The organism is Thauera mechernichensis (genome assembly GCF_029588855.1).
GTDB lineage: Bacteria > Pseudomonadota > Gammaproteobacteria > Burkholderiales > Rhodocyclaceae > Thauera > Thauera mechernichensis.
Genome location: NZ_JARQZE010000004.1, coordinates 113,335 through 344,020, shown reverse-complemented (window position 1 = coordinate 344,020; position 230,686 = coordinate 113,335). Strand labels below are relative to the sequence as shown.

The following is a 230,686-nucleotide window of genomic DNA, read 5'->3' as shown; positions in this document are numbered from 1 at the left end:
GCTGATGTTCGCCATCCCGCTCACCGGCTGGCTGATGAGCTCTGCCAAGGGCGTACCGACAGTGTGGCTCGGCGTGGTGCCGATTCCTGACCTTCTGGGCAAGGACGAAGCCCTCGGCAAGCTGCTGCAGGCCACCCACATGTACCTCAACTGGCTGCTCGCAGCGACACTCGTCGGCCATATCGCAGCCGCACTCAAGCATCACTTCTTCGACCGGGACGACATCCTGACCCGCATGCTGCCCACCATCAACCGCAAGGACAGAACATGAGAACCCTGCTTGCCGCCGCAGCGCTTGCCGCCGCTATGCCCCTCGCCGCTCACGCAGCCGACTACACACAGCTGCAGACCGAGCGCAGCAAGGTCGGCTTCAGCTTCACCCAGATGGGCGTAACCCTGGACGGTCACTTCGAACGCTTCGACGGCGAACTGCGCTTCGACCCCGCCGCCCCGGAGTCCGCTCGCGCCGTCGTCGAAGTCGAACTGGCAAGCATCCGCACCGGCATGCCGGATGCCGATGCCGAGGTCGCCGGCCGCAGTTGGTTCAACATTGGCGAGTTCCCCAGGGCGCGCTTCGAATCGAGCAGCGTCAAGGCCCTGGGCGGCGAGCGCTTCGAGGTCAGCGGCGCACTTACCATCAAGGGCCGCAGCCTGCCCGTCGTCGTACCGGCCAGCTTCGCGGTGCGCGACGGCGTCGGCGTGTTCGAGGGCGAGTTCGTCATCCGTCGCGGCGACTTCGCGGTTGGCGAGGGCGCCTGGGCCCACTTCGACGTGGTCGCCAATGAAGTGCGCGTGCGTTACCAGATCAGCGCGACGCAGTGATCCCGGCGGCGCCTAAAGGCTTCGGCGCAATCACCCCATCCACCACCAAAGCACGATCACCCTCAACAGGAGCTACACCATGCATTCCACCTTCCGCAAGTTCGCTGCCAGCCTCAGCCTCGTCGCCGGCACCACCCTCGCCCTGCCGGCGCTCGCCGCGCCGCAGACCTACGTGGTCGACGGCTCGCACACCTTCCCGCGCTTCTCCTACAGCCACTTCGGGCTATCGACCCAGATGAGCCGCTTCAACACCACCACCGGCACCGTGGTGCTCGACCAGGAAGCGCGCACCGGCTCGGTGGACATCGAAATCGACATGCGCTCGGTCGACACCGGCTTTGCGACCTTCAACGAGCACATCCAGGGCGAAGACTTCTTCCACACCGCGCAGTACCCGACCGCAACCTTCAAGTCGACGCGCGTGGTGTTCGAGGGCGACAAGCCGGTTGCAGTCGACGGCGAGCTCACCATCAAGGGCGTGACGCGCCCCGTCACCCTGAACCTGAGCTCGTTTACCGCCATGCAGCACCCGATGGTGCCCAAGCAAGCCATCGGCGCCAATGCCAGCGTGACCGTGAAGCGCAGCGACTTCAACGCCGGCAAGTACGCCCCCCACGTCAGCGACGAGGTCACCATCGACATCGCCCTCGAGGCCATCGCCCAGTAAACGCAGCTGCCGAAGCGAGAACGCCCGCGGGCCGTCGTGGCCCGCGGGCGTTCTCGCTTTCGGTCTGCACACAGGCGCCATTACCGGACGCCTGGGCGGCCAGGTCAGCCTCGGACGCGCTCGGTGATGACGCGCTTGATCGCGTCGACGTCGGGCGCCATCACCTCGACACGTTGCGGCAGCGCCTCGATGCCGGCAAGGTCGGCGGGACGCTCGGGCTCACGGCCGAGGGCCTCGACGATGGTCTCCGAGAACTTCACCGGCAGCGCCGTTTCCAGCACCAGCAGCGGCACACCGGCCGGCACCGCGCCGGCAAGCTCCCAAGCCACCTTCACGCCGTCGGCGGTGTGGGTGTCGATCATCACGCCATACTGCTCAAACACCTTGCGGATGGTCGCCAGGCGGTCGGCATGGCTGCTCGCACCGGAGAGGAAACCAAACTCGGCAATACGCGCGAATTCAGCCGAGGCCGACAGATCGAAGGCACGGCCAGCATCGACCTCGGCCCACAGGGCGGCGACCTTCTGCGGGTCGCGACCAACCAGGTCGAAGACGAAGCGCTCGAAGTTGGACGCCTTGGAGATGTCCATCGACGGGCTCGAGGTGACATGGGTCTCGGCCGCCTTGCGCGGACGGTAGACGCCGGTGCGGAAGAACTCGTCGAGCACGTCGTTCTCGTTCGTCGCAAGCAGCAGCTTCGCGACCGGGAGCCCCATCTGGCGCGCGATGTGGCCGGCACAGATGTTGCCGAAATTGCCCGAAGGCACGCAGAACGCGACCTCCTGGTCATTCGACGACGTGGCGGCGAAATAGCCCTTGAAGTAATAAACGACCTGGGCGGCGACGCGCGCCCAGTTGATCGAGTTGACCGCACCGATCTTGTGCCCGGCCTTGAAAGCGTGGTCGTTGGACACTGCCTTCACGATGTCCTGGGCATCGTCGAACATGCCGGTGACGGCGATGTTGAAGATGTTCTCGTCCTGCAGCGAATACATCTGCGCACGCTGGAAGGCACTCATCTTGCCGTGCGGCGACAGCATGAACACGCGCACGCCCTGCTTACCGCGCATCGCGTACTCGGCGGCAGAGCCGGTATCACCCGAGGTCGCGCCAAGGATATTGATGCTCTCGCCGCGCTTGGCCAGCACATACTCGAACAGGTTGCCAAGCAACTGCATCGCCATGTCCTTGAAGGCGAGCGTGGGGCCATTGGAGAGCTCGAGCAGGCCGAGCCGCCCAGGCTCGAGCCAATGCACGGGCGTGATGTCGGCGGCACGATCCCCCGCGCGCGCATGGCAATACACCTCGGCCGTGTAGGTCTTCGCGCAGATCGCGCGCAGGTCGGCTGCAGGGATGTCGGTGATGAACTTCGACAGGATCTCGAAGGCCAGTTCCGCATAAGGCAGCGTACGCCAGGCGTCCAGCTCGGCACGCGTGACGCAGGGGTAGGACTCGGGCAGGTAGAGCCCGCCATCGGGCGCCAGGCCCCCGAGCAGGATGTCGCAGAACTCGGGGTTCGTGGGCTGGCCGGCATGGCCACGGGTGGAGATGTACTTCACGACGCAATCCTTGAAGAAGGCACGGCCGGACGGAGATGCCCGGCTGGGCGAGGCGGAAAGGCGTGATTCTAACGAATCCGGGCCGGGCTTCGCAGGTCCGGGGCAGCAGACAGCGGCGCAATCTGCTGAAACGCCAAGTCCGTTGAGGCGTCAGGTGCGCCACTGCCCTCGCAAGCTCACGGCTGACGCCGCTCCCGCAGTGCGATTCCAGGCATGTGCGGACCGACGGTGGGCGCGCCTGATGCGCCCTTCTGGACGGAACCCGGACTCAATCGGTCTCCAGGCGGAAGCCCACCTTCAGCGTGACCTGGAAATGGGCGACCTTGCCGTCGACCACATGGCCGCGGGTCTCGATCACCTCGAACCAGTCGATGTGGCGGATCGTCCTTGCGGCGGTCTCGATCGCGTTTCGGATGGCATCGTCAGTCCCGGAGGTTGACGAGCCGACGAGTTCGATCATCTTGTAGACGTGGCTGGACATGGCTTTCTCCCTAGTGTTCGGGGTCGGTCGATCTCCCGGGCAGCGTAGCCGTTGGCGGCAACTCGGCGGCCTCGAAGCGGCGTACCGCAGCGCGGTATCCCCGCATGCCGAGCACGGCTATGATGATCAGGATGAGTGTGAAGGTGACGAGTTTGAATGCCATCGGGTGGACTCAAGGAATGTTGCCGAAGACCCGGGCTGCAGTCAGCAGGGACGCGCAAGGACAACTGCAGTGTAGCTCGCAGCACACAGATCTGCCGCGAGGCCTTGGCAAGGCGGTCGACTTCTGCGCCAGAACTGCGCGCTCATCAGCGCGACGCGCCGTTGCGCTCGAGCCAGTCCGCACGCTCGCGGCAACGCTCGGCCTTGTCCGGAGCAAGCCCGGGTGCAGCAGCGATCCGTCTGAGCACTTGCGGGTCGGGACGGTGGGCAAGCACAGCATCCCAGTAGTCAGCGAGCGTCAACGCAGGGCTGGGCCGCTCCTCGAGCTCGATGGTGTCGCCTGGCGCCAGTTCGCCCGGCGTGAGCACCGCGTAATACCAACCCGTCACCCCGGCCGCCTCGACGAAGCGCGACGCCCCATCCACCTTGATGCGGCGGTCGATCTTCCAGCACGGTGCGCGCGGTTGCGAAACCTGCACACGCGCACTGCCCATGCGCAGGATGTCGCCGATGCACAGGTCGTGCTCGGTCAGTCCATGGGTACTGACGTTCTCGCCCAGCACGCCGGCGGCCAGCAGATCGGCGGCCTGCGGCCACTCCTGAGCCAGCACGGCATAGTGCTCGGCCGGGTAGTGGTGCAGGGCTTTCCACGGGCCGCCGTGATGGCGCAGGTCGGCTTGCTCATCGCCTTCGAGACCCGTCGCACCCAGGCGCAGCGGACGATCCACTGCCGTCTTGTAGATCCCGGTGGGCTCGCACTCGGGCAATAGCGGCCGCACACGGCCGATGAACAGTTGGTCGATCGTGGTCTTCATGGCTCCATCCCAAACCCATTCCCATACCGAGGTACGAGCTGCCCCACCCCAGATGTCAAAAGGCCGCGCCCCGAGGCACGGCCTTTTCTTCTGCAAGCACCTCGATCAGAGGCTCTCCATGCGCAGCTTGGTCACCTGCCCCTGTACCACCGGCAGCGCTTCGATGCGACCGATGGCTGCATTCGCGTCACGCTCAACGGTCTGATGGGTGAGCATGATGATGTCGGTGTGGCTCTCGCCCTCGGCCGCTTCCTTCTGGATCAGGGCCTCGATCGAGATGTCGCTGTCGGCGAGGATGCGGGTGATGTCGGCGAGCACGCCAGGCTTGTCCGCTACGCGCATGCGCAGGTAGTAGGAGGTGATGACCTCCTCGATCGGCAGTACCGGCAGCGCCTGCACCTGATCGGGCTGGAAAGCGAGGTGCGGTACGCGGTGCTCCGGGTCGGCCGTGTGCAGGCGGGTCACATCGACGAGGTCGGCGATGACCGCGGAAGCTGTCGGCTCGGCACCTGCGCCCTTGCCGTAATAGAGCGTCGCACCGACGGCATCTGCCTGTACCAGTACCGCGTTCATCGCGCCTTCGACGTTGGCGATCAGACGCTTGGCCGGGATCAGCGTCGGGTGCACGCGCAGTTCGACGCCGGAGTCACGCTTGCGCGCAATGCCGAGCAGCTTGATGCGGTAGCCCAGCTGTTCGGCGTAGGCGATGTCCACCGCATCGAGCTTGCTGATGCCTTCGACGTAGGCCTTGTCGAACTGCATCGGGATGCCGAAGGCAATCGCGCTCATGATCGTCGCCTTGTGGGCAGCGTCGACGCCTTCGATGTCGAAGGTCGGATCGGCCTCGGCGTAGCCGAGCGCCTGCGCCTCCTTGAGCACTTCGGCAAACGGCAGGCCCTTGTCCCGCATCTCGGACAGAATGAAGTTGGTCGTGCCGTTGATGATGCCGGCCAGCCACTCGATGCGATTGGCGGTAAGGCCCTCACGCAGCGCCTTGATGATCGGGATGCCCCCTGCCACCGCAGCCTCGAAGGCCACCATCACGCCCTTCTTCTGCGCTGCCGAAAAGATCTCGTTGCCATGCACCGCAAGCAGCGCCTTGTTGGCCGTGACCACATGCTTGCCGTTCTCGATGGCCTTCATGACCAGTTCGCGAGCGATGCCATAACCACCGATCAGTTCGACGACGATATCGATTTCCGGATTGGACACGACGGCGAAGGCGTCATCGGTAAGGGCGACCTCGCCCCCGGTCACGCTGCGCGCAAGCTCCAGGTTCTTGTCGGCCACCATGGTGATGCGGATCGGACGTCCGGCGCGGCGGCTGATCTCTTCCGCGTTGCGCTTCAGAACGGTGTAGGTACCGCCACCGACGGTGCCGATGCCGAGGAGGCCAACATTGATCGCTTTCATGCAGTGAGTTCCGTGATTCAGGGTGGGTTGAAATCTGGTGCCGGGGGCAAGGGTCGGGCGTACAGCCTCAGGTACCGTGGCGGCGGCGGTAGTGCTCCAGGAAGCGCGCGACACGGCCGATGGCGTCGCGCAGGTCGTCCTCGTGCGGCAGGAAGACGAGACGGAAGTGGTCGGGGTGGGGCCAGTTGAAGCCCGAGCCCTGGACGAGCAGCACGCGCTCCTCCTCAAGCAACTCGGCGATGAAGGCCTGATCGTCCTCGATCGGGTACACCTTGGGATCGAGCCTGGGGAACATGTACAGGGTGGCCTGCGGCTTGACGCAGCTCACGCCCGGAATCTGGTTGATCAGCTCCCACGCCAGGTCGCGCTGGCGGCGCATGCGCCCGCCCTCGGCGACCAGGTCGTCGATGCTCTGGTAGCCGCCAAGCGCGGTCTGGATTGCGTACTGCCCCGGCACGTTGGCACACAGACGCATCGAGGCGAGCATGTTGAGACCTTCGATGTAATCCACGGCGCGGCGCTTGTCGCCGCACACCACCATCCAGCCGGCGCGGTAGCCGCAGGAACGGTAGTTCTTCGACAGGCCGTTGAAGATGATGGTCAGCACGTCCTCGGACAATGCAGCCATCGAGGTATGGGTGATGCCGTCGTACAGGACCTTGTCGTAGACCTCGTCCGCGTACAGGATGAGGTCGTGCTCGCGGGCGAGCGCGACGATCTGCCGCAAGGTTTCTTCCGGGTACACGGCGCCGGTCGGGTTGTTCGGGTTGATGACCACGATCGCGCGCGTGTTAGGGGTGATCTTCGCGCGCATGTCCTCGATGTCGGGCAACCAGCCCTTGGACTCGTCGCACAGGTAGTGCACCGGCTTGCCGCCGGACAGACTCACTGCCGCAGTCCACAGCGGGTAGTCAGGCGCCGGCACCAGCACCTCGTCACCCGCATCGAGCAAGGCGTTCATCGCCATCACGATGAGTTCGGAGACACCGTTGCCAATGTAGATATCCTCGATATCCACGCCCTTGATGCCCTTCTGCTGCGTGTAGTGCATCACCGCCTTGCGCGCCGAGAAGATCCCCTTCGAGTCCGAGTAGCCCGCCGCGTTGGGCAGGTTGCGGATCATGTCCATCTGAATCTCTTCGGGCGAATCGAAGCCGAACGCGGCAAGGTTGCCGATGTTGAGCTTGATGATCTTGTGGCCCTCGTCCTCCATCTGCTTCGCGCGCACCAGCACCGGTCCGCGGATGTCGTAGCAGACTTCGGCAAGCTTGGCAGACTTGCGGATCGGCCGCGCGCCGGCAGCGCCCGCCTCGGCCTTCACGGTCGGTTCGGAGGGGGGCGTCGCAAGCTCGAGGGTCTTCACCGCTTTCATCTTCGTCTGTCCTGGCAAGGAAATGGCGCAGGGCGGCCTGTCCGCCACTGCCAAAAGATTGTTATCTTAGCCCCGCTGCCGCACTGCGGCAATTTCGCCATGCAGGCGGGCGGCAGCCTCCCTGTGCAAACCTCCCGATGAGCATGACATCAGCATGAAGCTCTACCTCGACAACCTCTCCAGCATCAACGTCATCAGCGGCTACGGCGAAGACCATGTGATGGTCGGCAAGGAACGCCACGAGGGCAACCTGCTGCTCTCGGCCAATCGCATCGTCACCGGCTGGGCACCTGAGGCACGCGGCAGTCTGGAAGGCCTGCGTGCCGAAGACCTTGCAGAGGCCGCCGGACTCGGGGCCGAAATCCTCATCGTCGGTACGGGCAAGCGCCAGCGCTTTCCGCAGCCGACCTTGCTGAGGCCGCTCATCGAAGCCCGCATCGGGTTCGAGTTCATGGACTTTGCGGCAGCCTGTCGCACCTACAACATCCTGGTTGGCGAGAGCCGCGCCGTCGCACTCGCCCTCATCTACGAGAGCTGATCGAGCCTACCCCGACTTGCGGTCGCACAACCGGCCCCGACACAGCCCGCGATTGCAGCCACCGCCGCCCATCGGCTACCCTGAGGCCGGCCGCAGAGGCCAAGAAATGAGGCCACGAAATGCCGACCGCAGCAGGCGCTTGCACGCACACTGCGGCGAGTCGCGCATTCCTGGATCGTTGGGCCACCCCATCCACCACGACAGCAGGAGAAGGCATGAGCGAACGCCCCGCACCGGATTTCACGCTATCGGCAACCGGCAACCAGAGCGTCACCCTGTCCGCTTTGCGCGGACGCAAGGTGGTGATCTACTTCTATCCCAAGGACAACACCCCGGGCTGCACCAACGAGACGCGTGATTTCGCCACCCTGCATGCCGCGTTCGCCGAGGCCTCCTGCGAGATCTTCGGTATCAGTCGTGACAGCCTGAAGAGCCACGAGAACTTCAAGACCAAGCTGGCCCTGCCCTTCGAGCTGATCTCGGACCCCGACGAAGCAGCCTGCGAAGCATTTGGCGTGATGAAGCTCAAGAACATGTACGGCAAGCAGGTGCGCGGTATCGAACGCAGCACCTTCCTGATCGACAGCGCAGGCAACATCGCCCGCGAGTGGCGCGGGGTGAAGGTGGCGGGCCACGCCGAAGAGGTGCTTGCCGCAGCGCGTGGGCTCTGACCCCACCCTGCGCACGCGACGCAATCACGACCGAAGCCAACGCCTCCCTACCTCAGGCCCGACAAGATGCCCGCCACCCGCAAAGACTCGACCAATGACCAGCCCGCCGGCGCAGCCACCATCAAGCCCGCCTCCGCCCGAGGCGCTACCCGCCGCAGCGCGCCCAAGGGCGTGAGCCGCAAGCTGTTCGTTCTCGATACCAACGTGCTGATGCACGACCCCACCAGCCTGTTCCGCTTCGAGGAGCACGACCTCTACGTGCCGATCATGACGCTGGAGGAACTCGACAACAACAAGAAGGGCACAACCGAACTCGCACGCAACACCCGCCAGGCCAGCCGTCTGCTCGACGAGATCGTCAGTGCGGCGCCGAACGGAATCGACGCTGGCATCGCCCTCGATCAAGCCTCGCGGGGGATGGCCACCGGCCGGCTCTACCTGCAGACCGAAGCCATCGATGTCCGCCTGCCTGCGGCCCTGCCCACCGCGCGCGGCGACAACCAGATTCTCGCCGTGGTGATGTACCTCGCGGACAAGCACCCTGGGCGTGAAGTCATCCTGGTGTCCAAAGACATCAACATGCGCATCAAGGCGCGTGCACTCGGCCTGGCAGCGCAGGACTACTTCAACGACAAGGTGCTCGAGGACAGCGACCTGCTGTACACCGGCATACGCGAGCTGCCCGCCGATTTCTGGGATACGCACGGCAAGGGCATGGAATCGTGGAAGGAAGAGGGACAGACCTACTATCGCATCAGCGGCCCGCTCGCTCCGGACATGCTGATCAACGAGTTCGTCTACCAGGATGGCGACAGCCCCCTGCAGGCCTGGGTACGCGAGAAGCGCGGCCGTAGCGTCGTACTCGAGACCCTGGTCGACTACGGCCACCAGAAGAACAACGTTTGGGGCATCACCGCGCGCAATCGCGAGCAGAACTTCGCCCTCAACCTGCTGATGAACCCCGACATCGACTTCGTGACCCTGCTCGGCCAGGCAGGTACGGGCAAGACCTTGCTCACGCTCGCTGCGGGACTCACCCAGGTCCTGGAGAGCAAGCGCTACAGCGAAATCATCATGACGCGGGTGACCGTGCCCGTCGGCGAGGACATCGGCTTCCTGCCCGGCACGGAGGAAGAAAAGATGGCACCCTGGATGGGCGCTCTCGAGGACAACCTCGAAGTACTCAACGGCACGGCAGGTGAAGGCGGCGACTGGGGCCGTGCCGCCACCCGCGACCTGATCCGCAGCCGCATCAAGATCAAGAGCCTGAACTTCATGCGTGGGCGGACCTTCCTCAACAAGTACCTCATCATCGACGAGGCGCAGAACCTCACGCCCAAGCAGATGAAGACCCTCATCACCCGCGCCGGCCCCGGCACCAAGGTGATCTGCATGGGCAACATCGCGCAAATCGATACGCCCTACCTCACGGAAGGTTCTTCTGGCCTGACCTTCGTCGTCGACCGCTTCAAGGGCTGGGAGCACTCGGGGCATATCACCCTTCAGCGCGGCGAGCGTTCGCGCCTGGCCGACCACGCGGCAGAGGTGCTCTGAGCGCGCGCAAGAACGCAAGAGCCTGTTCATAAACGGGCTTTTGCGTGCAATAAGGCGGTCTGGCGGGCGCGGCCGTATAATCGCGCCACTTCACCGACGACAAGCCCGTCATGACCGCAACCGCCGCCGCCCTCCTGCAGGGGGCCAGCACCGATTTCCTGCGCAATCACTCGCCCTTCAATCGCATGGAGCCCGAGGCGCTCTCCTTTCTGGCAGAGCGTGCAGTCCTCGGCTTTCATCCTCGCGGCAGCGAGATCCTGACCCCAGAAATGGGGGTGCCCGCGCATTTCTACATCGTGCAGCGGGGCAAGGTCCAGGCCCGCCAGACAGGCGCGGCCGTCGTCACGGAGTATGCCAGCCTGGCAATCGGCCCTGGCGAGTGCTTCCCGATCGGCGCCATCTCAGCGCGCAGGCCATCGACCAATGCCTACGTCGCGAGCGAAGACAGCTTCTGCTTCCGGATCGCGGCGGACGACTTCCTGCAGCTCATGCAGATGAGCCCGGCCTTCCACCTCTTTTGCACCCAGTACATCGCGAGCCTGCTCAACCAATCGCGCCAGCAGCTGCAGACCACGTTCACCCAGCGCGCAGCCGAACAGCAGACGATGACCACCTCGCTGGGCAAGCTCATCAAGCAAGCCCCCTTCGCGGTGAGTGCCGAGAGCACGACGCGTGAAGCCCTCGAGCGCATGAACGAGCTCCAGCTCGGCTGCGTTGTCGTGGTCGACAGCGAGCGCCATCCGGTCGGCGTGCTGACCCAGAGCGACCTGCTTCCTCGCGTCATCCTCGCCGCTTTCGATCTCGATCGCCCGATCGGCGAAGTCATGACAGCCAACCCGCACCAGCTCGGAGCCAGCGCCTCGGCCTACGATGCCGCGCTCGAGATGGCAACCCATGGGGTGCGTCACCTGCTCGTCGTGGATGCCGAGGGGCGTCTCGAAGGTGTGGTGTCCGAGCGCGATCTGTTCTCCCTGCAACGCATCAGCCTGCGCCAGATCCGCGCCGGCATCGAGAGCGCCGCCGATATCGAGGCGCTGCAGCGTGCAAGCAAGGACATCCGCCAGCTGGCGCTGAACCTCATCGCACAGGGCATCGGTGCCGAACAGCTCACCCAGTTCATTTCGGCACTGAACGACGCCCTCACCCGCAGAATCATCGAGCTGGCGCTGGCACAACACGACCTCGCAGGCATCGACTTCAGCTGGGTCGCCTTTGGTTCCGAAGGCCGCCACGAGCAGACACTATCCACAGACCAGGACAACGGCATCATCTGGCGCGCACCCGAGATGGCCAATGGCGAACAGGTCAAGAAGCGTCTGCTCGCCTTTGCAGGCGTGGTGAACAGCCATCTTGCCGCCTGCGGTTTCCCGCTCTGCAAGGGCAACATCATGGCAAGCAATCCAGAGCTGTGCCTTACGCTCGAGGAGTGGAAAGCGCGCTTCGGGTCCTGGATCCGCGAACCCGACCCCCAGGCCCTGCTCAACGCCTCAATCTTCTTCGACTTCCGCGTCTTGTATGGCAGCGAGCGCCCGGCAAGCCAGCTGCGCACCTGGCTGAACAAGACCGTCAAGGGCAACTCCACCTTCCTGCGCATGATGGCGGTCAATGCCCTGCAAGTCATGCCCCCGCTCGGCCGAATCCGCGACTTCGTGCTTGAGGACGACGGCAGCATCGATCTCAAGAAATCCGGCGCCCGCCTTTTCGTCGACGTCGCTCGCATCCTTGCCCTGCGCACCGGGGTCGATTCGAGCAGCACGGTTCAGCGCCTGCGCCAGGCGGCGGCGCGGATGGGGGTACCGGCCGAGGAGGTGTCCGCCATCATCGACGGCTTCAACTTCATACAGTTGCTGCGCCTGCGCTCGCAGCACCTCGAGACCGAACACGACGCGCCAGGCGACAACCGGGTGAATCCCGACTCTCTCAACGAGCTCGATCGCCGCATTCTCAAGGAAGCCTTCCGCCAGGCGAGAAAGCTCCAGCTGCGCCTGAAACTGGATTACCAACTATGACTGGCTGGCTCTCCCGGCTCATACCCTCGCGCAGCGGCCCACAGCCTCTGAGCACGCGCGCCGCCGCCACCATGGAACAGTGGCAGTCCCTGCCCGACGTCGATCTTGCGCGCGCGCATTACGAGACGCGCTACACCGTGGTCAACACCGAGGCCACGGGGCTGGACCTGGAACGTGACCGCTTGCTCGCTGTGGGGGGCATCGCCGTAGACTGCGGCCTCATCCACCTCGACGCGGCCTGCTATGAGAAGCTCGACCCTGTTCCGGCGGAGGCCCTGAGCGCCCTGCTCGGCCTCGCCGGCAAAGGGCCCCTGATCGTATTCAACGCGCCCTTCAACCGCGGCATGATCGAGCAAGCCCTGTTGCAGCACCTGGGCCTGAGTCATGCCTTTACCTGGATCGATCTCTACCTTTTGATGCCGGCGCTGTTTCCGGAGCGCTTCGAACGCCCCGTCCGCCTCGCCGAATGGATGGCGAGCTTCGGTATCGAGACCTTCCAGCGCCATCACGCGCTGGGCGACGCCTGGGCGATAGCGCAGCTATTCCTCGCTGCGGAAGCGCGCGCCCTGTCGATGGGCCTGAGCACCGCACCCGCGCTCGTTGAACAAGAGCGCGCATACCAGCAGCGTCTCAAGATCTGAGCCTGCCCAGGGGCCGCTCAACTGCGGTGTCGGCACGCAACTCGCGAGCCCGCCAGGTACGACAGGCATCGGCATCCCGCCGGTCACGGGTGCTGCATTGAACAGCGTGCTATGACACGTCTCGACCTCTCCGGTTCCTCGACCTAGGGTTTACCTATTTACAAGCGCCATTCGCATGCGTATATTCCGCCGAATGTTTTTGCGCCGACTCACTCTCACTCTTGTCGCGGCCCTTGCGCTTGCGCCCTTGGCCGCTCACACGGCCGAGCGGCCCGTCGCAACCGCCACCCAAGAGCAACGGTCGGCGCTGGAAGAATATGCGAGCACTGCCGAACAGCTCGTCGATGAAGCGTTGTCTTACCTGGGCATCCGCTATCGCCGTGGTGGCACTTCACCAGAAACGGGGCTGGACTGCAGCGGGCTCGTGCTCAACGTGTTCCGGAATGCGATCGGACTCGACCTGCCCCGCACGGCACGCGAAATGGCCAACCTGGGTGACAAGGTCAGCCGCCAGGAATTGAAGCCCGGAGACCTGGTGTTCTTCAATACCATGCGCCGCACCTTCTCCCACGTGGGCATCTACCTCGGCGACGGCAAGTTCGTCCATGCGCCTTCGACAGGCGGCAAGGTGAGGGTCGAGAGCATCGCCACTCGCTATTGGGCGCAACGCTTCAACGGTGCCCGCCGCCTGGTGGACGACGACGCCACCACCGACTTCATGCCTTCGCTCTCGGCGATGCGCTGACACCCCTCCTGCTATACACAACGTTCGATGCCCCGCTCTGATGCGGGGCATCGAACGTTTACGGCCCGAGTGATGCCAGCTGCGCTCAGTGCGTCTTGCGACATGCCCCCTTTGCGTGCGCCGGACACTGCTGACAGCGCTCATCGAACCGCTTGCCCAGGGCTTGCTGCAGGGCGCAGGTCGATCGCCGGCAGCACACGAACATCACGCCCTCCCGCGTTGCCGCCTCACGGAAGCGCTGCATCACGTTGTGACCGAGGAAATCAGTGAAGAGGATCACCATGCCGATCCCGCTCGGCAGAGACGCCGATCGCCTTTGATGGCTGGTATCGCGACCACTGACATGGCTCGCGATGCGAATACCGTAGCGGTCGAGTACATCAGGTATGTTTCCGAGACGATCGGCGCCCACCAGCAGTGCATCCATGACATTTCCTTGTTGCGAATGATTCGCAACAATAGTGCCCGCAATGAGACCAATTTGCAACTGCGAATCTTTATCGTTATTATCCGTTCACCCATAACAACCCTCAGGGGCCCTCGAGCATCATGAAGAAAGTCGTCCTCGCCTCCCTTCTTTCCGCCCTCGGCCTGGCTGCAACGGCTCACGCGGCCGAACTCAACATCTACTCGGCCCGCCACTACCAAACGGACGAGCAGCTGTATGGCAACTTCACCAAGCAGACCGGCATCAAGATCAACCGCATCGAGGCCAAGGAAGACGAACTGCTCGAGCGCATCCGCACCGAAGGCGCCAACAGCCCGGCAGACATCTTCATCACCGTCGACGCTTCTCGCCTTGGCAAGGCCGATGAGATGGGCATCTTCGCGCCGGTGAAGTCGGCCGAGATCGAGGCTCGCGTCCCGGCCCACCTGCGTGCCGACAACTGGGTGTCCTACTCCACTCGCGCGCGCATCATCGTGTTCAACCCGACGATGGTGAAGGAAGAACAGGTCAAGACCTACGAGCAGCTCGCCGACCCCGCCCTCAAGGGCCAGGTGTGCACGCGTTCGGGCAGCCACCCCTACAACCTGTCGCTCGGCGCAGCCATGATCAAGCACAACGGCGCCGAAGCGACCGAGAACTGGGCCAAGGGCATCGTCGCCAACTTCGCTCGCGCACCGAAGGGTGGCGATACCGACCAGATCCGCGCGGTTGCGGCAGGCGAATGCGGCGTCGCCATTGCCAACAGCTACTACCTCGCGCGTCTGATGAACTCGACAAAGCCCGAAGACCAGGCCGCGGTTGCCAACATCAAGGCCGTATGGCCCAACCAGGACAGCTGGGGTACGCACATCAACGTGTCGGGCGCCGGCATGCTCAAGAACGCGCCCAACAAGGAAGCAGCGGTCAAGTTCCTGGAATACCTGGCCTCCGACGAAGCCCAGGCCTACTTTGCCAACGGCAACAACGAGTGGCCGGTGGTGACGACGTTCAAGATCGACAATGCCGCACTCAACAAGCTCGGCGAGTTCAAGGCCGACACCTTGCCGATCGGCGAGCTGGCTGCAACCGTTGCCGAAGCACAGCGCATCTTCGACCGCGCTGGCTACCGCTGAGCCCGATGGCCCGTCGCCGCATGCGACGGGAGCCCATCAACCCGAGCTGACCGACACGGCCCCGCCTTCGAAAGACGGCGGGGCCGTGTCACGTTCACGCGCCAGGACGGCGCGATTGCGCCCACCATGCTTTGCTGCATAGAGCGCCTCATCGGCACGCGAATACGCCTCGTCATGGGCCTGGTCAGCCTCATGCAGCATCGCCACCCCCACACTGACCGTGAATGACAGCGGCTGGCCCTCGACCATTGCCGGGCTCGCGGCTACCACGCGGCAAAGCCGCTCCGCCACCCGCATCGCGCCGAGCGCATCAATGCAGGGCAGCAGGACGGCAAACTCCTCCCCCCCCATGCGTGCGAACACGTCGGCCTCGCGCAGCTGCACGTCGACCACGTTAACGAAGTGCCGCAGGACGATATCGCCCGCTGCATGGCCGTGAGTGTCATTGACCCGCTTGAAGTGGTCGAGGTCGAGCAGAAGCAGCGCGGCCTGCGATTGGCCACGACGGACGCGACCAAGCTCTCCGCGCATCATCTCGGTGAAGTGGCGCCGGTTCCACAACCCCGTCAGCGGGTCGCTCGTCGCCAACTGCAGCAAGCTCTCCTCCATCGTCTTGCGCTGCGATATGTCCTGATGGATCCCGACCACGCGCGCTGCTGCACCTTGCTCGTCACGATCGAGCACGCGCCCGGCAGCCATCACCCACACCCAGTGGCCGTCTTGATGGCGGATGCGATACTCCACCCGGTAGCTGTCGGTCGCACCTCCAAGGTGGGGCTCGAGCGCAGCACGGATGTCACCCCAGTCCTCGGGATGTACGCGCTCCTCCCAGGCCGACACGTGCGCCGGGAGCTCGTCCGCACGGAAACCGATCATCTCGCACCAGGTGGGGCTGAACACGCAGCGCCCGCTGCGCAGGTCCCAGTCCCATACGCCCAGCCCGGCGCTCTCCACGGCAAGCATCACTCGCTGCTCGCGCTCGGCGATCTGCTCTCGCATCTTGCGGCGCTCGGTGAAATCGCGACTGATGCGGATCTCGCCAAGGGTGACGCCATTCTCGTCACGATAAGGCGTGCGCAGGGTGTCAAGCAGGCGAAGTCCGCCATCGACCGTTTCCAGCCATTCCTCGTGATGCTCGGGGGTACTGACCACACCTCCGTCAGCCCCCGCTCCGTCGAGATTGCCCGCAGCGCGCATGGCCGTCTCCTCGCGCAGGCCGACGAGATCGCACTCGCGCACGCCATAAGCCTTTGCGTACGCCTTGTTGCAGCCCAGGTAGCGCCCCTGCGGATCCTTGAAGGCAATCAGGTCCGGCACCGAATCGATCAGCGCACGCAGCAGCGCCTGCTCACGCCTGAGCGCCTGCTGAGGTTCACGCACGCCGGACACGAACACGGCGCGGTAGATCATGGCGTAGGCTGCGAACTTGTAGAGATGCCCAGCCACATTGAAGAGGTCGCTCACATCGACGTACAGGGTGAAATACAGCTCGGCGAGCGCGAGCACCCAGGCAGCGGCGGCGAGCCATCGAGCAGAGGCATCCCGATCGCGCAGCGCTCGTTGCCAAAGCATCAGGGCGGCCAGCACATAGAGCGCTGCAAGAACGTACTCGGCGCCGACCTTGAACGGGGTGGCCCCTTCACCGGGGATGAAGCTGACCGGGAGCCAGTCCTGATGCCACAGCACGACCCACATCGTCAGCAGCGCAATGCCGAGCGCGGCAGCCGTCACCCCGTCCGCACATGCAGGTGGCCAGCGCCGTTCGGGCAGCAGTGCAAACACAAGCAAGCCAACCACCAACAGCAGGCGCGCTGCAAGCCAGAACTGTATGGCCTTGTCGGCCCCGCTTGGGGTAACGAACACAGGCATGCCTGCGTATGACAAGGTGTGGGCAAAGTCGATCAGACCAACGCCCAGGAACACAGCCCCCAGCCAGACCAGACGTCCGCCCCGCGTGGTGTGGCGCAGATTCCAGCCGAGCGCGAACACCATGGCCGCCACCGCGATCGAGAAGAACTCGAGCGCCGTATGCAATGCGAGATAGTGCTCCGGGTCCGAGAACAGCCTGCCTGGCGGCATGAAGCCGCTGAGGATGAACACGACACCGAGCACGATCGACCAACTGACGGGTTTGCTGACGGACTTGATCGACACGGGACGCTCGTATGCGAGAACTGAGTGCGGTTTAGCTACCCGGATTATCTCCCACCGTGCCCATGGCATGGGATCACGTAAGACCCACTTTCCACCGCCATTTCCGCACTCACGGCTTCCAGCACCGCAACCGCTGCGCAAGCGCGCCGCTAACGCCGTCGGGCGGCCAGGATCTGCCTCGAGATCACGATCATCGGCAACAAGCCCACCGCAACGATGATCAGCGCCGCAGTCGAAGCTTCCGCAAGCCGTTCGTCTGCGGCCAGGGTATGCGCCTGCGTTGCCAGCGTATCGAAGTTGAAGGGGCGTATCACCAGCGTGGCGGGCAGCTCCTTCATCACGTCGACGAAGACCAGCAGGCCAGCCGTGAGCAGGCTGCCCCTGAGCATCGGCACATGCACGCGGGCCAGCGTCGCCCACTTGCCATAGCCCAGACTGCGCGACGCGTCGTCCATGCTCGGCGTGATCTTGCCCAGACTCGAATCGACCGTCTGCAAGGCAACCGCCAGGAAACGCGCAAGGTAGGCATACACAAGCGCGGCGATGCCGCCGGTGAGGATGAGTCCGGGGTTGCTGCCCGAGACCGCCGTCCACACCTGCGCCAGCCAGTTGTCGAGGCGAGTCAGCGGGATCAGCACCCCCACCGCGATCACCGAGCCTGGCACCGCATAGCCCATGCCGACGACACGGTTGAGCGCCTGCGGCAGACGCGATCGCGCCAGCCGCGCGGCATAGGCCAGCAATACGGCAAGCAGCACCGCAATGACGGCTGTGACCGAGGCAAGCACGAAGCTGTTGCGCGCGAGCTGAACGAAGCGCGCTCCGAACTGGGCATCGCCCTCCGCGAACGCCATCTGCAGCAGCAGCCCTGCGGGCAGCAGGAAGCCGAGCAGCAGGGGCATGAAGCACGCGAATGCGGCAAGCAGTCCGGGCAGCAAGGCGAGGCGATGCCGCACCGGCAGCTTGCTCTGACGTGAAGTGTTGTTGAAACGCGCCCGGCCGCGCGAGATGCGCTCGAGCGTGAGGACGAGGATCACGAAGGCAAGCAGGGCCGCCGACAGTTGCGCAGCGGCAATGCGGTCACCAAGCGAGAACCAGGCCCGATAGATCCCGGTGGTGAAGGTCTGTACGCCGAAATAGGAGACCGTGCCGAAGTCGGCCAGCGTCTCCATCAAGGCCAGCGCCGTACCGGCGACAACCGCCGGACGCGCCAGCGGCAGAGACACGCGAAAGAAAGAGCCCCAGGGGCCGAGCCCGAGCGAGCGCCCGGCTTCGAGCATGCCCCCGGCACGCTCCAGAAAAGCCGCGCGCGCAATCATGTATACGTAGGGATAGAGCACGAACATGAACATCGCAACTGCACCGCCCACCGTGCGCACGTCCGGAAACCAGTAGTCTCCGCGCCGCCAGCCGAAGGTCTCGCGCAGGAAGCTCTGCACCGGGCCGACGAACTGCAGGAAATCGGTGTACACGTACGCCATCACATACGCAGGCATCGCCAAGGGCAGCACCAGCGCCCACTCGAAGAAGCGGCGCCCCGGGAAGTCCAGCATCGTGGTGAGCCACGCCGTGGTCACGCCGATCGAAGCCACGCCCAAGCCGACGCCAACACAGAGAATGACCGTATTGACAACGAACTCGCCCAGTACGGTGTCGGCCAGGTGCCCCCAGGTATCGCTGGTACCGCCGATGAAGACGTTGGAGAACACCGACAGCACGGGCGCCGCGATGAGCGTCGCAATCAGCACCGCACTCAGGGTCAGTGTCGACCACTCCAGGCGCGCGGCGCCCTGCCCTCCCATTCCGTTCATTCCGTATCCATTGTTGTGGGGCGCCGAGGATCGAGCACGCCCGCTTGTCGGGGCGAATTATAATTGATCGCATTTGGAACGCCCCGGTGCAATAATCGCCCGTACAAAAAATCTCGGCAGCCGTAAAAGCCATGTCACATCTGCAACTCGACGACATTGATCTCGCCTTCGGCAAGCACTCGGTCGTGCGCAAGCTGTCGCTTCGCCTTGAAAAAGGCAGTATCGGCTGCCTGCTGGGCCCCTCCGGCTGCGGCAAGACCACGGTCCTGCGCTGCATTGCAGGGTTCGAACGCCTGGCCGGCGGTCAGATCCTGCTCGACGGCAACATCGTCAGCACGCCCGAGCACAGCCTTGCCCCCGAGCGCAGGCGCATCGGCATGGTGTTCCAGGACTACGCCCTCTTCCCCCACCTGTCGGTCGCTGACAACATCGCCTTCGGACTGCGCGGCGAGAACGCTGCGAGCCGTCGTGAGCGCGTTACGGAACTGCTCGGACTGGTCGGTCTGGCCGAGCACGGCACCAAGTATCCACACGAGATTTCGGGCGGACAGCAGCAACGTGTAGCGCTCGCGCGTGCGCTCGCACCACGCCCGAGCCTGCTGCTGCTCGATGAGCCGTTCTCGAACCTGGACGTCGAACTGCGCGAGCGCCTGTCCTACGAAGTCCGCGACATCATCAAGGCCACCAACACCACGGCCATCCTGGTCACGCATGACCAGCACGAAGCCTTCGCTGTTGCCGACGAGATCGGCATCATGCACGAAGGACGCATCCAGCAGTGGGACACGCCTTACAACCTTTATCACAAGCCGGTTAACCGTTTCGTCGCCGACTTCATCGGCCAAGGCGTATTCCTGCGTGGCCGCGTTCTGAATGACCGCCAGGTGCGCGTCGAACTCGGCATCCTCAACAGCGCGCTGCCGCTTGTTTGCGGAGAGGACTGCGGTGGCTGCGCACACGGCAGCGACGTCGACGTGCTGCTGCGCCCGGACGACATCGTCCACGACGACGACAGTCCGCTCAAGGCCGAAGTCGTGCACAAGGCCTTCCGAGGCGCCGACATCCTGTACACCCTGCGCCTCGACAGTGGCGCACGCGTGCTTTCATTGGTGCAGAGCCATCACAACCATGCCATCGGCGAACACATCGGCATACGCCTCGGCGTCGATCACGTGGTGACCTTTCAGGACGAAAGCACGGGCTTGAACATGGTCGCCCACCCACTCGCCTTGACGGCATGATCCCCTGGCTGGACGCGCCCACCTTTCCATCGCTCGAGCGCGCCCTGGCCGAACCGAATGGCTTGCTCGCCGCCGGCGGCGCCCTTTCACCCGAGTGGCTCCTGGCGGCATACCGCCGGGGCGTATTCCCGTGGTTCAGCGCAGGAGAACCCATCCTATGGTGGAGTCCGGACCCCCGGCTCGTCCTCATCCCCGAGCGCGTGCACATCAGCCACTCGCTGCGCAAGGTGCTGCGCAGGCGCCGTTTCGAGGTCAGGCTGGACACCGCCTTCGCCGCCGTGATGCAGGCCTGTGCCGCACCCCGTGCGAACGCCTCCGGGACCTGGATCACCGCCGAGATGCAGGCTGCCTACCTGCACATGCATGAACTGGGTTACGCGCACAGTGTCGAATGCTGGCGAGACGGAAGGCTGGTGGGCGGGCTTTACGGAATTGCACTTGGAAGGGTGTTTTACGGCGAGTCGATGTTTGCACACGAGACAGATGCGTCCAAGGTGGCGCTCGCGCATCTTTGCCGGCTGCTCGGCTTACGTGCTTATGGCATGATCGACTGCCAGATGACGACACCGCACCTGCTTTCGATGGGGGCCTGCGAACTGCCACGAAAGGTCTTCTCCGCTGCTCTCGAACGCTGGACCGCCGAGGGCCCCTCACCCCAACGCTGGGCGGCAGACGCCGCTTCCGACTTCGACTGGACCTGAACCGAACGCTCACTCGGCAGATCACGCGATGCAGCAGGACTACCCCTACGCCCTGATCCAGTTCTACGCCACGGCGCCCTACGCCTGCTCCTACCTGAGCGATCGCAGCGCGCGTTCACAGGTGGCAACGCCCGGTCATCTGATCGACCCTCAGGTCTATAGCGAACTCGTGCGTCGTGGCTTTCGCCGCAGCGGCGTATTCACCTACCGCCCCTACTGCGACCATTGTCGCGCCTGCGTTCCTGTTCGCATTGTCGCCTCGGGCTTCCACCCCAGCCGCAGCCAACGCCGCGCCTGGAAGCAGCACGCCGGCCTGCGCGCAAGCGAGCATGCGCTGGAGTTCCGCGAAGAGCACTACCTGCTCTATCAGCGCTATCAGGCCGCTCGGCATTGCGGCGGCGGCATGGACCTGGACAATCGCGAGCAGTACAGCCACTTCCTGCTGCAAAGCCATGTCGACACCCGGCTCGTGGAATTCCGCGACGGCGACAACCTGCGCATGGTGAGCATCATCGACCGACTGGCAGACGGGCTGTCCAGCGTCTACACCTTCTACGAGCCTGACCTGCCACGTGGCGCTCTGGGCACCTACGGCATCCTTTGGCAGATCGAGGCCTGTCGCAGGCTCGATCTCGCCCATGTCTATCTCGGTTACTGGATCGCGCAAAGCCCGAAGATGGCCTACAAGTCCCGCTTTGCCGCGCTCGAGATCCTTCAGGAAGGCGAGTGGCGCCCCTTCAGGGCGGACGTCTGAGACGAATACGCTGAGGCGGCGACCCGGCGCGCGGTGCACCTCGCCGCGACCCGCACGAATCGCTACAATCGCGCGATGCTCTACGATCTCGCTCGCCCGCTGCTGTTTTCGCTCGACGCCGAAAACGCCCACGAATTCGCTCTCCACGCCCTGCACTACGCCGGCAAGCTGCTGCCGGCCGGAACACCCGAACCGGCCACACCGGTCGAGGTCATGGGCTTGAGCTTTCCGAACCGAATCGGTCTCGCTGCGGGTCTCGACAAGAACGGCGAGGCCATCGACGGCTTGGCACGCATGGGATTCGGCTTCATCGAGATCGGCACCGTCACACCGCGTGCGCAACCCGGCAATCCGCGCCCGCGCATGTTTCGCCTGCCCGAGGCCCGCGCCATCATCAACCGCATGGGTTTCAACAACCATGGCGTCGATGCGCTGCTGGCGCACGTGCGGTCGGCACGCTACCAGGGCATCCTGGGCATCAATATCGGCAAGAACTTCGACACGCCAATCGAACAAGCCGTAGACGATTACCTTGCATGCCTGCAGAAGGTGTACGCGCTGGCCAGCTACGTCACCGTGAACATCTCCTCACCGAACACGAAGAATCTGCGCCAACTGCAAGGCGAGTCCGAACTCGATGAGTTGCTCGGGCGCCTCAAGCAGGCCCAGACACGGCTCGCCGACAGCCATGGCCGCTACGTGCCGCTGACACTCAAGATCGCACCCGATCTCGATGACGCCCAGGTGACGAACATCGCCGATGCGCTTCGACGTCACCGTATCGACGGCGTGATTGCCACCAATACGACGATCGCGCGTGACAAGGTCGAAGGCATGCGTCACGGCAACGAACAGGGCGGACTATCCGGCGCACCGGTCTTCGAGGCCTCCACTGCCGTAGTGCGCAAGCTCGCTGCAACGCTGGGCGGCGAGTTGCCCATCATTGCCGCCGGCGGCGTCCTCGACGGTGCCGGCGCACGCGCCAAGCTCGACGCCGGGGCAAGCCTCGTCCAGCTCTACAGCGGCCTCGTCTACCGCGGGCCAGGACTGGTCCGCGAATGCGTTCGGGCCACCGACACAGACATGGCCTGATCACTGCAAGCGGCCACCTCGCGGCAACACTCCGCACCATCGCATACCACCCATCAAGGAGATTTCCGATGCGCCATCGTCGCCAGTTCATCCTGTCCGCTGCCGCGCTCGCGGTCGCCGCATCTCTTCCGCTCAGCGCTGCCGCCGAGGCGCCCGCCAAGATCGGCTTCGTCTATGTGAGCCCGATCGGCGATGCCGGCTGGACATACCAGCACGACGAGGGACGCAAGGAAATGGAGGCAGCCCTTGGCAACAAGATCGAGACACGCTACGTCGAGAGCGTGGCGGAAGGTGCCGACGCCGAACGCGTGATACGCGAGTTTGCAGCGAGCGGCAGCAAGATCGTGTTCGCCACCAGCTTCGGCTACATGAACTATGTCGAGCGCGTGGCGCGCCAGTTCCCCAATGTCACCTTCCTGCATGCCACGGGCTACAAGTCTGCGAAGAACTTCGCACCGTACAACGCCCGCTTCTACGAGGGCCGCTACCTCAATGGCGTGATCGCCGGCAAGATGACCAAGTCCAAGGTGCTAGGCTACGTCGGCGCCTTCCCCATTCCCGAGGTACTGCAGGGCATCAACGCCTTCACGATGGGCGCGCGCAGCGTCAACCCGGACATCGAAGTCCGCGTCATCTGGGCCAACAGCTGGTACGACCCGGGCAAGGAACGCGAGGCCGCGATGACACTGATCTCCCAGGGTGCGGACGTGGTTACCCATCACACCGACTCGACCGCCACCGTGCAGGCCGCGGAAGAACGCGGCGTATACGCCTTCGGTTACCACTCGGACATGTCCAAGTACGGCCCCAAGGCACAACTCACCGCCACCACCCATCACTGGGGCGAGTTCTACACGCGCACCGTGAACGAGGTGCTTGCCGGCACCTGGAAGCCGGAGAGCGTCTGGGGCGGCATCAAGGACGGCATGATCAAACTCGCCCCGATGAACCCCGCAGTGCCGGAGGACGTGCAGGCCATGGTCCGCGACCTGGAAGGGCGCATCCGCGACGGCAGCTTCCACCCCTTCACCGGCCCAGTGGTCGACCAGGCGGGAACGGAGCGTCTCGCCGCTGGCGCAGTAATGGACGATGCCACGCTCGGGCGCATGGACTATTTCGTCCAGGGCGTCTCGTCGCGCCTGCCCAGCTCGCGCTGATCGCCAAGGCGGCCCTGGACAGCCCCGGGCCGCCGGCACTCAAGGCGACCGTCGATCCGCCGTCGCCTCATCGTCAGCCGGCACACCGTGGCCCAGGCACGCCGCCAACGCGGTCGCAATCCCGTCAGCCATGCGTGCCTGACGCTGCGGATCCCGCAGCAACAACTCCTCATCCCGGTTCTTCAGCACGCCAGCCTCGAACAGCACGGCCGGCATGCGCGCGTGGCGCAACACGGCCAGGCCATCGAAATAGTGCACGGCATGCTCGAAGTCCGCGTACTCACGCCGGCGGCCATTCTTGTGCGTAGGCTCGAAGCCCATGCGCTGCAGGCGCGCACCCATCACCCGCGCGCACAATATGCTCATCGCTGTGTCCGGATTGTCGCGTGACACGAACAGCGAGTGGCCAGCAAAGTCGTCGTTGTAGTCGAGGGCCCTGCCCGCCCATTGCCAGGGCCTCAGTTCGAATGCATTGACCGAGTCGTGGTGGATGGACACCAGCAAACGCGCCCCCTCGGCGGCACGAGGACGTGCCTGCAGACTCTCGATACGGCCGTCGGCGTTGATCAGCCTGGCCTCCATGCCCCGTGCGGAAAGGGCATCGACGAGCGCACGCGCCAGGTCGAGATTGAATTCGAACTCGCTTCGCCCGCGCGCACTGATGGCCCCTGGCGCCACCAGCGTGTGCCCGACATCCACCGCAATCCAGCCCTCACCGCTTGCCGCAGCAGGTAGGGCCAGCACGGCCGCAGCGCCCACCGCCAACAGGCCGCGGCGCACATCTGCCAAATCTCGCCACATCGTATCGACACTCCAGTGTTGCCTGACATCCGCAGGTCATGCCCCGTGAATGCCAGGACCTCGTTCCCGCACCGCCGCAAGGCACGCTGCGGGCCGCGCCGACGCGCCTTCCGGGCAATCTTGATTCAAATCATGGAGGCCCGGGGACGCCGATCCGACAATTCGGCCACCATCGGTTCATCCCTGTTCCGGTGCAACCCCTGAACCACCCAGCCAACCTGACACCAATCCAGACAAAACGAGACTAGCGATGAGGAGTACTCCATGAGCGGTATCTTCACAAAATCCATGGCGCGGAACATCTTCTACGGGGGAACGGTGTTCTTCTTCCTCCTGTTCCTGGCGCTCACCTTCGACACCGAACGCGAACTGCCGAATCGCGACAACCGGCAAAACCTCACCCCCGAAGTCGCCGCCGGCAAGCACATCTGGGAAACGCGCAACTGTCTGGGCTGCCACACCCTGCTGGGTGAAGGCGCCTACTTCGCACCGGAACTCGGCAACGTCTATACCCGCCGCGGACCGGAGTTCATCAAGGCGTGGATGATGTCCCAGCCCACGGGCGCCCCGGGTCGTCGCCAGATGCCGAACTTCCACCTCACCGATGAAGAGCTCGACCAGCTCGTGGCGTTCTTCAAGTACACAGCTGGCATCAACACTGCCAACTGGCCGCCCAACATCGAAGGTTGACCGGAAACCTGGAGACCACAAGGGGATCACACATGCAATACAAATCACAAGCGGTCGCCATGCCCTACTTCATAGCGGCGATCGGGCTATTCGTGGGGCAAATCATCTTCGGCCTGATCCTGGGCATGCAGTATGTCGTCGGCGACTTCCTGTTCCCGGAAATCCCGTTCAACGTCGCCCGGATGGTGCACACCAACCTGCTGATCGTGTGGCTGCTGTTCGGCTTCATGGGCGCAGCCTACTACCTCATCCCTGAGGAAACCGAGACCGAACTGTACAGCCCGAAGCTGGCGCTGATCCTGTTCTGGGTCTTCCTCGTCGCCGGTGCGGCCACCATCCTCGGCTACCTGCTGGTGGATTACGCCACGCTCGCGTCGATGACCGGCAACGACCTCCTCGCCACCATGGGCCGCGAGTTCCTCGAGCAGCCCCTGCTGACGAAGATCGGCATCGTTGTCGTCGCGCTGGCGTTCCTGTTCAACATCACCATGACCGTGCTCAAGGGCCGCAAGACCGTCATCAGCATCGTGCTGCTGCTCGGCCTGTGGGGCCTGGCGATCTTCTTCCTGTTCGCCTTCTACAACCCGGTCAACCTCGTCCGCGACAAGTTCTACTGGTGGTGGGTTGTGCACCTTTGGGTGGAAGGCGTGTGGGAGCTGATCATGGCTGCGATGCTCGCCTTCGTGCTGATCAAGGTGACCGGCGTCGACCGCGAAGTGATCGAGAAGTGGCTGTACGTGATCATCACCCTGGCGCTTTGCACCGGCATCATCGGTACCGGCCACCACTACTTCTGGATCGGTACGCCGGAGTACTGGCAGTGGTGGGGTTCGATCTTCTCCGCACTGGAGCCGATCCCGTTCTTCGCCATGACCGTGTTCGCCTTCAACATGGTGAACCGCCGCCGCCGCGAGCACCCGAACAAGGCTGCCGTGCTGTGGGCACTGGGCACCGGCGTGATGGCCTTCCTCGGCGCCGGCGTGTGGGGCTTCCTGCACACCCTGGCTCCGGTGAACTACTTCACCCACGGCTCGCAGATCACCGCTGCACACGGTCACATGGCCTTCTACGGTGCGTACGTGATGGTCGTCATCACCATCATCAGCTACGCGATGCCGATCCTGCGCGGCCGTGCCGCCAACAGCGAGAAGGCTCAGGTGGTCGAGATGTGGTCGTTCTGGCTGATGACGATCGCCATGGTCTTCATCACCCTGTTCCTGACCGCCGCCGGCATCCTGCAGGTCTGGCTGCAGCGCATCTCCGATACGCCCATGTCCTTCATGGCGACCCAGGACCAGCTCATGCTGTTCTACTGGATGCGTGAATGGGCAGGTGTGATGTTCTTCATCGGTCTGCTGACCTATCTCGCCAGCTTCTTCATCAAGGGCGAAGCGAAGGCAGCGAAGGCCTGATGAGCAAGGGTGTCTCTCTGTAGTACCTCCTGGGCGATCCAGGGGAAGGGGTTGGGGCGGCGAAAGCCGCCCCTTTTTTTTGTCCCGGCGCCGGAGGCCGCCGCGCCAGCCGCTAGAATGTGCGCTTCGCGCGGGTGCCACACCTCGGCCCCGCCAGGCCAAGCCCTACTGTCGACATCGTGCCCGCTGCAAGCCACTCCCCTGTATCCTCGACGCCCTGCGCCGATCAGTCGTCCCCTTTTCGCATCGCGATCAACGGCTACGGCCGCATCGGGCGCTGCTACCTGCGCGCGCTCCACGAAGCCGGTCTGGTCGACACCTTCAAGGTCGTCGCCATCAACGAACCGGCCGATCTCGCAAGCATCAGCTACCTGACCCGCTTCGACTCCACGCATGGCCGCTTTCCCGGACAGGTGGACAGCAGCGATGAAGCCCTGCTGGTGGACGGTCATCCGATCCTGATCAGCCATGCCGACAGCCCCGAGGCCGTGGACTGGGCCGCGCTCGAACCCGACCTGATCGTGGAGTGCTCAGGCCAGTACGGCAGTCGTGCCGAACTGCAGCGCTTCATTGACGCCGGCTGCCCCCGCCTGCTCCTGTCCCACCCCGGCAACGGCGCCGAGGACGTGGACGCCACCATCGTGTACGGCATCAACCACGAGACGCTGGACGGCCGCGAGGGGCTGGTATCGAACGCCTCATGCACGACCAACGCGGTGGTTCCCGTACTCGACCTGCTGCAGCGCGAGATCGGCATCGACAACGTGCTGCTGAGCACGCTGCACTCCGCCATGAATGATCAGCCCCTGATCGACGGCTACCACCACACCGACCTGCGCCGCACGCGGTCGGCGATGCAATCCATCATCCCGGTGTCGACCGGGCTGGCACGCGGGGTGGAGCGCCTGCTCCCCGAGCTCGCGGGCAAGGTCCAGGCCAAGGCAATCCGCGTCCCGACGCACAATGTCTCGGCGATTGACATGGTGCTCGGCTTCTCGCGCGACGTCACCGCAGGCGAGATCAACCGCTTGCTGCGCGAGGCGGCCCAGGGTCGCTACCGCAATCTGATCGCCTATTCGGACGAGCCGCACGCTTCGATCGACTTCAACCACGATCCCCACTCCGCAATCGTCGACGGCGGCCAGACGCGCAGCATCGGCAAGCGCATGGTCAACCTGATGGTGTGGTTCGACAACGAGTGGGGGTTCGCGAGCCGCATGGTGGATGTGACTCGCCATTGGCTGGCCCGCACGAGGCGCGCGGACGCGGGCCCCGGCACCAGTTAACCACGATCAAGTTCAAACCATGCGCGCTTGCCTAGACTGCCGCGCATGGAAACGACAAGCACATCCCTCCCCCACGGCACCGCAGGTCACCCCACACCGGTAGCCGAGCCACGCCTTGCCGGCGACCTGGCGATCTGGGTCTTCATCATGGCGGAGCTGCTTGCCTTCGGCGCCTTCTTCGCCGCCTACGCCTTCACCCGCGCAAACAACATCGAGCTGTTCAATGCCGAGCAGGCAGGGCTCGACCGTACGGCAGGCGCAATCAACACGATCCTGCTGCTGACCTCGAGCTACTTCGTTGTTCGTGCCGTACAGGCTGCCGAGCTGCGTGCCGCACGTGCCGCTGCGAACTGGCTGCTGGCCGCCATCGTCACCGGCCTGGGCTTCATCGTCGTCAAGCTCGGCGAGTACGCCGCTGCCTTCGCGCACGACATCAGCCTGTCGAGCAGCCCCTTCCACATGTTCTACCTGTCGCTCACCTTCTTCCACTTCATGCACGTGATCCTCGGGCTCGTGATCCTGGTGGCGATGTGGAACAACGCCCGCCAGGGGCGCTACGGCCCGGGCGACATGAACGGGATAGAGACCGGCGCCGCCTACTGGCACATGGTGGATCTGGTGTGGCTGATCCTCTTTCCCCTTGTCTACGTGATCCACTGAGGAGCCCGGCCATGGACACGCACATGCACGGCACCCCCAAGCGCGCCACCTGGCTGTGGCTCTCGCTGATCGGCGCAACCTTGCTCACCTGGGGCATGGGCACGCACGGCGCAGCGGGCACCTGGGCCATCGCTGCCCTCGCCGCCATCTCCTTCTGGAAAGGCGCAGTGATCATTCTCGATTTCATGGCCCTGCGCCACGCGCCCCTCCTTTGGCGTGCCATCACCATGGGCTGGATGATCCTGGTGTGGGCCGTCATCGCCATCGCCTATCTCAAAGGACTCGGACAATGAAGCCCGACACGCCCAACCTCGACATCCCCTTCTACCAACCCGCCGCGGACGAGGTCGAGGTCTTCCAGCACGCGTGGAAGAACCGCCTGCCCCTGCTCATCAAGGGCCCCACCGGTTGCGGCAAGACCCGCTTCGTCGCCCACATGGCCGCACGCCTCGGCTTGCCGCTGTTTACGGTGGCCTGCCACGACGATCTCACCGCAGCCGATCTCGTCGGTCGCCACCTGATCGGCGAGGGCCGCACCATGTGGTGCGACGGTCCGCTCACACGCGCGGTGCGCGAGGGTGGCATCTGCTACCTGGACGAAGTGGTCGAGGCGCGCAAGGACACGACCGTCGTCCTCCACCCGCTGGCCGACGATCGCCGCATCCTGCCCATCGACCGCACCGGCGAGCTCATCGAGGCGCCACCCAGCTTCATGCTGGTGGTGTCCTACAACCCGGGCTACCAGAACCTGCTCAAGGGCATGAAGCCGTCCACCCGCCAGCGCTTCATCAGCCTGCGCTTCGACTTCCCGCGCGCCGAACAGGAAGAGGCCATCCTGATCGGTGAAAGCGCCTGCCCGCCGGATCTCGCTCGCCGTCTGGTCGCCATCGCCGGTGCGCTGCGCTCGCTCAAGGACCGCGACCTCGAGGAATCGGCCAGCACACGCTTGCTCGTCTATGCCGCACTGCTCATCAAGGACGGCATGGACCCGGTGGCAGCCTGCCGCGTCGGCATCGTCGAAGCCCTGACCGACGACGCCGACATCGCAGAGGGACTCATGGAGGTGGTATCCGCCACCTTCGGCCGCTGAACACCACCCCACGCGTCACAAGGAAGCCATGAACATCCAACGCCAGGACCCTCTCAAGCACGCCATGCCGGGGCCGCAACTCGCCGTGGTGGCCGAGGCCCTGTTCCTGATCAACCTGATGCTGCTGCCCGTCCTGGCCTTCCTGGTCCTGATGGTGCTGTGGGCCAAGTTTCACGACCACGAAGACCCACTGGTGCGCAACCACCTGCGCCAGACCGGCTGGACCTGCATCTGGGGCGGCCTGGTACTCGTATGCACCAGCATCGCAATCCTGCTGCTCGGCGGCTTCGACAACCCGTGGACCTGGGTCATCGGCATCCTGTACTTCGTACTCGTCCATGCGGGTCTGATCCTGCTTGGCGTCATGGGGCTGTCGCGCGCCATCAACGGCCGCAGCTGGCGCTACCCGGTGTTCGGGCCGCGCGAACCCGTCTGAGTACCACGAGCCCGTGATGAGCACACCCGCGCCGGCACGCCGAATCATCCCCATCGCCCGGGCAGGTACGGACGATGGGGCGCACAGCCCGCGCCAGAGCTTGCGACTGGCCTTTCAGGTCGGCTTCTTTGCACTCTTCGTGCTCGCACCGGTGTTCGACCTCTTTCGCTACGACCTCAACGCCGACCATGCGTGGTTGCTGGGCATGGAGTGGCGGCTCGGGCTTGACCCATTTCTTGCCGGCCAGGCAAGCGCGCTCGAGGCCGCCGGCAGCATCATGCTGCACCTGTTCGTGCCGCTGCTGACGGTCGCTGCAGTGGTGCTTTGGGTGGCCTGGAAGTGGGGGCGCATGTATTGCGGCTGGCTATGCCCGCACTTCTCGGTGGTCGAATCCATCAACAAGCTCATGGCGCGCGCCTCGGGCAAACCCAGCGTGTGGGAAAAACACCGCCTGCCGGCCTGGAAGCCGGACGGCTCTCGCGCCAAGGTCGATGCACGCTGGTGGGGCCTCGTCGTACCTGCAGCCGTCGCCTTCGCCTTCCTGTGGGCGGTGGTACTGCTGACCTACCTGCTGCCACCTGCCGAGGTGTATGGAAACCTCATCGCTGGCGAACTGACGCGCAACCAGTTCATCTTCATCACCGCCGCAACGGTCGTGCTGAGCCTGGAGTTCCTGTTCGCACGCCACCTGTTCTGCCGCTTCGTCTGTGCGGTCGGCCTGTTCCAGAGCCTGGCCTGGATGGGCAACCGCGACGCGATGGTGGTGGGCTTTGCGCGCGCTCGTGCCACCGACTGCTCGAGCTGCCTCCCCGAGCGCCAGTCGGCCTGTGACGCGGTATGCCCGATGCGGCTGCGCCCGCGCAACATCAAGCGCCACATGTTCACCTGCACGCAATGCCGGCAGTGCATCGACGCCTGTGGCGAGACCCAGCGCGACAACCCCGAAGGCCCGCTACTGAGCTGGGTGACGGGCGAAGCCGCGCGCCAGAACGAAGCGGGTTTCCGCGCGTTCAAGGAACGCTGAACCGAGGGAACGCTGAACCATGGAAGAACACGTCGGACTATTCTGGCACCGTCTGATCACCCGCGCTGCGGGCGGGCACTTCCCCAAGGCCGCGGTCAGGCTCAAGGACATCGAGAAAGTTGCGGGGGTGTTCTTCCGCGCGCTCGGCGGCGACCCGGGCTTGCGCGTGGCCGCTGCCACCGTTGATACCCATGGCGCGCGGCGCAGCCTGCTACAGCGCATCGCCGGCGCAGACGAACGCATTGCCCGCGGCCGCATGGACATCGCCACCCTGCGCCTGCCGCCGGAGATCGACGCCCTGCCAGAACGCAGCCTCAACCGCGACCTCTATCTGTGGCTGGCCGCACTGGCCGCGGGTCATGGCAACGGCGATGCCACCCATGACGCACAGGTGGAGGCCGCACTCGCCCCCCTGCCGACCGGCACCTTCGACACCGAGGCCAGTCGTGAACTGCGCGAGAACCAGCGTGCCACCCTGCGCGCGCTACAACGCTGGCCAGGTATCGAGCCGCGCTATCGCCGACTGGTGGACGCCGTGATCGCCCAGCGCCGCAACCCCGCCAAGCTACCTGCAGCCGAAGCCGAGCGCGAACGCCTGCTGCGCCAGGCAATGCATGCACCGGGCAGCGTTGCCGCCTTGCCGGCATTGCCGGTCAAGGCACAGCCCACGCAACCGGTGCTGCTGTGGCTCAGCGACTTCCGTGCCAAGCCCGCAGCAGGCCTCGCCGGCAGCGGCAGCGGCGCCGAGGCTGCCGAGGGCGGCAGCACCAAGCCGGGTCGCGACGCCAGCCAGCAAGCCCACCGTGTCGAGCGCCAGGAGAACGCGCCCGAGAAGCACGGCATGATCATTCCCTTCCGCGCCGAAAGCCTGCTATCGGTTGCCGAGTTCATCAAGGTCAAGCGCAGCACCGACGACGACCCGGACGACAACGCCGCCGATGCCGCAGCCAACCTCGACCACCTGTCGATCACCCGCGACAACGAGCGTGTTGCTTCCAAGGTCCGCTTCGACCTCGACCTGCCCTCGGCCGCCGAGGACGACGTCGTCCTCGGCGACGGCATCCCGCTGCCGGAGTGGGACTACCGCAAGAACCTGCTGCGCGAGGATCATGTCCGCCTCAACGAACTGACGCCGTCGATCAACGATCCTCGTGCGGCACCCTGCGCGCTACCCGAACACCTGCGCCGCACCGCCCGCCGCCTGCACCGTCAGTTCGCCGCGCTGACACCGGGCCGGCGCTGGCTCAAGGGACAGGTCGACGGCACCGAGCTCGACGTCGACGCTGTGGTACGCGCCACCACCGACCGTGCCTGCGGTCACCACCCATCCGACCAGCTATACCTGTCGCTGGAGAAGCGCGAGCGCGATCTGGCTTGCCTCGCACTCGCCGACCTTTCCTTGTCAACCGACGCCTGGGTGTCCTCCGAAGCACGCGTGATCGACGTCATCCGCGACTCGTTGCTGCTGTTCGGTGAAGCGCTGATGGCGACCGGCGACCGCTTCGCACTGTGTGGCTTCTCCTCGGTCAAGCGCAGCAACGTGCGCTTCCATCGTCTCAAGGACTTCGATCAGCGCTTCGACGACCGTGCCCGCGGCCGCATCATGGCGATCAAGCCCGGCTACTACACCCGCCTGGGTGCCGCCATCCGCCACGCCACCACCATCCTCGAAAAGCAGACCGCAGCGCGCCGCATTCTGCTCATCCTCTCCGATGGCAAACCGAACGACCTCGACCTTTACGACGGCCGCTACGGCATCGAGGACACCCGGGTCGCGATCGTCGAGGCCCGCAGCCATGGCATCGTTCCCTTCTGCGTCACCATCGACCGCGAAGGCGCAAGCTACCTGCCACACCTGTTCGGTCCGGCGGGCTTCGCAGTGATCCGCCAGCCCGATGAACTCCCCGCCCGCCTGCCCATGTTCTATGCCCAGCTCACTCGGTGAAGCCATGAACTACCGCGACCTCCCCTGCACCGAAGCACTGCGCGACACGCCGCCCGCCGACCAGCCTTCGCCCGAGATCGAGCGCCTGTGCCGCCTGCTGAGCCAGGCCTCGCTCTTCAATGGCCTGGGTTGCCACGACATCGCCCGCTTCGCGCGTGGCGTGCGCGAGCTCAAGGTCGGGCGGGGCGACATTCTTTTCCACCGCGGCGATACCTGCTCCGGCTTTCACTTCATCCTCAGCGGCCAGGTCAAGCTCGCGTTCACCTCTGCGGAGGGCAACGAGAAGGTCGTCGACATCCTGCGCCCCGGGCAGAGCTTCGGCGAAGCCGTGATGTTCATGGACAAGCCCTACGTGGTGATGGCCCAGGCCCTGACCGATGCCAGTCTCCTCCACATCGCCAAGCAGGTATTCTTCGATGAAATGGCTGGCGACCCGGTGTTCTGCCGCAAGATCATCGCCGGCCTGGCCCAGCGCCTGCACCACCTGATGGCCGACGTCGAGAGCTACTCACTGCGCTCGGGGCGCGAACGCATCATTGGCTACCTGCTGCGCGAGGAAGAGCGCGAGGGCGACGGCATTGCCAACGGGCGGGTGTCAATTCGCCTGCCGACCAGCAAGGGCACGATCGCCTCGCGCCTGAACCTCACCCAGGAGCACTTCTCACGCATCCTGCACGAGCTCACAGACTCCGGCCTGATCGAGGTCGAGGGCCGCACGATCCATATCCCCGACATCGGCAAACTCAGGCGAAGCCTGGGCTGAGGCGGCCCTGTCAGCTCGCTCGGGTGCAGCCGCCCACTGCGACGCCGCTACCGCGCTTCGTACATGTGCCCGACCTTGACGAGGCCGGTTCGACATCATTACTGTCGCAGTTACAACCCAACCCAGGCAGCGCACATGACCAACACGGAATTCCCGCTGCACACGCCACGAAGTGAGTCCTTACTCCCCGACTGCGGCCGTTGCCGAGCACTTCCGCCCCTGCCCTTCGACTTTACGATGGCCTTCCAGCCGATCATCGACCTCGACAGCGGTTCGTCGTGGGCATGGGAGGCATTGGTCCGCGGCCCCAATGGCGAGAGTGCAGCCAGCGTATTAGCCAAGCTCACGGACGAAAACCGCTATCAGTTCGACCAGCGTTGCCGGACGAAGGCGATCGAACTCGCTCACCAACTCGGCTTGTCGTCACGGCTTAGCATCAACTTCCTGCCTAATGCGGTGTACGAACCGCGAGCCTGCATCCGCGCCACCATCGAGGCCGCAAACCGGGTCGGATTTCCGCTCGAGCGGCTTCAGTTCGAAATCACCGAGGTCGAGGAAGTGCGCAATGACGGCCACCTGCGCCGCATCGTGGAGGAATACCGCGCAATCGGCTTTGGCACTGCGATCGACGATTTCGGCGCCGGCTACGCGGGGCTCAACCTGCTGACATACTTCCAGCCCGACGTGTTGAAGCTCGACATGAACCTGATTCGCAACATCGATCAGGACCGCCGTCGGCAATTGATCGTTCGCCACCTGGTCAGCCTCGCCGCTGAACTGCCGTGCACACTGATTGCAGAAGGCGTGGAAACGCTCGACGAGGCGCGCTGCCTCGCCGGCATGGGGATCAGGCTGCAGCAGGGCTATCTATACGCCCGCCCGGGCTTCGAAGCGCTGCCCGTTGCCGACCCGGGCGTACTGGCAGCACTGCTTGGCAGCTGATCGCCCCTGCCCCACCGCACACACAGGGGCGATCGGCATGAGGGTCTCAACCCTCCTTGCCATCAACCCGCGCCTTGAGCAGGAAAGGCGCATAGCGCCACAGATAGAGGGCAAAGCCAAGCGCCCATAGCGTCGCCGCGGCATGCACACCGCCCACCAGCGCGGCGGGAAAGAGCGCCACGCTCAACACGCGAACCAGCGCCGCCAGCAGCACCAGCGCGTAGGCGGCGGTCTCTACCGGCCCCGCCACGAGCATGCGTCCGGTGTGTCCAAGCGCAGTACGGGTGATCATGCCGATGATCAATCCACCTGTCGCGCCAATCGCAAGCGCATGAATGCCCGCCGAACGCGGCAGTACGCCGAACTGGGTGAGCGCGATCAGCGCCAGACCGAGCGGAATCCACAGGTAGGCCAGATGCAGCACCCACAGCAGGGGGGCGCCTCGCGTCGCCCACGGGTTCCAGCCGCCCAGCCGCAGCGCCTGCAACAAGGCGGCGACCAGCGACACCACGCCCGCCCACATGCCGGCCCCGAGAGCCCACAGCAACAGCGCGACACCCGTCGCAATCGCCGCCGCCCAGTCCAGGCGCGGATCGCGCCACTGCTTGATGCCGCGCACGGCGTTGAAGGTGAACATCGGGATCACGCGCCCGCCGACAATCGTCTCGAGTACCACGATCAGCCCGAGCGCCAGATGCATCGCCATCAGCGGATCGACCGCAAGCACGCCGAGTACGGCGAGATGGAAGACCAGATTCGCCAGCGCGAGCAAGGCCGGCAGGACGCCGACAAAGTAATTGCGCCTGCTCTTGGCCTTGATCAGCACACGCAACAACAGGGCTGCCGCGACCGGCAGGAAAGCCATGTCGACGATCGCCACCCAGGCACCACTGCCGAATGCCATCGCCAGCCGTCCAGCCAGCCACAGCGCCGCCAGCGCTGCAAGCGGCGGGCCCGCGGGCGTATCGAGCCCGGTCCAGTTGCGCCCAGCAGTAAACAGGAAACCGATGATCACCGCCACCGCGAAACCGAAGATCATCTCGTGTGCGTGCCACCACATCCCGGGAATCGGCAGTTCGATTCCACCCGAGTAGGCCACCGCCCATACCGGCACGGCGATAGCGGCAAACAGCGCCGCAAGCAGGTAGAAAGGCCTGAAACCAAGCGCCCAGAGCGAGAAGGTATCGGGCGGAATACGGCGGGTGGTGGGTTCGTCGATGCGAATCAGCGGCATGTCTATTTTCTCTGTAATGCTCTTGGGGTTGATGAAGTCAGCTGCAGCGAAGGCACCCGCGGCAAAGCCGGCGTCCGCGCAGGTGCGCGGGCGCCGGCTGCACTCAGTGGCTGGTGCCTTCCTCGCGCGTGATCTTGTTCCAGACGTTGTATTTGCCGACAGGTTTTCTCATCGGCAGACGCTTGACCTCTTCGAGGGTCTGCGCGTCGAGAACGATGACCGCCCCCTCATCCTCCCACAGGCTGGCCAGCGCATAGCGGCCATCGCGGGTGAACTCGATGTGGGCAAGCGTCTTGCCAGGCTCGCCGACAATCTCCCTGACCACCTCCAGCGTCTGCTTGTCGATCACCTGCAGGATGTGCTTGGCCTCCGGACTCATCATCGAATCGACGAAAGCATAGCGGCTGTTGCCGTGGCTGCGCAGGAAGAAGCCCGGGCCGCGGGTCTGGATGCGCTTGATGACTTCCCAGGTCTTCATGTCGATGACCGTGACCTCGCCCGCCTTGAGGTTGGTGCTCGCCATGACCGTGCGCGGCTTCGCGTCAGGTCCTGCGGCAGGGTCGGTCCACTCCCAGGTGATGCCCGAACCCAGGTGGGGCATGCCGTCCAGCGGCAGATTGGCGATCTTCTTGCGCACATCCAGGTTCACCACCTGGCCGACACCCTCACGCGATGCGCCCATCAGCTCGGAGTAGTCCTGGGTGAAGAAGAAGTCGTCGAGCACCTCGGCGAGGATGGTGCGGCGCGGATTGAGATAGCCGGGGATGAAGGTCCCCTCGCGCTGGGTGTAGTCGTGGATGTAGCTGGTCGGGATGTCCTCGACCGCCTTGGTGTAGCTGATCTCCCACACCTCGCCGACATCCTTGAGCGCGGCGATGAATGACTGGCGCGGGGTGGCGTCGTACACCGCCGAGACGCGCGAGCTCTGCTTGCCATCCCGATCCATCGCGGGGAGGGTCTTGATCAGGTTCAGATCGCCATCGAGCAGCACCAGCGTGTGCGGCAGGTAGTTGGCCACCGCGACGTGCTTGCCATCGGGCGAGGCCGCGACGTTACGGGTATTGATGCCGGCACGCACCTCGGCCACCACCTTCAGGTTCCACAGGTCGAACTTGGTGATCCAGCCGTCGCGCGAACCGAAGAACACATACCGTCCTTCGGCTGCGAACTTGGGACCGCCGTGCAGCGCAAAGCGCGACTGGAAGCGGAAGATCGGCTCGAGCTTGTCGCCGTCGAGCACGCTGACGTGGTGGTCCCCTGCCTCGACGACGAGGAAAAGGTTGAGCGGGTCGGCGTCGAACACCGGCTTGTCCGACAAGGTGGCCGGGTCGACATGCTCGATGCGCGAGGCGGTGATGTCGGCATCCGACCAGCGCGGCTCGGGCACCACCGGTGTGTAGATCCAGTCGGCAATCGCGGCGATCTCATGTTGGCCGAGTTGGGCCGCGAAGCCAGGCATCTGGGTGGCCGTACGCCCCTCTGCGATCACCTTGAGCGCTTCGCCCTTGCGCAGACGCGACAGATTCTCGGGCAGCAGCGCCGGCCCCATCCCGCCCAATCGGCTCGAGGCGTGGCAAGCGGCACAGTGCTGCTCATAGAGTGCGGCAACCTCGACAACCGGCGTAACGGCTGCGGGCGATGCGGCAACAACGGACTGCGCCGCAGGGAAGGCAAGGGCGAGACCCGCCACAACGGCGGCGACGGAACGGAGCGGCTTCATGCGGACACCTTGTTGAGGCGGACCCAGGGCGTGGTGACGACGCGCTCGGCGCCGTAGTCATCGGCGCTGACGCCGATCTCTTCGTCATCCAGATAACAGGCCGGATCCTCCGCCCAGGGGTTGCCAGTCACCTGCTCGGCACGCACCCGCGAACTGCCATTGCAGATGTCCAGATACCGGCAGGCGCCGCAGCGCCCCTCGAGCTTGCGCGGGTGCTGCTTGAGGCCGGCGAGCAGCGGATTGCTCAGGTCGTTCCAGATCTCGCCGAAGGCACGCTGGCGCACGTTGCCCAGCGGCACATGCCACCACATGGTGTCGGGGTGCACGATGCCGAGGTTGTCGATATTCGAGACATTCACCCCGCTCGCATTGCCGCCCCATTGGCGCAGCCTGGCCTCGACGTGTGCGGCCTTGTCAGGGAATCGGCGCTGCACCCAGTGCAGCAGGAAGGGGCCATCGGCGTCGTTGTTGCCGGTGACGAAGTCCTTTTCGATGCCGCGCCGGTGCAGGTCCAGACAGCTCTCGAACAGCAGCTCCATCGCCTCGCGCGTGGTGCGGTGGCGGGCATCACCAGCGCGGTTCTTGTTGCCGCGGCCGGCGTAGTTCAGGTGCGAGAAGTAGAACTTGTCGATACGCTCGTCCTCGACCAGCTTCAACAGCGCGGGCAGATCGTGGGCGTTGCCCTCTGTCATGGTGTAGCGCACGCCGACCTTGATGCCACGGTCCCGGCACAGGCGGATGCCGTGCATCGAGGCCTCGAAGGCCCCCTGCTTGCGGCGGAAGTGGTCGTGGGTGGCGCCGATTCCGTCCAGGCTCACACCAACGTAGTCGAAGCCGATCTCGTCTATGGCGTCAATGTTCGACTCGTCGATCAAGGTGCCATTGGACGACAGGCCGACGTAAAAGCCCATGCCCTTGGCACGACGGGCAATGTCGAAGATGTCCGGCCGCAACAGCGGCTCGCCGCCCGACAGGATCAGCACCGGCACGCGCGCTGCCTTGAGATCATCCATGACCTTGAAGATCTCGGCGGTGTTCAGCTCGCCCGGAAAGTCCTTGTCTGCAGAGATCGAATAGCAGTGCTCGCAGGTGAGGTTGCAGCGCCGGATCAGGTTCCAGATGACCACCGGCCCGGGCGGGTTACGGCGCGGGCCGGCGGGGGTCGGGTGGTCGAGTTCGCGGATGAATTGGGAGATGCGGAACATGGAAGCCTCCTTGTTGCCGCGATTACAGCCGACCTTGGTGGCGGGAAAAATGACGCCGGTCAAGGGGCCGGTCTGGCGCAGCAAATCGCGCTGCTGCGCCCTTCGGCGAGGTCCTTAAGCGCCGATGCGCAAGCCTGTTTTCTTCAGGATCCCGGCCGAAAACAGCACGTCGCGGCTACGGCAGACACCCGGGAAGTCACGCTCGATCGCCGCTGCGATCTCGCCAACGCGCTCGAGCGCTGCTTCGCGCGTCGCCGCATGCACCATCGCAAACAGGTTGTATGGCCAGTCCGGCAGGTGGCGCGGACGCCGATAGCAGTGGGTGACGAAGGGCAAGCCCCCGACCCGCTCGCCGACTGCATCGATGCATTCGTCATCGATGTCCCAGACGCTCATGCCGTTTGCAGGGTAGCCGATGGCGTAATGGTTCGGGACCGCACCGATCCGCCTGATGCGACCATCGGCCAGCATGACCGCCAGGCGCTCACGCACCAACGCTTCGCTCGTGCCCAATTGCTCGGCGAGCAAGGCATAGGGGCGCGCGACCAGGGCCAGCCCACCCTGGGTAGCGAGGACGAGCCGACGGTCGAGGTCGGCGACCGCCTGCACATCGCCCAGCTTGCCGCTCGGCACCCCGGCACCGCCCACCGCAGAATCAATCGGATCGCTCACCGTCACGCCTCCAGCTTCATCTCGACAAAGTACTCGCGCTCCTTGGGGAACAGGTGCACCGGCAAACCGGTCGCGGCTTCCATGCGCGCAGCACAGTCGGCGATGCCTCCCGGGGTCTCGGTCGCGAGCACGAACCACATGTTCAAGGCATGTTCACGGCGGTAGTTGTGCGCCACTTCGGTAAAGGCATTGACGGCCTCGACAACCTCGCCCCAACGCACCTCAGGCACGGCCATTGCGGCCAGGCAGAAAGCCCCGCCCATGCGCTCGATCTGGAACATGGGGCCGAAGCGTGTCAATACGCGGTCGTCAAGCAGACTCTGCAGACGGGCAATGAGCGCCTCCTCGCTCAAGCCCACGGCATCGGCTACCTGCGCGAAGGGGCGCTCCACCAGCGGGAAATCACCCTGCAAGGCATTGATCAGCCGGCGATCGACGTCGTCGGGCGCGCGGCGTGCGGCGATGCCCTGGCGTCCGGCGGCCTTGCTGCCAGACGGGCGTTCTCGAGCTTCAGGCATGGGCAAGGGCTCCGGGGGAGAGATAGTGCGCACCGGTCTGCTTGAAGCGGCGGCAACTGAACAGGGTCGCGCTCGGATAGGCATCCAGGCCCAGGCGCTGTGCGAGGTCTGCACGCGCCGCCAGCACGTCCTCGCGGGCACTGCCATGGATCATGCAGAACAGGTTGTAGGGCCAGTCGGGCAAGGCCCGTCGGCGACGATAGCACAGCGTCACCGCATGCTCGCGTGCGAGGCTCCGCCCCAGCGCGGAAACGTCCTGCTCGGGGACATCCCAAACGCACATCGCATTGGCCTCCATGCCGAGCTCGTGGTGGCGCACCACCACACCAAAGCGCCGAATCAGGCCTTCGCACACCCAACGCGCGATGAACTCCAGCGTCATCGCCTCGCTCAGCCCGACCTTCTTGCCAAGGGACTCGAATGGACGGGCCTCCAGCGCCAGCCCCCCCTGCAAGGCAGTGACCAACTCGCGCTCGATGGCGGGCAGCGCGCAGGCAGCGTCGCCGTCGAGCACGATCGACGCGCGTTCGCGGCGACGCCCGGCCGGGCTGTTGCACGCGCCCTCGCCCGCCGGTTCGCGCAGATCGAAACCCAGGTCGATATGGAACTCTTCCTCCAAGGGCAACACGATCACCGCGCAGCCGGTATCACGCTCGAGGCCGGCCACCACCTGCTGCAGGCGCTCAGCGGACGACGCCGTCACCACGAACCAGAGGTTGTAACGATGCTCGCGCTGGTAGTTATGGTTGATCGCCGCCTCGGCGCTGACACGCGCTGCAACCGCCTCGAGCCGCGAGGGCGGCACCGCCATCGCGGCCAGTGCGCTCGCGCCCAAGCGTCGGGGCGCAAACACGGCGCCAATGCGGCTCACCACGCCCTTGGTACGCAACTCACCGTAGGCATCGATCACATCACTCTCGGCCATGCCGACGGCGGCGGCGATCCGTGCGAACGGCCGGCTCTCGAGCGGGAAGTCGCGCTGCCAGTCGTTGAGCAGGCGCAGTCCGATGTCGCCGACGCCCGCGGGCAGGCAAAGCTTGCGCGGCATCAGAACCCCGTGCGCGCCGCGCGCGTAGTGAAGAAGATGCCGCTCGGGCTCAACGAATCGAAGCCGCCGATGGGCGTCTTGGTGGCCGTGTCGTAGATCACCACGCGATTGTCATCGCGCGCGGAAAGCCACACCTCGTGCCCCTTGGAGAGGAACTCCATATGCAGAATGCCGCGCCCGGGCTGGAGGGTATGGGTGACCTGGCCGCTGACGGTGTCGATCACCTGCACCCAGCCATTGTCGGGAAACGCGAAGTTGACCCAGATCTCGCGACCGTCGGGGCGTGCCATCGCGAACACCGGCTGGCTCTTGACCGGGATGCGCCCGACTTCCTGCCAGGTCGTGGTGTCGACCACCAGCACCTCATGACGCCCGATCGCGGGCAGGTAGGCACGCCCTCCGGCCACCGACCACCCACGCAGGTGCGGCATCTTGAAGACCGGCAGCGGCTGCTCACCCCGGCCATAGCCGTCGAGGATCTTGCTGCTGCCCTTGTCCAGGTTCCACAGATCGACCAAGGCCAGGCCGTCCTCCCCGAACAGGCCAGCGATGTAATGGCGGCCGTTGGGCGTCACCAGCGCATCGTAGGGCTGGTTACCGCCGGCAAAGCGTTGCGTGACCGGATTGCGCGGATCAGCGAAGTCGGTGATGCGGATCTCTCCCGCCTCGAACAGCGCATAGATGAAGCGCTTGCCCGACAGGTCGGCAAGGCCCACCACCTTGGAGCGACGACCGTCCTCGGTGGTGGCTGGCACGTCGGCAACCAATTCGAGCGTATGTGCATCGAAGGCCTTGATCCCGCCAGGCTCATAGTTCTGCACCACCACGAGGCTGCCGTCGTGCGAGATCGAACCGCCGATGGCGTTGCCCGCCTGGACGACGCGGCCGGCGATCCTGGCCTCGAGCAGATCGACCTTCGTCAGGCCCCCGTCGCGCCCGAAGACATACGCATAACGCGCATCACGCGAGAACACCACCGAGGCGTGCGACAGGTCGCCAAGGCCTTCTACGGTGGCGAGCACGCTGCGCCCGCTTGTCTCGACGATCTTGACCCGTCCGTCCGCGCGCTCGATGACGACGCCGAGGTCGCCCGTGCCGCGCAGCGCAGCGGGCGGCGTCGACGCGCAGGCTGAAAGGAGGAACACCATTGCGGAGAGCACGACACCCCAGAGGACGGGCGGTGCGAGGCGAGGTTTCTGCGATGACATGCGGACTCCGTCAATCAAGCTCGGGCGCGATACGCGAACGAAGGTGGAATTGGAATGTTGAGGAAGCTGGAGAAAACGAAATGGGCGAGCGGCCTTGAAGAGCTGCCACGGCCGACTGACGAAGGCACTGCGCCGGCGCTCTGCGAGTGGATCAGTTCCGCGCCTGAACGGGCGGCAAACCGGTGTCAGGCGGGAATCCGCGCATCAACTGATCGACGATCCACTCGGCCTCAGACTCGGTCACGATGCCTCGGAACGGTGGCATGGGGGTGCCCGGGCGCCCGCCGATGATGGTGGCCACCATGCTCTCGGCAGGCTTGTCCGCCATGGCTTCGATCGTAAGTGCGGGCCCCAGCCCGCCATTGAGGGTCAGGCCATGACAGGACCCACAGTCCTGGCGGACGATGTGAACGAGTTCGCGGGCACGCTCGGCGTCGGGCGGCGCCGGCTTGGACTCGTTGGCCGCAGCAAACGCGGAGACCAACGCGGCGCCGATGAACACGGCAACATGGGCGACAAGGGGCGGTAGTTTCATCTCGTTCTTCCGACGGTCGATCAGTCGGAAACAGGATGAACCTTCGCCCCTGCATTAACCTTGACTCGAATCAACCCCACGGGATGTGAGGTTGTCGTGTCCCTGCGGCGCGCCTCAGTCCTCGACGATGACCACGCCGAGCATCTCCGGATGCGGCCCGCAGCGGTATTCGAAGCGCCCTGCCTGCTCGAAGCGGTGCGACCAGCGCTCACCGGGGAAGAAGCGCTCGGACTCCTGGTTCGCAGCGATGAAGTACACCGAGTGGCTGACGCGCTTCTCCTGATTCACCCAGACCACGGTGTCGCCCGTCTTAACGCGCAACTCCATCGGCGTGAACGCGTAGCTCTCGATCAGGACTTCGTGCTCGGCTGCCATCGCCGGTGCCGAGATACCGAGCGCAAACAGCACTGCGCCCACCACCGCCCGCCATGAACGCATCATCATGATCACCACTCCTTGATCGAGAACCCATCCCGGCAAGCGATGCGCGTCCGGGCTCACCAACAAACAGGCGGAAACCCGGGCACCCCCGGATTTCCGCCTGAGCCATGGCCTGTACTACCTCGGCGCAGTACCGAGGGTCGAGCCTTACTGCTTGGCCGCCTTCACATCGCCATCGGCATCCACACCCAGCTTGTAGCCGAGCGAGACGTGATGGTAGCGACCAGCCGAGTTGTCGTTGTGGATGGCAAAGCCGAAGTTGTAGCTCTTGCCGGACTCGAGCGTCACATCGCCCTCGCCGCCCGCGAGCTTGCGGGTGAACACCACCGACCAAGTGTCGCCGTCCTGCTTGCCCTCGGCGCTCACCAGCGCCGTACCGCCTTCCATCACGCGGGTGTCGGCGACGTGGCCATTGAAGCCCTTGTTCTCGCCGCTGCGCCACTGGTAGAGGTCGTAGAACTTGCCTTCGGCAACCGAGCCACCCTTGACGTACTTCTTCTTGGCATCATCCGCACCCGGCATGGTGCGCGAATCCTGGTGGCAGGTGGCCCAGCAGCCGCTCTGGTCGGCAAGCTCGACCTTGCCGCCCGACTCGAGCATGAAGGCGATCTTGACCGGGTTGGCCTCGTCCATCTTGGCCGCGCCGGAGGCGGCAGGCTGCTTCCAGGAGAAGCGCAGGTAGAGGTTCTCGCCGTCATGCGCAGCCTGGACCTTGACCGGGATGGCCGGTGCCTTGCCCGGAATCGGGTTTGGCTCGAGTTTCAGGCCGCTGGCGATCTTCTTGCCCATGTCGGCCGCTTCATCGCTGTGGCAGTCAGCACAGGTTTCACCCTTCTTCAGTGCGCGGGCGCCACCGTGCTCGGTACCCTTCTGGATCCACTCCAGCGGTGACACGCCGGGGTAGAACAGGGTGATGTCCTTGGCCTCGACCTTGCCCCAGTCCGGTGCTGCGGCAAAGGCGCCGCCAGCGCCAAGGGCAAGGAGTGCGCCCACGGCGCCGGCAATCATCGTCTTCTTCATCGTCATTCCCTCACTGTGCTTGGGTTGGCCTGTGCTGCACGAGAAAGCTCACTCCTCGTCTTCCTCGGTCATGCCTTCGGGCTTGTGGTGCGCGATACCCTTGTGGCAGTCGATGCAGGTCATCTTGTCCTCGAGCGCCATCTCGTGCTGCTTGCGCGCACGCTGCTTCTGGGACTCCTTGTTCATGCTGTCGAAGCTGTGGCAGTTGCGGCATTCGCGCGAATCGCTTGCCTTCATGCGCGCCCATTCGCGACGTGCCAGCTCCAGGCGCTTGGCCTCGAACTTCTCGCGGGTATCGATCGTGCCGGTGATCTTGCCCCAGACTTCGCGCGAAGCCTGGATCTTGCGGATCATCTTGTAGGTCCAGTCCTTCGGCACGTGGCAGTCGGAACACACGGCGCGTACGCCGGTCCGGTTGCTGTAGTGGATGGTCTCCTTGTACTCCATGTACACGTTGTCATGCATTTCGTGGCAGGAGATACAGAACTTCTCGGTGTTGGTGGCTTCCATGGCGGTGTTGAACCCACCCCAGAACAGGATGCCAACGACAATACCGACAGCGAGCAGACCGCCCAGCGACTTCTTCGAGGGGCGGCGCAGGCGGGCCATGAGGCCGCCAGATTGTTCTTGTTTGGTGTTGCTGTCTCGATCTGACATGGAACTTGTACCCTTCAGACCCCCGCGCCGAAGCGCGGGGGTTTTTCAGAGATTGACCGTGGTGGCGATCAATACACGTCGTGCATCGTGTTATACACGTTGAACTTGCCGGTCGGCGTGACGATCGCCGGGTCGGTGATGACCTTCTTGACCTTCAGCGTCTTGTCGTCATAGACAACGATTGCCGACTGGTCGGTCTTGCCGCCCCACAGCGAGATCCACACTTCGTCGCCAGCCTCGTTGTACTCGGGCTGGACAGCGCGGCGGATCGCCTTGCTTTCAGGCAGACCCGAGTCCTTGGCAACGTCGAGGCGCACCGGATCCTTCGTCAGATCGTTCATGTCGAACACGAACACCGACTCGGCGATCTCACGCTCCGGGTTCATCGGCGCGTCAGCCCAGAAGTGCTTCGACTTCGGGTGCGTCTTGACGAACAGGTTGCCAGCGCCCGGCATCTTCAGCTCCTGGACGACCTTCCAGTTGTGCTCCTTGAACTTGGCGTTCTTGGCTTCATCGGAGGGCGTCGAGATCAGCGAAACGACGGCATCGCCGAGGTGGCCGGTCGACCAGACAGGACCGAACTGCGGATGCACGAAGTTGGCGCCACGACCCGGGTGCGGGATCTTCGCGGTGTCGACCAGGGCGGCGAGCTTGCCTTCCTTGGTATCGACCGCAGCGATCTTGTTCGACGCATTGGCGGCGACCAGGAAGTAGCGACCCGAGGCATCCCAACCACCGTCATGCAGGAACTTGGCGGAATCGATCTGGGTGGTCTTCAGGTTCATGATGTCGCTGTAGTCCACCAGCAGAATCATGCCGGTTTCCTTCACGTTCACCACCCACTCCGGCTTGGTCATCGAGGCCACAATGGAGGCCACGCGCGGCTCGGGGTGGTAATCGCCATCGACAGTGTTGCCACGGGTCGACACGATCTTGATCGGCTCGAGGGTTTCGCCATCCATGATCGAGTACTGGGGCGGCCAGTAGGTACCACCGATCAGGTACTTGTCCTCGTAGCCCTTGAACTTCGAGGTATCGACCGAACGGGCATCCGAACCGAGGCGCACGGTGGCGACTGTGGTCGGCTCTTCGAACCACATGTCGATGATGGTGGTCAGGCCGTCGCGACCGACGGTATACACGTAGCGGCCGGAGGCCGACAGGCGCGAGATGTGCACCGCGTAGCCAGTGTCGAGGATCTTCCAGATCTTGTGCGTGTCGCCATCGACCAGGGCCAGCTTGCCCGCGTCGCGCAGCGTGATCGCGAACACGTTCTTCAGGTTGACCTTGTTCATCTGCTTCGTCGGACGCTTGTCAACCGGAACGATGAGCTTCCAGCTGTCCTTCATGTCCTTGAGCGAGAACTCGGGCGGGATCGGCGGCTCGACCTGGATGTAGCGCGCCATCAGGTTGATTTCTTGCGGCGTGAGGATGTCGTCGTAGTTGACCATGCCGCCTTCGGTACCGTAGGCAATGATCTTCTCGAGACGGTCGGTGCCCAGCTTGAGGGTGCCGCCTTCCATCTTCGTGCCGTCGGGCATGGTCTTGCTCCAGGCCGGCTCGAGGTTCTTGCCGGTGGCGCCCTTGCGCAGCACGCCGTGGCAGCCGGCACAGCGCTCGAAGTAGATCAGCTTGCCCTGCTCCATTTCCTCGGCAGTCAGCTTGGGTGCTTCCTGCGCCCAGGCGCTGCTCATCGCCAGCGGCAGGATTGCCATGGCGAGCGTTTTACCGATCAAGCTCTTGTTTTGCATTTCCCTCTCCTTTACGACACGGGATGTGAAACAACACGGTGACGGCAGTATGGTTTTCGAGGCAGTTCGTGATCCTTGATGTGAATTAATTTTCCACATGAGGCGTAAGGATAAAGTTGCGACACGGTCGAAACCCTTCCTGTACAGGGGGTTTATGGCCCGAAGAAAGCCCGTTGCATGACACGGGCAGGTGCCCGGAAAGCCGCTCCGGCACCGATCTCGCAAGCACAGACTGCCCCTAATACACGCCTCGCCGGAGTCACAACCATGTATGCAGCTCACCACACTCCCACCGCCGCGCTGGCAAGCCGTCGCACGAGCCGCTCATCCCGGGCACCCGGCGACAACCCGGCACGAGGCCGCGGCGGCGACTCGTCGGGTGCGGCACCCGCATCCCTGGACCAGGCGCCATCGGCAGTCGGCAAGGTGCATCTGGTGGGCGCAGGTCCCGGCGACCCCGAGCTGCTCACGCTCCGGGCGGCCCGCCTGATCGCCAACGCCAAGGCGGTCGTATATGACCACCTCGTCGGCGACGCCATCGTGGACCTCATCCCGCCTAAGGCACGCCGTGTCTATGCCGGGAAGGAAGCCGGCAACCATGCGCTGCCGCAGCATGCAATCAACCAGTTGCTCGTCGACCTGGCACGCGAGGGCCTGGACGTCGTGCGTCTCAAAGGAGGCGACCCCTTCATCTTCGGTCGCGGCGGCGAGGAGATGCAGGCGGTGCAGGCGGCCGGAATCCGCTGCGAGATCGTGCCTGGAATCACCGCGGCGGCAGGTGCGGCATCCTGTACGGGGATTCCTCTTACCCACCGTGAACACGCCCAGACCCTGGTGTTCGCGACCGGCCACCTCAAGGACGGCACGGTCGATCTCGACTGGCCGGCGCTTGCGCGCCCGCGTCAGACGCTGGTGATCTACATGGGGCTGGGCGCGCTCGAGGCGATCTGCACACAACTGATTGCCCACGGGCTGCCGGCAACGACACCCGCCGCGGTGATCCACGCCGCCACCACCCCAGCACAGTGCGGGGTGCATAGCACCCTTGCCGACCTGCCCAATGACGTTCGCGAGCGCGGCATTCGCGCGCCGGCACTGATCATGGTCGGCGAGGTCATCTCCATCGACCCGGGCATGCTGCTCACCCAGACGCTTGCAACCACCGCCTGATACAAGCACAAGCGCGGCGGGGTCTCCATGATGTGGGTGGGGTTATAATGACAACCCCATCGACTGCAATCAGGACCGCCCGCGCATGGCCGAAGAAAACCAGTTTTTCCGTCCGATCAGGGATTTCTGCCAGCGCAACGTGGTGACCTGTGCCGCGGCCGACGGCGTCGTCGATGTCGTCGCGCGCATGCGCGAGCGCAATATCTCGAGTGTCGTCGTCGTCGGCGATGGCCGCCCGCTGGGCATCCTGACCGACCGCGACCTGCGCAACAAGGTTGTCGCCCAGGGGCGCGACCCCAATACGCTCCACGTTGCCGACATCATGAATGCCCCGCTGGCGGTAATCGGCGAGGACGACGTGCTGTACGAAGCGCTCTACCGCATGTCGAGGCTGAAGATCCACCGCCTGGTGGTGGTGACACCCGGGGGCGAGCTGGCAGGCATCATCACCGACACCGATATCCTCCGCCTTCAGGCGCACTCGCCGCACCAACTGGTGCTGGACATCGAAAAAGCGGACTCGATCGACAGCCTGCGCCTGCTGCACGAACGCATCCAGAAGCTGGTCGTACACCTGTCCGGCACCGGGATTCCGATCCGCGACATGGTCAAGCTGATCGCGAACCTCAACGACCAGGTGCTGATCCGCCTGATCCACCTGCTGCGCAGCACCCGCTTCCCCGACCTCACCGAGGACTTCGCCTTCGTCGTGATGGGCTCCGAAGGCCGTAGCGAGCAGACCCTGTCGACCGACCAGGACAACGCAATCATCTACGACGACGGCCTGGATCCGGCGCAGGTCGCTCGTCTGGAAGCGTTCTCGCACGAGCTCATCGACGCCCTCATTTCGATCGGCGTCCCACCTTGCTCGGGCGGCATCATGGCGCGCAACCCCGCCTGGCGGCGCAGCCTCGGGGCTTGGAAGCAAGAGCTCAACCGCTGGCTGTCCACACCGACACCCGAGAACGTGATGACCGGCAGCATGTTCATGGACCTGCGCGCGCTGTACGGCCGCGCCGACCTGGTCGAGGCCTTGCGCCAGCATGCCTTCCGTCACATGAGCAACGACCAGGGCTTCCTGATGCGCATGGCGCAGAACATGACGAACTTCCTGCCTCCACTAGGCTGGTTCGGCCGCATCAAGGTCGAGAAGTCCGGACCGTATAGCGGCAAGGTGGACGTCAAGAAGGCCGGCATCTTCGCCATCACGGACGGCATCAAGGCGCTCGCCATCGAGGCACGCAAGCTGGATGGCAGCACCCACGACCGCATGGAGGCGCTGGTCGCCGGGGGCGCGCTCAAGGAAGACGCCGCCGCGGACCTGCGCGCAGCCTTCGACTTCCTCGTGCTGATGCGCCTGCGCGGCCATGTCGATGCACTGCGCCAGGGCGTCGAGCCAAGCAACTACATCGCGCTCGACCAGCTCAACGCGATGGAGCAAGGCGAGTTCCGCCTCGCGCTCGAGGGCGTCGCAAAGTTTCAGGCCTTCATCAAGCACCACTTCAAGCTGCATCTGCTGCGGCACTGAGGAGCGTCCTCAGTCCTCCACCAGTTGCCTGTGCACACAGACGGCCGAAGCGCGCGGACGTACGATACGTCCGCGCGCTTCGACATGCGCCCGTGTGAAAGCCGCTCCCAGCAACAGGATCAGCGCCGAATAGTTCACCCATAGCAGCAGCATCACCAAGGACCCCGCCGCACCATAGGTGGAGGCAGTCGCCGTCGTGGCCAGATACAGCGCGATCAGCGAACGCCCGACCGCAAACAGCAGCGCGGTTGCGAAAGCGCCGAGGAGCACGTCGCGCCACAACAGCACGACGTCGGGCAAGACCCTGAAGATGGTGGCGAACAGCAAGGTGATGACCACCAGGGAGACGGCCCAGTCCATGCCCAGCACGAGCGCGGCAGGTACCGGCAGCCAGTCCTGTGCGAATGCGATCAGCGCACGCACGAGGACGCTGGCCGTAAGCGACACGAGCAGCACGAAGCCGATGCCCAGCACCACGGCCAGAGACAGCAGGCGTGTCTTGACGTAGATGAACACGCTGTTGCGTGTCGGCCTTGGCGCCACCCCCCAGATCGCATTGAGCGACGTCTGCATCTGCGAAAAAACCGTGGTCGCACCAAACAGGATGGCGGCAAAGCCGGCCACCGACGGCAGCAGGCCGCTCTGCTCGATACGGCTGTTGCTCACCGCCGACTGTATCGCCGAGGCGGCCTGGGCGCCGATGGCGGCCTCGAGTTGCGCCGCCACCTCGCCTTGCGCTGCGCTCTCACCAAGCACCAGTCCGACAATGGTGACCGCGATGATCACCACCGGCGCAATCGAGAACAGCGTGAAGAAGGCCAGCGCGGCGGCATGAACGAACACCTGTGCGTCAAGCCACAGTCGCACCGTACGGCGCATCACGCCGATCCAGTATGCCAGGCCCGGCATCACCCCTTGCCTCCGCCCGCAAGGAGAACGAGACTCAAGGTATCGAAGATCGGGCCAGCGCCGAAGCGGGCGAGACGCAGCATGGAAGGATGGGCATGAATGTTCATGCGCGAAAGATAACCGATGACGCGGCGCCGGGGCACCATGCAGCCGGCCGCCCTGTCTATAATCGCCTGCATCACGCCCACGTCATGCGCCGCCAGGACCGTGTGGAGACAGCACAAGAGGGGAGACAGCAAACGATGACTTCGGAATTTCCGCCCATCCTGCTCGTGGAGGACAGCCCGATCGATGTCGACCTGACGTTGCGGGCGTTCGCTCGGCGCAAGCTCGCCAACACCGTGCTTGTCGCCCGCGACGGCGAGGAAGCGCTCGAATGGATCCCGCGCTGGCTGGCAGGCGAGCAGAAGCCGGCAGTGATCCTGCTCGATCTCAACATGCCGCGCGTGGATGGCCTTACCGTGCTCAAGGAGATCAAGGCGCATTCGACGCTGCAGCGTATCCCGGTCGTCATCCTCACCACCTCGCGCGAGGACCGCGACCTCACCGCCGCCTACGCACTGGGCGCCAACTCCTACATCGTCAAGCCGGTCGATTTCGGCAACTTCATGGAGGTTGCGCAGCAGATCGAGCTGTACTGGTGCGTCCTCAACGAACGACCAAAGTGATCGACATGCGGGTGCTCTACATCGAGGACTCCAGCGCGGATGCCGACCTGGCCCGCCGCGTGCTCGCACGCTCGGCGCCCCAGGTCGACCTGACCCACGCCGACACATTGGCACGCGGGTTCGAATACCTGGCCGAATCGGAGCCGTTCGACCTCGTCCTCTGCGACCTCGCCCTCCCCGACGGCTCCGGCCTGGAAGTGCTTTCACACGTGCGCGAGAACGGCTTGCCGATCGCGGTCGTCATGCTAACCGGCTCGGGTGATCAGGATTCGGCGGTTGCCGCCCTCAAGGCGGGTGCCGACGACTACCTCGTCAAACGCAACGACTATCTCGACCACCTTGCTGACAGCATCGATGCAGCCCTCGCCCGTCGCCGCGGCGCGGCGGACTGGCAAGGGCGCGGGCTGCGCGTGCTCTATGTCGAACACAACGGCTTCGATGCCGACCTGCTCGCCCGCCATCTTGCCGAGCACGCACCCCACATCCGGCTGACGGTATCGAGCACGGCGGACGAAGCCCTCGATCTGCTGCCGGCGGGGCCGGACGAATCCACGGCGTTCGACGTCATCCTTACCGACTACCGGCTACCGGGCATGGACGGGCTCGAGCTCGTACGCACCCTGCGCAGAGTCCGGCGGCTCGACCTACCGATCGTGCTCATAACAGGCCAGGGCAGTGAAGACCTCGCTGCCAAAGCCCTCGGCATGGGCATAGACGACTACCTCGCCAAGCATGAAGGCTACCTGTTCGAGGTGGCGGCCATCCTGGAGAAGGTGCAGCGCCAGGCCGAACTCAAGCGCGAGCGCGAAACCCTGCGCGCAACCAGCGACCGCCTCAGCCGGTTGATCGATGCCAGCCCGACGATCCTCTACAGTCTGTCGCTTGACGCGGGTGTTCCGCGTGCGACCTGGGTCAGCGAGAACATCACCCGCCACTTGGGTTATACCGTCAGCGAGGCACTGCAGCCCGGATGGTGGGCGAGCAAGCTGCATGCAGACGACCGCGCTGCCGCAATTGCCCGCTCGGCCTCACTGTCCGCCATCGAGAGCCTGGTGCACGAGTACCGGTTCGCCGACGCCCACGGCCAGACACGCTGGATCCGCGACCAGTTGCGGCTCGTACGTGCGGCCGACGGTCAGCCGCAGGAGGCTGTCGGCGTCTGGCTGGACGTAACCACGGAAAAACGCGACGAGGTCCTGCAGCGCGCACGCGTCGCCGTGCTCGACGAGGTCCTCTCCGGGCGGGCACTCGCGGACATCCTCGCCGACCTGGCTCGCCGCCTCGAAGAGCTCGACCAGGACATGCTGGTGTCGATCCTGCTGATCGACACCGACGGCAAGCTCCATACCGCGGCCGCTCCCTCGCTGCCGGCAGACTACAACGCAGCGGTCGATGGCCTGACGCCTGGCGAAGGCCACGGTTCCTGCGGTACCGCGGCCTGGCTGGGCAAGCCGGTGATCGTCAGCGAGATAGAGCACCACCCTTACTGGCAGCCCTATCTCGCAATTGCACGCAAGGCGGGCCTGGCCGCCTGCTGGTCGATACCGCTCAAGGACGACACCGGCAGGGTGATCGGCACCTTCGGCATCTACCACCGCAGGCCGCGCGCGCCGGGGGCCGCCGAACTCGCGCTGATGGAGGAGTTCGGCCGTCTGACGTCGCTGGCGATCATCAAGGTCAGGGACCGCGAGGCGCTCAAGCAGGCTGCTGCGGTTTTTTCTGCCACCCGCGACGGCGTTTTCATCACCGACCTGCAACCCCGCATCGTCGCAGTCAACCGCGCATTCTCGGAGATCACCGGTTATGCAGAGGCAGAGGCCCTGGGCAGCAACCCATCAATGCTGCAGTCCGGGCGCCACGAGCGCAGCTTTTTCCAGTCCTTGTGGAAGACGCTCGGCGAAACCGGCCACTGGCACGGCGAGGTCTGGAACCGGCGCAAGAGTGGCGAAATCTACCCGCAGTGGCTGTCGATCAGCACCGTCAAGGACGACAAGGGCGAGCCGCATCGTTACGTGGGCGTGTTCACCGACATCGGCGAGCTGAAATCCTTCGAAGCGCGGCTCGAGCATCTCGCACACCATGACCCCCTTACCGACCTGCCCAACCGACTGCTGATGCAGTCACGGCTGCAGAACGCCATCGATCGTGCCGAACGACACGGCAACAAGGTCGCCGTGCTCTACCTCGACCTTGACCGTTTCAAGACCGTCAATGACAGCCTCGGCCACCCGGTCGGTGACGAACTGCTGGTGCAGTTGACCCAACGCCTGTCGAGCCGGCTGCGCGACGAAGACACCCTTGCACGCCTCGGTGGCGACGAATTCCTGCTCCTGGTCGAATCCGTGACCCAGCCCGGCCACGCAGTCGCCGTTGCGCAATCGCTCATCGAACTGCTCCACACCCCCTTCGCACTGCCATCGGGCCATGAGGTGTTCATCGGCCTTAGCATCGGCATCAGCCTTTACCCGGACGACGCCCTGACCGCAACCGAGCTCGTCCAGCATGCGGATGCGGCGATGTATCTGGCCAAGCAGCAGGGGCGCAACACCTACCGCTTCCACACCCACGCACTGACCCGCGCTGCGGCCGAACGCCTGTCGCTCGAAACACGGCTGCGCCATGGGCTGGACCGCGGCGAGTTCCTGCTCCACTACCAGCCGCTCGTCGACGCGACGACAGGCAAGGCGCTGGGCGTCGAGGCACTGGTACGCTGGCAGCCCCCGGGGGAGGATCTGGTGCCCCCCGGGCGCTTCATCCCGCTTACCGAAGAGACCGGCCTCATCGTTCGACTCGGCGCCTTCGTGTTGCGGGCGGCCTGCATGCAGGCCCAGGCGTGGCGTGAGCAGGGCCTGGCGCTCGGCACGGTGGCGGTGAACCTATCCGCTCGCCAGTTCATGGACGACGGCCTGGTGGAGGAAGTGAAGACCGCACTGGCGATCTCCGGCCTGCCCCCGCACTGCCTCGAACTCGAACTCACCGAGAGCCTGCTCATGGAGCAAGCCCCGCGCACGATTGCAACGCTCAGCGCACTGAAACAGTTGGGCTTGCGCCTGGCGATCGATGACTTCGGCACCGGCTATTCATCGCTCGCCTATATCAAGCGCTTTTCCATCGACAAACTGAAGATCGATCAGAGCTTCGTCCGCAGCCTCGAGCGCTCGGCCGACGACAAGGCCATCGTCGCCACCATCGTCGCCATGGCACGTACGCTACGCCTGGAGGTACTGGCCGAGGGCGTGGAAACGGACGCTCAAGCGAGCATCCTCGCCTCGCTCGGCTGCGTCGAACATCAAGGCTACCTCTACGCACGCCCGCTACCGCCAGCCGAACTCGAGACATGGCTGCGGAGCCATGGCCGATGACCACACGCCTGCTGCTTGCCCTGCTCGTCTCCGTGCTCGCCCTGGCGTGCGCGAAAGTACCCGAGCCGCCCCTGCGCGTGGCCGTCAACCCCTGGGTCGGCTACGACCCGCTGGTGCTCGCCCGCGAGCGCGGGCTGATCGACCCGGCCACGCTTCAGGTCATCGAACTGCCATCGGCAACCGAATGCAAGCGCGCCCTGCGCAACGGGCTCGCCGACGCCGCCGCACTGACCCTGGACGAAGCACTGCGCCTGGCCGACGAAGGCACGGAACTTCGTATCGTCACCCTGCTGAGCGACTCCAGGGGCGCCGACGCCGTGCTCGCACGCCCCGGCATCTCGAGCCTGGCGGAACTCCGCGGCAAACGTATCGCCCTCGAAGAAAGCGCGCTTGGCAGCCTGATGCTGGCACGCTTGCTGACCGCTGCGGGCCTCACGCGAGATGACGTTCACACCGTGCATGGCGAAGTCTCGCAACACGCCGCCATGGTGCAGGACGGCGGGGCAGACGTGGTCATCACCTTCGAACCCATCAGGAGCCAATTGCTTGCTGCAGGCTTGCGCGTGATCTTCGACAGCGCCGAGCTGCCGGGAGAAATCGTGGACGTGCTCGTCGTCCGCGCAGACCTCGTCGAACATCGCGTTCAGCAGCTACGGGCCGCCTGGCGGACCGGGCTGGCCGCTCTCGAGGCCGACCTGCCCGCAGCGGCCGCCCTACTCTCTCCCGCCGCGGACCTGACGGTCGCACAATACCTCGCCACCTTGGACGGGCTCCGCTTCATTCCTGCCGCCGAGAGCGCTCAGCGACTCGACGCCGAAGCGCTTGCACTGTCTGCAGGCCCGCTTGCAGGCCATCTGCAAGGGCTTGGCCTGCTCCAGCGCCCGCCCGACTGGGTGGCCCTGACCACTGACAGCGGAGCCGCACGGTGAGGATCGGCAACCCCCTGCTCGCATTCCCCGCCCGACTGGTTCTGCCTATCGTGCTGTCCCTGCTTGCCGTCATCGCGCTGGGCATACTCTATTGGGTGCAGATGGGCGTCCTGGAAAGAGAGGTCGAGCACGCCGAGCGCCTGCGCCTTGCCGAACGCCTGACCCTGGAACAGACCAGGCTGGAGAGCCAGTCCGAACATGGAACGCCGCTGCAGATCCGCCGACTCGTGAGCAGCCTTGCACTGCACCGTGGCCTGAGCCACGCCTGGCTGGTCGACGCCAACGGACAGATTCGCGCCAGCCTGAGCAGATCGGAGCTCGGGCAGCCGATGCTCGCGCATCTGCCTCTGCTGGCACCTGAAACGCGTCTTGCCGTCGCCAAGGCGCTTGCACGACGTACCCCCCAGGCCAGCATCCAGCGCCTGGAAGCCGAACAAGCCTTGCTGGGCGTGGTCGCCGTCGGCCCGAGCGACACCCTCATCGTGCGCGTGGACCTTGCCCAGCCACTGGCAAGCCGTCTGGAAGCGAGCCGCCTCGATTTCATCGCCGGTGCGGCGGCATGGCTCGCCTTCGCCCTGCTCGCCGGCCTGATCACCCATCTGCTCTGGTTCCGTCGTGCCGCCCTCCTCACCCGCACCGCAGCCACGCTTGCCACCGGCGACCTCTCAGCGCGCACCCGCCTGCAGGGCGCAGACGAACTCGCGAACGTCGGTGCTGCGCTCGACGCCATGGCCGAACGGCTCGAGGCTCAGCACCTCCAGTTGCACCGCCTCGGCACGATCATCGACCACTCCCCGGTCATTGCCATCTCATGGGCAAATGCGCCTGGCTGGCCCGCCACCTTCGTGAGCAGCAACATTCGGCGCTGGGGCTACAAGCCTGAAGACTTCACCGCCGGCACGCTGCACTACAGCACACTGATTCACGCCGACGATCTACCCAGGATCACTGACGACGTCGCCAGCCACTTCGCACACGGCCCGGACGCCTATACCCAGAATTACCGGCTGCGCATGGCCAACGGCCAGTGGATACACATCGAGGACCACACCTGGCTTACCCGCGACGCCAACGGCGAAGTCGTCCGCATCCAGGGCATGTTGCTCGACGTCAGCGCACGCGCAGCGCTTGCCGAGGCCCTGCATGACAACGAACAGCGCCTGCGCCTGGCCCTCGCGGCCGCCAACCAGGGGCTGTACGACCTCGATCTGCGTACGGGCCACGCCCAGGTAAGCCCGGAGTACGCCACGATGATGGGCTACGATCCGGCTACCTTCGTCGAGACCAACGCCGCCTGGCGGGCGCGGCTCCACCCGGACGATGCGGAAAGGGTGTTCAGGACTTTCGAGGACTACGTCGCCGGTCGCCTGCCCGAGTACCGCGTCGAGTTCCGCCAGCGCACCCGTGACGGACGCTGGAAGTGGATCCTCTCGCTGGGCCGTATCGAGCAATGGTCGGCCGACGGCACGCCGCTGCGCCTGCTGGGCACCCATACCGACATCGATGCAATCAAGGCGGCGGAGGCTGCACTGCGCGAAGCCAATGCCTCGCTCGAAGCCCGTGTCGCCGAACGTACGGCCGAACTGCAGGCACTCAACCAGTCGCTCGAGAGCTTCGTCTATTCGGTTTCGCACGACCTGAAGGCGCCCCTTCGCGGCGTGGAGGGCTACAGCAGGCTGCTCGAAGAAGACTACGCCGCGCGCCTCGATGACGAGGGGCGACTCTTCATCACCAACATCCGCAGCGGTGTGACCCGCATGGGCGAGCTCATCGACGACCTGCTCGAGTATTCGCGCATGGAGCGCCGCAGCTTGAACCTCGGTACGCTCGACCCAGCGGAGCTCGTGCGCCAACTGCTCGCGGCACGCCGGGACGAACTCGACACGAAGGGCATCCATGTGCACACCGCAATGCCCGCGCTCGAGGTCATCGCAGACCCCAACGGTCTGGGCATGGCGCTGCGCAACCTGCTGGAGAACGCCGTCAAGTTCAGCCGCAACGCGCCCGAACCGCGCATCGACATCGGTGCCCGGAGCGAAGACGGCATGGCCGTCATCTGGGTGCGCGACAACGGTATCGGCTTCGACATGAAGTACCACGACCGCATCTTCGAAATCTTCCAGCGCCTGCACCGCGTCGAAGACTATCCCGGCACCGGCATCGGCCTCGCCCTGGTACGCAAGGCCATGCAACGCATGAACGGCCGCGCCTGGGCCGACAGCAGCCCGGGCGCAGGCGCCACGTTCTACCTCGCGCTTCCTCTTGCCCCGACGCCGACAAGCGCCGAGGCCTGATCGGCTAGGGTAAGGGCCAGGATCACTCCCACTCGATCGTCGCCGGCGGCTTGCCGGAAATGTCGTACACCACCCGGTTGATGCCACGCACTTCATTGATGATGCGGTTGCTGACCTTGCCGAGCAGGCTGTGCGGCAGCTCCGCCCAGTGCGCGGTCATGAAGTCCTGGGTCTGCACCGCACGCAGCGCCACCACGTACTCGTAGGTACGGCCGTCGCCCATCACGCCCACGCTCTTGACCGGCAGGAACACCGCGAAGGCCTGGCTGGTCTTGTCGTACCAGTCGGCGGCGCGCAGCTCGTCGATGAAGATCGCATCGGCGCGGCGCAGCAGGTCGGCATACTCCTGCTTCACCTCGCCGAGGATGCGCACACCCAGGCCCGGCCCCGGGAAGGGGTGGCGATAGACCATGTCGTGCGGCAGGCCGAGCGCCACGCCGAGCTCGCGCACCTCGTCCTTGAACAGGTCGCGCAGCGGCTCGAGCAGCTTCAGGCCGAGGGTTTCGGGCAGGCCGCCGACGTTGTGGTGGCTCTTGATCGTGTGCGCCTTCTTGCTCTTGGCACCACCCGACTCGATCACGTCGGGGTAGATCGTGCCTTGCGCAAGCCACTTGGCGTTGGGGAGCTTCCCGGCTTCGACCTGGAAGACTTCGACGAACTCGCGTCCGATGATCTTGCGCTTCTGCTCAGGGTCGGTGACGCCCTTCAGGTGGCCCATGAACTGCTCGGTGGCATCGACATGCACGACCTTGGCGTGCAGGCGGCCGGCGAACATCTCCATGACCAGCTTGCCTTCGTTCAGGCGCAGCAGGCCGTGGTCGACGAACACGCAAGTGAGCTGGTCGCCGATTGCGCGATGAATCAGCGCCGCCGCCACGGACGAATCAACGCCACCCGACAGGCCAAGGATGACCTCCTCGTCGCCGACCTGATCGCGGATCTTCTGCACCGCCTCGGCGATGTAGTCGGGCATGTTCCAGTCGTGACCGCACCCGCAGATGTCGTGCACGAAGCGCGCGATCATCTCCTTGCCCTTGATCGTGTGCGTGACCTCGGGGTGGAACTGCACGCCGTAGAAGCCGCGCGCTTCGTCCGCCATTGCCGCGATCGGGGTCGATTCGTTGCTGCCGATGACCTTGAACCCGGGCGGAAGCTCGGTGACCTTGTCGCCGTGGCTCATCCACACGTCGAGCAGGCCATGACCCTCGGCATTGGTCCGGTCCTCGATGCCCTCGAACAGCTTCGAGTGACCACGCGCGCGCATTTCGGCATAGCCGAACTCGCGCTTGCTCGAGCTCTCGACCTTGCCACCGAGCTGGCTGGCCATGGTCTGCATGCCGTAGCAGATGCCGAGCACCGGGACGCCGAGCTCGAACACGGCCTGCGGCGCCCGCCAGTCCTCGGCTTCGTACACCGAGTTCGGGCCGCCGGACAGGATCACGCCCTGGGCGCCGAAGTTGCGCACGAATTCGTCCGATACATCGAAGGGGTGGAGTTCGCAGTACACCTGCTGCTCGCGCACACGGCGGGCGATGAGCTGGGAAACCTGGGAACCGAAGTCGAGGATGAGGATTTTCTGGTGAGCCATGGGCGCGAGCGTCTCTAGCGTCGTGAAAAAAGTAAAGGCGGCCTTGCAGCCGCCCGGGGTTTCGCAACCGCCAGATCAGCTGATCTGGTAGTTGGGCGCTTCCTTGGTGATCTGAACATCATGGACATGCGATTCGCGCATACCCGCCGAGCTGATCTGCACGAACTGCGCGCGCTCATGCATGCTGGCAATGTCGGCGCAACCCAGATAACCCATGGACGCACGCAGGCCACCGATGAGCTGGTGGATCACCGCGCCGACGGCACCCTTGTAGGGCACGCGACCCTCGATGCCCTCAGGCACGAGCTTGTCGATGTTGCCCGAGTTCTCATCCTGGAAATAGCGATCCGCCGCCCCCTTCTCCATCGCCCCGAGCGAACCCATGCCGCGATAGGATTTGTAGGAACGCCCCTGGAACAGCACCGTCTCACCCGGCGCCTCCTCGGTACCTGCGAACAGCCCCCCCAGCATGACGACATTGGCGCCGGCAGCGATGGCCTTGGCGATGTCGCCCGAAAAGCGGATGCCGCCATCTGCGATCATCGGTACGCCAGTGCCGGCAAGCGCATTGGCGACATTGTCGACCGCCGTGATCTGCGGCACGCCGACCCCTGCGACGATACGCGTGGTGCAGATGGAGCCGGGGCCGATGCCCACCTTGACGCCGTCGGCGCCGGCATCGACGAGCGCACGCGCGGCATCGGCCGTGGCGATGTTGCCACCAACGACTTCGATCTGCGGGAAGTGCTTCTTGACCCAATTCACGCGATCGAGCACGCCTTGGGAATGGCCATGGGCAGTATCGACCACGATCATGTCCACACCGGCCTCGGCCAGGCGCTCGGCGCGTTCCTCGGTGCCTGCCCCCACACCGATGGCGGCAGCGACGCGCAGGCGCCCCTGCTCGTCCTTGGCTGCGAACGGGTGCTCGGTGGACTTCATCATGTCCTTGACCGTGATGAGGCCGCTGAGCTCGCCGGCATCGTTGAGCACCAGCACGCGCTCGAGCCGATGCACGCGCAGCAGTTCGCGCGCCTCTTCGAGGCTGGCCCCCTCGCGGACGGTGACAAGCCTGTCCTGCGGGGTCATGATCTCGGAGACAAGCGCATCGAGCTTGGTTTCGAAGCGGGTATCGCGGTTGGTGACGATACCGACCACCTTACCGGCCTGGACGACGGGCACACCCGAAAAACGGTGCTGGCGTTGCAGCGCGATGACCTCGCCGACGGTCATGGTCGGCCCAATGGTGATCGGATCCTTGAGGATGCCGGACTCGTGGCGCTTGACCTTGTGCACCTCGGCTGCCTGCTCGGCAGGGGTGAGGTTCTTGTGCACCACGCCGATGCCGCCTTCCTGCGCCAGCGCGATCGCCAGGCGACTCTCGGTGACGGTGTCCATGGCTGCGGACACGAGCGGAATGTTGAGGCGGATACGGCGCGTGACCTGGCTCTGCAGGCTCACGTCGCGCGGGAGGACCGTGGAGTGGGCGGGAACGAGAAGGACGTCATCGAAGGTCAGCGCCTTCTGAATCACTCGCATGGCTTTTTTCCTTTCGACCAAATCCGTATTATACAGAGCGCCCAAGCGCCATGTAAGCCGCGCCTTCCGGAGATTTTCCATGTCGCGCCCCGCGGTCGTCCTCCTCGCACTGTTCATTGCCCTTCCCGCCTCGGCGCAGATCTACCGCTGGACGGACAGCGCCGGCCAGGTGCATTTCACCGACACCCCACCGCCCAGTGAAGACTACGCGGTGATTCAGCGCCCGCGCACGACCGCAGCGCCGGCACCTGCCGCGGTGGCACCAGAGCCCGCCCCGGAAAGCGAGGACGAGACACCCGAAGCACAAGCGGGCCCGCAGACCACGGCCGAACGCGAGCAGGCGCTGCGCAAGCGCCGCCTGGAAAAGGAAGAGGCCGAGGCCAAACAACAGGATGAGGCGGCGCGGGAGGCGGAACGCAAGCGCTTCTGCGAGGACACCGCAAACCAGATCACTGCCCTCAGGTCAGGGCAACGCGTGTCACGCTTCAATGCGCGCGGCGAACGCGAATTCCTCGACGATTCAGCCCGCGCCGCCGAGACCGAGCGCCTCGAGCGCCAGATCGCCGAACACTGCCGCTGAGCGCCTCAGGCCTGCTCTTCGGCCGGCCCGCCGCCTTTCTTCATCACCTTGCCCTCGTCGGCGCGCTTCTTGCGCACGGCCTTCGGGTCGGCGATGAGCGGACGGTAGATCTCCACCCGGTCACGGTCGCGCAGTTCGGTATCCGCCTTCACCAGCTTGGCAAACACGCCGAGCTTGTTCTTCTTGTCGAGCTCGATGTCAGGGTACTTGGCGAGCAGTCCCGAGGCCTCGATGGCCTCGCGTACGGTCGCCCCCTCGGGCAAGCTCAGTTCGACGAGTTCCTGGCGCTGCGGCAGTGCGTACACCACCTCGACATTGATCATCGCGGTCATCACGAAACCCTGGGGTAGACCTGCCCGGCACGCTTCACGAACGAATCGACGAAGGTGTTGGCAATGTGGTTGAACACCGGCCCCAGCACCTTCTCCAGCAGCTTGCTGGAAAACGCGTAGTGCAGGCTGAACTCGACCTTGCACGCGGTATCCCCGAGCGCAGTGAACAGCCAATGGCCATCGAGGTGGGTGAAGGGCCCGTCGGTCAAGCGCAGGCGCATCTCGGCAGGATAGCGCTTGGCGTTCTCGGTGCTGAAATGCGCCTTGATGCCGTGGTAATTGATGTGGAGGGTGGCCGAGGTGACGGTGTCGGTGCGCTGATGCACATCGGCGCCGCCGCACCAGGGCAGGAACTGGGGGTAGTCCTCGCAGCGATCGACCAGGTCGAACATCTGCGCCGGAGTGAATTCGATGAGTACGAGCTTCTTGACGTCGGCCATGAAGGAGGAGCGGTTGCGTTGCCGGCACGGCGTCGGAAACGCGGCGCGGCCAAACTGTTAAGATGCGCGATTCTACCGCATGCGGACACCCGGTTTCGCAGCCGCGCGCGGTATCCGGGGAATCACCACACCATGAGCATCATCGAAAACCGCAAGGCCACTCACGACTACTTCATCGAGGAACGGCACGAAGCCGGCATGGTCCTCGAGGGCTGGGAAGTGAAGGCCATCCGCGCTGGACGCGCCAACATCAAGGAGTCCTACGTCGTCATTCGCGGCGAGGAGATCTTCCTGTTCGGCATGCACATCACGCCGCTCACCACGGCCTCGAGCCACGTCCACCACGACCCCACGCGTACGCGCAAGCTCCTGCTGCACAAGAAGGAGATCGCCCGCCTGATCGGCAAGGTCGAGCGCGCCGGCTATACACTGGTGCCACTCGACATGCACTTCAAGCAGGGCCGCATCAAGCTCGAGATCGGGCTTGCCAAGGGCAAGAAGCTGCACGACAAGCGCGAGGACGAGAAGAAGAAGGACTGGGAGCGCGAAAAGCAGCGCCTGATGCGGGTGAAGGTCTGAAGCACGCGGCGCGTCACGAACTGCACGACAGCATCGAACACCCGGCCTTGTCGCGCGCCCAGTCCGGGCGCTTGGCGGCAAAGCGCTCCCGCCCCGGCTGCGCCTCGTAGGGCTTGCGCAGCACGTCGAACAGGGTCTCGAGTTCGCCGAGGTCACCCTGCTCGGCGGCGTCGATGGCTTGCTGCGCCAGATAGTTGCGCGGCACGTAGAGCGGATTGACCGCGTTCATCCGAGCCCGCCGGGCCTCCACCGGCACGCCCTCCTCCGCCACCCGCACCGCGTAGCGCCGCAGCCAGGCGGCAAAGTCGCGCGCCACTGCGGCGCGGCGCGCCTCGGCGTAGAACACGCCTGCGTCGAGCCCGGTCTCGAACAAGACCGGGTCGGGTTCGGCCACGTCCAGGTCGGCGAGTCGGCGGAAAAACAGCGTCATATCCATCTCGCCCGCCTGCAGGATACGGTGCAGTTCATCGAGCAGGTAGCCGTCGCCGTGTGTGTCATCGTCCGTCGCTCCGGCACGCCACGATGCCAGGCCGAGCTTGGCGCCCATCATCCGCCGGTATTCGGCCTCGTGCAGCTCGGCATAGCCAACCAGCGCACGCTCGAGCGGCTCGACCTGCTGCAGCACCGGATACACCGCATTGGCCAGCTGCCACAGGTTCCACTGCGCGATGCGTGGCTGATGTCCGAAGCGATAGCGCCGGCCTGCGGCGTCGGTCGTGTTCGGCGTCCACTCGGGGTCGAAGTCATCGATCCAGCCATAGGGGCCATAGTCGATCGTCAGGCCCAGAATGGACATGTTGTCGGTGTTCATCACCCCATGCACAAAGCCGACCCTCATCCAGTGTGCGAGCAACACCGCCGTTCGCCGGCAAACCTCCTCGAACCACGCCACGCGGCGCGCAACCGGGTCGCGCTCGGCAGCAAGGGCGGGAAAGTCGCGGGCGATGGTGAAGTCGATCAGGCGCTCGAGCAGGGGCTCTTCGCCGCGCGAGGCAAAGATTTCGAAATTGCCGAAGCGGATGAAGGACGGCGCCACCCGGCACACCACCGCCCCCGGCTCTGGCCGCGGATGGCCGTCGTAGAACATGTCGCGCACCACCTGTTCGCCGGTGGCCACCAGGCTGAGCGCGCGCGTGGTCGGCACGCCAAGGTGGTGCATCGCTTCGCTGCACAGGAACTCGCGGATCGACGAGCGCAGCACCGCACGCCCATCGGCCCGGCGCGAATACGGCGTCGGCCCCGCACCCTTCAGCTGCAGTTCCCAGCGCTGGCCTTGCAGGTTGATCGCCTCGCCCAGGGTGATCGCCCGCCCGTCACCGAGCTGCCCCGCCCAGTTGCCGAACTGATGGCCACCATAGCAGGCGGCGTAGGGCTCCATGCCCGGCAGCAGCGCGTTGCCGCCGAACACCTCCGCAAACTGCTGGCTGCGGACATCCGCCTCATCAAGCCCCAGGAGCGCCGCCACCTCCGGCGACCACGCCAGCAGCGCCGGGGCACGGACCGGCGTCGGCTCGACGCGCGAATAGCAGGCACCATGCACCTGGCGAACATGACGCCCCAGCACCGGGTCGGCAGGCAGTTCACGCACGAAAAGGTTATCGAATCGAAGCTCTTTCATCTGAATCCGGCAAGCTCATCCACGGCGGGGATCGAAAGCGTCACGCACGACATCGGCGAACAGGTTGGCGGCAAGCACGAGCACGAACATGAACACAAAGGCGGCCGCCAGTGACCACCAGACCATCGGCTCGCGGGCAAGTTCGGCACGCGCCATGTTGATCATGGTGCCGAAGCTGATCGTGGTCGGATCGACGCCGATGCCGACATAGGACAGCACCGCCTCGGCCAGCACCAGCCCGGAGAAATCCATCACCAGCGCGATCATCACGATGTGCATCACGTTGGGCAGGATGTGACGGCGCAGAATGGCCGGCGTCCTCACCCCGAAGGCGCGCGCCGCCTGGACGTACTCCAGCTCGCGCAACTTGAGCGTCTCGCCGCGCAGCAAGCGGGCCAGCCCCGTCCAGCTGGTGATGCCGAGGATGAAGCACAGCGCCAGCAGGCGCGCGTCCGACCGCTCGGCGGCGGTATCGAACCACTGCGGGTTAGTGTCGATGACAACCTGCATCATCAGCACCGCAGCAGCGATCAGCAGCACGCCGGGAATGGCATTGAGCACCGTGTACAGGTACTGCACGACATCATCCACCCAACCGCCCAGGTATCCGGCTGCAATACCGAGGGCAACCGCAAAGGGCATCATCACCAGCGTGGTGATGGTACCGATCACCAGTGCCGTACGCACGCTCTTGAGCGCGAGATACAGCACGTCCTGGCCGACCTTGTCGGTACCGAGCACGTGATACAGCGGCGCAAGCTGCAGGCAGAGGGCGACGATCAGGAGCAGGACGGCAAGCGTGAGCAGCGCCGCGCGCCACGCCAGCACCGTGCGCCCGCCGAGCACCGCCGCTGCCACCGCAGCCCAGCCCAGGCCGCTTCCACGCCATACCATCGTTACCAGGAGCAGGAAGGCAAGGACCGACCACAGCACCGCCTGCCCCACTGCGCTCAGCACCCGCGCCGCCACGTCCGCGCTGCGCTCATGCTCGGGGACCTGCAGATGGGCAGCGCCATGGACGAGCCGCGGGTAGTCGCGCACTTGCCGGCCATCCTCGAGTTCCATCGTCTCGCGCTGGTACAGGCGCCAGGCAAAGGGCGCCGAATAGGTCTTCTCGGTCTGCAGGCGCAGCGGCATCAACAGCGCATCGAGCAAGGAAAGCACCTCGGTCGAGTACTGCGCGACCGGCGTGCCCTCACCCTTGTCCTGTCTCGCGCCCTCTCCCGACGCAGTCTGGTCGGTGCCGACCGGGGCCGGCGCGCCCTCAGGATCCGCCGCCGCAATCGTGGTCGCCAATGCCGGCAACAAAGGCCGGTAATGCAGGCTGTCGAGCAGGCCGACCGCAATGAAGGCGAGCAACACGGTCGCCGCCGCCATGCCGGCCGGTCGCTTCCCGACCCGGCGCCACGCGTCACGCAAGGGCGCTTGCCCGCGCACGTAGAGCGCGGCGAGCACGGCCACGCCAACGAGCAGGAAAAGCAGCGCATCGGTCCACAACAGCACCGGCTGGAAGCCCATCGGTGTTCCCCACGGCGCGCTCATTGCAGCCTTACCCTGGGATCGACCAGCGTGTAGGAGATGTCGGTCAGGATCAGACCGATGATGTAAAGCACCGACCCGATGAACACCATCGCCCTCACCACCGCGAAGTCCTGTGCGTTGATCGCGTCGATCGTGTAGCTGCCCAGGCCGGGAATGGCGAAGAAGGACTCCACGAGCAGGCTGCCCATGAACAGCAGCGGAATGACCACCACCACGCCGGTCAGGATCGGGATCAGGGCATTGCGCAGCACATGACGGAACAGCACCGCGAGCTCGGACAGCCCCTTGGCGCGCGCGGTGCGCACGTAGTCCTTCGAGACCTCCTCGAGGAAGATGGTGCGATACCAGCGCGCGCTCGAGCTAATGCCCGCGAGTACGCTGATAAGCACCGGCAGCACGAGGAAGCGCGCAGCATCGAGCCCGGGCGCGTAGCCGGAGATCGGCACCAGCGACCACATCTTGGACACCAGCCACTGGCCGCCGATGATGTAGAACAGGCTCGAGATCGACATCATCGCCACGCACAGCACCACACCCCAGAAATCCAGGTAGGTGGCGCGGAAGAACACCAGCAACAGAGCGAAGCTGATCGACACGACCAGGCTCAGTACGAAGGTCGGCAGCGCAATCGCCAGCGAAGGCCCCATGCGGTCGCGGATCTCCTGGCCGATATCACGCCCGTCATCGGCGCGGCCGAACTCGAGCGCGAACATGCGCAGCGACTTGTCGAAAAAGATGGTGTCGGTGAAGCGCGCACTGCCTGCGGCCTCGGCATTGACGAACAGCGGCTTGTCATAGCCGCGATCGACCTTCCAGCGCTCGATCGCCTCGGGTGTGGCGCGCTTGACGCCGATATGCATGCGCGCCATGTCGTCGGGCGAGTTGACGACGAAGAAGAGCAGGAAAGTGAGCAGGTTAACCCCGATCAGGATCGGGATCGCGTACAGCAACCGCCGGACGAGGTAGGCCAGCATCAGCGCTCGCCTCCTTCAACCGAGGACGATGAGGACGCCGCCGGCAAGGGCGACACCGGCGCTGCGGTCGCAGTCTCGCGCCGTCGCCAATGGATCAGCGCAGGGGCGATCGCCGCCGCGAGCAAGCATGCCACCAGCGCCAGCGGCCACAGCACCGGCCGGTTCCACTCGGCCCGCGCCGCCTCACGGCGTTCCACATCGAGGCGCTGGTACTGCATCGTGTTGCGCACCATCGCACCCGGCTTGCGGTTGAGCACCCAGCCATGCTGCAACGAATAGGCCTTGGGGTGGAAGGCGAAGATCCACGGCGCATCGTGCTGAAGCATCGCCACCATGCGGTCGATGATCTGCTGGCGCGCCGGGCCGTCGGGCATCGCCTTCATGCGCTCGAACAAGGCGTCGTACTCCGGGTTCTCGTAATTGGCGGCGTTCTGGCCGTTGAAGCGCACCTTGCCTTGCGCACCATGGAGCAGGAAGAGCAGGTTCTCGGGATCGGGGTAGTCGGCATTCCAGCCGAAGAAGAACAGCTGCGCATTGCCCTGACGGATCTTGTCCTGGAAGCGGTTGAAGTCGGTCGGGCGGACGACGAACTGCACGCCAAGCTCGCGGAACTGCTTGGCCAGCCAGTCCGAGCGCGCCTTGTCGCCCAACGCGCCCGGGGTGGTGTCGAGGTTGATGATGAGCGGCTCGCCGGTGCGCGCATTGCGCCCGTTTGGCCAGCCCGCCTCGGCCAGCAGCCGGCGCGCCTCGTCCACGCTGCGACGCACCGGACGCCCATCGACCTCGTCCCCGCGCCACTCGTACACCACCGGATTGATGCCCGCCCTGCCCTCGCGGGCGCCGAAGATACCCGGCGGAATCGGACTCATGCCCGGCACCCCCCGGCCATTGAGGAAAATCGATACGAACTCCTCCATGTCGAGCGCGATCGAGATCGCCTGGCGCAGTTTGCGCGCGCGCTCCTGCTCAGCCTTCGACGGCCCGCCGCCCAGCAAGGGATCGAGCATGTTGAAGCCCAGGTAGAAGATCGACGGCGATACCGCGGTCAGCAGGCGGATACCGCGCGCCTCCATTTCCTGAGACAAGGACACGTCGCCTTGGCTGGTCAGCGTCACCGCCTGGTCGAAATTGTCCGAAGACACACCCGAGGCGTCGTAATAGCCTTGCAGGAACTTGTTCCAGTAGGGGATGCCTTCGCGCTCGCGGGAAAACACCACCTTGTCGATGAAAGGCATGGTCTTGCCGCAATCGGCCAGGCGCCCTGCCGCCGCATCGCTATCCTCGCCCTCGCACGGATAGGGCGTCCCACGGTAGTTCGGGTTGCGTACCAGCACCATGCGTGCATTCGGGTTGTTCTCGACAAGCATGTAGGGGCCGGTTCCAACCGGCCACCAGTCCAGGGTCAGGTTGCGCTCGGCCATGCCGGACTGGGCGAAGAATCGGTCCACCTCGGGCGGAACCGGACTGAAAAAGGGCATCGCCAGCCAATACAGGAACTGCGGATAAGCGCCCTGCAGGGTGATGCGGTAGGTATGGCGATCGACCACCTCGACGCCGGGCAGCTCGAAGCGGGCAAGGTCCAGCCAGCCGTCATCGCTCGCGGCAGCGACGGCGAGCGCTTCCTGCAGCGTCTTGAGCCCAGGCAGGTACTCGGCCATCAGTTCGAAGATCGGCGAGTGCAGGCGCGGATTGGCGAGACGCTTGATCTGATGCACGTAGTCGCCTGCCTCGAGCTCGCGCGTACCGGTGTGCTCGAAGTCACCCAAGCCGCGCACCCCGCGCAGGTCCGCGGGCTGCAGGTTCATGTAGCGCGGCGCCCCCGCCTCATCGAGCGCAAACGCCGGGTGTGGCTGGTAGAGGATGCCGGGCTTGATGCGCACCTCGACCACCGTCCTGGCCACCTTGGAGGCGTCGGCCGACACTGCCAGCTCACGACCCGAGGCATCGTAGCGGCGCAGCGTCGGCATCGCCGCCGCGGTCGCCGGTTCGAGCACGTAGGGCCGCTTGAGGTAGTGATACTGCAGCGGCGGCTCGACGATCTGGTAAAGGAAGGTCGCCTCGTCCTCGCTGTAGGACTGCACCGGATCGAGATGCTTGGGGCGCTCGGTGAACGCGGTATAGAGCACGTTGGCGCCGCGCTCCTCACCCGGGTAGGGGTCGTTCCATGCCGAGCCGCAGGCGCTCGCCACAAGGCCTGCCAGCAGCGGCACACACATCACGCACAGGTTACGACGCAGGCCGGAAAAGCGGAACACGTGCAAGGATCTGGATCAAAAGAAGGGCCGATTCTGGCAGGTTTACCGTGTCGGCGCGACCGCTGAAGCGCGCCGGACCGTTAGCCCTTGCAGCCTTGCGGCTATAATCGTGCCCTTGTCATCGGGAGTCATCGTCCATGGGTTTTCTTGCCGGCAAACGCATCCTCATCACCGGCCTGCTGAGCAACCGCTCGATCGCCTACGGTATCGCGAAGGCGATGCACCGTGAGGGCGCGGAACTCGCATTCACGTACCAGAACGAACGTTTCCAGGAGCGCGTGGCGAAGATGGCCGCGGACTTCGGCAGCGCGCTCGTGTTCCCGCTCGACGTCCAGGACGACGCCCAGATCGACGGCCTGTTTACCGCGCTCGGGCAGCACTGGGATGGCCTGGACGGGCTGGTGCATTCGATCGCCTACGCCCCGGGCGAGGCCTTGGAGGGCGACTTCCTCGACGGCCTGTCGCGTGACGCCTTTCGCATCGCGCAGGAGATCAGCGCCTACAGCTTCCCCGCGCTGGCCAAGGCGGCGCGGCCGATGATGAAGGGACGCAAGGGGGCACTGCTCACGCTGTCCTACCTGGGTGCCGTGCGTACCATGCCCAACTACAACGTGATGGGCCTGGCCAAGGCCAGCCTCGAAGCCTCGGTGCGCTACCTGGCCGTCACCCTCGGCCCCGAAGGCACGCGTGCAAACGCCATCTCCGCCGGCCCGATCAAGACACTCGCAGCCTCCGGCATCGGCAGCTTCGGCAAGCTGCTCGCCTTCAACGAACACAACGCGCCGTTGCGCCGCAACGTGACCATCGACGAAGTCGGCAACACGGCCGCCTTCCTGTGCTCCGATCTCGCCAGCGGCATCACCGGCGAAGTCATGTATGTCGACGCCGGCTTCAACATCACCGCGCTCGGCAATCCTGCGCCCATGGACTGACGCGCCTGCGCGCGGCGATGGCGTGGCCGCACACCAGGAAAAAAGCCCGGCAACAGTACCGGGCTTTTTTCGTTGCGGCAGCGCTTACATGACGGCCTTACTGCACCTGCAGCGCGCGCGGGCTGATCTCGACCTTGTAGCGCTGGCGCAGATCGGCAAGGAAACCGGCAAAATCACGGCCCGCCAGCAACTGCGAGTACTGCGCGGCGACCAGCTCGATACGCTCGTCGTCGCCGGCAATCTGCGGTCGCTCGACGGCATCGACACGGTAGATCACGTAGTCGCCTTCGCTCGAAGCCACCCCGACGAAGGCAGGAAGCGGCTCGGCAGGCGCGGAAAACACCGCCTGCATGGCCGCTGCAGGCAGGCCCGGTGCGCCACGCTGCAGCGTACGCGCCTCGGCCCAATCCCCCACGGCCTCGCCGCCCTTTTGCAGCGCTGCGAGCATCTCGGCTCCAGACTCGGCCGCGCGTGCGCGTGCGCGCTCCAGCCTCAGGTCGTCGGCAATGCGCGTGCGCACCTCTTCCAGCGGCAAGCGCTTGGCAGGCTCGGAGGCCTTGACCCGTGCCGACACCAGCGTGCCGTTGCCGATCTCGATCGCTTCGGTGTTGCGGCCCTTGTTCAGCGACTCATCGCCGAACAGCGCGCTCCGCAGACGTTCGTTGGCGAACGGGCCACTACCTTCCGCACGCGACATCCAGTCGGTGGTCAGCACCTCGAGTCCAAGCAATTCTGCAGCCGGCGCCAGGCTGTCGGACTGCTCGTACACCGTGTTGGCGAACTGCTCGGCAAGCTCTGCAAAACGCCGGCCGGCGGCCGCACCGCGCAGCTCGGCGACGATCTCGTCACGCACTTCTTCCAGCGCCTTGATCGTGGCCGGCTTGATGTCGGTCACCTCGATGACATGGACGCCAAACTCGCTGCGCACCGGGTCGCCGATTTCGCCCTTGCTCTGGGCGAAGACCGCGTCTTCGAAGGCGCCCACCATCATGCCCCGGCCAAAGAAGCCAAGGTCGCCGCCCCGCCCTGCAGAACCCGGATCCTGGGACTGCGCGCGGGCGATCTCGGCAAAGCGTTCGGGCTGCGCGCGCAGGGTATCGACCAGCGCACGCGCCTCGGCCATCACTTTGTCGACCTCGGCTGCATCGGCAGCGGCGTCAAGGGAGAGCAGGATGTGTCGGGCCTGGCGTTCCTCGGCCACGCCGAAACGGCCCTGGTTGCCTTCGTAGAAGGCCTGGACCTCGTCGTCGGCGACCTCGATGCCGCGCTCGACCGCAGCGCGGTCGAACAGCAGGTACTCGGCCTGCACCCGCGCGGGTTGCTCGAAACGAGCGGCGTTAGCCTCGTAGTAGGCCTTCAATTCGTCGTCGGTGATGCTCACATCGGCGGCAAAGCGGCTGACCGGGAAGCGCAGCTCGCGAATCCGGCGCTCCTCGAGCTGAGCCGCCAGGAAGCGCTGAGCCGACGCCTGCGGCACGATCCCGGCGTCGCCGACCGAGGCGACGATCTGCTGGATGCGCACATCCTGGGCCACCCTGGCCTCGAAGCTGGCAGGCGTCATGCCCTGGGCACGCACCAGCATCTCGTATCGCTGCAGCGAGAAACGACCGTCCTCCTGGAAGGCCGGCACGGCGGCGATCGCCTCCTGCAGTTGCTGCGGCGTTACGACGAGCCGGTTCTCCGCGGCGTAGAGCGCGAGCACACGCTGGTTGATGAGGTTGTCGAGCACGACTCTGCGGAGCTCGGTCGATTCGAGCAGCGCGCGATCGACCTGGCCACCCGCACTCTGGCGCAGTCGGTCCTGCTGTTCGCGCAGGGCCTGATCGAACTCGAAGGCACTGATGCCCGTACCGGCGACCTTGGCCACTTCGTTGCCGGTGGGCGAGTCGCTGAAATAGGCATCCATGCCAAAGAAGGCGAAAGGGACGATGAGGATCGCCAGAATGACCTGGGCGACACGCTTGTTGCTGCGAATGGTTTCGAACATCTCGATTTCCGCGAGGGACTCAGGAAAGGGCCCGGGCATGCATGCACTGCGGGGGCGGAACCGCCGGGCGCCCGTATCAAGCCCGCGAGTTTAACGCATCCACCGCTCAATCAGGCGCGGGCGTGCACGATGCCTCAACAAGCGTGCATCACTGCCCTTTATACTGCGCGCGATGAAACCGGCCCCGGCGCTGCCCTATCTCCTCTCTGTGGTCATCCTTGCGCTGGCATACGCGGTGGCGGGCTGGCTCAGCCTGAACATGGCGATCCCGCCAGGATACGCCGTGCCGGTGTTCCCGGCCGCGGGCATCGCGATAGCTGCGCTTTACATCTATGGGTGGCGTCTGTGGCCCGGCGTGCTGCTCGGTTCGCTCGCGGTGCAGGCTCTGGCAGGCGCTGCCGTCGGTGCCACCAGCCCCCTTGTCTCAGTGCTCGCGCTCGCGCCCGTCGCCGCGGCATTGCAGGCAGTACTGGGCGCCTGCCTCATCGACCGATTCATTGGCCGCAAGAGTGCCTTCGACGACACCGCGAGCATTCTGCGCCTGCTCGCCCTGATCGCCCCCGCGAGCTGTCTCGTCTCGGCAACTGTCAGCACGCCGCTGCTGGTGCAGGAAGGCCTGATCGCCCGCGAGGACCTGTTCTTCAACTGGTGGAACTGGTGGCTTGGCGACACGCTCGGCGTGATCATCGCCGCCCCCTTGATGCTGGTGCTGTTCGGTCGCCCGGCGGCGGACTGGCGCAGCAGGCGCAATGCAGTGGCCGTTCCGCTGCTCGTTGCCCTGGCGATGCTGAGTATCGCCTTCAAGCAGGTCATCTCATGGGAGGAGAACCGCATCCACGCGCAATTCGAGCGCGACGCGCACCTCCTTGCCACCCAGGTCCAGCGCAGGTTCGACGCCCAGATCGACATGATGCTGTCGATCAGCGGCCTGATCAGCAACAGCGATCAGATCACCCGCGATGAATTCAAGGCCTTCGTCAGCCCCTGGCTGCACCGCTACCCCGGCACCCAAAACTTTGCCTGGAACCCGCTCGTACGCAACGACGAGCGCGAAGCGTTCGAGGCCGTCATGCAGGAGGACACCCCCGGCTACCGCATCCTCGACCGTGACTTCCAGGGCCAGACCTTTCCAGCCGCTCAAGCCGCGCGCTATTACCCGATCGCCTTCGTCGAGCCCAGAGAAAGTAACCTGAGCGTGATCGGCATGAGCCCCTACGCGCTACCCGCAGCGGCGGTGGCCATCGAGACAAGTCAGCGCAGCGGTCGCCCGGTGGCGAGCGACCCCTTCCGTCTGGTACAGGAGCGTGACGACCAGCGCGGCATGGTCGTCTATCTCGCCACACTGGCACCAGGCTGGAACAAGGCCGCTGCGCGCACCGGCGAACGACGCAGCGGGATCGTGTCGGCAGCCTTTCGCATGGACGACGCGATTGCGAGCGCACTCGACCCCAGACTGGCTGCGCTCATCGAACTGTGCCTGATCGACCGCTCGGGTGGCGCCCCGGGCACACGCCTGAGCGGGACGCCCGGCTGCGAAGGTCCGGGCTGGCTGGAGCGTAAAGTGCGGCATGCCCACGCGTTCGAGTTCGGCGAGCGTCCGCTCGAAGTCCTGTTGAGGGCAACACCCGCCTATCTGCTCAGCCTGCGCAGTTGGGCCGCATTGGGCACCGTCGTCGTCGCCCTGCTTGCCACCGCCCTGCTCGGCGCCTTCCTGCTGATAAGCTCCGGCAACACGCGCCGCATTGCCGCGCTGGTCGAACGCCGCACGCAGGAACTCGAAGCCACCCATGCCGACCTCCACGACAAGCAGGCTGCACTCAACGAAGCCATGCGAATCGCACAGATGGGTAGCTGGGAGAGCTTCGACGGTCTGCGCGGCCTGCGCTGCTCGCATGGGCTGCACGGCCTGCTCGGCCGCCAGCAGGCCGAGCTGAGCTCGATCGACGACATCGTCGCCAGCTTCCGTGAGGACGACCAGCGCGCGCTGCGCGAAATCATCGACGAGCTTACGCAGGCTGCGGGCCTGCGCACCATCGACTGCCGTACGCTGAGCGAACCGCCACGCGTACTCCACCTGCAGATCGAGAGCGAATGGTCGGAGCATGGCCTGGGACGCCTGCGCGGCATCCTGCAGGACGTTACCCGAGCCCGAGAATCAGAGGCGCACATCCACTACCTGGCGCGCTTCGACACCCTGACCGGACTACCGAACCGCAGCGCATGGCTCGAACACGGTGCGGTCGCGCTGCGCAGCGCGACCCGTCACCACGACCGTTTCGCCGTGCTCTTCCTCGACCTGGACAACTTCAAGACCATCAACGACTCACTCGGCCACGCCATGGGCGATCGACTGCTGGAAACAGTCGCACACCGCCTGAGCGCATGCGTACGCGCCGAGGATCAACTCGCGCGTCTGGGCGGCGACGAGTTCGTGGCCCTGCTGCCACGCATCGCCGGACCAACCGATGCTGCCGCCGTCGCACGCAAGATGCTCGACGTCCTTGCCGCAACGATCGAGCTTGATGGTCATGAGCTTCGCCCCTCGGTCAGTATCGGGATCGCCCTCTTTCCCGAGGACGGTGACACCGTCGAGATCCTGCTCAAGCACGCCGACACGGCGATGTACGGCGCAAAGGCCGCTGGTCGCAACAACTTCCAGTTCTTCACCGCGGACATGAACGTACGCGCCACCGAGCGCCTCCTGCTCGAGAACGCGCTGCGCCGCGCAATTGCCACAGACCAGCTCAGCTTGCACTACCAGCCCCAGATCGATACGCGCAGCGGACGCACCATGGGTTGCGAAGCGCTCGTACGCTGGAACGACCCTGCCCAGGGGCCGATTTCACCTGCCCGCTTCATCCCTGTTGCGGAAGACTCCGGCCTGATCATTCAACTCGGTGACTGGGTCTTGCGCGAGGCATGTCGGCAACAGGTGCGTTGGTCGCAGGCCGGGCTGGGCGAGGTCTGTATTGCCGTCAACATCTCGGCACTGCAGTTCCGGCGTGCCGAATTCGTCGATAGTGTGGTCGCCATCCTGCAGGAAACGGGCGCTTCGCCGAGCGCGATCGAGCTCGAGATCACCGAAAGCGCGCTGATGCAGCCGGGTGAGCAGCTGCTGGAGCGCCTGCACCAGCTCGTCGGCCACGGCCTCAGCCTGGCCCTTGACGATTTCGGTACCGGTTACTCTTCGCTTGCCTACCTGAAGCGCCTTCCCATCGCCCGCCTGAAGGTGGACCAGAGCTTCGTCGCCGACCTGCCAGGCGACCCGGAGGACGCCGCTGTCGTGACCGCCACCTTGTCGATGGCGCGCGACCTGGGTCTCGAGGTCGTCGCCGAGGGAGTTGAAACCCAGCAGCAGCGCGCCTTCCTGTGCGAACGCCAGTGCACGCTGATGCAGGGCTACCTGTTCTCGCGCCCACTGGCGGCAGACGACTTTGCCGGCTGGCTGAAGGTACACCCGCCGGCCTGACCCGCCTCAGCGCTGGACGCGCTCGAACTCCAGCCTCCCGGCAGGAGCATCGACACGCACCGTGTCCTTGGCGGCAAACCGGCCCTCGAGAATCGCCTTGGCGAGCGGGTTCTCGATGTACTCCTGGATCGCACGCTTGAGCGGACGTGCGCCGAACACCGGATCGAAACCCGCGCTCGCCAGCTCGGCCAGCGCCGCATCGGTCACCTCCAGGCCCATCTCCAGCCTGGCCAGGCGCTTCTCCAGGTACTGCAACTGGATGCGGGCAATGCCGGCGATGTGCTTTTCGTCGAGGGCGTGGAAGACGACCACTTCATCGATACGATTGATGAACTCGGGGCGGAAGTAGGTCTTCACCTCGGCCATTACGGCAAGCTTGATCACGCCGTAATCATCACCCGCCATGGCCTGGATCATCTGACTGCCGAGGTTCGACGTCATCACGATCACGGTGTTCTTGAAGTCCACCGTGCGCCCCTGCCCGTCGGTCATGCGGCCGTCGTCGAGTACCTGCAGCAGCACGTTGAACACATCCGGGTGCGCCTTCTCGACCTCGTCGAACAGGATCACGCTGTAGGGCTTGCGCCGCACCTGCTCGGTGAGGTAACCGCCCTCCTCGTAGCCGACGTAGCCCGGCGGCGCACCGATCAGGCGTGCGACCGAGTGCTTCTCCATGAACTCGCTCATGTCGATGCGGATCAGGTGCTCCTCGGAATCGAACAGGAAATTCGCCAGCGTCTTGCACAGTTCGGTCTTGCCCACGCCCGTCGGGCCAAGGAAGAGGAAGGAGCCATAGGGGCGGTTCTCGTCCGACAGGCCGGCTCGCGAACGCCGGATGGCATCGGCCACCAGGCGCACGGCCTCGTCCTGGCCCACCACGCGCTCGTGCAGCTTGTCCTCCATCTTCAGCAACTTGTCGCGCTCGCCCTGCATCATCTTGCTTACCGGGATACCCGTGGCGCGCGACACCACCTCGGCAATTTCCTCGGTGCCGACCTGGGTGCGCAAGAGCTTGTTGGGGGTGGCGCTCTCGCCCGCCTGCTCGGCCATCTTCAATTGCCCCTCGAGCTGAGGCAGCTTGCCGTACTGCAGCTCGGCCACCTTGTCGAGCTGGCCCTTGCGCTGGAACTCGGCCATCTGCGCGCGCAGGGCGTCGATCTCTTCCTTGATATGGGCCGAGCCGGCGACCTTGGCCTTCTCGGCCTTCCAGATCTCTTCCAGATCGTTGTACTCGCGCTGCAGCTTGGCGAGCTCATCCTCGATCAACTGCAGGCGCTTCTGCGAAGCCTCGTCCTTCTCCTTCTTCACCGCCTCGCGCTCGATCTTGAGCTGGATCATGCGGCGGTCGAGCTTGTCCATGACCTCGGGCTTGGAGTCGATCTCCATCTTGATCCGCGCGGCTGCCTCGTCGATCAGGTCGATCGCCTTGTCGGGCAGGAAGCGGTCGGTGATGTAGCGGTTGGACAGCTCGGCCGCAGCCACGATGGCCGGGTCGGTGATGTCGACACCGTGGTGGATCTCGTACTTCTCCTGCAGGCCACGCAGGATGGCGATGGTCGCCTCCACGGTCGGCTCTTCAACCAGCACCTTCTGGAAGCGACGCTCGAGCGCAGCGTCCTTTTCGATGTACTTGCGATACTCGTCCAGCGTGGTGGCGCCGATGCAGTGCAGTTCTCCACGGGCGAGCGCGGGCTTGAGCATGTTGCCCGCATCCATCGCGCCTTCGGCCTTGCCGGCGCCCACCATGGTGTGGATCTCGTCGATGAAGAGGATGATGCGACCTTCGTCCTGCGCGATCTCCTTCAACACCGTCTTCAGGCGCTCCTCGAACTCGCCACGGTACTTGGCACCGGCCAGCAGCGCCGCCATGTCGAGCGACAGCACCTTCTTGCCCTTGAGCGTCTCGGGCACCTCGTCGTTGACGATGCGCTGCGCCAGGCCCTCGACGATCGCGGTCTTGCCCACACCCGGCTCGCCGATCAACACCGGATTGTTCTTGGTGCGGCGCTGCAGGATCTGGATCGCGCGGCGGATTTCGTCGTCGCGGCCGATCACCGGGTCGAGCTTGCCGCTGCGAGCACGCTCGGTGAGGTCGAGGCAGTACTTCGACAGCGACTCACGCTGGCCCTCGGCATCCTGGCTGCCTACGCTGGCACCGCCACGCACGGCCTCGATTGCGGCCTCGAGCGCCTTGCGTGCAAGGCCATGTTCCTTGAGCAGCCGGCCCGCTTCGCCCTTGTCATCGGCGAGCGCGAGCAGGAACATCTCGCTGGCGATGAACTGGTCGCCGCGCTTCTGGGCTTCCCGATCGGTGATATTGAGCAGGTTATTGAGGTCGCGGCCGATGCTGACCTCGCCGCCATGGCCTTCGACCTTGGCCAGGCGGCCAATGGCCTTGCCGACAGCGCTCTTGAGCGGCGGCACATTGACCCCGGCGCGTTGCAGCAGCGACACGCTGCCGCCATCGTCCTGCTCGAGCAGCGCCTGCAGCACGTGCAAGGGCTCGATGAACTGCTGGTCGTTGCCGACGGCGATGCTTTGCGCATCGGCGAGGGCCTGCTGGAACTTGGTGGTGAGCTTGTCGAAGCGCATGACGGACATCCTCGGGATTCGTTGAACTGAACCCTATGTGGGGCGTATCGGCCGCGGTTCAAGGGGCGACTCAGGGCTCCATCCTGCGTTCGCCCGCAATCTCTGGGTAACGTACGTAGTCCACCAGGTCCTGAATTTCCTGCGGCGGCGGCTTGGTCAGCAGGCTCACCACCACGATGGTGACGAAGCCCAGCGGTACGCCGAACACCCCGGCCGAGATCGGATTGATGTCGAACCAAGCGTTGGCCATCGAGCCGCCGAAGAACGCATGCGTGCGTACGACGTAGAGGAGCGTAACCGACAGGCCGACGAGCATGCCTGCGACCGCGCCCGGCCGGTTCGCGCGTTTCCAGAAAATGCCAAGCACCAGCGCCGGGAAGAAGGCCGAGGCGCCGATCGAGAACGCGAGCCCGACCATGAAGAGGATATTGTCCGGGCGCAACGAGGCCACCCAGGCAGCGACCACCGCCACCACCAGCAGCTGGGACTTCGAGATCACCAGCCGGCGGTGGGCAGTCGCCTGCGGGTTGACCACCTTGTAGTACAGGTCATGAGAGAGCGCATTCGATATCGTCAGCAACAGGCCGTCGGCGGTCGACAAGGCTGCCGCCAGACCACCTGCGGCGACCAGGCCCGACACCACGTAAGGCAAGCCGGCAATCTCGGGCGTCGCGAGCACGATCACGTCGGTATTGATCCGCAGCTCTGCGAGCTGCAGGATGCCATCGCCGTTGAGATCCTCGATCCTGACCAGGCCGACCTTGCCCCAGGACGCCACCCAGTCGGGCAGGATGCTCAGGCTCGAGCCGACCACGTTGTGATAGACCTCCCACTTTGCGAACACGGCGTAGGCCGGCGCGGTCACGTAGAGCAGGAAGATGAAGAACAGCGACCACATCACCGATCGCCGCGCCTCCATCACCCCCGGCGTCGTGTAGTAGCGCATCAGGATGTGCGGCAGCGCCGCAGTGCCCACCATCAGCACGAACATCAGGGCGAGGAAGTTGTTGCGCGCCACGCGCGATTCGTGCTCGTCTTCCCCCGGGTGGGCCTCGGCATGCCGAGGCGGCGGCTTCGAGCGCTCGAGCGCTTCAGCACGCGCACGGGCCCACACCTGCTGGGCCTCGGCGGGGCTGCGTGGCAGATCGCGCAGCGCCCGCTCGGTGAGCGCAATCTCGCGCGCCGGGGCATCGTTCAGGCGCATGTCGTTGAGACGCTCGATGAGTACGCGGCGCTCGATCTCCAGCGACTCGGGCAGCGCCTCCAGCATCGCGCTGTAGTTCTGCGCACGCTGGCGGTACATGGCGCGCACCTCGACCTCGGCCGGCGCCTGTAGCAGGTGATCCTCCTGTGCGCTGATCTGTTGCAGCACCGTCCCGTACACTGCCTGCGGAATCGGTATCCCGGTCAGCTTGTAGGACAGAATCACCACCGGAACCAGATAGGCGATGATCAGGATCACGTACTGCGCAACCTGGGTCCAGGTCACCGCGCGCATCCCCCCCAGGAAGGAACACACCAGGATCCCGGCCAGTCCGATGAAGAGCCCGATCTCGAACTCGACGCTGACGAAGCGGCTCGTCACCAGCCCCACCCCATAGATCTGCGCGACCAGATAGACGAAGCTTGCGAGCACCGCTGCGGCAAGCCCGACCAGGCGAGCGACGTTGCCCTGGTAACGCGCGCCGAGGAAGTCGGGGATCGTGTATTGGCCGAACTTGCGCAGATAGGGGGCGAGCAGCAAGGCCACGAGCACGAAACCGCCCGTCCACCCGGTCACGAAGGCCAGGCCCTCGAAGCCGCTGAAATAGAGCGTGCCGGCCAGGCCGATGAACGAGGCCGCGCTCATCCAGTCTGCAGCGGTGGCCATGCCGTTGAACATGGCCGGTACCCGCCGCCCGGCGACGTAGTACTCGGACACGTCGGAGGTCCGGCTCATGACGCCAATGCCGGCATAGACGGCAATGGTGACGAACAGGAAGACGTGGCCGATGACCCGCTCGGACAGGCCAAGGTACTCGCCCACCGCAAGCAGGACCACGAACAGCGCGAAGGTCCCCGTATACCAGCCGTAGTAACGCCTGAGCTGGCGGTTGAAGCCGGCGTTGCGCCTCAATCCGGGCCTCCGCGGGCAAGGCCGGCACACGCCATCAGTACTTGATCCGCGCGTAGTAGGTCTTCTCGGCGGCCTCGCGTGCCTCGCGCAAGGTTCGTATGCCGCGCTCCGCCAGCAGCGGAACGAGCTTGAGGAACACTTCTGCGGTCACGATCGCGTCACCCAGCGCAGTATGACGACCGATGATGGTCAGGCCCATGCGCTCGGCAATCGCCTCGAGCCTGTGCGACTCCTGATTGGGGTGGATCACCGCCGACAGCAACAGCGTGTCGATGACCGGCTGGTCGAACTTCAGCCTCGTCTGCGCCTCCTTGAGCTGCAGGAAACGCATGTCGAACGCAGCGTTGTGCGCGATCAGCACGGTATCGGCAGCAAAGGCGTGGAAGGCCGGCAGTACTTTGTCGACGGTCGGCTGGCCACGCAACATGTCCGAGGTAATGCCGTGGATCTTGGCCGATTCGGCCCCAAGCGGACGCTGCGGGTCGATGAGCTGCTCGAACGATTCGCTGCGCAGCAGCTTGCCGTTGAGGATGCGGGTGGCGCCGATCTGGATGATCTCGTCGCCCTGGGACGGATTCAGGCCGGTGGTCTCGGTGTCGAAGACGGTGTAGGTCAACTCAGAGAGCAGGCGGTCCTCGAGGCCATGGGATCGGTCAGACCAGGCAAAGAGGTCGAAATCGTAGTACTCCGGCCGGCTCTCGCCACGCAGGTAGTTGTCGACGACTGCCGCTTCCTGCGGCGTGGCCGCGGGCAGCACAATGCGGAAGAACGCGCGGTGACGCACCTTCTCGCGCTCGAGCCACATCTCGCCATCATGGCGATCGATGACGTCGCGCACCGTGAGCGGACTGCTTTCGCCCTCGATCTGCATCGGTTCGAGTTCCCAGCTCATCACCGTCTCGGTGCTCATGGCCTGGCCTTGCCAGATGAGGTCGAGATGCAGCAGCCGCCCTGCGCCGCTGAGCCGGAAACGGATTTCCCGCACTTCGAACTCGTCGGACAGACGGCTCGCCAGATATGTGATTGCCTGCATGAGCGAGAAGCTGTCGACCTTCATCCACAGCGACTCGTCGACCTCCTCGAGCTTGGTGCGCAGCGAAATGCGGCTCTCGATGCGCCGCTGCACCGCCGAGATCAGGTCGGCGCCGAGCATCTCCTCCAACGGCCAGCGCGCCTTGAGCGAGTCGGCAAACTCGTTTGCGGTCTGGTTGAGACGGCTTCCCATTGCCTCGACCTCATCGCGGATCACACCACGGAAGCGCTGGCGCATCTCGTCGGGCAAATCGGCATAGTCGAGCATCTCGGCCGCCGCGCGCACGTTCGCCAGCGAGGCGCGATTGCCTTCGGTCAGCGAATGCAGCATCTGATCGCGACGCGACTCGGTCTCGAAGTTGCGCGTGATGTTGTCGAGCATGAGGATGAAGCCGGTCAGTGTGCGTTCGGGCGCAACGGCCGGCTCGCTGTCCGCCGCTTCGGCTGCGGCACTGCCTTGCGTCGGCTCGACCACCGCCACTGCATCGGCCGCGGCATCGCTGCGCGGGGGGGCGATCACCGACAGCACCGGGGCCATCTGCACGCGCAGCAGTTGCCCCGCCTTGGTGGTGGTGACGAAATTGGCCTGCGGCTGCGCAACACCGCGGCGCAGGCGCTGCTGGATGGTGTCGAGCGCGTGCGCAATGAGGTTGCGCTCGAATACGCCGTAGATCGATCGCCCAAGGCCGATCAGCTCACCGCCACCGGCAACCGCCGGCGCATCCGAGAGCGCTCTGAACTGCGTGCGCGCACGGTTGTTGTAGAGCAGGATACGGCCATCGAGATTGCACACGACCACGCTCTGCGTGAGCTCGGACATGAGTGCCGCCAGGCGGTTCTTCTCGAGCTCGACGGACTCCTTGGCGCGCGTGATCTGCGCCTCAACGTCGGTCAGCAACTCGTCACGCTGGGTGGCAAGCTCGTTGGCAGCGACTGCAAGCGCCTGCACTTCGGGCGGCCCATCGGGCTGCACTCGAAAGCCACGATTGGCTCCCAGCATCAGGCGCAGGTGTTCCGACATGCGCAGCAGGCCCTGCACGTACTGCCGAAACAGCGCGCGCACCACACCCACGCCGGCCGCAAAGCCCAGCGCCGTGAGCATCGTCCCCAGGGTCAGGTGGGGGGCGATCACCTGGATCAGCTGCTGGCGCCCCTCGTCCTGTGTCTCAACCCAGATGATCAGCGCTGTCAGCAGAAAAGGGCCGGTCATGAGCAGGAACAGCACGATCACCGCGAGTACGAAACGCGTACGTGCCTGCATCGATCAGCCCTCCAGCAGGCTGCGTACCTTTTCCACCAGCTCCTTGGTGGAAAAGGGCTTGGTCATGTAGGCGTCTGCCCCCAGGGCGAGGCCCTTGGCAACTTCGGTGTCGCGCCCCTTCGCGGTCAGCATCAGAATGCGCACCGACGCCAGCGCCGGATCAGCCTTGATTTCCTGGCAAACCTCGAAACCACTCTTCTTGGGCATCATTACATCGAGCAGGACCAGATCAGGCTGGTCGGCGCGGATGCGCTGCACGGCCTCCTCACCGTCATTGGCGATCGCCACCTCGAAGCCTTCGCGCTTCATGAGGAACTCGAGCGAAATGACGATGTTCTGCTCATCGTCGGCAATCAATATTTTCTTGTTCATTCAGACTCCTCCCCGCCACTATTCTAATTCATTGAGCCCGGCCGCCGCAGCCAACGGCAGTTCGAACGAGAAGGTCGCCCCCTCGCCCGGCGTCGACTCGAGCCACAGCCGGCCGCCGAAATGCTCCACGATCTGCAGGCTGATCGGCAGCCCAAGTCCGGTCCCTTGCGGGCGCGAGCGCTCGTCGCCGCCCTGCCGGAACTTCTGGAAGATCACCGGGAACAGCCCGGGATCGATACCCGGGCCGTTGTCCTTCACATCGACGCGCAACTGCCGGCCATCGCAGCGCAGGCTCACGTCGACGCGACCATCATGCTGAGGCACGAACTTGGCAGCATTCGACAACAGGTTGAGCATGACCTGCAGCAGGCGGTCGTGGTCCGCCCTGATGAGCGGCACCCCCTCTGCAAGATCGAGGTGCACCTCGGCGCCGCGGTCACGGAACAGTTGCATGGTGGCGTCCACCGAATGCTGGACCAGTTCGTGCATATCGACGTCGGTGTTATGCCACTCGGCATGACCCGACTCGATCTTGGCCATGTCCAGAACCTGGTTGACCAGGCGCGTGAGGCGCACCGTCTCGGACACGATGATGCCGAGGAAGCGCTGCCTGTCGTCGACGGAAATGTCCGGATCGTCGACCATCATCTCGGAGAAGGCGCGGATCGAGGTGAGCGGCGTGCGCAGCTCGTGCGTCACCGACGACATGAAATCGTCCTTGAGCCGATCGAGCTCCTTGAGCTGCTCGTTGGCCGCGCGCAGTTCGGCAGTCGCCGCCTCCAGCGCCAGCGACTTCTCCTCGAGCTTGTGCGAGTAGGCGCGCACCTGCGAGGCCTCATCGAGGATATCCATCACTTCGCCAAGGCCGAACGGTTCCTCCTGCACCACCGTGGCGACCATGACCCGAGCCGAGGCACTGCCGATGGCACCGGCGAGCAGGGACTCCGCGAAGTGGGCCAAGTCGGGGTCGGCCTTGAGCTGGTCGATGCGCTCGTAGCCATGTGATCGCGCGTACGCGCCAAACGCCTCCTCGGTGCGGCGCTGGCCGAGAAAGCGGGCCACCAGCGGGAGCAACTCGCGCACTTCGGCCCCGGTCCGCCAGAAACTGGTCGGCGCCGCCTCCCCGCGCCGGAACACGTCGACGAACAGCGCCCCCTGGGTCGCCTCCGCACCGGTCGGAACCCGTAGCAGCGACACCAGCACATAGCAGCCGATGTTGGCGAGCAGGCTCCAGAACAAGGCATGGCTGATGTTGTCCCAGCCGCTCAGGCCAAAGAGTTGCTCGGGCCTGAGCAGGGAGAGCCCGAACAGGCCCTGCTCCATGAAGCCAGGGTCCAACCAGCCCGACTTGGCGAACGAGGGCAGCATCAGCGTGTAGCCCCACACCAGGAAGCCCGCCAACAGACCGGCCAGAGCCCCCTCCCGGGTTCCGCCACGCCAGTACATGCCGCCCAGCATTGCTGGCGCGAACTGGGCGACCGCGGCGAAGCTGATCAGGCCGATACTCACCAGCGCATAGGCCTCGCCGGCCAGGCGGAAGTACACATAGCCCAGCAAGAGCACGACGACGATCGCCCCACGGCGTATGCCGAGCAGCAGCCCGGTGAGATCGCGTTCGCCCGCGAGGTTGAGCCTGCGACTGCGCAGCAGCATCGGCATCACCAGGTCGTTGCAGACCATGGTCGATAGCGCGATGGCCTCCACGATGACCATGCCTGTGGCCGCCGACAGGCCGCCGATGAATACGAACAGTGCAAGCGCAGCGTTGTCGTGCGCCAGCGGCAGCGAGAGCACGAAGGTATCCGGGTCGACCGTACCCTGGCCGAAATGCAGCAGACCACCGAGCGCAATCGGGATGACGAAGATGTTGATCGCCAGCAGGTAGGCCGGGAACGCCCAGGTGGCACGGCGCAGGTGCTGCTCGTTGACGTTCTCGACCACCGCGATCTGGAACTGGCGCGGCAGGAAGATGATCGACAGCATCGCCAGCAACACGTGGGCGAACCAGCCCCCGTAGCCCAGCCGTCCGGCGCTGTCGAAGGCAAGCACACCTGCAAGGTCGGGCGCCGCCATCGCCCGCGCGTAAAGGTCTCCAAAACCGTCGTAGAGCCAGTAGGTGACGTAGATGCCGACGGCGAGGAAAGCGAGCAGCTTGACCATCGACTCGAACGCAATCGCCGCCACCATGCCTTCGTGGCGCTCGGTGGTATCGAGGTGGCGGGTGCCGAACAGCACGGTGAACGCAGCAAGCGTAAGGGCGATGTAGAGCGTGCTGTCCCGCCACCAGCCCGCGGCGGTGGCAGCGACGGCCTTGGACTCCGGGTCATAGCCGCCGACCAGCAGCGCGTAACCCGTCGATATTGCCTTGAGCTGGAGTGCGATGTAGGGAACGATACCGACCACCGCGATGACAGTGACCAGGCCACCGAGCAGATGGCTCTTGCCGTAGCGCGAGGCGATGAAGTCCGCGATCGAGGTGATGCGGTAGCTGCGCGCGATGCGGATCATCTTCAGCAGCACCAGCCAGGCCAGTGCCAGCCCCAGCGTGGGACCGAGATAGGTGGGCAGGAAGGAAATGCCCCCCGACGCGGCGCGGCCGACGCTGCCGAAGTAGGTCCATGCGGTGCAATAGACCGCCAGTGACAGGCTGTAGACCCAGGGGTTGGAAATGATCGAGCGCCCTTGGTCGGCGCGGCGGTCGCCAAAATAGGCAACCGCGAACAACAACAGCAGATAGGCGAACGAGACGCCGACGATCAGCCAGCCCGGCAGCATCGCGCCCTCCCCATCAGCGCGCGCCCCGCTCGACGATCCAGGCCACCGCGACGATCAGCGCAAGCCATGTGCCGAACAGGTAGACGTGCAGCAACGGCAGTCCGAACAGGCTCAACGGCCGGTCGAACAAGGACAGGATCGGATAATTGAGCAACAGCATGCCGGCGATGAACACGGCCACCAGGCGCTGCCCGGCCAGTCCCTTGCGCATCATGACCTCCCATGATGTCGGCCCTGCCACAATGGCGAACGCGCCGCCCCGCTCTTGCAGGCGGGGTCGGCGCTTCGCACGATCAGGAAGCACGCATTGCGCGTGCCCGGTCTCCCCCCATGTGCCCGGATACGTGCCCGGGCCTCCCCCTGTCGTTCATTGGCGGCCGGACCCGCAGGCCCGGCCGTGTCGGATCAGCCCTTGAGCTGTTCCAGGATGGCCGGGTTCTCCAGCGTCGAGGTGTCCTGCGTGACATCCTCGCCCTTGGCCAACTGGCGCAGCAGGCGGCGCATGATCTTGCCCGAGCGCGTCTTGGGCAGGTTCTCGCCGAAGCGGATGTCCTTGGGCTTGGCGATCGGGCCGATCTCGTGGCCGACCCAGGCCTGCAGCTCCTTGATCACCTTGGCCGCTTCGTCGCCGGTCGGGCGTGCGCCCTTGAGCACCACGAAGGCCACGATGGCTTCGCCGGTCACATCGTCCGGACGACCGACCACGGCAGCTTCCGCCACCTTCTCGTGGGCCACCAGGGCGGACTCGATCTCCATCGTGCCCATGCGGTGACCGGAGACGTTCAGCACGTCGTCGATACGACCGGTGATGGTGAAGTAGCCCGTCTCGGCGTCACGGATGGCACCGTCGCCCGCGAGGTAGAGCTTGCCCTTGAAGTCCTCCGGGTAGTAGGTCTTCTTGAAGCGGTCCGGGTCGCCCCAGACGTTGCGGATCATCGACGGCCACGGCTTGGTGACCACGAGGATGCCACCCTGACCCCAGGGCACCTCGGTACCGGTTTCGTCCACCACTGCCGCCATGATGCCCGGGAAGGGCAGCGTGCAGGAACCCGGAACCATCGGCGTTGCGCCTGGCATCGGCGTGATCATGTGCGCGCCGGTCTCGGTCTGCCAGAAGGTATCGACGATCGGGCAACGGCCGCCGCCGACGTTCTCGTAGTACCACTCCCAGGCCGCCGGGTTGATCGGCTCGCCCACCGAACCCAGGATGCGCAGCGAGGACAGGTTGTACTGCTTCGGATGCACGGCGGGGTTGTTGTCGGCCGCCTTGATCAGCGAGCGAATCGCGGTCGGCGCGGTGTAGAAGATGCTGACCTTGTGGTCCTGGATCATCTTCCAGAAACGACCGGCATCCGGGTAGGTGGGCACGCCTTCGAACACGATCTCGGTCGCGCCGCAGGCGAGCGGGCCGTAGGTGATGTAGGTGTGGCCGGTGACCCAGCCAATGTCGGCGGTGCACCAATAGACGTCTTCGGGCTTGATGTCGAAGGTGTACTTCATCGACAGCACTGCCTGCAGCAGGTAGCCGCCCGACGAGTGCTGAACACCCTTGGGCTTGCCGGTGGAGCCGGAGGTGTAGAGGATGAACAGCGGGTGTTCGGCCTCGACCCACTCGGGCTCGCAGGTCTCGGACTGGCTGGCCACCGCCTCGTGGTACCAGGTGTCACGCCCGGCGACCATATTGACGTCGGCGCCGGTGCGCTTGACGACGATGACATTCTTGACCGAATCACACCCGCCGAGGGACAGCGCCTCGTCGGCGATCGGCTTGAGCGGCAGCGCCTTGCCACCGCGGAACTGGCCGTCGGACGTGATCACGGCCACCGCTGCCGCATCCTCGATGCGGTCACGCAGGGCTTGTGCGGAGAAGCCGCCGAAAACGATGGAGTGCGTCGCACCGATGCGCGCGCAGGCCTGCATGGCCACCACGCCTTCGATCGACATCGGCAGATAGATGATGACGCGATCGCCCTTCTTGACGCCCATGCCACGCAGGGCGTTGGCGAACTTGCTGACGCGCGCGAGCAGGTCCTTGTAGGTCACCTTGGTGACTTCGCCGCTGTCGGCTTCGAAGATCAGCGCGACCTTGTCGCCCAGGCCATTATTGACGTTGCGATCAAGGCAGTTGTACGAAACGTTCAGCTTGCCGTCGGCAAACCACTTGAAGAACGGCGCGTTCGATTGGTCGAGGACCTGGGTGAAGGGCTCCTTCCAGTCGAGCAGCTCCTTCGCACGACGGCCCCAGTAGCCTTCGTAATCGTCCTCGGCCTCCTTGCACAGCGCGCGATACCCGTCCATGCCGGACACCGCTGCGTTACGGACCATCTCTTCCGAGGGGTTGTAGATACGGACTTGCTGCTCATTGGACATGCTCACCTCTCCTCAACTGTTCAAATGGTTGAAGCTGACCCGTTGCGGGTCCTCGACTGGTTGGTTCCAGTCTTGAAATCGGTTGCTGTAGCCGCTGACTCGGCTGCTGCCGGATCGCAGGCATTTAAGAGCTTGTATCTTACACAGGACTTACACAGGGCCAACAAGGCTCCGAACCGACGCTGCGCGCGCTCGGTGCTAGAATCCCGCGGTTGATCGAATACTGCGATCCAACTGCGCCATTCTGCCCCCATGCCATCCGGAGACCAAGCGTCATGACGATTATTCGCGAAGAAGACCTCATTCAGTCGATTGCGGATGCGTTCCAGTACATCAGCTACTACCACCCGCTCGACTACATCCAGGCCCTCGGCGAAGCCTACGAGCGCGAGGAAAGCCCGGCCGCGAAGGACGCCATCGCACAGATCCTCACCAATTCTCGCATGGCTGCCGAAGGCCATCGCCCGATCTGTCAGGATACCGGCATTGCCGTGGTCTTTCTCAAGGTCGGCATGAATGTGCAGTGGGACGCAAGGATGAGCGTCCAGGAGATGATCAACGAGGGCGTGCGCCGCGCCTACAACAGCCCCGACAACATGCTGCGCGCATCGGTGCTGCTCGACCCGGCCGGCAAGCGCCAGAACAGCAAGGACAACACCCCGGCGGTGGTGCACTATGAGATCGTCCCCGGCGACGATGTCGAGGTCATCTGTGCGGCCAAGGGCGGCGGCTCCGAGAACAAGTCGAAGATGGTGATGCTCAACCCGTCGGACTCGATCGTGGACTGGGTCATCAAGACCGTACCGACCATGGGCGCCGGCTGGTGTCCGCCGGGCATCCTTGGCATCGGCATCGGTGGCACGCCCGAGAAGGCCATGCTGCTGGCCAAGGAATCGCTCATGGAGCCGGTGAACATCCACGAACTGCGCGAGAAGGCCGCCTCGGGCGCCAAGCTGAGCCGGGTGGAGGAACTGCGCCTCGAGTTGATGGACAAGGTCAACGCGCTCGGCATCGGCGCCCAGGGCCTGGGCGGCCTGACCACCGTGCTCGACGTCAAGATCATGGACTACCCGACCCACGCCGCGTCGCTGCCGGTCGCCATGATTCCCAACTGTGCCGCTACCCGCCACGTGCACTTCCATCTCGACGGCTCCGGCCCGGCCCACCTGCCGACGCCCAGGCTGGAAGACTGGCCGCAGGTCACCTGGAAGGCCGACACCAACGTCGCCACCCGCGTGAACCTCGACACCCTTACCAAGGAAGAGGTCGCCTCGTGGAAGCCGGGCCAGATCCTGCTGCTCAACGGCAAGATGCTCACCGGCCGCGATGCTGCGCACAAGCGCATCGCCGACATGCTGGAAAAGGGCGAAAAGCTGCCGGTCGACTTCACCAACCGCGTCATCTACTACGTTGGCCCGGTCGACCCGGTGCGCGACGAAGTCGTCGGCCCCGCCGGCCCCACCACGGCCACCCGCATGGACAAGTTCACCCGCATGATGCTCGAGAAGACCGGGCTCATCTCGATGATCGGCAAGTCCGAGCGCGGCCCGGTCGCCATCGAGGCCATCAAGGACAACAGGTCGGCCTATCTGATGGCGGTCGGCGGCGCGGCCTATCTGGTATCCAAGGCGATCAAGGAAGCGAAGGTCGTCGGTTTCGAAGACCTCGGCATGGAAGCGATCTACGAATTCACCGTGCAGGACATGCCGGTGACGGTCGCGGTCGACGCCAATGGCACCAGCGTGCATAACACCGGCCCGAAGGAATGGCAGGCCCGGATCGGCAAGATCCCGGTCGCTGTCGCCTGAGATCGCCTCACACCCTGCTCGGGGTAATCGCAAGGGCCGCCGCCTGGACGTTGAGGCAGGCGGTGGCCAGGGAAACCTCGCGGCTGGCGCAGCTCCCACGGGGCAACGAAGCGCCTTGGGCTTGCTGTAGGAGCGGCGCCAGCCGCGAGCCTCTGTAGGCGCCAGTGTGCATCGCAGTCGCGCATCGATCCTAGGCGAGCAGCCTGTTTATCTGTCCGAGCATCACGTCCAGGCGCCTGCGCACCGCGCCAAGCCCCTCGATGACGGCCGCTGCATCGGCCGCCCGGTAGTGTGCCGCAAGCGTCTCGATGGTCTCATGGAACAAGTCGTGCGCCTGCGCCAGCTCGCGCAGCACGACCTCTTCATGACGCTGCTCGGCAAGCGCGAGCTCGATCCAGCGCCCGAGACTGCAGCCATGAACCACAAGCCGGTTGTCGATCTGCGTGCCATCGGCAATCTTGGCGGCAAGCGCGCGTACCAAGGCGCGGTGCTCGACCTGCGCATACACCAAGGCAAGCTCCTCGCGTGACAGCGCTGACTGTCGTTGCCAGCTCGCCGGCGGCGCCCATGTGGCAACCCACTGCGGCAGGGACTCACCCTCCATCGGCCGTGCAATGACATAGCCCTGCCCGACCTCGCACCCGAGCTGGAGCAGCACCCTGCCATGGGCCTCCGACTCCACGCCCTCGGCCACCACCTCCCGGCGGAAGGCGTGTGCAAGCCCCATAACCGCTTCGAGAATTGCAAGATCCTCAGGGTCGTCGAGCATCTCGCGCACGAACAGCTGGTCGATCTTGAGACGTGCGGCGGGCAGGCGCTTGAGGTAGGCCAGCCCCGAATAGCCGGTCCCGAAGTCATCAAGCGCGAAACTGACGCCGATGCGCGCACAAGCCTCCACGATCTGCGTCACCCGCGTCATGCTCTCGAGCGCGCTGCTCTCGAGCACCTCGAGTTCGAGACTGCCCGGTGCCAAGCCCGGATGACCGGTCAAGGCCTCCTGAAGGCGCATCATGAAATCCGGGGCCTGAAGGTGGCGCGCCGAGATATTGACGCTCACTGGCACGGTCAGCCCCAAGCTCTTCCAGCGCTCGAGCTGCTCGAGCGCTGCCGAGATCACCCAATCACCCAGTGCCACGGCCACCGGCTGGTCCTCGACCATAGGCAGGAAGGCCGCCGGCTCGATCAGGCCCAGCTCGGGATGCTGCCAGCGGATGAGCGCCTCGACGCCAGTGAGCGCCCCGCTGCGCATATTGACCTTGGGCTGGTAGAACAGGACGAACTCGTCATTGGCAAGCGCTTCGTGGATCCGCGCCACGCCCTCGTGCCGCCCGCGCACATCGCGGTCCTGATCGGTGTCGAAGAAATGATAGCGATTCTTGCCCGCAAGCTTGGCCTGGTACATGGCCAGATCGGCCTGGCGCAGCAGTTGGTCGGGCTCCAGCGCCTCCTCCTGCGGGTATAGCGTCAGCCCGATGCTGGCCGAAACCTGGAGCTCCGCGCCACCCACCTGCACCACCTGAGCGACCGCCTGAAGCAGGCGCTGGACGAGGTGCTTGCAGGCAGGCAAGTCCGGCAGATCCACCAGCACCGCGACGAACTCGTCGCCACCGAGCCGCGACACGCTGTCAGCGTCGCGCAAGGTGCCCTTCATGCGCGCGGCCACCGTCGTCAACAACTGGTCGCCGACGTGGTGCCCATGGCCGTCGTTGACCTCCTTGAAGCCGTCCAGGTCGATGTAGGCCACCGCCAGCAACTGGCCCCGTCGCCGCGCCTGCGCCATGCTGCGACTCAGCCGGTCATGGAGCAGCACGCGATTGGGCAGGCCGGTCAGCGCATCATAGTGGGCGACGTACTTCAGTTGCGCCTCGTGTTCTTTCTGGATGGTGATGTCGTTGAGCGTCCCGGAGATCCCCTGCGCCTCCCGCCCGGGACCGAGTACCGGGCGGGCATGGAGCTCGACCCAACGAAACCCTCCGCCGACCCGCAGGTAACGCAGTGCCTGCGTGCACGAGGCTTCCTCGCGCCGCATGAGCAACTCGAACACCTCCTGATGGAGATGGCGGTCATCCGGGTGCACATAATCGACGAACGGCCTGCCGATGCTCGCCTCGACCGCGAAACCGGTCAGCTCATGCCAGGCCCTGTTCAGGAACGCGCAGCGCCCATCTGCATCCACCTGGAAGATGACCTCGCGCACGCTCTCGACCACCGAACGGTAACGCGCCTCGCTCTCGCGCAGGCTCTCGTCAACCCGCTTGCGCTCGATTACGCCGGCCAGAGCATTGCCGACCAGGCTCATCAAGGTCTTTTCCTCGCCCGACCATTGCCGGCGGCAGCGTACCGAATCGAGGCCTACGAAACCCAGCAGCCGGCCGTTAACCACCATTGGCGCCGCCAGCGTTGACTGGATGCCCTGCGACTGGAGCAGCTCACGATCCTGACGCGCACACTCCGGCAACAGGGAAACATCGGGGAAATCCACGATCTCGAGACGCTTGATGATCTGGCAGAACAGCGAGCCCTCGAATCCCACGCCCTGCAGGTTGTGCGCTTGTGGCGAGACGCCCGGCGCACACCATTCGTGCGTGTTGCTGACGCTGCGACCGTCCTCGGTGATATCGAACACGAATGCGCGGTCGGCATCCGCATAGCGTCCGATCTGCGCCAGGGCACGCAGAACAAGGCCATCGACCTCGTCCGCCCGCGCGGGCATCAATTCCGATGAGATACGCGCCACCATCCGGCCGAAGGCGATACGACGCGTCAGTGCAGCCTCGCCACGCTCGCGGATCAGCTCCGCACTGACCGGACCGTCGAAGATCTCAAGCAGTTCGCGCACACCCTGCTGGTCATCCAGCGGCCGTCTCGACATTCCGACCATCAAACCCAGTGCCTGCCCCTCCTTGTCGGCGAGCGGCACACCGCAATAGGCCTCATAAGCACCGTCCCGCAAGCCGGGATCATCGGGAAAGCGCGCCGCGACGCCACTGCCGATGACCACGCTCCTGCCCTGAAGCGCCAGCTCCGACGGTGTTCCAGCCAGCACGTAGCTGAACTGCTGAACTGCCGCGCCGTCCTTCCAGCCGGCACGCACATTGATACGGCCGCCCTCTTCCAGGCATTGCCCAACGAACACCAGATCAAGATGCAGGGCCTCGCCGACATGGCGACATACGGCCTCGTAGAACGCATCTCCCGAGAGCATGGTGTAGCGTGCGGCCAGCGCATCCAGGGCCAGACCCGCACGCTTGCGGTCGGTGACATCCAGGCAATAGCCGATATAGCCGAGAAAGCGCCCACTGCTGTCGTAGCGCGGACTGCCTTCGTCCGATACCCAGCGATAGCCGCCATCTACATGACGCAAGCGATACTCCAGCCGAAACGGGTCCTGCGCCGCGAACGCACGTTCGTAATCCGACAGGCATTGCGCCCGGTCGTCGGGATGAACACCCTCGGCCCAGCCCTCGCCCAACTCCTGCTCGAGACTGCGGCCGGTGAATCGCAACCAGGGCTCGTTGAAATAGCTGCAGCGCCCGTCGGCACCCGACGTCCAGATCAGGGCCGAACCGCTGTTGGCAAGGTTGCGGAAGTGTGTCTCGCTCTCGAGCAAGGCCTGTTCGGCCGCATTGCGCTCCTGCTCGAGCCGCAAGGCCACGATCATGCTGGTGCACGTCGCCAGCATCGGTGCAAGATCGTCCACGAGCACCCGATCGTAGCCCCCGGGGGCATTGGCCAGGCCAACAATGCCGACCAACTGCGCGCCCTGGATGAGCGGCAGGCCAAGAAAGCCCCTGAGCGGCGGATGGCCTTGCGGAAGGCCGCAACTGCGCGCATCCGTGACGGGAGCATTCGAGATCACCGGCGCCGCCGTGCGCAGGACAGCGCCATAAAGGCTGTTCAGCTCGCGAAACTCGAAACCACCGGCGCGCGCACGTTCATACAGTGTTCGGGTGTGGGCATCCCAAGCCACATCGGTAAGCCCATGCATGCGCACGAAGGGCTCGCCCAACTCGTCGTGCAGGACCTCACCGATGAAGCCGTATTCGCTGTCGCTAAGCCCGATCAACTCGTGAAGCATGCGCTCGAAGATCTCGTGCGCAGCACCATCGACGAGAAAATCGCGTTGCACGGCGACGAGGGCGGACAGCATTCTCGCCTGCCGGCGGGCACGGCGACCAATCTGTTCGGCATACGAAGACATCTCGCTCGTGCCTGCGGCGGGCAAGGTCAACGCAGGCCCCGCATCTACGGACGCACTCTGGGCTGAAGGAAGGGGGCGCCGGGGCATAGGTATGACGAACTCGACGGCAGACGCATCAGCGCATGATAACGCCGCCAGGGGAACCCAAGAAGCCGCAGCGCGGCTCGAATGCAAAAAGGGGCGGCAGTCCAGATGACCGCCACCCCTTACTGGCACTGCCCGCGCGGGCTTATTTCGCCAGATGCTCGGAGAGCTTGAGCCAGGTGTCCACCACCGTGTCCGGGTTGAGCGAAATGGTCTGGATCCCCTCGTCCATCAGCCACTCGGCCAGATCCGGGTGGTCCGACGGCCCCTGGCCGCAGATACCGACGTACTTGCCCAGCTTGTTCGCTGCGCGGATCGACATCGACAACAACTGCTTGACGGCCGGGTCACGCTCGTCGAAGGCGTGCGCCACCAGTCCGGAATCGCGGTCGAGGCCCAAGGTGAGCTGGGTCAGATCGTTCGAGCCGATCGAGAAACCATCGAAGTGCTCGAGGAACTGCTCGGCAAGGATCGCGTTGGACGGGATCTCGCACATCATGATCAGCTTGAGGTCGTTCACGCCACGCTTGAGACCATGCTCGGCGAGCAGATCGACCACGCCCTTGGCCTCTTCGACGTTGCGCACGAAGGGGATCATGATCTGCACGTTGGTCAGGCCGAGCTCGTTGCGCACCTTCTTCATGGCTGCAACTTCCATCTCGAAGCAGTCACGGAAACTGTGCGCGATGTAGCGCGAGGCGCCACGGAAGCCGAGCATGGGGTTCTCTTCTTCCGGCTCGTAGATCTCGCCGCCGAGCAGCTTGCGGTATTCGTTCGACTTGAAGTCGGACATGCGCACGATCACGGGCTTCGGATAGAAGGCCGCAGCGATGGTCGCCACACCCTCGACCAGCTTCTCGATGAAGAACTGCTTGGGCGTCGCGTAGCCGCGCGAGCGACGGTTGATCTCGTCGCGCAGGTTGGCAGGCACCTGGGCGATGTCGAGGATCGCCTTGGGGTGGATGCCGATCATGTTGTTGATGACGAACTCCAGACGGGCGAGACCGACACCGCCATTGGGGATCTGCGCGAACTCGAAGGCGAGTTCCGGGTTACCCACGTTCATCATGATCTTCACCGGGATCTCGGGCAGGTTGCCCATGTCGGTGGTGATGATCTCGAAATCGAGCTTGCCGCGGTACACGTAGCCGGTGTCACCCTCGGCGCAGGACACGGTGACCGATTCGCCCTCGTGCAGCACTTCGGTGGCGTTGCCGCAGCCCACGATGGCAGGGATGCCCAGTTCGCGGGCAATGATCGCAGCATGGCAGGTACGCCCGCCGCGGTTGGTGACGATGGCGCTGGCGCGCTTCATCACCGGCTCCCAGTTGGGGTCGGTCATGTCGGTGACGAGGATGTCACCGGCCTGGACACGGTTCATCTCCGAGGCGTCGCCAACCACGCGCACCACGCCGGCACCGATCTTCTGACCGATTGCGCGACCGTGGGTAAGCGCCTTGCCGTACTGCTTGAGGCGGTATTTCTCCATTACCAGGCCGGAATCCTGGCTCTTCACCGTCTCCGGGCGGGCCTGCAGGATGTAGAGCTTGCCATCGACACCGTCCTTGCCCCACTCGATGTCCATCGGGCGGCCATAGTGCTTCTCGATGATCACCGCATAGCGGGCAAGCTCGAGCACGTCCTCGTCGGTGAGCGAGAAGCGCATGCGATCGGCTTCGGGCACGTCCACCGTGCGCACAGAGCGTCCGGCCACCGCCTTGTCGGCGAACACCATCTTGATCAGCTTGGAGCCCAGGTTGCGGCGAATCACTGCCGGCTTGCCCAGCGCCAGCGTGGGCTTGTGCACATAGAACTCGTCCGGATTCACCGCGCCCTGCACCACCGTCTCGCCCAGGCCATAGGACGCCGTGATGAAGACCACCTGGTCGAAGCCCGACTCGGTATCGATTGAGAACATCACGCCCGAAGCGCCGGAATCGGAACGCACCATGCGCTGCACGCCGGCAGACAGCGCGACGTCGGCGTGGGCGAAGTTCTTGTGCACGCGGTAGGCGATGGCGCGGTCGTTGTAGAGCGACGCAAACACCTCCTTCATGGCGTGCAGGATGTTCTCGTAGCCGTGGATGTTGAGGAAGGTCTCCTGCTGGCCGGCAAAGGAGGCATCCGGCAGATCTTCCGCAGTGGCCGACGAACGCACGGCGAAGCTGCCCTCACCCTCGGCGGTAAGCTGCTCGTAGGCGGTCTTGATCTCGGCCTCGAGCTTGGCCGGGAAGGGGATGTCTACAATCCACTGGCGAATCTGCGCACCCGTCTTCACCAAGGCATCGACGTCGTCCACATCCAGCGCATCGAGCGCTGCATTGATGCGATCGGCCAGGCCGTCATGGGCGAGGAACTCGCGGTAAGCCTCGGCCGTGGTCGCAAAACCACCCGGCACACGTACGCTGGCGGGCAACTGGCTGATCATCTCGCCGAGCGAGGCGTTCTTGCCGCCGACCTTGTCGACGTCGGTCATGCGCAGTTCGTTGAAAGGAATCACGTAGCGTGTCATGTGTGGCTTCCGCAAATGTTGGAGAAAAAGCAAAATATCGAAGTCAGCAGTTTACGATTTTTTGTGCTGTGCCGCACGACAGGGTTTGCCCCAATGCCAGGCCCCCCTGCTCGCCCCCACCGTCCTGGTACCCAAGGCTCCGATCATGACCGACACCCCGCGCCGCACCGTCTTCTTCGTCTCCGACGGCACCGGCATCACCGCAGAAACGCTTGGCCATAGCCTCCTGGCCCAGTTTCCCGAGGCAAAATTCCGCCAGGTGCGCGCGCCCTTCGTCGACGACATCGACAAGGCGATCGAATGCGCGGCGCAGATCCGAGACGCTGCACTTGAGGATGGGGTGCGCCCGATCGTATTCAGCACGCTGGTCAATCAAGCGACGGTTGATGCACTGCACAAAGCCGATGCCCTCTTCCTTGACCTGTTCGAACGCTTCATCGGCCCGCTCGAGACCGAACTCGGGCAGCGCTCCACCCATGCGGTAGGGCGCTTCCATGGCATTGCCGACAGCACCAACTACAAGCACCGCATCGAAGCCATCAACTTCGCCATGGCCCACGACGACGGCATTTCGAGCGACGGCGAACTCGCCGAGGCCGACGTGATCCTGGTCGGGGTATCACGCTCGGGCAAGACGCCCACCAGCCTTTACCTGGCCATGCAGTTCGGCGTCAAGGCGGCCAACTACCCCCTCATTCCCGAGGACTTCGAACGCAACAAGCTCCCCGGCGAACTGCACAAGTATCGAACCAAGCTGTTCGGCCTCACCATCGCCCCCGAGCGACTGTCGCAGATCCGCCAGGAGCGCCGCCCCAACAGCCGCTACGCCTCACTGGAAAACTGCCGCTACGAGATCGACGCCGCACAGAAGCTCATGCGCCGAGAGAACATCCGCTGGCTCGAATCCACGACGAAATCCATCGAGGAGATCTCCGCCACCATCCTGCAGACCGTGCGCGTCGACAGGCCCGACTTCTGAACCAACGACAACAGCATTCACCCATAGCCTGCCTGGGCGGCGCAATGGGCTAGAATGCGGGCTTTCCGGCGCGGCGTGCATGCGCTGCAGCCATAGCCAGAACAGCAACGGAACCCCAACAATGAAAAGAACGCGCCTCAAGCGCCGTGGCGGCCTCGGTCGCACCGCAGAACAACTCGTCTGGCTCGCCAGCGGGCTGGCCGAATCCGGCAGCCGCATCGAGGACCGCTACTGGGAAGCACAACTCGCGCACCTCATTGACGAACTGCTCGCCAGCAACGACGAAGACAGTCTGAACACCGCGCTCGACCACCTCTACAGCGCCGACTCGCGCGCTTACGATGAACTCGCCGATCATCTCGAGTCGCGTGCCGAGTGCGCAGGCGGCGCCTTCGACAGTCACGACGTCGTCCTGCTCGCAGCCCCCATCCTCGCCTGGTCGCGCTTCCGCATCCCCGCAACGAGCCTGCCGGCCGCCATGGTCGCCAACCTGCGCGTGCACCTGCAGGCCCACGTCCTGTCGAAGGACGCCCGCCTCTCGGTAGCCGATTTCCTCTTCAGCCCAGACCAACTGCCTCAGGGTTACTGCAACACGGCAGAGTTCGCCAAGGTGATCGGCGGTGCCGCCATCGACAACAGCGACCTCCATATCGACACCGAAGGCATGCCGGAGACTGCCCAGTTCCTGTCGGATACGCGCTACCTGCTCGCCGCCGTCGCGGTGCCACGTGGCGGTCCGGTGTTCCGCTGGCAGGAGGCTGACGGCAGCCGCGACACCGCGCGCGATCAGTGGCGCACCCAGGGCGGCGCCTGTCTCGGCCCGCTCTTGCCGGGCTGCGCAATGGACCCTGTGCTGCCCGAAACCTACTTCGCAGCCAGCAGAGCGGCCGACAAGGACAGCCGCCCGTACTCGGTGCGCGCATCCGTCGCCTTCCTCGCCACGACGCTGGAGATCCCCGCCGCAAACCTGCGCGCAGTCGTCGCCCCGTTCTGGGAACGCAATCTGGAGGAATACCGCATCGGCTTCGCGCTGCGCGAGCGCGAAGGCGTCGTCCACGGCGTGGTCTGGCCGCTACTGGGCGCCGAGGACGAAACCACCGACTGTCCGGCACAGATCGAGGCCGTGCTGCGCGAATCGGGCGTCAGCGATATCGTCCTGCTCGACCACCAGTTCCCGCTGGAGTACTGCGATGACTGCGGCGCGCCGTACTATCCGTCCGCTGACGGCGAGACGGTTCATGCGGAGATGCCCGAGGAACAATCAGGGCAGGCACCGCGTCATCTGCACTGAGCCCCACACATTGCGGAGAACGGAATGAGCGACGACCCCACCCGGACCGAGGCCGAATGGCGTGCCCGGCTGACCGACATGCAGTATCACGTCACCCGTGAAAAGGGCACCGAACGCGCCTTCACCGGCGAGTACTGGAACGTGTGGGACAAGGGCGCATATAACTGCGTGTGCTGCGGCGCCCCGCTCTTCCGTTCCGAGCACAAGTTCGACGCCGGCTGCGGCTGGCCCAGCTTCTGGACGGCGGCCGAGCCCGACAATGTCGCCACTGCCATCGACCGCAGCCACTACATGGTGCGCACCGAGGTCCTCTGCCAGCACTGCGGCGCCCACCTCGGCCACGTCTTCGAAGACGGCCCCCAGCCCACCGGCCTGCGCTACTGCATCAACTCGGCGTCGATCAAGCTGGAGAAGAGCGGGGAGTGACCGACGAGGGCTGCACGAACTCACACGTGGCCCGCTGTATCGTCAAGCCGGTTGGCATTATCACGGAACACCTTGCGCAAGGGTTCGGAGATCCGGCGATCGCTCGCAGCCGCGTTCCAGAACACCAGCGCCTGCCGGCAGGCCTCCAGCCAGATGGCGCGCTCGCCGGGGAGCGGCAAGGGCGGTTGCCACGCCTTCGCAGGCAACTCGCCGCCGGGCAGCGGGGCATAGTCCATCGGCACCATGTCGTAGGCCAGCGCCGGCGTGATCCGCTTCGACGTGAAAAAGCGGAAGCGGCACTTAGGATCCACGCAAGGTGCGGCAGGCAGCATATCGGGTTCGCCCTGCCGCACCGCCACGGCACACGTCCGCGCCAAGCGAAAAAGTGAGCGCTTAATGTCTGGATTTTTGTCTTGATCTGCAGCGCATGGACGAAAAAAAACCCGCGCCAGCCTCACGGCCGCGCGGGTCTTGATCAGGCGGGGTCTGCGCTTACACGCGTTCCCACACCGTGGTGATGCCCTGGCCGCCACCGATGCACATGGTGGCGACGCCGTAACGGCCGTTCACGCGGATCAGCTCATGCAGCAGCTTGGTGATGATCACCGAGCCGGTCGCACCCACCGGATGGCCGAGCGAGATGGCGCCGCCATTGGGGTTGACCTTGGCGGTGTCGAGCTCGAGGCCACGATTGACTGCGATCGACTGTGCCGCGAAGGCTTCGTTGGATTCGATCACGTCGATCTGGTCCAGCGTCAGGCCGGCGCGCTGCAGTGCGAGCTTGGTGGCCGGGATCGGGCCTTCGCCCATGATCTCGTTGGGCACGCCCGAGATGGCGTAGGACACCAGGCGGGCGATCGGCTTCTGGCCCGCGGCGGCAGCCTTGGCAGCATCGGCCATCACCAGGAAGGCAGCGGCGTCGTTGATGCCCGAAGCGTTACCTGCAGTAACCGAACCGTCCTTCTTGAAGGCCGGCTTCATCTTGCCCAGCGCTTCCATGGTGGTCATGCGCGGATGCTCGTCGGTATCGAACACCACGGTGCCCTTGCGGGTCTCGAAGGTGATCGGCACGATCTGGCTCTTGAAGCGACCATCGGCGATCGCCGCGGCAGCGCGCACCTGCGACTCGAGCGCAAACGCGTCCTGCTCCTCGCGCGAGATGCCCCACTTGGTGCACAGGTTCTCGGCGGTGATACCCATGTGGCCAACGCCAAAGGGGTCGGTCAGCACGGCGACCATGGCATCGATCGCCTTGGTGTCGCCCATGCGCGCGCCGCTGCGCAGCGCCGGCAGCAGGTAGGCACCGCGCGACATCACCTCGACACCGCCACCGATGGCGTAGTCGGCGTCACCCAGCATGATGGCCTGGGCGGCATTGACGATGGCCTGCTGCGCCGAACCGCACAGGCGGTTGACCGCGAAAGCCACCGAGTCGGTCGACATGCCGGCGTTGACCGTCGCCACACGGGCAACGTACGCATAGCGGGAGTCGGTAGGAATGCAGTTGCCGACAGCCGCGAACTGCACCGCCTTGGGGTCGACGCCAGCGCGCACAAAGGCCTCCTTGGCCACGACGGCGCCCAGCTCGGACGGCTCCATGTCCTTGAGCGAGCCACCGAAGCCACCCACCGCAGAACGAACAGCACTCAGAACAACGACTTCACGATTTGCCATATCCGACACTCCCTGTTTTTGAACTCAAACCCACTACCTGCCGACCCACCCGGCTGCACCGAGCAAGACGAGCAGGAACAGACACACGAACAGTGCCCGCCAAAGCAGGCCTACCGTGCTTTGCATGTGCTCGACGCCTGCCTCGCCACCCAGCCCCATTTCGGGGCGATCGACGATCACGCCGGACTCGTGGACCGGCATGCCGAGCCTGACTCCCAGCGCACCGCCGCCACTTGCAATCAGTATAGCCGACGACCTGTCGGGCCACAGCACGGCCTGCGACCGCCAGCAATAAATTGCATCCTCGAAATTACCCATAACGGAAAACACCGTCGCAGTGATCCGCACCGGCACCCAGTCCAGCGCCTCGGAGGCTGTGCGCGCAAAACGGCCAAAATCGCCGAAGTCCGCATCAGCACGCGCGCCCCAAAGCGCATGCAGTGCCCGCGCCGCGAGGTACATCACCGCACCGCTCGGCCCCGGCAGCAGCACGAACCAGAACACCACGCCGAACACGCGCCGATGGGCGGCAACCAGCGCCATTTCGATCGACATGCGCGCGACCTCGTTCACGCCCGCCGCGTCGTAACGCCCGCCACGCCACTCGGCGAGCAGGTCGCGCGCGCGCGCCAGCTCTCCCATGCGCAAGGCGAGGTGAATCTCGCTGAACAGGCGACTGTCGTTCCCAAAGCCCATGCACAGGTAGAGCACGGCAACATTGAAAACGAAGGCCAGCAGCGGATGCAGCTCCCACAGCAGCCAGTAGGCGAACGCCGTACCCAAGGTCCCGCCAAGCACAAGCATCAGCCAGGCGAACCGCCCGTTGCCCGCACTGCCGTCATTGAAGCGCGCCACCGCCCGCTCTGCCGCCGAATCCAGCAGCCGAACAATCAGCGGGCGCGCAGCCAGGGGACGAAGCTGCTCGGCCAACAAGGCCAAAAGGAGCGCAATGAGTGTCATGCGGAGGCTGCCAGCAGGCTGTTATGAGGTCGGATCGTTCAGAGGGTGCGCTCGCCACATGATGGCGCTGCAACCATGCCGACGCATCGAAGATAACACAAAGGCCAGGCACATCAGGGCGGGCATCAGCTGTCCTGCGCACCCACCTGCATGTGCAACAAGCGGTACATCGACATGATGATGCCCGCCGTCGCACCCCATATGAAGTAGCCGTGATACGGCATGGCATGAAAACGCCTCACCCGCCCCTCATGCACGATGCTGTGCTCTTCGTGGTTGGCCGGGTCGAGGAAATGCGCCAACGGCACCTCGAAGGCCTCCGCCACCTCGAAGGCGTCGAGCTTGAGCTCGAAGGGCGGATGCACCAGCCCCACCACCGGCGTCACCCGAAACCCGGTGCCAGTGAGGTAGTCGGGCAGCGCACCGAGCAACTCCACATGGCGACGGTGCAAGCCGATTTCCTCTTCGGTCTCGCGCAAGGCAGTATCGACCGCCGACGCATCACCTGCCTCCACCCTGCCGCCGGGAAAGCTGATCTGCCCGGGATGGTGGTGAAGGTGCTCGGTACGCCGGGTAAGGAGCACCGACGGCATCTCGTCACGCAGGACGACGGGCACGAGCACGGCCGCCGGGCGATGCATTCTCTTATCGGCCAGGCCGGGAAAGTCCATTGCCAACGGCGCCTCTCCCGCCGCAGCCAGCACGCTGCGCAAGGCCGGCACGAGCACTTTCGATCTCGCTGAATCCAAACTCAGACTCCACCCTGGCAAAGAAACGGGGCGCACTGCAAACCACAGGCGAGGCGCCCCCGCATCGACAGACCGCCCTGCCTGCAGCAGGACCGGCCGTGACCTTTAACGCGCCACTCGTCAGGCGACACTCGTCCATGCACGCGGATGTGGTTAGAGTAAGGGTATGAAAACACCAGCCCACATGCGCGGCAGCCACCCGGCGGTGAGAGTACCCGAGGTCGCCACGAGCCGCCACCGCTTCGAGTGCGCCCGCCGTGCGGCAGGCTTCACGCTGATCGAAGTCATGATCGTGGTGGCGATCCTGGCGATCTTCGCTGGAATTGCGGCGCCCAACTTCAGGGAACTGATCACGCAGAACCGCATGACCAGCCAGGCAAATGACCTCCTGGCTGCCCTGCAGTTCGCACGCAGCGAAGCGATCACACGGGGCAGGCGGGTTTCCATCTGCCCCAGCAACAGCGGCACGGCTTGCACCAATAGTGCATGGCAAGGCGGCTGGATCGTGTTTGCCGAAGGCCTCACCGGCACGATCGGCACCTACGAATCGGCGGGCGACACCCTGCTCCGCGTTCAGCAGGCCCTTCAGGGCACAAGCACGCTCACGGTGGGCGGCAACATCACCTTTCAGCCCAACGGCACTGTAGAAACGGCGCGCACCTTCACCCTCTGCCCCAACGACGGTTCCAGCGTAATTGGACGTTCGATACCGATCACGCTTTCCGGGCGCGCGCGCGTAGACAAAACGGGTAGCTGCACATGAGATCCACAACACACCGCTCCGGCAACAAGGGCTTCTCGCTGCTGGAAGTGCTCGTGACGGTCGTCATCCTGTCGGTGGCGCTGCTCGGGCTGGCAGGCCTGATGCTGTCGAGCATGCGCAACAACCACAGCGCCTACCAGCGCTCGCAGGCCACCTGGCTCGCCTACGACATCATCGACCGTGCGCGCGCCAACCGAAACCTGGCTCTGGCGGGCAGCTACAACATCGCACTTACGGCTGCCACACCGGTGATGACCCAGGAACCCGACACCCCCCCGGTCACGTTCCCCATTCAGGTGCAGGACCTCGCCCAATGGCGCGGCGCGCTTGCCCAAGCCCTTCCCGGCGGCACCGGCTCGGTCGCGGTCACGCCGGCGAACCGAACCATCAGCGTGGTCATCCAGTGGGACGACAGCCGCGGCGCGGGCGGCGGCACAGCCCAGCAATTCCGGGTGGACAGCCAGCTATGAAATCAGCACCCAAGCCCTCCTTCGGCCGGCAGCTCGGCATGACGATCGTCGAACTGATGATTTCGATGACGATCGGCCTCGTCATCCTGGGCGCCGTCGGTGCCCTGTTCATCAACGTTCAGCACTCCGCTCGCAACGCCGATAGCATGTCACGCATCCAGGAGAACGCACGCTTTGCCGTCGAACTGATGGCTCGCGACATCCGCATGGCGGGCTACATCGGTTGCGGCAACCTGGGCTCCGGCACCATCAACACCATTGCCAATGCGCCGGTGCCCCAGCTCAATGCCGCGAACGCGATACGCGGCCAGGACGCACCATCGGGCACGATCGCAGGCATCACCCTGGTGGGCGGCGACACCGTCACGATCATGCGCGGAACCGGAAGCGACGTCCATCTGGTAGGCAATGTGGTGCCATCGAACGCGAACATCCAGATCAACAGCAATCCGGACAACTTCGCGGCCGACGACGTACTCATGGTCACCAACTGCTCCAACACGGACGTCTTCCGCGCCACAAATGTGTCGAACAGCAGCGGCACGATCACCCTCGCCCACTCGAGCAGCTCGAACACCGGCAACAGGATCGGCACCTACGGGCCAGACGCCTTCGTCATGCGGCTCGCCCGCTTCGTCTATTTCGTCGGCACCAACCCGGACACCAACCGGCCATCACTCTATCGCGCGAACACCATTGCCAGCGCCGGCGTTGCGGAAGAACTCGTCGACAATGTCGAGAACATGGAGATCGAGTACGGGGTCGACACCAACAACAACAACGCCGCGGACGAATACCGTGCAGCGGCCGCCGTAAGCAACTGGGAATCGGTCATCAGCGTCCGGCTGCGGCTGCTGGTCGCGAGCGCCGACAACAACATCCTCCCTGCAGCACAAAGCCATACCTTCAACGGCACCACCGTATCCGACCGCCGCATGCGCCAGGTCTTCACCACCACCATCGCGATTCGCAACCGCCTGCCATGACACGCTCGCCAAGACTCCTCCCGACAGCCGCACAGCAGCGCGGCATGGTGCTGATGATCGGCATGATCTTCATGCTCATCATGACGCTGGTCACCGTCGCCTCGATGCGCACCACGACGCTCGAGGAACGCATGGCGGGCAATGCGCGCGACAACGACCTTGCTTTCCAGGCCGCCGAAGCTGCACTGCGTGCGGGCGAACTGCAGCTCACCGCCGCCTCGCTCGAGCAGTTCATGGCCAGCAGTGCCGCCTTCCTGACCCTGGACTCGGGCACCGCCCGACGGGACGACCGCTACTGGACCAACGCCAACGCCTCGCACCAGCACAACTGGACGGCCAACGCACTGGCGGTCAGTCCGGTGCCTGCCGGCGTCGCCGAAGCGCCGCGCTACGTCATCGAGGAACTGCCCCCAATGGCCTCCACCGGCAGCGAAAGCCTCAAAGGGCCCGCCCCGCTGCCCGATTCGGCGATCTTCCGTGTCAGCGCACGCGGGGTTGGCGGCAACCCGAGCACCGTCATCTATCTGCAAAGCACGTATCGCCGCTGATGTCGCGCGCAACATGCGAGAAACCATCATGAAAGCACGTCTCCTCACGCTCGCCGCCGCACTCACCCTGTCCGTGAGCGCACATGCGCAGATCGACATCGCCCAGCAGCCCGTCTTCCTCAACCCGCCCGACCCGCGCGTCATGCTGCTGGTGTCTCGCGACCATGAGCTGTCGAAGAAGGCCTACAACGACTACAGCGACATCAACGGCGACGGCAGGCTGGACATCACCTACAACGACAGCATCGACTACTACGGCTATTTCGACCCGCGCCGCTGCTACAGCTACAACAACAACCGTTTCGAGCCCGGCGCAGCGGCCACCGGCACCAACGGCCACCATTGCAACAACGCGTGGAGCGGCAACCTGCTCAACTGGGCGACGATGACGCGCATGGACGTGATGCGCAAGACGCTCTACGGCGGCTATCGCTCCACGGACAACGATGGCGCTGCGCTGGGCGACACCGTGCTCGAACGCGCGTTTCTCCCGGACGACACCCACGCTTTCGCCAAGGTGTTCTCCGCCCCCAGCGGCAGCACGATGAGCAACTTCGTGCCGTCGACTTACAGTACCCACACCTCGCTGAGTTTCTGCAACGTCACACCGAGTAACACAGGAGTATCGCGCAGCATCACGGCAGCGCCCCGCATTCTGCTTGCCGCCGGCGCCTTTCCCCGCTGGGCCATGACCGAGGCCCCCCAATGCACCACCGGCAGCGGCGATCGCCCAGCAGCCACGCTGGCATCGCTGATTGCCCGCGTTGCCGTATGCGCGCCCGGCAAGCTGGAGGACAACTGCACTGCGTACGGTTCCGGCAGCAGCCCGAACTACAAGCCTACCGGCCTGCTGCAGAAGTATGGTCAGGCCGACGCCCTGTCCCGCGTTCAGTTCGGCCTGCTCACCGGCAGCTATTCGCGGAACAAATCCGGCGGCGTGCTGCGCAAGAACATCGGCCTGCTCAGCGGTAACGAGACTGCCGCCAACAACGAGATCAACCCCACGACCGGCCAGTTCATCAACCAGGCCGCCACCAATGCGGGCATCATCAATACGCTGAACCGCATCCGCATCGCGGGCTGGGACTACGGCGGCAACGGCGTACACGTGAATAGCTGCAGCTCGCCAGGTATCGCGAGCTTTACTGACGGCCAGTGCGTGGACTGGGGCAACCCGCTTGCCGAGATGTACCTCGAGAGCCTGCGCTACTTTGCCGGGCGCAGCGGACCGACGAGCGCGTTCGACTCGACCGATGCCGAACAGACCCACTTGCCCTCGCTACCCAAGGTCAGCTGGTCCGACCCGCTGCCCGAAGGTCAGTGGTGCGCGATGTCGAGCACCGTCATCCTGTCGACCGGACTCAACTCCTTCGATACCGACCAGCTTACGAACGACTTGGGTATCAATGCAGCGACGCTCACCGACAATGTGGGAACCAAGGAAAACATCTCGGGCAGCTACCTGATCGGCAGCAACGGCACCACGAACGACAGCCAGTGCACCCCCAAGACCCTCACTGGCGGCCTCTCGAGTGCGAGGGGCGTGTGCCCGGAAGTCCCTGCCCTGGAAGGCGGTTACCACATCGCCGGCCTCGCCTACGCGAACCTGAATGTCGACATACGCCCAGGCTACGCAGCGGATCGCAACCGGCGTTGGGGCAGCACGGCCTCGAACCCGCGGCCGGGCTATGCTGCACGGCAACCCCTGAGCACCTACTCCGTGGCCGTCGCCGAGAGCCTGCCGCGGCTCGAGATCCCGGTCGGCGCCACCACGGTGAGCTTCCTGCCCGCCTGCATGTCGAACTCCTCCGGCTCTGCGGGTCACAACTCAACCGGCTGGCGCGTCTGCTCGCTCAATGACATGCGCTTCGTTTCCCTGACGACCGACGCCGCCGGGCGCCCGACCTCTGGCACCATCGAAGTGTCGTGGGAGGACTCCACCTGGGGCAACGACTACGACATGGACGGCATCCAGGAGATCGAGTTCTCGACCGGCGGTGGCACGCTGGTGCTGAGGTCGCGCATCCTGCGCTCATCCGCCGGCTTTGCGCTGCGCTTCGGCTACACGGTGACGGGCAGCACGACCGATGGCACCACGTTTCCGTTGCTGGAACCTGGTGGCACTTTCCGTACCACACCATCGGCATGGTCCGCCAACGCCACCTACCTGCCGGGCACATCAAGCGCACGCCTGCTCGAGAGCCCGCTCTGGTATGCCGCGAAGTACGGCCGCAACGAAGGCAAGACGCTCGAAGACACGCTGAGCGACTGGGACAAGGACGGCGACGGCATACCCGACGCCTTCTTCAAGGTCACCAACCCCGCTGCGCTCTCGACCTCGCTTGGCAAGATCTTCGAGGAGGCTGCGCGTGCCGAGTCTTCGGCATCAGCCATCGCCACCAACTCCACTCGCCTGGACACCAACACCCACGTCTATCAGGCGATCTTCCGGAGCCCTGAATGGACCGGCACCTTCCGCGCGATTCCGCTCAACGCGGACGGCACGCCCGGCGCGACGGCCTGGGAAGCCGGAGAGCTGATTCCGAGCGACCACAACGCACGCAACATCAAGACCTGGAATGGCGGCGCCTGGAACACGGGGGCGGGCATCGACTTTTCGTGGGATAGCGACGGCCTCACCGCAGCGCAGAAGACCCTGCTGCGCAACGAAGAGCATTTGCTGAACTACCTGCGCGGCGACAAGACGAGGGAGCGCACGACCAGCGCACCATCGAACCCCTATCGTGCACGCAACTCGCTGCTGGGCGACATCATCAACTCCGACCCGCATTACGTCGGCTCGGAGAGCTATGGCTACGACTTGCCGGGCAGCGGGCTTGGCGCCACCGCCATGTCGGCGTACACAACCTTCCGCACGACCACCAAGCGCAGCCGTCCCAAGGTCATCTACGTCGGCGCCAACGATGGGATGCTGCACGCCATCAACGCCGCCAACCTGCAGACCGATGGCGGAGGCTCCGAGCTGTTCACCTATGTCCCGAACGCGGTGTTCGCCAACCTGCCCGATCTCGCCAACCCCGAGTACCGCCACAAGTACTATGTGGACGGCTCCCCCAACTCGGGCGACGCCTATCTCGGCAGCACCTGGAAGACCGTGCTGCTCGGCACCCTGGGCGCAGGCGGCAAGGCCGTGTTCGCGCTCGACATCACCGACGTCAGCGCCTCGTCCCCCTTTGACGAGTCCAAGGTGATCTGGGAGTTCACCGACACCGACCTCGGTCACGTCATGGGCCGCGGCTTCGTCGCCCGTCTCAACGACGGCCACTGGTACGCCGTGTTCGGCAACGGCTACAACAGCAACGCAGGCAAGGCCGCCTTGTTCCTGGTCCCGCTTGACCGCACGCAGACCGATCTCTCCGTGGTCAAGATCGAGGTCGACACGACGGGCGACAACGGCCTGTCGGAGCCGGCACTCGTCGACACCAACGGCGACAAGATCATCGACACCGTCTATGCAGGTGACCTGAAGGGCAATGTGTGGAAGTTCGACCTCTCGGGCGCCCGTAACACATGGGACAACAACAGCCGCCGGCTGAAGCTGTTCCAGGCTCTGTCGGGCACGACCCCGCAACCCATCACCTCGCCGCTCGAGATTGGACCGCCGCCCGCAGGGCAGAGCGGCTACATGATCTACTTCGGCACCGGGAAATACCTCGGCAACACCGACATCGGCAACCTGGCCACGCAGACTGTTTACGGACTCCTCGACAAGGGCTCGGCAATCAGCAGCCGTAGCAACCTGCAGGCGCAGACCTTCATCTACCAGGGTGTCCGCACCGATACGGATCCCAGTGAGGTGCGCGTGGCCAGCACGAACACGGTGAACTATGCCGATGGCAAGCGCGGCTGGTACATCGACCTGCTGCCGCCGGGAACGACCGCCGGCGTGGGCGAGCGCGTGGTCAGCGTTCCGCTGCTGCGCCACGGTCGCATCATCGTCACCTCGATCGTGCCGTCCGCCGATGCCTGCAGGCAGGGCGGATACAGCTGGATCAGCGAATTCGACGCCCTCAGCGGCGCCCGCCTCCCCTACAACGTCTTCGACTACAACGGCGACGGACTCTTCAACGACGATGACGACAAGACCGCGGGCGATGAACGTGATCGCGTCACCTCCAAGAAGCTCGCCGACGAAGGCCTGATGAAGAGCCCGACGGTGATCTCGGCGGGTGAGGTCGAATACAAGGTCGGCAGTGGCACGAGCGGCGGCATCGTCGTGATCAAGGAGAAAGGCATGAGCGGCAACCCGCGCACCTCGTGGCGCCAACTCATCCCCAGATGACAGTCAGGACATTCGAATGAACGCGAAACACACCCTTGGTTTCACACTGGTCGAGTTGATGATCACCGTGGCCATTCTCGGCATTCTGGCGTCGATTGCGTATCCCGGTTACCGGGACTACGTCATTCGCGCCAACCGTGCGGACGCGCGCGCGGCACTGGTTGAGAACGCGCAGTTCCTGGAGCGCAACTTCACCGTGGCAAACAGCTACAGGGACACGACGACCCCGGATACCGACCCCGATAACCCGGGCGCCTTTGTGTCGACATCGGGGCAGCTTCCCCGCAAGAAAAGCCCGGAAAGCGGTGCGGCAAAGTACGACATCACGGTCGCCTTCTCCAACAATGGCCGCGGCTTCACACTGTCTGCGGCGCCAACTGGCTCCATGGCTGGCGACGCATGCGGCACCCTTACCCTCACCCACACCGGTCTTCGTGGCGCAGGAGGCGATGTAGCGAAGTGCTGGAACTGAACCTGCAGCCGGCTCAGTACCGACGCGTCAGCACCAGCAGGCCGGCCTCGCTCCGCATGCCGAGGCGGCTCAGGAAACTCATGCCGAGCAGTGGCACGGGCAGCCCCTGTTCATGTACCGTGCCCTGGACACCGTACAACACGATGCCACCGACGCTGACCCGGTCCAGTGTCAGCAGCCAGGCGGTGCTGGGGCCGTTGGCAGTGTTCATGATGACTTCGCGCCCCTTGCGGTAATCGATACCGGCTCGACGCGCCTCGTCCGCACCGATCGAGACATAGGTGGCGCCCGTATCGACCATGAAACGCATTGCAGCGCCATTGATCGAGCCCTGCGCCCAGTAATGCCCCTGCGGATCGGGAGTCAGGCTGACGCTCAAGCCGAGGTCTGCCTGCGGCGTCGGCGGCTGAATGCGCAGCGGCGCTTCGCCTAGGGCGACCCGGCGCCGCTCACCGCCCACATCGATGAGCGCGGAGCGCCCATCGACCTCCAGCACCACGACACCCTCTTTTGAACGCTGCCCGATACCGAGCGTTTGCGGAGCGCCGCCGTCGACCATCAGCACCGCACGCTTGCCGAACACGCCGGCAAGCTCCACATCCGCAGCGGGGGCGAGGCCAGGGACTAGCAGCAGCAGGGCTGCGGCGCGGCGGATAAGGGTAATGGCCTGCATGACGGGCATGAACATCGCGACGAGAGTGCCGACATCATCTCACGATCGTTCAAGCCCATGTATCAGTCATGCGGCCTCTGCCTCCTGGGGGCCGCCCCTCAGTCGCGGAAATTCCCGTACTGGAGCGGAAAGTCGGTGATCTGTTTCTTGACCAGCGCAATCGCCTCCTGCAGCACGTCGCGCTTGGCGCCGGAGACGCGCACGGCGTCGCCCTGGATGGCGGCCTGGACTTTCATCTTGCTGTCTTTCAGCAGCTTGACGATCTTCTTGGCGAGGTCCTGGTCGACGCCCACGCGCACCTTTACTTCCTGCTTGACCTTGTTGCCCGAGACCTTCTGCACGTCGCCGTAGTCCAGGCAGCGGACGTCGACGTTCTTCTTGGTCATCTCGGGCAGCAGGATGGTCTTGATCTGGTCGAGCTGGAAGTCGCTGTCACCATGGATGGTGAGCAGCTTGTCGGCATGCTCGATCTTGGCGCTGGTGCCCTTGAAGTCGTGGCGCCCCTCAACCTTGCGGTTGGCCTGCTCTACGGCGTTGCGCAGCGAGGGCTGGTCGACCTCGGACATGATGTCGAAAGACGGCATGACTCCCCTCCTCCGCGATCAGCCGAAATGGCAGATGTAGTGGTAGGGCTCGCCAGCGACTTCGATGTCGAAGCTGGAATTGCCCGGCACGTTGAAGGACTCGCCGGCGCCGTAGGTCTTCCAGTCCGCCTCGCCTTTCAGGCGCACGCGGCAGCTGCCAGCGACCCCTTCCATGATCTCGGGCGCGCCCGTGTTGAAGGTGAGCGTCGCCGGCAGGATGACACCGACCGACTTCTTCGTGCCGTCGGCGAGCTGGATGCCGTGACTGACGCACTTGCCATCGAAATAGACGTTGGCCTGGGTGGTGACGGTTACGCCGTCGAAGGTGGCGGTGATGGCCATGAGATACGGACTCCTTATTCGATGCCGAGCAACTTCTGGATGATGCCCTTGGCGACGAAGCCGACGAAGCCCACGCCCAGGCCAAGGAACATCCACAGCATGCCGTAGCGGCCGGCCTTGGACTCCTTGCCCAGGTTCCAGATGATGAACATCATGAACAGGATCAGCCCGGTCAGGCCGATCTGGAGGGCGAGATCCTCGAACTCGGTAAAGCTGAGCCCAAGGATGAAATCATCGTTATTCATCGCAGCGTTGTATGGGGATTGAGCTTCGCAGCACAGGGGGGCGGATCAAGCCGCCCCCTTCGGGATCAGCTGCGCTTGGCCTTGGCGTTGGCGGCGATACGCATGCGCAGCGCGTTGAGGCGGATGAAGCCGTGTGCGTCCTTCTGGTTGTAGGCACCGGCGTCATCTTCGAAGGTGGCGATCGTCGGGTCGAACAGCGAATCGGTCTTCGAGTCGCGGCCGGTGACGATGACGTTGCCCTTGTAGAGCTTGAGGCGCACCCAGCCATTGACGGTCTGCTGGGTGTGGTCGATCAGCGCCTGGATGGCCTGACGCTCCGGGCTCCACCAGTAGCCGTTGTAGATCATGCTGGCGTAGCGCGGCATGAGGTCGTCCTTGAGGTGGGCGACTTCGCGGTCGAGCGTGATCGATTCGATGGCGCGGTGGGCACGCAGCAGGATGGTGCCGCCCGGGGTCTCGTAGCAGCCGCGGCTCTTCATGCCGACGTAGCGGTTCTCCACCAGGTCGAGGCGGCCGATGCCGTGCTTGCCGCCCAGCTCGTTGAGCTTGGCGAGCAGTTCGTGCGCCTTCATGCGCGTGCCGTTGATGGCAACGAGATCGCCCTTCTCGAACTCCAGGTCGACGTATTCGGCGGCGTCCGGTGCGGCCTCGGGCGACACCGTCCAGCGCCACATCGACTCTTCGGCCTCGGCGGCCGGGTTCTCGAGGTGGCGACCCTCGAAGGAGATATGCAGCAGGTTGGCATCCATCGAGTAGGGCGAGCCGCCCTGCTTGTGCTTCATCTCGATGGGAATGCCGTGCTTCTCGGCATAGGCCAGCAGCTTCTCGCGCGACAGCAGATCCCATTCGCGCCACGGCGCGATGACCTTCACGCCCGGCATCAGCGCATAGTAGCCGAGCTCGAAGCGGACCTGGTCGTTGCCCTTGCCGGTGGCGCCGTGGGAGACGGCATCGGCGCCGGTGGCGCGTGCAATCTCGATCTGGCGCTTGGCGATCAGCGGGCGTGCGATCGAGGTGCCGAGCAGGTACTCGCCTTCGTAGACGGTGTTGGCGCGGAACATCGGAAAGACGAAGTCGCGCACGAACTCTTCGCGCAGGTCGTCGATGAAGATGTTCTCGGGCTTGATGCCGAACTTGAGCGCCTTGGTGCGCGCGGGCTCGAGCTCTTCGCCCTGGCCGAGGTCGGCGGTGAAGGTGACCACTTCGCACTGGTAGGTGTCCTGCAGCCACTTCAGGATGACCGAAGTGTCCAGCCCGCCCGAGTAGGCGAGCACTACTTTGTTGACGTCGCTCATGCTGTTTTCCTGTTTCCTGCTGTGTTGCCGGCACACACGCCCGTGCATGCCGTGATTGTCTCGTAGCTCAGTTCTCGATGCGGCCAAGCATCAGGTATTCCATCAGCGCCTTCTGCGCGTGCAGCCGGTTCTCGGCTTCGTCCCACACCACCGACTGCGGGCCATCGATGACCTCGGCCGTTACTTCCTCGCCGCGGTGCGCGGGCAGGCAGTGCATGAAGACGGCGTCCTTGTGGGCGACGGCCATCATGTCTGCATCGACGCACCAATCGGCAAAGGCCTTCATGCGCTCCTCATTCTCGGCCTCGAAGCCCATCGAGGTCCACACGTCGGTGGTCACCAGGTCGGCACCGCGGCAGGCGTCCATCGGGTCGGCGAACTGCTCGAAGTGATCGGTACCGTAGAGACCAGCGCGCTCGGGCTCGACCTCGTAGCCCGGCGGCGTCGACACATGCACGTTGAAATCCAGCACCTCGGCCGCCTGCAGCCAGGTGTTGCACATGTTGTTGCTGTCACCGATCCAGGCCACCGTCTTGCCCTGGATGGAGCCACGATGCTCGATGAAGGTGAAGATGTCGGCGAGGATCTGGCAGGGGTGGTATTCGTTGGTGAGGCCGTTGATGACCGGCACCCGCGAGTTGGCGGCAAAGCGCTCGACGATGTCCTGCTCGAATGTGCGGATCATCACGATATCGCTCATGCGCGAGATGACCTGGCCGGCATCTTCCACCGGCTCACCGCGGCCGAGCTGCGAGTCACGCGTATTCAGGTAGATGGCCGAGCCGCCGAGCTGGTGCATGCCAGCCTCGAACGACAGCCGGGTGCGGGTGCTGGCCTTCTCGAAGATCATCACCAGCGTACGGTCGAACAGCGGATGGTAGGGCTCGTAGCGCTTGAACTTGTCCTTGATCCACCTGGCACGCGCGAACACGTAGTCATACTCTTCGCGGGTGAAGTCCTTGAACTGCAGATAGTGCTTGATTGAAGTCATAGGCAATCCTCAGCCGTTCGCGAGGAAGTCGCGAATCATCGGCGCCAGCATGGCCACCAGCGTCTGGGCGTCGGCAGCGGTGAAGGTGAGCGCGGGCAGCAGGCGCACCACGCGTTCGGAGGTGACCGACAGCAGCAGCCCCTGCTCGGCGGCACGCGCCATGAGCGCGCCGCAGGGGCGGTCGAGTTCGATGCCGATCATCAGGCCGCGGCCGCGGATATCGACGATGCCAGCCACGCCCTCGAGCGCCTCGGCCATACCCTTGCGGATCGCATCGCCCACGGCAACGGCGTTGTCCATGAGCTTGTCGTCGACAATGGCACCGAAGGTCGCCAGACCCGCCGCGCAAGCGAGCGGATTGCCACCGAAGGTGGATCCATGGTTGCCCGGCCCGAACAGCCCCTTCGCCTTGCCCGCTGTGACGCAGGCGCCGATCGGCACGCCGGAGGCCAGGCCCTTTGCCAGGGTCATGACGTCGGGCATGGTGCCGGCGTGCTGCCAGCCGAACCACTTGCCCGTACGGCCCATGCCGCACTGGACCTCGTCGCAGATGAGCAACCAGCCCTTGTCGTCGCACAGCGCGCGCAGCTCACGCTGGAAGGTCTCGTCGGCCACGTTGACGCCGCCCTCGCCCTGGATCATCTCGAGCATCACGGCGACAACCGCATGGTTGTGCTCGCCAACCTTGCGGATGGCCTCGATGTCCTTGTAGGGCACACGGATGAAGCCCTGTACCAGCGGCTCGAAACCGGCCTGCGCCTTGCGGTTGCCGGTCGCCGACAGCGTGGCCATGGTGCGGCCGTGGAAGGCCTGCTCCATGACGATGATGTGAGGCAGCTCGACACCCTTGTTGTGCCCGTACATGCGCGCGAGCTTGATCGCAGCCTCATTGGCCTCGCAGCCCGAATTGCAGAAGAAGACTTCGTCCATGCCGGACGTCTCGGCAATGCGGTCGGCGAGTTCGTCCTGCAGCGGGATGCCGTACAGGTTGGAAGTGTGCAGCACGCGCCCGGCCTGGTCGGCAATGGCCTTGACGAGTCGCGGATGGTTGTGACCGAGGGTATTGACGGCGATGCCGGAGAGGGCATCGAGATAGCGCTTGCCAGTCTCGTCGTAGAGCCAAACACCCTCGCCGTGGGAGAAGGCCACCGGCAGGCGGGCGTAGGTGTTCATGACATGGGACATGGGATACCTCGAGTTCGACGAAGCCAGAAAACGCACACGGCGGCCAACGCCGCCGTGCAGGAATAGCGCTGAATATTAAGCCAAAACCCGGCACGCTGTACATAAGCCCCATGGCGCGCCAGCACACGCCGAAAAGCGCAACTGCGGTTTTCTGCTAGAATGCCGCCCGTCCTGATTCCGGCATCAAAGAACCGCAACAGCGACGCCCCCCGAAGCCGCCAAGGCATCACACATGAACCAGAAGATCGAAAACTTCATCATTGTCGGGGTCACGAGGGAGGGGAAGAAATTCCGTCCGAGCGACTGGGCAGACCGCCTGTGCGGCGTGATGTCGGCCTTTGGCGCCGACCATCGCATGACCTACTCCCCTTATGTGCGCCCCGGTTGCACACTCAAGGGTGACAAGACCGTCCTTGTCGACGCTCGCCTCTACGACGTCGAGCCGCTGGCCTACAAGTTCATGGTTAACTTCGCCAACGACAACAACCTGCAGATCGAGTGGATGGGCGATACGCCCCTGTAAACACACGCCAGAGAGACGGGCGGACCGCAGGAACAAGCGCGGAGCACGCCTTCACTTTCACTGCGGGAGCGGCGCCAGCCGCGAGCTTCTTGCCTTCGGGCGGCATCGCCTTCAACACCTCGCGGCTTGCGCCGCTCCTACGGGGAGCCGCCATGCGATGGGAGTGCAGTAGGAGCGGCGCCAGCCGCGAGCTTTTCGTCGGCTCATCCCGGCACTATCGCATTCAAACCGTCGCGGCTTGCGCCGCCCCTACATCAGCACCGCCCACGTTGGGACACAGCTCTGTATAGACGCCCGCATCTTCAGCCCAGGCAGCTAACAAAAAAGCGACCCGCAGGTCGCTTTTTCAGTGTCGGCGCCTGGGCGCCGGCATACTTCAAGAATCAGACAGCCATTGCCTTGACGGCGGCCGAAAGACGGCTCTTGTGGCGAGCAGCCTTGTTCTTGTGAATGATGTTCTTGTCAGCGATGCTGTCGATGGTGCTCATCGAGGTGCGAAAGACCGACTGAGCCGCCGCCTTGTCGCCACCCACGATGGCCTTGCGCACGGCCTTGATCGCGGTACGCAGGCGGGAACGAAGGCTGCCGTTATGGGCGCGTGCCTTGGTCGCCTGACGGGCGCGCTTGCGAGCTTGTGCCGAGTTGGCCATAAATGTGAATTCCGTGTTGGTGGTTCTAGAAAAGTACGCGATTATATTGAGCCACGCGAACAAATGCAATAGGCAACCGCATTAATGTAGGACTGCTGTTCAGGCGGCGAGACATCAATGGCGTGCGCAAGCTCGTCCGCCGCCATAACCGGGCACCCGCCTTCGCCCCCTCGCCTGCATCGGCAGCCGTGCAATCACGATGACGGCAACGGATTGGCGGCACAGCCGGTTATGATGCGCGCCTTGCGCCGCCTCCCGAACTGCAACCTGCACTGCCCCGCACCTCATGAACCTCCTGCGCGCCCTCGCCACCGTCAGCGGCATGACCCTGCTGTCCCGCATCCTCGGCTTCGTGCGCGACCTCGTCATCGCCCGCGCCTTCGGCGCCGGCATGGCCACCGACGCCTTTTTCGTCGCCTTCCGCCTGCCCAACCTGTTGCGGCGGATGTTCGCCGAAGGGGCGTTCTCCCAGGCCTTCGTGCCGATCCTCGCCGAATACAAAAACCGCCAGGGCGAGGCGGCAACCCACACCCTGGTCAACCGCGTCGCAACACTGCTCGGGCTGATCGTGGCGGTCGTGGCGGCACTCGGCGCACTGGCGGCACCGCTCATCATCTACGTGTCGGCACCGGGTTTCTCGGGTGACCCGGGCAAATTCGAGCTCACAGTCGAGCTCACCCGCATCACCTTCCCCTACATCTTCTTCATGTCCCTGGTGGCGCTGGCGGGCGGCGTCCTCAACACCTGGAGCCGCTTTGCCATCCCGGCATTCACACCGGTCCTGCTCAACCTCGCCTTCATCGGCATGGCACTGTTCGCCGTGCCCTACTTCGACCCGCCGGTGCTGGCGCTGGCGTGGGCGGTGTTCATCGGCGGGCTGCTGCAGCTGATCCTGCAGATCCGTCCGCTGATGAAGATCGGCATGCTGCCGCGCTTCGACCTGGACATGTCCGACCCTGGCGTGCGCCGCGTCATGAAACTGATGGCGCCGGCCATCCTGGGCGTGTCGGTGAGCCAGATCTCCCTGCTGATCAACACCATCTTCGCCTCTTTCCTGGAGAGCGGCAGCGTGTCCTGGCTGTACTACGCCGACCGCCTGATGGAGTTTCCCGCCGGCCTGCTGGGCGTGGCGCTGGGGACGATCCTGCTGCCCAGCCTGTCCAAGCTGCATGCCGACGACAAGGGCGAGGAGTTCTCCTCGCTGCTCGACTGGGGCCTGCGCCTGACCCTGCTGCTGACCCTGCCAGCGGCCCTGGGCCTGGCGCTGCTGGCGGTGCCGCTGGTGGCGACCCTGTTCAACTACGGAGCCTTCTCGGCGACCGACGTGATGCAGACACGCAGCGCGCTGGTCGCCTACAGCATCGGCCTGACCGGCCTGATCCTGGTGAAGGTGCTGGCGCCGGGCTTCTACGCCCGCCAGGACATCCGCACCCCGGTGAAGATCGCCCTCATCACGCTATGCGCCACCCAGCTGATGAACCTGGCCTTCGTCTTCCCATTGCGCCATGCCGGGCTGGCGCTGGCGATCGGGCTGGCATCCTGCCTCAACGCGGCTTTGCTTTACCGCGGCCTGCGCAAGCGCGCCATCTACACGCCGCAAGCCGGCTGGGGGATATTCGCACTGAAGCTGCTGGCGGCCCTGGCGGTGATGGGAGGGGTGCTGTGGTTTGCGGGCGGTCCGGCGACGCTGTGGCTCGAGATCGGTGGCCTTGAGCGTGCCGGGCGGCTTGGCGTGGTCGTGGTTGCGGGCGCTGCGGCCTACTTCGCCACGCTGTTCGCGCTCGGTTTCCGGCCGCGCGACTTCCGTCGCCGCGGCGCAGCCTGAAGGTAAAGGCTCGCGGCTGGCGCTGCTCCTGCAGCCCCCCCACCGCGCCCCCCCGGTAGGAGCGGCGCCAGCCGCGAGCTTTTATGCGCCCCGTCGCCTTCAACCCCTCGCGGCTCGCGCCGCTCCTACAGCCCCCTCACAGCGCGCGTCGCCCCCGGTAGGAGCGGCGCCCACCGCGAGCTTTTGAGGGGCGGCTTCGATGCGCCCCGTCGCCTTCAACCCCTCGCGGCTCGCGCCGCTCCTACAGCCCGCCCAGCGCGCGTCGGCATCCCGTAGGCGCAACGCAAGTCGCGATGTCATCGCCAACGAGGCGCCAGTCGGGACTCAGGGCACCGGCGGCAGCGGAATCTGGTCACTGCGCCGTGCGCCGCCAGTGAAGGCGCGGCAGTCCTCGAGGAAGCGTCGGATGACGCGGCTGTGGTACTTGCCACGGTGCCACACGAAGTAGAAATACCGCCGCAGGTCGAGTTGCGGGGTGTCGACCGGCACCAGGCTGCCACGGCGAAAGGCATCGCGAAGGGCGAGCCTGGACAGGCAGCCCAGTCCCAGTCCGCTCTCGACCGCACGCTTGACGGCCTCGGTATGCTCGAGTTCAAGCCGCGGCACGATGCCGCCCGGCCAGTGGCGCAAGGCCTGGTCGAAAGTCTCACGCGTACCCGAACCACGTTCGCGCAGAATCCAGGGCTGGTGGGCGATCGCATCCAGCCCGACTTGCCCCCCTTTGGCCAGCGCATGCCCCGGCGCACAAAACACCACCAGTTCGTCCTCCACCCAGGGCTCGACCTCGAGCGCCGCATCGACGACCTGGCCTTCGACCAGCCCCAGATCGATCTCGTGCCGCAGCAGCATGGCAGCGATGGTGGCGGTGTTATGCACCTGCAGGCGCACCCTGCTCTCGGGATGCGCCTGCAGGAAATTCGACACAATGAGCGGCAGCAGGTAGTTGCCGATGGTGAGGGTGGCCCCCACCCGCAGGTTACCCAGACCACGCTCGCCGCGCAGCAAGGCGTCGATCTCCTCGGCGCGGTCCAGCAGCTCTACGGCATGAGCAAGCAACAGGCTGCCCTGCTCGTTCAGGCGCAGACGCTTGCCGGCGCGGTCGAAGAGCTGCTGATCGAACTGGCTCTCGAGCTCGGCCAACGCCGCACTGGCGGCCGACTGCGACAGTGCGAGCGCTTCAGCCGCACGCGAGACGTTCTCGCTGCGCGCGATCTCGACGAACACCTGCATCTGACGGAGCGTGAACCTCATATCGATTCAATAGGTAAGTGATATCACTATTATCCACCAGATCACTAACGACGCGGGCCTAGAATCAGGGCCATCCGAATCACCCCCACAGGGTCCGCAGCCGTCATGAGCAACCTCGTCACCGAACGCGTCCTCAGCGTCCATCACTGGAACGACTCCCTCTTCAGCTTTCGTACCACGCGCAATCCCGGCCTGCGCTTCGAGAACGGCCAGTTCGTGATGATCGGGCTCGACGTCGATGGCAAGCCGCTGACCCGCGCCTACAGCATCGCCAGCCCCAACTACGAGGAGCATCTCGAGTTCTTCAGCATCAAGGTGCCTGACGGCCCGCTGACATCACGCCTGCAGCACCTGCGCGAGGGCGACCCCATCGTCGTGAGCAAGAAGCCCACCGGCACCCTGGTGCTGCACGACCTCAACCCCGGCAAGCACCTCTACCTGCTCGCCACCGGCACCGGCCTGGCGCCTTTCCTGAGCGTGATCCAGGATCCGGAGACCTATGCGCGCTTCGACAAGGTGGTGCTGGTGCACGGCGTGCGCTTCGTTGCCGAGCTCGCCTACACCGACTTCATCACCCGCGTGCTGCCGCAGAACGAGTTCTTCGGCGAGCAGGTCAGCGAACAGCTCATCTACTACCCCACGGTCACCCGCGAAGCCTTCCGCAATACCGGCCGCATCACGCATGTGATCGAATCCGGCAGGCTGTTCGCCGACATCGGCCTGCCCGCGCTCGACCCGGCCACAGACCGCGTCATGATCTGCGGCAGCCAGGCGATGAACAAGGACTGCTGCGACCTGCTCGACGCGCGTGGTTTCTCCATGTCGCCGCGCATCGGCGTACCCGGCGACTACGTGATCGAACGTGCTTTCGTCGACAAGTGAGCGGGCGATGACAGGCGCACATGCGCTCGTGCTATCCCCTTTTTCTTGATATTTATCAAATTTGATCACACCTGGGCCGCTAGCATCGCGGCCCGTGAAAACACCCATACCCGCCTCCCTGTTCCTTTCTCTGCGCTGCCTGGCCGGTAGGTCACCCGGAGCGTACGGCGCATGACGCGTGCCGCCGTCTCCAGGCTGCTGAGGACCTCGACCCACATCAGGCTGCTGGTGCTTGGGCTGGTCGTGCTCGCCGTCGTGGGCAGCCTTTTCGTCCAGGCCGGCGCGGTCACCACCGGCGAGCACCTGCGCTATGCACGCGACCTGCGCGAGATCCGTCAGGTGGATGCGGAGCTCAACACCGCAACCATCGCAAGCCGCCTGGACATCGGCAGCTGGCAGGCGGTCGAAGCACACAGCGCACGCATGCGGACGCTGATCGATGCGCTCCACGACACGCCATCGTTCCTGACCCACGAGGAGAGGCTGCGCGTTCTCGATCAGCTCGACAGCTACGCCCGAATGCAGCAGCACAAGCAACAGCTGGTCGCGGCCCTCCAGGAGGAACTGGCGCGGATCACGGAGCCCGCCCAGGCCAGGCACCAGCGCCTGGACGAGCTCTCATCCGCCCTGCTTGCGCTGGCCAGCGCGCGCCAGGGCGAGGTCCTCGTGGAAAGCTATGCGGCTGGCTACAAGTCGGCCGCAGCGCGCACCCAGGCCCACCTCGTGCTGCTGCTCGCGGTTGCCCTGGGGCTCGGAGTCTTCCTGCTGTTGACTGCCATCCGGCTGCGCAAGACGACGCTGGCAGTAGCGGACACCAACGTCGAGCTCAATGCCACCGTCGCAGCGCTCCGCAGTGCAGAGGCTGAGCTGACGCGCTATGCGACCGTATTCACCAGCTCGAGCGAGGGCATGCTGATCACCGATGCCGCGGGGACCATCATCGCGGCCAACCCGGCGTTCAGCCGGATCACCGGCTACACCCTGGACGAGGTGATCGGGCACTCCCCCGGGCTGCTCAACTCCGGTCGCCAGGATGCGGGCTTCTACCGCCGCATGTGGTCGGCCATCAACAGCCGTGGCCAGTGGCAAGGCGAGATCTGGAATCGTCGGCGCAACGGCTCCATCTATCCCGAGTGGTTGTCGATCAGCGCAGTACATGGCGAGGACGGCAAGGTCCTGAACTACATCGGCATCTTCTCCGACATCACCGAACGCAAGGAGGCCGAGGCGCGCATCCTGCATCTCGCCCATCATGATCCGCTCACCAACCTGCCCAACCGCGCTCTCCTCCAGGACCGCCTGCAACAGGTGCTGCTGCAGGCGCGACGGCACAAACGCGGCGTAGCGGTGCTGCTGCTCGACCTCGACCGCTTCAAGACGATCAACGACATCCTCGGGCACGAGAGTGGTGACGGCCTGCTGCTGCAGATCACCGAACGCTGCCGCAGCACGATCCGCGACACCGACACGCTGGCACGCCTGAGCGGCGACGAATTCGTGATCGTGCTGCAGGAGGTCGACGGCGCTCACGATGCCGCACTCATCGCGCGCAAGATCCTCGACGAAGTGGCGCTTCCATGCCAGCTGGGCGAGCACCGGATCACGGTGACCGCAAGCATCGGCATCGCGCTCTACGACCAGGACGGCGGCACGCCCTCGGCCCTGCTGCGCAACGCCGACGCCGCGATGCATCGCGCCAAGGAAGCCGGACGCAATGGCTTCGAGTTCTTCTCGGCCGAGATGAACACCTCCTCACTCGGCCAGCTGCTGCTCGAGAACCAGCTGCGCGGGGCGGCAGACCGTGGCGAACTGCTGCTGCACTACCAGCCCAAGGAGTGCGCGATCAGCGGCCGGCTGCTCGGGCTGGAGGCGCTGCTGCGCTGGCAGCATCCGGAGCTGGGCTTGGTCGCCCCCGGCCGCTTCATACCGCTCGCCGAAGAGATCGGGCTCATTGGCACGATCGGCGAGTGGGTGCTCGGCGAGGCCTGCCGCCAGCAACGCGCCTGGCTCGATGCCGGCCTCGACATCGTGCCGGTCGCAGTGAACCTGTCCGCACAGCAGCTTGCCCAGCAGAACATCGTCTCCCAGATATCGAACGCGATCAACGATGCCGGCCTTGCCCCCGAGGTGATCGAGCTCGAGCTCACCGAAACCATGCTGATGCGCGACATCGACCGTAACATCCACACCCTGATCCGGCTGCGCGACATGGGCGTGCGTCTGTCGATCGACGATTTCGGCACCGGCTACTCGTCGCTCAACTACCTGCGCCAGTTCCCGGTCAATGCGCTCAAGATCGACCGCAGCTTCGTCAGTGACATCAGCGCAGAAGGCAACGAGGGCAAGATTGCCTCGGCCATCATCGGCATGGCCCACAGCCTGGGGCTGGAGGCGATTGCCGAAGGCGTGGAGACCGAGGCGCAACGCAGCTTCCTCGTCGCACAGGGCTGCCACCAGCTGCAGGGCTATCTCATTGGCAGGCCAGTACCTGCGGGTGAGCTGGCGCCCCGCCTGCGACCGCGCCCCGGCCATCGCTGAGCACCACCCCGCAGCACCGAACTTGTGTCACCCTGCACGCGTCGAAGCCGCTGCGGAACGGGGCATTCACCCCGATTGCCGACAAGCGGACAAGGACCCATACGGAGAGACACGATGAATTCCAATCTGTACGAGATCGAAGTCGAGCGCCTCAGCGGCGGCACCACCACCCTTGGCGAACATGCCGGCAAGGTGTTGCTGGTCGTCAACACCGCCAGCCAGTGCGGCCTCACCCCGCACTACGCCGGCCTCGAGAAGCTCTACCAGACCTACAAGGACCGCGGCCTGGTCGTGCTCGGTTTTCCGTGCAACCAGTTCGGCGCCCAGGAGCCGGGCAGCGCGGAAGAGATCGGCGCCTTCTGCGAGAAGAACTACGGCGTGAGCTTCCCGATGTACGCCAAGATCGAGGTCAACGGTGATGGCGCGCATCCGCTCTACAAGCACCTCAAGCAGCACGCCAAGGGCATCCTCGGCACCGAGGCCATCAAGTGGAACTTCACCAAGTTCCTGGTCAGCCGTGACGGCGAGCGCATCGAACGCTACGCACCAACGACCACGCCGGAGGAACTGGTGAAGGACATCGAGGGGATGCTGTAGACTGCAGCCCTTTCCGACTCAGCAGGACCCTCCCCCATGGCCCAATACGTCATGTCGATGCTGCGCGTGAGCAAGATCGTTCCGCCCAAGCGTCAGATCATCAAGGACATCTCCCTTTCCTTCTTCCCCGGCGCCAAGATCGGCCTGCTCGGCCTCAACGGCTCGGGCAAGTCCACCGTGCTGCGCATCATGGCCGGCGTGGACAAGGAATACGATGGCGAAGTGCAGTGGCTCGCCGGCCAGCGCATCGGCTACCTGCCGCAGGAGCCCGAGCTCGACCCCGCCAAGACGGTGAAGGAAGAGGTCGAGTCCGCGCTTGGCGAGATCATGGAAGCGCGCCAGAAGCTGGAGGAGGTCTACGCCGCCTACGCCGAACCCGACGCCGACTTCGACAAGCTCGCCGAGGAACAGGCCAGGTACGAGAACATCCTGTCGACTGCCGGCAGCGACGTCGAGACCCAGATGGAAATCGCCGCCGACGCGCTGCGCCTGCCGCCCTGGGACGCCGTGATCGGCAACCTGTCCGGCGGTGAGAAGCGCCGCGTCGCGCTGTGCAAGCTGCTGCTGTCCAAGCCCGACATGTTGCTGCTCGACGAGCCCACCAACCACCTCGACGCCGAATCGGTCGACTGGCTGGAGCAGTTCCTCACCCGCTTCCCCGGCACCGTGGTGGCCGTCACCCACGACCGCTACTTCCTCGACAACGCCGCCGAGTGGATCCTCGAACTCGACCGCGGCCACGGCATCCCGTGGAAGGGCAACTACTCGTCATGGCTCGAGCAGAAGGGTGACCGCCTGGCGCAGGAAGCCAAGCAGGAAGCTGCGCACCAGAAGGCGATGAAGACCGAGCTTGAATGGGCGCGCTCCAACCCCAAAGCGCGCCAGGCCAAGTCCAAGGCCCGTCTGGCCCGCTACGAGGAAATGGCGAGCGTCGAGTACCAGCGCCGCAACGAGACCCAGGAAATCTTCATCCCGCCCGGCGAGCGCCTGGGCGACAAGGTCATCGAGTTCCACAACGTCAGCAAGGCCTTCGGCGACAAGCTGCTGATGGACAACGTCAGCTTCAGCATCCCGCCGGGCGCCATCGTCGGCATCATCGGCCCCAACGGCGCGGGCAAATCGACGCTGTTCAAGATGATCGAAGGCCGCGACACGCCTGATTCCGGCACGGTCGAGATCGGCACCACGGTCAAGATCGCCGCCGTCGACCAGACCCGCGAGGGGCTGGCCAACGACAAGACGGTGTTCGACGCCATTTCCGATGGCGCCGACGTGCTTACCGTGGGCCGCTTCGAGATGCCCAGCCGCGCCTACATCGGCCGCTTCAACTTCAAGGGCGGCGACCAGCAGAAGATCGTCGGCAATCTCTCGGGTGGCGAGCGCGGGCGCCTGCACCTGGCCAAGACCCTGATCCAGGGCGGCAACGTGCTGCTGCTGGACGAACCGTCCAACGACCTCGACGTCGAGACCCTGCGCGCGCTCGAAGACGCGCTGCTGGAGTTCGCCGGCTGCGCGCTGGTGATCTCGCACGACCGCTGGTTCCTCGACCGCATCTGCACGCACATCCTGGCGGCCGAAGGCGATTCGCAATGGACCTTCTTCGCCGGCAACTACCAGGAATACGAAGAGGACAAGAAGAAGCGCCTGGGCGAAGAAGGCGCGAAGCCGAAGCGTATCCGCTACAAGCCGATCGCGCGCTGACGCGTGCCTACTGCGCGGCGCGCTCGTGGATGGCGCGCACGCGTTCTGGCGTTGGCGGATGGGTGGACAGGTAGCGACCCACGCCGCCCTGCGCCGGATCGAGGCGCTGCAGCATGTTGGCCAGATGGCGCGGGTCGACACCATGGCGGCGCATCATGTCCACCGCGTGGTCGTCGGCCTCGCGCTCGAAGCTGCGCGAGTAGCCAAGTTCGGTGAGGATCAGCGGCAGTGCGGTGACGGCAGACGACACCGCAGACACGTCGCCCACCACAACCGCAGCCAGAACACCCATCATCGAGGCCTGGATCGAGCGCCGCATCGCATGCCGATGTGCGACATGGCCAATTTCGTGAGCGAGCACGCCGATCAGCTCTTCGTCGCTGCGTGCGAGCCCGACCAGCTGATCGGTAAACACGATGGTGCCGCCCGGCAAGGCGAGCGCATTGGCGCCGATCTCGTCGCTGGCAAGGCGGAACAGCACGCGGATCGGCGGGTCCTCGCCAAGCTCCGCCGCAAGGGGCGCAAACAAGGCCTGCAGACGCTGCTGCTCTGTGGCGTCGAGCCTGCTCGGCGCCATCATCTGGCGGTCGATCAGCTCCAGCACCAGGCTGTCCGCGTGCGCATGCACGCTCTGCGGCAATGATGCAGCAATGGCACGCGCAGCCATCGGCACACCCCACTGCACGCTCGCCCACACAAAGGCCACCGTCACCAGCACGCCTAGCAGCACATAGCGCAGGCGCGACTCGAGGTGATGGAGCAATCCTGCACCTGCTGCCGGCAACAACCGATCGACACCGTCGTTGTCCGCCGTCTCGAAGGCCTCTCCCCCTTTGAAGCGGATGAAGCGCGGCGTGTTGCCCAGCCGCGACGACACCTCGACCTCGTCGCGTTCCGCCGCCGCGAGCAGATCGCCCCCCTCCGCCACCACCCTCACCTGCCCGCGCTCGCACCGCAAGGTCGCCGCCACGCGGCGAGAGCTGCTACCGCCCTGAAAATGCCCGGCGACCTGCATCAGAAGCCCAGGTCGACGTCGAAGACATCGCCGATCTCACCGCCCACGGCACTCAAGGCAGCGCCCTGGTCGGCGACAAAGCGATCGAGGTCGCCATCGGCATCGAGGGCGATGTGTGCAGCCGCGTAACGGGCGCTGCGTACCTTCGCCCACGGGTAGAACAAACCCAGGGTGAGCACGATCGCCAGCGTGTTGGTGAACATGAGCGCAGCGTAGGAGCCGAGGCGGTAATCGGCGGCGGTCGCGTGGCGATCGATGGTGGTGTTGTTGAAGCGCAGATTGGTGAGCCTGACCGCGAACAATGCCATCGCCAGCAGGTACATGGCCACCATGAGCAGGATGGAGAGCGGCGGGAAGACCGTGCCCAGCACCCCGGCGACGATCGCTCCGGCCAGGAACACACCAAGAACGATCAGGAAGAGCGTATAGAACTTGCCGGCACCGGCAGCGAAACTGAAGTGCGTGACGCCATAGCGCGTGTTGTCGATGATGAAGCGCTGCTGGCGGAAAAAGGCATACGGGAACAGCAGGCCCAGCGTCAGCACGCTCAGCAGCGGCCACAGCAGGAATACCACGTAGGCCTCGCCGACGCGCCCATCAAAGCCGAAGCGCAGCCCACGCCAGGCCGAGTAATGGTTGCGAAAGGCAAGGCCGCGGACGATGACCCACGGCATGATCGCGATGAAGAACAGCATCAACACCGCCCCGAGCAGGGGCACGAACTCGCTGGCGAGTACGTACACCAGCAGCATGGCGAAGGCGACCAGGCGCCCCTTGAGGATGCTCAGCGGGCTGGCGAGATAGTCGAAACTGGCGCCGTCCAGACGGGTGCTGCCGTAGAAGTAGCGCTGCGTGCGCACCTTGGCCCAGGCCGAATAGATGCCCAGCGTGACGATGGTGAGCAGAAGGTTGACGATCCAGATGCGGAAGAACTCGAAGCCCTCTCCGGCAAACTCGAACGCCACCCGCCGCCGTGCAGCCTGTTCGCGCTCTAGCCCTTCCAGCACCGCATCCTGGAACACCACCGAATGAACCGCCTCAGTCATCTGCCCGCCCCCTGGATGCGCACTACGCCCTGAAAATGACAAAATAATATCAACACCAAGCCACTCCCGCCAGAAAACCCGCTCGCAGGCGTCACTGCACGGTTTCCACCACACCGATCACTTCTTGTCGACACCGACAAAGCTCAGCGCCTTCAACCATTTCCGGTCGCGCTTGATCGTATCCAGGCGCACGGCGCGGTTGCGGCGCTCGGCCGTGCTCTGGGCGAACCACACCAAGGCCCTGAACACGTGCCCTGACCACGCGGAGCGGCGCCGACAGAGCGGTCCCAGCGTACGCACGAGCACCGGGCAATAGCGGACGAAGAGTTCGTCATCGAGACTCACGATGGCCTCGACGGACCCCGGGTTGCCCTGGCGCGCCGAGCGCCCGAAGAGCTGTCTGTCCACCCGGGCGCTTTCGTGGAACTCGGTGAGGATCACATGCAACCCACCGCGCTGCTCCACTTCGGGCGCGAGCTTGATGTCGGTCCCCCGTCCCGCCATGTTGGTCGCAACCGTTATCCGTCCTGGCTGACCGGCTGCCGCCACCGCATCCGCCTCGGCGGCATCCTGGCGTGCATTGAGCACCGTATGCTCCACGCCTTGTGCGCTCAGCGCGGCACTGAGCAGCTCCGAGGCTTCTACCGAGCGCGTGCCGACCAGCACGGCCCTGCCCTCGGCCGCGACAGCGGCCGCCCGAACTGCAACCGCATCCCAGCGTGCGTCCGAATTGCGAAATACACGGTCAGGCAAGCGCACGCGACGCAGGGCCTTGTTGGTCGGAATGCGCGTGATGCTGAGATCGTATACCCGGCGCAGCTCACCGCCGACCTCGGCCGCAGTCCCGGTCATCCCGGCCAGCAACAGATAGCGTCCGAAGAAGCGCTGGTAGGTGATCTGCGACAAGGTCCGGCGCTGGCCGGAGATCTCGCATCCTTCCTTTGCCTCGATCATCTGATGCAGCCCACGCTCCCAGGTTCGGTCGGGCATCACCCGGCCAGTGAACTCATCGACGATCTGTACCTTCTCATCGGCGACGATGTAGTGCTGGTCGCGATGAAAGAGCTCGCGTGCCGAAAGCGCCTTGTTGATCAACTCACGACGCCACAGTGCCGAAACCCAAACCCCCCCCTCATCGCGCAGCACGTGCTCCGCATGGGCCTCGCCGGCAGACGTCAGCCAGATGTCGCGTTCCCGGCCGAGTACGTAGTGCTCGCCAGCGGAGAGCGTCGCCGCGAAGGCGATCGCACGGTGGTAAATGGCCGGATCGAGCTCGTCCGGGAGCGTCTCAGAGATGATCAGCGGCGTTCTGGCCTCGTCGATGAGCACGCTGTCGGCCTCATCGACGATTGCCACATGCAGGCCGCGCAGGATGGGGAGTGCGCCGCTGCGTGCGCCGAGCAGCCGACGCAGACGCAACTGGGCAAGCGGTGTCGCGCCCAGTGCGATGCGGTCCTTCAGGTAGTCGAAGGTGAGCTCCTTGTTGGAGACATAGACCACGGGCTTGGCGTACTCGGCCCTGCGCTTGTCGACATCCATGTCCTGCAACACCACCCCCACGGCGAGGCCGAAGAACGCGTACAGGGGCTGGTTCTCCTCGGCGTCGCGCTCGGCGAGATAGTCGTTCACGGTCACCACATGCACTGCGGCACCGCAAAGCGCAGCCACGCACACGCCCAAGGTCGCCGCCAGCGTCTTGCCTTCACCGGTTGCCATCTCGGCAATCCGTCCGCGCAGCAAGGCCTCGCCGGCAAGCAGCTGGACATCGTGGTGGCGCTTGCCCAGAACCCGGCGCGATGCCTCCCTGATGATCGCAAAGGCTTCGGCAATGAGCGCATCGAGCAAGCCCTCGCGCTGCATGCGGCACGCCGCGGCGTGGATGCGGACCCGCAACTGATCGTCGTCGAGCACCAACAGCTCGCGCTCGATAGCGTTCACCGCGGCCACGAGCACACCATCCCGCCGCCCCTTGCCGACGGCAAAACGCGCGACCAACGCACGCAGCCACTCCTCGACGACATGAGGCGGATCCTCGAGCCGCTCGAGGTAGGCCGCATCGCCGACCTTGACGGCTCGCCCCTTCAGCAAGGCCCGGACGTCAGACACCGAACTTGCTCAGGAAGAGCTGACGCAAGCGCCGCAGGCCCTGGACACCGATCGGCTCCCAGCCGAGGTCGAAACGCACGAACACGCGTTCGCCAAACCCGATCGCCTCGTCACGCGCCGGCAAGGCCATATCGATCAAGAACACCCGCTCGAGGGTCCTGAGGCCCTCCGGATCATCCACAGCAGTAGGCACGCTGCCGCCGCCATGAATCCCCAGCGCCGGTGACGGCAAGGTGTCCACACCGCCGGCCGCCGGCCGCACCACCTGCGTGACGTGGGCGCGCCCGATCCAGTCGGCAAACCGCAACTCCGCGGCGCGCATCCGCTCGCGGACAAGGTCGATATCATCCTGGCGGACCACTACCCGGGCGATCAGGTCATCGCGATCGAGCACGTAACCGACGAGGTCGCCCTTGCGCAGGAAAGCACCGGCCAAATCCTGCGCCCTGGGCACGATCAGCCGGCCCGACGCGCCCGCGTGTGCAACCAGCAGGCTTGCGCGCTCCTCAAGTCTGGCAAGCAGCTCGGCCTCCATGCGTCGCTGGCGCTCGAGCAGAACCGCCTTGACCGGATCGGAAAACTGCTCGGCACGCAATCGGGACTCGGCTTCGTGCAAGCGGGCGCGTGCAAGCTCGATCTCCGCACTCAGGCCGATGTCCTCGAGCACGAACAAGGCCTGCCCAGCCTCCACGCCGCCGCCCGGCGTATCGAGCCACGAGCGGAAGAAGCCGTCGCCACCCGCGCGCACGATGGCGCGCTCGGGCAGCCACACCACGCCCTCGGCCTGTGTACGCAGCGGCGCCGGCACGATGAACAGGAGACTGAGCACGACCAGCACGATGGCCAGCGACACCCGTAGCGCACGCCGGCGCACGCGCTGCAGGCTGGCACTATTGACAACATGTCTGTAGGACTTCCACAGAGGCATGCCGAAGGCAGTGATACACACCCAGATGGCAAGCAGTACGCCGAAGATGAAGAAGGCGCTGGAGACGAACATGACGATCGTGACGGTCAGGAACATCCGGTAGCACCAGGCCAGCGGTGTGTAGGCAAGCAACCAGCGCTTCTCGGCCGGGGTCTCCACGGGCTGGTCTGCGTCGTGCGCCCCGCAGATATGGCGATCCCACAGGTAGGTGTAGTACTTCTGTCCGCGCTGGGCGAGGTTCGGCATCTCGATCAGGTCGGTGAAGATGTAGTACGCATCGAAGCGCAGCAAGGGATTGCCATTGACGATGAGGGTCGACACACCCGCCACCACGATGACGTTGTAGGCCACCGCGCGACTGACCCCGGGCTCGATCAGCAGCCACACGTAGAGTGCGATGGCAGCGACGAAGACTTCGACCAGCATGCCCGCTGCCGCCACCACGCTGCGCTGCACGCGGGACGGGAAGATGGCCGTCGCCGAGGCGTTGACGTAGGGCACCGGAGCAAAGACGAGGAACATCAGCCCCATCTCATGGACAGGCGCGCCCCACTTGCGTGCGGCGATGCCATGACCGAGTTCGTGCAACAGCTTGACCACCGGATAGACGCAGAACATCACCAGCAGGTTGCTGCTGGACAGTATCTGATCCGAGAAATTGTGCGTCAGATCGGACCAATGCATGACCGCGAGCACCAGCGCCGGAACGACGACGAGCATCCAGATCACCGCACCCAGGGTGGAGAACCACCATCCGGTGAAAGGCACGATACGCTGCAGGAAGGCATCGGGATCGACGAGCGGGAACTTCAGGCTCATCGGATTGAGCAGGTACTGCTTCAAGGTGGCACGACGCTTCTTGCGGTAGCGCGCAAAGAGCGCGGCCGAATCCGAGTTCGTATCCACCAGCAGCAGGTCGGCCGAATGCAGTTGAACGAGCAGATCGACCACCTCGTTCTGGGTGCATTCATCACCATGACCGGAGAGGTTGGCGTGCTCCCACAGTGCCTGCACCGTCTGCTTGCCGTCCATTCCCTGCACCAGCCGGTAGGCGGCAGGAGTCAGGCGGTGGTAGCGCCCACCCGACTGATCCTGAACCACGTACCACACCTTGTCTCGATAGACGTGGCGCTCCACGCGTGCGAGCGGAATCAAGCGTGGCCGCAGGTCGGCCACCGAATGCCACGATGAGCTGAACAGACTTCTCGCCATGGTGCTTCAGGGCAGCCAGGACCACAGGGTGAGTGTCAGCCAGTCATTGAACCTGCGCGTGAGCACCCAGCCCAGCGCGGCACGCCCGGTATCGATCTTGCCAACCCCCTCCATGCCCGGTCTCAGGCGCGACGATGCGTCACTCAACAAGGCCTCGACACGGAAGAAGTTGCGGCCGTCCTGGGTTGTGGCCACCGGCGTCAGGCGCCCGATCTCGAACGGAATGGGCTCGCCGGCAATACCGGTCATCACCAGGCGACCCGCCTGGCCCTCGGTGACGAAGCGGATATCGCGCTCATCGACTTCGAGCACGATCCGGTAGCTGCTCAGCGGCGCAATCTCGAACAGTTTCTGTCCGGTCTCCAGCGGCGCGCCGATCTGCTGCGACAGATCGCCACTGATGACGACACCGTCAAAGGGCGCCAGCAGCCGCGCACGCACGATGCGCTCCTCGATCAAGGCGAGCTGCGACTCGGCCTGCTGCAACTGCGCACCAAGCACCTGTATCGAGGCCAGGTCATGGCCGGCAAAGGCCTCGCGCAACTTGCCTGCATGCTGGTCCCGTTCGCTCGACCAGCGGGCCTGCTCGATCAGCAGCTCGCGATCGTCGAGCTGCGCGACCAGCGCCCCCTGCTCGACCTGGTCACCAGCCCGGACATAGGCGGCAGTCAGGAAACCCTGGAACGGCGCCGCAACCACGCGCTGCACCTCGCCCTCGATCACCGTCCGTGCCGAGATGCGGTGCTCGACCGGCAGCAGGACGAGCACGGCCAGCACCACCGACAAGGCGACTGCCCCCGCCTTCCAGGTCAGATGACGTGGCCCGAAGAGCTTGCCGAGGACGCGCCCGATGTCATCGCGGACATGGCGCAGGCTACCCTGCTCGGCCTTGCGCCGCTGCTCGACGACGGGCGCAAGCAGCGCCGCCAACGCATCCACCCACGCAAGCTCGGAGCGCCCGAACGTGCCATTCTCGCGCTCCAGCACCAGAACGGCGCGGCACTCGCCACCCAGCATCATGGGATAGGCAAGCGCCGCCGAAGCACCCGTAATGCCCTGCAGTGCCGAGAGCTTTGGCGTTGCGGCAGCCGTTTCGGACTCCCCACGCGGCACGACAAGCGGCAGGGACGTATCGAAGGCCTCGTTCATGGCGGCTGCGCAGGCCTTGGTGTAGGCCGCATGACGATCGAAGCTGGCGGCCTCGGACAAGGCCCATAGCTTCACGCCCTGGCCATGCGGCAAGCCGATGGCAACGCGCGCGCAATCGAGCTGACGGCGCAGGTCATTGCAGAGCTCGAACAGCGCCTGGCGCAGCTCACCGTGGCGCAGCGCCACGGCGAGACAATCGAGCACCTGGCGCAGCCGATCCCGCCCCTCGGTCGCTTCGGCCAGGCCACGGGCAGCGAGCAGCGTATTCAACCACCCTGCCCCCCAATGCAGGCGACGAAACGCATCGCCTGCATCCAGCGCCGGGTTATGCACCTCGATGGCCACCACTGCGGCGATGAGTTCGCCCTGGAACACCGGGTAGGCGAGATGCCAGACACCGACGCCCTCCTGCGCCTTGGCCATGCCGCGACGCTCGCGCAAGGCTGCCTCCACCACGGCACCGAGCTTGCCCAGGTCAGGGCTGGCTTTCGGCCACACGGCCAGAGGCAGAAAGTGCCCGTCGGCAGGGCTATCGATCAGCACGGCCGCCGCGCGGGCACCGGCAATCTCGGTACAGACCAGTTCCAGCCATGCACGCGCACGCTCGTCGGCGGTCGTCGATGCAACGAAACGTCCCCACGCAGCGGGCACGTCCTGCACGCCAGTGCGCTCAAGCACGGTCGCACTCATCGCACAGTCTCCATTGCCGCCGCGCGGACAGCCACCGCGGTGGGCGCCGCCTGCTCCGCCAGCAGTGCATCGAGCGCGGCAAAATCGACATCGCGCAACAGACCCGCACTGGCCCTCATGCGCATCGTCGCCACCACCTGGTCGTAGCGGCCCTTGTGGTAGTCGCGCTGTGCCGCCAGCACCTGTTGCTCGGCCTGCAGGACCTCGAAATCGGATGCGACACCGCGCGCGAGCCCGCGCTGTGCCTGCAGCAGCGCCGCACGGGCAGCATCGAAGGTTTGGCGACCGGCTGCGACGCGCGCGCGCGCCGACTCCCACCCCAACCAGGCCTGACTGACCTCGGCAACCGCCTGGCGCCGCGACAACTCGATGTCATGGCGTGCGCGCTCGCGCTGCGCAACGGCTTCGTGCACCCGTGCCGACTGTCCTCCGCCCGTATACAAGGGCATGGACAGCTGCAAGCCCACCGAGCCCTGACGGATGTCATAACCGGCCTGTCCCGGAAAACCACCGGCGCCCTGACCGTTATTGCTGTAACTGGCAACCAGCTCCAGCGTGGGCAGATGCCCCGCCCTCTGTTTGGCCACCTCCGCCGTGGCAGCCTCGAAGGCACTCAAGGCCGCCTGCAGGGCGGGATTGCCGCCGGCGCTGAGCGCCAGCCAATGATCGAGATTGTCTGTCAGCAGACCATCGAGCTCGGCGTCCTCAACAAGCACCGGCAGGCGCTCGAGCGTCAGCGGCCCGGTCAGCAACTCAAGCTGGCTGCGCTGCACCGCCAGCTCCGCCCGGGCCGTGGCGGCGTCGGCACGCCCCTGCTCCAGCCGCGCCCGCGCATCCTGCAGCTGAACGCCCGAGTACAAGCCCAGGGCATTGCCGCGCAGCACGATGTCCCACTGCCGCTCGAGTGTGAGCAGCTGCCGAGTGGCGAAGGTCTCGTTATCGCGCGCGGCAAGCAGATCGAACCACACCGTCAGCAGACGAAGCTTGAGCGCCTGCTCGGCGCCATCGTGCTGATGCCGCGCCTGGGCCAGCACGTGATCGGACTGGCGTACTGCCATGAGCTCGGGGACGCGGATGAGCGCCTGCGTCACATTGAGCTGCTGCGACGCGCTGCGATAACGATCGTCTGCGTCCGGGAAGCCCGGCAGGCGGGTGTGATAATTGCGGTCGTACTTGCTCGCCGCCGCCGACACGCTCACCTGCGGCAACAGCGCCGCATGTGCCAGGTCCTTGCGCGCGCGCGCAATGTCCACATCGGCCCCCGCACTCAGGAAAGCCGGCTCCCCAGTGCGCGCGCGATCGAGCAGATCGACCAAACCTTGCCCGCTGGCACCCGGAGAAGCAAGCAGCGCCGCGATGGCAACGACGAGGAACAGGGAACGGCAGGGAGCGGAATCTGAAGGCATCGCGAACAACGACAGGAACATGTAGCAGGGTCTGCAGTCGGAAAGCATGGAACTAGGGACGCAAACACGCAGCAGCCGGCCATCAACAGCCGGCTGCTGCGCCGTTCGCACCTCGCGGTGACGCCGTTCAACCCTCCCCGGACGCGCAACGCAGGCCGGTGATGTCGGCCAGCGTCAGCGCATCCTCGGAATCGGCGAGGAAGTACTGCGCGATCCATTGGGCATCATACACGTCGCCCAGATGGACCGACGCCCCGTTCCAGTCGATCGCTGCGGGTTCCTCGCCACGCGGCTTGCCCTGGTTGATGACGATCCAGTCAGCGGCGTCCCGCGCCAGCATCGGATTGGTGGCGAAACCCGAACTGACGGTCACTTCAGCGCTGGCCGCACCACCTGCCGCAACCACCAGCGTCACGCGCCCGCTCACACACTGGCGACCATCGCTCACCGTGAAGCTCACCACATCCTCGCCACTGAAGCCCGACACAGGCACGTAGGTGTAGGTGCCATCGGCATTGCGGCTCAGCGTACCCGCCGCTGGCTGCCCGATGCTCAGGACAAGCATGTCGCCATCGACATCGGTGGCAAGCGCGGCAAAGTCGATCAGCGCGCGCCCGTCCTGGCCAATGTGCAGTGTCACGCTGCGTACGATCGGTGCATCGTTCAGCGGCAGCACCGTCACCGCGATGCGCGCCTCCGTGATCGCCGTCGAACCGTTGCCGATCTCTGTGGCTACTGCCTGCACGAGCACTTCGAAACGGCCATGGAAATCGGCCGGCGGCAACACGCGCAGTGCATCTCGCGCCCATCCGGTGATGTCGAGCGCTTCACCGTCCTCGCCAACGACAAGGCTGTGCGCGCCGTCGCTCACCGTCGCCCCGGCGGGCAGCCCCGCCAAGCGCAGGCGCAGGGTCTCCGACCCATCGACATCCACCAATCCGGCGTGAAGCGCGCTGAGACGAATCTCGCCATCTTCATGCCCGGTATTGGGCGGCAGTGCCTCGGACAGGCGCAGGTTGTCGACCATCATGCCGCCCAGGCTGCCCTCGGCAACGATGCGCACGGTCTGGACGCCACCGCTGCCAACGAATGCAAACTCGGCCGACTGCCAGTTCAGGCTCATGAGCGAACTCACACCGTCGTGACCGCCGATGCGGACCCCGTCCACATAAATGCCGATCTGGTTCTGCGCACCGGTGAAGCCCAGCGCGCCCGCCAGATCGAGCGTCAGCACGTAGCGCGCGCCCTCCACCGTATGGACGCTGCGCTCGATGCCGGACGAGGGGTACTGGGTACCGCCACGGTTGCTGAGCTCGACCCAGTTCGCGCCATTGCCACTCTTCGCCGCCAGGGCACGCAGGCGCCCATCGGCACCCGGCGCACGGTCGAGCGTGCTCCAGACCACGAAGCCCGCCTGCGCGCCTGCCGCGCCCGCGCCAGTGACCGGTCGCCAGCCCTCGAGCTCCGGTTGCCGGACCACGCTGGCGTTACGGTCGGGATTGGGGGCGCTCTCCCAGCCGGTCACGAAGACCTCGCGCGCGGGGCCGTACTCGTCCGTCACGACCAGCACCGGCGCATCGGCCACGGCATTCACCTGCAGCCGCACCTGCGCCTGCCCGGACTGCAGGCCATCGACACTGATCACGTAAGCGAACCCGTCCTCTCCGCTCCAGTTGGCGACTGGTGTGTAAGTGAAGGTGAAGTCGCCGTTGTCGACCAGCACGCCATGCTCAGGCAGGCGGACCAGGGTCAGCTGCCGGCGTTCGCCAGAAACGTTGAGGTCGTTGTCGAGCGGCCGAATGACGATGCTGCGGTCTTCATCGAGTTCCACGTCGTCGTCGATCGCCACCGGCGGGCGGGGCTCGACCTGGGTGGCGATGACCTCCAGGCTCACCGTCGCGGCCGTACTCACCCGTCCGTCACTGACGAACCAGTCGAAGCGGTCCACCCCATGGAAGCCTGCGTGCGGCCGGTAGGTCCAGCTGCCGTCGCCGTTGTCGACCAGATCGCCGTGCATCGGCGAACCAACAGTGATCTGCAGGCTGTCGCCGTCGGCATCGGTGGCATTGGCTGCGAGATCGATCACCACCGTAGCGTCCTGCTGCAGACTGAGGCTGAGCGAATTGGCGACGGGTGCGCTGTTGAGGGCCGTCACTGCGATACGCACGATCGCAATGTTCGATACCTGCCCACCATCGGTGAGGCGGTAGCTGAAGCTTGCCTCGCCGTGCCAGTCGTCAGGCGCCTGGTAACGGAAGCCACCTTCGGCCGTGATCTCCACCTGTCCTTGTGCGGGTCCGCTGACAAGCACCGGCACCACCCCCGGACGCTGCGCGCCAGGGTCGTTGGCCAGCACATCGATGTCGATCGACGCCCCCATCGCCACGGTCGCGACATCGTCGCGCGCCTGCAACTCAGTCGGCAGCCCAAGGACCAGGTCACGCACGGTGACACGGCTGCTCTCGGCCGCCGCACCGCGGCCGAAGCCGATCAGGTCGAAGGACAGGTGGACCACGGTACCGGCTGCCACCCCGCTCAGATCGACGAGTACGGTGATGCTGCCATCGCCATTGCGCACCGTCGTCACTTCCTGGGCGCGATGCTCGGTGCCATCAGCCTGCAGGTTGAGCGCCGCATCGCTGCGACCAAGGCCTGTATTGCCGAGCAGTGACAGTCCGGTGTCGGCGTCGATCAACGCGACCTCGAAGGCATCGTCCGGGCCATGATCGACGTCGTCCAGCGCAATATCGGCAAGGTTGAAGCTGAGATAGCGGTCATTCTCGCCGATCACGAACGCCTGGTTGAGGCGTGTGTGGGAAGTTGCGGTCTCGTGCAACGTGGCAGCGCCAGCTTGCATCTGCACGCGTCCATTCACAGCCCACGCCTCGCCACTGCCAAAGTCGGCGTTGGTCAGGGTGGGATGCGCGGCAAACGCAAACTGCGCGGCGGGCGCCGCAGCGGTGGCTTGCTCGCTGCGTGCGCTGGTGTTCATCAACACGTAATGGATGGCAGGCGCTGTCGCTGTCGCTGTTGCAGCCTCGGCCGCGCCCTGCCCGGCAGTGCCCAGGGGCGAGTAACCGGCCGGGAAGCGCCGGACATCGGGCACCAGCGTGGACGACATCAGGTCATGCGCATAGCCGCCGCCTGCCATGTCGCGCAGGCCCAGCGCATGCCCCATCTCGTGCATCAGCACCGTCAGCAGGTCGTAGCGGCCGGCGTGGGCATCGTCTCCCTCGTACAGCCATCGGCCATCGTCCTGAAGCGCATACTCGTCGCTGTCGAAAGGTGTCGGATCCACGAACCAGCCGCGTCCGGCACCATCCAGGCTGAGCACGATCTCGACCCCACCGTCATTGTGGAAGTAGGTCTTGCCCAGCACGCCGGCCGGCAGCGCGTCAAAGCGCATGCTCAGCTTGCCCAGCAGCGCAAGCGTGGCGGCGTCGAACCCCGCGTGCCCCCACTTGAGGATTGCCGCCTGCACCAGGGGTTCGAGCTCGGCATCATCCAGGCTAAGCACATCCACCTCGACGTCGCCGGACGCACCTGCGTGCAAGGGATGCGTGCCGATCAAGCGGATATTGTCGACCTCCACCAACGGGTTGTTGGCCGCATAGGGCAGTTCCGGGTCCTTGTCGGGGTTATGGGTCATCAGGGTGAAACGACCGACCGAGCCGCGCAACGCAGCCGGGATGTCCACCGCGACGGTGAAGAAGTCGCCATGCGCCGAGCTCATCGCGGGCGGGAACTGGAACGCCATGACTTCGTGGAAGACGTTGTTCACATCCTCGAACACGGCCTTGAGCGAAGACGAGCCATTGGTGTAGCGCGCGATCTTGACGTCAAGCTGCAGGCGGTCATAGTCCGCACCGAAATACATCCAGTTGTGGGTCAGCGGCGTCTCCTCGTGGATCTTCGCCGAATAATCGACGACCTCGTCGAAGATGTACTGCGCAAGCTTGGGCAGCCACTCACTGGCCTTGGCCACGGAGATGCTCTTCGCCGCGCTGATACCAGCCATCTTGAGAAACTCGGCGATGGTTCCCTCCGCATCGAGTGCCAGCGCGAGTACGACCGCCGCAGCCGTCTGCGGCAGATCCTTGAGGACAACCGCGGCACCCAGCCCGCTGCCGAGCGCCGAACCGGCCTCCAGTGCCAGCTTGTCGAGGAACGCGCTGGTAAAGGCTGCGATGTCGTTCAGCCCGTTCTGTCCAAGACTGATCAATCCCTCGGCAATCTGGATCTCGACCTTGTTGATCCAGCCATCCGACAGCCGATAGCCAAGGTTGACGCCTTGCAGCGCACCACCGCTACCGCCGTGGAAGGACCAGCCGGGAATCTCGGTCCAGGTGCCCGTGGGCAGGATGACCGGGAAGCGTCCATAGATCGGATTGCGGCTTTGATCGAAGGAGCCGTTGAACACCGTGGGCACCAACTGGCCGATGTAGCTGTACGAGGCGATACCGTCCGTCAGGTTGGGATTCCTGGTTGCGCTGGGCCTGCCCGCTTCGCTCCAGAGCGCATCGTCGGCACCACCGAGCACAGACCACGCCCATCCGGTACCGACCCCCTCCCAAGACATCCGGTCGCTTTCGAAAGGCGTCACCGACGGTGACGACGACGCCCCGCCGACATTGTCCAGTTCCCCCCAGCGGTACCAGGCCATGCCGGGCTGGCCGGCGTAATCCGTCTTGCCATCAAGGCTGAGGCTGACCACACCCTTCTTGGCAACCAGGTCGCCCTCGATCTCGTCACGCCAGTTGGCAATCGTCCGCCATACCGGGTTCGCAAAGATGCCGAGCAGGTCATTGCCCTTGTCCAGCGAGAGATTCGCCGTACCGTGGTACCAGTTCTGCACGCGGCTGTGCGGCAGCGACAGACCCACCCCGAACAGGCTGGCATCGATCTCGAACAAGGCCCTGCCATCGAGCAGCAGGTTGTGTGCGCCGTCGATATAGCGACCGTTTGGCGTCATCGTGAAGCCTTCGCGAAGGCCCAGGGTCTGATAGTAGTTGTCGGCGAATCCGACGTTGCTCCACACCTGCACCATCGGGTCGCGGAAGTCGGCATAGCCCACCGTGCCCAGGCCGAGCAGGTTCGCCCAGTTCGACATGCTGGTCAGCGAGTCCGAGAACGCCTTGAGCTTGAGCGCCAGGGCGACGCCGGCCGGCCCCACCGCGAGGCTACTGGCGGCAGAGGCGATCGAGGCGATCTGCGCCCACGTCGACACCTTCGACAACGCTCCGGCAATCGGAATGTCGAGCGCAGGCTGCACGAACTCATGCGGATCGAGCGTCGTCATATGGATGTTGCGCACCTCAGGGAAGCTCACGCCCAGGCGCTGGATGACCTCGCTATTGACCGACGTGCCGCGACTGTGGCCAATGAAGTGCATGGGCGATTCAAGCACGGCGCCCAGCAGTGCCTGGTCGAGGCGCACCAGCGCCGCAAACAAGGCGTCTGCGGCAGCTTCGGAGAAGCCCGAATCGGAGATCCCCGACTCCAGAACCCAGTCCATGACCAGCACCAGGGGCTGTCCGAGCGTCGGCGGCACACCCTTGAGGTGGCCTTCGACGCGCTCGAACTCGCCCTTCTGCTTGTTGAGCACCATGATCGTCCCGCCCGAGCGCTCGACGATGGATCGGGCGATGGCCATCGAGTCGGTGCTCTGAACATCCGGCGTGACGTACAGGGGCGGCTGGAAGCCATGGGTGACCACCGTGACGGCCGGGAACCGCCCGGCTGCAACGGTCACCGGTGCAACCTTGAAAGGCTGGTACTTGCGGAAGGTCTTGTTGTCGTTGGTCTTGACCTCGACCCCCCAGAAGTACTCCTGGGCTGCGGTGAGCCGGAATGCCTCGAGCTTCGAAGAGTCGAGCGTGAACGTGTTGGTCGCAGCGTCGAAAGTCAGCCCAGGCGGCAACGCGTTGATGTCCGAGACATCGAGCGTGAGGATCCTGTTGCGGTTGAAATCACCATCCAGGACGTCATCCACGCTCTTCTGGATCTTCCAGTACGTATCGTCCTGCGTGCCCGGCAGTGCATCGTCGGGCCACAAGCCCGCACCGGGCGGTCGCGTGCTGACGTAGATGCTGAGCTCACGAACCTCCTTGTCCTGCGCCAGGGTAAACACGAAGTTTGGCGTGGTGGTGGTCGCACCGCTGGCACCATAGCCGATGCCCGGTGATTTCAACTGCAACACGTCGTCCCCGGCAATCACGCCGTAGAGCCAGCCGCCCCCGTTGATCTTCTCGAAGCGCACCGGTTGCACAAGCGGATTGTCCAGATCGACCGGCCTGGAGTTATCGCTGTGGTTGGCAGCCACTGCCAACAGCGCGTTGAGATCCCAGACGAGCAGCGAGTGGTACATCGCCCAACCCGTGCCGCGCGGGAACTCATCCTCCCAGAGCCCGGCCATCAACTGGCTGCCGTCGGCCGACAGCGACAGGTGCCGCAAGGTGCCGCCCACGATCGGCGTGGTCGCCCCCAGGTACTGGGCCTTGCCGAACGGGTCGCGGATGATCCCGATCTTGCCGCCAATCTGCTTGAGCTGCCAGTTCCCGCCGCTGGTGTAATGCGCGTTATGGAACCAGAACGCCTCGTCGGCGACGAGCGCGTACTCGACACCCTGATAGGTGACGAAGACCACGTCACGGACGCTCTGGATGTTCTGCTGGTGCTTTCTCTGGTTCAGCCACACGTTGGCCGGAACACTGGGCGTCAGGCTGATCTGGTTGGTGACGACCTGGCTACCCAGGGCTCCGGTCGACGATGCGACGTCGAACCTGACCGCCGTCAGGCCGTTGCCCCACGAGCGCGCCGCACCAATCAGGAACTCGGCGGGTTTGCTCCCCGCCGCGATGAAATGCGGCCCCTTGCCACGGTTTGCATCGAAGACCACCGTCTTCAATCCGGCGCCATCGAGCGTGGCCACGCCCGAGGTGTCATTGATGGCATGCAGGTCGATCACATACACGTTGCCCGACTCTCCTGCCCCGCCGGGGTAGAAGCCCACGCCGAGCCCTTCCACCGGTGCGGCCAGGGCCACGTAGCGGTCGTGACTGATCGCCATGCCGGCATAGCCGAGCGGACCGGAAGGCACACCGTGAATCTGCTGTTGCTGGAAGAGGAACAGCGGGTCGGCCATGTTGGCGTTGATGCGCATGAAGCGGGAGCCGGCGCCACTGTTGCCGCCTTCGGCGATGTACAGCCAGCCGCCAGAGAGCACCATCGACGAGATGTTGCCGCCGCCCGCGAGATGCACCGTATGCACAACCGCATTCACCAGCAGATCGACCATGTAGATCTTTCCACCCGAACCGGCGACGTAGGCAATCCGGCCATTCTCAGCCATCACGATATGCTCGGTCCTGAACCCCCAGAGCGTGATCGGGTTGCCTTTCTCGTCGCGGTCAATGGAGCGGATCAGCCCAAGCTGCGCACCACCGTCACTGCCGGTGTTGGACACATTGCTGTAGACATGAATCGCGTTCATGTTGGTGACCAGCGTCCGCCCGGTGCTGTTCTGCGAACTCGTGTTCGGCCCGATCGGCTCGCTCCTGAGCCCGATCTCGGCGTACTGGAGCGCACCACTGGGCGACACCGTCCGGTTCAGCCGCTCCACGACCAGCACATGCTGAGAGAGTGCGATCCCGGCCGGAAGGGCGATATCGAAGTCGAACAGGTAGGTACCTTCGACCTCGGCCAGCACCTTGCTGACCATGCCGCGCGACGGCATGTCGACAACCTCGATCGGTTGGCCGGCCGCAGGCACGGACGCCGCCGGCACGATCCACAGGCGGTAGAGCGCCGTCTCGGGCGGGTTCAGCGCACCGTAACTGCCCTGCACCCTCAGGTGCGCAGAGGTCCCCGAGACGTTGAGTTCGAAACTGGTGATCACCGGCTCGGCGGCGTGAATGCTCGTCGTCGGCGGCACCACCTTGATGCTGACATCGCCGTCCGACGACACCGCGACGTCCAGCGTGGTCCGGTAGGTTCCATTCATGGTGTAGCGCATGACCGAAATCGGGCTCAGCATGGCGTATGCGCTGAACACCGAGATGCCGGCGAGCCCCATGGAGCCCGCCATGGCCATGTTCATCTGCTGCATCCAGAACACGTCCCAGTTGAACAGCACCTGCGTGCCTTCGATCTTGCCGGTCTTCTTGTCGACGCTTGCCTTGCCGCCCACCACCATGATGCTGCCACCGGACGTGACACCGCCGTATGGCGGGCTGGCGGTCCGCGCGACACCATCGGCACCGACATAGCCGTTGTCCATCACCCACCAGGTTTCCACCAGGTTGCCGTTTTCGTCATCGATGAAGCCCTGGCGCAGGAACAACACCTCCGTGCCGGCCTCCAGCCCACCACTCACCGGTATGGCCAATTGCAGCGGCAGGTCGAGCGGCGTACCGCCGACATCGATATGCACCGCCCCGAGCACGTCAAGGAACTCGGGCGCCGGGAGCGGCGCCGTGATCTCGGCGAGGTCGAGCTTGCGGATCGACACGGTTGCATCCGCGCTCAGGCTGCCGGGTGCGACCATCACGGTATTGCCATGCTCGTCGGCAATGACGGCCCCCAGGGCCGCATCCACCTCGATGGCGCCCGTGCGCACGGCCTGCACGCGCAGTTCGATGCTCTGCTGCTGGCCGCCGTTGATGACGGTAAGTACAGCCACGCCCTCGGCGCGTGCAGTGATGAGGCCATCGGCGGACACTGCGGCGATCGTGGGGTCGCTGATGTAGTAGCGCGTGCCTGCGTCGGCGGCGCTGATGTTGCTGCCGTCCAGGATCGAGGTGATCTTCAGCTGGCGCTCCCCGCCGCTGACCGGCAGCACGATGGCACGCGGATAGACGTCGACCTCGAAACCGTTGGCGTCCGTAAGGGCAGAGAACCAGAACGGGTTGCGCTCGACCTCGACCACATTGACCGCTGTGGTGCCACGTGCGCTCAGCTCCAGGGTCGCAAAGCCTTCGGCCCTCGCCCTCACCAGGCCTTCGCCGGCATGGGTGAGCACTGCGTCGTCGGTCGAGGTGATCCGGACATAGTCGCTGTCCAGTTCCACGCCGCTGGCGTCCTCGAAGTCGCCGGTGATGCGGAGCTTGACCACTTCCCCGACGGCCATGAATGGCAGGCGTTCGATATTGATGCGAAGCAGCTTGGCGTCGCTCACGTTGACCGTCAGTTCGATCGGTGCACCTGCGGCAAAACCATCATCGGCCTGCAGGACGATGCGCGCCGTGCCGCTGAACCCGGCCTCGGGCGCAAAGCTCAGACTGCGGCCATCGGCATTGATGGTCGCCACGCCGTGGGTACTGTCGAGCACGCGCCAGAAGATCACATCACCTTCCAGATCACGGGCGATGTCACCGAGCGCAGTACGCATGGTCAGGTCGGCATGCGTCCTCAACGCCGCTGCCTGCCCTGCAACCGGGGCGAGATTGGCGCGCAGGCCGTTGTTGGCGTAGAGCAGCTGACGGTCGCTGGCATCCACGATACCGTTGCCGTCGAGGTCACCCAGCCCGTCCTGCACCGCCGCACTCACCTCCCACGCCGAAGCGTCCAGGGCGTCGACCCGGCCATCGCCATTGAGGTCGCCGACAATGCCCAGGCTCAGGCGGGCATCGCCCGTTGCGCTCACCCGGATCATCTTCACGCCCGGTTCGGTGACACGCAGCAGGTAGGTGAGCACGCCACCGACGCGGTTGATGCCGATGATCTGGGCACCGAGGACGTCGAGTGCGGCGCCCTCCGGCAACTCCGCCTGCAGCGCAAGCAGCACTGCACCAGCCGCACCGGGGATACGTACCGTGGAAGCCAGTTCGCTGTCACGTACGGTGAAGGCGAAACTGCCACTGCCGGTCAGCACGCCCTCCCAGCTGCGCGCAGCCGGATCATGCCAACCGACCATGGTGCCGAAGTTGGCCAGCGCAAGGTCACGGAGCGGCTCGCCTTGAGCGGAGTAGGCGATCGCCGTACCCAGGCCGTTGTCGTGCAGCGCCCGCACCAGCATCAGCTCGCCGCTACTTGCGTAGCGGTAGGCGATCGCGTTGGCACGGCCGCTGGCATCGGGATAGGTCACACGCACGATGCGGCCATCACTATCACGTTCGAAGCTCACGCGGTCGTCGCCGGCAAGGGCCACCACGCCGGCGTCGCTCACCAACCAGGCCTGGCCATCGACGAAATCGATGCGCGTGACCGCGCCCTCAGCGTCGAGTCGATAGACCGTGCCATCAGGCGCGGTCAACTGGTACGCGGTCGGAATCCACGGCATGCCGGTCGCCTGGACATAGAGGCGGTCGCCGACACGCGTCAGTGCCTCAACCGTCTCGAGCGTCTCGGACACGCCAAAGTCGTCGCTCAGGGCCCGCAGCTGCCAGCCCTGATCGCTCGCGAAGGTCGGCAGCCAGATCAGCGGCGCACCCGGCTCTGCACTCAAGCGCTCGGCCACCGGCTGCAACACGAAGCGCAGGTGCTGCTGTCCGCCCACGCTGCCGTCGACACTGGCAGGCACGCTCAGCCACACGCGCGCCCCATCGCGCCACGCGGCTGCGGCGCCGGAGGGCAGGCGTGCCGGTTGGTCGCTGCTCAGGCCGGTGTGCAGGAAAGGCAGCTCCCAGTTGCCAAGGTCGCCCGCACCGCCATCGGCAAGCCATTGCCGGTTCAGCGCCAACGCGTGCCCACCGACGTTGATGACGACATCGGTGGCGGTATGGGCCGCAGCCTGCTTGTCGGCGCTGTCGATGATGAAGCGCGCCTCGATCTCACTCACACGCCCGGCCAGATCCCACGCGCTGAGGCGAAGTTCATAGACGCCGTTGCGCAGCAAGGACGGATCAAGGGTGTACAAGCCCTGCTCTCCACTCACGGCCGCAGCGCCAAGCTCGGCGGCAGCCACGACCTGCCACTGTCCACTGCCCGCGCGCGCCATCTCGAGTTGCCAACCCATCAACTGGGCGTCGCCGATGCGTGCGGTGAGCGTCGTCGCGCCATTGAGCGTGCGGGGCTCGCCAAACGCACCGGCACCATTCAGCACCCCGCCCCAGCTGAGCATCGGGGCCGCGGTATCGGCGGGATCCTTGATCAGGATGGTATGCGTATGCGTGCTGGTGAAGCCATTGACGTCGGTGGCGATGACCCGCAGCTCGATCAGTCCAGGGGCTTCAGGCACCAGGCGCACACGCCCGGCGCCATCGACCTGCACGGCATGCCATTCGCCGCTGACGGCGTCGCGCACTTGCGCTTCGATGCTGGCCAGTGCACTCCAGGCGTCGGCGCGCACGGTGGCGATCACCGTCTGTCCGGGCAGCGCCGGCAGGCTGGGCGTCGTCGACACCACGATCCTGGGGGCCTGTGCCTGGGCGTCGGCCACGACGCGCAACACGAAAGTGGCCGAGCGGGTGTTGTAGCCATCGGACACGGTCACACCAACGACGCTGTCGCCAATCTGGCCAGGGCCAGGCGTCCAGCTGAGCAGGCCGCTGGCGCTGTCAAAGACCGCCCCCTCGGGCAGGCCGTGGAAGCTGATCGCCAAGGCCGCGCTCTGCGCCTCGCCATCAGGGTCATGCGCCACGATGCCGCCGCTTGCCCCGCTACCGAGCACGACCGGCACGGTCAGCGTGTTGCCAAGCAAGACCGCATGATTGCTGACCTGCAGCACAGGCGGACGATTGACATCGAAGACACGCACCTGCACCTGCTGGGTAACGGTGTCGATACCGTCGCTGGCCTGGAAGGTGAAGACGAAGGCACGCTGGGTCGCGGTGGCATTGTCAACAGTGCCGAGCCCCGGGGTCCATTCGAAGTACCCGGAGGCCGCATCGAAATGGACGCCTTCCGGCGTGCTGCCGTCGCGTACGAGTGACAGGCGCAAGGCGTCATTGTCTGGATCGATGGCACGCACGGTGAAGCCCACCGTCATCCCCTCCTGCACCAGCTGCAGCGGCAGCGGCAGGATGCGCGGCGCCTGGTTGACGTTGGCCACAGCGATCTCGACGTTGCGAACGAAACTCGCCACGCCGTCACTGGCGCGCAGCTCGAAGCGCCACACACCTGCGCTGCCGGCATTGCTGTCCTGGGCCGAGAACTGGTCCGGCACCCAGACCAGTTCGGCGCGACTGCCATCGGCAGCGGGAACGAACTGCATCCCTCTTGGCAAGCCGGAAACCTGCCAATGCAGGCGGTCGCCATCGGCATCGAAGCCATACACACCGAGCCGCAGCGGCACGCCCTCGCTGGCCTGGAGGCGCAGCACCTCGCCTTCGCCCGCATCCTCGATCTGCTGGCCGTCGAGTTCGATGCCCAGCACCCCGGGTGCCGCGTTGGCAGCGCGTACCACGATGCGAAGGTTGTGCCAGGTGACATTGGGCTCGGGATCGGCCGGCACGGCGTAGCCCGCATCGCGCGGCGGCAGCCCCTGGTCGGTCACGGCAACGGTCAGGTCGTACACACCGCTCGCGGCAGCCGACGGCGTCCAGTTCAGAACCGCATGTCCGTAGCTTCCGCCCGGCGTCAGCGTGGCGCCCGGCGGCAGACCATCGGCACTCCAGACCAAGGCATCCTGATCGAGGTCGGTCGCCAGCAAGGCCACCGACAAGGGCTGGCCGGCAATGGCCACGACCTGCGCCGGCGCCGTGATCACCGGCGCTTCGCTGGTGCTGCGCACGGTCAGCACGAAGGCCCTGCTCTCGGTCAGCGCCTGCCTCGCGTCTCCATCGCCGTCGTCACGCGCGGTCACGGTAATCACGTAGTCGCCGCGGTCGCCGGCACCCGGCGCGAAGCGCAGGACGCCGCCAGGCGCACTCGGATCGGCAGACGGATTGCTGGTATACGTGGCGAAGCGCGGCAACCCGGCAAAGCTCAACTCGACCGGATTGCCGTCCGCATCGCTTGCGCTGACGGGGATCTCGATGACCGCGCCGCGATCGACGAAAGCGTTGGAGAGGTCACCCAGCTGGGGCGCACGATTGGCGTTATGCACCACGATCGGCACGACGAGGTGCGCAACTGCTGGAGCACCGGTGCCGTCACCGTCGTCGGTGGCGGTTACCAGCACGGTGTAGCTGCCCGCCTGGTGGTAGCCCGGCGTCCACACGATCTCCAGCGTATCGGGGTTGAAGTGTGCGCCCTCGGGCAGCCCGCTGAGCTCGTAGCTCACCGTGGGCGGCGTGCTGTCGACCCCCGCCGCTGCCCCACCCTCGCTGAGCTGCACCGCAGGCTGGAAAGCGGGATTGTCGGGGTCGAAGGCAAACACGCTGATACGTAGCGGCTGCCCTTCGAGGACCTGCCAGGTTTCAGCCGGAGCGAACACCGGCGCGCCGTTGGCGTTGGCCACCTCGAGCACCAGTTCGGCGCTGACCGCACTGGTACGCACCACGCCCTGCGGATCGGTCCACTTCGCCAGCAGCTTGAGGGGCACCTTGTAGATGCCATTCTGGTTGTAGTCGGGCGTCCATTCGAACCAGCCCGTTTCACGGTTCAGGGTGGCACCCGAGGGCAGCCACTGCGCAAGGTACTGCAACTCGATGACCGATCCGTCAGGCTGGCGCAAGCCGCCATCCACGCTGCCCAGCAACTGCAGGGCAAAGCGGTCGCCCTCGCGCAGCGCATGGGCTCCGCCGGTGAGCAGCTGCGGCAGCGGCAGGCCCTGGCGCACCGTCAGCGTGAACGCGCGCTCGACGGTGCGCTTGCCATCGCTGGCGATGATCGTGACGTTCTCATACACGCCGCCCTGATCGTAGCCCGGCGTCCAGCGCAGCATGCCGCTGGCGGCGTCGAACACGGCGCCGGGAGGCAGGTTGCGCACGGTGACGGTCAGCGGATCGCCATCGACATCGGCCACCGCGACCGGGATGTTGAGCGATTCGCCTTCGGTGAGCGTGATGTTGCCAGGCACGGAGATGGTCGGCGCATTGTTGCCACCCTCCACCGCGATCTGGAAGTAGCGATAGGTAAAGCCGCCGCGACTATCCTGAACCCGCACCAGCACTTCGGTCGCCACATCTGCGCCCGCGCCAGGCGTCCAGCTCAGTGTGGCGCCATTGCGGTACAGGCCGTCTGCCGAGCGTACCTCGGGCGCCGGGGTGAGCGTCATCCCGGCCGGCGCCTGCACCAGTTGCCAGTAGAAGCGCGTCCCGTCCGCATCGATGGCTTCGATCTCGCCGCTCCAGGCCTCTCCGACCACGGCGCCGGGCAGGATGTAGGCGAACCGGCTGCTGACATTATCGACACCCGCGACCGTCAGCTGCGGCGGCAGGTTGGGGTGCGGATAGGCATAGATGCCGTGGCCCAGGTTTGCCTTGACCAGGTCCGCAATACCGCCGCGCGGCGCCAGATCGCCGGCAGGCACGATGCTTACGGTGACGCCCGCGAGCGTGGCGCCGACTGCCAGCTTGCCGCCAAGGCCCTGCAGCGCCGTCGTGAGGTCCAGCACCCACAGTTCGGACTGATCGCCGCCGCCACCCGCGCCCGCCTCGATGCTGCCGCCAAAATAGGCGCCCGGATCAAGGAGCAGCATCAGGGGGCCGAGCAGATCGTCAGCACCGATATTGGTGATGCTGACATCGTAGCTCACGGTACCGGAACCGCGATCGCTGCGGGTCCCGGTAAAGTTCATCTGCACTTGCGCGCTCATGTCGTTGAGCGCGGTGAAGGTGCTCAGGTAGCTCTGACCGAGGGCAAGCTCGAGGTCGCTCCTCAAGGTGTGACGAACCTCGAGCTGGTACTGCCCCGCCCCCAGCCCGGTCACGCCCAGCCAGGCCGTGCGAGTCGCAGCGTCCCAATGCACCGCCGTCGGCGTGAACACCGCTCCGGCATGCTGGCCCAGTGCGGTAAGGGTGAAGTTGGCGGCGTTGAGCACGCTGCCCGCCTCCCTGCCCTGGCCCACGAACATGGCCTGATCGAAGACCACACCGATACGGTTCATCGGCAAGGGCATCAAGGCACCATCGGGAACGGTGACCGCCACCACCTCGGGGGCCCGCGCCAGCGCGATCTCGTCGATGCGTCCGGTCTGCGCAACCAGAATACGTCCATCGGCGGTGGTCACCACCGACTCGCCACGGGTCCCGCCGGACGCAAGCTGGACGATGCGCTTGCTGCCCAGTTCCATCATCCACACCCCCGCAGCGCGCGGGACGGCGCTAGCGCTGCCGAGCACGGCCCGTTGTGGCAAGTTGCAGGACGCGAACAACAGGCCTTCGAGCGCACTGCCAGGCTGCCCGAAGGCGATCGAATCGACCACTCCGTCGAGGCGGAACTCCAGTTCGGCACGCCCGGCGTAGCGTCCGCTCATCGGGAAACTGACGATCTCGGTCTGCGGCTTGCTGGCTGCGGCTGTGATCGTGCTGCCGCTCCAGCGCACCGCCCACAGCCGCCCGTCCGGTCCGAAAGCGAGATCACCCGCGCGGAAGTTACTGAACTGAGACCACGCGCGCGCGCGGTTGTCCTCGGCCGGGTCGAAGACCAGGATGCCGGCCCCCGAGGTGAGGAAGATTCGCCCGCTCTCCGGCTCGACGGCCAGTGCATGGGTGAGCGGGATGCCGCCCGGCCCCTGCATGCGCTCGACGATCGCGCCGCTGCCGGCATCGACCAGCAGCAACTCGTTACCGGTCATCACCCAAAGCTGGCCGTAGGCGTCTACCGCCATGTCCACGATCGGTGCGTCAAGCTCGAACAAAGGCGTGACGCTGCGCCCGCCGTCCTTGTCGAAGACGAAGACCTGGTTGCGCAACACGCCCGCGCTCGCCAGGAAGCGTCCGTCAGACAGCTCGACCAGCCCTTGGGCACCGATGTCCCCCGCACTGGCGCGATAGCCTTCGGCAAAACCACGCAGCGTGAAGGGCGCCAGCACGGTGCCAAGCTCGCTGCGCTGCACGGTAGCCACGGCCCCGGGCAGGAGTTGCGCGGCCTGGGCAAACACGTTGCTGGGCGGATAGGCGCGCACTTCGCTGGGAAGCGGCAGCTCGGGAGTCTGGTTCAGCGACTCCAGCACGCCCAGGCTGTTGAGCACGGCCTGGCGCGCGCCGTCGTCGGGGAGGACGGCATTGATGACCGATGCGGCCTCGCGATTGCCTGCGCGGTCGGTGGCGACGGCAAGGAACTCGTACTGCTTGCCGCGTTCGCCGGTGAAGATCGCCTGAGTCTGCTCGGGGGCCAGCTGACGCTGCCAGATACGGAAATCGCCTCCGTTCTCGGCCACGTACAAGGTCACCGAACGCACGCCGCTGGCGTCATCGCGCGCCTCCCAGTGCAATTCGTAGGTGGGCTCGCCCTGCAGGTTGTCGCCCAACGCAGTCACTGCCAGCGCAGTGCGCGGTGCGCCGGCATCCACGCTCACCGCGTGGCTTGCACTGTCGAGCGCCGGCATCTCGTCGATCAGCACGCGAGCCGCAGCAACGATCACGCGGCCGGTCTCAACCCCACCTGCGGTGCGCACGGTGTAGCTGACGAAGCCCTTTCCGGACTCGCCGCCAACCGCCTCGAGCAGGCCACGCGTGGCATTGCGCAGGACCTCGCCGGTGTTCGGGTCGATGGCCTGCAGCAACCAGGTGGCGATGCCGGTCTCGGCGTCCACACCGGCCGATACCCGCAGGATGAAGCCCTTGCTGCCGCTGAAGTCGAAGTCGCCCTGGAAGTTGGCGCGCTCGCCCGGAATGCGCACGTTGAGGTCGCCGACCTTGATGTCGCCGAGCCGTACCGAGCGCGGATCAAGCGCGGCATCGAGCTGGGTAACGATCCGCACCTCGCCAGCAGGCGTCACGCTGGGGTTGCTGAAGGCAACGGTGTAAGGCAAGGCCGTGGCAGCCGGTACGTAGCTGTTGCCATCGGCGCCAGGCAATGCCTGCGGACCGCGCACCTGCACCGCTTCGGTCGCCTCGCTGGCGCCCATCTGCACCAGATAGCGCGCCAGATCGAGCGGCTGCCCGGGCACAGGCTGGAAATCCTCGTCGAGCACGCCGATGTGGCGCAGATACTCGAGTTCGCTGCGGCCGCCGACAAAGATGTCGAAATTCAGGAAATGCGTGCGGCCACCCTCGCCTACGCCGTGGGCGGCAGGGTCGGCCTTGGCGGGCACCGGACTCAGGACGTAATCGCCCTTCTCCGTATAGCGGACCTCGATGTACTCGATCGCCGCCCTGCGCGCCTCGGGATCGCCCGCATGCCTGGCCGTATCACCGTACCAGGCCTGCACCTGGCTGAAGAAGGACACCAGATCGGCCTGCGTGCGATAGGTCTCGCCGCCCTTGCCGAGCAGGATGCCGCTGGCGAGCGTGGCATTGAGGCTCAACACCTCGATGCGCTCGCGGATCGGCGGCGCCTCATCCACCGGGCGCAACAGACCAGCGGCCTCGAGTGCCGCCAGCCAGCCGTTGACCCACTGCCCCTCGTCGGCCGCGAGGGTCTGCAGCGCCAACGGCGCGTTCTCGTCGGCGATGATCGCACTGCGCAAGGCCAACGCGCGGGCGGTCTGGTCAAAGATGAACTCGTCGCGGGTGATGGCAGTGGCGCTGGCCACCACATTGAACCGGAACGGCATCGCCAGCCATTCCAGGTCGGTGAGATGAATCTCGGGATCTTCGGAGACGAACTTCGCCGACAGCCCGGCAGAGATCCTGTTCAAGCCCGAGATGCCCTCGTCCAGCAAGCCGGCTTCACGCCACTCGGGACGCAGCGCATAGAGCGCGTCGCGCAGGGCCTCGAAGTCGTAGTCCATCCAGGCCTTGAGGCCAGGATAGGTCTGGATGTTGAAGCTCATGCCGGCAAAGCCGCCGGCAGGCAGATCAAAGGCATAGCCCGGGGCGAGGTTGAAGCCCTGCAGGTTCTGCGTGCCGTCGAGGTAAGCCCAGGGAATATCCTGGCGCGGCGTACCATCGGTCGGCGTAGCCCCGTAGCGCTGCGTGTTACCGGCGGCGTCGGTCGTGCGGCCATCGGGCTGGCCCCCGACGTTGCTGCCGAAGACGATGAAGGGCAGGTTGAGCCCCTCGAGCAAATACTCGTTGTAGCCCATCTCCGGCGCACCGAAGTCGAAGCGTACATAAGGCGTGTCGAGGTTCGTCAGGCTTTGCAGCGCCACGCTGTAGAGCCCTCTGTCACCGGGCTCGAGCGAGCGGTCGCCGCCGACACCAATGGTCACCTCGACCTCTATGGCGCGCTCGACGAGGTAGCGCTGCGCCTCCACGACGCGCTGGCCGTCGGGGTTGATGACCACCACATCGTATAAGCCGAAGGGGAAGTCGCGGGTGTCGAAAATGGCACGGATGTGCGTGGAGTCGAGCACCTGCCAGCGCACCGGTTCGGCCTCATGCACGCCGGGGCGCGAGAGCTTGACCAGCGCACCGGGCTTGAACTGCGCACCATGGATGTCGAGCGTGACCCAGCGATGCTCGTCATTGCCGACCCCGCCATGATCAGGCGTGACGCGGGTGATCGACAGCGGCATCAGATCGGCGCGCAGCGTGACCGGCTGAGTGCCGGACATCGAGCGCACCAGGATGTAGTAATCGCCCGCGACGGTGCCGGCGATGAGCACCTCCTGATCGGCCGCCATGGGGTTGCTGTAGGCGGCGTCGAATGCGTAGCTGGTCGGTACGTCGCCATGACGTACGAAGACCTGGTTGTTGCCACGCTCGTTGAGCGCATCGAGCGTGACCCGCAGCGTCTGCCCGGCAGGCACGGTGACCTTGTACAGGCGATCCGCAGCCTGGCGCAGCGTCTCGTCGATGGCATTGCCGAGCACGAGCGTGGGCACCGCAACCTGCAAGGTGCCGCCAGACGCCATGCGGTTGTTGGCCTCGCCGGGGGGTAGGACCAGCCCTTCTGCGGTGTAGCGGATCTCGCCTTCGAAGACCTCGTTGTAGATGTCCGGACGCACGATGATGCGCCAGTTGCCATCCTTGAGCGGCGGCAGGCTGGCGACCAGGCTGGCGCTGTAGCTACCGTTGGCAGCAAGTCCGCCATGGTGGGCGACCCTGCCGATGAGGATGTCGCCGAGGTCCCATTCGTTGTCGAGCGACAGGTAGAGCGCATCGGTCCAGCGCCCGTAGGCCGGGTTGATGGACTCGTTGCTGACCGTGTACTCGATGCGGATCTGCTGGCCGACCTCGGCCGTTGCCGGCATCACCACGTTGGTGACCACCAGATCGGCAGGCGGCGGGGTCTCGATCAGCAGTGGCTGCGCGGCAGCCGTGGCGTTGTTGTAATCCAGACCGAACTCGTTGACCCCGCCATACGCCGACCCGCTTCCGGGGCGCACCGGATCGGTGACCACGAACACGTAATAGGGGCCTTCGAGGCTGGCTGGCGCGGTCAGTGTCAGCGTGCGCTCGTAGCCGTTGCCTGCAGCCAGGCCGCCGCTGTATTGGGCAAAGCCGAGGTAATGGTCCTTGCCAAGATCGAGGAAGCGGTCGCGGGACAGATAGACCATGTCCACCCACGACGACTGGTGATCGGGCGTATTGCCGCCGAGGTTGTCCACCCGGTAGCTCACCGTGATCTCCTGGCCGGCATACACGCGTTCCGGTGCCGTCACGACGCTGACCTGAAGGTCCGGCGGTTGAACCTGGTTGATGCGCAGGGCGAGCGAAGCGCTGTTGTTGCCCTCGTGCTGGAACTCCAGCACACGACCGGCGGGTCGATCCCTGTCGAGCTGCACACCGACCAGGCCATCACGAATGTCGCTGGGCGTGCGGCCGTCAGCCAGGAAAGCCGTATCGGCGTATACGATCAGGTGGTAGTCGCCCCCGATGGACTCGGGCAGGCGGAAAGTCGCCGTCGCGGTATAGGACTCACCAGGCTTCAGGTAGGCCGGCAGGCCGTCCTCGCGCAGGGAGATCGGATGCACCTTTGCCATGCGGGCGAACAAGGACTGCGTACCGGTGCCGTCCGGCAGCGGGTGGTCGCGCACATCGAGCGAGGCGTCATGGGACAGGTAGATGCCGTCGAACCAATCGCTGACCCGGGTCGCGCGTTCGCCCTGGTTGGTGACCGTCCAGGTCACCGTGAGCATGTCGCCCGAGTTCGGCAACGGGTTGGACACCACCACATTGCTGATCTGGAGATCCGGTTCGCGATAGGTGATGTCGAGTTCGGCACGACCGAAGTTGTTGTCGTTGCGCGCCCCCTCGAACACGGTACCGGCCCGATCCACGCCGCGGTAGTGGCGCAACGCGCCCTCGTTGCCGCCGCCGCCGATCATCTCGGAGCGAGCACGCTGGGCGAGGTCACGCCCGTCGGAAACCTCGGTGTAGCCGCTGTCGGTGACCACGTAGATGTAGTACGGGCCATCGGTACCGGCCGGCAGGGTGAAACTGCCCGACACGGTGTAGCTCTCGCCCGCCCCCAGGCCGCCGAGGTTGGCGCGCGTGACGGCGCCAAGCAGGGTCGCCCGTTCGCGGATATAGGTCGGATCGGGGCTGATGTACACGGCATCGACCCAACTGCGGGTGCCTTCCCATACCGCGGCGCCAAAGTTGGTCACCGTCCAGCTGATGGTTGTCTGTTCGCCCGAGAAGTTGTGGGGCTGGGTGACGATGTCGGTGACGCGCAGGTCGGCGGGGGCGCTCACGACGTCTGACAGTGCAGTGCCGCGGTTATTGCCCTCGTTGAGCTCGGCAACGCGGTTGTAGTGATCGGTGACCACGAACAGGTATTGCCCGGTGACCGAAGGCGCGAGCTCGACGGTCTGGGTGACGGTGTAGCTGTCGCCATGCGCCAGCTCCCTGCTCTGCGCAAGCAGGCCCAGTTCCCACACGCGGGTGGCCTTGGACAGGTCGGGGTCGTTCGCCAGCACGATGCGGTCGTGCCAGCTACCCGAGAACACATCGCCGCGGTTCTCCACCGTGTAGCTGAAGGTGTAGTGCGAGCCGGCAACGGCCGCCTCCGGCGCATTGACCGTGGCAACCACCAGATCCGGCGGGGTGATGCCGATGATGCTGATCGGGCGGGCCTTGTAGTTGTTGTTGTCGACCTGAGAGGGGTCGTCCGGGTTGATGTTGATGGCCAGGGTGTCTTCGAGGATCACGTTGTAGGTGTCGGTCCACACCGTGATGTAGTACTGGCCCGAGGCCAGATTGGCCGGCACGCGGACCTGAGCGGTGCCGAGATAGTCCTCGCCCGGCTGGAGGTGGCCAATGTGGGTGAAGGACCCCAGCAGGATGTCGCCCTTGTTTGCGCCCGGGCGGCGCGGATCCTTGGCCAGCCACACCGTGTCCGTCCACCGCTCCAGCGCCGCGCTCTCACCCCGGGTCGTGGCCACGCCCAGGTTGGAAACCTTGTAGCGGACCTCGATCTGGCTGCCATGAACGGCCTGATCGGGTGCGACCACATTGCTCGTCACCAGATCGCCGAAGGGCACCGGGTCAATATAGAGCTGTGCCGCACGGCGGTTGTTGTGTTCGTTGGGGTACTCGTCGACATTGTTGTTGCCGTCGGCGACGACGATCAGGAAAGCGTCGCCACGGAAGCGGATGGGAATGTTCACCATGCCGCTTTCAAACACATAGGACTCGCCGGGCGCCAGCGCGGACACGCTGCTGAACTGCCCGACCAGCACGTCGTCGGCGCTGAGCGTGCCATCGAGTGACAGGAATACCTTGTCGGTCCACTGCCCCGAGGTACTCACCGACCCCATGTTGGTAATGGTGTAGCGAATGCCCGCAGCGGTGCCTGAGGTCACGCTCTCCGGAACCTCCACCGCGGACACCCGCAGGTCCGGGCGATCAAGCAGGCTGACCTGGGTCATGCCGGCGGAGACGAGTTCGTTGTTGCTCCGCGCCGGGCCGTGCTCATAGACCTGCATCCCGTTGCCGCCGAGATGGGTGTTGGTGACCACCTTGATGCGATACAGGCCCTCGATCTTGCCTGGCAGGCGGACCTGCTCGGTACGCGTGTAGCGGATACCGGACTCGAGACCGCGATCGTAGGTGAAGTTGCCCAACAGCACGGCGTTACCCGTGCCGCTGGCCGGAACCAGCCACACGGCGTCGACCCAGTTGCCACCGGCAGTGGCGAGGCCCTGGTTGAGCACCGTCCATGACAGCTCGAGCAAGCTGCCTTCCTGCGCGGTCGGCGCCGCGCTCACGGCCTCGACGACCAGGTCAGGCGTATCGGACAGCAGAACCGGCACCGCCACCGAGGTCGCGCGGTTGTTGTCGGCGTAGATGAACTCGTAGGGCACGACGCCAGAGCTCCCGGCCACGCGCACGTTGAAGTAGTACTCGCCTTCCAGCCCTTGGGGCAGCAGCACGTCCACGCTGCGGGTGTAGCGCTCACCCGGGGCCAGATGGCCGAGATGACTGGCCGCGCTGAAGGTCTGCACCACTCCGCTGCCGTCCGCATTGCGGCTGAGCCAGATCGTGTCGGACCACTGCGCGACGCTGGTCAGGCCGATGCCCTGGTTGACCACCTCCCAACTCACACGCACGCCCTGGCCGCTGGCGGCAGCCCCCTCGACGCTGACCGACTCGACACGCAGGTCGGCGTATGGAATGGGCATGATGTCCACGTCGTGCGTGACACGTCCCACGTTGTTGGCTTCGCGCCCGTTCTCGAAGACGGTGTTGCGCGCATCGGTGACGACGTAGATCTTGTAGCGCGCAGAGGTCGCGGGCGGCAGCACAAAGCGCTCGCTACGGGTGTACTCGGCACCGGCGGCAAGCGCGCCATCGCGTACGAACTCGCCCAGGACGATATCGTCGGCATTGCCGAGCACATCGTCGCGGGACAGGATGACGCGATCCACCCAACTGTCGGTCACGCCGGCTCCGGTCCCCTGGTTGCTGACCGTCCAGCTCACGTCGAGGCGTGCGGGGTCCTGGATGATGCGTTCGGGCGCACTGACCGTGGTCACCACCAGGTCGGCGTAAGGAGCCAAGGTCACATCCATTGCCTGAGTGGCACGATTGTCGGCACGGTTGCGATCGTCGATGGCGTGCAGCACGTCGCTCACTACCACGATCTCGTACTCTCCATCGAGGCCGAGGGGCAGCGCGATCGCCAGGCTGGCCGTGTACTGTTCGCCGCTGGCCAGCGCACCTGGGCGTTGTACCTCGCCGTACTTGGTCAGCACGCCGTCACGCGCCAGATAGACGGCATCGACCCAACCTCCGGTCGCGATGGCGCCATTGTTAACGACCGTCCAGCTCACGGTCACGGTGGAGCCGGACTGCACCAGTGCCGGGCCTTCGACACCGAGCAGGCGCAGATCGGGCCTTGCGACCTGGAGTGCGGCAGCCGAACGCAGCTCGTTGTTGCCTTCGCCATCGCGCTCGTAGACCGTGTTCTCGGTGTCGGTGCGCACTACCCAGCGGCATTCCCCCTCGGCGAAGTTCGCCGGCAGGGTGAAGCTCACCTGGCGCTCCGCACTCTGTCCTGCCGCCAGCGGCTCACTGACGAGCACGGTAGCCACCTGGTACAGACCGGCGGCGCCGCGGTCGATGTAGATGCGGTCGCGCCAGGCGGTGTTCGCATCCGCGCCACCTACGTTGCTTACGGTATAGCGCAGCGTTGCGGCGTCACCGGGGCGCAGCACCGCCGGCCCTTCGACCGCAGACACCGTGAGATCGGGCACGGCCGCGAGTTGCACCGAGATCTTCCCGGTACTTGCGAGGGTGTTGTTCGCGCGCCGCCCCTCCTCGTTCACCGATTGGTTGACATCGGTCACGACGATGACGTGGTACTCGCCGTTGAGGTCGCGCGGCAGGGTGATCTCGGCGCGTCCGACATAGCTTTCGCCAGGCGCGAGCAGCCCCGCATGGGTCACCGCACCCGCCAGTACGATGTCGTCGCTGCCACCCAGTACCGCATCCAGCGACAGCACCACACGATCGTTCCATAGTGCCAGGTTGGTGGTGGCATTGCCGTCATTGCGCACCTCCCAGGTCACGAGGACGGTCTCGCCGCTGAGCGCATGCTCCGGCACCTGAAGCGCAATGAGGTTGAGGTCGCTATATGGCGAGGCCAGGTTGATGGCCTGCGCCGCACTGACGTTGTCTGCGCGCGTGTCGGGCTCGAGCACCTCGGCACCGGCATCGGCACGCACGGCCAGGTAGTAACGCCCCTCCCCGCGCATCGGCAGCCGCACCAATGCAGTCTGGGTATAGTGTTCTCCAGGTTGCAGAGTGCCGCTGAAGCGCAGGCTGCCCACCACCACGTCATCGCTGTCACCGATGGTGGCGTTGTTGCTGAACACCACGCGATCGGTCCACTCCCCTTCCGCCGGCGCCTCGCCACGGTTGCTGACCGTCCAGCTCACCAACACGTACTCGCCGCCAACCCCACTGACGGGCACGCTGACGCTGTCAACGCGCAAGTCGGCGTAAGGCACGGCGACTGAGGTGGTCACCACCTGGGCGCTGTTGTTGAGCTCGGCGTCGTTGCTCAGGTTGGTCTCGTACAGCACGCCTAGGCCGGCGCTGTTCTGGTCGGTGGTAACGGTGATGCGGATCTGGCCGACGGACGCCAGGCCGGGGGGCAGGCGGAAGGTGAGCGCACGCTCACGCATCTGGCCCGCTTCGACCAGTCCGAGTTGCGCGCCATCGACGACCCTGAGCGGGTCGTAATACAGGCTGGTATCGACCAACACCTGGTTGGTGGCTACATTGCGCACCACGATGCGGTCGTGGAAACCCGTGGCTGCGGCACTCGCGCCGAGGTTCCAGTCCTCCCAGGCAATGCTCACCTCGCCACCCGACTGCACGGCGCCGGACAACACGCGCAGGTTGCGCACCTGCATGTCGGGCCCGACCATGCGCACGAGTTGTGCGCTGTTGTTGGTCTCGCCGGTACCGGATGCGTTGGCTTCGACAATCTCCTCAGCGCTGTCGGCGACGACACGGATGACGAACTCGCCCGCCGCCGCAAAGCCTGCAGGCCAGGTGAACTGCGCGGCGCGCAGGCGCGACTGCCCCGCTTCGAGCGCTCCCGCAGTCAAGTCGTCACGGATGGCGACGACGGCGACGAGCTCGTTGGTGCTGCGGTTGCGCACCTCCACGCGCTCGCTCCAGGCAGCGTCCACGGCCTTGTTGCCAGCATTGGTGGTCGTCCAGCTGACATCGACGGTCTGGCCCGGCTGGAAGGCGCTGTCGGGGCTCAGGCGCAGGGCTTCGACCCGAAGGTCGGCGTAAGCGGCCAGCGCCACCTGAACCGTCGTCGACAAGGCGTTGTTGCTCTCGCCGTTGCCGGAGGCATTGCCCTCGCGGATGCGGTTGTCGGCGTCGGTCATCACCGTGAAGCTCAAGCGCCCGGCAGCCGACGCCCCCTCCGGCAGCACCACCACAGCGCTGCGCTGACGACTCTCTCCGGCGCCGAGGTCGCCCTCGAGCGTGCTCGCGTAAGGTACGGTAAGGCTGGCCACGAGCGCGCCGGTATCGAGGTTGCGTACCACGATACGGTCGTTCCAGTGCGTGTCGGTCGCCAGCACGCCCCGGTTCTCCACCGTCCAGCGCACCTCCACCGCCTGACCGGTGTACAGGTCCGTGGCGGGCGCGAGCACGACCTCGTTCACAGTGAGGTCGGGCGCTGGGCGCACCACCAGCGTATCGAGGACCTGGGGCGGGTGAACGGGCACCGGCACGACGTTGAAGCTCACCCGTGCGGCACTGGCGGCGCTGTTGTAGCCCTGAAGCACCAGCGTGTAGGTGCCATTTGACGCAAGGGCCGCAGGCTCCCGGTCATAGCCTTCGGGCGTGTAACCGGACCATCCGCTCCACCAGTACCCCATTTCGGCGGCGCCGAACACCACGGCACCTTGCGGATCGTAGAGAGCCCAGACCGGAAAGGTCTTTCCCTGTGCTTCCGCAGCAACAAGCAAGGACTGCACGACGTCGAAGTAGTAGCGCTCGCCTTGCTGAGCGTCGAAGGTGTACAGCACCGCCCCGTTGCGGGGGCTCAGTTCGACACTGAGCGGCGCTCCCGGGGTAATCGGCGTCGCGCCTGCACGATCGAGCACGCGCATCGCAAAGCTGCGATCGATCGCGGTCGCGTTGCTCAGCGTAAGGGTGTACGTGCCGCGCTCGAGCACACGCACCGTATCGAGGCTGTCGCCCGCCAGGGCGCTATCGAAAACCTGTCCCCCTGGCCCCTGAAGACGCCAGCGCACCTGGGCGTCGGCCCCCAGGCTGTCGAACATCAGCAGGCTGGCCTGGTCGAGATCGAGCCTGTAGCTGATGCTCTGGTAGGCCGCCAGGCTTCCGTCAACAAGCTCGTTGAGCGCAAGCGCGCCCTGCGCGACCGCGCGGTTGACGACAAAGGGAAAGGACTGGTCGGCGAAAGCCGTCGCAGCGCCCTCGATCACCAGCCAGTAGTCGCCATCGGCAGGCAGGCGCACCCCCGCCGTAGAGCTGCCAAGTGCCGTGGAGAACAGTTGCTGACCGGTCGAATCGACCAGGTACCAACGCCCGGAGGCACTGCCCTGGCTGACAAAGCCGAGCTCCTCGCCAAGCGCTCCGCTGACACGGTAGATCCGCGAGGCATTACCCGGCACGAGCGCTGCATTCGTTGGCACACCGAGCTCGAGGGCTTCGGCCGCGGCAGCGTCCAGGATCCTGAACTGGTAGCTTCCCGTGTAGCTGGAGGTCGAACTGTGGAAACGCAGGCTGTACTCACCCGCATCGAGGAACTGCAGACGATCACGGTTGCCGGACAGGTACGGGCGGTCGGAGAAGACCTGACCGTTCGCGCCGGTGAGCGTCCAGTACAGGTAGCTGTCGGCCGTGCCGCCGGAACTGCCCTTGAAGGCGTCGAAGAGATGCCAGCCCGGCTCGCTGACCACCATACGGTAAGACACGCCGGTCGTCGAAGCGCTGCCCTCACGAGTCTCGCCAACGGCAATCTCGTTGCGCGACACGGTGAAGGCATAGTCGATCGCTTGCGCAGCGTCGGCGCCCAGCCGATCGATGAGCAGGTAATAGCGCCCGCTGCCGTGGTTCAGGCTGAGTCCGTCGCCGTCGAACGCCACGTCGCCGCTTGCAACCTGAGCCAGGGACGGGCCGAGCAGACGCCAGCCGAGCGTCCCGGCTTCGGCGCCACTTGCAAGGAAGCGGAAGCCGTCCATGTGGATACTGGTGAAGCTATACACCGCCAGCGTCTGGCCACTGCCGAGCACGCCCTCTACCGCGGTGTTGGCCGGCACGGGCTGCGCCGTTGCACGCAGGTCGGCAAGCCTGAATCTGAGTGCCTCGCCCGCCAGCGGCAATGCATCGGCAGCAACAACCAGGGTGTGAGTGCCAAGCGCGCCGAGGCTGAGCGCCTGGACGAGCCCGTCATAGGTTCGCCCGCTCGAACGGACACTCAGAGCGCCATCGAATAGATACCAGCTCGCCGGAAACCCATCGAGCACTTCGAACAGCATCGCGCTGTTGAAGGCGCCATCGAAACGATAGGCAAGGGCGCGCGTATCTGCGCTGAAGGGCACATCGACGGCCTGCCCGGCAGGCAACTGCACTGCCGCCGCAAGCAGGTCGCTGATACGGAAACGGTAAGCGGCATCGCGTTCCTCGGCGGTCGAGCCATAGGCGCTGAGCTGCAGCGTGTAACGGCCCGGCGCGCCGACCGTGAGCAGAGCGCCCTGGCCGGTACCCGCGTAGCCGCTGTTGACCCAGCCGCCATTGGCGCTGCGCAGTACCCACTCGCCCTCGAAACCTTCGAGCAGGTCGAGCCAGAGAAGCCCACCCTCGGCAACATCGAAGACGTAGCTGCGCGTGCCCAGGCCCCCCAGCGTATGCGCGTGCGTTTCACCCAACGCGATCTGCGCAATCGCCGGTGGGGTGAGCAGATCGACATCGAGTTCGAGTGTAACCAGCCCGGGCGCGCCATCGTCATAGCGCTCGATGACCCAATACACGACGCCGGACTCGTCGATCTGCAGGCTGGCAGCCCCCCCGTCAAAGATCGAATCGAGCCAGTACAAGGTCTCGCCAAGCGCGTTGACCACTCGACTCTGCCCTTGGGCACCCGCCGAACCCACCCATGCAAGGTTGAGTACCTGCCCCTCCGCGACCTCGACGCGCACGAACACTGTATCGCCCGCGCCCAGATCGACGCTGGACGCACCGGACGGATCGACGGCAACGGCCGCCTGCGCGACATCGACGAGGCGGAAATATGCGGTGCTGCCCGGCGCGGCCGCGCTCGTCACGACGAGCGAATAGTGTCCCGCGGCCAGACTGAGAAGACCATTGTTGCTGGGCACGGCCTGGCCGAGTTCATCGAAGAGCGTCCAGCCATCAAGCAGCCCACCATTCGCTTCCATCTGGAAGAGACCGGCCTCCGCGAGATCGAATTGATACGTTACGCGGCCATCCATCGGCACCGTCAGGTCGACCCGTGTATTCACACCGGGCAACGCCAACACCGTGGGCGCCACCAGCAAGGGCGTGAAGGCAAGCGTCACCGGATCCTCACCGGGGCGGTTACCGGTATCCAACACGAGGAAATAGGTGCCAGCCTGCGGAAGCGTCAACACCTCGTGACCATCCCACCAGGCGTCTTCGTGCAGAAGCGCCCCTTGAGCGTCGAACAGACGGAGCATTGCCCGCTCCGTGAAGGACCAATCAGCAAGCAAAAGCGACTTCGTACCGTCGACATCCATGCGCCACACGGCCGACGTCCCGGTGAGCATCTCGACGCTGTTCACCACGTCGGGGCTCAACGACGCTGACTGCTCAAGCCCGCCGATGCGAAGGGAGAACTCGCCCGACTGGCGCAGATCGCCATAGGCGTCGTGCTGCTTGTACACGCTCAGCCGGTAACTGCCTGCCTCCAACGCCAGTACAGGGTCACCCTGCTCATACCAGACCCCGAAGTAACCTCCAGCACTGACAGAGACGTCTCCAAGCCAGAAGCCATCCGATACGATTTGCCCGTCACGAGAGAGCGACCACCAGACCTGCTCCGCCGTCATGAATGAGGCATCGAGCATGTACACGCCAGGTTCGCTCAAGACGAAATCAAGATGCTCGACGTTGGTCTCGTCCACCACGACACCGACGAGTTCGTCGAGCGCAATCGTACGAACGCGTTCGGTCTGCACGCGCGACTCGAATCGCGGCGCCTCGGTCTCTTGCGTATCGAAGTAGCTGACGCCAACGAGATAGTCGCCGCTCACCTCGGCACGATAGGCGACGAACTCCTGCACCCCCGCCGGCACCCAGGCAGCCCAGCCACCCTGGGGTGAGCGAATCTGCCATTCGGCAGCACCGGGCGAGCGGAAGTACACCGTCTGTCCGGCTTCGAGCGCCATCAGGTACGGGCCGTACCCTTCGAGCACCTGCCCGAGTTCGGCACGAGCGAACTGAGCCTCACGCTCGAGCCTGAACGAGACTCGTGCGCTCTCATCGCCATACCAGCCAGGATTCGAAAACACCAGCGCATAGTCACCTGCATCCAGCCAGACCGCCTCTGCAGCACTGTTCGAGGACGAGAGGCCACCGGAATACAGGCCCCACTCCAGGTCGCGTAGCTCCCACGACAGGTAGGCCCCTGCTTCGAAGGTCCCACCCAGCGTCACCCAACCCGCCTCGGCAAGGGTGAAGCGGTACGCCGCGCTCTGCCAACGGGGCAACTCGACGACGATGGGGGCATCGCCAGGAAGGATCTCCGGTCCTTCCGGACGGTTGTCGCGAGGGGCAGCCAATGAAACGAAGAGTTCGTAGTCGAGGGCCTCCGTGTTCGTCAGGTAGCCATCGAGCAGCAGGAAGTAGGACCCAGCCTCCACGAGACGAAGATCGGCAAGACCCGAACCGACTCCCGCCCCATTCGCGAGCTGTCCGCCATTGGACGAAAGCAGACGCCAACGCAGGTTCCCTGCAGAAAGACTGTTCAGGTTGACCGAAAGGCGTTCGCCGGCAGCCACGTCGAGGCGATACGCGACCGCACCCGCCCCGGGGTCCAGGGTGCCGCTGAGGGTTCCCTGCCCGTTCTCCAGGACCACGGGCGCGGCCGAGAACGGCGCCACACGGAAGGCGTACGCCAACTCGGTGGATGCCGAACTGCGGAATACGCTGAGGCGATAGTCACCGCCAGCCAGCTCGAATCGGCGCTGCGTCCAGCTCGTCGACTCATCGAACGTGCCGTTTGCCACCCATCCGCCCTGGCTGTCGGTCAGACGCCACTGCAGGGACGTCTGACCGGCGAGCGCATCAAACAACACGGCGGTCGGCGCCTCGAGCGAAAACGCGTAGTCGTGCTGGAACTGCGCAGGGGCGAAGGTAGGCGTCTGCACCGCCCCCATGCTCAATGGCGCTGCGGCCAGGGGCGTCATCGCAACACTGTAGGGCAGCGGCTGCGCGGACTCACCGTTGCGCGTGACCACCAGCAGATAACGCCCCCCTTGTCCCAGTTGCGGCGTCTGCGTGCTTTCGCCACCCTGTCCGTCGGCCAGCCACGACCACCCGGACCACGAGGACTGAAACAGCGTCCACGTCAGCTCGGCCGGCTCGGCCGCGCTGAGCGAAATGATGCGGCGCAACTCGCGCACGTCGTCGATCAAGTATGCCTGCGCACTGCGTCCGGCCGAAAACACCGCCTCCAGCGGCGTTGTGCCCAGCGACACGCCCCCCCTCGTATCGAGCAGTTCGAAGCGATAGGCCCCCGCGGACGCCGCGTTCGTCGACAAGGTCAGCACGTAGTCGCCAGCAGCCACCGTCGGCGCCTGCGTACCGCTCAACCATCCCGTCCCACCACTGGTCTGCCCCGCCGGGACGAGGCGCCAGCGAATCGACTCGGCGCTGCCACCATCAGCGATGACCAGGCGACCCGGCGCATCCAGCGTCAAGCGGAACGAATGGAACTCATGCCCGCCCGCCAGCTCACCCGCGATCGTCTCGCCAAGCACTGCGGCGCCAACCGTCTCGGTGCGCCGATGAGCCTGCAGGCTGAACGCTGACGCCTGCTCGGGAGAGCCCGCCGACACCACCACCGTGTAGTGACCACTGCGCGCGGCAACAGGCAACTGCAGCGCAGCGCCACCGATTACGCTGTTGAGGATCTGGCTACCCTGCGCATTGAACACGGCCACACGACTTCCCGGCTGCGCGGACTGCGCGCCCAGATACCACGCTTCACCGGCCGCGACCGGAAGCATGAACACCGCCCCCGCCTGCCCCGCGGCGATCTCCGCAGCGACCACTTGCCCGGCGTCGAGGACGGTTGCCTCGGCAAGACTGGAGACGGCAAGCGCATATTGGCTGACACCCGACGGCCAGCCATGGACACGCAGGCTGTAGTCGCCCGCTGCAAGGCTGAGCACCCGAGCGCCCATTGACCCGCTGAACAAGCTGCCACCCTGGGCCTCGCTCAACACCCAGCTCAGCGACTGATCGCTGGTGCCCTGAAACACCAGGGTACTTGCCTGCTCCAGCGAGAAATGCCAGTAATCACTGGCTGCCGAACTACCGATCTGCCCGCGCTGGTCCATACCCAGCTCCAAGGCACGATGCGTATCGCGCAGCACCTGTACCGACACCCCCAGCGCGACGGCCTCCGTGTTGCCGACATGCGCGTGGGCAAGCAGATAGTGTCGCCCAGGGCTGTCAAGACGCAGGCTGAAACTGGTACCCGAGGCGACCGTGTATGCGGTGAGCTGATTGCCGTTGCCGTCAAGCACCATCACCCGAACGCTCTGTCCGGCCATGCCGGTGAGAGCGAACACGTGGTTGACGCCCGGAGACTCGTTATCGAAGGCCAGCACCTGAGTGCGCTGGTCGGCATCCACCGTGACGTTGGCGCGCAAAGGCAGGGCCGAGAGCTCGGCAACGGCAGCCATCGCACCGACGTCCCGAACACGCAGCGCGACATCGGCCGCTACAAGGGTGCGTGAGCTCACCTCCAGCACATAACTGCCGGCACGATCGAGCGCGAGCAACTCGCCATGAGCATTGAAGCTGCGCTGGCTTGCCACCACGCCACTCGGCCCGCGCAGGGTCCACACCAGGTCGGAACTATTGACGAGCGACTCCACCAGGACGCGTGCGGGCTCAGCCAGCTCAAAGGTGTAGCGCAGGGTTTGGGCTTCCACCAGACTAGCTTCGAGACGCGTATCGAACACCAGCGCCTGGGATGTCAGCACCTGCTGACGCATGGCAAAGCTGTAGCTCTGTGCCTGCCCGACAGGCGACTGGAAGCGCAGGAAGTACTCACCCGCGGCAAGGGTGATCTCACCCGAATCACCGTTGGCGTTGCCGCTTGCAAGCTGCACACCTGCGGCGCTGTAAAGACGCCAGGCCGTGGACGGATTGAGGGTGCCAAGTGCATCGAAACGCAACGTGGTCGCTTCGGCAAGCTGGATGCGATGCAGGGCCTGGCTTCGGGCCGCCGCATTGACAGTCAGGCTGAGCGGCGTATCCAAGGCCAGGGTCGGCGCCTCGGCAAGGGCGTGGAACACGACGTGATAATCACCCGTATTCTGGTTGCTGGCCTGGACCGTGAAGCGGTAATCCCCCGCCGGGAGCTCGAAGTAGCGCGGCGTCTCGCCGAACGCATTGGCGCTGGCCTCGCTTCCCCGTGGCCCGCTCAAGGCCCATTGCATGCCGCTGACACCAGACCATGCGTCAACCAGGACACGCGTCGGTGCGGTCAGCGTGAAGCCATGCTCGACGACCTGGCCGGCGCTGGCGATGCTGCCGCGTACGTCCTGACCGATGGCCAGTGCGGCGCCGACGGTGGTTCGCTCGATCAGGTTGAAACGGAAGTTGGCGTCCGATGTGGCCGTCGCCAGAGGCGCAACGACAAGCAGGTACTCCCCTGCCAAAGGCAACTCGATGTTGTAGCTCGAAGATGTGACGCCACTGGTCACAAACTTGCCGAACGGATCAAGCAGTTGCCACTGACCTCGCACGGTCGACGAGGTGCTGCCCTGGCCATGGAAGTAGTACCGCGCGCCGGCCTCGGCATCGAACCGATACAGGCGCGTCTCGCCCGCCGGCACGCTATCGTTGATCAATGCCCCAGGCACCAGCGTCTGTGCGGCATCGCGATCGAGCACGCGGAAGCTGTAATCCCTGGCGATATCAGTGGTGTTGCGCAACTCCAGCACATACGCACCAGGCGGCAGTGCAAAGGAGTTCGACGACTGGTCATCGGTAAAGCCACGCCAGCCGCTCACCGCCCCCAGCGGACCGACAAGTCGCCATTGCAGATTGCTCGCACCGCTGACGTTGGTCTGCAGCGCATCGAAGACAATCGTCGTCGGGTCGGTGACGGTGAAATCGTACCGCGCCACATCGTGCCGGCCCTGCAAGCTGCCAACGGCCAGGGCATTGAAGGCAAGCGCGGATGCCCTGACCTGCTGGACCGCAAGCGTCAGCGCAACGTTGCTCGTGCCAGTCGAGTAGTAATAGCCCTCGTTGATGAGGTAATAGGTCCCACTGCTTGCGACTGCAAAACTGGTTCCGGAGCTGGCAGTGGTCGAACTGCTGACCTGGCGTCCATAGCGATCGACAAGGCGCCAGATGCTGCCATGGCCGTGACTGTCGGTGGCGTTGAGCACGAGAACATCGCCCGCCATGGCCGACACCTTGAAGCCGACCGTAGCGCTCGCAGGATTGCGTACCACACTGGTCTGCTCGCCCAGCGTCAGCGCCGGCAACAGCCCCGCATCATGGAGCGCGAAGCTGTACGCCCCACTGCCGGAAAGGCTGGACCGACCGCCCTTGACGACCAGCGCGTACTCACCCGCTTCCAGCAAGCGCCCGGAATAGCGATAGTTGGCGTCCGAACTCCACAGATCCTCCTCGCTCACCTCGGTGCCGCGCGGCCCAATCAGCGACCACACGGCGCTACTCGTGCTGGTGGACTGCGTGTCCATAAACACCACCGTCGGTGCAGCGAGGGTGAAGCGATGGACGTGGGTCTGGCTCGCCGCCGTGAAGCTGCCCGCAAGCACGCTGCCCAACTGGTAGGCGCTGCCTTCGGGCAGCGGAGCCACGACAACCGGATCTCCGGCATTGAAACGGAAGCGATAGCTCAATTCGGCTGCATTATCGATACGCCCCTCGACCACCATGAAGTACTCGCCAGTCAATGGGAGCGTGACATGGGCACGATTCGTCGCAAGGTTGGCCGAGCCGGCAAGGTCGCGCCCATAGGCATCGACCAGGCGCCAACTGGCGTTGCCACCGCTGACTCCCAGGCTGGTAAAGGCCAGTCGGTCGCCGGCAGAGGCCAACAGGCGATACACCTGCGCACCATTGCCCGGCAGCAAAGACCCGCTGATCTCCTCACCAACCTCAAGCGCCACGGCGGCGGCTGCGAGATCGATCAGGCTGAAAGCGTAGGCCCCGGTCGCCGCACCCGAGCCATGAACGACGAGACGGTAACTGCCTGCAGGCAGCGCCAGCGCGCCAAGCGCCTGGGCTGCATCGCTGCGATCGAATCGACGCGCATCGACCTCGACACCACGAGGGCCATGCAAGGTCCACAACAGATCGGAGCGATTGGTGAGTGCGTCGAAGAACAGCCGCGCATCCGCAGCCAACTCGAACTCGTGCACGGTCTGCTGCCCGGCAACGAGAATCTCGCCGTCCACACGCACCCCGACCTCAAGCGCCGCCGAACGCGCGGGAACCCGGTTGATCGAGAAGGCGTAGCCAACGCTTGCACCCACCGTGTTGCTGTCGCTGCCCGCAAGGACCAAGGCGTACTGTCCGCTCTCGGCGACCTGGATTGCCCCCGCCGCAGTCATCAACGCACTGGCGCTGCCGACGATGCTGCCGTATGGGTCCAGCAACTGCCAGGACAGGCTGCCACCGCTGAGCGCCTGGCCGTGGACGAACACACGCTCGCCCGCAGCGAGCGTAAGCGTATGGACCACACTGCCGCGCGCATGGTCGAGCACGCCCTCATGACGCTGATCCAGCGCGAGCGCACTGCCACTGCGCACGTCGAGCAGTCTGAAAGGCATGGTGCCCGTTGCCGCGACATCGCGATCAACCGACAACACGTAGTCCCCGGCCACGAGCAACAGCGCACCGCGTCCACCCGCATACGAACTTGCAGCGGTGCTCGCCGCCGTGCGCGAAACCTTGAGCCCTTCAGGCCCCTGCAGACGCCAGTAGAAAGAGTCGTTGCTGAGGCGATCGAAGGCGACGTAGGTCGACTCGTTGAGCGTGAAGGTGAAGTGAGCCGTCTTGCCGGCATGGTCGATATCGGCGACGAGGGTCTCGCCAAGTTGCAGCAGCGCGGTGCTGTCCGTAACCGAACTCAGCGTGAAGGCGTAGTTCACCGGCGCCGTGTTGCTGATTCGCCCCTCGACCAGGAGCAGGTACTCGCCGGTACGCGCCAACGTGAACACGTCGCGGTTGCTGCCGGCATTGAAGACGCCGCCCTCGGGACGGCCGTAGGGGTCGATAAGGCGCCAGTTGGCCTGTCCACCCGAAAGGCTGGCAGCGCTGAAGAACAGCTTCTGGCCGGCCTCTCCGCTGAAACGGTAGACCGCGCTCTTGATGCCACTATCGAGCACCCCGCTCACCGGGGCGTCGATGGCCATGTCGGCTGCAGCATCGGCATCGATGATGCGAAGCTCATACTGGCCACGCGCATCGCCGTTACCGGTGACGGAGATGGTGTAGGTGCCAGCGGCGAGCTCGAAGGCTGGCGAAGCGGCGTTGTAGTCGGTGCTCGCAAAGCTGCGGTTGCTGAGCTGCCCTTCGGGCCCATCCAGGCGCCAGACCAGGTCGCTGCGATTGGTCAGGCTGTCGAACACGACGCGGCGTGTTTCCTCGAGCGTGAACTCGTAGGTTCTGACCTCGCCGGGCAGCTCGATCTCACCGCTGATCGACAAGGCGGCCGGATTGATGTCCCCGGACAGCAGGATGCGCGGCTCCATCGCCTCGAAACGGATTGCCGCGGCGTCGGCCGAAGCCGCTTGCGGCCGCCTCGCGTTGCTGCCGCCACGGCGTGCGGCTGAGAAGCCGCTGAGCATGGTCGCAAGCAAGGGCGAGAGAGCGAAGGCGTTCTTGCGATCGGGGCGGTCATTCACGACGACGGATTTGCGCATGGCGACTCCGGGGTTCGGTTAATGGCGTTTCTGCAAGCCCGCGCGGTGCTCATGCGAAGCACGGCACCGCTGTAAGCAGCGCGGGACAAGCAATGGAAGATGGAAAGGCATCGGCTCACTGTGCCGGAGCGGAAGTTGGCGAGAGCACCGCCCGACATTTCACCCCAGCCGGAATAGCGAGCTCAGGGTTGGGTAGTTCGAGCAGCACCACGAACGTGCCGCTTGCAGCGTCGATCAGGCGATCGACACTCACTGCGCGCGCCGAGTAGCGAGCCCCTGCCGGGATCTCGGGGACCACGTCGATGACATCACCGGCATTGATGGTGCCGAAAGCCTCTTTCTGAAGCACGACATGAACGCGCAGCGGATCGAGTTGCGCGATCTTCAGGATGCCCTTGCCTGTCGAGCCGGGTTCGACCACCTCGCCCGGGTAAGCAAGCTGCGCAACCACCACGCCATCGAAGGGACTGAGCAGTGTGCGCAAGGCCAACTGGGCATCATGCTGCGCCAGCTCGAGACGCGCACTCTGGCGCTCTTCGTTGGCAACCCTGAGTTCGGACTCCGCGAGCCGCAGCTCGGCCTCGGCGTCGTCGCGCTCCTGCTCGGGAATCAGCCGCTCTGCAGCCATCGCCTGACGACGCTCGAAGCGCTGGCGGGAAAATGCCACCTTGCGCTCGGCCAACTCGACGGGTCCGCGCTGCTGCGCACGGAAGCGGGCAAGCTCTGCTGCGGCCTGCTCTGCCCGCACATCCAGCGCCGCAAGTACCTGCCCCTTGCGGATCGTCTCGCCCCTGGCAACGTTGACCTGGGCGAGCAGCCCCGTAACGGGGCTCGCCAGTTCGACCGTTTGGCGCGGCTCCAGCAGACAAACCGCAGACTGGGCGGGATACGCCTCAAGCGACACTCCGGCCAGAAAGAACGAGGCCAGCGCCGCACGAACACATTTCATAAGGGGAAACCTCGGCAGCAGGTCCTGCTGCGCGCACACGGAGCGCAACGCTGAACATGTATCCAGCGCCCCGCTCAGGCGCAACACAAGGGCCAACCGGCGTTCAGGCCGGACGGGAGAGCGCCACGGCGCTCGATCGGCGCCGGCAAGTCATCAGCCCCGCGACCGCGCTCCCCAGCAACAGCAACGACGACGGCAGCGGCACGCTCCCCCCGCCTGGCGGGGTCGTCACATCCCCATCCCGCACCGCCCAGGCAAAAAGTCCGAAATCGAGGTAGTCATAACTACCGTCGGGCTGAAGGGCCAGATACCAGTGCTCGGACTCCTCGACCACGTTGTAATCCTGATCACCGTTCCAGAGCAGGAACAGCCACGCGTAGTCCTGATAGGCCTCCAGAACCGTCGAGGACCAATACGCAGCGGGTGCCACATTGACCAACAGGGCAAGCGCGTCGGCATTGGTCGCACTGTCGAGCCCGCCACCGGGCTGCCCGCCCAGGTTGACGTGGAACATATGCCCCAGTTCGCTCCCCAGGCACCCGAAGCCGTAACTCAGGTTCATGCCGCCCAGCGCATCGTTGAACTCGCAGGAAGGATCGGGCTGCAGCGTACGCGGCAGGCGCCAGTCGGCATAGCCCTGGTAGCTGAGGTTCTCGACCCACTCCGTCGCAGCATTCCAGCTCATCCGGCCGTCTGCGCTGAAACCGGATGTGCGCGCGTAATTGGCGTCAGCCAGCCACGTCACATCAAGCACGTCGTCATAGATCAACCCATTGCCACGATCGATCAGGGCCGCACTGGCATTGAACGCAATGCTGCAACCCGCGAGCACAGCGAATTTCGAAAGCGCCTTCATCATAAATGACTCATCCATTTTCAATACGTGTCGCGGCACGACACAGCAATATCCGTTCCACCGTATAGCGATCAGTCACTTGAGGAGCGGCGACCAGAATCGAAGTCAATATGTGTAAAAAAAACCGACACCTTTCAATGCCATGCGAGCTCGACCGCCCACCCCCTTCTTGGTACTCGCAGGGATAGCGAGCCAACGAAAATCCCACGCTAAAAATTCTTATGGCATATTGACTATGCACTTCTCATTTGACATCATCATTACAAAGACATCACCGGACGGCAAACTCATGTCAGCACCTGCACAGCAGCCTCTCCAGAACACGCCCCGCCTCGTGCGCAAACCCGCTCAACACGGCCAGGGCATGACCGAATACATCATCATCGTCGCCATGATCGCCGTCGCCGCCATTGCCGTGTATCAGTACTTCGGCCAGACGGTGCGCAACCAGACGGCGGCCATCGCACAGGAGCTCTCCGGCAAGGATGGCAGCACCGCCAAGAGCGCGGCCCAGACGGCGGCCGGTCAGGCACAGACAGTCGGCAACCAGAAGCACACCCTGGACACCTATGTGAATCAGGTCGGCAAGTAACCCGGCGCACAGCGCGGACGCCGAACGGACATGCACAAGGGCAGGCGGACAGAACCGCATACGCCCATGACGCCCAGGCAGCGCGGACAGGCACTCCCGATCGGGCTGCTGCTGGTCCTTGCCGTCGCGGCCACCGCACTCTTCCTCTTCAACAGCGGGCAGCTTGTGCAGGAAAAGCTCCGCCTCACCAATACGGCCGACGCGGTTGCCTACAGCGCCGGCGTGTTCGAGGCACGCATACTCAACTACGACGCCTACGCCAACCGCGCCATCGTCGCCAACCAGGCCGCAATCGGGCAGGCGGTCGCAGTGGCGTCGTGGGCCAGGTACATGGGGACATCAGCAGCCACGATCGGCCCCTACATGCACCTCATACCAGGCGTCGGCACTGCGCTCGCCCGCGCCATGGAGCGTTTCGAGGACATCATGGACACCCTGACGCCCGCCCTTGCGGTTACCGTCGCCAACCATGACGCAGCCATCCAGGCGCTGGCGCTGTCGCAGCAGCTCATGCACGGCCCGGGCGACAGCCTTGCCCTTGCCGGACGCCTCGTGCTGATGCGGCGCATCGCCCAGGAAAACGACCCGCAGGCCGTCGTCGACCCGATCCCGCTCACGGACGACTTTCTCGGCTTCACCCGCAACTACGCCTCGCGCGCCGAAAGGCAGCGCATGGGCAGGCTGGTCAACGATGACCGGGAGGCCTTCCTGCGCACTCGCAACTGGAACTTCGGTGTCGTCGTGCTCTGCCATGGCATCGAGTTGCGCAAGCGCGGCAGCACCGAACTGATCGGCCTGGTCGACGGCTGGAAGTCGATGGACACCTTCTCCGCTCACCACCATGGCATCCGCCGCTGGCGCTGCCGACGCAGCGAAAGGCCGATCGGCTATGGCACGGCCGCATCCGCCGACAGCTTGGCAGACCGCGCATACGACTATGCTGGGTCGCGCCCCACCAATCCCCGGGCGAGCAGGCAGGCCGACTCACCCTCGGGCATGGGCTGGGGCTTCCCCGCCAGCACCTTGGGCGGCGGCGCCGTGCCCACCTTCCGCGAACTCTCGGACCGGGCCCTGGCTGCGGACAGTCCGCGCACCCGCCTCAGCATCCGCGTCACCAAGCCCGGCTCGACCCAGCGCTTCTCCGGCGGCACAAGCAGCGTCAAGCCCACTGGGCGGCTGCAGCTTTTCGACGGCGCAATGCTTGCCGGCACGAGCGCGGCAATCTCAAGCGTCGAAGTCTTCTTCGAGCGTCCGGACACCGGCAACCCCCGCCATCCCGGCCGCATCGAGCGTGGCAGCCTGTTCAACCCCTACTGGCAGGCTCGCCTTGCGCCCGTATCCGCAGCCGAACGCGCCCAGGCCCAACTACGCCAAGGCAGCGTCCAGCTGCCGTGAGCCCCACCGTCATGTCATTCCCGCCCCAACGGTCCTCGATGGCCTGGATCCACCTGCTGCTGGCCGCAACCTGCCGCCTTCCCGTCCCGAACCATCCGATCGCAGCGGCGAGCATCATCGCGGTGACCCTTCTTCTTGCGGGCAATGCCATGGCCATCGGCACGCTTCCAGGGGGCTACGTGATTCATCGCGAAGCCAGCGTTCCTCCTGCACGCAAGGCCGCGCAGGCCGTTCTCCCCGGCTTGCGAGCCGCCTGCGAACGCGAAGGTGCCGCGTTCCGGTTCGGCGGCGATCTCGACAAGGTCGGCACCTACCAGGTCATCGAGCACCACCACCCGGGCGTGCGCAAGTCTTCGGTCGTCAAGCGCCACCATGAACTCGTCGCAATCTCGCGCTGCCATTACGAGGTGCGCGTGCGCGAAACCACCAGGATCAGCCACTTCGGCCCCAGGCAGCGCACGGTGCTGAACCGCGAGATCGACCCCGTACGCGGGCCCCAGCCGTGGCGCCGCAGAGCCATGCCGCATCTCGAGCACGACACGGCCGCCCTGCTGCGTGATGCCCTGTCCCTCGACAGCCTGGCACCCGCCGTGCCGACCGCAGGCGAGGCGGCACTGAAGCCCGCCGCCGGACAGCGCGAGGATCGCATCGCCGGCCGATCGTGCCGCTGGGTGCAAAGCCCGCCGCCGGTCGAGGTGCGCAGCTGCGTACTCCCCGAGGGCATCGGCATGCCCATCGACGACAGCCTCAGTACCGAGGTGATCAGCACCGGCAGCGACGGCACGGAGCGCGTTCTGGAGGTCCGGGTGGTGCGCTTCGAAGGACCGATCGATCTGCCGGCAAACGTGTTCGAGCCACAGGAGGATGCGGGCGATGCTGCCCAAACCCGCTGATCGCGCCCGCATCCGCGGCCAGTCCAGCGTCGAGTTCCTGGCACTGGCGCTGGTGTTGCTGCCCCTGCTCCTGATCGTGCCCTTGATCGGCAAACAGCTCGACATCGCGCAGGCGGCAGCGGCCGCCGCCCGCTATGCCGCCTTCGAGGGCACGGTCCGCCACGGCGGCAGCCTCCAGCCATGGAAACCCGACGCCGTGCTGGCAGACGAGCTACGACGGCGATTCTTCAGCACCAGTTCGGCTGCCATCAAGACCGGCGACGTGGCTGGCGACGTCAGCGCCGACCGCAATCCGCTGTGGTCCGACCACCGCGGTGGCGCACTGCTGCCGGTGTTCTCCACCCACGTCGGCGTAGAAAGCCGGCGCCAGGCACTGTCACAACCGGTGGGTGCAGTGTTCGCGGCGGGCATGGGCCTGGACAAGAGCAACCTGCATACAGCCAGGCTGCGGGTGGGTGTCGCGAACGTTGCCGGCCTTGCGCCTTTCGACGCACTCGGTCTGTCGATCGAGCGTCATGCCACGGTGCTGGTCGACCCATGGTCGGCCCCTGGCCCGGCAGCCGTGCGCAGCGCCCTGCGCCGGGAACCCTGGAATCCCGTCGGCCCCTTCCCGTTCGGCCCGCTCGATACGCTCGTCTCGGCGCTTCGTCCCTTCGCCGCCGTGCTCGAGGGTAGCCAGCTACCCGACATCGGCCGCATCAACCCTGACATCGTCCCCGCAGACCGCATCCGATGAAGACCCTGCGCACCCTGCCTGCAGCCGTCACGTCCATTGCCGTCGCATCACCCGCGCAGATGCCGGCCGACCGGGCATGCATCCCGCCGCTGGGCGTGAAACGCCTGCTCCTCGCCTGCCTCCTTTCCGTCTGCCTTTCCCTTGCCAGCCCAGTCCCGTCACAGGCGGGCGAGCTGGCAGCAGCCTGGCCGACGCTCGCACACCCGCGAGAGTCACACATCGACGAAGTCGGTGGGCAGATACGCATCAATGGCACGCCGATGCGTATCGTACGCGTACAGGCCGCGCTCCCCGTCGACGCCCTCGCCAGCCACTACCGGCAGGTGCTCGGCCAGCCGCATGCCGAATCGCAGGCTGGTGGCGCCCAAGTGCTGGCGCAAGGCCGCGGCAACTTCTTCATCACCGTCACGCTGCAGCAGTTGCCCGATGGCGGCAGCGAAGCGCTGGTGGCAGTGGCGGACAGCCACGGCGCACGCGCGGCTGCGGGCAGGCCTCTCGGCCTCGACATACCGGCGGGTACGACCCTGCTCTCGGACATGGAATCAACCGACGGCGGGATCGCCTCGCGCCAGTTCGTGCTGGCCAATACCCATAGCCTGCGGGTCAACCTCGATCGACTGTCCGCAACACTCGCCCGCCGCGGCCTGCATCCCGAGAGCCCGCCGGTCAGGGGCAGGAACGGCGCATTGCTGCAGCACTTCGGTGGCACCTCCGGCCAGGCGCAGCTCGTCCTGATGCGGCACGAGAACCAAACCCACGCCGTCCTCACCCTGCTCTCACGCCAGCCATGACTCGCCCCCCAGCTTCCTGCACACGCGGCCAGGCCCTTACCGAGTACCTCGTCGCGCTCCTCGTACTGGCGATGCTGATCGGCTTTGGCAGAGCGGGAGACAGCTCGGTGGTCGACACCCTGCTCACTGCCATCCACACCGCCTTCAACCGCCTGAGCGCCTTCATCTCACTGCCGCTATGACGCCAACCAACACGCCGCCGCGCGCCCGCAAGCACTGGGTGGTGCTCGCCTTCGCCCTCGCACTGGGCGGTATCGCCGCCTTTGCCGCAAGCAACTACCTGTCCAGCCGCATGGCCGAGATCGAAGCCCGCGATCGAGACGCTGACACGGTCCACCTGATCGTCGCCAAATCCAACCTGCCAGGCGGCGCGCTCATCACGCCCGAAACCGTTGCCGTGCGCGAGATCCCGCGCGCCTGGGCGCATTCCGGCGCGATCACACCCGAGCAGTTCAGTCGCGCAGAGGGCTCGGCACTCGCCCACCCCGCGGCGATCGGCGAACCCATCCTGTGGGCGCAACTGGAGGGCAACCGTGCCCCCAGCTTCTCGGCCCGCCTGCAAACCGGGCAACGCGCGGTCACCGTGCCGGTCGACGAGATCAGCTCACTGTCGGGCATGGTCGAACCGGGGGACCGTATCGACATCGTGGTCTCGATACGCGACGCCCATCGCAACTACACCTTCACTCTGCTGCAGAGCGTAGCGGTGCTCGCCACCGGCAGCCAGGCCGACGCCGAGAGCGCCAGGGCCGACGGACGCCACGGCGGCTATACCACCATCACCCTCGACACCAACCCCGAAGACGCCAAACGCGTCATCGCCGCGCGCGAGATCGGCCGTGTCACGGCGCTGCTGCGAGCGCCCGGCGACCTCTCGCCGGTGTCCTCGCTCATCACCGACACCCATGCCCTGCTTGGCCTCCCCAAGGGCGACAGCCGGAGCGTGAGCAGCGTCCCCGTCATCTATGGCGGCGGCCCGATCACCAACGGCCTGCAACTCACACCGCACCGGGAAGCCCCCCTCGACTGACGCCCCCCGCGATCCGTCCGCTACCGATCCCCCTCCACCTTCGCCACGCGCCGAGCGACCCGATGCACTTCCTCACCCACACCCTGCTTCGCCTGTTCGCGCTCTGCTGCCTGACCACCGCGGCGGCAAGCGCCGCGCCGGCTACCGCATCGGCCAGCCGCAGCGCCGAAATGCCCGAGCTTACCCTCTTCCAGGGCGAGACGCGGGTCATCACCGAACCCAACGTCGGCCGCCTGGCCGTAGGCAACGGCAAGGCCTTGTCGGCGGCGGTGCTCGACGAGCGCGAGATCCTGCTCATCGCCAACGAGATCGGCACCTCATCCCTGCACATCTGGACAGCCAACGGGCGCAACCGCCGGCTCAAGGTCACGGTCGTCGCCGCCGAGACACCACGCGTGAATCGCGAGATCGCGGCTTTCCTCGCCGACATTCCAAACGCACGCAGCACCGTCATCGGCGACCGAATCGTCATCGAGGGCGACAACCTGAGCAACCGCGACCAGGCCCGCATCGAGGCGCTCGCCAAGCACTACCCGCAGATCCTCAACTTCGCCAACCCGGTCGGCTGGGAAAAGATGATCGTCATGGAAGTGCAGATCGCCGAGTTCCCGGTCAACATGCTGCGCGAGGTCGGGCTGGCCTGGACCGCCACCGGCGGCGCAGCCATCGGCGGCATCTGGATGCCCGGCCGGCGCGGCAACACCCCCTTGCAGATCGACGTTCGCACCGGCGCCGAGAACGCCCCGCCCATCGTCAGTCCCGACGGCAGCGGCAACCCGGTGCCACTGGGCTCGAGCCTCAACGTGCTGTCCGCGCTCAATGCCGGGCTCAACGCCCAGTTGCGCCTCATGGAGCAGAACGGTTCGGCCAGCATCCTCGCCCAGCCCATCCTGTCCACCCGCAGTGGCGCCGAGGCGAGCTTCCTCGCCGGCGGCGAGTTCCCCTACAGCGTCAGCAACATCAACGGCACCACCATCCAGTTCAAGCCTTATGGCATCCGCCTCGAGATCTCGCCCACCGTCGATCACAACGGCGTGATCCGCGCCCGCATCATGAGCGAGGTCAGCGACCTCGACCCCTCCGTCATGAGCGCTGCCGGCCCCGCGCTGCGCACGCGCAAGACCGAAACCGAGTTCAACGTCATGGACGGCGGCACCATCGTGCTCAGCGGGCTGCTCAGCCGCGACGTCAATGCCTCCATCGACAAGGTGCCCCTGCTCGGCGACATCCCGGTGCTTGGCGCCCTGTTCCGTTCGCGCCGCTTCCAGAACAACGAGACCGAGCTCGTCGTCTTCGTCACGCCCTACGCCGTGGATAGGCACACCCTGCAGCAGGCCGAGAGCATGCTGCGCGCGCGTCAGCGCCTGGAAGACGCTCCGCGCGCACCCGAACCCGACCTGTCGGCCATCCCGTGGCCCGCCGCCCCGGTCGAGGACCGACCGATTCCGGGCACGCACGACCCGCTCTACAACTGAGCGGGGCCGACGCCATGTTCCAGGTCACCATTCTCCAGCCCGAAGGCGCCCCTCGCATCGAATCGATCAGCGAGACCTCCGCGGTCATCGGCAAGGGGCGCGAATGCCGGCTGCAGCTTCCCGGCTGGAAGGTCGGGCGCGAGCATGCACGCATCTACCGCACCAAAGCCGGGCTGTTCATCCAGGATCTCGGCCAGTTCTTCGGCACCAGCGTGAATGGCGTGCGCGTACATCAGCACGGCCCGCTTGCCGCCGACGACCGCATCGTGGTCGGCCCCTTCACCCTCATCGTCACCGACCAACTTCAGCCCACACCCGCCGGCGCCCCCGCAGCGCATGCGGCGGACACAACGCAAGTACACGCGCCCCAGCCAATTGCCGCAGCCGCGGGTCCCGGCACACGTACCGCCGCCACGCCCGACCAGTACTGGCGCCGTCGTATCCACGAAGCCCTGCTCGACGCCATCGACCTGCGCCGCCGCGACCTCGTACGCATGAGCGACGACGAGCTGCGCGCCGAAGCCGAGTCCCTGCTCGTCGAGCTGATCGACAAGGAAACCGCCCTCCCCGATGGCATCGACCGCGACAGCCTGCGCCGCGACGTGCTCAACGAGGCCGTCGGCCTCGGACCACTGGATGAGCTGCTCGCCGACGAAGCCATCAGCGAGATCATGGTCAACCGCCACGACGAGATCTTTCTCGAGCGCCACGGCCGGCTCGAACGCCACCCCGGCAGCTTCACCAGCGAGCGCGCGGTAATGGGCATCATCGAGCGCATCGTCACCCCCATCGGCCGGCGCATCGACGAGGCGTCACCGATGGTCGACGCCCGGCTCAAGGACGGCTCGCGCGTCAACGCCATCATCCCGCCGCTTGCCATCAAGGGACCGGCGCTCACCATCCGCAAGTTCGGCCGCAAGCTCTTCTCGCACGCCGACCTCGTCGCGCTCGGTGCGATCAGCGCGCAGATGGCCGAGTTCCTGCGCGTCTGCGTGCAACAACGCAGGAACGTGCTGATCTCGGGCGGCACCGGCTCGGGCAAGACCACGCTGCTCAACGTGCTATCGAACTTCATCCCCGACGGCGAACGCATCATCACCATCGAGGACGCCGCCGAGCTGCGCCTCGCCCACGCCAACCTGATCAGCCTGGAGGCCCGCCCACCCAACGCCGAAGGCCGCGGCCAGGTGGCCATCCGCGACCTCGTCAGGAACGCGCTGCGCATGCGTCCCGACCGCATCGTGGTCGGCGAGTGCCGTGGGGGCGAGGCGCTGGACATGCTGCAAGCCATGAACACCGGGCACGACGGCTCGCTCACCACCCTGCACGCCAACAGCCCGCGCGACGCCCTCGCCCGCCTCGAAACCCTGGTGCTGATGGCCGGCATGGATCTGCCGCTGTCAGCCATCCGCGAACAGATCGCCTCGGCGATCGACATCGTCGTGCAGCAGGCGCGCCTGCCCGACGGCCGGCGCGTGGTCACCGGCATCGTCGAAGTCGCCGGCACCGAATCGGGGCGCATCCAGATCCAGGAGCTCTTCCGCTACGACCAGCTTGGACGCGACGGCGACGGGCGCGTACAGGGCCGCTTCTGCGCCTGCAATGCAGTGCCGGCCTTCTACGAGACGCTGGCCGGCGCCGGAGCTGCACTCGACCTGTCGCTCTTCGACGGACCGCGCGACGCATGAAGCTCGACCTCGTCCTGCTCATCGTCGCCCTCACCGTGGCCTTGCTCGTATGGGCACTGGCCGATCTGGTCCCACGCTTGCTGCATGCCTGGCGCAACCGCTTCACCCGCGAGACCGGCTTTCACCTGCGCGAGCTATTCCTGTTCATCGATCCGGCCCGGCTCTATGCGCTCAACCTGGCCCTCACCGTACTCGCCGCAGGCGCGGCCTGGCTGGCCAGCGGCAGCCTCGCGCTGGCCTTCATCGTCGCCCTGCTGCTCGCGATCTCGCCCGGCGCGATCTTTCGCTGGCTGCGCACGCGCCGGCTCGAACGCATCGAGCAACAACTGCCCGATGCCCTGCAGATGCTGGCCGGCACCGCACGCGCGGGCCTGTCGCTGCCGGCAGCGATCCGCCAGGTCGGCAGCGAGCTGGCACCACCGCTGCAGCAGGAACTGCTGTTGCTGCAGCACGAACAACGCTTGGGCGTCAGCTTGGACGATGCACTCGAGAACCTCGCCCTGCGGGTGCCTGCACAGCCGGTAAAGCTCATGGTGTCGGCCATGCGCATCGCCTCGGAGACCGGCGGAGGCCTGGCCGAGACACTCGAACGTACCGCCACCACGCTGCGCAGCCAGCATGCCATGGAGCTCAAGATCCGCGCCCTCACGGCCCAGGGCAAGCTGCAGGCCTGGGTCGTGGGGCTGTTGCCGGTGTTCCTGCTCTGGGTGCTCACCCGCATGGAGCCGGAGGCCATGGCCTTGCTGTGGACGACGCGCATGGGCTGGGCCGTGCTGGCCGTGGTGCTGGTCATGGAGCTCACCGGCGTGCTGCTCATCCGTCGCATCGTGAGCATCGACATATGAGTCCGTCTGCAACGCCCCTGTTGTCCGCGCTCGAGCCGCGCTGGGTCGTGGGTGGCCTGGCATTCGCCATGGGCCTGTCAGTGGCGCTCGTCGCCTGGCTGCTGTCGCGCGCCGCCGCGGCCGTGCCACGCCAGGACAGGCTGTGGCTCGATGCGCCTCCGCCGGCCTACCGCATCGTCTGGTGGCCGATCCAGTGGGTAGCGCACTATCTGCGCGCGCTACTGCCCGAGCGCCAGCAGCAGGCCTGCCTGGGCCAGCTGCGCCTGGCCGGCCTGGACTACGCGCTCGACCCCGCGCAGTTCATGGCCGGACGCGTCATCTGGGGGCTGCTGTGCGCAGGGTTCGGCGGCTGGCTCGCCGGCGGCTTTGCACTCGCACCACAGTGGCCGGCACTGGCCGGGCTCGCGCTCGGCGCCTTCTTCCCACTCGCCTGGCTGCGCGACCGCATCCAGAGCCGCCGCCGGCAGACCTTCAAGGGTCTGCCCTTCATGCTCGATCTCATCACGCTGTGCGTCGAGTCCGGGCTCAACCTCAACAGTGCCATCGCGCAGGCCGTCGCCAAGGGGCCCGCCGGGCCGCTGCGCGATGAGTTTGCCCGCCTGCTGCGCGACGTGCGCGCCGGCAAGGCGCGCAGCGAAGCCTTGCGCGAGCTCGCCAGCCGCCTCGACCTGCCCGCGGTGTCCAACTTCGTCACCACCTTGATCCAGGCCGAGGCCACCGGCATGAGCCTGGGCCCCATCCTGCGCGCCCAGGCCGAACAACGCCGCACCGAACGCTTCGCGCAAGCCGAAAAATTGGCCATGCAGGCCCCCGTGAAGCTGCTCTTCCCGCTGCTGTTCTTCATCTTCCCCTGCGTGTTCGCGATCCTGATGTTTCCGATCGTGATGAAGTTCATCGGGGCCGGGCTTTGAGCGTCGAGCCGCTGAACATCCGCCGCGCCGAGCACTTCCTTGCGCGCCTGCGCGGTCTCCTCGGCACCGCCGCCCTGGCGCCTGGCCATGCCTTGCTCATCACCCCCTGCGCTGCGGTCCACACCGCATTCATGCGCTACCCGATCGACGTGGTCTTCATCGACGCCGACGAGCGCATCGCCAAAGTGGTCGAGGCGCTACCCCCTTGGCGTGCCACCGCCTGCGCCAGCGCCCGCCACACGCTCGAATTGGGCGCAGGCGAGGCGCGCCGGCTGGAGCTCGTCGCGGGCATGCGCCTCGACCTCGCCGCGGGCGCACGGCCTGGACTCGCCGCGCCCCACAGCAGGCGCGAGCGCGGCGCCACCCTGGTGGAGTTCGTCGTCGTCGGCCCGCTGCTGCTCTTCATCCTGCTCGTGCTCATGCAATACGCGCTGCTCTTTCATGCCAAGAGCCAGCTCAACTACGCCACCTTCGAAGCCGCACGCGCCGGCACTGTCGACAGCGCCCGCCCGGCGGCCATGCGGACCGCCTTCGATCGTGCCATGACGGGCTACCACGGCGGCGGCACCACCACTGACGAGCTCGCTGCATCACGCGCGCGCGCGCTCGCCGAGGCCCCCTTCGCCCGCATCGAGATCCTCTCGCCGACCAAGGAGAGCTTCGATGACTACCACAGCCCCGCCCTGGCCACTCGCCTGGGCCTGTCCGCGCGCGTCATCCCTAACACCCACATCGCCCAACTCGAGTGTCCGGCCGACCGCCCCAGCTGCAGCCGCAACCCTGCCACCAACGCCAGCGGCCAGAGCCTGCACGACGCCAACCTGCTCAAGCTGCGCATCACCTACGGCATCCCGCGCGACAAGCAGATCCCGCTCGCCGGCCCGTTCATGGCCCGTGCCAGCGCACTGCTCGACCCCGCCGACCGCGACACCTTCCGCACCAGCCTCCTCGCCCAGGGCCGCATCCCGGTCGTCGCCCACACCGTCATGCGCATGCAATCGCCCGCCATCGAGGCCGGCAACGCCTCCATCCCCGGCCCGGGCAATGCCGGCAAACCCTCCGACCCCGGGCCACCGCCAGACGGACCGACGCTGCCCCTGTGCCCGGTGACGGACCCGGCGTGCACCAGCGTGCCGCCACCTGAAGCCGAGCCGGATGAGGATCCCGACGAGGAGCCGCTTCCGGACGACTGCAACCCGCTGACCGACCCGGGCTGTGGATCACCTCCCTCTTGCGAGGCCCCCTTGGACTGGCTGCGAAGCAGGCCTGCACCCGCTCAGACACCATGACGACGCATCAACACGAATGAATCGCGCCCTCAAGCCCGCCTCCCCTGCCCACGTACGCAACGCAGTCGCCCGTGCCCTGCTGGCGCTACTGCTGGCGATGCCCCTGATCAGCGGTGCGCAACTGTCTACGAACGGTGGTGGCTCGTCCTTGCCCCAATCGCGCCCGAGCGATACGAGCTGCACCCCCTCCGATGGCGGAAACCCTGGCGGCGCGCAGGCATGCGCTGAAGCGGCCCCCGCCAGCCAGGACGAACCGGACGGCGTCGGACGGGCTGCCGGCAACCCGATCGACGTCATCACCGGCAACAAGTACCAGAACGAGACCGACCTGCCCGCGCTACCCGGCCCCCTCGGTCTCGAGATCGTGCGCCACTACAACAGCGCTCAGGCCGGCACAGACTCGCAGCTCGGGCTGCTCGGTCGCGGCTGGCGGCTGTCTTACGAGACCGACCTCCACGCCAATGGCGACCAGTTGCTCATCATCCAGGCCGACGGCAAGCACCTGAGCTTTACCGCAACGGACGCGGGCGGGCGCCGGTACTCCCACGCCGACCCGGCGCGCGGGACGGTCATTGCCCTGCGCTCCCCACAATCCCCGAACAGGCAAGGCCATCGCTGGACCTGGCCAGACGGTCGCGAGCTCGACTTCGATGCGCGCGGCAAGCTCGTGCAGATCCGTCTGCCAAGCGGCGAATTCCTCAGTCTCACACGCGGTCTCGACGGCGAACTGATGAAAGTCACCGACCCGCAGGGACGCAGCCTGAACTTCGAGTACGCCCCACGCAGGAGCCGCGGCTTCCGTGGCGTCGTGGCCATCACCAGCCCGCTCGGGCGCTTTACCTATTCGCACCAGAACGAGCGCACCCTGCCAGGCCTGAGCAACCTGGTCGCCGCGACGCTGCCCGACGGCACAACCCGGCGCTATCACTACGGCGCCGACATCGGCGAGTCCGCACCCGGGTGGCCCCACCATCTCACAGGGATCACCGTCGTCGGCAAGCGCCCTGATGGCACCGCCGCCGACGCCCAACGCCTGTCGACCTATGCCTACGACGCTGCCGGCCGCGCGGTAATGAGCGTGCGCGGCACCCCGCGACAGCTCGACGCGTCAGGCCAACTGCTGCGTGGCAGCGGAATCGAACAGGTGGACCTGCGCTTCAGCGCCCCGGACCGCACCGAACTCACCAACAGCCTGGGCGAGACCACCCGCTACCGCCACACGCGCATCAACGGCGAACCGCGCCTGCTCGAAGCCATCGGCCCAGGGTGCGCGCGCTGTGGCGAGACGAACGTACGCTACGCATACGACCGCTACGGCGCCCTGACCGAGATCACCCGCCTCGATCCGGGCGCCCGCCCGCTTGCCTCCACGAGGATCGAGCGCGATGCACTGGGCCGCGTTCTCCGCGAGAGCCATATCGCCTACGCCGGCGGAAAGCCCTTGCCTGCGCGGCTGCTCGCCCGCTACGCGTACACCGGCGCGACCCCCCGCCCGGTGCTCATCGCACGGCCCAGCGTCATACCCGGCAAGGAACACCAGATCCGCTTCACCTACAACGACCACGGCCAGCGGATCGAAGTGACCGAGTCCGGCTTCAGCCCACTGGACGCCGCCGGCGAGCCCGCTGCCTCCGCCGAGGCGGCCACGCCGATCAGCCGCACCACCACCTACGCCTACACCGCGGTCAACGGCCGCAGCCTGCTCGCCCAGATCGACGGGCCGCTGCCCAATGGGCCCAATGGAGATCCAGGTGATTCGGATGTCACACGCCTCGACTGGGATACTCACGGTAGCTTCGTGATCAGGCTCACGCAGCCCGGCGGGCTGCAAAGCGCGCTGCAGCATCACCCCCAGACCGGATTGCTGCGACGTGTGGTCAATGACGATGGCTTCGAGACCACATTCACCTACAACGCACGCCAGCAAATCACGAGCGTACGCAGCCGGGGGCCGGGCTGGTCAATCCCCCTCGAGCAGCGAATCCACTACGACGAACTCGGCAACCCGACCGAGGAAGCGCACCTCGGCCAAGCTGCCGCGAGCTGGCGCCGGCAGTGGGACACCCAGGGCCGCCTGCTGTGGCATGCCAGCGCCCTCGGAGTGCTGAGCAGCTACACCTACGACACCGAAAGCCGCTTGACCGAGCACACGCTCCAGAGCGCGAGCCTCACGCAGTCACGGCACCGTCGCTACGACGACCGGGGCCGGCTCGCACACGCCTGGGACAACGCCGGGCGCAGCTTGAAATGGCGCTACGACGAGCACGGACAACTCGAACGCGTGATCGACGCCCTCGGGTTCGAACACGCGGTGCCGGCGCGCATATCCCCACTTCCGCATGAGCTCGCCCAGGCCACCCAGGTGCAAGCGCTGCGCGACGACTTCGGCCGCCTGGTATGGCGGCGCAGCCCCGACACCGGGACCGTGCTGCGCGAGCTCGACGCCGCCGATCGCATCGCCGCGATGCGTGATGCGCGCGGCAACCTCGCCCGCTACGAATACGACGCGCAAGGCCGCATCCTGCGCCAGGTCATCACCGACGCTGCGTCGAGCAAGGCGGAAACGACCCACTGGCGCTACGCCGGCAGGCGTCTGATCGAGCTTGTTCATCCCACTCAGAGCGAACGCTACGAATACGACGCGCGTGGCCTGCGCAGCGCGCGCATCGTGCGACTCGCCACCGAACAGGGCGAGCTGACCTCAGTCACCCGCTACGAGCACGACGAGGTCGGCCGGCTCGTCGCCACCACCCTGCCCGACGGCAGCCGCCTGCGCTACGAGCGCAACGGCCAGGGCCAGGTCGTCGCACTCATGCTTGGCAGCGTCCAGACGCCGTGGCTGCGCCAGCTCGAACGCGAGCAACTCATCGCGAGCGACTTCGAGCGCGACCTCGCGGGCCTGCGCGCTCACACCGCCGGCAACGGTATCCAGACCCTCTACCAGCGCAGCCGCGAAGGCGTACTGGCACGGGTGGTACATCGCCACCGCACACCCGAGCGGGTGCGCCTGGCCCGTTACCCGTCGGATCCCGTGCAGCTTGGGCTCAGCCGACAGGAGGTAATCGAAAGGCTGCTCGGCATTGCACCCGCCCGCGCTCAATCCCCGAACGGCACGCAAAGTCACGCACCCATGGCGGCAAACTCCTCCGCCAAGGCAAACCCCGATGCGGCCCTCTTGCCGGGCGCCCTGGGCCTTCCCGAAGATCCCTCGGCACTGCTGGACCACCGCTACGTCTGGGACGCGCGCGGCAACCTGCTGCATAGCCGCCAGCAGGCAACCCACGCCGGTGCGCAGCCCACCTGGCATAGCCACGCCTACGACCGGCACAACCAGCTGTTGGTCTCGGTCGAGTGGCACGCGCAAGACAAGGCGCTGGCCGAACAGGCCGTGTGGCGCTACGCATACGACCCGACCCAGCGCCGCGTGCTCAGCCAGCAGGACGTCGGCTCACAAGCCGAGCTGCGCGCAGGCACGCGCCGTAGCGCCTTCGAGCCCGGCAGCCACCGACGCATCGATGCGGACCGCCCCCCCGCCCGCTACAGCGCCAGCGGCCAACCCGAGCAACTGGGCAGCCGCGAATACGACTGGGACGCCCGCGGCCGCCTGGTCGAGGTACGCGAGCACGGCAAGACGCTGGCACGCTACGGTTACGACCACCGTGGCCTGCGCAACGTCAAGCATGCAAACGGCCAGACCCGCTACACCCTCTACGACGAAGCGCGCCAGCCGCTGGCCGAGTTCGACGCCCACGGGCGCATCCTGCGCCAGTACGTGTGGCTGGCCGATCTGCCCGTGGCCGTCATCGACCGGCCCCAAGGCGCCGCGCCGACGCCGGCTGCGCAAGGCACCGCAGCCCGCATCATCGGCGACCTGATACGCCTCGTTCAAAGCTGGCTCGCCGGCTCCAAAGGCATCGTCTGGCTGCACGGCAACCACCTCGGTGCGCCGGAACTCGTCACCGACACTCAAGGCCAAGTGCTGTGGCGTGCGCACTACGCGCCCTTCGGGGCGGCCAACGTCCACTCGGGCGGCTTCACCCTCAATCTGCGCCTGCCCGGCCAGTACCTTGATGCCGAGACCGGGCTGCACTTCAACCGCGCACGCTACTACGACCCGGAACAAGGCCAGTACCTCAGCCCCGACCCGCTCGGCACTCCGGACGGCCCCAACCCCTACGCCTACGTCGCGTACAACCCGCTCAGGTTCATCGATCCGGACGGGCTCATCCTGTTTGCGTTCGATGGCACGGGCAACAGCGACGACCGCAACGATCCGGCGATGGGGGGCGACGGTTTCACCAACGTGGTGCACTTCCTGAACGCCTACGACAGCGGAAACCACCGCTACGTCAGCGGCGTCGGCACGGTGCATCGGGACGACGAGTACGGCCACATCCGACCGGAAGATTACGCGACACACACCCTGCTCTGGTGGCTCACGCCCGGGGACCCCGTCTACGTCAACGACATGGGCGGCAACTACTCGGGACCGGCTCGCATCGATCGGATGATGCTGTACATACGGGACGAGGCTGCAGCGTTTGACAAGAACAAGGTCATGGACATCGACATCGTGGGCTTTAGCCGCGGCGCGGCGCAGGCACGCGATTTCGCAAACCGCATCGTGGCCGGCTCGGTGGTGCTCAATGGCAAGACTTACTATAAGTACACCACCGAGGCTGGCAAGCCGGGCTGCCAGTGGGTCAACCTCCGCTTCATGGGCCTCTTCGACACCGTGCTCTCCACCAACTTCAGCGGCACGGGTTACAACCTCGGCATACCGAGCGAGTTCGCCTACGTCGCGCAAGCGGTGGCGCTCAACGAGCACCGCTCGGGGGCGATCGGGGAGTACTCGCTTCGCAATCCCAAGCCGCACAGCATGCACTGGGGCGGATTCCCGCTGCAATCGATCGGGGCGAGCAGCACCGCCCCGGGTCAGATCCGCATCGAGCGCGGCTTCATCGGCGCGCACGCGGACATCGGCGGCGGTTACCCGGACAACGAGCAGGGCCTGTCGCTGGTGGCGTTGAACTGGATGGTGCAGCAGGCGAAGAATGCGGGCGTGACCATGAAGGCCGTCGACCCGATTCCGATGAACGACGTCGTGCTACACGACCAGAGCAACGTCATCCGCGTGGGCGACCCGCGCATCCTGGCTCCCAAGGAGGTGAGGCACGGCGACATGTCGTGGACCGACTACGTCTTCGCCGAAGACCGCGAGGTCCGTGGTGCCACCTCGGGCACGAGCCAGCGCACCATGGGCTTCGACAACGGCGGCATGGTCCATGCCGACACGCTGAGTTACATCACCTGGCTGCCGCGCGAGGTCGAACAACTGGGCAAGGGCACGGCGCTCGACCCGCGCAAGCTCGGCAACGTCACCGGCACGGTGGACATGCAGGGCTACCTGGAGTGGCTGCGTGATCCCAGTAACGGATATGGATTGTAAGGAGACACAGCGAAATGAGCCTGACGAGACGACGCCTTGTGCTGACTTCCGCAGCGTACGTGCTGCTGAGCGGCTGCCGCAGCACGCCGCCGCCGGCCCCCAAGCCGACAACCCCCGAGCAGGCGCGCTACCTGGAGAGCCGCGAACGCATGCTCAAGAGGTTTGGTCGCCCGGGCTTCGAACTGGTGGTCGATGCAATGGACGGGCAGGAGTTTCTCGGCGTCGAGTTCTTTCCCGAACATGCTAAGTACCCGTTTTACCAAAGGGGGGGGCAACGGTTGCAAACGCAGGGAAAGAGGATGCTCTCGCAGCCAGTGCCCGAACGGGTGCGCGTCGTGTGGCGCGACTCCAGCGCGCGGGAGTTCGTACAAGGCGTCGGCGGACGTTACGCCGGCAACATCATCGGCGACGAGATCATCGAGGTCGGCTCGCGCATCCCGCAGGCGCTGATCGACGACCTCAAGCGCGACCCGCGCGGCAACCTGCGCCTGAAGTTCCGCATGAACGAACAGGGCACGCTGTTCGGCTGGGACATCGAGCGCAGGCCGGGGTTTGACCCGAAGAAGCGCGATGAGTATGGCGAGGCCGTGTATGTCGCGCCCGTGCACTCGTTCGCAGGAGGTGATTTCCGCGAAGCCAAAATACTCGACGGAAAACCTGTACGCAAAGGCTGGTACATCGACAAGCGCACCGGCAGGAAGATCGAGACCGACTACTGAACAATGCCAGTACCGTCTCTGCTGGTGCAGACACTCAAGACACCATTCGCCAATAAGCCGCTACATGCCCTCTGGAGCAATCGAGTTCGAAAGACTCAACTCCAAGCATGAACTGCTTCGCGATCAGCGTCGACGCTCCTCAGAACGCGTGTTGCCAATTCGCCGCCAGCCATGCGTTCGACGTTTCGCCCTTGGTGGTGGCGTTGAGCATGAGTGATGCGCGGCCACCGGCCAGCTTACCTTCCACGCCCGCGCCAAGGCGCAGCCAGTTCCGGTCGTTCCTCCGTCCATCCAGACCAAAGGCGGACAGACCGATCACCTGACCCGAGCTGCGCGGGCCGCTTTTCTCGAAGCGGTGCGCAGCTTCGAGCATCCCGATGAGATTCAAGCCGTTCCCCAGTAGTTTGGCCGCATTCACGCCGAGGCGCAGTTCGGTCGCCTTTTCCTTGCGGCTGTCGAAGCGCGCTGGAAAGCCGCCGCTGCTTTCGGTGTAGGCGGCGAGCCTCGCCTTGGCATAGCTCAGATCGACATAGGGCAATACATCGGCATTGGCGACATGCCAGGCCTGGTCCCATTCGAGGCGCGCGCGCAAGCCCCAGGTGTTCACATTTGGCGTGCCTCGTGAGTAATCCTGCGCCCCAGCGTTGAGATAGCCGCGCCTCATGTCCGCCTCACCCCGATGCACATACGCGCCGACGGCTCCCCACAGATTGCCCGAGACCGGGATCAGCGCCTGGGCCAGCACGTAGGTACCGGCGGTCTTCGTCCGGCCGTTGTGCACCTGATCCTGCTTTGCCCAGGTCTGGCCGAGCGAAACATTGACCTGCGCTGCGCCGAAATTCTTGCCGAAACCGACTTCAGCAAGGCCGAGATCTCCGGAACGGGCGCCGTGGCCGTCCCGCCCCCAGTCGCCAGCCAGCCAAAAGGCGCGCTGCCCCTCATCCACGCGGCGCGACAACGGACGGCTGTGGGCACCGTTGAGTACCGTGACGGCGGCGGAAAGCGCCATCCCGCTGCCCACCGACGTGTCGGCGAGACTTTGCTGCAGATCTTGCAGTGTAATCAGGCCGCCACCGTTGCCGCCATTACCACCATTACCACCACTGCCACTGTCGGCCACGCGGGCGATGAAGGCTTGGCCGCTCGCAAGCACGCCGACCACCACGCTGCCGTCGACGTTCGTCGCATTCGCCACTCGAGTGATATCCACAGGCACAGCCACCCCGGCGTCGCGCAGCCAGTCTTCCACCGACTGCATGCTGGCGTCCTGCGTCCAGCGGAAGGCTCGCTGGCTCCCGCCGGCGGTCAAGGCCCAGCCCACCACCACGGCACCGTCGCCGGAGACGCCATGGGCATTCGCCTCCGCTCCCCCCAGGGTCCCCAGATCCACCATCCCGATGTCCTGCGTCCAGCGGAAGGCATGCACGTTTTCTCTCACGCCGAGCTCGTAGTCAAGCTCCCCCTCCTCTATCACTCTGCCTACATCGAAGGCCCCACCCACGACCACAGCGCCATCGGCGGAGACGCCGTTGGCCTGCGAATTCGTCCTGCCCGTGATGCCCCCCAGATTTACCATGCCCGTGTTCTGCGTCCAGCGGAATGCGTGCCAAGCCTCATTGCCGGCCGTAAGGGAGCCGCCCACCACCACCGCGCCGTCGGCCGAGACGCCTTCGGGAACCGACCAGAGCCCGCCCAGTGTGCCCAGATCTTCCATGCCACCGTCTTGCGTCCAGCGAAACGCGCGATACTGCATGTCGCTCTTATCGGCCCAACCCACCACCACCGTTCCGTCTGAACTAATGGCATGGGCATACGCATTCGCCCCACCCAAGGTGCCCAGATCCACCATGCCCGAGTCCCGTGTCCAACGGAACGCGCGCCAAGCCTCATCGTTGGTCGTATCCGACCCGCCCACAACCACCGCCCCGTCGGCAGAGACACCGTGTGCTTCCGAATGCGTCCCGCCCAAGGTACCGAGGTTGATCATGCCGCTATCCTGCGTCCAGAGGAAGGCCCGATCAGCCTGGTCACCGGCCATGATGGTGCTTGCGCCCACCACCACGGCGCCGTCGAGACTGACGCTGGTGGCGCCCGAATTCGTCCCACCCAGGGCGCCGAGGTTGGTGATACCGGCCTGTGCCTGCGCCACAGCGGGAAAGAACAGCGGCAGGGCGGCCAGGGCAAATGCGAGGGGCCTGAGGCGGAAGGCAGAGCGAGGATGGAAGGATGCGTTGGTGGTTTCGTGGTGCATGATCTTCTTTCCCAAAAAGTTGGCGCCAACGGCAACAGAGACGCGGAAAATGTCTTCGGCATATGTTTTTTGAATATGCATTATGACACAGCAACACCATCCTGCAGTAACCGTTCACTGAGCGACGTTCTTTTCCCACCCCCTCCGCGCGGAACAATCGCTCCCACGGACGAGCACCTATCGCGCGGCTGATGCTGTTGACCGACGGCGCCGCCCGGACACACGTCTTTCGCACAAACAACGCGAACGGCCAGGCGACTCACGCGTGCAGTCACACCCCGCGGCTCACGCTGCGCCTACCGCCGTTCACTCAAGCCCAAAATGCCGGCAAGCGAAGCGCGGAGCCGGTGGCTTGACTGTTGCGGTCCAACCGCTGGAATCGAGATCCACCTTAGAGTCGAGCTTCTGAGGCACACAGGCGCGGGGCGCTTACCGGCGCCCCATCTCCTGCAACTGCACCATCAGCTCCGCCAGCCGGCGCCGCAGGCGGCTGCGCTCCGCGCCTTCGTCCAGTTCGGCGATACGCCGACGCAGGTCGGCCAGCTCCTTGCGCAGTGCAAGCTCAGGCGGGGCGAAGCCGGCATTGCGCAGCACCTTGTTGGCCATGCGCTGCTCGGGCGAGACGAAGAGCTCGTCGTCGAACGCCAGCGGCCTGCCCGCGCCGGGCAGGTTGTCGAAGGCGCCGTTGCGCCCGGCTTCGAGGATGCGCTGCTCGGCGAGGATGTCGAAGAGCGAAGCCATGGCGGGTCGCGTCGGATGCGTCGTACCGATCAGCCCCTGCCGCCGCGGGTCGACACCAGCACGCCGCCCAGGATGAGCGCAAAAGCAAGGCCGTGGTAAAGCTTGGGCCATTCGCCAATGACCGCAGCAGACAGGATTGCGGCGAAGAGTGGGGTGAAGTTGTAGAAGATTGCGGCCGTGGCCGGCCCGGCCTCTGCCACCGCCGCACCCCAGAAGCGATAGGCCAGGATGGACGGGCCAATGGCGACATAGAGGATGGCTGCCACCAGGCCCCAGGACCACTGGGTGGGTCCGGCCGGGATCAGCACATCGCCCGCGGCGGCCGCGGCAACGGCCCAGAGCACCCCGAACACGCATTGGGCGACGAGAAATTCGGCCCAGTTCCAGGCCGGGCGCTGGTCGCCGCGCATGTGCGCCGGCGGGCGGGCCAGCATCCAGCTGTAGGCCGTCCACCCGATCATGGCGAGCAGCATCAGCAGGTCGCCCTCGACAAACTCGATGCGCGCAAGCGCCCCAAGGTCGCCGCGCGACAGCACCAGGGCGACGCCGACGAGCGACATCATGGCGCCGAACACCTGCACCGGGCGCGGGACGACACGGTAGAACACCAGGCCGATGAGCATCATCCACACCGGCGCACTGGAGGCGATGAGCGTGACGTTGAGCGGCGTGCTGGTCCGTAGCGCCATGTACTGCAGCGCGTTGTACGCCCCTACCCCGATCAGCCCGAGTACCGCAAGGTGGGCCCAGCGGACGCGGATCTGCGCGCGCGCCTCGGCGGTGGCGACCGCCCGCCAGCCCAGTGGCAGCAGGATCAGGAAGGCCACCACCCAGCGCAGCGCGTTGAGCCACAGCGGTGCGATGCTGTCGATGGCAATGCGACCGACCACGGCGTTGGTCGCCCACAGGATGGGCGGCAGGAGCAGGAAGGCGACGAGTCTGGGGGTGAGCTGCATGGGGAGAGGTCCGATTATTGTTGTGCGCTGCGCGGGCGGACGGTCTTGCCGCCGTCCTGCCTGCCTGCCCTATGCGGGCGTGGCCGGCCAGTCGGCCGGTGCAAGGGCGAACTTATACGCGAACGCGCTCCAGGAATCACCCCTGCGCAAGGCGTCGATGAAACCCTCGCGGTCGGTCACCCAACTGCCGCCCACCACGTCGACCCCGCGCGCGAACAAGGGGCCGGGCAGGCAACCCGCGCTCGGCCCGATGAGGGCGACGCGGCTGGCCTTGCGGCAGTGGGCCAGCATGGCATCGACCGTGTGGTTGAGCAGGATGGTACTGGTCGACAGCACCTTGTTGCAGCTTGCGAGCGCGGCCGGATCCAGGGTGACGCGGTAAGCGTCGTAGCTTCCGGCGTAGTCCGGGTTGAGTTCGACGACGGTGAGCCGTGCCCCGGCGGCGGTGACCTGCTTGAGCAGCGGCGAAAACAGCCCGACCATGCCGACGTGGTCACCTGGCTGCGGCGCAATGCCACCGATCGAATCGGCTGCGCGCGGCGGCGCAAAGCCCATCCGCGCCATCACCGTGCGCGACAGCGCATTCGCCGCGGCAAAGCCCAGCGTACGGCGCAACTGCCGGCGCGCAGCCTCGGCGCGACCGGCAGCACCGTCCGAAGCAGCGTACTCGCGCGCAAGCGCAAGTGCATCCATGCCGACGATGCTGTGTGGATCGTCGGCGGCAGCCAGCCGCGTCAAGGCGCCATCGAGCAGCACATAGGTAATGCCGAGCGCGCCGTCGTCGAGTTCGAGTGCGCAGAACTCTCCATTCTTGGACGCTGCAGCCGCCGCCGGCGGCAGATGCAGGGCCTTCACCCGCGGCACGGGCTTGCCGGCAGTTGCGCGTTCGAGATCGGCAATGAGGTCGGCAGCGAAACTCATGGGTCGGTCCTTGTCGGTGGCATTGAATGTGCAGAGTTGGTCTCGGCCGCGCCCGCAGCGCTCGACCGCCCCGCGCGCACGGCCGCCGCAGCGGCTTCCGGGCTGACGGTACGGCTCCGGTTCTCGGGGTTGCGCAAGGCGCCTGGGAAGTAGCTCGCGGTCAGGCTCTTGGAGTGCACTGGCGAACCACCCGCCTCGGCACCCTCGCCACGCGTCGGCTGGCCCTCACCGGCCTGGCCGTAGCGGCGCCAGTCGCGCACCCAGTGGATGTCGTCGGCGAGTTCGAGCAAGCCGATCGTTTCGCGGTCGCCGATGAGGATGCCTTGCACGCGCAGGCCCTGGTCGCGCCGCACTGCATGCAGACGGTCGGCGAGCGCCGGCGTGGCGCCGAATTCGCCATCGGATGCAATCAGCACGTCGGCAAGCTGCCACTCGGCCTCCTCAAGGCGGGCAATCGCGCGTTCGAGCGGCGCGCAGATGTCTGTCCCGCCGCCAAAGCTCTGGCCCAGGAAGCGCGCGAGCTTGGCAACACCGGCGGCGTCGACGCCGAGCACCATCTCCACCACCTCGTCCGGGCCGCCGAAGGCAAACACATGGCAAGCGCGGCGCTGGGCATGGGCACAGCGCACCGCCTCCAGCACCACTGCCTTGGCGACGGCCTCGGCACCGCCCTGCATCGAACCCGAGGTATCGACACAGATCAGCATCGGCCCCATCTCCAGCCGGCGCGCCGTCGCCGGCTGCAGGCTGGGACGCAGCACCGGCGCCGGGCGCTGGCATTCCTCCTGCAGGTGGTCGTCATCCTCGTAGCACAGCAGGCTGCGCTCGGCATGGCGGGCATGCCAGATCAAGCGCAGCTGCGGGTGGCCCAGCAGCATTGCCTCGGACGGCAGCATGCGGGCGATGCGCCCCGCGCGATGCACGCCGCGCGTTTCGCCCGGCAGTTCGGGCACGCGCAGCCGGCACGCGCTGGTACACAGCACGCTGGCGGGCTCGACCACCTCCTGCAAAGCCCGGCTCGAGGCGGACTCATCGTCCACCTGGCGCGCCCGGCCCAGGCTGCGGATGATGCGGGCAAGCGCCGGCAAACGCTCGATGAGCCGGCGGATGCGCACCACCTCGCGCCACTCGCTGCTGCGCAGCAGGCCGCGCAAGGCGTCCCAACGCGTGTTCTTGAGCAGATCCCCCAGGTCGCCGAATGCCGCAATGAGCTCGTCCATGTCGCCGCAGCGCTCGGTCCAGTCCGCACTGAAAGCCGCGAGCGCCATCGCCTGCGCGTCTGCGGCGCTGGCGCCACGGTCGCGGTAGTCCACAACCAGGTCGAGATGGAACAACAGGCTCTGCAACACCGTATCGGTGACGTCCTCGCGCGCCCGGCAGTATGCCGCCAGCCCGAGGCCGTCCACGCACGCCAGCAACGCGGCACGCATGCCCGATGCCGGCCAGCCGCCCGCCGCGCCCGCATCTGCCGGCACATCGCCGGCCAACAGCGCCTGCCGCCAGGCTTCGAGCGCCTCGAGGCGGCCGACCAGTTCGCCCTGCGCATGCGTCATGCCGCCCAGCCACAACGCACGCGGCAGGCGATCGAGCGTTGCCAGCGGCGCCTCGAGCGCTTCGAACAACTGCGGAACGGCTGCCGGCGCGGACACGAAGCCTCTTCAGTCGGGCAGCGGCTCGTGCTCGACCGGCGCCGGCATCGCGCCGGCCTCATCGAGCCGCGGCAAGGCCTCGAAGCCTGCGCGTGCCATACCCGCACGCAACGCCAGGGACTCGATCTGGGCCGCCGTGTGCGCAAGCTGCACCTGTGCCGCGTCGACAAAGGCGGGGTCGGCCCACAACGACTGCGCAGCCCACGCCCGCAGCGCGCCCCGCTGGGCGTCGATCTCGCCCTGGTAGGCGGCGATGCGCAGCAACAGCGCGTCGATCTGCGTCGTGCGCGCCGTCACGTGCAATGCACCGTAGCGGCGCTTGCGCGCGTAGGTCATGCGCAACGCACCCGCCCCACCCTTCGCATCGCCGATCTCCCCGGCAAGGGCGCTGGCCTGCTCGCTGCCCATGCCGCCACCGATTCCACTGCTGAACGCGCCAGCCAGGGTCTCGGCATGGGAAATGGCCGAAAAACGCAACCGCCCAGACTCGTCGTAGTCGAGGTCGTTGGCCTCGCGCTCGGCCTTGAGCTGAGCCTCGAACGCCTCGACCACCCTTGTCAGGCGTGGCGGTGACAGCGCCTCGCGCACACCAAGGCGGCAAGCAAGCCAATCGGCCACCGCCTGCCGTCCCGCCTCGTCGGCGGCGATACAGCTGGGCAGCAGGCCCAGGTCCCAGGGCGCGACTTCGGCCCTGCCCTCGCTCGCCGCCGCCACGCGCAGCAGGTGGGCGATCTTGACCCAGCGCCGGTCCGACACGTAGTACTGCTGGCCGGCCAGCCAGACCCGCAGTTCGGCAAGCCGGGCGAGCACATCGGCGGGCAAGCGGACCGCAGCGGCAGCCTCACGCAGGGCATCGCACACGGCGGCCGGCAGTCTCAAGTCCTCGGGCACCGCTGGCGGTGCCCCGGCATCGCATGCCGCAAGCGCATTCCGGCCATTGCCGGCGAGCAGACGCGCGAAGCCGTCCGCGCTCACCGGCTCGACCGCCAAGCGGAGCAGGAAGCGGTCGAAAAACGCTTCGCCCACTTCGTCTTCGGGCACATGGTTGGTGGCGCCGACCACACTGATCAGCGGGCAGCGCACACGCCCGGCACCGTTGTCGAACTCGCGCTCGTTGAGCAGGGTCAGCAGCGCGTTGAGGATGGCGCTGTTCGCCTTGAACACCTCGTCGATGAATGCGACCCCGGCCTCGGGCAGGAAGCCTGCGGTGTGGCGCTCGTAGCGGTCTTCTTCGAGCGCGCGGATGGAAAGCGGGCCGAACAGCTCTTCGGGCACGGTGAAGCGCGTGAGCAGGCGCTCGAAGTAGCGCGCATCGCTAAAGGCCAGGTGGATGCGACGTGCGAGTGCGCTCTTGGCCGTACCCGGCGGGCCGATGAGCAAAGTGTGCTCGCCCGCCAGCGCGGCGAGCAGGCTCAGGCGCAGTACGCGTGTGCGCTCCACGAGGCCGACCTCGAGGACTTCGAGCAAGCGGACAAGCCCGTCGCGGTCGAGGGTGGTCGCGTGCATGCGTGCTCAGGCCTGCGGCCCGGTGGCGGCGCCAAAGGCATGCGCCTTGAGCGTGTCCAGGTCGACAATGCGCAGCGCCGCCTCGTGGGTCGCCTCCAGTACCACCGGAGGCGCCATGCCGGCGTCGAGCGCCTCCTTCCAGCGCAAGGCACACAGGCACCAGCGGTCGCCGGGCTTGAGTCCGGCGAATCGATACTCGGGGCGCGGCGTCGACAAATCGTTGCCGACCCTGCGCGAAAACGCCAGGAAGGCTTCCGTGACGCGTACACAGATGATGTGGCGGCCGAGATCGTCCGCCCCCGTCTCGCAGCAACCGGTCCGATAAAAGCCCGTCAGCGGCGCATAGCTGCAGGCGAGCAGCGGCCCGCCCAGAACATTACGTGAAGCGTTCATGCAGGTCCTTCAAGGTGGAGTGCTTGCCATATATCACCCACGGAGCAGCGCGGCCGGATCCGGCGCGGCGAACGGACGCTCGCGCCGATACCGACCTGGTCACAACCCCGGACCCACATTGTAGCCCTCGCGGCCGGCTTCGGCAGACGCACCGCCCCCTCTCGGTCAAGATCGGAAAGGCAATCATTCCCATCACGGAGTTCACCGACAGGCGATCATTTCTGATACTTTCTGGCCTTTTAAACGATTCGTTGGCGCACAACCATGCCGAATGATTCCGAGTCCAGGCGAGAGTTCATCAGCACTGCCCAAGCGGCGCGCCAGCTGGGACTCTCTCTCGGCGCCGTGCAGCAGATGGTCGAAAGCGGCACGCTTGCCGGCTGGAAGACGGCCGGAGGCCACCGCCGCATCCGCCAGGACTCTGTGGACGCATTGCTCGCACGCGCGAAAGCGCCCATGGCCGTGGCGCGAGCAGCAAGCGACAAGCTGCGCGTCCTCGTCGTCGAGGACGACCGCCTGCTCCAGGGCATCTACCGCGAGACCTTCGCGAACTGGGAGATGCCGCTCGAGCTGCACGTGATCGACCACGGCCTCGACGCCCTTGTCGAAGTCGGCCGCGAGCCGCCCGATCTGCTGATTGCCGACCTGCGCATTCCCGGCATCGACGGTTTCGAGATGATCCGCCGCCTGCGCGAGAACCCGCTGTCGAGCGACGTCGCCATCGTCGTGGTGTCGGCACTCAACGCCAAGGAGATCGCCGCCGAAGGTGGCCTACCGCAGGACGTCACGGTTTATCGCAAACCCATCCCCTTCCACGAACTGCATGGCTACATGCAGGCCCTGATCGCCCAGCGCCGGCGTAGCCGCAACAGCCCCTGAAGCGCACGATGCGACCGTGAGGGAGCCTCCCATGGCCACGCCGACCTGGTTTCGCGACATGAACCTGCGCGCGAAGCTGATCGCCATCTTCGTCGCGATCAAGGTCATTCCCCTGGTGCTGCTCGCGCTGTTCGCCTGGAACGCCGCCAACGAACTCGGCCACATCGTCACCACGCGCGCCGTCAGCATGTCCGACGTCATGCGCGAAACCCAGCAGCGCACCGGCCGCACTGCAATCGACGACGCCATCGACGCGCTCGACGACCGCTCGCGCGAAGCCATCGAAGCCCTCACCACCGGCACGGCGCGCGCCGTGGCCGACTTCCTCTACGAGCGCGACCAGGACCTGCTGCGTGCGGCACGACTCGAGCCCACGGTCGACGGCTACCGCGATTTTCTCGAATCGCACCTGCGCAGGCTCGAAGAGCATGGCCCTTACGAACCCAGCGCCGACGGCATGCAGTGGGTCGAGAGCGCACCGCAGCCGCGCAACACGGCACGCGTGCGCGAACCGCTGCCCGACAACGCCGCCAACTTCCACTACCGCGCACCGGACTCGGACAGCCGCTACCCGCTGCGGCCGCTCTTCCTCGAAGCGAGCTTCGTCGACACCAACGGCCAGGAGCGCATCAAGGTCCTCAGCGAGACCGGCGCCACGCTGCTTGATCCAGCCCTGCGCGACATCAGCCGGCGCGAGAACACCTTCGTGCGCGCAGAGGACTACTGGCCTGCCCTGCAAGCGCTCAAGCCCGGCGAGATCTACGTCTCGCGCGTGATCGGCGCCCAGGTCGCAACACACTGGATCGGCGAATACACGCCCGCGGAGGCACTCAAGCGCGGCCTGCCCTTCTCACCGGCCGAATCGGGCTATGCAGGTCTCGAGAACCCGGTCGGCAAGCGCTTCCAGGGCCTGGTGCGCTGGGCCACGCCCGTCGTGCGTGACGGCCGCATCATCGGCTACGTCACGCTGGCGCTGGACCATGCCCACATCATGGCCTTCACCGACACACCGCGCCCCACGCCCGAGCGCCACGCGCCGATCGCGGACCCCGGCTCGGGCAACTACGCCTTCATGTGGGACCTCGAAGGGCGCAACATCTCGCACGCACGCGACTATTTCATTCATGGCTACGATCCCGCGACCGGCAACCCCGCCACGCCCTGGATCGACACCGAGCTATACGACGAATGGCAGTCCAGCGGCATGCTCTGGCCTGCGTTCTCGGCCACCGTGCCCAGCCGCAGGGACCAGCGCCTGACCCGCAAACCCCACCCGCAATCGACCGCCTCGGGCCTCGTCGGCCTCGACTGCCGCTACCTGAACTTCTCGCCTCAGTGCCAAGGCTGGCACGACATGACCGAGCACGGCGGCTCAGGCTCCTTCGCCATCCACTTCAGCGGCATCAAGAAGCTCACCACGGTCGCCGCCATCCCCTACTACACCGGGCAGTATGCCCTGAGCCCGCGCGGCTTCGGCTACGTGACGATCGGCGCGAACGTCGACGACTTCCACCGCGCCGCCACCGAATCCGAGCGCCGGATCGGCGAGATCATCGCAACGGCCGACCTGCAGAACGTGCGCGAACGCGAAGGGCTGGTGAACAGCATCCGCCAGAGCCTGCGCCAGACCGCCACCGGCCTTACCGTGTCCACCCTGCTCATGGTGCTGGCCGTGGTGATGATCGCGGTGTGGATGGCGAACCTGCTCTCGCGCCGCATCACCGACATCATCGGTGGCATCCACCGCTTCCAGCAAGGCGACCTCGACCATCGCCTCAAGGCCGAGGGCAAGGACGAGATGGCTGAACTCGGCCGCTCCTTCAACAGCCTGGCCGACGCCATGCAGGCCTCGATCCGGCGTATCGAGGAGGCCCGGATCACCGCCGAGCAAGCGAACCGGATGAAGAGCGAGTTCCTCGCCAACATGTCGCACGAACTGCGCACACCGCTCAACGGCATCATCGGCTTCTCGGAACTGCTCAGCCTCGAGGTCGAGGACGAGGCGCACCGCAGCTACGCCAAGACCATTCACCACAGCAGCGAACACCTGCTCGCCGTGCTCAACGACGTCCTCGATCTCGCCAAGGTGGAGGCGAACCGCCTCACCCTGTCCCCCCGCACCTTCGAACTCGGCGCCCTCGTCACCTCGGTCGGCGCGCTGCACCGCGTAAACGCAGAAGCAAAGGGCGTCGCCCTGCTCACCGAGGTGCCCGTGCATCCCTGCTACATCGATGCCGATCCCGTGCGTGTGCGCCAGCTCATCGAAAACCTGCTGTCCAACGCGGTAAAGTTCACCCAGTCCGGCCAGATCGAGCTCTGCCTCACCCAGCAGCCCGGCGAGGTCACCGTCACCGTCGCCGATACCGGCTGCGGCATGACCCACGAAGAACTCGAACGCATCTTCGAACCCTTCTACCAGGGGCAGACCTTCCTCAACCGCAACCACGGCGGCACAGGCCTCGGGCTCACGCTGGTAAAACGGCTGCTCGACCTCATGGGCGGGCGGATCAGCTTCGACTCCAGCCCCGGCGCAGGCTCCACCTTCTCGATCCACATTCCGCGCGCCCAGCCACAAATGGAAAAGGGCGAACAGCCATGAGCACAACACTCGCCTTCATCGTCGATGACAGCCCGGTCAACGTCACCATCGCCAGTGTGCTCCTCAAGCGGCTGGGATGGAAAACGGAAGAATTCTCCAGCGCGATCGACATGCTTGCCCGACTCGAATCGGCGCAGCCGGGCATCATCCTGCTCGACATCTCGATGCCCGACATGGGCGGCGAAGACGCCTGCAGGATCATCCGCCAGCGTGCCGAGTTCAAGGACACGCGCATCGTCGCCTACACCGCGCACGCCCTCGAGGGGGATCACCAGCGCTACCTGGAGGGTGGCTTCAACGACATCCTGATCAAGCCAGTCAGCCTCGCCGCCATCGAGGCCCGCATCGGCCCGCCCACGACCCGCACCGACAGCTGAGCAATGGCATACGACAAACCCGCGCACTTCGACCCCGAACCGCTGCTGGACGACCTGCGCGGCAACGCCGGCGTGCTCGCCAGCATCCTCGCGGTCTATGGCCCATGGCACGCGGACACCGTCAGCCGCCTGCGGGCAAGCGCGGCCGGCACCGACAGCGATGCCACCCGGCGCCTGGCCCACACCATCTGTGGCGCACTGTCCCAATTCCACGCCCGCCAGGCCGTCGCCCTCGGTCGAGCGCTGGAATCGCACTGCCGCGACAACCCGGCCGGCGCCGCACGCACCGCCGAGTTGATCGACGCGCTCATCATCGAACTGGAAGCCCTCAAGAGCGAAATCGAGGCCTATGTCGAGCACCACAAGACCTGAGCTGTAGCGGCGCGACAACACGTGCCAGCAAAAGCCCCCGCCAAAACCCCCCGCCAAAACCACTTTCCCTGAGCCAAGCTTGCAGCTATAATGGCCGACTTCCTGGACAGGTGGATGAGTGGTTTAAGTCGCACGCCTGGAAAGCGTGTTTGGGATAATATCCCAACGCGGGTTCGAATCCCGCCCTGTCCGCCAGAACACAGAAAAAGCCCTGCAAATCATAGACTTGCAGGGCTTTTTCGCATTCCAAAGCGACCTCTCCCAAGCACGACAACAGGGCCACGCGACGGGGTCGGGACAATCTCATTGTCCCCAGACTGCCCCCTCACAGCCCTACCGCCTCATCAATAGGCAGCGTTCGCATTCCCTTGGCTGGCACCGGATCGCGACACTTATCCACAAGCCTGCCCACACCTCTATCCCCGACTGCTGGGGACAACACACAGGCGGCGCAGCCCACCTAGTCACTCGCGCCCTTACCGCGCCTGCGCAGCGGCTCCAGCAGGCCGACCAGATTGTTATGGTCGAGCTCATGCATCAAGGCCAGCAACTGCCCAAGCTCCCCTGCGGGAAAGCCCTGCCTTGCGAACCACGCCAGATAGCCCCCAGGCAGGTCAGCGATGACCCGGCCCTTGTACTTGCCAAAGGGCATCTCACGGGTAAGTAGCAGTTCAAGCAACTCAGGTTTCATCGAGCCTTTACCGTTCGATAGCAACACATCCTCGACGCATCTGCCGCCAGACTGTAACTGGAGCGTGCAGTAGATGGAGCCTGCAGTAGATTCCACAAGGGGTGAGCGACGGGTTGTCGGCCGGAACTGTCGGCCACCCGGCACCGACTCAGGGGCGGCAGTGTTGCGGAAAGCCGCCGCGCGGTGATCAATGCGGTCGAGCGACGGGTCTCCTGTTCACCGAGCTACTCATATCGGCCCTCTGAGGCCACACCCACGTCTCGGCGGCCTTATTGGCAGAATTCTGGGAAGAGTGGCCGCTTAAATGGCCGGTCTATCGAACAGGCAAAGGACAGTTGCGGCTTTCCGGAAGCTCTCTCAATCTCACCCGTCATGAAGAGCTGCGACCTGGATCGTTCAATGCCCGCTGCCTTGCGCGAAGGGTCTCATAGGTGTTCTTGAGCAGCGTCGAGCCTCGTTCCGCGTATGCGTTGCATATCCATTCGGCTTCATCAATCTCACCTGCGTCAGCTAATCGATTGACGGTTCCAATTACGTCTTCCTCGCGGTAGTCGGGTAGAAAGCCGGACATCGCAGCACGGAACACGGTTGCCGCTTCTTTCGGATACTGACCTGCAAGACGCGCAAGGTTCTCGACCAGTATGTAGCCATGATGCCTAACTTGAGCGTGAGGCGCGGCCTCGACCAATGCCTGAACGGCGGCTGGCGTAAGCTCGTGAACGAAGACTGCCAACCTGCTGAGGGCCGACTGCAACTCGGGCAGGTTGGAGTGGTTTGCCCGAATCTGCTCCGCGAGTTTCATCCAGAATGCCAAAATCTTGGACGTGCGTGCCGACTGCCCGCCCTTCCCTCGGAGCGTCCAGAAGAACCCACACAAATGAGATAGCGCCTTGACCCTCAAATCCGCAATGAGTTCGCTGAGTAACCCTCCTCCATCAAGGCCCTCCATGCCTTCAAGATACGCAAGCCCTAGGAACTGGAGTGCTCTCTCCGCTACTTGATCCGGTAAGCCTTCCGAGTAAACCATCCTCCTCAGGTGGCCGCCCTTGACCAAGCTCTTGAAGAGCCAGCCATACAGATAACGCTGATACGCAAAGCCTTGCGCCGTGCACTTCCAAGCCCCTTCGTTGGCAGACGAGAACAGTCGGTCGAAGTTAGCTTCCGTCCACTCTGAGTTGAGGTAGTGGAAGTTCGCGCAGTACATCCCGGCCATCGCCGCAAAGTCCGCATTCAGTCCAGCCTCACTTGTCGCCAGTTCGGCCTCTAGTACCGGCCCGACCGACCCCCAGGTTTCTCCTGAACTGGAATTCGATGCAACCTCCTCACGCCGCATTGCGAGCGCCATATGAATTAGGGACTCAAGAGCGCGCCCTCTGGGAGAATTGATTGCATGTGAAACGGGATCGTTCGCCTGTTTAGCGTCCGTGGGCATCATGGCGTCGAGAATAAGACTAAGAATCTCAAAACACGATTGATAAAGCTCCGCTGGCACATGGCGTTCCGTGCCTGATGCTCCCTTCAATAGGTCGGCAATATCGCTAACTACCCAATGCACGGATGGCTCCCACCCTTCTGGCTGGTCACCGGTTAAGTCGGCTCTGAAGGCCGGCGAGGAAGCGATTTTCTGCACAAGCGACAACGTTGCTTGCCAGTCGATATCGCGCTTATCGTCAGACCATCGTTGCTTCAGACCCCGCAACAAACCATATTGGTATGGGCGCGCCAAGTCAGCAAAGAGGCCGATTCGTCGAGCAAAGCCGTCCTCGCTTGCTCGCACTGCTGCAGAGATTGATGAAGCGAGCCCACGGTATGTTGGACCGTCCCAGCTTCGGCTGTCTGGCACAAAACCCTTGAGGAAGGCCACCAATTCGGCGTCAGACATGCCAACTAGCGCATCAAATGCGACCGGGCTTCGGTCTCCGACCCACTCGCTGGTCGAATAAGTGTGGAAATCCGGGTGATCTCGAACCGGCCCCCAGCGCTGCACTAAGGCTAGGTACTTCTCGTCTACTTCTGGATCGCCCTGCCCAAATGCCGGATGCAGCAGGTCTCGTCTATGGATTTCGTCCCATTTGTGCTGGTGCGACTCGTCTGACCAATCCCCCTTCAGCTCCTCTACGACTCGCATAAACTGAGTCCTATGGTGGGCGGAGAATCTGGGGAACGCCTTCTTGATGAGCCAATAAAGCTCATGCCAATAGCGGAGATCGAAAAACCATTTGTCCTTCGCACATTCCCAAAAGATCGTCCCAACAGCCCCATAGTGCTCACTACACACGTAGATGCCTACGCGAATAAGAGTCGGGTAGGGAGACTGAAGGAGCGCCCTCGCCACGGCCAGTGCCTCGGGCGTATTGGAACTCGTGGCACCCAGAGCGGCGTCACGGACAGCATCAACGAGAACGGCGCGAGCGTCTTCCTTGTGGGCATCTTGTTCGTGATCTTCAATCGCAGAGCGCCAGATGTATGAATACTCGTCATCCTCTGGGGAGCCAATGTACTCGCCCAAGCGGCGGGCCAACATGTCCACGGCGCCGCTGCCGCAGCGCTCACCAAGCTTCCTAGCTGAAGCCTTTAGTGCTTCGCCCAAATGGTAGCTATCCAGCACCCCCACCCTGTCGCTCATGACGCATCCTCCGTTCGCCGAATCATCGACAACGCGTCGACCAGCGAAATTGCCTTGCGCCAGTTCGTCTGGTCGGGGCTGTCGAGCAGTCGCGGCAGCAGCTTCTCACCTAACTCCTGGCCCACCATGTTTGATTCAAAGCGACCCATTAGCCAAGAGCGAACCATGTCAATATCAGATTCTGTGAGGACTTCAAGCGGTAATTGCGACAGGATTGTTGCCAAGGACCACCATGTCCTCCAATTGTCCAACCCTCGCATTTGAGCGTCAGAACTGATAGTCCGAACGATGTCCGCAATCCGATTCGCCTGGCCATCCTGCGCTGCGGCGGCAATCTGTTCAAGGTAGCGCAAAGCGGGCCACCCTTCGGCCTGAAAGCTGGCGCCGCGTTCGCTCTCAACGACCTTCACCTCAGGATGATGTTCCACGTTGAAGAACCCGGCACTGTCAAGCTCGGAGAACCAGATTGGGTCTTTCAGAGAGTTGACAAAGTAAGAGGCGAGTTCAGGTTGCCTGCTTACGAGACGAAGCGCCGCTTCTCGGTTAACCGCACTAGGCGAAGCGACACATCTGTCAAGGTGTGTTTGGAGGTCTAGCGTCGTAGGGTCACGTACATCCAACTCCGAACCCCACCCTTTGAAGACTTCGACGACTTCTTGGTACCCCTTCACGTCGATGCAATATGGGATGACCCGAATGCCACACTGGTCGCGAAAGAAGTGCTCAATGAACCGAGTCTGAACCGACTCCGTTGACCGATACGCATACAACAAGAAGTGTCGTGGCTCAACCGAACCAGTTCCAAGTGACTCGTTAGAACGAATGATGTGGTCCAAGACCTCCAGCTCAGCGAGCCCATATCCCACGAACAAAACCGTGTGGTTCTTGAACATCGCCGCGAGAAATCCCTGAACTCTCGGATTCGCGTAATGCTCGATGTAGTCCTTCAGCGAAACCACCATCGAACGCGGTTCCGTATAGGAGCCATGAAGATGGATTACAGCCCCCCTTTCAGTTAGCAGGGCGGGGGACAAGTGCTCCCGCAGGTAGTATTTTTGTCTCTTGGTTGGCCCCTTGGCGGGCGCTGATTCGCTGCCCACACTGACCTCTGTTAAGAGGTCTGCAAAGCCAGCATCGTCGAGCCACTTGTCGTAATTCGTCGTAACGAAGACGGGGCGCAAGGCCGCAAGCAACTCATACAGCTCGGAGCCAATTGCCGCTGGCTTCGCCGGGTGCAAGATTCCGTCGAAGTCGATTGCAATACCCGACTCGTTGGCAAGAGCCATCGCAATTGAGAGGGTTCGGCGCGAGTCACCAAGCCCGCGCAGTTGCTCCGCCTCCAAGAAGCTCAACACGCTTTTCTGCTCAAGAGCGCCGACGACTTGGTTCGCGAACCCACGCCAGTCTGGGCTGCCGCAAAGCATGGACGCACCCGCTCCAACGAAGACGACCAGTTCGCCATGCTTCGCGGCATCTTTGATTAGCTGGTCGGGGATGTAGGTTCGAGCTTCAGTCATGCTCTAAACCAGTCACTCGCAAGAGGCATAGGGTGGGTGTCCAAGAGTTAGCACTGGGTCAATATACGCAAACAACATCGTTTCAGAATACTCCTGCACGATCTTGCATGCGCAGCAGGTCACAGTGATCTGCAGGCGAAAGACTGCATAGCGCCATATTGCTGACCTACAGTTGTAGATTCATGAGGGGCAGCAAAGGCCGACAACCCGATCTTCGTATCCCACCCGCCGCCCCCGCCGAACTCAAAAAATCACTCCAACGCTCGAACTGTCCTCACAACATCGAGCTTTCGCAGCATTCGGTCGACAAGCACGCAAACCTACCCTGCCTCCGCCCCCTCCCCCCGCGATGAGGCGCAAACGACTCGCGCACCCCTTCCTCAGCACGGTCCAGCACCTCGCCAGGCAGATGAAGATACGGCTCTCGCCGCCTCGCAGAGCGCCGCCCCTGGCTCGACTGCGCCATGCGGATCAAAGCCGACAGCGCCTTGCTCGGCCGATCGAACTCTGGATCCAGCTGCGCGAAGGCCTTATCGTAGCCGCGCAGTTACCCCAGTTCGCGGGCTATCTCGTCTTCCACCGCTTGCTGGCAGCCAATCTTCGCCACCGAAACCTCAGGCGGCCGATGGTCGAGAACACACCCCGGCAACAGGCGCGCGCCCGTGTTGCCGCCCCCCACCACCCGGAGTATCGAACCATGCACTTCACCCCGGACACCACACCCCTCGAAGTCGAGACCGGCCCCAACCCGCAGTGGTCGGTGATCTGGCTGCACGGCCTGGGCGCCGATGGCAGCGACTTCGAACCCGTCGTGCCCGAGCTCGGCCTTGCCGACGCACCAGCCCTGCGCTTCATCTTTCCGCACGCGCCCCTGCGCCCGGTGACCTGCAATGGCGGCTACGTGATGCGCGCCTGGTACGACATCATCTCGCTCGCACCGGCCAGCCGGCAGATCGACGAAGGCGGCCTGCTCGAATCGCGCGCCTACGTCCGCCAGCTCATCGAACACGAGAACGGGCGCGGCATCGCGAGCGACCGCATCGTCCTCGCAGGCTTCTCGCAGGGCGGCGCGGTCGCCTATCTGAGCGCGCTCACCCACCCGGTGCCACTGGCGGGCATCGTCGCGCTATCGACCTACATCCCGAGCGCCCGCCTGCTCGTCGATGAGCTGACCGAGGCAAACCGGCAGATCCCCCTCTTCGCCGCGCACGGGACGCAGGATGACGTCGTCGCGCTCGAACTGGGGACCCAGGCCCTCGGTCTGCTGCAGACGCTTGGCCTCGAGCCCGAGTGGCACACCTACGACATGCCCCACTCGGTGTGCCTGCAAGAAGTGGCCGATATCGGCGCCTGGATCAAGGCCCTGGTAGGCGGCGCGCGCTAGACGGCAGCCGCCGCTGCCGTCAGCGCATCGCTGCGACCGCCCACTCGACCACGGCCAGCGCCAGGGCGTCGGATGCCTGGCCGAAGGCCTGCACCACAGCCGGCACCGCAGTGTCGGTCGCGGCCTGGCGGAACTCGAAGCGCTGGCTGGCGACGATGCGCTGGGTGTCCGGGCGATACAGGCGCACATCGAGGCGCACGACCACCTCGGGCCTGCCGTCGCGGTATTCGCTCTGGAAGGCGCGCAGATCGCTGTCGATCTCGAAGTCGGCGTGCAGGCGGCGCTCGTCGGTGCTCAGTGCGGCGATGCGCCCGTCGGCGCGGAAGGCGTCGAGCAGGCGGTTGCGCACCAGGATGGGCGCGGGGTCGCTCCAGCCGGCCCCCTTGTAGATGCTGACGCGGTTGTCCTCGGGCAGGACGACGATGCGCTGGCCGGCCAGATGCACGCCCGCTGCAGGACGCGCAATGCGCAGGGACACCGGCATGGAGGCGGCATCGGCGCGCGCACCCGTGCCTTGTGCAGACGCCTGCTCCGCAGGCAGCAAGTAGACGTCGAGCGGCTCGGCCTTGGGCAGGATGGTGCAGGCCGAGAGCAGCGCCAGGGCGGCGGCCGAAGCCGTTGCCCCACGCAGGCGCACGAACGCCCGCCGGGCGCGGTCGGTGTGCTTCATGGTGAGCTTCATGGCGTGAATTCCTTGGTCGGTTCGAGCCCGAGCAGATAGTCGGCAGGGCGGTCCTCGAGCTGGCGGGTAATCGCGCGCAGCGAAGCGAGCGTGGTGCGCAGTTCGCCGATCGCCGGGCCAAGCTCGGCCAGCGCCCGCACGCCGCCGTCGAGTGCATCACGGTTATCGGCGACGAGGCTGTCGAGCGTACCCATGGCGCGTTCGAAGGCGATCATCGAGCGCTCGGCGCTCTCCAGGGTGCGCGCGCCCTGCACGTCGATCAGGCGGTTGGCGGCGCCCATCGCCCGCGTCGCCTCGGCCAGCGCGGCATTGGCCTGCTGGCTGGCGAGGGTGAGCTGGCGCACCGCCTCGCCCACATCGCCGCGCTGCTCGGCCAGGCTGGCGGTCGTGGTCTCCATGTGCTGCAGCATGCGGCCGACGAGCGCGACGTTGTCAGCGGACAACAGTGCGCGCGCCTGCATGAGCAGCTCGTTGATGTTGAAGACGGCGTCCTCGCCATCGGCGAGCAGGCGGCTCATCGGCGAGGGGGTCGCGATGATCTGCGGCACGACGTCGTCGCTGCCCTGCAGCTTGGTGCTCGTCGGCTCGTCGCCGCTGGTGAGGCGGATGATCGAGATGCCGGTGATGCCCGCCGGCACCAGGCGCGCGCGGGTGTCGCTGCGCACCGGCGCCTCGCTGTCGACACGCACGCGGGCGATGACGCGGTGGGCATCCTGCGGGTCCAGGCGCAGGCCGGTGACATCACCGATGCGGATGCCGTTGAACTCGACCGTGCTGCCGCGCGACAGGCCGGTGACGGCCTCCTGGAAGACGATGTCGTAGACCTCGAACTGGCGGTCGCTGTCGGCCTTGGCCAGCCATAGCGCAAAGATGAGCGCGGCGCCGATGAGGGTCACCGTGAACAGGCCGATCAGGACGTGATGGGCGCGTGTTTCCATGTCAGGCATTCTCCGTTCGGACAGCGGCGGCACTCACCGCCTGCGCTGCGGCACGGCCGCGCGGGCCGTGGAAGTATTCGCGGATCCAGGCGTCGTCGAAGGCGGCAACGTCGTCGAGGCCGGCATTGACCAGCACCTTCTTCTGCGCCAGCACGGCCACGCGGTCGGTGATGGTGTAGATGGTGTCCAGGTCGTGGGTGACGATGAACACCGTGAGCCCGAGCGCATCGCGCAGGGTGAGGATGAGCTGGTCGAAGGCCGCCGCACCGATCGGGTCCAGCCCGGCGGTGGGCTCATCCAGAAACAGAATATCCGGGTCGAGCGCAAGCGCCCGCGCCAGGGCGGCGCGCTTGACCATGCCGCCCGACAGGTCCGACGGGTACTTGTCGCCCGCCAGCGCCGGCAGGCCGGCAAGGGCGATCTTGAGCGCCGCCAGCTGCGCCGCCTCGCGCGCCCCCAGGCCGGCATGCTCGATCAGCGGCAGTGCCACGTTCTCGGCCACCGTCAGCGAGGAAAACAGCGCCCCTTTCTGGAACAGCACGCCGAAACGGCGCTCCACCGCCATGCGCCGTGCCGGCGGCAGCGCCAGCAGATCCTCGCCGAACACCCGCACCTTGCCCGCACGCGGTCGGTTCAAGCCCACGATCGTGCGCAACAGCACCGACTTGCCGGTGCCCGAGCCGCCCACGATGCTCAGGATCTCGCCGCGGCGCACGTCGAGGTCGAGTGCATCGTGCACTACCTGGCTGCCGAACTGGTTGCGCACATCGCGCACCTCGATGATGTTGTCGGCCACGTTCGCCTGCGCCTTCATCACCAGCCCATCTCCATGCAGAACAGCGCGGCGATCGCATCGACCACGATAACGACGAAGATCGACTGCACCACCGCCGAGGTGGTGTGCTCGCCCACCGACTGCGCGCTGCCCTGCACGCGCAGCCCCTCCAGGCAGCCGATGACAGCGATCAGGAAGGCGAAGATCGGCGCCTTCGACATGCCGACCAGGAAGTGGATGAGGCCGACATTGCTCTCGAGCCGGGACAGGAACATCACCGGCGAGATGTCGAGCGTGAGCGCCGACACCAGCATGCCGCCGACGATGCCCGACACCATGGCGACGAAGGTCAGCATCGGCAGCGCCAGCATCAGCGCGAACACGCGCGGCAGCACCAGCAGCTCGACCGGATCGAGACCGAGCACACGGATCGCGTCCACTTCTTCGTTGGCCCGCATCGAGCCGATCTGCGCGGTGAAGGCGCTCGCCGTGCGGCCGGCGACGATGATGGCGGTAAGCAGCACGCCAAACTCACGCAGAAAGGAGTAGGCAATCAGGTCGACGGTGAAGATGCTGGCGCCGAAGTCGGCGAGCACGGTCGCGCCGAGAAAGGCCACCACCGCGCCCACCAGGAAGGTGAGCAGCGCGATGATCGGCACGGCGTCCAGCGCCGTCTTCTCCAGGTTCGCCACCAGCGCGGTGACCCGCCAGCGCCGCGGCTGCAGCATCACACGTGCAGCGGTCTCGAGGATGAGGCCGATGAAGCCGACCAGCCCGACGACATGGTGCCAGAACACGCCCATCGTGCGCCCGACATGCTCGAGCACGTCGCCCAGCGCGCTGCCGCGCCTGCGTGCGCCGCTGCCGTCCTGGCCGGAAAGCGCCGCCGCGACGGCCCTGAGCAGCGCACGGCGCTCTGCGGGCACATCCGCGGCCTCGGCCATCAAGACCTCCACGCGCTGGCTGCCGAGCAGCGCGCAGATGAGCTGCGCGCCAGCCGTGTCGAGCGCAAGCAGCGCGGACAGATCCACACGCGCAGCCTCGCCCGCACGCCCGCGCAGGCGGTCCACCACCTGGTTCAGGCGCTTGTAGTGGGCCAGCGTCCAGTCCCCGCCCAAGCGCAGTACGCCACCGCCCTCATCCGCCACCAGTTCGGCATTGCCCGGGCGCGCCACGAAGCTCGGCGCGGGCGGGGTCGAATCGGCAGACAGGGACATCGGCATCGCACTCCAGTCGGGTGAGCTTCTTCAGTTCAGAGCACATTCAAGCAAAACGGTGCCAGCCGCAAGGCAACGGGCTGAGGCGCAGCAGTGTTGGCGGATGCGCGGGGGGCGATCGCCTTCGAAGGCTCGCGGCTGGCGCCGCTCCTACGGCAAGACCGCGCACGCTGCAGCCCCAGTGGGAGCGGCGCCAGCCGCGAGCCTTTTCGCCTGCCGACAAGCCCGGCAATTCGCCCGCAACAAGGACATGGCATAATGACCCGAACGCTTGCAGGCCCTATCCACACTGCCTTTGCGCGGCTTCTCGCAAACCGCGACCTGACAGGGCGTTGCCGCCAGGCGAATACGTCGGGCGATTCTACTACAGGCTGCCAGGCAGCCCTCCTGGCTGCGGCACGATCCGACGAACACCGCCCGGGCACACGCAAGCGCATCGTCTTCAAGCCGAAACAGGACCGCCACCATGTCCCCACAGACCCGCACCACGATCATCCGCGGCGGCGTCGCTGCCCTCCTCCTTGCCACGGCCGTCACGGCCTGGCTGCTGTCGAGACCGCCGGCCGAGCAGGACGGCTTCGTGCGTGGCAACGGCCGTGTCGAAGCCACTCAGGTCGATGTCGCAACGCGCGCGGCGGGCAGGGTCGACGACATCCTGGTCAACGAAGGCGACTTTGTCCGCGCCGGCGACATCGTCGCCCGCATGGACGTGAAGTCGCTCGAGGCCCAGCATGCCCAGGCCCTCGCAGAGGTCGCCAACGCCCGCAGCGCGCGTCAGACTGCGATCGCCATGGTCGCGCAGCGCGAGGCCGACGTTGCGATGGCCGAGGCCGTACTGGTCCAGCGCCGCTCCGAGCTCGATCTTGCCCGCCGTACCAGCGCACGCTCGCAAGCGCTGCTGGCCGAGCGCGCCACCTCCGAGCAGATTGCCGACGATCAGGCCGCGCGCGTACGCAACGCCGAGGCCAACGTTCGCGCCGCGCAGGCACAGATCGCCGCCGCCAGCGCCGCGACCGACGCCGCGCGTGCCCACGTCGCCCAGGCCGAGGCCGGCATCGCGGCTGCCGAGGCGGTGGTCGCCCGCCTGCGCACCGAGATCGACGACGCCACCCTGCGCGCACCCCGCGACGGCCGCGTGCAGTACCGCGTGGTGCAGCCGGGCGAGGTGGTGGGCGGCGGCGGCAAGGTGGTGAGCCTGATCGACATCACCGACGTGTACATGAGCTTCTTCCTGCCCGAGATGGCGGCCGGGCGGGTGGCGATGGGCACCGAGGTGCGCATCGTCCTCGACGCGGCACCCCACCTCGTGATCCCGGCCCAGGTGTCCTACGTCGCCAGCGTCGCGCAGTTCACCCCGAAGACGGTGGAGACCCAGAGCGAACGCCAGAAGATGGTGTTCCGCGTCAAGGCGAGAGTCGACCCCGCGCTGCTGCGCCAATACCCTGAACAGGTCAAGACCGGCCTGCCGGGGATGGCGCACGTCCGCCTCGACGACGCCCGCGCCTGGCCCGACGCGCTGCAGGTGAGGCTGCCGTGACCGCGACCGGCAGCGCCGCGCCGGTCGTCCGCCTGCGCGGCGTCGAACATCGTTACGGCGACACCCTCGCTGCCGATGGCGTCGACCTGGACGTCCCGGCCGGTTGCATGGTCGGCTTCATCGGCCCGGACGGCGTGGGCAAATCCACCTGGCTCGGCCTGATCGCCGGCGCCCGCAAGATCCAGGCGGGCCGGGTGGAGGTGCTGGGCGGCGACATGGCACAAGCGCACCACCGCGCCGCCGTCTGCCCGCGCATCGCCTACATGCCGCAGGGCCTGGGCAAGAACCTCTACCCCACCCTGTCGGTGTTCGAGAACATCGACTTCTTCGGTCGCCTGTTCGGGCAGTCGCGTGCCGAGCGCGCAGGCCGCATCAAGGCCCTGCTCGCCGCCACCGGCATGGCCGACTTCGCCGAGCGGCCCGCCAACAAGCTGTCGGGCGGCATGAAGCAGAAGCTCGGCCTGTGCTGCGCGCTCATCCATGATCCCGACCTGCTCATCCTCGACGAGCCGACGACCGGCGTCGATCCCCTCTCGCGCCGACAGTTCTGGGAACTGATCGACGAGATCCGCCAGCAGCGGCCACACATGAGCGTACTGGTCGCCACCGCCTACATGGAGGAGGCCGAGCGCTACGACTGGCTGGTGGCGGTCGACGCGGGGCGTGTGCTGGCGACCGGTACGCCGCACGCGCTGCGCACGCGCACCGCCACCGACAGCCTGGAGGCAGCCTTTCTCGCCCTGCTGCCGGCCGAGCGCCGCAGCGGGCACAGCACGCTGGTGATACCACCGCTGCAGGCCGGCGAGGTGGTCATCGCCGCGCGCGGCCTGCAGATGCGCTTTGGCGACTTCGTCGCCGTCGACGACGTCAATCTGGAGGTACGCCGCGGCGAGATCTTCGGCTTCCTGGGTTCGAACGGCTGCGGCAAGTCGACCACCATGAAGATGCTCACCGGCCTGTTGCCGCCTACCCGGGGCGAGGCGCGCCTGCTCGGCGAGGTCCTCGACGCACGCAACATCGACACCCGGCGCCGAGTGGGCTACATGTCCCAGGCCTTCTCGCTGTATGGCGAACTGTCGGTACGACGCAACCTGGCCCTGCACGCCCGCCTGTTCGACCTGCCGCCGGCCGAGGGCGAGGCCCGCATCGCAGAACTGGCAGAGCGCTTCGAGCTCGGCCCGGTCATGGACATGCTGCCCGACGCCCTGCCGCTCGGTATCCGCCAGCGCCTGCAGCTGGCCGTCGCCGTGCTCCACCGCCCCGACGTGCTGATCCTCGACGAGCCCACCTCGGGCGTCGACCCGGTGGCGCGCGACCGCTTCTGGGCGCTGATCATCGACCTCTCGCGCAAGGACGGCGTAACGGTCTTCATCACCACCCACTTCATGAACGAGGCCCAGCGCTGCGACCGCATCTCGCTGATGCACGCCGGGCGCATCCTGGCGAGCGACGCCCCCGCCGCGCTGGTGGCGCAACGCGGCGCTGACAACCTCGAAGATGCCTTCGTCGCCTACCTGGCCGAAGCCAGCGGCGTGCAGCTGCGCGCCCCGGCTGCGGCCGGCCATGCGCACGACGTACCTGAAGCCGACGTACCTCAAGCCGACGTACCCGAGGCCGACGCCCCTGCAGCGGCGCCAATGCCCCGGGCTGCGCGCTTCAGCCTCGCCCGCCTGCTCAGCTTCAGCGCACGCGAGGCGACCGAACTGCAGCGCGACCCCTTCCGCCTGACTCTGGCCCTGCTCGGCACCGTGCTGCTCATGCTGGTGATGGGCTTCGGCATCAGCATGGACGTGGAGCGGCTCAACTATGCCGTGCTCGACCACGACCGCAGCGTAGCGAGCGAGCGCTACACCCTCAACATCGCCGGCTCGCGCTACTTCAGCGAACAGGCGCCGCTGCAAAGCCACGCCGACATCGACCGCCGCATGCGCGCGGGCGAGCTTGCCATGGCGCTGGAGATCCCGCCCGGCTTCGGCCGCGACCTCGATCGCGGCCAGGCGCCGCAGATCGGATTGTGGCTGGACGGCTCGATGCCGATGCGGGCCGAGGTTGCGCGCGCCTACGTCGTCGGCCTGCACACCCAGACACTGAGCGAAGCGGTAAGCGCCGCCACCGGTACGCCGCCCACCCCGCTTGCCGACATCGCGGTGCGCTACCGCTACAACCCGGACATGCTGAGCGTGGTTGCCATCGTGCCGGCGGTCATCCCGCTGCTGCTGGTGTTCATCCCCTCCATGCTGACCGCGCTGGGCGTCGTGCGCGAGAAGGAGCTCGGCTCCATCCTCAACGTCTACACCACCCCGGTGACCAAGCTCGAGTTCCTGCTCGGCAAGCAGCTGCCCTATATCGCGCTGTCCATGTTCAACTTCGCGCTGCTGTTCGCGATCGCGGTGACCGTATTCGACGTGCCGTTCAAGGGCAGCCTGGCGACGATCGTGCTCGGCGCGCTGCTCTATGTCACCGCGACGACCGGCCTCGGCCTGCTCATGTCCACCCTCACCGACAGCCAGGTGGCCGCCATGGCCGGAACCTCGATCGGCACCCTGCTGCCGGCGATCCAGTTCTCCGGCATGCTCGACCCCGTGTCCTCGCTCGAAGGCGGCGGCGCCTTCATCGGCGCCATCTATCCCACCAGCCACTTCCTCAACATCAGCCGCGGCACCTTCGCCAAGGCGCTCGAATTCGGCGACCTGTGGGCGGCCTTCCTGCCCTTGCTGATCGCCGTTCCGGTGCTCACGCTCGGCGCGGTGCTGCTGTTGCGCAAGCAGGCACGCTAGGGGGACCGCCGATGAACGACCACAACACGCATGCCGCTGCGCACGCCCCCGCCCGCAGGCGCGGGCGCAGCCTGGTCCACAACACCTGGCACCTCGGCATCAAGGAGTTCCACAGCTTGCTCGGCGACTGGACGATGCTGTTCCTCATCGTCTTCATGTTCTCGGTCTCGGTGTACGCCGATGCGCGCGCCAAGCCGGAGAGCCTGCACCGCGCCGCAATCGCCGTTGTCGACGAGGACCGCTCGCAGCTGTCGACACGCATCGTCGCCGCGCTGCAGCCGCCGCAGTTCATCGCGCCGGATCTGATCGAGCTGGGCGAGATGGACAAGGGCATGGACGCCGGCCGCCACACCTTCGTGCTCGACATCCCGCCCAACTTCCAGCGCGACGTCCTCGCAGGACGTGCGCCAGCCCTCCAGCTCAATGTGGACGCCACCCGCCAGAGCCAGGCACAGACCGGCACCGGCTATATCCAAAGCATCGTCAACGACGAGATCCGTGCCTTCGTACTGCGCTACAGTACGGCCGCTCCGCAGCCGGTCGAGCTCGTGCCGCGCGCGCTGTTCAATCCCAACCTCAGCCAGAGCTGGTTCGCCGCGGTCACCTCGATCATCAACAACATCACCCTGCTCGGCATCCTCCTCACCGGCGCCGCCCTGATCCGCGAGCGCGAACACGGCACCATCGAACACCTGCTGGTGATGCCGGTCACGCCACTCGAGATCATGCTCTCCAAGGTATGGGCGATGGGCGCGGTGGTGCTGCTCGCGTCCGCGCTGTCGCTGCAGATCGTCGTCAAGGGTATGCTCGGGGTGGCCGTGCCAGGGTCGGCGCTGCTGTTCGCCTTCGGCACCCTGCTCTATCTGTTCGCAGCGACCTCCATCGGCATCTTCATGGGTACGCTGGCACGTAACATGCCCCAGTTCGGGCTGATGGCGATCCTGGTGCTGCTGCCGCTGCAGATCCTGTCGGGCGCGCTCACGCCGCGCGAAAGCATGCCCGAGCTCGTCAGCACGCTGATGGCCTTCACCCCCACGACCCACTACGTCAGCCTCGCCCAGGGTGTGCTCTTCCGCGGCGCCGGGCTCGACGTGGTGTGGCCGCAGTTCCTGATGGTCGCGCTCATCGGCGGCTTCTTCTTCACCCTCGCCCCCCCCCGCCTGCGCCACACCATCGGCAAGATGCAAGGCTGACCCCGCCCACGCCGTAGGAGCGGCGCCAGCCGCGAGGGGTTGAAGGCGACAGCGCCGGGATGAGCCGATGAAAAGCTCGCGGCTGGCGCCGCGCCTACCCGGAACCCCGCGCTGCAGCCCCCGATGTGCGATTCGCTGGTATTTTGTCGGCTTCGCACCCACCGGCGCCCGCTCGCTGACCGCACCTTCATGCCCCGCCTGCCCCTCGACGCTTCCAACCTGCCCCTGCTGCTGCTCTACGGGCTGATGCTGCCGGTCACAGCCATGGTGCCGGTGCTGCCCGACTTCACCGCTCAACGTTTTCCCGGCCTGGGCCAGTTTGCCAGCCACCTGTTCATGTCGATCAACATGATCGGCGCCCTGATCGGCGCGCCGATCGCAGGTCTGCTGTCGGACCGCCTCGGCCGTCGCAAGGCGCTCGCGGTGCTGGCGCTGCTGCTCAACGGCGCCACCCTGCTCGGCATCGCCTGGGCCTACGCACGTGCGGAGACCTACGGGCTGCTGCTCGGGCTGCGCTTCGTGGAGGGCTTCGCGCACATGTCGGCACTGTCGCTGCTGATGGCCCTGGGCGCCGACAGCGCCGGCAAGGCGGGGCTGGGGGCGCGCATGGGCGCGGTCGGGGCCTCGATCAGCCTCGGTGTGGCCAGCGGCGCGCCGCTGGGCGGCTTCATCGGCGGCATCAACCCCCTGTGGGTGCCGATCGGTGGCGGCGTATTGTCGATCCTGCTCGCCGTCGCCGGCTTCATGTACCTGCGCGACGCGGACGCGACACGACAGCGCCCGCGCCTGGCCATGGCCGAGATCGTGCATACCCTGCGCAGCCGGCAACAGTTGCTGGTGCCGCTGGCGTTCTCGTTTGCCGACCGCCTGACGGTGGGCTTCATCGTGTCTACGCTGTCGCTCTACCTCGGCCTGGTCATCGGTTTCGATGCACGCCAGATCGGCCTGGCGATGGCGGCCTTCCTGGTGCCGTTCTCGCTGCTCACCTATCCGGCCGGGCACCTGTCGCGGCATTGGAACCCGCTGGCGATGATGGTGAGCGGCAGCGTGCTGTATGGCATCTTCCTTGCCGTGCTCGGCTTCCTGCCAGGGGAGTCGATCATGACCGCGATGGCCGTCGGCGGCGTGATCGCGGCGCTGATGTACGCGCCCTCGCTCGTGCTCGCAGCGCAGTATGGCGGCGAGGACTGCCGCGCGAGCGCGCTCGCCGCCTTCAACATGGCGGGCTCGCTCGGCTTCGCCGCCGGCCCGCTGCTGAGCAGCGCCCTGCTGGCCGTGTTCGGGTTGGTCCTGGCTGCGCCCTACCCTGCCGTTTTCGTCTGCATCGGCGCCATCGAAGTCGTGCTCGCCGTGGTCGTGCTGGTCATGGTGCGCCGCGGCCGGCTGGCTGCAGTCGGAGGCCAGACAAGCGTCGAAGGGCGCACCCAATGAGCAGGGCTGGCGCCCATTACAGGCTGTCGCGGCTGTATCGCCCGCGCGACGGCCGCTTCTGGCTGATGATCGTCCTCAACCTGCTGTCGGCCGTGCTGGCCTGGGTCCTGCGAACCTATCCGCTGGTGCCGCTGGCGATGGCAGTGATCGCCCTGTTCGCGCTCGGCAACGCCCTGCTCGGCATGCGCCTGATGATCGATCTGATGCGCGCGCGCGCGGGCGAATCACCATGCACGGACGAGCGCGACAAGGACGCGCGCAACTGAGGCACGCGGCTCAGATGTCGGGCGTGAGGTAGATCCGCTCGGGCTGTGCGATCGGCTTCGGCGCAGGCCGGGCCGCCGGCCTGGACTCTGGCAGCGGGCGGGCCTCAAGAAGCACCGGCGCCTGCTCGCCGTCGCCGCGGGTGACGCCCCAATTCACGACCTCGAGGCGGCCATCGTAGTGCTCGACCACCGCGCTGCAGGTGTCGACCCAGTCGCCACAGTTGAGGTAGCGGATCTTGCCGATGCGGCGGTCGGCGGGCCAGTGGATGTGGCCGCACACCACACCGTCCACACCGCGTTGTTGCGCCGCATGGGCGACGGCATCCTCGAAGTCGAAGATGAAGCTCACCGCCTTCTTCACCTTCTGCTTGGCGTAGCCGGCAAGCGACCAGTAGCCCGGCCGGCGCAGCAGGCGGCGCGCCTTCGACAACAGCAGGTTGAGCCGGACCAGCGTGTTGTAGCCGACGTCGCCCAGTACCGCGACCCAGCGATGGTGGCGCGTCACCTGATCGTACTCATCGCCATGCACGAGCCAGTAGCGGCGTCCGTCCAGGGTCTCGTGGATCCACTCGGTTTCGACGCGGATGTCGCCGAAGGCGACGCCGGCGTATTCCCGCAGGGCCTCATCGTGGTTGCCCGGGATGAAGAAGACCTTGCAGCCGTGGCGCGCCCGGCGCAGCACCTTCTGCACCACGGTGTTGTGTGCCGGCGCCCATTGCACGCTGCGGTTCATCGCCCAGAAATCGACGATGTCGCCGATCAGGTAGAGATATTCGGACTCATGCTCCTTAAGGAAGGCAAGCAGGCTGTCGGCCTGGCAGGCCCGCGTGCCGAGGTGGACGTCCGATATGAAGATGGTGCGTACGCGCTTCATCAGCCTTGTACCTCCCGTGCTCGCAGATCCGTTGCAGGCACTTTGGCCCGCCTGTGCCCTTCCCACGCCCGCAGCAGCGCCGCGGAAAAGTGGTCGTTGACCGCCTCCCAGTCGATACCGATCGCGGTCTGGCGGGCCTGCACGCCCAGCTCGGCGCGCAGGGTGTCGGCCAGCGCGAGTTGCAGCGCGCGCTCGACGAAGCCCTGCTCGTCGCCGCAGCGCACCACGGCGCCGTTGCCCAGGTCGGCAATGACTTCGGCGGCTGCCGCATAGTCGTAGGCCAGCACGCACAGGCCGCTGGCCATGGCCTCGAGGGTGACGTTGCCGAAGGTCTCGGTCAGGCTGGGGAACAGGAACAGGTCGCCGGAGGCGTAATGGGCGGCGAGATCCTCGCCGTGGCGCATGCCCGCCTGCACCACGTCGGGGTGCTCGCGCGCGATGCCCGCCCGCATCGGGCCGTCGCCGACCAGCACCATGCGGGCGTCCGGCCGCTGCTGGCGGATCGCAGCGAATGCGCGCAAGGCGAGGCCGAGGTTCTTCTCCGCGGCGATCCGGCCGACGCAGACCACCGCCAGTGCATCGGGCCCCACGCCCCACTGCCGGCGCAAGTCCTCGCTGCGGCGCGCGGGTGAGTACAGGCGCGTATCGACCCCGCGCGAGATCACCTCCACGCGCTCATAGCCCTGGTCGCCCAGGTTGCGCGCCAGCGCAGCGGTAGGTACGTAGGTGGCGGCGGTGCGGTTATGGAAGCGGCGCAGGGAGGCGGCCACTGGCTGGCGCAGCCACCCCACGCCGTAATGCGTGCTGTAGTGGTCGAAGTTGGTGTGGAAGTCCGAGGTCACCGGCAGGCGCAGCTTGTTGGCGGCGGTAACGGCGGTCCACCCCAGCGGCCCTTCGGTTGCCACGTGCACCAGGTCGGGGCGCTGGCGCGACCACTCGCGCACCAGGCGCGAGCGCGCCGGCAGGCCGAGCTTGAGGCCGTCGTAGCGCGGCAGGCGCAGCCCGCGCGACAGCACCTCCTGCAGCCCGCCAGTCGACATCGCCGTATCGGCCGGCGTCTGCCGCGGGCGCACCAGCTGCACGCTGTGGCCGCGGGCGATGAGCCCGTCGACCATGCGTTTCAGGGTCATCGCCACGCCGTTCACCTCGGGCGGCCAGGTCTCGGTGACGAGGGCCACGCGCAGCCGGGGCGACTGGCAGAGCTCTTCGGTCGTGAAGTCGAGCGTTCTCATGGCACCGCAGCATAGGCGGCGCACAAGTCAGCACGGTTAAGCGTGCATTGCCGGATGATGACGACGGATCAATGCATGCCTACACGCGCTGCGGCATCGAGCGCGGCGACGACCGTGCGGTCGTGACCGTAGATGTCGTTGCGCAGCTGCAGTGTGCCGTCCGCGTTGAGGCCTGCCGTGGTGTAGTGCAGCAATACGGTCACATCACGGCCGACGCGCTGGGTCTGCGTGCGACCGCTGTCGAGCGCCTGCTGCAAGGCTTCCGCACTCCAGCGCTGCGGGTTGTCGAGCAGCAGCATTGCGAGCGCTTCAGGCTGCTCGACACGCACGCAGCCAGAACTGAGCGCCCGCTCCGAGCGCCCGAAGAGCGAACGCGCGTTGGTGTCGTGCAGATAGATCGAGTACGGGTTCGACAGCGAGAACTTGATGCGGCCGAGCGAGCCATCGGCCCCTGACGCCTGAACAATGCGATAGGGGAATCCGCCGCTGCGTGCGCCGGACCAGTCGATTTCGGCCGGGTCCACAGCCTCGCCGTCCCGATCGAAGATGCTCAAGCGATGCTTGTCGAGGTAGTCCGTGCCGCGCGCGACGGCTGGAATCACGTCCTCACGCAGGATGGTCGGCGGCACCACCCACTTGGGGTTGAAGACCAGGTTCACCACCTTGTCGCGCAGCGACGGCGTCCTGCGTGTCGGTTTGCCGACGATCGCGCGCGCTGACCAAAGCGTTTCGTCGCCCAGGCGGAGCTCGGCGCGATAACCGGTGATATCGACCAGCAGGCGGTCGCCCTGGAGGTCGGACGCCACCCAGCGCAGGCGCTCGAGGTTGGCGCGAACCTGCTCGACCCGCTGCGCCGGGGTGGTGTTGAGCGCGGCAAGCGTCTGCCGGCCGACGGCCGCATCGTCGTCCATGCCATGACGGCGCTGGAAACCCTTGACCGCCTCGGCCAGCGCCTCGTCGTAGTACGCGGGGTCGGGCGTTGTGCCGAGGTCTGCGCCGGCGCGTTCGAGGTGGACGCGTTCGGGGCCGCCCTCGGCCTGCAGCCGCGCCCGCAGCGCAGCCACCCGTGGGTTGCGCTCGCCGGGTCGCAGGGTCGCGCCCGCCGGGACACGCGGCCAGTCGTCGCCGATGCGCGCCTGGTAATGCACGAGCGCCTGCTGCAACGCCCGGTAGAGCGCAGGCTCGGGTGCCTGCAGCGCAATCGCGGCGCCAAGGTCGTCGGCGCGCAACACGGCTGCAAGCTCGATGGCGCGCTGGTGAGGACCGGGCATCGGGGTGAAGTTCCAGTCGCGGTAGAGCTGCCGCGGGTCCAGCACGCCATAGCGGATCTGGCGCAGCAAGCGGGCCAGCGTGTCGCTGAGCAGCAGTTCGCGTTCGGCCTGCTGTGTGGCCGACAGCACAGCCGGTTCGGCGTCCCCCGCATGGCGCAGCGCATTCAGGGGGAAGCTGCCCGGCGCCAGGCCATGCGCAGCCGCGCCTTCCACCGCCGCAATCAGCGCACGTGTGCGCACGCTGTCGTTCCAGACCGGGCGGTAGGCGCGCCCCAGATAGAACAGTGCAACCGTCTCGTCCGTCGTCGCCGGTCGCAGGCTGAGCAGACGCTCGAGCTCGGCGCCGACCGCCGCGCCGGCATCGGCCGGCTGCGCCACACCGCCCCGCCCCGTATCCGGGGAATCCATTGCCGCGCCCAGCGGCAAGCCCCAGGTCAAGCCGAGAAGCAGCGTACAGGTTACAAAACTTTTGCCCAAACGCAGCCCGACATCGTTTAGGATGCCGCCTTCAAGTGCTTGTTTGGACTGGTTATTGTTCATGTCGAAGATTTCCCGCGATCACGCCGCGCCGCGCCGCCGCCTGTTCCTCAAAGGCCTCGCCGCCCTGCCGCTGGGCCTTTCAGTCAATGCCGCACATGCCGCCCGGCACGACCGCCAGCTCGGCTTTCGGCATACCCATACCGACGAGCGGCTCAGCCTGGTCTACCGGAACGCAAACGGTTACATCGAGCCTGCCCTGCAACGCATCAACTGGCTGTTGCGTGACCACCGTTCGGGCGAGTCTACCCGGATGGATCCCAAGCTCTATGACATCCTTCACGCCCTGAGCATAGCCTGCGGCGGCGACACCTTCGAGATCATCTCGGGATACCGCTCGCCGGCAACCAACAACGCCCTGCGCAAGACCGGCGGTGGCGGCGTGGCCAAACGCAGCCTGCACATGGATGGCAAGGCGATCGACATCCGCCTCGTCGGTGTCGATACCGCCCGCTTGCGCGACGCCGCACTTGCCCTGGGCGTGGGTGGCGTCGGCTACTATCCCGGCTCCGACTTCGTGCACATCGACACCGGCCCGGTGCGCAGTTGGGGCCCGCGCAAGGCCTGAGCCCCGTATCAACCCAGCAGTACCAGCCCCCACACGACGGCGGCGTTGATGAGTGCGATCAGCACCGCAGCGCTGCCGATATCCTTCGCCCGCTTGGCGAGCTGGTGACGTTCGAGCGACACCCGGTCGACAGTCGCCTCGATCGCTGAGTTCAGCAGTTCCACGATCAGCACCAGCAACACGCTGCCGATCATCAGCGCGCGCTCGAGCGCCGAATCGCCCAGCCACAGGGCCAGCGGCAGCGCCACCAGCGTCAGCAAGACCTCCTGGCGAAAGGCGTCCTCGTGGCGATAGGCGGCACGCAACCCGTCCAGCGAATAGTGAAAGGCGTTCCAGATCCGACGCAGGCCGGTCTTGCCTTTGAAAGGGCTCTCCATCGCGGTGTCTTCATCCTGGCTGAATAAGGGTCGCGATGATGACACGAAACACGTTACCAGCCGTGTTGTGTGCAGGGCTGGACGAGCGTACGGTTCTGAATTAGCGTTGCGCACCCGCGCACCGGATCGACTGGATTCATCGCCGGGCCTTCATCAACCGGCAGCGGTCAAATCATGAGCAGCAGCATCGGTCGCTTCGAGATCAGGCGCGAACTTGGGCGCGGTGCGCAGAGCATCGTGTATCTCGCCTGGGACCCTCAGCTTGAACGCGAGGTCGCGGTCAAAACCCTTCATTTCGCGGCCGCCGAGCGCAAGCAGAACGCCGCGCTGCTGGCCGAAGCGCGCTCGGTGAGCCGGCTGCGCCACCCGGGCATCGTGCCTGTGTTCGAGGCGGGCGAGGAGGACGGCGACCTCTACCTGGTGTTCGAGTACGTCCCTGGCGAGAGCCTTGCCGCGCTGATGCGCCGCCGCGGCGCGATACCGGCCGCCGAGGCCGTGCCGATGATGGTCGACGTCCTCACTGCGCTGGCCGAGGCACACGCACAGGGCGTCATCCACCGCGACCTCAAGCCGAGCAACGTGCTGATCGACGCCGCGGGCAGATCGCGCGTGATGGACTTCGGCATTGCCCGTCATGTCGATGACCCGAAGGCGCGCCAGGGGCTATCGGGCACACCGGGTTTCATCGCGCCCGAGTACATCGAGCGCCGCGAACTGAGCCCGCGCAACGACGTATACGCCGCGGGCGTACTGCTGTTGTGGATGCTGGCCGGCCGCCCGGTTCATCGCGAGACCGACCCGGCCAAGCTGCTCGAACTCGCCCGCACCACTGCCGTCACCGTACCGGCCGACGGCGCACCGATCGACGAACAGCTGGCCGCCATCGCCTTGCGCGCGGCAGCGCTCGACCCGCAGGCACGCTACGCCGATGCCAACGCGTTCCGCCTGGCACTGCAGGCGTGGCTGCAGCCCCCCGCCACCACCGCCGACCCCGTGACCGAAGACGGGCAACCCGCTGCGCTCGACTTTCTGCTCCGACGCATGAAGCACCGCGGCGACTTCCCCGCCCTGTCGGAATCGGTAGCCGCGATCAACCGCATCGCGTCGAGCGAATCGGAAACCATCGGTACCTTGTCGGCGCTGATCCTGCGTGACTTCTCGCTCACCAACAAGCTGCTGCGCCTGGTCAACTCGGCCCATTACCGACCGGCCGGCGGCGGCCAGATCAGCACCATCTCGCGTGCGATCGTGGTGCTCGGCTTCGACACCGTGCGCAACATCGCGATCACCGTGCTGCTGTTCGAGCACCTGCAGAACAAGGCCAACGCGGCCCAGCTCAAGGAGGAGTTCCTGCGCGCCTGTCTGGCCGGCCTGTTCGGCCGCGAGCTGGCGGCGCATCTGCGCCTGCGCGACGGCGAGCAGGTCTACATCTGCACCGTGTTCCACAACCTTGGCCGCCTGCTGTGCCAGTTCTACTTCCCCGAGGAGAGCGAGGACATCCGCCGCCTGATGCAGCAGCAGGGCTGCAAGGAAGAGGCCGCGGCCCAGCGCGTGCTGGGCACCGGCTTCGAGGCCCTCGGTATTGCCCTGGCCCGGCACTGGGGCTTCCCGGAGCTGATCCAGGACAGCATGCGCCACATCGAGGATGGCCCGGTGCGCCGCCCCGCCACCACCGAGGAACGCCTGCGTGCGCTGGCAGCCTGTGCCAACGAATACTGCGACGCGGTGGCGCTGCTGCCAGCGGACGAGCGCGACAAGGCGCTGCAAGCGCTATCGGCGCGCTTCGCCGACGCGGTTCCGGTCGGGGCGCAGGCGGCGCGCGAACTGATGCATGCGGCGGCCGAGGAGATCGAGGCCTTCGCCTCCACCATCAAGGTCAGCATGGCGAACACCCGTATCGGCCGCCAGCTGCGCCAGCTCGTCGACGGTGCGCCGGCTCCCGCCACGCTCACCGATACCGGCCTGCCGGTCGCCGCCCTGCTCGAACAGAGCACGCCCGCGCAAGCCACCGAGGAAGGGCGCAAGGCCGCGGATGCGCAAGCCGTACTCAGCGCCGGCATCCAGGACATCAGCAACACCCTGGTCGAGGACTTCAAGCTCAACGACGTGCTGCGCATCATCCTCGAGACCATGTACCGGGCAATGGGCTTCAAGCGCGTGCTGCTGTGCATCCGCGACCCGCGCACGAATGCGATGACGGGCCGCTTCGGCTTTGGGCCGGGCGTCGCCGAACTGGCCCGCCAGGTCCGCTTCAGCCTGTCGGCTCATCCCGACAACGTCTTCAATGCCGCCACGGCGAAAGGCGCCGACATCCTGATTTCGGACATCGACGATCCGAAGATCGCCGCCCATGTGCCCGACTGGTATCGCAAGTCGGTACCGTCGCACACCTTCGTGCTGTTCCCGCTCACGATCAAGGGCCGCCCGGTGGCGATGATCTATGCCGACAAGGAGCGCGCGGGCGAGATCGAGATCAGCGAGCAGGAGCTTGCCCTGCTGCGCACGCTGCGCAACCAGGCCGTGCTGGCCATCAAGCAGGCCGGCTGAAAGCGCACGCAGCCATGCATGGGGCCGCCGGCCTACTGCGCAGGCTCAAGGCGCAGGATGCGGCCCTCGCTCTCGTCGACGACCCACACATAGCCGTCCGGCCCCTGGCGCACGTCGCGGATGCGACGGCCGAGTTCGGCCAGCAGGCGCTCTTCGTGGCGGACCTCTTTGCCATCGAGCACCAGACGGGCCACCAGCTGGTAGCGCAGCGCGCCGACCAGCACATTCCCCTTCCATTGCGGGAAACGCTCGCCGGTATAGAAGCTCATCCCCGACGGTGCGATCGAGGGCGTCCATTGCAGCAGCGGCGGCTCGACGTCATCGCGGCTGCTGCCCTGGCCGATCTTGCGCCCGGTGACGTACTCGCGGCCGTAGGTGACCTCGGGCCAGCCATAGTTCAGCCCGGGCAGCGCACGGTTGATCTCGTCGCCGCCCTGCGGACCGTGCTCGTGGGTCCACAGTTCGCCCGTCTGCGGATGCAGCGCCGCGCCCTGGATGTTGCGGTGGCCGTAGGACCAGATCTCGGGCAGCACGCCTGCACGGCCGACGAAGGGGTTGTCAGGCGGCACGCTGCCGTCGAGCGCGATGCGCACGACCTTGCCGATGTGGCTGTCGAGCGCCTGCGCCCGCTCGCGCGCACCACCACGGTCGCCCAGGGTCACGAACAGCGTGCCGTCGGCAGCGAAGACCAGGCGCGAGCCGAAATGCTGGTTGCCGGAGGGGTCCTCGTTCTGCGCGAAGATCCGCTGCACCTCGCGCAGTTCGAGTCGCTCGAGGTCGAGGCGTGCGCGCGCCACCGCGGTGCGCGCGCCGCGCTGCGTCGGCTCGGCGTAGGAGAACACGATCAGCCCGTCCTGCGCGAAGCTCGGGCTCGGCACCACGTCGAGCAGGCCGCCCTGGCCGCGCGCGTGCACCGCAGGCACCCCGGCGATGGGGGCCGACAGGCTGCCGTCGGTACCGACCACGCGCATGCGGCCCGGGCGCTCGGTCACGAGCATGCGGCCGTCGGGCAGGAAGGCGATCGACCACGGCGTATCGAGGCCGGTGGCAAACTCGGTCACTTTGACGTTACCGGTCTCGGTGCGCACCACCACGTCACGCGCAAACGTCGTCCCAGAGAGCAGTACGGAGGACGCCAGCATGGACGCAAGCAGCAATGGACGGAAACTTCTGTTCGATTTCGGCATCTTCAGGCTCCCCGGTGTAGTGGCCGCAGCATCGCATCTGCGGCCCGGCCAACGCCATGCGGCAGCGGCCCGACATCAACAATTCAAGCAACAAAACGCGTCACTAGGACTTCGCATGCCCTCATCCGTTCGCAAGACCCTGCGCCTGCTGTTCGTGCTCGTGCTGCTCGCCGTGTTCTGGATGGCCTTGCTGCCCGCCCCCGAGGTGGCCAAGCTGGTGTCCTGGCAGGACAAGATCGAGCACGCGGTACTGTTCGCAGTGCTTGCCCTGCTAGCCCTCGCCGCCTGGCCCGAACGGCCGGTCACCATCGCCGTGGGCCTGCTCCTGTACGGTGCAGCGATGGAGTTCGCACAGTCGATGACCGCGCACCGCTTCGGCGACCCCTGGGACTGGGTGGCGGATGCAGTGGGGCTGCTCGTGCTGGTGCCGTTCGCCCTTGCCCGACGCCGACGCCTGCGCGGCTGAGCCAGGCACACGGGCGGCGCGCGCCTTGTTATCATCGCGGCCTTTCCGATCAAGCGCTTGCGCAATCCAGACGCCGATGAGCACCGACCGCCACACCCTCGAACTCCTCGCCCCGGCCAAGACCGCCGACTTCGGCATCGAGGCCATCAACCATGGCGCGGACGCGGTCTACATCGGCGGCCCTGCCTTTGGTGCGCGCTCGTCCGCGGACAACTCGGTAGCAGACATCGCGCGCCTGGTGCAGCACGCCCACCGCTACCACGCGCAGATCTTCGTCGCCACCAACACCATCCTGTTCGATGCCGAACTCGAACCGGCGCGCAAGCTCATCTGGGAACTGTATGACGCCGGCGTCGACGCCCTGATCGTGCAGGACATGGGCCTGCTCGAGCTCGACCTGCCGCCGATCCAGCTCCACGCCAGCACGCAGACCGACATCCGCGACGCCAGCAAGGCGCGCTTCCTGCAAGACGTGGGTTTCTCGCAGATCGTGCTGGCGCGCGAGCTGTCGCTCGCCGAGGTGAAGAAGATCGCCGCAGCCACCACGTGCCAGCTCGAGTACTTCGTGCACGGCGCGCTGTGCGTGGCCTTCTCCGGCCAGTGCTACATCAGCCACGCCCACACCGGGCGCAGCGCCAACCGCGGCGAATGTTCGCAGGCCTGTCGACTGCCCTACGACCTCAAGGACAAGGACGGCAACACCGTCGCCAGCAACCAGCACATGCTGTCGATGAAGGACAACAACCAGAGCGCCAATCTGCGCGCGCTGGCCGCCGCGGGAGTCAGTTCGTTCAAGATCGAGGGCCGCTACAAGGACCTCGCCTACGTCAAGAACATCACCGCGCACTACCGCACGCTGCTCGACGACATCATCGAGCACCCGGACGCCGACGGCCCTGCATACCGCCGCGCCTCGAGCGGGCGCACCACCTTCCTGTTCACCCCGCAGGCCGACAAGACCTTCAACCGCGGCTACACCGACTACTTCACCAACGACCGCCGCCACGGCATCGAGGCCTTCGAGTCGCCCAAGTTCGTCGGCGAACCGATCGGCCGCGTGAAGAAGATCGACACCAAGGGGCGCAA

Annotated in this window: 163 protein-coding genes and 1 tRNA gene (2 of these 164 running past the window's edge); 81 read left to right on the top strand and 83 right to left on the bottom strand. The window is 65.6% G+C overall.

From position 1 onward, the window contains the following. The 3 genes from P7F68_RS08390 to P7F68_RS08380 all read left to right on the top strand — a co-directional run. A protein-coding gene (locus P7F68_RS08390; RefSeq protein ID WP_277832260.1) for a cytochrome b crosses the window boundary here: on the top strand, nt 1–271 show its 3' end. It extends 323 nt beyond the left edge of the window; 271 of the gene's 594 nt are visible here — the last part of the coding sequence; its start codon lies beyond the left edge, outside the window; the stop codon is at nt 269–271. Beyond that, the gene (locus tag P7F68_RS08385; protein WP_277832258.1) at nt 268–822 is read left to right on the top strand and encodes a YceI family protein; all 555 of its coding nucleotides are present in this window, start codon (nt 268–270) and stop codon (nt 820–822) included. Before P7F68_RS08390 ends, P7F68_RS08385 begins: the two co-directional genes overlap by 4 nt. Before the next feature lie 79 nt (nt 823–901). Then, nucleotides 902–1,489: a YceI family protein gene (locus P7F68_RS08380; RefSeq protein WP_277832256.1), complete on the top strand. Its 588-nt coding sequence runs from the start codon at nt 902–904 to the stop codon at nt 1,487–1,489. 104 nt (nt 1,490–1,593) lie between these two features. Here P7F68_RS08380 and thrC read toward each other — a convergent pair whose 3' ends face one another. From thrC to P7F68_RS08350, 6 genes are all read right to left on the bottom strand, one after another. Further along, complete coding sequence (gene thrC / locus P7F68_RS08375; RefSeq protein WP_277832254.1) at nt 1,594–3,048, bottom strand: threonine synthase; 1,455 nt, start codon at nt 3,046–3,048, stop codon at nt 1,594–1,596. Nucleotides 3,049–3,316: 268 nt separating this feature from the next. Further along, entirely contained in the window at nt 3,317–3,529 is a 213-nt protein-coding gene (locus P7F68_RS08370) for a dodecin (protein WP_277832252.1), read from the bottom strand. Nucleotides 3,530–3,539: 10 nt separating this feature from the next. Then, complete coding sequence (locus tag P7F68_RS08365; protein ID WP_002927115.1) at nt 3,540–3,692, bottom strand: hypothetical protein; 153 nt, start codon at nt 3,690–3,692, stop codon at nt 3,540–3,542. A gap of 145 nt (nt 3,693–3,837) precedes the next feature. Continuing rightward, the gene (locus P7F68_RS08360; protein WP_277832248.1) at nt 3,838–4,506 is read right to left on the bottom strand and encodes an MOSC domain-containing protein; all 669 of its coding nucleotides are present in this window, start codon (nt 4,504–4,506) and stop codon (nt 3,838–3,840) included. A gap of 105 nt (nt 4,507–4,611) precedes the next feature. Next, nucleotides 4,612–5,919, bottom strand: coding sequence for a homoserine dehydrogenase (locus P7F68_RS08355; RefSeq protein ID WP_002927117.1), 1,308 nt, complete (start codon nt 5,917–5,919; stop codon nt 4,612–4,614). Nucleotides 5,920–5,986: 67 nt separating this feature from the next. Then, nucleotides 5,987–7,291: a pyridoxal phosphate-dependent aminotransferase gene (locus P7F68_RS08350; RefSeq protein ID WP_002927118.1), complete on the bottom strand. Its 1,305-nt coding sequence runs from the start codon at nt 7,289–7,291 to the stop codon at nt 5,987–5,989. A 154-nt stretch (nt 7,292–7,445) separates the two neighbouring features. Here P7F68_RS08350 and P7F68_RS08345 point away from each other — a divergent pair, with 154 nt between their 5' ends. The 6 genes from P7F68_RS08345 to P7F68_RS08320 all read left to right on the top strand — a co-directional run bounded on the left by P7F68_RS08345 (nt 7,446) and on the right by P7F68_RS08320 (nt 13,449). After that, complete coding sequence (locus P7F68_RS08345; RefSeq protein WP_277832244.1) at nt 7,446–7,829, top strand: Mth938-like domain-containing protein; 384 nt, start codon at nt 7,446–7,448, stop codon at nt 7,827–7,829. A 215-nt stretch (nt 7,830–8,044) separates the two neighbouring features. Then, nucleotides 8,045–8,500 carry a peroxiredoxin gene (locus P7F68_RS08340; RefSeq protein ID WP_277832242.1) on the top strand — a complete coding sequence of 152 codons (456 nt, stop codon included), beginning with the start codon at nt 8,045–8,047 and terminating at the stop codon, nt 8,498–8,500. A gap of 66 nt (nt 8,501–8,566) precedes the next feature. Then, nucleotides 8,567–10,054, top strand: a complete 1,488-nt coding sequence (locus tag P7F68_RS08335) for a PhoH family protein (RefSeq protein ID WP_277832240.1) — start codon at nt 8,567–8,569, stop codon at nt 10,052–10,054. A gap of 110 nt (nt 10,055–10,164) precedes the next feature. Then, nucleotides 10,165–12,063: a DUF294 nucleotidyltransferase-like domain-containing protein gene (locus P7F68_RS08330; protein ID WP_277832238.1), complete on the top strand. Its 1,899-nt coding sequence runs from the start codon at nt 10,165–10,167 to the stop codon at nt 12,061–12,063. Beyond that, entirely contained in the window at nt 12,060–12,704 is a 645-nt protein-coding gene (locus P7F68_RS08325; protein WP_277832236.1) for a 3'-5' exonuclease, read from the top strand. The genes P7F68_RS08330 and P7F68_RS08325 overlap by 4 nt, the downstream gene beginning before the upstream one ends. Nucleotides 12,705–12,897: 193 nt before the next feature. Further along, nucleotides 12,898–13,449 carry a C40 family peptidase gene (locus P7F68_RS08320; RefSeq protein ID WP_277832399.1) on the top strand — a complete coding sequence of 184 codons (552 nt, stop codon included), beginning with the start codon at nt 12,898–12,900 and terminating at the stop codon, nt 13,447–13,449. Between the two features lie 85 nt (nt 13,450–13,534). On the opposite strand, the gene P7F68_RS08315 is transcribed toward P7F68_RS08320, so the two are convergent. Continuing rightward, complete coding sequence (locus tag P7F68_RS08315; protein WP_002927134.1) at nt 13,535–13,876, bottom strand: DUF2325 domain-containing protein; 342 nt, start codon at nt 13,874–13,876, stop codon at nt 13,535–13,537. A 122-nt stretch (nt 13,877–13,998) separates the two neighbouring features. On the opposite strand from P7F68_RS08315, the gene P7F68_RS08310 reads away from it, so the two are divergent. Then, the gene (locus tag P7F68_RS08310) at nt 13,999–15,009 is read left to right on the top strand and encodes a Fe(3+) ABC transporter substrate-binding protein (protein WP_002935616.1); all 1,011 of its coding nucleotides are present in this window, start codon (nt 13,999–14,001) and stop codon (nt 15,007–15,009) included. A gap of 36 nt (nt 15,010–15,045) precedes the next feature. Here the strand turns inward: P7F68_RS08310 and P7F68_RS08305 are convergent, their stop codons facing one another. Both P7F68_RS08305 and P7F68_RS08300 read right to left on the bottom strand, forming a co-directional pair. Continuing rightward, nucleotides 15,046–17,163 carry a sensor domain-containing diguanylate cyclase gene (locus P7F68_RS08305; RefSeq protein WP_277832231.1) on the bottom strand — a complete coding sequence of 706 codons (2,118 nt, stop codon included), beginning with the start codon at nt 17,161–17,163 and terminating at the stop codon, nt 15,046–15,048. 149 nt (nt 17,164–17,312) lie between these two features. Further along, nucleotides 17,313–18,965 (bottom strand): ABC transporter permease, encoded by a 1,653-nt coding sequence (locus tag P7F68_RS08300; RefSeq protein WP_277832397.1) that lies wholly within the window; start codon nt 18,963–18,965, stop codon nt 17,313–17,315. Between the two features lie 140 nt (nt 18,966–19,105). Here P7F68_RS08300 and P7F68_RS08295 point away from each other — a divergent pair, with 140 nt between their 5' ends. From P7F68_RS08295 to P7F68_RS08275, 5 genes are all read left to right on the top strand, one after another. After that, nucleotides 19,106–20,215 (top strand): ABC transporter ATP-binding protein, encoded by a 1,110-nt coding sequence (locus tag P7F68_RS08295; RefSeq protein WP_277832229.1) that lies wholly within the window; start codon nt 19,106–19,108, stop codon nt 20,213–20,215. Further along, a complete protein-coding gene (aat, locus tag P7F68_RS08290) occupies nt 20,212–20,916 on the top strand; it encodes a leucyl/phenylalanyl-tRNA--protein transferase (protein ID WP_277832227.1) in 705 nt (234 codons plus the stop codon). The genes P7F68_RS08295 and aat overlap by 4 nt, the downstream gene beginning before the upstream one ends. Before the next feature lie 28 nt (nt 20,917–20,944). Then, nucleotides 20,945–21,670, top strand: coding sequence for an arginyltransferase (locus P7F68_RS08285; protein ID WP_277832225.1), 726 nt, complete (start codon nt 20,945–20,947; stop codon nt 21,668–21,670). Nucleotides 21,671–21,745: 75 nt separating this feature from the next. Further along, complete coding sequence (locus tag P7F68_RS08280; protein WP_277832223.1) at nt 21,746–22,762, top strand: quinone-dependent dihydroorotate dehydrogenase; 1,017 nt, start codon at nt 21,746–21,748, stop codon at nt 22,760–22,762. A gap of 68 nt (nt 22,763–22,830) precedes the next feature. Continuing rightward, nucleotides 22,831–23,919 carry a BMP family ABC transporter substrate-binding protein gene (locus P7F68_RS08275; protein WP_277832221.1) on the top strand — a complete coding sequence of 363 codons (1,089 nt, stop codon included), beginning with the start codon at nt 22,831–22,833 and terminating at the stop codon, nt 23,917–23,919. A 39-nt stretch (nt 23,920–23,958) separates the two neighbouring features. Here P7F68_RS08275 and P7F68_RS08270 read toward each other — a convergent pair whose 3' ends face one another. After that, entirely contained in the window at nt 23,959–24,720 is a 762-nt protein-coding gene (locus P7F68_RS08270; RefSeq protein WP_277832219.1) for an N-acetylmuramoyl-L-alanine amidase family protein, read from the bottom strand. Between the two features lie 264 nt (nt 24,721–24,984). Between P7F68_RS08270 and P7F68_RS08265 the strand changes: the two genes are divergently transcribed. The 11 genes from P7F68_RS08265 to P7F68_RS08215 all read left to right on the top strand — a co-directional run bounded on the left by P7F68_RS08265 (nt 24,985) and on the right by P7F68_RS08215 (nt 34,968). Then, nucleotides 24,985–25,410: a c-type cytochrome gene (locus P7F68_RS08265; protein ID WP_002935609.1), complete on the top strand. Its 426-nt coding sequence runs from the start codon at nt 24,985–24,987 to the stop codon at nt 25,408–25,410. Nucleotides 25,411–25,442: 32 nt separating this feature from the next. Next, complete coding sequence (locus P7F68_RS08260) at nt 25,443–26,822, top strand: cbb3-type cytochrome c oxidase subunit I (protein WP_277832216.1); 1,380 nt, start codon at nt 25,443–25,445, stop codon at nt 26,820–26,822. A gap of 245 nt (nt 26,823–27,067) precedes the next feature. Next, nucleotides 27,068–28,108: a type I glyceraldehyde-3-phosphate dehydrogenase gene (locus tag P7F68_RS08255; RefSeq protein WP_277832395.1), complete on the top strand. Its 1,041-nt coding sequence runs from the start codon at nt 27,068–27,070 to the stop codon at nt 28,106–28,108. A 45-nt stretch (nt 28,109–28,153) separates the two neighbouring features. Further along, nucleotides 28,154–28,768 carry a cytochrome c oxidase subunit 3 gene (locus P7F68_RS08250; RefSeq protein ID WP_277832214.1) on the top strand — a complete coding sequence of 205 codons (615 nt, stop codon included), beginning with the start codon at nt 28,154–28,156 and terminating at the stop codon, nt 28,766–28,768. Nucleotides 28,769–28,779: 11 nt separating this feature from the next. After that, entirely contained in the window at nt 28,780–29,061 is a 282-nt protein-coding gene (locus tag P7F68_RS08245) for a cytochrome C oxidase subunit IV family protein (protein ID WP_002927180.1), read from the top strand. Continuing rightward, nucleotides 29,058–29,858 (top strand): CbbQ/NirQ/NorQ/GpvN family protein, encoded by an 801-nt coding sequence (locus P7F68_RS08240; RefSeq protein WP_277832211.1) that lies wholly within the window; start codon nt 29,058–29,060, stop codon nt 29,856–29,858. Before P7F68_RS08245 ends, P7F68_RS08240 begins: the two co-directional genes overlap by 4 nt. A gap of 28 nt (nt 29,859–29,886) precedes the next feature. Then, nucleotides 29,887–30,294, top strand: coding sequence for a magnetosome magnetite crystal formation protein family (locus P7F68_RS08235; RefSeq protein WP_002927183.1), 408 nt, complete (start codon nt 29,887–29,889; stop codon nt 30,292–30,294). A gap of 16 nt (nt 30,295–30,310) precedes the next feature. Beyond that, on the top strand, nt 30,311–31,318 hold the full coding sequence (locus P7F68_RS08230; RefSeq protein ID WP_277832208.1) for a 4Fe-4S binding protein: 1,008 nt from the start codon (nt 30,311–30,313) through the stop codon (nt 31,316–31,318). A gap of 19 nt (nt 31,319–31,337) precedes the next feature. Beyond that, nucleotides 31,338–33,263 carry a nitric oxide reductase activation protein NorD gene (locus P7F68_RS08225; protein WP_002927187.1) on the top strand — a complete coding sequence of 642 codons (1,926 nt, stop codon included), beginning with the start codon at nt 31,338–31,340 and terminating at the stop codon, nt 33,261–33,263. 4 nt (nt 33,264–33,267) lie between these two features. Continuing rightward, entirely contained in the window at nt 33,268–34,026 is a 759-nt protein-coding gene (locus P7F68_RS08220; RefSeq protein WP_002927189.1) for a Crp/Fnr family transcriptional regulator, read from the top strand. A 135-nt stretch (nt 34,027–34,161) separates the two neighbouring features. After that, nucleotides 34,162–34,968, top strand: coding sequence for an EAL domain-containing protein (locus P7F68_RS08215; RefSeq protein ID WP_277832204.1), 807 nt, complete (start codon nt 34,162–34,164; stop codon nt 34,966–34,968). Between the two features lie 46 nt (nt 34,969–35,014). Here the strand turns inward: P7F68_RS08215 and P7F68_RS08210 are convergent, their stop codons facing one another. The 12 genes from P7F68_RS08210 to P7F68_RS08155 form a co-directional block, all read right to left on the bottom strand. Next, nucleotides 35,015–36,202 carry an NnrS family protein gene (locus tag P7F68_RS08210; protein WP_277832202.1) on the bottom strand — a complete coding sequence of 396 codons (1,188 nt, stop codon included), beginning with the start codon at nt 36,200–36,202 and terminating at the stop codon, nt 35,015–35,017. A gap of 103 nt (nt 36,203–36,305) precedes the next feature. Beyond that, the gene (locus P7F68_RS08205; protein WP_277832200.1) at nt 36,306–37,922 is read right to left on the bottom strand and encodes a cytochrome D1 domain-containing protein; all 1,617 of its coding nucleotides are present in this window, start codon (nt 37,920–37,922) and stop codon (nt 36,306–36,308) included. Next, nucleotides 37,919–39,127, bottom strand: coding sequence for a heme d1 biosynthesis radical SAM protein NirJ (gene nirJ, locus P7F68_RS08200; RefSeq protein WP_277832198.1), 1,209 nt, complete (start codon nt 39,125–39,127; stop codon nt 37,919–37,921). Before nirJ ends, P7F68_RS08205 begins: the two co-directional genes overlap by 4 nt. 114 nt (nt 39,128–39,241) lie before the next feature. Then, nucleotides 39,242–39,805, bottom strand: a complete 564-nt coding sequence (gene ahbB / locus P7F68_RS08195; RefSeq protein WP_277832196.1) for a siroheme decarboxylase subunit beta — start codon at nt 39,803–39,805, stop codon at nt 39,242–39,244. Then, complete coding sequence (locus P7F68_RS08190) at nt 39,802–40,317, bottom strand: Lrp/AsnC family transcriptional regulator (RefSeq protein ID WP_277832194.1); 516 nt, start codon at nt 40,315–40,317, stop codon at nt 39,802–39,804. Before P7F68_RS08190 ends, ahbB (P7F68_RS08195) begins: the two co-directional genes overlap by 4 nt. After that, a complete protein-coding gene (ahbB, locus tag P7F68_RS08185; protein WP_277832192.1) occupies nt 40,310–41,365 on the bottom strand; it encodes a siroheme decarboxylase subunit beta in 1,056 nt (351 codons plus the stop codon). The genes P7F68_RS08190 and ahbB (P7F68_RS08185) overlap by 8 nt, the downstream gene beginning before the upstream one ends. After that, nucleotides 41,365–42,573: a cytochrome D1 domain-containing protein gene (locus tag P7F68_RS08180; protein WP_002927208.1), complete on the bottom strand. Its 1,209-nt coding sequence runs from the start codon at nt 42,571–42,573 to the stop codon at nt 41,365–41,367. The genes ahbB (P7F68_RS08185) and P7F68_RS08180 overlap by 1 nt, the downstream gene beginning before the upstream one ends. A 151-nt stretch (nt 42,574–42,724) precedes the next feature. Then, nucleotides 42,725–43,108 (bottom strand): c-type cytochrome, encoded by a 384-nt coding sequence (locus tag P7F68_RS08175; RefSeq protein ID WP_277832189.1) that lies wholly within the window; start codon nt 43,106–43,108, stop codon nt 42,725–42,727. Between the two features lie 114 nt (nt 43,109–43,222). Continuing rightward, the gene (locus tag P7F68_RS08170; RefSeq protein ID WP_277832187.1) at nt 43,223–43,552 is read right to left on the bottom strand and encodes a cupredoxin domain-containing protein; all 330 of its coding nucleotides are present in this window, start codon (nt 43,550–43,552) and stop codon (nt 43,223–43,225) included. A gap of 144 nt (nt 43,553–43,696) precedes the next feature. Then, nucleotides 43,697–44,575: an ethylbenzene dehydrogenase-related protein gene (locus P7F68_RS08165; protein WP_277832185.1), complete on the bottom strand. Its 879-nt coding sequence runs from the start codon at nt 44,573–44,575 to the stop codon at nt 43,697–43,699. A 42-nt stretch (nt 44,576–44,617) separates the two neighbouring features. Then, nucleotides 44,618–45,178 carry a NapC/NirT family cytochrome c gene (locus P7F68_RS08160; protein ID WP_270068025.1) on the bottom strand — a complete coding sequence of 187 codons (561 nt, stop codon included), beginning with the start codon at nt 45,176–45,178 and terminating at the stop codon, nt 44,618–44,620. A 116-nt stretch (nt 45,179–45,294) separates the two neighbouring features. Next, a complete protein-coding gene (locus tag P7F68_RS08155) occupies nt 45,295–46,977 on the bottom strand; it encodes a nitrite reductase (RefSeq protein WP_277832180.1) in 1,683 nt (560 codons plus the stop codon). A 267-nt stretch (nt 46,978–47,244) separates the two neighbouring features. Here P7F68_RS08155 and cobA point away from each other — a divergent pair, with 267 nt between their 5' ends. After that, nucleotides 47,245–48,147 (top strand): uroporphyrinogen-III C-methyltransferase, encoded by a 903-nt coding sequence (gene cobA / locus P7F68_RS08150; protein ID WP_277832178.1) that lies wholly within the window; start codon nt 47,245–47,247, stop codon nt 48,145–48,147. Nucleotides 48,148–48,232: 85 nt separating this feature from the next. Then, nucleotides 48,233–49,675 carry a DUF294 nucleotidyltransferase-like domain-containing protein gene (locus P7F68_RS08145; RefSeq protein ID WP_277832176.1) on the top strand — a complete coding sequence of 481 codons (1,443 nt, stop codon included), beginning with the start codon at nt 48,233–48,235 and terminating at the stop codon, nt 49,673–49,675. A gap of 9 nt (nt 49,676–49,684) precedes the next feature. On the opposite strand, the gene P7F68_RS08140 is transcribed toward P7F68_RS08145, so the two are convergent. Both P7F68_RS08140 and P7F68_RS08135 read right to left on the bottom strand, forming a co-directional pair. Next, nucleotides 49,685–50,584: a YihY/virulence factor BrkB family protein gene (locus tag P7F68_RS08140; protein ID WP_270068029.1), complete on the bottom strand. Its 900-nt coding sequence runs from the start codon at nt 50,582–50,584 to the stop codon at nt 49,685–49,687. Beyond that, nucleotides 50,584–50,772 carry a hypothetical protein gene (locus P7F68_RS08135; RefSeq protein ID WP_232431405.1) on the bottom strand — a complete coding sequence of 63 codons (189 nt, stop codon included), beginning with the start codon at nt 50,770–50,772 and terminating at the stop codon, nt 50,584–50,586. The genes P7F68_RS08140 and P7F68_RS08135 overlap by 1 nt, the downstream gene beginning before the upstream one ends. Before the next feature lie 54 nt (nt 50,773–50,826). Here P7F68_RS08135 and P7F68_RS08130 point away from each other — a divergent pair, with 54 nt between their 5' ends. Genes P7F68_RS08130 through P7F68_RS08115 form a run of 4 tightly spaced genes read left to right on the top strand, consistent with a single transcriptional unit; the run spans nt 50,827 to nt 57,837 of the window. Beyond that, nucleotides 50,827–51,252 (top strand): response regulator, encoded by a 426-nt coding sequence (locus P7F68_RS08130; protein ID WP_002935582.1) that lies wholly within the window; start codon nt 50,827–50,829, stop codon nt 51,250–51,252. Nucleotides 51,253–51,257: 5 nt separating this feature from the next. After that, nucleotides 51,258–54,614, top strand: a complete 3,357-nt coding sequence (locus P7F68_RS08125) for an EAL domain-containing protein (protein ID WP_277832393.1) — start codon at nt 51,258–51,260, stop codon at nt 54,612–54,614. After that, a complete protein-coding gene (locus P7F68_RS08120) occupies nt 54,611–55,543 on the top strand; it encodes an ABC transporter substrate-binding protein (protein WP_277832170.1) in 933 nt (310 codons plus the stop codon). The genes P7F68_RS08125 and P7F68_RS08120 overlap by 4 nt, the downstream gene beginning before the upstream one ends. After that, nucleotides 55,540–57,837, top strand: coding sequence for a PAS domain-containing protein (locus tag P7F68_RS08115; protein ID WP_277832168.1), 2,298 nt, complete (start codon nt 55,540–55,542; stop codon nt 57,835–57,837). The genes P7F68_RS08120 and P7F68_RS08115 overlap by 4 nt, the downstream gene beginning before the upstream one ends. Before the next feature lie 22 nt (nt 57,838–57,859). Here P7F68_RS08115 and guaA read toward each other — a convergent pair whose 3' ends face one another. Together guaA and guaB are read right to left on the bottom strand one after the other, a co-directional pair. Then, nucleotides 57,860–59,425, bottom strand: coding sequence for a glutamine-hydrolyzing GMP synthase (gene guaA, locus P7F68_RS08110; protein ID WP_002927237.1), 1,566 nt, complete (start codon nt 59,423–59,425; stop codon nt 57,860–57,862). A 75-nt stretch (nt 59,426–59,500) separates the two neighbouring features. Then, nucleotides 59,501–60,964, bottom strand: coding sequence for an IMP dehydrogenase (guaB, locus tag P7F68_RS08105; protein ID WP_002927238.1), 1,464 nt, complete (start codon nt 60,962–60,964; stop codon nt 59,501–59,503). A 79-nt stretch (nt 60,965–61,043) separates the two neighbouring features. On the opposite strand from guaB, the gene P7F68_RS08100 reads away from it, so the two are divergent. Next, nucleotides 61,044–61,544: a DUF4124 domain-containing protein gene (locus tag P7F68_RS08100; protein WP_277832164.1), complete on the top strand. Its 501-nt coding sequence runs from the start codon at nt 61,044–61,046 to the stop codon at nt 61,542–61,544. A gap of 5 nt (nt 61,545–61,549) precedes the next feature. Here P7F68_RS08100 and P7F68_RS08095 read toward each other — a convergent pair whose 3' ends face one another. Both P7F68_RS08095 and P7F68_RS08090 read right to left on the bottom strand, forming a co-directional pair. Next, nucleotides 61,550–61,876, bottom strand: coding sequence for an RnfH family protein (locus P7F68_RS08095; protein ID WP_270068034.1), 327 nt, complete (start codon nt 61,874–61,876; stop codon nt 61,550–61,552). Next, nucleotides 61,876–62,316: a type II toxin-antitoxin system RatA family toxin gene (locus tag P7F68_RS08090; RefSeq protein ID WP_002927243.1), complete on the bottom strand. Its 441-nt coding sequence runs from the start codon at nt 62,314–62,316 to the stop codon at nt 61,876–61,878. The genes P7F68_RS08095 and P7F68_RS08090 overlap by 1 nt, the downstream gene beginning before the upstream one ends. Before the next feature lie 132 nt (nt 62,317–62,448). Here P7F68_RS08090 and smpB point away from each other — a divergent pair, with 132 nt between their 5' ends. After that, complete coding sequence (gene smpB, locus P7F68_RS08085) at nt 62,449–62,895, top strand: SsrA-binding protein SmpB (protein WP_270068035.1); 447 nt, start codon at nt 62,449–62,451, stop codon at nt 62,893–62,895. Nucleotides 62,896–62,908: 13 nt separating this feature from the next. Here smpB and P7F68_RS08080 read toward each other — a convergent pair whose 3' ends face one another. Genes P7F68_RS08080 through P7F68_RS08065 form a run of 4 tightly spaced genes read right to left on the bottom strand, consistent with a single transcriptional unit; the run spans nt 62,909 to nt 69,245 of the window. Next, entirely contained in the window at nt 62,909–64,513 is a 1,605-nt protein-coding gene (locus tag P7F68_RS08080) for a protein adenylyltransferase SelO (RefSeq protein ID WP_277832160.1), read from the bottom strand. A gap of 15 nt (nt 64,514–64,528) precedes the next feature. Further along, complete coding sequence (locus tag P7F68_RS08075; RefSeq protein ID WP_277832391.1) at nt 64,529–66,031, bottom strand: ABC transporter permease; 1,503 nt, start codon at nt 66,029–66,031, stop codon at nt 64,529–64,531. Nucleotides 66,032–66,051: 20 nt separating this feature from the next. Next, nucleotides 66,052–67,029: an ABC transporter permease gene (locus P7F68_RS08070; protein WP_277832159.1), complete on the bottom strand. Its 978-nt coding sequence runs from the start codon at nt 67,027–67,029 to the stop codon at nt 66,052–66,054. Further along, complete coding sequence (locus tag P7F68_RS08065; protein WP_277832388.1) at nt 67,029–69,245, bottom strand: ABC transporter substrate-binding protein; 2,217 nt, start codon at nt 69,243–69,245, stop codon at nt 67,029–67,031. The genes P7F68_RS08070 and P7F68_RS08065 overlap by 1 nt, the downstream gene beginning before the upstream one ends. A gap of 176 nt (nt 69,246–69,421) precedes the next feature. On the opposite strand from P7F68_RS08065, the gene fabI reads away from it, so the two are divergent. After that, nucleotides 69,422–70,216: an enoyl-ACP reductase FabI gene (fabI, locus tag P7F68_RS08060; protein WP_277832157.1), complete on the top strand. Its 795-nt coding sequence runs from the start codon at nt 69,422–69,424 to the stop codon at nt 70,214–70,216. A gap of 97 nt (nt 70,217–70,313) precedes the next feature. On the opposite strand, the gene P7F68_RS08055 is transcribed toward fabI, so the two are convergent. Next, nucleotides 70,314–72,203, bottom strand: a complete 1,890-nt coding sequence (locus tag P7F68_RS08055; protein ID WP_277832155.1) for a SurA N-terminal domain-containing protein — start codon at nt 72,201–72,203, stop codon at nt 70,314–70,316. Nucleotides 72,204–72,375: 172 nt separating this feature from the next. Between P7F68_RS08055 and P7F68_RS08050 the strand changes: the two genes are divergently transcribed. Continuing rightward, a complete protein-coding gene (locus P7F68_RS08050) occupies nt 72,376–75,672 on the top strand; it encodes an EAL domain-containing protein (protein WP_277832153.1) in 3,297 nt (1,098 codons plus the stop codon). A 6-nt stretch (nt 75,673–75,678) separates the two neighbouring features. Here P7F68_RS08050 and clpB read toward each other — a convergent pair whose 3' ends face one another. From clpB to acs, 7 genes are all read right to left on the bottom strand, one after another. Further along, nucleotides 75,679–78,264 carry an ATP-dependent chaperone ClpB gene (gene clpB, locus P7F68_RS08045; RefSeq protein WP_277832151.1) on the bottom strand — a complete coding sequence of 862 codons (2,586 nt, stop codon included), beginning with the start codon at nt 78,262–78,264 and terminating at the stop codon, nt 75,679–75,681. Nucleotides 78,265–78,334: 70 nt separating this feature from the next. Next, nucleotides 78,335–80,380, bottom strand: coding sequence for a sodium:solute symporter family protein (locus tag P7F68_RS08040; RefSeq protein WP_270068038.1), 2,046 nt, complete (start codon nt 80,378–80,380; stop codon nt 78,335–78,337). Nucleotides 80,381–80,414: 34 nt separating this feature from the next. Beyond that, on the bottom strand, nt 80,415–82,673 hold the full coding sequence (locus tag P7F68_RS08035) for an exonuclease domain-containing protein (protein ID WP_277832148.1): 2,259 nt from the start codon (nt 82,671–82,673) through the stop codon (nt 80,415–80,417). 3 nt (nt 82,674–82,676) lie between these two features. Further along, nucleotides 82,677–83,045 (bottom strand): response regulator transcription factor, encoded by a 369-nt coding sequence (locus P7F68_RS08030; protein WP_002935554.1) that lies wholly within the window; start codon nt 83,043–83,045, stop codon nt 82,677–82,679. Nucleotides 83,046–83,063: 18 nt separating this feature from the next. After that, nucleotides 83,064–85,820: a sensor histidine kinase gene (locus tag P7F68_RS08025; protein ID WP_277832143.1), complete on the bottom strand. Its 2,757-nt coding sequence runs from the start codon at nt 85,818–85,820 to the stop codon at nt 83,064–83,066. 13 nt (nt 85,821–85,833) lie between these two features. Next, the gene (locus P7F68_RS08020) at nt 85,834–86,031 is read right to left on the bottom strand and encodes a hypothetical protein (RefSeq protein WP_198291727.1); all 198 of its coding nucleotides are present in this window, start codon (nt 86,029–86,031) and stop codon (nt 85,834–85,836) included. Nucleotides 86,032–86,225: 194 nt separating this feature from the next. Next, a complete protein-coding gene (gene acs / locus P7F68_RS08015) occupies nt 86,226–88,190 on the bottom strand; it encodes an acetate--CoA ligase (RefSeq protein ID WP_002927278.1) in 1,965 nt (654 codons plus the stop codon). A 275-nt stretch (nt 88,191–88,465) separates the two neighbouring features. On the opposite strand from acs, the gene P7F68_RS08010 reads away from it, so the two are divergent. Further along, nucleotides 88,466–89,998, top strand: a complete 1,533-nt coding sequence (locus P7F68_RS08010; RefSeq protein ID WP_002935544.1) for a fumarate hydratase — start codon at nt 88,466–88,468, stop codon at nt 89,996–89,998. Nucleotides 89,999–90,188: 190 nt separating this feature from the next. On the opposite strand, the gene P7F68_RS08005 is transcribed toward P7F68_RS08010, so the two are convergent. Next, nucleotides 90,189–94,148, bottom strand: a complete 3,960-nt coding sequence (locus P7F68_RS08005; protein WP_277832140.1) for an EAL domain-containing protein — start codon at nt 94,146–94,148, stop codon at nt 90,189–90,191. A 280-nt stretch (nt 94,149–94,428) separates the two neighbouring features. After that, entirely contained in the window at nt 94,429–96,795 is a 2,367-nt protein-coding gene (gene ppsA, locus P7F68_RS08000) for a phosphoenolpyruvate synthase (RefSeq protein ID WP_002927282.1), read from the bottom strand. A 145-nt stretch (nt 96,796–96,940) separates the two neighbouring features. On the opposite strand from ppsA, the gene ppsR reads away from it, so the two are divergent. The 3 genes from ppsR (at nt 96,941) to msrB (ending at nt 99,491) form a co-directional block, all read left to right on the top strand. Next, nucleotides 96,941–97,774, top strand: a complete 834-nt coding sequence (gene ppsR, locus P7F68_RS07995) for a posphoenolpyruvate synthetase regulatory kinase/phosphorylase PpsR (protein WP_277832138.1) — start codon at nt 96,941–96,943, stop codon at nt 97,772–97,774. A gap of 121 nt (nt 97,775–97,895) precedes the next feature. Then, a complete protein-coding gene (locus P7F68_RS07990) occupies nt 97,896–99,065 on the top strand; it encodes a DUF2863 family protein (RefSeq protein ID WP_002935532.1) in 1,170 nt (389 codons plus the stop codon). 24 nt (nt 99,066–99,089) lie between these two features. After that, entirely contained in the window at nt 99,090–99,491 is a 402-nt protein-coding gene (gene msrB / locus P7F68_RS07985) for a peptide-methionine (R)-S-oxide reductase MsrB (RefSeq protein WP_277832135.1), read from the top strand. A gap of 20 nt (nt 99,492–99,511) precedes the next feature. Here the strand turns inward: msrB and P7F68_RS07980 are convergent, their stop codons facing one another. From P7F68_RS07980 to P7F68_RS07965, 4 genes are all read right to left on the bottom strand, one after another. After that, the gene (locus P7F68_RS07980; protein WP_277832133.1) at nt 99,512–99,850 is read right to left on the bottom strand and encodes a hypothetical protein; all 339 of its coding nucleotides are present in this window, start codon (nt 99,848–99,850) and stop codon (nt 99,512–99,514) included. 133 nt (nt 99,851–99,983) lie between these two features. Beyond that, nucleotides 99,984–101,165: an acetyl-CoA C-acyltransferase family protein gene (locus P7F68_RS07975; protein ID WP_002927331.1), complete on the bottom strand. Its 1,182-nt coding sequence runs from the start codon at nt 101,163–101,165 to the stop codon at nt 99,984–99,986. A 33-nt stretch (nt 101,166–101,198) separates the two neighbouring features. Beyond that, nucleotides 101,199–102,125, bottom strand: coding sequence for a CobD/CbiB family protein (locus tag P7F68_RS07970; RefSeq protein ID WP_277832131.1), 927 nt, complete (start codon nt 102,123–102,125; stop codon nt 101,199–101,201). Nucleotides 102,126–102,250: 125 nt separating this feature from the next. Next, on the bottom strand, nt 102,251–102,796 hold the full coding sequence (locus tag P7F68_RS07965) for a CoA pyrophosphatase (protein ID WP_002927334.1): 546 nt from the start codon (nt 102,794–102,796) through the stop codon (nt 102,251–102,253). 244 nt (nt 102,797–103,040) lie between these two features. On the opposite strand from P7F68_RS07965, the gene P7F68_RS07960 reads away from it, so the two are divergent. From P7F68_RS07960 to P7F68_RS07935, 6 genes are read left to right on the top strand one after another with little or no spacing between them, the layout of a single operon-like run. Further along, nucleotides 103,041–103,637 carry a GspH/FimT family pseudopilin gene (locus P7F68_RS07960; protein ID WP_277832129.1) on the top strand — a complete coding sequence of 199 codons (597 nt, stop codon included), beginning with the start codon at nt 103,041–103,043 and terminating at the stop codon, nt 103,635–103,637. Then, nucleotides 103,634–104,107 (top strand): type IV pilus modification protein PilV, encoded by a 474-nt coding sequence (pilV, locus tag P7F68_RS07955; RefSeq protein WP_277832127.1) that lies wholly within the window; start codon nt 103,634–103,636, stop codon nt 104,105–104,107. Before P7F68_RS07960 ends, pilV begins: the two co-directional genes overlap by 4 nt. After that, the gene (locus tag P7F68_RS07950) at nt 104,104–105,093 is read left to right on the top strand and encodes a PilW family protein (RefSeq protein ID WP_277832125.1); all 990 of its coding nucleotides are present in this window, start codon (nt 104,104–104,106) and stop codon (nt 105,091–105,093) included. The genes pilV and P7F68_RS07950 overlap by 4 nt, the downstream gene beginning before the upstream one ends. A gap of 44 nt (nt 105,094–105,137) precedes the next feature. Next, entirely contained in the window at nt 105,138–105,641 is a 504-nt protein-coding gene (locus tag P7F68_RS07945) for a pilus assembly PilX family protein (RefSeq protein WP_277832123.1), read from the top strand. A gap of 28 nt (nt 105,642–105,669) precedes the next feature. Then, nucleotides 105,670–109,944, top strand: coding sequence for a pilus assembly protein (locus tag P7F68_RS07940; protein WP_277832121.1), 4,275 nt, complete (start codon nt 105,670–105,672; stop codon nt 109,942–109,944). Between the two features lie 16 nt (nt 109,945–109,960). Beyond that, nucleotides 109,961–110,416, top strand: coding sequence for a type IV pilin protein (locus tag P7F68_RS07935; protein ID WP_277832119.1), 456 nt, complete (start codon nt 109,961–109,963; stop codon nt 110,414–110,416). Nucleotides 110,417–110,429: 13 nt separating this feature from the next. Here P7F68_RS07935 and P7F68_RS07930 read toward each other — a convergent pair whose 3' ends face one another. The 7 genes from P7F68_RS07930 to P7F68_RS07900 form a co-directional block, all read right to left on the bottom strand. Continuing rightward, complete coding sequence (locus P7F68_RS07930) at nt 110,430–111,098, bottom strand: retropepsin-like aspartic protease family protein (RefSeq protein WP_232431392.1); 669 nt, start codon at nt 111,096–111,098, stop codon at nt 110,430–110,432. 89 nt (nt 111,099–111,187) lie between these two features. After that, complete coding sequence (locus P7F68_RS07925) at nt 111,188–111,673, bottom strand: YajQ family cyclic di-GMP-binding protein (RefSeq protein ID WP_002927353.1); 486 nt, start codon at nt 111,671–111,673, stop codon at nt 111,188–111,190. A gap of 18 nt (nt 111,674–111,691) precedes the next feature. Next, a complete protein-coding gene (gene ppnP / locus P7F68_RS07920) occupies nt 111,692–112,015 on the bottom strand; it encodes a pyrimidine/purine nucleoside phosphorylase (protein WP_002927355.1) in 324 nt (107 codons plus the stop codon). Between the two features lie 14 nt (nt 112,016–112,029). Then, nucleotides 112,030–112,260: a DUF2788 domain-containing protein gene (locus tag P7F68_RS07915; protein WP_002935509.1), complete on the bottom strand. Its 231-nt coding sequence runs from the start codon at nt 112,258–112,260 to the stop codon at nt 112,030–112,032. Between the two features lie 65 nt (nt 112,261–112,325). Further along, nucleotides 112,326–113,555 (bottom strand): argininosuccinate synthase, encoded by a 1,230-nt coding sequence (locus P7F68_RS07910; protein WP_277832114.1) that lies wholly within the window; start codon nt 113,553–113,555, stop codon nt 112,326–112,328. A gap of 67 nt (nt 113,556–113,622) precedes the next feature. After that, nucleotides 113,623–114,546 (bottom strand): ornithine carbamoyltransferase, encoded by a 924-nt coding sequence (gene argF / locus P7F68_RS07905; RefSeq protein ID WP_277832112.1) that lies wholly within the window; start codon nt 114,544–114,546, stop codon nt 113,623–113,625. Nucleotides 114,547–114,555: 9 nt separating this feature from the next. Then, a complete protein-coding gene (locus P7F68_RS07900; RefSeq protein WP_002935506.1) occupies nt 114,556–115,731 on the bottom strand; it encodes an aspartate aminotransferase family protein in 1,176 nt (391 codons plus the stop codon). 232 nt (nt 115,732–115,963) lie between these two features. Here P7F68_RS07900 and P7F68_RS07895 point away from each other — a divergent pair, with 232 nt between their 5' ends. Next, a complete protein-coding gene (locus P7F68_RS07895) occupies nt 115,964–116,254 on the top strand; it encodes a DUF3579 domain-containing protein (RefSeq protein ID WP_002927366.1) in 291 nt (96 codons plus the stop codon). Between the two features lie 383 nt (nt 116,255–116,637). On the opposite strand, the gene rpsT is transcribed toward P7F68_RS07895, so the two are convergent. Then, entirely contained in the window at nt 116,638–116,904 is a 267-nt protein-coding gene (gene rpsT / locus P7F68_RS07890) for a 30S ribosomal protein S20 (protein WP_002929309.1), read from the bottom strand. A gap of 286 nt (nt 116,905–117,190) precedes the next feature. Here rpsT and murJ point away from each other — a divergent pair, with 286 nt between their 5' ends. Then, nucleotides 117,191–118,729, top strand: coding sequence for a murein biosynthesis integral membrane protein MurJ (gene murJ / locus P7F68_RS07885; RefSeq protein ID WP_002929308.1), 1,539 nt, complete (start codon nt 117,191–117,193; stop codon nt 118,727–118,729). A 324-nt stretch (nt 118,730–119,053) separates the two neighbouring features. Here murJ and P7F68_RS07880 read toward each other — a convergent pair whose 3' ends face one another. Next, nucleotides 119,054–119,980: a LysR family transcriptional regulator gene (locus tag P7F68_RS07880; protein WP_002935504.1), complete on the bottom strand. Its 927-nt coding sequence runs from the start codon at nt 119,978–119,980 to the stop codon at nt 119,054–119,056. Nucleotides 119,981–120,085: 105 nt separating this feature from the next. On the opposite strand from P7F68_RS07880, the gene P7F68_RS07875 reads away from it, so the two are divergent. The 4 genes from P7F68_RS07875 (at nt 120,086) to ettA (ending at nt 125,698) form a co-directional block, all read left to right on the top strand. Next, complete coding sequence (locus P7F68_RS07875; protein WP_002929304.1) at nt 120,086–120,862, top strand: ferredoxin--NADP reductase; 777 nt, start codon at nt 120,086–120,088, stop codon at nt 120,860–120,862. A 171-nt stretch (nt 120,863–121,033) separates the two neighbouring features. After that, complete coding sequence (locus tag P7F68_RS07870) at nt 121,034–123,400, top strand: EAL domain-containing protein (RefSeq protein WP_002929303.1); 2,367 nt, start codon at nt 121,034–121,036, stop codon at nt 123,398–123,400. Nucleotides 123,401–123,514: 114 nt separating this feature from the next. Next, the gene (locus P7F68_RS07865; protein ID WP_002935502.1) at nt 123,515–123,997 is read left to right on the top strand and encodes a glutathione peroxidase; all 483 of its coding nucleotides are present in this window, start codon (nt 123,515–123,517) and stop codon (nt 123,995–123,997) included. Nucleotides 123,998–124,033: 36 nt separating this feature from the next. Further along, complete coding sequence (gene ettA / locus P7F68_RS07860) at nt 124,034–125,698, top strand: energy-dependent translational throttle protein EttA (protein ID WP_277832100.1); 1,665 nt, start codon at nt 124,034–124,036, stop codon at nt 125,696–125,698. A 7-nt stretch (nt 125,699–125,705) separates the two neighbouring features. Here the strand turns inward: ettA and P7F68_RS07855 are convergent, their stop codons facing one another. From P7F68_RS07855 to P7F68_RS07815, 9 genes are all read right to left on the bottom strand, one after another. Further along, on the bottom strand, nt 125,706–126,713 hold the full coding sequence (locus tag P7F68_RS07855; protein ID WP_422126329.1) for a M48 family metallopeptidase: 1,008 nt from the start codon (nt 126,711–126,713) through the stop codon (nt 125,706–125,708). Then, nucleotides 126,713–127,759, bottom strand: coding sequence for a YjgN family protein (locus tag P7F68_RS07850; RefSeq protein WP_002935500.1), 1,047 nt, complete (start codon nt 127,757–127,759; stop codon nt 126,713–126,715). The genes P7F68_RS07855 and P7F68_RS07850 overlap by 1 nt, the downstream gene beginning before the upstream one ends. Nucleotides 127,760–127,876: 117 nt before the next feature. Next, nucleotides 127,877–129,865 (bottom strand): preprotein translocase subunit SecA, encoded by a 1,989-nt coding sequence (locus P7F68_RS07845; protein ID WP_277832095.1) that lies wholly within the window; start codon nt 129,863–129,865, stop codon nt 127,877–127,879. After that, nucleotides 129,858–132,005, bottom strand: a complete 2,148-nt coding sequence (locus tag P7F68_RS07840; protein ID WP_277832093.1) for a site-2 protease family protein — start codon at nt 132,003–132,005, stop codon at nt 129,858–129,860. Before P7F68_RS07840 ends, P7F68_RS07845 begins: the two co-directional genes overlap by 8 nt. Nucleotides 132,006–132,011: 6 nt before the next feature. Further along, nucleotides 132,012–133,844, bottom strand: coding sequence for a GAF domain-containing protein (locus P7F68_RS07835; protein ID WP_277832091.1), 1,833 nt, complete (start codon nt 133,842–133,844; stop codon nt 132,012–132,014). Next, complete coding sequence (locus tag P7F68_RS07830) at nt 133,841–135,271, bottom strand: TolC family outer membrane protein (RefSeq protein WP_277832089.1); 1,431 nt, start codon at nt 135,269–135,271, stop codon at nt 133,841–133,843. The genes P7F68_RS07835 and P7F68_RS07830 overlap by 4 nt, the downstream gene beginning before the upstream one ends. 106 nt (nt 135,272–135,377) lie before the next feature. Next, on the bottom strand, nt 135,378–171,245 hold the full coding sequence (locus tag P7F68_RS07825) for a CARDB domain-containing protein (RefSeq protein ID WP_277832082.1): 35,868 nt from the start codon (nt 171,243–171,245) through the stop codon (nt 135,378–135,380). Between the two features lie 115 nt (nt 171,246–171,360). Continuing rightward, complete coding sequence (locus P7F68_RS07820) at nt 171,361–172,194, bottom strand: efflux RND transporter periplasmic adaptor subunit (protein WP_277832080.1); 834 nt, start codon at nt 172,192–172,194, stop codon at nt 171,361–171,363. 103 nt (nt 172,195–172,297) lie between these two features. Then, a complete protein-coding gene (locus tag P7F68_RS07815; protein WP_277832078.1) occupies nt 172,298–173,053 on the bottom strand; it encodes a PEP-CTERM sorting domain-containing protein in 756 nt (251 codons plus the stop codon). 286 nt (nt 173,054–173,339) lie between these two features. On the opposite strand from P7F68_RS07815, the gene P7F68_RS07810 reads away from it, so the two are divergent. The 14 genes from P7F68_RS07810 to P7F68_RS07745 all read left to right on the top strand — a co-directional run bounded on the left by P7F68_RS07810 (nt 173,340) and on the right by P7F68_RS07745 (nt 190,863). Beyond that, nucleotides 173,340–173,642 (top strand): hypothetical protein, encoded by a 303-nt coding sequence (locus P7F68_RS07810; protein WP_277832076.1) that lies wholly within the window; start codon nt 173,340–173,342, stop codon nt 173,640–173,642. Between the two features lie 66 nt (nt 173,643–173,708). Then, complete coding sequence (locus P7F68_RS07805) at nt 173,709–175,037, top strand: pilus assembly protein TadG-related protein (RefSeq protein ID WP_277832074.1); 1,329 nt, start codon at nt 173,709–173,711, stop codon at nt 175,035–175,037. Between the two features lie 11 nt (nt 175,038–175,048). Next, nucleotides 175,049–175,930: a hypothetical protein gene (locus P7F68_RS07800; RefSeq protein WP_277832072.1), complete on the top strand. Its 882-nt coding sequence runs from the start codon at nt 175,049–175,051 to the stop codon at nt 175,928–175,930. Continuing rightward, nucleotides 175,911–176,666, top strand: a complete 756-nt coding sequence (locus P7F68_RS07795) for a hypothetical protein (protein ID WP_277832070.1) — start codon at nt 175,911–175,913, stop codon at nt 176,664–176,666. The genes P7F68_RS07800 and P7F68_RS07795 overlap by 20 nt, the downstream gene beginning before the upstream one ends. Further along, nucleotides 176,663–177,457 (top strand): hypothetical protein, encoded by a 795-nt coding sequence (locus P7F68_RS07790; protein ID WP_277832068.1) that lies wholly within the window; start codon nt 176,663–176,665, stop codon nt 177,455–177,457. Before P7F68_RS07795 ends, P7F68_RS07790 begins: the two co-directional genes overlap by 4 nt. Then, nucleotides 177,454–177,639, top strand: coding sequence for a hypothetical protein (locus P7F68_RS07785; protein ID WP_002929251.1), 186 nt, complete (start codon nt 177,454–177,456; stop codon nt 177,637–177,639). The genes P7F68_RS07790 and P7F68_RS07785 overlap by 4 nt, the downstream gene beginning before the upstream one ends. Then, on the top strand, nt 177,636–178,487 hold the full coding sequence (gene cpaB / locus P7F68_RS07780; RefSeq protein WP_277832066.1) for a Flp pilus assembly protein CpaB: 852 nt from the start codon (nt 177,636–177,638) through the stop codon (nt 178,485–178,487). Before P7F68_RS07785 ends, cpaB begins: the two co-directional genes overlap by 4 nt. Before the next feature lie 62 nt (nt 178,488–178,549). Beyond that, nucleotides 178,550–179,962: a type II and III secretion system protein family protein gene (locus P7F68_RS07775; RefSeq protein WP_277832064.1), complete on the top strand. Its 1,413-nt coding sequence runs from the start codon at nt 178,550–178,552 to the stop codon at nt 179,960–179,962. 14 nt (nt 179,963–179,976) lie between these two features. After that, on the top strand, nt 179,977–181,650 hold the full coding sequence (locus tag P7F68_RS07770) for a TadA family conjugal transfer-associated ATPase (protein ID WP_277832062.1): 1,674 nt from the start codon (nt 179,977–179,979) through the stop codon (nt 181,648–181,650). Beyond that, nucleotides 181,647–182,495 (top strand): type II secretion system F family protein, encoded by an 849-nt coding sequence (locus tag P7F68_RS07765; protein WP_002935436.1) that lies wholly within the window; start codon nt 181,647–181,649, stop codon nt 182,493–182,495. The genes P7F68_RS07770 and P7F68_RS07765 overlap by 4 nt, the downstream gene beginning before the upstream one ends. Continuing rightward, nucleotides 182,492–183,406, top strand: a complete 915-nt coding sequence (locus P7F68_RS07760) for a type II secretion system F family protein (RefSeq protein WP_277832059.1) — start codon at nt 182,492–182,494, stop codon at nt 183,404–183,406. Before P7F68_RS07765 ends, P7F68_RS07760 begins: the two co-directional genes overlap by 4 nt. Next, nucleotides 183,403–184,695 carry a DUF192 domain-containing protein gene (locus tag P7F68_RS07755; protein ID WP_277832058.1) on the top strand — a complete coding sequence of 431 codons (1,293 nt, stop codon included), beginning with the start codon at nt 183,403–183,405 and terminating at the stop codon, nt 184,693–184,695. Before P7F68_RS07760 ends, P7F68_RS07755 begins: the two co-directional genes overlap by 4 nt. A gap of 16 nt (nt 184,696–184,711) precedes the next feature. Next, complete coding sequence (locus P7F68_RS07750; protein ID WP_277832056.1) at nt 184,712–190,144, top strand: DUF6531 domain-containing protein; 5,433 nt, start codon at nt 184,712–184,714, stop codon at nt 190,142–190,144. Between the two features lie 14 nt (nt 190,145–190,158). Then, complete coding sequence (locus tag P7F68_RS07745) at nt 190,159–190,863, top strand: hypothetical protein (RefSeq protein WP_277832054.1); 705 nt, start codon at nt 190,159–190,161, stop codon at nt 190,861–190,863. A 139-nt stretch (nt 190,864–191,002) separates the two neighbouring features. On the opposite strand, the gene P7F68_RS07740 is transcribed toward P7F68_RS07745, so the two are convergent. The 7 genes from P7F68_RS07740 to P7F68_RS07710 form a co-directional block, all read right to left on the bottom strand. Continuing rightward, the gene (locus tag P7F68_RS07740; RefSeq protein ID WP_277832052.1) at nt 191,003–193,195 is read right to left on the bottom strand and encodes an autotransporter domain-containing protein; all 2,193 of its coding nucleotides are present in this window, start codon (nt 193,193–193,195) and stop codon (nt 191,003–191,005) included. Nucleotides 193,196–193,543: 348 nt separating this feature from the next. Next, nucleotides 193,544–193,855 carry a DnaJ family domain-containing protein gene (locus P7F68_RS07735; RefSeq protein ID WP_002935420.1) on the bottom strand — a complete coding sequence of 104 codons (312 nt, stop codon included), beginning with the start codon at nt 193,853–193,855 and terminating at the stop codon, nt 193,544–193,546. Between the two features lie 29 nt (nt 193,856–193,884). Then, on the bottom strand, nt 193,885–194,811 hold the full coding sequence (locus P7F68_RS07730) for a DMT family transporter (RefSeq protein WP_002929225.1): 927 nt from the start codon (nt 194,809–194,811) through the stop codon (nt 193,885–193,887). Nucleotides 194,812–194,880: 69 nt separating this feature from the next. Beyond that, on the bottom strand, nt 194,881–195,732 hold the full coding sequence (locus P7F68_RS07725; RefSeq protein ID WP_002935418.1) for a Rossmann-like domain-containing protein: 852 nt from the start codon (nt 195,730–195,732) through the stop codon (nt 194,881–194,883). After that, nucleotides 195,729–197,381: a VWA domain-containing protein gene (locus P7F68_RS07720; protein WP_277832045.1), complete on the bottom strand. Its 1,653-nt coding sequence runs from the start codon at nt 197,379–197,381 to the stop codon at nt 195,729–195,731. The genes P7F68_RS07725 and P7F68_RS07720 overlap by 4 nt, the downstream gene beginning before the upstream one ends. Nucleotides 197,382–197,390: 9 nt before the next feature. Continuing rightward, the gene (locus P7F68_RS07715) at nt 197,391–198,887 is read right to left on the bottom strand and encodes an AAA family ATPase (protein WP_277832043.1); all 1,497 of its coding nucleotides are present in this window, start codon (nt 198,885–198,887) and stop codon (nt 197,391–197,393) included. A gap of 6 nt (nt 198,888–198,893) precedes the next feature. Then, a complete protein-coding gene (locus tag P7F68_RS07710; RefSeq protein WP_277832041.1) occupies nt 198,894–199,280 on the bottom strand; it encodes a DUF2237 family protein in 387 nt (128 codons plus the stop codon). Between the two features lie 264 nt (nt 199,281–199,544). On the opposite strand from P7F68_RS07710, the gene P7F68_RS07705 reads away from it, so the two are divergent. The 5 genes from P7F68_RS07705 (at nt 199,545) to P7F68_RS07685 (ending at nt 203,702) form a co-directional block, all read left to right on the top strand. Beyond that, the gene (locus tag P7F68_RS07705) at nt 199,545–200,159 is read left to right on the top strand and encodes a response regulator (protein ID WP_002929213.1); all 615 of its coding nucleotides are present in this window, start codon (nt 199,545–199,547) and stop codon (nt 200,157–200,159) included. A gap of 31 nt (nt 200,160–200,190) precedes the next feature. Beyond that, entirely contained in the window at nt 200,191–202,758 is a 2,568-nt protein-coding gene (locus P7F68_RS07700; RefSeq protein ID WP_277832038.1) for a sensor histidine kinase, read from the top strand. Continuing rightward, on the top strand, nt 202,755–203,135 hold the full coding sequence (locus P7F68_RS07695; RefSeq protein ID WP_002929210.1) for a response regulator: 381 nt from the start codon (nt 202,755–202,757) through the stop codon (nt 203,133–203,135). Before P7F68_RS07700 ends, P7F68_RS07695 begins: the two co-directional genes overlap by 4 nt. Nucleotides 203,136–203,138: 3 nt before the next feature. Beyond that, a complete protein-coding gene (locus P7F68_RS07690; protein WP_002935410.1) occupies nt 203,139–203,507 on the top strand; it encodes an Hpt domain-containing protein in 369 nt (122 codons plus the stop codon). A 104-nt stretch (nt 203,508–203,611) separates the two neighbouring features. Then, nucleotides 203,612–203,702: transfer RNA gene (locus tag P7F68_RS07685), tRNA-Ser, on the top strand. 265 nt (nt 203,703–203,967) lie between these two features. Here the strand turns inward: P7F68_RS07685 and P7F68_RS07680 are convergent. The 3 genes from P7F68_RS07680 to P7F68_RS07670 form a co-directional block, all read right to left on the bottom strand. After that, complete coding sequence (locus P7F68_RS07680; RefSeq protein ID WP_277832035.1) at nt 203,968–204,198, bottom strand: DUF3820 family protein; 231 nt, start codon at nt 204,196–204,198, stop codon at nt 203,968–203,970. Between the two features lie 370 nt (nt 204,199–204,568). Next, a complete protein-coding gene (locus tag P7F68_RS07675; protein ID WP_277832033.1) occupies nt 204,569–206,824 on the bottom strand; it encodes a hypothetical protein in 2,256 nt (751 codons plus the stop codon). Beyond that, complete coding sequence (locus tag P7F68_RS07670; protein WP_277832031.1) at nt 206,821–208,341, bottom strand: SIR2 family protein; 1,521 nt, start codon at nt 208,339–208,341, stop codon at nt 206,821–206,823. The genes P7F68_RS07675 and P7F68_RS07670 overlap by 4 nt, the downstream gene beginning before the upstream one ends. Nucleotides 208,342–209,038: 697 nt before the next feature. On the opposite strand from P7F68_RS07670, the gene P7F68_RS07665 reads away from it, so the two are divergent. Next, a complete protein-coding gene (locus tag P7F68_RS07665; protein WP_277832029.1) occupies nt 209,039–209,725 on the top strand; it encodes an alpha/beta hydrolase in 687 nt (228 codons plus the stop codon). A gap of 19 nt (nt 209,726–209,744) precedes the next feature. Here the strand turns inward: P7F68_RS07665 and P7F68_RS07660 are convergent, their stop codons facing one another. The 4 genes from P7F68_RS07660 to P7F68_RS07645 are packed head-to-tail and all read right to left on the bottom strand — an operon-like array spanning nt 209,745 to nt 213,343. Then, on the bottom strand, nt 209,745–210,407 hold the full coding sequence (locus tag P7F68_RS07660; RefSeq protein WP_037982138.1) for an ABC-type transport auxiliary lipoprotein family protein: 663 nt from the start codon (nt 210,405–210,407) through the stop codon (nt 209,745–209,747). Next, a complete protein-coding gene (locus tag P7F68_RS07655; RefSeq protein WP_277832026.1) occupies nt 210,404–211,345 on the bottom strand; it encodes an MlaD family protein in 942 nt (313 codons plus the stop codon). The genes P7F68_RS07660 and P7F68_RS07655 overlap by 4 nt, the downstream gene beginning before the upstream one ends. A gap of 1 nt (nt 211,346) precedes the next feature. After that, nucleotides 211,347–212,159 (bottom strand): ABC transporter ATP-binding protein, encoded by an 813-nt coding sequence (locus P7F68_RS07650; protein ID WP_002929189.1) that lies wholly within the window; start codon nt 212,157–212,159, stop codon nt 211,347–211,349. Further along, complete coding sequence (locus P7F68_RS07645) at nt 212,159–213,343, bottom strand: MlaE family ABC transporter permease (protein ID WP_277832022.1); 1,185 nt, start codon at nt 213,341–213,343, stop codon at nt 212,159–212,161. Before P7F68_RS07645 ends, P7F68_RS07650 begins: the two co-directional genes overlap by 1 nt. A gap of 460 nt (nt 213,344–213,803) precedes the next feature. Between P7F68_RS07645 and P7F68_RS07640 the strand changes: the two genes are divergently transcribed. The 5 genes from P7F68_RS07640 to P7F68_RS07620 all read left to right on the top strand — a co-directional run bounded on the left by P7F68_RS07640 (nt 213,804) and on the right by P7F68_RS07620 (nt 220,541). Then, nucleotides 213,804–214,874, top strand: coding sequence for an HlyD family secretion protein (locus tag P7F68_RS07640; protein WP_277832020.1), 1,071 nt, complete (start codon nt 213,804–213,806; stop codon nt 214,872–214,874). Continuing rightward, entirely contained in the window at nt 214,871–217,651 is a 2,781-nt protein-coding gene (gene rbbA, locus P7F68_RS07635) for a ribosome-associated ATPase/putative transporter RbbA (protein WP_002936526.1), read from the top strand. The genes P7F68_RS07640 and rbbA overlap by 4 nt, the downstream gene beginning before the upstream one ends. Before the next feature lie 11 nt (nt 217,652–217,662). Next, nucleotides 217,663–218,844 carry an ABC transporter permease gene (locus P7F68_RS07630; RefSeq protein ID WP_277832017.1) on the top strand — a complete coding sequence of 394 codons (1,182 nt, stop codon included), beginning with the start codon at nt 217,663–217,665 and terminating at the stop codon, nt 218,842–218,844. A 123-nt stretch (nt 218,845–218,967) separates the two neighbouring features. Beyond that, nucleotides 218,968–220,275 carry an MFS transporter gene (locus tag P7F68_RS07625; RefSeq protein ID WP_002936533.1) on the top strand — a complete coding sequence of 436 codons (1,308 nt, stop codon included), beginning with the start codon at nt 218,968–218,970 and terminating at the stop codon, nt 220,273–220,275. Next, on the top strand, nt 220,272–220,541 hold the full coding sequence (locus tag P7F68_RS07620) for a hypothetical protein (RefSeq protein WP_277832013.1): 270 nt from the start codon (nt 220,272–220,274) through the stop codon (nt 220,539–220,541). Before P7F68_RS07625 ends, P7F68_RS07620 begins: the two co-directional genes overlap by 4 nt. A 10-nt stretch (nt 220,542–220,551) precedes the next feature. Here the strand turns inward: P7F68_RS07620 and P7F68_RS07615 are convergent, their stop codons facing one another. From P7F68_RS07615 to P7F68_RS07605, 3 genes are all read right to left on the bottom strand, one after another. Then, nucleotides 220,552–221,415 (bottom strand): UDP-2,3-diacylglucosamine diphosphatase, encoded by an 864-nt coding sequence (locus P7F68_RS07615; protein ID WP_002926383.1) that lies wholly within the window; start codon nt 221,413–221,415, stop codon nt 220,552–220,554. Continuing rightward, nucleotides 221,415–222,647, bottom strand: a complete 1,233-nt coding sequence (locus P7F68_RS07610) for a glycosyltransferase family 4 protein (protein ID WP_277832010.1) — start codon at nt 222,645–222,647, stop codon at nt 221,415–221,417. Before P7F68_RS07610 ends, P7F68_RS07615 begins: the two co-directional genes overlap by 1 nt. A 68-nt stretch (nt 222,648–222,715) precedes the next feature. Then, entirely contained in the window at nt 222,716–224,326 is a 1,611-nt protein-coding gene (locus P7F68_RS07605) for a L,D-transpeptidase family protein (protein WP_277832008.1), read from the bottom strand. Between the two features lie 130 nt (nt 224,327–224,456). Here P7F68_RS07605 and mepK point away from each other — a divergent pair, with 130 nt between their 5' ends. Continuing rightward, nucleotides 224,457–225,023, top strand: coding sequence for a peptidoglycan L,D-endopeptidase MepK (mepK, locus tag P7F68_RS07600; RefSeq protein WP_002926386.1), 567 nt, complete (start codon nt 224,457–224,459; stop codon nt 225,021–225,023). Nucleotides 225,024–225,031: 8 nt separating this feature from the next. Here mepK and P7F68_RS07595 read toward each other — a convergent pair whose 3' ends face one another. Beyond that, a complete protein-coding gene (locus tag P7F68_RS07595; protein ID WP_002936554.1) occupies nt 225,032–225,400 on the bottom strand; it encodes a diacylglycerol kinase in 369 nt (122 codons plus the stop codon). A gap of 174 nt (nt 225,401–225,574) precedes the next feature. On the opposite strand from P7F68_RS07595, the gene P7F68_RS07590 reads away from it, so the two are divergent. After that, nucleotides 225,575–227,947, top strand: coding sequence for a serine/threonine protein kinase (locus P7F68_RS07590; RefSeq protein ID WP_002936555.1), 2,373 nt, complete (start codon nt 225,575–225,577; stop codon nt 227,945–227,947). Between the two features lie 32 nt (nt 227,948–227,979). Here the strand turns inward: P7F68_RS07590 and P7F68_RS07585 are convergent, their stop codons facing one another. Beyond that, entirely contained in the window at nt 227,980–229,134 is a 1,155-nt protein-coding gene (locus P7F68_RS07585; protein ID WP_277832004.1) for a PQQ-dependent sugar dehydrogenase, read from the bottom strand. A 115-nt stretch (nt 229,135–229,249) separates the two neighbouring features. On the opposite strand from P7F68_RS07585, the gene P7F68_RS07580 reads away from it, so the two are divergent. Then, the gene (locus tag P7F68_RS07580) at nt 229,250–229,600 is read left to right on the top strand and encodes a VanZ family protein (RefSeq protein WP_002926397.1); all 351 of its coding nucleotides are present in this window, start codon (nt 229,250–229,252) and stop codon (nt 229,598–229,600) included. A gap of 76 nt (nt 229,601–229,676) precedes the next feature. Further along, nucleotides 229,677–230,686: the 5' portion of a peptidase U32 family protein gene (locus tag P7F68_RS07575; protein ID WP_277832001.1), read on the top strand. The gene runs 970 nt beyond the window's last position; the window shows 1,010 of its 1,980 coding nt (coding positions 1–1,010); it begins with the start codon at nt 229,677–229,679; the stop codon falls past the right edge of the window.

What these genes read in the sequence shown, in the direction of transcription:
- P7F68_RS08080 (WP_277832160.1), bottom strand. Translation starts at nt 64,513, where the DNA reads ATGAAAGAGCTTCGATTCGATAACCTTTTCGTGCGTGAACTGCCTGCC.
- P7F68_RS08025 (WP_277832143.1), bottom strand. Translation starts at nt 85,820, where the DNA reads ATGCTGCCGGGCTGGCTGATCGTCGGCGTCTCGTTCGCCTATCTGCTG.
- P7F68_RS07610 (WP_277832010.1), bottom strand. Translation starts at nt 222,647, where the DNA reads ATGAGAACGCTCGACTTCACGACCGAAGAGCTCTGCCAGTCGCCCCGG.
- P7F68_RS07655 (WP_277832026.1), bottom strand. Translation starts at nt 211,345, where the DNA reads ATGGAAACACGCGCCCATCACGTCCTGATCGGCCTGTTCACGGTGACC.
- P7F68_RS07660 (WP_037982138.1), bottom strand. Translation starts at nt 210,407, where the DNA reads ATGAAGCTCACCATGAAGCACACCGACCGCGCCCGGCGGGCGTTCGTG.
- P7F68_RS08285 (WP_277832225.1), top strand. Translation starts at nt 20,945, where the DNA reads ATGCAGCAGGACTACCCCTACGCCCTGATCCAGTTCTACGCCACGGCG.
- P7F68_RS08260 (WP_277832216.1), top strand. Translation starts at nt 25,443, where the DNA reads ATGCAATACAAATCACAAGCGGTCGCCATGCCCTACTTCATAGCGGCG.
- P7F68_RS08120 (WP_277832170.1), top strand. Translation starts at nt 54,611, where the DNA reads ATGACCACACGCCTGCTGCTTGCCCTGCTCGTCTCCGTGCTCGCCCTG.
- P7F68_RS08350 (WP_002927118.1), bottom strand. Translation starts at nt 7,291, where the DNA reads ATGAAAGCGGTGAAGACCCTCGAGCTTGCGACGCCCCCCTCCGAACCG.
- P7F68_RS07640 (WP_277832020.1), top strand. Translation starts at nt 213,804, where the DNA reads ATGTCCCCACAGACCCGCACCACGATCATCCGCGGCGGCGTCGCTGCC.
- P7F68_RS07765 (WP_002935436.1), top strand. Translation starts at nt 181,647, where the DNA reads ATGAAGCTCGACCTCGTCCTGCTCATCGTCGCCCTCACCGTGGCCTTG.
- P7F68_RS07715 (WP_277832043.1), bottom strand. Translation starts at nt 198,887, where the DNA reads ATGCACGCGACCACCCTCGACCGCGACGGGCTTGTCCGCTTGCTCGAA.
- P7F68_RS07865 (WP_002935502.1), top strand. Translation starts at nt 123,515, where the DNA reads ATGAATTCCAATCTGTACGAGATCGAAGTCGAGCGCCTCAGCGGCGGC.
- P7F68_RS07800 (WP_277832072.1), top strand. Translation starts at nt 175,049, where the DNA reads ATGTCATTCCCGCCCCAACGGTCCTCGATGGCCTGGATCCACCTGCTG.
- P7F68_RS07825 (WP_277832082.1), bottom strand. Translation starts at nt 171,245, where the DNA reads ATGCGCAAATCCGTCGTCGTGAATGACCGCCCCGATCGCAAGAACGCC.
- P7F68_RS08245 (WP_002927180.1), top strand. Translation starts at nt 28,780, where the DNA reads ATGGACACGCACATGCACGGCACCCCCAAGCGCGCCACCTGGCTGTGG.
- P7F68_RS07745 (WP_277832054.1), top strand. Translation starts at nt 190,159, where the DNA reads ATGAGCCTGACGAGACGACGCCTTGTGCTGACTTCCGCAGCGTACGTG.
- P7F68_RS08320 (WP_277832399.1), top strand. Translation starts at nt 12,898, where the DNA reads ATGTTTTTGCGCCGACTCACTCTCACTCTTGTCGCGGCCCTTGCGCTT.
- P7F68_RS08275 (WP_277832221.1), top strand. Translation starts at nt 22,831, where the DNA reads ATGCGCCATCGTCGCCAGTTCATCCTGTCCGCTGCCGCGCTCGCGGTC.
- P7F68_RS08385 (WP_277832258.1), top strand. Translation starts at nt 268, where the DNA reads ATGAGAACCCTGCTTGCCGCCGCAGCGCTTGCCGCCGCTATGCCCCTC.
- P7F68_RS07805 (WP_277832074.1), top strand. Translation starts at nt 173,709, where the DNA reads ATGACGCCCAGGCAGCGCGGACAGGCACTCCCGATCGGGCTGCTGCTG.
- P7F68_RS07945 (WP_277832123.1), top strand. Translation starts at nt 105,138, where the DNA reads ATGGTGCTGATGATCGGCATGATCTTCATGCTCATCATGACGCTGGTC.
- P7F68_RS07895 (WP_002927366.1), top strand. Translation starts at nt 115,964, where the DNA reads ATGAACCAGAAGATCGAAAACTTCATCATTGTCGGGGTCACGAGGGAG.
- P7F68_RS07580 (WP_002926397.1), top strand. Translation starts at nt 229,250, where the DNA reads ATGCCCTCATCCGTTCGCAAGACCCTGCGCCTGCTGTTCGTGCTCGTG.
- P7F68_RS07700 (WP_277832038.1), top strand. Translation starts at nt 200,191, where the DNA reads ATGGCCACGCCGACCTGGTTTCGCGACATGAACCTGCGCGCGAAGCTG.
- P7F68_RS07820 (WP_277832080.1), bottom strand. Translation starts at nt 172,194, where the DNA reads ATGAAATGTGTTCGTGCGGCGCTGGCCTCGTTCTTTCTGGCCGGAGTG.
- mepK (WP_002926386.1), top strand. Translation starts at nt 224,457, where the DNA reads ATGTCGAAGATTTCCCGCGATCACGCCGCGCCGCGCCGCCGCCTGTTC.
- ahbB (WP_277832192.1), bottom strand. Translation starts at nt 41,365, where the DNA reads ATGCCGCGCAAGCTTTGCCTGCCCGCGGGCGTCGGCGACATCGGACTG.
- P7F68_RS07625 (WP_002936533.1), top strand. Translation starts at nt 218,968, where the DNA reads ATGTGCGATTCGCTGGTATTTTGTCGGCTTCGCACCCACCGGCGCCCG.
- ettA (WP_277832100.1), top strand. Translation starts at nt 124,034, where the DNA reads ATGGCCCAATACGTCATGTCGATGCTGCGCGTGAGCAAGATCGTTCCG.
- fabI (WP_277832157.1), top strand. Translation starts at nt 69,422, where the DNA reads ATGGGTTTTCTTGCCGGCAAACGCATCCTCATCACCGGCCTGCTGAGC.
- P7F68_RS07705 (WP_002929213.1), top strand. Translation starts at nt 199,545, where the DNA reads ATGCCGAATGATTCCGAGTCCAGGCGAGAGTTCATCAGCACTGCCCAA.
- P7F68_RS08130 (WP_002935582.1), top strand. Translation starts at nt 50,827, where the DNA reads ATGACTTCGGAATTTCCGCCCATCCTGCTCGTGGAGGACAGCCCGATC.
- P7F68_RS08140 (WP_270068029.1), bottom strand. Translation starts at nt 50,584, where the DNA reads ATGCCGGGCCTGGCATACTGGATCGGCGTGATGCGCCGTACGGTGCGA.
- cpaB (WP_277832066.1), top strand. Translation starts at nt 177,636, where the DNA reads ATGACGCCAACCAACACGCCGCCGCGCGCCCGCAAGCACTGGGTGGTG.
- P7F68_RS07615 (WP_002926383.1), bottom strand. Translation starts at nt 221,415, where the DNA reads ATGAAGCGCGTACGCACCATCTTCATATCGGACGTCCACCTCGGCACG.
- P7F68_RS08230 (WP_277832208.1), top strand. Translation starts at nt 30,311, where the DNA reads ATGAGCACACCCGCGCCGGCACGCCGAATCATCCCCATCGCCCGGGCA.
- P7F68_RS08035 (WP_277832148.1), bottom strand. Translation starts at nt 82,673, where the DNA reads ATGCAGGCACGTACGCGTTTCGTACTCGCGGTGATCGTGCTGTTCCTG.
- P7F68_RS07870 (WP_002929303.1), top strand. Translation starts at nt 121,034, where the DNA reads ATGACGCGTGCCGCCGTCTCCAGGCTGCTGAGGACCTCGACCCACATC.
- P7F68_RS07665 (WP_277832029.1), top strand. Translation starts at nt 209,039, where the DNA reads ATGCACTTCACCCCGGACACCACACCCCTCGAAGTCGAGACCGGCCCC.
- P7F68_RS07760 (WP_277832059.1), top strand. Translation starts at nt 182,492, where the DNA reads ATGAGTCCGTCTGCAACGCCCCTGTTGTCCGCGCTCGAGCCGCGCTGG.
- ppsA (WP_002927282.1), bottom strand. Translation starts at nt 96,795, where the DNA reads ATGACACGCTACGTGATTCCTTTCAACGAACTGCGCATGACCGACGTC.
- P7F68_RS08090 (WP_002927243.1), bottom strand. Translation starts at nt 62,316, where the DNA reads ATGGCCGACGTCAAGAAGCTCGTACTCATCGAATTCACTCCGGCGCAG.
- P7F68_RS08355 (WP_002927117.1), bottom strand. Translation starts at nt 5,919, where the DNA reads ATGAAAGCGATCAATGTTGGCCTCCTCGGCATCGGCACCGTCGGTGGC.
- P7F68_RS07710 (WP_277832041.1), bottom strand. Translation starts at nt 199,280, where the DNA reads ATGAACGCTTCACGTAATGTTCTGGGCGGGCCGCTGCTCGCCTGCAGC.
- guaB (WP_002927238.1), bottom strand. Translation starts at nt 60,964, where the DNA reads ATGCGAGTGATTCAGAAGGCGCTGACCTTCGATGACGTCCTTCTCGTT.
- P7F68_RS07670 (WP_277832031.1), bottom strand. Translation starts at nt 208,341, where the DNA reads ATGACTGAAGCTCGAACCTACATCCCCGACCAGCTAATCAAAGATGCC.
- P7F68_RS08360 (WP_277832248.1), bottom strand. Translation starts at nt 4,506, where the DNA reads ATGAAGACCACGATCGACCAACTGTTCATCGGCCGTGTGCGGCCGCTA.
- P7F68_RS08020 (WP_198291727.1), bottom strand. Translation starts at nt 86,031, where the DNA reads ATGCGCAAGGGACTGGCCGGGCAGCGCCTGGTGGCCGTGTTCATCGCC.
- P7F68_RS08265 (WP_002935609.1), top strand. Translation starts at nt 24,985, where the DNA reads ATGAGCGGTATCTTCACAAAATCCATGGCGCGGAACATCTTCTACGGG.
- P7F68_RS08205 (WP_277832200.1), bottom strand. Translation starts at nt 37,922, where the DNA reads ATGAAGCCGCTCCGTTCCGTCGCCGCCGTTGTGGCGGGTCTCGCCCTT.
- argF (WP_277832112.1), bottom strand. Translation starts at nt 114,546, where the DNA reads ATGACTTCAATCAAGCACTATCTGCAGTTCAAGGACTTCACCCGCGAA.
- P7F68_RS08250 (WP_277832214.1), top strand. Translation starts at nt 28,154, where the DNA reads ATGGAAACGACAAGCACATCCCTCCCCCACGGCACCGCAGGTCACCCC.
- P7F68_RS07915 (WP_002935509.1), bottom strand. Translation starts at nt 112,260, where the DNA reads ATGAATAACGATGATTTCATCCTTGGGCTCAGCTTTACCGAGTTCGAG.
- P7F68_RS07970 (WP_277832131.1), bottom strand. Translation starts at nt 102,125, where the DNA reads ATGACACTCATTGCGCTCCTTTTGGCCTTGTTGGCCGAGCAGCTTCGT.
- acs (WP_002927278.1), bottom strand. Translation starts at nt 88,190, where the DNA reads ATGTCCAATGAGCAGCAAGTCCGTATCTACAACCCCTCGGAAGAGATG.
- P7F68_RS07975 (WP_002927331.1), bottom strand. Translation starts at nt 101,165, where the DNA reads ATGGCAAATCGTGAAGTCGTTGTTCTGAGTGCTGTTCGTTCTGCGGTG.
- P7F68_RS07960 (WP_277832129.1), top strand. Translation starts at nt 103,041, where the DNA reads ATGAAAACACCAGCCCACATGCGCGGCAGCCACCCGGCGGTGAGAGTA.
- P7F68_RS07785 (WP_002929251.1), top strand. Translation starts at nt 177,454, where the DNA reads ATGACTCGCCCCCCAGCTTCCTGCACACGCGGCCAGGCCCTTACCGAG.
- P7F68_RS08095 (WP_270068034.1), bottom strand. Translation starts at nt 61,876, where the DNA reads ATGACCGCGATGATCAATGTCGAGGTGGTGTACGCACTGCCGCAGCGC.
- P7F68_RS07850 (WP_002935500.1), bottom strand. Translation starts at nt 127,759, where the DNA reads ATGACTGAGGCGGTTCATTCGGTGGTGTTCCAGGATGCGGTGCTGGAA.
- P7F68_RS08325 (WP_277832236.1), top strand. Translation starts at nt 12,060, where the DNA reads ATGACTGGCTGGCTCTCCCGGCTCATACCCTCGCGCAGCGGCCCACAG.
- P7F68_RS07910 (WP_277832114.1), bottom strand. Translation starts at nt 113,555, where the DNA reads ATGAGCGACGTCAACAAAGTAGTGCTCGCCTACTCGGGCGGGCTGGAC.
- P7F68_RS08370 (WP_277832252.1), bottom strand. Translation starts at nt 3,529, where the DNA reads ATGTCCAGCCACGTCTACAAGATGATCGAACTCGTCGGCTCGTCAACC.
- P7F68_RS07790 (WP_277832068.1), top strand. Translation starts at nt 176,663, where the DNA reads ATGAAGACCCTGCGCACCCTGCCTGCAGCCGTCACGTCCATTGCCGTC.
- P7F68_RS07675 (WP_277832033.1), bottom strand. Translation starts at nt 206,824, where the DNA reads ATGAGCGACAGGGTGGGGGTGCTGGATAGCTACCATTTGGGCGAAGCA.
- P7F68_RS08155 (WP_277832180.1), bottom strand. Translation starts at nt 46,977, where the DNA reads ATGCAAAACAAGAGCTTGATCGGTAAAACGCTCGCCATGGCAATCCTG.
- clpB (WP_277832151.1), bottom strand. Translation starts at nt 78,264, where the DNA reads ATGCGCTTCGACAAGCTCACCACCAAGTTCCAGCAGGCCCTCGCCGAT.
- P7F68_RS08125 (WP_277832393.1), top strand. Translation starts at nt 51,258, where the DNA reads ATGCGGGTGCTCTACATCGAGGACTCCAGCGCGGATGCCGACCTGGCC.
- P7F68_RS07965 (WP_002927334.1), bottom strand. Translation starts at nt 102,796, where the DNA reads ATGGACTTTCCCGGCCTGGCCGATAAGAGAATGCATCGCCCGGCGGCC.
- P7F68_RS08280 (WP_277832223.1), top strand. Translation starts at nt 21,746, where the DNA reads ATGCTCTACGATCTCGCTCGCCCGCTGCTGTTTTCGCTCGACGCCGAA.
- P7F68_RS07875 (WP_002929304.1), top strand. Translation starts at nt 120,086, where the DNA reads ATGAGCAACCTCGTCACCGAACGCGTCCTCAGCGTCCATCACTGGAAC.
- P7F68_RS07740 (WP_277832052.1), bottom strand. Translation starts at nt 193,195, where the DNA reads ATGCATATTCAAAAAACATATGCCGAAGACATTTTCCGCGTCTCTGTT.
- P7F68_RS07650 (WP_002929189.1), bottom strand. Translation starts at nt 212,159, where the DNA reads ATGAAGGCGCAGGCGAACGTGGCCGACAACATCATCGAGGTGCGCGAT.
- P7F68_RS08240 (WP_277832211.1), top strand. Translation starts at nt 29,058, where the DNA reads ATGAAGCCCGACACGCCCAACCTCGACATCCCCTTCTACCAACCCGCC.
- P7F68_RS08050 (WP_277832153.1), top strand. Translation starts at nt 72,376, where the DNA reads ATGAAACCGGCCCCGGCGCTGCCCTATCTCCTCTCTGTGGTCATCCTT.
- P7F68_RS07605 (WP_277832008.1), bottom strand. Translation starts at nt 224,326, where the DNA reads ATGGATTCCCCGGATACGGGGCGGGGCGGTGTGGCGCAGCCGGCCGAT.
- P7F68_RS07880 (WP_002935504.1), bottom strand. Translation starts at nt 119,980, where the DNA reads ATGAGGTTCACGCTCCGTCAGATGCAGGTGTTCGTCGAGATCGCGCGC.
- P7F68_RS08365 (WP_002927115.1), bottom strand. Translation starts at nt 3,692, where the DNA reads ATGGCATTCAAACTCGTCACCTTCACACTCATCCTGATCATCATAGCC.
- P7F68_RS07990 (WP_002935532.1), top strand. Translation starts at nt 97,896, where the DNA reads ATGAAAAGAACGCGCCTCAAGCGCCGTGGCGGCCTCGGTCGCACCGCA.
- P7F68_RS07680 (WP_277832035.1), bottom strand. Translation starts at nt 204,198, where the DNA reads ATGAAACCTGAGTTGCTTGAACTGCTACTTACCCGTGAGATGCCCTTT.
- rpsT (WP_002929309.1), bottom strand. Translation starts at nt 116,904, where the DNA reads ATGGCCAACTCGGCACAAGCTCGCAAGCGCGCCCGTCAGGCGACCAAG.
- cobA (WP_277832178.1), top strand. Translation starts at nt 47,245, where the DNA reads ATGTATGCAGCTCACCACACTCCCACCGCCGCGCTGGCAAGCCGTCGC.
- P7F68_RS07925 (WP_002927353.1), bottom strand. Translation starts at nt 111,673, where the DNA reads ATGCCGTCTTTCGACATCATGTCCGAGGTCGACCAGCCCTCGCTGCGC.
- P7F68_RS07935 (WP_277832119.1), top strand. Translation starts at nt 109,961, where the DNA reads ATGAACGCGAAACACACCCTTGGTTTCACACTGGTCGAGTTGATGATC.
- guaA (WP_002927237.1), bottom strand. Translation starts at nt 59,425, where the DNA reads ATGGCTCACCAGAAAATCCTCATCCTCGACTTCGGTTCCCAGGTTTCC.
- P7F68_RS08030 (WP_002935554.1), bottom strand. Translation starts at nt 83,045, where the DNA reads ATGAACAAGAAAATATTGATTGCCGACGATGAGCAGAACATCGTCATT.
- P7F68_RS07810 (WP_277832076.1), top strand. Translation starts at nt 173,340, where the DNA reads ATGTCAGCACCTGCACAGCAGCCTCTCCAGAACACGCCCCGCCTCGTG.
- P7F68_RS08175 (WP_277832189.1), bottom strand. Translation starts at nt 43,108, where the DNA reads ATGAAACTACCGCCCCTTGTCGCCCATGTTGCCGTGTTCATCGGCGCC.
- P7F68_RS07630 (WP_277832017.1), top strand. Translation starts at nt 217,663, where the DNA reads ATGAACGACCACAACACGCATGCCGCTGCGCACGCCCCCGCCCGCAGG.
- P7F68_RS08165 (WP_277832185.1), bottom strand. Translation starts at nt 44,575, where the DNA reads ATGACGATGAAGAAGACGATGATTGCCGGCGCCGTGGGCGCACTCCTT.
- P7F68_RS08055 (WP_277832155.1), bottom strand. Translation starts at nt 72,203, where the DNA reads ATGTTCGAAACCATTCGCAGCAACAAGCGTGTCGCCCAGGTCATTCTG.
- P7F68_RS08270 (WP_277832219.1), bottom strand. Translation starts at nt 24,720, where the DNA reads ATGTGGCGAGATTTGGCAGATGTGCGCCGCGGCCTGTTGGCGGTGGGC.
- P7F68_RS08300 (WP_277832397.1), bottom strand. Translation starts at nt 18,965, where the DNA reads ATGGGAGGGCAGGGCGCCGCGCGCCTGGAGTGGTCGACACTGACCCTG.
- P7F68_RS08380 (WP_277832256.1), top strand. Translation starts at nt 902, where the DNA reads ATGCATTCCACCTTCCGCAAGTTCGCTGCCAGCCTCAGCCTCGTCGCC.
- P7F68_RS07590 (WP_002936555.1), top strand. Translation starts at nt 225,575, where the DNA reads ATGAGCAGCAGCATCGGTCGCTTCGAGATCAGGCGCGAACTTGGGCGC.
- murJ (WP_002929308.1), top strand. Translation starts at nt 117,191, where the DNA reads ATGAACCTCCTGCGCGCCCTCGCCACCGTCAGCGGCATGACCCTGCTG.
- P7F68_RS07855 (WP_422126329.1), bottom strand. Translation starts at nt 126,713, where the DNA reads ATGCAGGTCGCCGGGCATTTTCAGGGCGGTAGCAGCTCTCGCCGCGTG.
- P7F68_RS08330 (WP_277832238.1), top strand. Translation starts at nt 10,165, where the DNA reads ATGACCGCAACCGCCGCCGCCCTCCTGCAGGGGGCCAGCACCGATTTC.
- P7F68_RS08170 (WP_277832187.1), bottom strand. Translation starts at nt 43,552, where the DNA reads ATGATGATGCGTTCATGGCGGGCGGTGGTGGGCGCAGTGCTGTTTGCG.
- P7F68_RS08075 (WP_277832391.1), bottom strand. Translation starts at nt 66,031, where the DNA reads ATGGGCTTCCAGCCGGTGCTGTTGTGGACCGATGCGCTGCTTTTCCTG.
- P7F68_RS08100 (WP_277832164.1), top strand. Translation starts at nt 61,044, where the DNA reads ATGTCGCGCCCCGCGGTCGTCCTCCTCGCACTGTTCATTGCCCTTCCC.
- P7F68_RS08215 (WP_277832204.1), top strand. Translation starts at nt 34,162, where the DNA reads ATGACCAACACGGAATTCCCGCTGCACACGCCACGAAGTGAGTCCTTA.
- P7F68_RS07695 (WP_002929210.1), top strand. Translation starts at nt 202,755, where the DNA reads ATGAGCACAACACTCGCCTTCATCGTCGATGACAGCCCGGTCAACGTC.
- ppnP (WP_002927355.1), bottom strand. Translation starts at nt 112,015, where the DNA reads ATGGCCATCACCGCCACCTTCGACGGCGTAACCGTCACCACCCAGGCC.
- P7F68_RS08225 (WP_002927187.1), top strand. Translation starts at nt 31,338, where the DNA reads ATGGAAGAACACGTCGGACTATTCTGGCACCGTCTGATCACCCGCGCT.
- P7F68_RS07840 (WP_277832093.1), bottom strand. Translation starts at nt 132,005, where the DNA reads ATGGCGAGAAGTCTGTTCAGCTCATCGTGGCATTCGGTGGCCGACCTG.
- nirJ (WP_277832198.1), bottom strand. Translation starts at nt 39,127, where the DNA reads ATGTTCCGCATCTCCCAATTCATCCGCGAACTCGACCACCCGACCCCC.
- P7F68_RS08210 (WP_277832202.1), bottom strand. Translation starts at nt 36,202, where the DNA reads ATGCCGCTGATTCGCATCGACGAACCCACCACCCGCCGTATTCCGCCC.
- P7F68_RS07775 (WP_277832064.1), top strand. Translation starts at nt 178,550, where the DNA reads ATGCACTTCCTCACCCACACCCTGCTTCGCCTGTTCGCGCTCTGCTGC.
- P7F68_RS07750 (WP_277832056.1), top strand. Translation starts at nt 184,712, where the DNA reads ATGAATCGCGCCCTCAAGCCCGCCTCCCCTGCCCACGTACGCAACGCA.
- P7F68_RS08340 (WP_277832242.1), top strand. Translation starts at nt 8,045, where the DNA reads ATGAGCGAACGCCCCGCACCGGATTTCACGCTATCGGCAACCGGCAAC.
- P7F68_RS07690 (WP_002935410.1), top strand. Translation starts at nt 203,139, where the DNA reads ATGGCATACGACAAACCCGCGCACTTCGACCCCGAACCGCTGCTGGAC.
- P7F68_RS08005 (WP_277832140.1), bottom strand. Translation starts at nt 94,148, where the DNA reads ATGCTGTCCGCCCTCGTCGCCGTGCAACGCGATTTTCTCGTCGATGGT.
- P7F68_RS07950 (WP_277832125.1), top strand. Translation starts at nt 104,104, where the DNA reads ATGAAATCAGCACCCAAGCCCTCCTTCGGCCGGCAGCTCGGCATGACG.
- P7F68_RS07940 (WP_277832121.1), top strand. Translation starts at nt 105,670, where the DNA reads ATGAAAGCACGTCTCCTCACGCTCGCCGCCGCACTCACCCTGTCCGTG.
- P7F68_RS08220 (WP_002927189.1), top strand. Translation starts at nt 33,268, where the DNA reads ATGAACTACCGCGACCTCCCCTGCACCGAAGCACTGCGCGACACGCCG.
- P7F68_RS08190 (WP_277832194.1), bottom strand. Translation starts at nt 40,317, where the DNA reads ATGCCTGAAGCTCGAGAACGCCCGTCTGGCAGCAAGGCCGCCGGACGC.
- P7F68_RS07900 (WP_002935506.1), bottom strand. Translation starts at nt 115,731, where the DNA reads ATGTCCCATGTCATGAACACCTACGCCCGCCTGCCGGTGGCCTTCTCC.
- pilV (WP_277832127.1), top strand. Translation starts at nt 103,634, where the DNA reads ATGAGATCCACAACACACCGCTCCGGCAACAAGGGCTTCTCGCTGCTG.
- P7F68_RS07770 (WP_277832062.1), top strand. Translation starts at nt 179,977, where the DNA reads ATGTTCCAGGTCACCATTCTCCAGCCCGAAGGCGCCCCTCGCATCGAA.
- P7F68_RS07795 (WP_277832070.1), top strand. Translation starts at nt 175,911, where the DNA reads ATGCTGCCCAAACCCGCTGATCGCGCCCGCATCCGCGGCCAGTCCAGC.
- P7F68_RS07620 (WP_277832013.1), top strand. Translation starts at nt 220,272, where the DNA reads ATGAGCAGGGCTGGCGCCCATTACAGGCTGTCGCGGCTGTATCGCCCG.
- P7F68_RS08235 (WP_002927183.1), top strand. Translation starts at nt 29,887, where the DNA reads ATGAACATCCAACGCCAGGACCCTCTCAAGCACGCCATGCCGGGGCCG.
- P7F68_RS08010 (WP_002935544.1), top strand. Translation starts at nt 88,466, where the DNA reads ATGACGATTATTCGCGAAGAAGACCTCATTCAGTCGATTGCGGATGCG.
- P7F68_RS07645 (WP_277832022.1), bottom strand. Translation starts at nt 213,343, where the DNA reads ATGCCGATGTCCCTGTCTGCCGATTCGACCCCGCCCGCGCCGAGCTTC.
- P7F68_RS08160 (WP_270068025.1), bottom strand. Translation starts at nt 45,178, where the DNA reads ATGGCCCGCCTGCGCCGCCCCTCGAAGAAGTCGCTGGGCGGTCTGCTC.
- P7F68_RS08065 (WP_277832388.1), bottom strand. Translation starts at nt 69,245, where the DNA reads ATGTGTGTGCCGCTGCTGGCAGGCCTTGTGGCGAGCGCCTGCGGCTCG.
- P7F68_RS08145 (WP_277832176.1), top strand. Translation starts at nt 48,233, where the DNA reads ATGGCCGAAGAAAACCAGTTTTTCCGTCCGATCAGGGATTTCTGCCAG.
- P7F68_RS07585 (WP_277832004.1), bottom strand. Translation starts at nt 229,134, where the DNA reads ATGCCGAAATCGAACAGAAGTTTCCGTCCATTGCTGCTTGCGTCCATG.
- P7F68_RS07815 (WP_277832078.1), bottom strand. Translation starts at nt 173,053, where the DNA reads ATGATGAAGGCGCTTTCGAAATTCGCTGTGCTCGCGGGTTGCAGCATT.
- P7F68_RS07730 (WP_002929225.1), bottom strand. Translation starts at nt 194,811, where the DNA reads ATGCAGCTCACCCCCAGACTCGTCGCCTTCCTGCTCCTGCCGCCCATC.
- P7F68_RS08295 (WP_277832229.1), top strand. Translation starts at nt 19,106, where the DNA reads ATGTCACATCTGCAACTCGACGACATTGATCTCGCCTTCGGCAAGCAC.
- P7F68_RS07930 (WP_232431392.1), bottom strand. Translation starts at nt 111,098, where the DNA reads ATGCCCGTCATGCAGGCCATTACCCTTATCCGCCGCGCCGCAGCCCTG.
- P7F68_RS08315 (WP_002927134.1), bottom strand. Translation starts at nt 13,876, where the DNA reads ATGGATGCACTGCTGGTGGGCGCCGATCGTCTCGGAAACATACCTGAT.
- smpB (WP_270068035.1), top strand. Translation starts at nt 62,449, where the DNA reads ATGAGCATCATCGAAAACCGCAAGGCCACTCACGACTACTTCATCGAG.
- ppsR (WP_277832138.1), top strand. Translation starts at nt 96,941, where the DNA reads ATGACCGACACCCCGCGCCGCACCGTCTTCTTCGTCTCCGACGGCACC.
- P7F68_RS07835 (WP_277832091.1), bottom strand. Translation starts at nt 133,844, where the DNA reads ATGAGTGCGACCGTGCTTGAGCGCACTGGCGTGCAGGACGTGCCCGCT.
- P7F68_RS08345 (WP_277832244.1), top strand. Translation starts at nt 7,446, where the DNA reads ATGAAGCTCTACCTCGACAACCTCTCCAGCATCAACGTCATCAGCGGC.
- P7F68_RS08180 (WP_002927208.1), bottom strand. Translation starts at nt 42,573, where the DNA reads ATGTCATCGCAGAAACCTCGCCTCGCACCGCCCGTCCTCTGGGGTGTC.
- P7F68_RS07830 (WP_277832089.1), bottom strand. Translation starts at nt 135,271, where the DNA reads ATGTTCCTGTCGTTGTTCGCGATGCCTTCAGATTCCGCTCCCTGCCGT.
- P7F68_RS08070 (WP_277832159.1), bottom strand. Translation starts at nt 67,029, where the DNA reads ATGCTGGCCTACCTCGTCCGGCGGTTGCTGTACGCGATCCCGATCCTG.
- P7F68_RS08310 (WP_002935616.1), top strand. Translation starts at nt 13,999, where the DNA reads ATGAAGAAAGTCGTCCTCGCCTCCCTTCTTTCCGCCCTCGGCCTGGCT.
- msrB (WP_277832135.1), top strand. Translation starts at nt 99,090, where the DNA reads ATGAGCGACGACCCCACCCGGACCGAGGCCGAATGGCGTGCCCGGCTG.
- P7F68_RS08335 (WP_277832240.1), top strand. Translation starts at nt 8,567, where the DNA reads ATGCCCGCCACCCGCAAAGACTCGACCAATGACCAGCCCGCCGGCGCA.
- aat (WP_277832227.1), top strand. Translation starts at nt 20,212, where the DNA reads ATGATCCCCTGGCTGGACGCGCCCACCTTTCCATCGCTCGAGCGCGCC.
- P7F68_RS07725 (WP_002935418.1), bottom strand. Translation starts at nt 195,732, where the DNA reads ATGAGTTTCGCTGCCGACCTCATTGCCGATCTCGAACGCGCAACTGCC.
- P7F68_RS07595 (WP_002936554.1), bottom strand. Translation starts at nt 225,400, where the DNA reads ATGGAGAGCCCTTTCAAAGGCAAGACCGGCCTGCGTCGGATCTGGAAC.
- P7F68_RS07735 (WP_002935420.1), bottom strand. Translation starts at nt 193,855, where the DNA reads ATGGCTTCGCTCTTCGACATCCTCGCCGAGCAGCGCATCCTCGAAGCC.